Raw genomic sequence first — 221392 nt, forward strand, 5'->3', positions numbered from 1 at the left:
ATCGAGGTCGCCGTCCCGCGCAATGTCGACGGCCAGACTGCGTTGCAGAGCGAAGATCAGGAGCAGAGCGAAGATCAGGCCAAGGGTGAGGAAGGGGATATCGGCCAGAAGCTTGTTGTCGGCAAAGAGCGTCTCCTCGCTTGACGAGGGCTTCTCAACAGCGATCGGCGCGGTGGCGGGTTGAAACGACGCTCTTGGAGCTGGCGCTACGGTGCCGCGTCGGCCAAAAGTGTTGGTCGCCATGAAAGCATTTCCCGCGTTGTCACAGCCTTGAGTTGACGCGAGAGGTGTTTTCGACTGGTTAGCACCGAGGTTGCGGGGCGGCCGAAATCATCCCGATTGCTGACCGCCCGGTTTCGCGGATCGACCGCATTTTAGCGATCAAGGGTCGCGCTTACGCCTTCAACTCCACCGTCTTGAACTCAGCGGGGAGGATCACCTCCAGCAGCTCCACGTCATCCGAATAGTCCAGGATCATGTGCCTGATCTTCGGCGGCTGGGTCCAGGCGCTGCCTTGCTTCATCAAGGTCTCGCCCTGCCCGTCCATATAGGTCTTCACCCAGCCCTTGAGCACGTAGACCATCTGGAATTCGACGTCGTGATAATGGAGCTTGGACACCTCGGCCGGATTGCAGGGGCCTTGCAGGCGGATCACATGCGCCTGCGCTAGGCCATGGGTCGCCTCGGCGATACCGAGATCGCGGTACTTCGCGTAGGCGCGCAGGCCGTCGGCTCTGAAGTCTTCCTCGCGGTGATGGCTGACGGCGATGCGCTGCTTCGGCCGTGCGGGCTTCTTCGGGGCGGCAGTGCGCGCCTTCGCCTTCACGGCCTTGCGTGCAGAGGATCGCGCCGCCGCCTTGGCGCCGCTCCGCTTCTTGACCGCGGTCTTCAATGCAGGCCTCGATGCCTTTTGCTTGGCCATTGTCTGCCTCCCTGTTATGAGCCGCGCCCATCGCACGGATGTGGCTCGAACGCCAGATTACCCAGTCGTGGGCGAAGCGGCAATTGCGGGCTGATTGTGCTGAGTAGCGCCGCATCTGCGCTTACCCTCCCCTGGAGGGGGAGGGTCGATCGCGCGAAGCGCGAGCGGGGTGGGGTGATCTCTCCACTCGGACACTGTTCGACGTCGAGAGACCGTCACCCCACCCCGTCTCACATTTCGCTCCGCTCAATGTGAGCCGACCCTCCCCCTCCAGGGGAGGGTAAGAGGCTGTTGGCCAATCACGCGATCTCCGCATCGATCGTAGCTTGCCCCAAGCTGGCGTGGCGAGAGGCCGTCGTCTCGTCTTCGTTCTCGCGCTGAACTAGTCTCGCCGGGGAAATCCGGGGGAATGATTCATGGGCAGCAATGTCGGTCAGCGTGCATTTCAAAATGCCCGGCTTCAGAAACGGCAAAAGGCCGAATCGCTACCCTTGCTCGGGCAAGCGCTCGAATTGCACAAGAAGGGACGCCTGCCCGAGGCCAAGGCTGCCTATCGCCAGCTCCTGCAGATCGCACCCAATCAATTCATCGCCCTGCATATGCTCGGCGCCCTGGAGTCCGATGCGAAGAACTATCAGCAGGCCGAGATCCTGCTGAGCCGGGCGGTTGCCGCGGATCCGCGATCGGCCGAAGCCCATATGAGCCTGGGCGTCGCGCTGAACGGGCTGAAACGTCACGCTGAGGCCCGCGAGATTTATCGCAAGGCCCTCGCCTTGCGGCCCAACTACGCCCTGGCCCTGTCCAACCTCGGCAACGCGAACGCTGCCCTTGATCGGCACCTGGAAGCCCTCGACAGCTACGATCGGGCGCTCGCCATCGACGGAAACCTGGCTGAAGCCCACAACGGCCGGGGCTCTGCGCTCTGCCGTCTGCGCAACTACGATGAGGCGCTCGCAAGCCTGAACCGCGCGCTCGCGATCAAGCCCGACTATGCGGCGGCGCTGGCGAACCGCGCCGTTGCGCTCCGGGAGCTGCAGCGATTTGACGAGGCCATGGCGGATTGCAATCGGGCGATCGCCCTAGCCCCTGACGACGTGAACGGATGGATCTGGCGCGCCAATGTCTTGCTCCAGACCCAGCAGATGGCCCAGGCATTGGCCGATTGCGAAAAGGCGCTCGCGATCGCGCCCGATTCCGATCAGGCTCACCTGGTGCTGGGCCTCTGCCTTGCCGGGCTCGGCCGGGTCGACGAAGCCCTGGCCAGTTTCGACAGAGCCCTCGACATCCGGCCCGACCTCGAGAGCGCGATCTCCAGCAAGATCTTCGCGCTCGACTTCGTGCCGGACGCGAGCGTCGCGCAGCATCAGCAGGCGCGACGCGTATGGTGGGAGCGGATCGGCGCGAAACTCGCGTCAGAAGCGGCGGCACCGCATGACAACGGCCGCGATCCGGATCGCCGCCTGGTGCTGGGCTACGTCTCGTCGGACTTCAACGCGCATTCGGCCGCGTTCATTTTCAAGCCCGTGCTGCAACACCATGATCGGGCCCGGTTCGAGATCGTGTGCTACTCGTGCTCGTCGAAAGTGGACGCGACGACACGCGAATTTCAAGCCATCGCCGATCGCTGGCGCGATGCCTCGCAATGGAGCGACGATCGCCTTGCCGCCCAGGTTCGCGACGATCGCATCGATATCCTGATCGATCTGTCCGGCCATACCAGAGGAAACCGCCTCGGTGTATTTGCGCGCAAGCCGGCACCGATCCAGGCGCACGGCTGGGGCCACGGCACCGGCACCGGACTGCCGACGATCGACTATCTGTTCTCGGATCCGGTCGGGATTCCTTCGGCGGTTCGGCCTCTGTTTGCAGAGACGGTCGTCGACCTGCCGTGCTTCGTGACCCTGGCGCCGCTGCCTGCCGGAATTGCGCAGGGCAAGACGCCGGCGCTCTCGAACGGCTTCGTCACATTCGGTGTCTTCAACCGCATCAGCAAGATCTCGGACGAGGCAGCGGCAGTCTGGTCGAGGATTCTCGCGCGGGTGCCGGGCTCGCGACTGCTGATCAAGGACGTTGCGCTCGACGATCGGCTGGTCCGCGACAAGCTGCTGGCGCGATTTGCGGCGTGCCGATTGCCGGCCGAACGCATCGATCTGCTCGGGGCTACGTTGCGGGACGAGCATCTGGCATCGTTCAACCGCATCGACATTGCCCTCGACCCGTTCCCGCAGAACGGCGGCGTCAGCACATGGGAAGCCCTGCAGATGGGCGTGCCCGTGGTGGCGAAGCTGGGGAGCAGCCTGCCCGGCCGCGCTGCCGGCGCCATCCTCACCGCGCTTGGCCTGCCGGACTGGGTCGCCGACAGCGAGGAGGCCTATGTCGAGATCGCGGCCAGCCGTGCGGCTGAGGTCGGCGAGCTCGACCAATTGCGCCGCGAATTGCCCGCAACGATCAACGCCGCGGCCGCCGGTAACCCCGTCGCATATGCGCAAGCGGTGGACGAGGCCTATCGCGCGATGTGGACGCGCTATTGCAGCGGCATCTGATTGGGAGATCTCGTAGGATGGGCAAAGCGAAGCGTGCCCACCATTGCCGGATATTGCGCAGAGATGGTGGGCACGGCGCGCGAAGTGCGCGCCTTTGCCCACCCTACGAGACCGCTGCGCTGTTCAATGCAGCCGGAACACGCCGTCGACGGCGCGCAGTTCGGCCGGCTTGATCAGCTTGCAATGCGCCACCGTGACCGAGTGGAGGGGGCCGTCGAGCTTCTCCTGCCAGAACGCCAGGAAATCGGTCAGCGCGGGGAATTTCGGAAACATGTCGTAGTTCTGCCAGACATAGGTCTGCAGCAGCGAGGGATGATCCGGCATCCGATAGAGAATTTGTGCCGTCGTCAGCCCGTAGCCCAGCATCTGTTTCCGGAATTCCTCGGAAACGCCCCCAACGCGCAGTCCCATGCCAAACCTCCTTTGCAGGAGCGCATTTGCGGGGGTGGCCTGTCCGTGCCCCGGGAGCCACCCGGAAACGATGCGCTCACATGAGAGAAATGTGACGCAAACTGACAACTCATCTCAAGCCCAAAAGTTTAACAAGCTGTTGAAATTCAATGCTTTAGCAGCAGAGACGACTCCGTGCTAATACGGCCTCCCAAGCGGCCTCGAAGAGGCCGCCGAGGCTGGTTAACGATGGCAAAGGGTTTCTGGCAGTCCGCGCTTTCGGCTGCTATTTTTTCTGCTACAAACCCTTGCCCCCGCAAAATTCCTGTCCTATTTCAGCGTCGCCCGTGCTAGCACTCACGGGCAACGATTGCTAACAACCTCAAAACCTCAACCCGAGCAATTGCTTAGGAGGACTGCATGAAATTCCGTCCGCTTCACGACCGCGTCGTGGTCAAGCGCATCGACGCCGAAGAGAAGACCGCTGGCGGCATCATCATTCCCGACACTGCCAAGGAAAAGCCCTCCCAGGGCGAAGTCGTCGCCGTCGGCCCCGGTGGCCGCGACGAAGCTGGCAAGCTGATCCCGATCGACCTGAAGGTCGGCGACCGCGTGCTGTTCGGCAAGTGGTCCGGCACCGAGGTCAAGATCGACGGCCAGGACCTGCTGATCATGAAGGAGAGCGACGTGATGGGCGTTCTCGAAGTCAGCGAGTCCAAGAAGAAGGCGGCTTAAGAGCCCCTCTCCTCCCTCCAGTCAAACCCTCAAGGAAAAATTCAGATGGCAGCCAAAGAAGTCAAATTCTCGGTTGAAGCGCGCGACAAGATGCTGCGCGGCGTCGACATCCTCGCCAACGCGGTGAAGGTCACGCTCGGTCCGAAGGGCCGCAACGTCGTGCTCGACAAGTCGTTCGGCGCTCCCCGCATCACCAAGGACGGCGTCACCGTCGCCAAGGAGATCGAGCTCGACGACAAGTTCGAGAACATGGGCGCGCAGATGGTGCGCGAAGTCGCCTCCAAGTCCGCTGACGCGGCCGGCGACGGCACCACCACCGCGACCGTGCTCGCGGCCGCGATCGTGAAGGAAGGCGCCAAGTCGGTCGCCGCCGGCATGAACCCGATGGACCTCAAGCGCGGTATCGACCTCGCGGTCGAAGCCGTCGTGGCAGACCTCGAGAAGAACTCGAAGAAGGTCACCTCGAACGACGAGATCGCCCAGGTCGGCACCATCTCGGCCAACGGCGATGCCGAGATCGGCAAGTTCCTCTCCGACGCCATGAAGAAGGTCGGCAACGAGGGTGTCATCACCGTCGAGGAAGCCAAGTCGCTCGAGACCGAGCTCGACGTGGTCGAGGGCATGCAGTTCGACCGCGGCTACATCTCGCCCTACTTCGTCACCAACGCCGACAAGATGCGCGTCGAGATGGACGACGCCTACATCCTCATCAACGAGAAGAAGCTCTCCTCGCTGAACGAGCTGCTGCCGCTGCTCGAGGCCGTGGTGCAGACCGGCAAGCCGCTGGTCATCGTCGCCGAGGACGTCGAAGGCGAAGCGCTTGCGACCCTGGTCGTAAACCGCCTGCGCGGCGGCCTGAAGGTCGCGGCCGTCAAGGCTCCGGGCTTCGGCGATCGCCGCAAGGCCATGCTGCAGGACATCGCGATCCTGACCGGCGGCCAGGCGATCTCGGAAGATCTCGGCATCAAGCTCGAGAACGTCACGCTCAACATGCTCGGTCGCGCCAAGAAGGTGATGATCGACAAGGAGAACACCACGATCGTCAACGGCGCCGGCAAGAAGGCCGACATCGAAGCGCGCGTGGCCCAGATCAAGGCGCAGATCGAGGAGACCACCTCGGACTACGACCGTGAGAAGCTCCAGGAGCGTCTCGCCAAGCTCGCGGGCGGCGTCGCGGTGATCCGCGTCGGCGGCGCGACCGAGGTCGAGGTGAAGGAGCGCAAGGATCGCGTTGATGACGCGATGCATGCGACCCGTGCGGCCGTGGAAGAAGGCATCGTTCCGGGCGGCGGCGTCGCCCTGCTCCGTGCCTCCGAGCAGCTCAAGGGCCTGCGCACCAAGAACGACGACCAGAAGACCGGCGTCGAGATCGTGCGCAAGGCGCTGTCGGCGCCCGCTCGCCAGATCGCGATCAACGCCGGTGAAGACGGCTCGGTGATCGTCGGCAAGATCCTGGAGAACAAGGCCTACAATTACGGCTTCGACTCCCAGACCGGCGAATATGCCGACCTCGTCAAGAAGGGCATCATCGACCCGACCAAGGTGGTCCGCACCGCGATCCAGAACGCAGCCTCGGTGGCAGCGCTCCTGATCACCACGGAAGCCATGGTCGCCGAGCTGCCCAAGAAGGGCGGCGCCGGCCCCGCGATGCCCCCGGGCGGCGGCATGGGCGGCATGGACTTCTGATCCAGCCTCTCAGGCAAAGTCGAGACACGCGAAACCCCGGCAGCGATGCCGGGGTTTTTGTTTGGGCGATGCACGTCAAAGTGGTAAAATGGTCATTCCGGGGCGCGACGAAGTCGCGAACCCGGAATCCATTTCACCACTTGCTCGTGGCCTACTACGTCTATCCTCGCCAGCAAGAAATACGGCACGCTCTACATCGGCGTGACGAACGACATCGTTCGCCGTATCCATGAACATAAGAGCAAAGCCGTCGCCGGTTTCAGCAAGAGATACTCTGTCGACAGGCTCGTTTGGCTCGAAATCTACGACGATCCCCTAACTGCCATCGCGCGCGAGAAGGAATTGAAGAAGTGGCGACGGGAATGGAAGGTCCGGCTTATTGAGGAGAAGAATCCCCAGTGGATCGACCTATATCCACAAATCGCGAGCTGAGCTTGCAGATTGATGGATTCCGGGCTCAGCGCTTCGCGCTGCCCCGGAATGACAGCCCGGATAGAGCGCGCGCAACCAGGCGCTGCGCGCTGCCCCGGAATGACGGGGCGCCTCACTCCACCTTCCCGATCCGCTCGAAGCGCGGCTCGCCGTCTTCGTCGAGCGACCAGAAAATCCGCGTCACCTTGCCGATGAGATTGTCCATCGGCACGAAGCCGAATGTCGACTGCATGCGGCTGTCGGTGGAATTGTCGCGGTTGTCGCCGAGCACGAAGAAGTGGCCCGGCGGCACCGTGAAGACGTTGGTGTTGTCGAGGGTGCCGTCGTCGGCGCAGTCGTAGGTCACATAGGACGCGCCGCTCGGCAGCGTCTCGCGCCAGCGCTTGACGGCCGCGCGGTCGTCGACACCGCAGGCCTCGCCGGCGGGTGTCGCCTCCAGGGCGACGCGCGTCACCGGGCGGCCGTTGAGGATGAGCTGGCCCTGCCGCATCTGGATGCGGTCTCCGGGCAGGCCGACGACGCGCTTGACGTAGTCGACAGAACTGTCCTTCGCCGTCCGGAACACGACGATGTCGCCATATTCGGGATCGGCGGCGAGGATGCGGCCCGAGATCCAGGACGGCGCGAACGGGAGCGAATTGCGGCCATACCCGTAGGCATATTTCGCGGCGAAGACGTAGTCGCCGACCATCAGCACCGGTGCCATCGAACCGGAGGGGATGTTGAACGGCTGATACAGGACGAAGCGAAACAGGATCACCGGCGACCACAGCACCGGGATCATCAGGATCAGGACAACGATCGCCTTCCAGTCGCTGGATCGCGCCGCGGGGCGGATCGATTCCTGAAGAACGGTCATGTGCCTTCCCTGATCAAGACGTTGCGGCCCCAAGATGACGCAACCTGCGAGCGCGCTCAATCTCCGACCAGCTCAAATTGGTCGCGCCGCGCGCCGATCGCGTTCATCGCAGACGGCGGCAATGCAGATGTGAAGGGCCGCCCGTGGGCGGCCCTTCGGTTCATGCGCTCTCCGGCGCCTTCAGGCGCACGAGCCGGGTCAGCAGCGCATCGAGGCCCTGGCCGTCACCGGCATGGAGGTCGATGCGGCCGACCTTCTCGACCAGCCGCTCCAGCGACTCCAGCTCCTTGAGCCGCAGCAGCAGGGGGTTCTCCTCCATCAGGCGGGCGGTGTTCAGGAGCGAACGCGTCGCCGCGGTCTCCTCCTGCCGGCGGATCAGGTTCGCCTTCGCGACCCGCTCCGCCTCCACCACCTTGTTCACCAGCTCCCGGATCTCGCCGGGCAGGATCACATCCTTGACGCCGAGCTCGGTGACCTCGACGCCGGACTCCGCGACGCGTGCCCGCACATAGTCGCGCAGCTCCGCATCCAGCGCCGCCTTCGCCGACAGCACCTCGTCCAGCGTCCGGCCCGCGACCGCCTCGCGGATCGCGAACTGCACCAGGCGGTACAGCCACGCATCCACGTCGGGCACGGTCGCAACCGTGCGCTCGGGATCGACCACCTTACGGAACGCCGTCAGCGTCACCCGCAGCGCGATGCGATCCTTGGTCAGCATCTCCTGCGCGGTGATCTCGACCGCCTGGGGCCGCAGGTCGAGGCGCTTCACCTCGATCTTGCGGCCGACGGTCCAGAAGGCGTGCCGGCCGGGCGCGAGCCGCTCGGTGAGCCGGCCCTCGACGTAGAGCAGGCCCGCCTCGTGGTTCTCGACCACCGTCTCCGACGTCACCGCCGAACGGTTGCGCTCGATCATGGCCAGATGTCGCGCGCTGACCTTGGAATCAGCGGACACATCGATGCGCTCGACATCGATGCGCGTTGCGACCTTCCAGTAGACGCGCACCTGCCAGGGCGTCATCAGATGCACGGGCCGGCCGTCGAGGCTGACGATGGCGATCTCGTCCGCCTTGGTCTCGACCGCCTCGAACAGCTCGGCGGCCAGATCAGGCCGCGCGGCCTTGAGCACCGCGTAGCGCTCCGCAGAAAATTCGCTGCGGACCACGTCGAGCACCTCGGCCTTCAGCTCGTGCAGGGGATCGAACAGGCGATGCTTGCCGGGCGCGAGCACGCGCACGAGCTGCCCGTTGCGCGTCAGCAACGCACGCTCGCCATCCTTCACCGTCACGTTCAGCATCAGCAAGTGCCAGCCCTTGTTCAAAGTCATGGCACGCCTCCATCATGTTGCCTCCGGCCGAACGCGGCCGGATAGCGGGTTGCGTTTGCAAAGGACGTGAGGACGCGGACGACGCTTCCCATGAAATCGGCGGGCCGGGGCTTGAGCTTGCACGATGACGGGCGCACGCGCGCGATCGCGCGAGACGTGTCGCGCGGTCATGCGGAGCCACCCGGCATCGGCGCAAGCGGTATCGACCCGCGGCGCAAAGCCGGTCTCACAGTGTCGTTGTTCGGACGAAAGCCTTTTGGGCAATGCGGCCGGACGGCGACTGAAGCGCGCGTCCGGTCCCCTTCAGAGGTATCAGCTTATGAGGCTGAAACGGAGCGCTGGAGCGGGATTCGAACCCGCGACAGGATGAGTCACAATCATCTGCTCTACCAAACTGAGCTATCCTTTGTGCAAGAGACCGGAATCGAACCGATGCCTTCGGGCTTTCAACCCGACGCTCTCCATGAGCTACGTCCTGCGTTTCTCCTTCATTCGGCGGAACACGAAACCGGAAGACCGGCCCGCGCCAGTCGGGATCTCAACGAGCCCGAACCCACGGCCTAGCGAAGGACGGCGCTAATAGACCAGGCACGTTCGGGTTGCAAGGGGAGATGAGAAGAAATTTTTCGGTTCGTCATTCCGGGGCGGCGCGGAGCGCCGAGCCCGGAATCCATAACCACAGGCTTCAGTTGGAGATACCGCTGTAGAGGTCATCCCAATTCGGATTCTGTTCGTCGATTAATCGCGTCTTCCAATCCCGACGCCATTTCTTCAGTTCTTTTTCTCGAGCAATCGCGCTCGCGGGGTCATCGAAAATCTCAAACAGAACCAGCTTGTCGACCCCGTATCGCTTGGTGAATCCCGGGACGACCTTGGTCTTGTGCTGGTAGACGCGTCGGACGAGATCGCTCGTTACGCCGAGGTAGAGCGTGCCGTATTTTCTACTCGCCAGGATGTAGACGTAGTACGCCATTCCATCGGCCTGTGGTTATGGATTCCGGGCTCGGCGCTTCGCGCCGCCCCGGAATGACGAGCGGATGTTAGGATCAAGCGGAGAATACATCAACCAAAAGCTGTACTCGCAGTATCCCGATCGTTGCTCCGCGAAGCGCATCACTCGCGCGACATCGCCTGGAAACACGCCCTCACCCAGTCGATGGTCACGCGCGCTGCAGCGTCGCGCTTGAGATGGTTCTGCACCAAGAGCCAGACGTCGCGGCGCTTCGGCAGCAGCGTGGCGCGCAGGCGGCGATCGCCGAGCAAGTCCGCGCAAACATACTCCGGCAACACGCCTGCGGCCTGATGCGCGCGGATCAGGTTACGGATGACACGAACGTTGTCGGTGACGCAGCGCGCGCGGGCTTTCTTGGTGCGCAGGAATTGCATCTCGGGAATGGCACCGAGCTCGTCCGGATAGACGCAGAGCATCGGCTCGCCTTCGATCCTCGCAGGCTCGAAGTAATAGAGCTTGATGTCGCCGACCCTGGAGATCGCGAAATCGCCCTTGTCGGGCTTGCGCAGGCGGATGGCAAGATCGGCCTCCCAGCGCGAGAATTTGACGTTCTCGCTCGAGGTGAGGAATTGCAACGTCAGGCCGGGATGAGCGCGCAGGAAGTCGCTCGTGCGCGGCGACAGCACCGCCTCGGCGACCGTATTGGTGGAGGCGATGCGCAGACGTCCGACCGGACCTTCCAGGCTCTCGCTGAGGCGACCGATCTCGGCGGCATGTGCGGCCATCGCCTCGACATGCGCCAGCACCGCCTCGCAACTCCGCGTCGGCCGGCGGACGCCGTCGGCGGCCTCGAACAGACGCAAACCGAGCGCACGCTCGATGCGCGACAGCCTGCGTCCGACCGTCGTTTCGTCGATGCGCAGCCGCGCGCTGGCGCCGGCGTAGGTGCCCTCGTCCCTGACGGCAGCGATGATGCGCAGATCGTCCCAGTTCATAGCGCGAGGCTATACCGGCCCCGAGCGGCCTGCAATATCGCAGCCACCCGCTGCAATATCCCTGCATATCGGCAGGCCTCCGCGGCGCTATGTTTCGTTCAGCCTTTGCCCCCGGAGATTTCCAAGACCATGACGACCGCGAAGACCCTGCTGCAGCTCGCCGGCGCCGATCTCACCCCGCCGCGCCTTGCCGACGCCGCGCTGGTGCTGATCGATATCCAGAACGAGTATCTCGAAGGTCCTCTCGCTTTGCCCGAGGCGAGACCTGCGATCGCGCGGGCGGCTGCGCTCCTGGCACGGGCTCGCGAGAGCGGCGCCGCGATCTTCCATATTGCCCATCGCGGCAAGGCCGGCAGCCTGTTCGATCGTGGCGCTGAGCGCGGCGCCATCGTCGCCGAACTGAGCCCCCGTGCCGGCGAGCTGGTGATCGAGAAGGAGTTGCCGAATGCGTTCGCCGGCACTGATTTGCAGGCGCGCCTTGCCGCAACCGACAGGAAGAACATCGTGCTGGCCGGCTTCATGACGCATATGTGCGTCAGCTCCACAGCGCGAGCCGCGCTCGACCTCGGTTTTCGCACGACGATCGATGCCGATTCCTGCGCCACGCGCGACCTGCCGAACGGCCGCGGCGGCACGCTGGACGCTCGGACCATCCATGAAGTTGCACTCGCCGAGCTATCCGACCGCTTCGCCATCATCGCGCGCGGCGACGCACTGAAATAATGGAGCAACGCGATGCTGCAACTCTATTTCTCGCCGATGGCCTGCTCGCTCGCGAGCCGCATCGCGCTGATGGAAGCAGGCCTCGAGGCGCACTATCATCTGGTGCATCTTGCGACCAAGACAGTCGCGGACGGCGACGGCGATTTTCGCGACGTAGCGCCGAAGGGGGCGGTGCCGGTCCTCGTGCTGGAGAACGGCGAACGGCTGACGGAGAGCGCGGCGGTGCTGCAGTATATCGCCGATCTGAAACCGGAGACGGGTCTTGCGCCGCGGTTCGGCGATCCCGATCGCTATCGCCTGCAGGAATGGCTGAGCTTCATCGGAACCGAGATCCACAAGGCGTTCCTGTTTCCGACCTTCTGGTACAAGGACGACGGCTCGCTCGCCAAGCCGCGTGCACGGATCCCGCAGACCCTGTCGGTGCCGTCAGCGCATCTGGCAGACCGCGAATTCCTCGTCGGCAACGGCTTCACCGTGGCAGATGCCCATCTCACCTGGGCCTTGCTGCTGCTCCGTCCGGCAGGTGTCGACATCACACAATGGCCCTCGCTCGCCGCCTATCTCGAACGCATGCAGGAGCGGCCTGTGGTGCGAGAGGCGATCGCCACCGAGATGGCGCTGCGCAAGACCATGCCCGCCAATGCCGCGTAGCAGGTCACCGATGCGGGCAATGGCGCTGGCAAAGCGAAAAAACAAAAGGGCCGCAGTGAGCGGCCCTTTTGCGTTACCGGGAATTGACTGAGATCACTCCACCCGCGCCAGCACGGCGAGCTTGCGGATGCCCTTGTTGCGGTAGGCATCGAGGAACGCGTAGTAGTCCTTGAACGACACGCAGCCGTTGGAATCACCGTTCGGCCCGAGCATGAAGGTGTGAGCGAGTAGGCCGTCGCGGCCGTGGATCGCGCTCTCGCCGCCGATCGGGGTCAGGCGCAGCGCCGGCACGCCGTGGAACAGCGCCTCGCGCGGCTTGAGCGAGTAGATGTGCGGCGGCGTCACGCCACGCATGCGGATCTTCGAGGAGCGCGGATCGTCGAGATTGGAGCCGAGGCCGGAATGCGCCTCGAGCTTGGTGCCGTCGGGAAGATACACGGTCTTGGCAGTGATGTCGTAGACTGCGGTGTCGCGCTCGTAAGGCGGCGCGCCGCCGAGCATGGGGTTCTGCTCCTTCGGCGCGATCGACGCGGTCACGCTGGCATCGGCCGAGGCGTAGGCGAGCAGTCCACCCGACGGCTCGCGCTTGCCCCAGAGCTTTTCGACCATCGACTGGCGCGGAGCGGTGATCGACATCACCGCGGCCTTGGCGCGATCGGCGAAGGATTTCGGTTTCGCTTCGGGCGCCGGCACGATCTCGGCCGGGTCGGCCGAGGCCAGTTGCATCTGGCCCTCGCGCTTGGCCTTGTCAGCAGGCTTGTCGATGGTCTTGTCAGTGGATTTGGCCGCCGGCTTCAGCGCGTCCGCGACCTTGGCGATCACGCTCTGCTTCGGGGCGTCCTTCGAAGTTTCCTTGGTTGCCGCAACCTGGGCTGCGGGTGCGCTTGCGGCATTCGACGGCACGCCTTGCGTCGCCGCCGCGGCAAAGCGCTCGTTGAACATCTCACGCGAGATCGGAGCTGCGACCTGCAGGCGGTCGGGCAGCAGCGCGAAAGTTTCCTTGATGGCTTCGCCCGCCTCACGCAGTGCCACCCTGGGCGCGCGCTTGATCACCGGCTCGTCGTAGCCGATGCTGCCCACCGTCGGATAGACGCTCGCGCCGAAGATGTTGCTGTGGATGGTCCAGCCGGCGCCCATCACGACGCAGCCGATCGCCGCGGCGCCAAGCCAATTGGTCGTTGTCATTTTCCGGGAAGATTTCCGCGAATTGTTCTTGGAGAAATTCTTGGACTTCCGTGCCGCGTTACTCTGCGCAGCGATACTCGTACTCATTCGCCTTGCGTCCAGGACGGTGTCACTCAGTCCCCCTTCGAAGCGCCGCTGGTCACGATCCGGGAACAGCATCTCGCAGAGGGTCGGAGCGTCATTAAGGCGACTTTTAGTTAAATGCGGATTAAGTTCGGGCGGATCTGGGGCAACTCGTTAACGTTGTCCCGTTTTGAGAAAAAAGCCCGCAGAACTACGGACTTAGTCGGGTCTGTTAACCATAATTCTCGGCCGATTCAGCACGCTCTGCGGACGTCCTCGGCCACATCCATGACGCACTCAACAACGTCATTTTCGTGATCCTCGATTGCCCCCAAAACGTAATGCGCAAGCGTTGCGCGAGGCTGGTGGAGCACGCGTCCGATAGGCCTCTTCCGCCGGCCATGCGGCACCGGCGCAGGCGCATGACGCCGTCGCGCGACCTCACGCGGCACGGCGCCGTGACTGAAAGTTGATCGCGTCGGTTCTGGACATCGCCACCGCGAGAAAATAGCTGCCACGTCGGCACTTTTCAGCAGCCTCTGCGTGTGATACGGTACCGTATCGTCCCGCCCTGACCTGTGCCGAGCACGCAAACGGAGGCTGGCATGAGAGGGATCGCGCGCGCAGGGCTTTTCGCCCTGGCGGGGTCGCTTCTGTTGATTGGATCTGCGATGGCGCAGCCTGCGGCCGATGTGGGCTGCACGGCATCGCCGTCGGCTGCCGGGACGCAGACCTGGCGCTGCGACAACGGCATCACCATCGTCGCGGAAAACGGCGCCAGGTTTGAACTGAAGGACGCCAACCGCGACGGACATATAGACTCGGTCGAATTGAGCAGCAAAGCCTTGCTGCTCGAGGTGCCCAAGAAGCCGCGGGGCAATCCCTTCAAGGTGCTGACGCCGCAAGCGATTGCCGCGGTGCGCGGCACCAAATGGGCGGTCGATGTCGCTGACGCCAAGACCGCCGTGTTCGTCGCAGACGGCCGGGTCGGCGTGAGCCGCAGGGCTCGTGGACGCGGCGTCGTGCTTGGGCCCGGCGAAGGCGTCGATGTCGAGGCAACCGGCCCCCTGATCGTCAAGACCTGGGGCCAGCCGCGCGTCGATGCGCTGATGGCAAGACTCGGGCAATGAGCCCCTGGTCGACCAGGCCCGGCCCATGAAATTTGGACAATAGGATTGCAAGACGACCGCATGCGCAGCCGACGCGTTCAGATCCTGGTGGCACTCGTCCTCACCGCGCTGTGGGGCGCGGGCATCTATGCCACGCATGCCGACGGCCATCTGCGCTTTCTCGACCGCCTCGAAGCGACGCTGACGGACTGGCGGACGCAGGCCCGCGGCGTGCAGCGTCCGCCAGATCTCGTCACCATCGTCGCGATCGACGACACCGTGGTGAAGCGCGGCGGCAGCTATCCGCTGCCCCGCGCCGATCTCGCCCGCGTCGTCGACACCATCGTCCAGTTCAAGCCGAAGGTGGTGGCGATCGACCTGCTGCTGGTCGATCGCAGCGCCGCGATCGGCGATGCGACGCTGGCGAGCACGCTGGCCACCGGGCCGATGGTGCTCGCCGCCGCCGCGATCTTCCCCTCCGCCAGCGAAACCGTGGCCCCCAGCAGCGAAGGTCCCCTGGCCGTGCTGCCCGAGGCCGAGCGCTTCCTGCAGCCATTGCCCGCATTCGCCGTTCACGCCGAGGTCGGCGTCGTCAACGTCGCGACAGGGCAATCGGGCTCGCCGCTCGCGGTGCCGATGCTGTTCCGGACCCGCGACAAGGTCGAGCTGTCGTTTCCGTTGCGCGTCGCGGCCCGCGCGCTCGACAAGCCGCTGACCGTCGCGCCGGGCCATCTCATGCTCGGCGATCGCCTGGTGCCGACCGACAGCAACCTGGCATTGCCGATCACCTATTACGGCCCGCGCCGCACGATCCGTACCGTCAGCGCACAGAGCATCTTCGACGGCACGCTCGATCGCGCGGCCATCGAGAACCGGATCGTCGTGATCGGCGCCTCCGTCGCCGGCGGCGGCGATTTCTATCCGACGCCGTTCGATTCGCTGATGCCCGGCGTCGAGGTGGTCTCGACCGCGATCACGCATCTCGTTGCCGGCGACGCCATCTTGCGCGACCACAGGGTGCGCATTGCCGACGCGCTCACGGCGATCCTGCTGCCGATGCTGCTGGTCGGCCTGCTCGCCTGGCAGCGCATCGCCCTCGGCACCATGGCCGCGGCCGCGGCGATGATCGCCTGGGCCGGGCTCAACCTGTTCGCGTTCATGCATGGCATCTGGCTGAACGCCGCGACCACGCTCGCCGCGGCGGTGCCGCCGGTTGCGGTCTTTGCCGGCGTGCAGCTGTGGGCCGGGGGCCGCCGCACGCAATATTTCGCCGCCCGGAGCAGGTCGCTCGCGCAATTCCAGGCTCCGGCGCTGCAGGATTGGCTGGCGCGAGATCCGAACTTCCTGTCGAAGCCGGTGCGGCAGGACGCAGCCGTGGTGTTCGTCGATCTCTCCGGTTTCACCGGTCTGAGCGAGCGGATCGATCCGGACCAGCTCACGAATATCCTGAAGGCGTTTCATGCGCTGATCGACCGGACCGCGATCGATTGCGGCGGCATGATCACGGGCTTCCTCGGCGACGGCGCCATGATCCTGTTCGGGCTGCCGCGCGCGATGCCCGACGATTCGGCACGCGCGCTGAAATGCGCGATCGATCTGCATCGCGGCCTCGCAGGCTGGATCGCCTCGCTGCCGCCGGCGATCGCAGGTCAGCTCGGCTTCAAGATCGGCGCGCATTGCGGCCCGATCGTCGCCTCGCGGCTCGGCGAAAGCCATCAGCACATCACGGCGACAGGCGATACCGTCAACGTCGCAAGCCGGCTGATGGAGATTGCCGCCCAGAACGATGCGCGCCTCGCGTTGAGCGACACGCTGCTGGATGCGGCCGACTTCCAGGGCGCGCCCGACGGCGTTTTGTCCGGCCCCCTGCTCGCTCAGGTCCGCGGCCGCTCCGGCGTCGTGACCGTCTGGTTCTGGCGCGACCGGGATGGACCAGGCCAGGATGCGGCCAAGGCCGAGATGATGGGCTAAAGCGCGATGAAGTGAGGCTCGATAGCTGCAAAGACGGAGGTGCGCTCCCTCTCCCGCTTGCGGGAGAGGGAGTTTCCGCAATGGGACAATCCCCTAGAGGAGAAAACCCTCACCCGCGCCTTCGGCGCGACCTCTCCCGCAAGCGGGAGAGGTTGCACCGAGCCCGCGGCAATCGATTCGACCTAGAGCCATTCCGCTCTAAGGCGCTACCGCGCCTCCGGCGGCGGCGAGCGGTCCAGCACGTCGCCCTTGGCACCTTCCAGCAGGTCGATGCCGTAGGTCTCGACCACGAGAGGCCCGCGCTTGCGCTGCAATTGCGCCACCTGCGTCACCTGGGCAAAGAGAGCATTGAGGGCGGGATTGGCGTCGGCGCGCAATTCGTCGACATAGAGCAGCCTGCCGGCGAGCAGCTTGGGATCGGGCTCTTTCATGTTGATCCAGCGGATGCGCTGGCTTTGCTGCGCGACGCAGGTGCCGCGCGGCAGATAGAACGCGAGCCAGCTCGTGGTGCCGTAATCCTGCGCGAGCACACAGGTCGCACCACTGCGCGCGCGCACCGCTTCGATTCCGGCCGCGAGCTCGCGCCAGCCGACACCGACACTGCGCACGGTGGCATCGCGGCGATATCCGGACAACCAGCCGGTATTGGCCTGCACGATCAGGGCTGCGAACATGACGATGCCCACCGGCGCGGCCCAGCGCAGGCAAAAGTCGACGAGGCGCCGCTGACGCGGCTTCCACTGCGCGAGATTGGCGGCGGCGGCCGCGGCTATGACAAACGGCGGATACACCGGTGCGAACCAGTTGGCCTCGACGCGGGCATGCAGCGAATGCCAGACGAAATAGGCGACGATGGTCCAGAACATCGTCTCGATCAGCACCCGCGAGGCCAGCGCGCCGGCGCGCTGCCAGGTCAGCGCGTGCAGGCCCATTGCGCCGAGGATGAAGACCAGCGGCGTTGCGAACGCGATCTGGGTCGGGATCAGCTCGGCGATGAAGACGGGGCGGAAGTCCTCGATCCTGGCGCGGCCGAGCTGCTTTGCGAACGAGACCCATTGATGGTCTGCATTCCAGAGGATCACCGGCGAGAACAGCGCCAGGGCCACGAGGCCGCCGAGATAGGGCCAGGGCGAGAGAAACCAGCGCCGGAGTTTTGGCACGGATGCGAGCCAGATCAGGATCGCCGGCCCGAAGAACATCGCGGTGTATTTCGACAGCAGCGCCGCGCCGACCGCCACGCCGACCGCGAGCCACCAGGCGCCCCGTCCCGTCTCCAGCACCTTGGCGAGGAAGAACAGCACGAAGCTTGAGGCGACCAGCAGCGGCGCATCGGGCGTGACGATCAGTGTGCCGACGGAAGCAAGCAGCGTCACATTGAGCAGGATGGCGCTGGTCGCGGCCACGCGTGCGCCGCCGAACAGGATCGCGGCGGAGCGATAGACGGCGTAGCTCATCGGCAGCGCCAGCAGGATCGAGACGAGGCGGACGCCGAGCTCGGTATCGCCCGCGATCATGGTTCCGGCGCGGATGACATAGGCGACCATCGGCGGGTGGTCGTAATAGCCTCCGGCGAGGCTCTTCGACCACATCCAGTAATAGGCTTCGTCGAACGTGATCGGGGTGAACGCGGCTGCAACGAGCCGCAATCCCACCAGCGCGAGAATCAGCAGCGCGGTATTGCGGACGATCCGCGCGTCAGCTCCGCCCATGTCGCGCTATTTCTTGCGCCAGACGAACAGTCCGGACATCGCGTAGTTCCACACCACGCCCATCAGCGCGCCGGCCATGCCGGCCAGCCACCAGATCGGCTCCTGGTCGTAGACCGAGAAGGCGACGCCGACATTGGCGAGCAGGCCGACGCTGCACACGATGTAGAAGGCGATCAGGCCGCGCAGCAGCGCAAAGCCCTTCAGCCGCTGGTCGCGATAGGTGAGGAAGTTGTTGAGGATGAAATTGCTGGTCATGGCGACGATGGCGCCGGCGGCCTGCGCCTCCGCGAATGGCGCGTTGAACAGGCGAAGCGCGATGAACAGCGTGGTCAGGTGCACCACCAAGCCGAAGCCGCCGACCATCGCGAACAGGATGAAGCGCAGCGAGACGACGTCGTTGGTCAGCTTGGCGAAGACGAGACCGAGGAAGTCGAGCGCAACCATGGAATCGAGCTTGCTCTCGCCGTGCTGGCGGGCGCCGAAGGTGTAGGGTATCTCGACCGCGCGCAAGCTGCCATGCGCGGTCGCGACGATGTCGAGCAGGATCTTGAAGCCGTGCACGGAGAGCTTCGGTGCGAGCTGCTCGAAGCGGTCGCGGCGGATCATGAAGAAGCCGCTCATGGGATCGGCAATCTCGACCCGCAGCATCTTCTTGGCGACCTCGGTCGCGAGCGCGCTGGCGCCGGCGCGCTGCTTGTTGAAGCCTTCGCTCTTGTAGCCCTCGATGTAGCGGCTGCCGACGACGAGGTCGGCCTGATCGCTTGCGAGCAGCAACAGCATCTTGGGCAGCTGCGTCTCGTCGTGCTGGAGGTCGGCATCGATCACGGCCACATAGGGCGCGCTGGAGGCGAGGATGCCCTCGATGCAGGCGCCCGACAGGCCGCGGCGGCCGATGCGGCGGACGCAGCGCACGCGGCTGTCGCGCTGCGCCAGTTCGCGCACGACGTCCCAGGTGCCGTCCGGCGAGTTGTCGTCGACGAACACGACCTCCCAGGCAACGTTGGCGAGCGTCGCCTCCAGGCGCCGGTACAGCACCGTGACGTTGTCGCGCTCGTTGAAAGTCGGGACGATGACCGACAGTTCCGGCCCCTCTTGAGCCTGGTTGTCGATGCCCGGTCTGATCGCTTCGTTCATGACGGCAGCGTATATCCGCCGCATCCTGCGCTGCCAAGCCGGGGTTCTGGGGAATGGCCGAAAAGGGCCCTAAAATGCCAACGACCCCGGAACGGCGGGCCGCGCGTACATCCGGCGCAGGCCTTAACCTATTCCAAGGTCGTCCCAGCGACGGAGGTCTTACGCTCAACGTCGCTGTTAGAAGCTAGATGGGGACGGCAAAGGCGTTCCGCAAGGGGCGGAAACCCGGTTTTCATGCCCTATTGGTTGGGCACTTCCCGGATGATCGGCCCGCGCGGCACGGGCGCGGCGGGGGCTGCCGGTGCCGCCGGGGCGGGCTCGACCTTCGCCGGCTTGGGCGGCTTGCCGTATTGGCCGATCGGCCCGAACACGACGGCAACCGCAAGCACGACCGCCGCGACGATCGCCCCCAGAATGCCACCCACCGACTCAGACGACATGCAAGTCCATCCCCGCTCCAGACCGGCCCACTGATACCACGGATGCGCGCGCGGCCGGAAGAGCTCACAGACAGCACTAGCGACGGGCTACTTCGCCGGCGGCCGATGCTTGACGAAGGCCATCACGATGTCCTTCTGCGCCGCCTCCACCGCCCTGTTCGCGGTGGCGAGATGGGCGCCGGCATCGATGCTGGGATATTGCGTGGTGAGATAGTCGAGCAGCGCCACCCGGTAATATTGCCGCTCAGAAGGACAGGCGCCCGCAACCGAGCGGCCGAAATCCTGCTCCGACAGGCCCTGATTGGAGTCGCGCGAATATTCCCGCGCCAGGCAATGCCAGTAATCGTCGCGGCCCTGCTGGGCGAGCTTCTGCGCGCCCTTCGCGTCGTCGTCATCCGCCACGGCATAATTTGTCATGGCAGCAGATGTCATCATGACGAGCGCTATTCCCACCAGCAGCATCCGCATCTTGTTCTCCTTCTTCGCGGGTCCGGTCGCGAGCTTAGACGGGGCCGGCCAACTGGCCAATCACATCTGGTTTGATTAGGATGAGATCCCTCCCCGTCGATGCGAGATCCTCCCGTGGCCAAAGCAAAAACTGCGTCCAAAAAATCCGGCAACATCTTCATCGGCATCGGCGGCTGGACCTTCGAGCCCTGGCGCGGCGTGTTCTATCCGGAGAAGCTGGCGCAGGCGAAGGAGCTGTCCTATGCCGCCTCCAAGCTGACCTCGATCGAAATCAACGGCACTTACTACGGCTCGCAGAAGCCGGAGAGCTTTCGCAAATGGGCGAGCGAGGTGCCTGAGGGCTTCGTGTTCTCGGTGAAGGGACCGCGCTTCGCGACCAACCGCCGCGTACTCGCGGAGGCCGGCGATTCCATCAAGCGGTTCTACGATTCCGGCGTACTGGAACTCGGCGATCATCTTGGGCCGGTGCTGTGGCAGTTCGCGCCGACGAAAAAGTTCGACGGCGCCGATTTCGGCAAGTTCCTGGAGCTGTTGCCGCGCAAGCTGGAGGGGCGCGCGCTGCGCCATGTCGTCGAGGTCCGCCACGACAGCTTCTGCACGCCGGACTTCGTGACGCTGATCCGCGAGTTCGAGACGCCCGTGGTGTTCGCCGAGCACGGCAAATATCCTGCCATCGCTGACGTCGCCGGCGATTTCGTCTATGCGCGGCTGCAGAAGGGCAATGACGAGATCAAGACCTGCTATCCGCCGAAGCAGCTCGATGCCTGGGCCGAGCGCTTCCAGGCCTGGGCTTCGGGCGGTGAACCCGACGACCTGCCGAAGGTTGATAAGGCCAGGCCGAAGAAGGAGCCGCGCGACGTGTTCGCCTATGTCATCCACGAGGGCAAGGTGCGCGCGCCCCACGGCGCCATGGAATTGATCGCGCGGGTGAGCTGAGGTTCACATGGCAAAGGCGAAGAAGCTGTTCACCATCGGCTATGAGCAGACGCCGCCCAAGGCCGTGCTGGACGAGCTGGAACAGGCCGGCGTCAAGCTCGTGGTCGACGTGCGCGCGGTGACGTCGTCGCGCCGGCCGGGCTTTTCCAAGAAGCAGCTTTCGGCGGGCCTCGACGAGCGCGGCATCGGCTATGTCCATCTCGCCGCGCTCGGCACGCCAAAGGAAGGCCGCCTCGCCGCGCGCGGCGGTCAATACGACGTGCTGGAGAAGATCTATTCAAAACACCTGAAGACGCCGCAGGCGAAAGAAGAGATGGACGAGCTCTCGGCGCTGGTGAAGAAGGCCGGCCCGGTGTGCCTGCTCTGCTACGAGCGCGACCACACCCACTGCCACCGCCAGATGATCGCGGAGATCATCGAGGAGCGCGACGGGGTTGCGGTGAAGAACTTGGCGGGGCGGCAGGTGTAGGGGTCGCAGTCATTCCGGGGCGCGCCTCTTGGCGCGAACCCGGAATCCATCGAGCGCCAGAGGTGGTGGATGAATGGATTCCGGGCTCGCGACTTCGTCGCGCCCCGGAATGACACGTGGGGAGGCTCAGCCCTCCCCCGCCAACCTAAACGTCCCCTCCATCATCGGCACGCAAGCGCCGCCGACGTGAGCGGACACGCCCTTGCCATCCTGCTTGCGCACGCGCGTCGAGAGGATGCTCGGGCGGCCCATGTCAAAACCCTGGCCTACAGTGAGCTTCAGCTCACCGTCGCGCGCGGGATCGAGGTCGGCGAACAGCGCGGCGGCGGCAACCGTGGCGCTGCCGGTGGCGGGATCCTCGACGAGACCGCTGGCACCACGCATGAACATGCGCGCCTGCCGCTCGCAAGGCGCCTCCGCCGGGGGCACGTCGCGGGTATAGAACCACACCGAGCGAGCACCTTCGCGCGGCAAGACCTTGCTGAAGGCTGCCGCATCGGGCCGGGCCCGCTTCAGCGCCTCGCGCGAATGCAGCTCCATCACCAGAAACGCGTTTCCGACGGTGACGATCTCAGGCTCGTGATTGTCGGTCTTGATGTCGTCGGCAACGAGTGAGACGCAGCTCGCAGCTTCGGCAGCCGACAGCCGCGACAGTCGCTGCAGCGGCTGCGGCGCGGTGAGCTCGGTTCTGATCACCCTGCCCCGCTCTCGCACGATCTCGACCGGGACGAGCCCGGCCTTCTCCTCGAACAGCAGGCGCGGCTTCGGCTCTTTCGCCATCGAGGCGAGCACGAAGGCGGTGCCGACATTGGGATGGCCCGCAAAGGCAATCTCCTGGACCGGCGTGAAGATGCGCACCTCCGCATCATTGGCCTTGTCGCGCGGAGGCAACACGAAGGTGGTCTCGGAATAGTTGAACTCGGTCGCGATCGCCTGCATCTGCGCGGTCGTGAGCCCGCCGGCATCGAGCACCACGGCAAGCTGGTTGCCGCCGAAGGCGCGGTCGGTGAACACGTCGACGGTGATGTAGCGGCGCTGCATCGTCACTTCCCCATGCAAGTCGCGGCCACGACCGGCCGCATCGCGCGGCACTCTACAAGCCGACAACATCGCTCGTCATGCCCCAAAATTGAGTGCAATCGGAGCAATCGCTTGGATGAAAGAGAACTGCGCACACCGATTTGCGAAGCGCGCTACCCCAGCTGATACACGGGTACTTTCTCGTCATAGCCGCGCACTTCAACCTCGCCGAGCGCGACGGCATCGTTGCCGTCTTCGCCCAGCGCCTCGCGCACGGATGCGGAGATCAGGAGCTGCGAGCCGAACTCCTTGTTCAGCGCCTCGAGCCGCGAGGCGAAGTTCACGGTGTCGCCGATGACGGTGTATTCCTTGCGCCGGGGCGAGCCGATATTGCCGGCGACGACCTCGCCGAAATGGATGCCGATCCCGATCCGCAGCGGCCAGCTGCTCTCCGCGTTGATGCGATCCATCGCCCGCAGCATCTCGCGGCCGGCGGCGACCGCGCGGTGCGCGGCGTCGGATGCTTCCAGCGGCGCGCCGAACAGCGCGAGAAAGCCGTCACCCAGGAACTTGTTCACGATGCCGCCCTCGCGGTCGAGAATGTCGACCAGCACGGCGAAGGCGCCGTCGAGCCGGTCGACCACCTCCTGGGGCGTACGCGACTGCGCACCGGTCGTGAAGCCGCGGAAATCGACGAACATCACCGCGACGCGGCGGACATCGCCGCCGGTGCGCGGCCCCGCCGTCATCAGCCGCTCCACCACCTGCGGCGAGACGTGCTGGCCGAACAGATTGGTGACCCGGTCGCGCGCGGTGGCGGCCGCGATGCTCGCGGCGAACTGCCGCCGCAATTGCGCGCCGACGGCGCCCGCGAGCACGCCGCAGATCAGGATGATGGTGCTGCGGACGGCGTGAAAATAGAGCTGGGGCTCGCCGACGCTGCTCGAGGGATCGTAGACCAGTGCGACCGCGAACAGCTCGGCAGCAGCGACGAAGCCGGTGAAGGTCGAGAGCCAGAAATCGAGCCGCAGCGTCGAGAGGATGACGAAAATGAAATACATCAGCGGCACGGCGAAGCCGAGGGCCTGGGTCGCGCCCATGGTCCGGATCTGCAGGATCAGGATCACGGTCGGCAGCGATGTCTCGATCAGCGTGCCGATATAGCGCCTGGCCACCGGCACGTCGCGATCGAGGCGGAGGTTCTTCCTGATCTGGGTGTGGACCCAGACCTCGAACAAAATGAAGCCGACGAGCAGGCCGTAGACTTCGGCGAGCCCTTCGGTGCCGCGCCAGACCCGGTTCACCACGGCGGGATCGACCAAATAGACCGCGGTGAGGAACAGCGTCATGACGCAGCCGGTCGCGATCAATGCCCGCACCCGCAACAGCTCGGTGCGCAGCACCTCCCGCGTCAGCTCGCGCTCGAAGTCCTCCGACAAGGCGGCATGCTGCCGCGCCTTCCTGCTCGCAAACTTGGCCATTCCGCCCCTCGATTCCGGGGTATTGTGCCTCAATCCAGCGTACGGCGGAAGCGCGTCACGGCGACGGTCATGGCGAGCAGCATCAGGGCCGCCAGCGCCAGCGCGTCGAAATGCAAATTCTGCATGGTCGCGCCCTTCAGCATGATGGCGCGGACGATTCGCAAATAATGGGTCAGCGGCAAGGCCTCGCCCAGATATTGCGCCCAGGCCGGCATGCCTGCGAACGGGAACATGAAGCCCGAGAGCAGAATGCTCGGCAGGAAGAACATCATCGACATCTGCATGGCCTGGAGCTGGTTCTGCACCAATGTCGAGATGGTGTAGCCGATCGACAGATTGGTGGTGATGAACAGCGTCGAGAGCAGCGCCAGCAGAACGAGATTGCCGAGCACGGGCACGCCGAACAGGCCGACGCCGATGCCGATGATCAGGAAGGCCTGGACGAAGCCGACCAGCACGTAAGGGATGATCTTGCCGAACATCACCTCGACCGGCTTGATCGGCATCGACAACAGGCTCTCCATGGTGCCGCGCTCGACCTCGCGCGTCACCGACAGCGCGGTGAAAATCAGCATGGTCATGGTCAGGATGGTGCCGACGAGGCCTGGCACGATGTTGAGGCTGGAGCTAGCTGCCGGGTTGTAGCGGGCATGGGCGCGGATCTCGAACGGCATCTCCGGGGGATCGCCGATATAGAGGTCGTGCTTGAGCGCGGTCTGCACGACCATGCCGAGCGAGCCGATCGCCGAGCTCGCCGCGATCGGATCGGTGGCGTCGGCCGCAACCAGCAGCGCCGGCCTGTCGCCGCGCCGCACCGCCCGCTCGAAGCCGCGCGGGATCTCGACCCCGAACAGCACCTTGCCGGATTTCAGGAGATTGTCGAAATCATCGACGTCGTGCACCTCATAGAGGAAGCGGAAATAGGCGGTGTTCTCCAGCGCCTTCAGGATCGAGCGGGCGAGATCGGAATCCTCCTGGAGCAGCACCGCGCTCGGCAGATGGTGCGGCGTGGTGTTGATGGCATAGCCGAACAGCATGAGCTGCATCACCGGCAGCATCACGATCATCGCGAACGAGACGCGGTCGCGCCTCAGCTGGATGAACTCCTTGATCAGCATCGCGTAGGAGCGCCGCAAAAAGCCGAACCGCTCGCGGATTTCGCGCCGTGGTGCAGGATGGTCGACTGCGCTCATTGGAAATTATCCTTGGAGCGCCCCATCAGCTCAATGAACACGTCTTCGAGTGAGGGCTGCGACTTCTGCCAGTGCAGTCCGCTTTTCTCGCGCCAGGGCGCGATGCTGGCTTCGAGCGCCGGGACGTCGCGACCGGACACATGCAGCGAGGTGCCGAACGGCGCCACCATGTCGATGCCGGGCTTCCCCGTGAGCGCGCTGCCGAGCTCGTTCAGGTCTTCGCCCGTGACGGTGTAGGTCGTCAGCGCCGATTTCGCGATCACCTCCTCCACCGTGCCGTGCGCCAGCAGATAGCCGTAGGCGATGTAAGCGATCTCGTGGCAGCGCTCGGCCTCGTCCATGTAATGGGTCGAGACCAGCACGGTGAGGCCCTCGGCGGCGAGGGCGTGGATCTCGTTCCAGAAATCGCGCCGCGCCTTGGGATCGACGCCGGCGGTCGGTTCGTCCAGCAGCAGCAATTGTGGATTGGGCAGCGTGCAGGCCCCCAGCGCCAGCCGCTGCTTCCAGCCGCCGGAGAGCTCGCCGGCCAGTTGCTCCTCACGCCCCGAGAGCCCGAGCCGCTTGATCATGTCGCGCGCGGCGCCGCGCGCGTCGGTGAGGCCATAGAGCCGCGCGACGAATTCGAGGTTCTCGCGCACCGAGAGGTCCTGGTACAGGCTGAAGCGTTGCGTCATGTAGCCGACCTGGCGCTTGATCTTCTCGGCATCGCGGCGGATGTCGTAGCCGAGGCAGGTGCCCTCGCCGCTGTCAGGCGTGAGCAGGCCGCAGAGAATGCGGATGGTCGTGGTCTTGCCCGAGCCGTTGGGACCGAGGAAGCCGTAGATCGAGCCGCGCTTCACCTGCATCGACAGATCGTGCACGACCTCGCGGCCGCCGAATGATTTCGTCAGGCCTTTGACGTCGATGGCGATGCCGTTGCCGTTGCCGGTGCTCATCGCTTGTCCGCCACCGGGGTCTTCGGATTTAGGTAGATGTCGATCGGCTGTCCGACGCGCAAGGCATCGGGCCGCGAGGGTCGCGCCTGGATCAGATAGACCAGCTTGTTGCGCTCCTCGAGGCTGTAGATGACGGGCGGCGTGTATTCGGCCGAGGTCGCGATGAAGTAGATCTTCGCGGTGAGATCGGCGGCGCAATTGTCGCAGGACACGCGCACCGTGTCGCCGATCGCGAGCTTCGGCAACTCGGTCTCCGGCACGAAGAAGCGCAGCTTCATGTTGCCGGGCGGCATGATCGAGAGCACCGGCCGCTGCGCCGCCACCATCTCGCCTTCGCGGAAATAGATTTGCTGGATGGTGCCGGCGACGGGCGCGAAGCCCTTGCGCCTCGCCATCCGCGTCTCCGAGGTCGCCACCCGCGCCTCCGCGACGCGCAGGGCGGACACGGCGGAATCGAGATTGGCCTGCGTGCCGGAGCCGGTCTTGTTCAGCGAAGCCGCACGGTCATAGGTCTGCTGCGCGTTCGCGAGCGTCGCCTTCTGCTGGTTGAGGTCGGCAAGCTGAAGATCGTCATCGACGGAATAGAGATGATCGCCGACCTTGACCTCGTCGCCCTCGCGGACGTTGAGCTTGGTGACCCGCCCGGCTTCGTCCGGGCTGACGAAGATCATGTCGGCCTCGACCCAGCCCTGGAAGCCGGGATCGCGCTTCTCCTTGCACCCGGCAAGCCCGGTTGCGAGCACAGCGAGCAATGCCAGAACAGAAATTGTTTGCGACGACCTCATGTCGTCCTCCGTTCGCCAAAAATCAAATCGAGATGCACGCGCAGCATCTCCTGCGCGTCGAGCGGCGCATGCCGCGCAAACAAGCTCTGCCAGATCACGGCGATCATCGCGGGCGCGACCAGGATCTGCGGATAGCGCGCGAGGTCCTTCTGCCGGATCTCGCCGCGGGCGATGCCGAGCTCGATCAGCGCGCGCATCGCGGCGACCCCGCGCGAGACCACCTCGCGGTAGTAGAAGTCGGCGACCGACGGAAAGCGCGGCCCCTCCGCCACGATCAGGCGCACCAGATCGCCGCGCCTGGTGCCGATCACCTCCTTCAGGAAGTTGCCGGCGAACGTCTCGACGAGGTCGCGCACCGAGCCCGCCGGCGGCGGCAGCGTGGTCAGCCGTGCGACCACGGGAACGATGACGATGCGCACCAGCTCCTCGAACATCGATTCCTTGTCCTTGAAGTGAAGGTAGATCGTGCCCTTGGCGACGCCGGCGCGCTTGGCGATGTCGTCGAGCCTGGTCGCCGCAAAGCCGCGCGCGATGAACTCCTCCATCGCCGCCTCGACGATCGCCGCACGCCGCTCCGCTGCCCGCGTGGCGCGGTTCGAGGCAGGTGCCGCATCGGGGCCTGCAGGCGCAGGACCGGTCGCGTGGGAGGCCGGAGAGGGCACAGCGGCTTTGGTCGGTTTCTTCGTCATTTGAAATTTATGACTGACTAGTCAGTCATAGTCAAGACCGCAAAGAACAGGCCATTCAGCAGACGAATTAGTGTTGACTAATGCATTAGTATTCGCTAATTTGATTTCATGATCGAAGCCGCTCCAAACCCCGTCACCACCGTGATGCGCGCCCTTGCCGATCCGACCCGCCGCGCCGTGTTCGAGCGCGTGTTCCACAGCAAGGAGATCAGCGTCGCCGAGCTGACGCGCGGCAGCGGCGTGACCCAGGGCGCGATCTCGCAGCACCTGAAGTCACTGAAGCAGGCCGGCCTCGTCGCCGAGCGCGCTGAGGGCCGCAACGTCTATTACCGCGCCGCGCCGCAAGGACTCGAGCCGCTGGTCACCTGGATGAACCATTACGGCGTGTTCTGGCGCGAGCGTTTCCAGAACCTGCGTGACCTCTTGAAGGAGATCGACCCGTGAGTGCTGCCGCGTTGAAAGCCGACACAAGAGACATCGTCATCGACGAGGTCTTCCCTCACACAGCCGAGACGATCTGGAAGGCGCTGACCAGCGCGCAGCTGATCGGGCGCTGGCTGATGCAGCCGACCGGCTTTGAAGCCGTCGAAGGCAAGGCCTTCACCTTCCAGACCACCCCGGGCGGCAAATGGGACGGCGTGATCCATTGCCGGGTTCTGGAGGTCGTGACCCTCAGGCGCCTCGTCTACGCCTGGAAGGGTGGCGACGAGCGCAACACCGGCTATGGCGCACCGCTCGACACCGTCGTGACCTGGTCCCTCACCCCGGTCGAAGCCGGCACGCGGATCCGCCTCGTCCATGCGGGCTTCGTCCTGCCCAGGAACGAGTCGGCCTACACGGTGATGAGCGGCGGCTGGAAGAAGGTCGTTCGCAAGCTCGATGAGATCAGCGGCGAAGGTTGAGTGGGAGATATCGCGATGGAAAAGCCCTATACCGGCGGCTGCGCCTGCGGCGCCATCCGCTATTCGATCGAAGGGGAGCCCCTCTTCAGCAATCACTGCCAGTGCCGGGACTGCCAGCGGGAAAGCGGCAGCGGCCATGGCTCGTACGCGACCTTCGCGCGCGCCGGTGTCACGCTGACGGGCGATGCCAGGCACTGGGACATGGTCGCCGACAGCGGCAAGGTGAAGACGCGCGGCTTCTGCACACAATGCGGCGTAGCCGTCTACATGACCTTCGCCGCGCAGCCCGACGTCTTCACGATCCGCGCGGCAAGCCTCGACGAGCCCGCCCGCTACAAGCCGCAGGCGGTGACCTTCGCCGCGCGCGGCCATGAGTGGGACCCTCTCGACGCCGGCCTGATCAAATTCGAGGGCATGCCGCCGGGGTGAGCAGCACTCCGTCATTGCGAGGAGCGAAGCGACGAAGCAATCCAGAAAACCTGCGCCAAACGATTCTGGATTGCTTCGCTGCGCTCGCAATGACGATGGAGCTTTTGAGCGGTGCGACTAACTATGAAACTTCAGGCCATCGACGATCTTGTCGATCACCTTGCGCTCGGCCCGCATGGCGATGCCGACGAGATTGAGATCGGCGCGCGCAACCGCCCTCACCGCCTCGCGGTTGGCGGCGTCGTGCGTGGTCTTGAACATGTCCTCGGTGTAGACCGCCGCCTTGACGTTGCGGGTGAGCGCGCGGTCCAGCGCGCGCGACAATGCAGGACCATCGGCGCCGTAGATCAGAATCGGCTGGCCGATCAGCGCATGATACTTGGTGCCCGAGGCGTCCTCATAGGCTTCGCCGATGCATTCCGGAAAGGCCGCGGCGATGCCGCTGGTGAGGAAGGACGCGACGTTGAGCTTCTGCCAGGCTTGAAGATCGGTGCGGATCACGACGGCGATCTTGGTGTCGAACTGCATATGGGCCTTCCACTGTCATTCCCAAGGCGATGCTACGCAACGCCCCATCACGACAGCAAGAGGAATCAGCCTTTCGCGTCGCAGGCCCAGGCGCGGATCACGCATTCCTTGCCGCCGTATTTGTAGCATTCGCGCGTAGCGGCATTGAGCGAGGCCGAGATCTTCGGCTTGACGGCGTAGCCATAGGCGCCGCAGGGATTGGTCATATCGACCGACATCGCAGCGCAGGCGCGCTTCATCGTCACGGTGGTGCAATCGCCCTTGCATTGCTTCTGGGCCGCCGCACGCGCCTCGTGCTCGTGGCCATAGTCAAAGGCCTGGCCGTAGGCGCCGCACTTGCCGACTGCAAACGCGCCGGCCGCGTGCGCATCCGTGATGTGGCGAGCCCCGGCGACGCAAACGGACAGCGCAAAGAAAAACATCGCGCAACGGCGCGCGACGACGTTCGAAGCCATGGAAAAACCCCTCCCCCCAAGGCAGGTCGGGGCAACTCTAAGCGGCGGTCGTTTCCAGATGGTGAATGGGTGGTTGAAATCGGGAGGCTTGGGAGGCGCCGTAGGGTGGGCAAAGCGCAGCGTGCCCACGAATTGTCGATCGCAATGACGAGACGGTGGGCACGGCGCTGCGCGCCTTTGCCCACCCTACGGCACCCTCATCCGCGTCTTGCCGCTTCCAATGCCTGCGGCGTGTCGATGTCGAGGAAGGCGCTCTCGCCGTCCACCGGCACCTCGGCGACGGCCTCGGTGTGCTTGGCGATCAAATGCCGCGCGCCAATGTCGCCGTCGAGCGTCATCAGCTCCTTGAAGAAGCGGCGCGACCACAGCACGGGGTTGCCGCGGCGGCCTTCGCTGACGGGCACGACGATGAGGTTGCCGCGGTCCGGCGCGAAACTGTCGATGAGCCGGTCGATCAGGCCGGCGTCGATCAGCGGCATGTCGCCGAGACACACCACGGCGCCGTCGCAGGTCTCGGGCACGGCCGCGATGCCGGCCTTCACAGAACTTGCGATGCCACCGGCGAAGTCAGGATTGCGGACGAATTTCACCTTCAGGCCTTGCAGCGCCTGCTCGACCAGCTCGGCCTGATGACCGGTGACGACGATCACCTCGGATGCCTTGGAGGCCAGCGCCTGCTCAGTCGCGAGGCGCACCAGCTTCTTGCCGTCGAGCTCGGCGAGCAGCTTGTTCGGTCCGCCCATCCGCGTCGAGCGGCCCGCCGCGAGCACGATGGCTGCGACCTGGCTGTTGCCCTCGGTCTCGGGCTTGGCGCGCGGCTGCGGCCGCGTCACGATCTCCATCAAGAGGCCACCGACGCCCATGCCCATCAGTTCGGACCGCGTCACCTCGATGCCGGCGAGAAGCCGCATCAAGACCCAGTCAAAACCGTTCTCGACCGGTGAGCGCGCGCAGCCCGGCGCGCCCAGCACCGGCACGTCGCCGGCGCGGGCGATCAGCAAGAGATTGCCGGGGTCGACCGGCATGCCGAAATGCTCGATCTCGCCGCCGATTCCGGTCACCGCCGCCGGGATCACGTCGCGGCGGTCGGCGATCGCTGACGCGCCGAAGACGATCACGAGCTCGGCGCCGAGCCCAAGCAATTCCTTGATCGCGGCCGACAGCGCCTGCTCCTCGTGCGGGACCCGGCGCTCGGCAATGATGCTGGCGCCGGCCGGGGCCAGCCGTTCGGCGGTGACGCGCAGGGTCTTGTCGATCACCTTGGTGGACAGGCCCGGCAGCAGCGTCGAGACCACGCCGACGCGCTTGATCACGTAAGGCGCCACCTTCAACACGTCCTTGCCCGCCGCCTTCACCGCGGCATCGCGCAAACTCGCTTCGACGCCGAACGGGATGATCTTGACGGTGCCGACCATCTCGCCCTCGACCACCGGCTTGTAGGCGGCGAGCGTCGCAAAGGTGATGGCTTCGTCGATGTTGTTGATACGGTCGACCGCGGCGCGGTCGATCACCAGCACGCCCGCTCGCGCGGCGAACAGATTGGCGCGGCCGGTGAAAGCGCGCTCGACATGGATGCCCTCGCCGCCGATGGCGAGCGCGATGCTGGCGGCCGCAACGTCCTCGGAGACGTCGCCCGCCTCCATGCGCACCACGACGATGTCCTTGATGCCGGCGCGCTCCAGCGCCTCGACCTCGGCAGGCCCGATCGTCGTGCCCTTCTTCAGCACCAGCGATCCTTGGCGCAGGGTGTGGACGGTCACCCCGCCAATCGCATCCCTCGGGCTCGCCGGGCCGAACTTCATGCCGCTTCTTCTTTTTCCTTGGGAGGCAGCCGAAGCACGGCCGTGATCTCGGCCATGATCGCCACCGCGATCTCGGATGGCGAGACCGCGCCGATCGCAAGGCCAATGGGCGCGTGGATGCGCGCGATGTCGCTTTCCTTGGCGCCCTGCGCCCGCAGCCGGTCGCCACGCTTGGCATGCGTCTTCCGCGAGCCGAGCGCGCCGATGTAGAAGCAGTTGCGCTCGAAGGCGTGCAGCAGCGCGGGGTCGTCGATCTTGGGATCGTGCGTCACCGCGACGAACGCCGTGTAGGCGTCGACGTTGAGCGGCGGCAGCGCAGTATCAGGCCATTCGGCGATCAGCGGAATGTCCGGAAAGCGCTCCGGGCTCGCGAAGGCCGTGCGTGGATCGACCACGGTGACGTCATAACCGAGCGAGCGCGCCAGCGGCGCCAGCGCCTGGCTGATATGGACCGCGCCGACGATGACGAGCTTTGCCGTCGGGGCGTAGACGTTGAGGAACAGCTTCTTGCCGCCGGCCTCGACACTGGCGCTCTTGCCCATGCGAAGCTGCTTGTCCAGCTCGGCACGCAGCGGATCCCTGGCGAAATCCTTCGCCTTCACCAGGCGCTGCTCGCCGCTCTCGGTGTCGGTCACCAGGATCACCGGCCGGCGCGCGGCGCGCTCGGCATTGAGTTCGTGCAGGATATCGAGCTTCACGGCTAACCGACCTTCTCGACGAAGACGCGGATGGTGCCGCCGCAGGACAGCCCGACATTCCAGGCGGTCTCGTCGGCGACGCCGAACTCCACCATCTTGGGCTTGCCGCTCTCGATCACGTCCATGGCCTCGGTGACTACGGCGCCCTCGACGCAGCCGCCGGACACGGAGCCCAGGAAGGTGCCTTCGTCGTTGATGACGAGGCTGGAGCCCGCCGGGCGCGGCGCCGAGCCCCAGGTCTCGACGACCGTCGCCAGCGCAACGCCTCGGCCGGCCTTCTGCCAGTCCTCCGCCGCCTTCAGGATGTCCTCGTCGCGATCGAGCATGGCTGGCCTCTCAAGCTGCGGAGCGGATCAGGCTGCGGTGATGCGGGGGCAGCGGCTGGGAGAGCGTGGTGATCAGCTCCTGGATCGAACTCAAATTATGCACGGGCCGGAATTCGTCAACGTGGGGGAGCATCATTTTGATGCCCTGCGCCTTGGCCTCAAAGCCGCCAAACCGGAGCAGCGGGTTGAGCCAGATCAGCCGCCGGCAGGACCGGTGCAGCCGGTCCATCTCGAAGGCGAGCCTGGAATCGGCCTCCCGTTCCAGTCCGTCGGAGATCAGGAGCACGATGGCGCCCTGGCTCAGCACCCGCCGCGCCCACAATTTATTGAAGTTGTGCAGCGAGGCCGAGATGCGGGTGCCGCCGGCCCAGTCCTCGACCGACGCCGAACAGCTCGCCAGCGCCTCGTCCGGATCGCGTTGGCGCAGCGCCCGGCTGACATTGGTGAGGCGCGTGCCGAACAGGAACACCGAGACGCGCTTGCGGGCATCCGCGATCGCATGCAGGAAATGCAGGAACAGTCGGGTGTATTCGCTCATCGAGCCCGAGATGTCGAGCAGCGCCACGATCGGCGCCGGCTTCTCGATCCGCCCGAGGCGATGGAGGTCGATGATGTCGCCGCCGGTGCGTAAGGATGCGCGCAGCGTGCGGCGCAGGTCGAGGCGCAGGCCGCGGGCATCGGGCCGTTGCCGGCGCGTCAAGAGCTCGGCCTGCGGCAGATGCATCCGCTCGACGGCACGGAGCGCCTCGGCGATCTCCGCCGCGCTCATCTGCGCAAAATCCTTCTTCTGCAGGATCTCCTTGTCGGAAACCGACAGGCGCAAATCCTGCTCCTGGTGCTGCGGCGTCTCGGTCATGCGCGGCTGCGACATCGCCTCCTGGACGCGGCGGGCGCCGGCCTGGGGTTTCTTCTTGGCCTCGTCCGGCAGCGGCACCGAGTCCAGCATGTGCTTCCACTCTTCCGAGGCACGGAAGAACAGGTTGAAAGCCTGCTTGAAGATCAGCGCATGCTCGTGACGCTTGACGAAGATCGCCTCCAGCGTGGTGAAGACGTCGGATCGGTTGCCGATGTCGATCACCTGCAGCGCGCTCATGGCATCGATGACGGCGCCCGGCCCGACCGGCATGCCGGCGGCACGCAGCGCGCGGGCGAAGCCGACGATGTTGTCGGCGAATTGCTCGGTCTTTTCGGGGGCAAGGTGGTTGATGGCCATGGTCTATCCTCGCTCCGTCATTCCGGGGCGCGCCACTTGGCGCGAGCCCGGAATCCATTCATCCACCGTCGCCGCTGCCCAATGGATTCCGGGTTCGCGCTGACGCGCGCCCCGGAATGACGAACTCAATTTGACGCGAGATCAATTCTCGCTCGTCGCGTCCTTCAGCACCTTCTGCAGCGTCTCGCCCTGCATGCGGGTGATGTCGTCCTGGTACTTGAGCAGCGCGCCCAGCGTGTCGCCCACCACTTGCGGGGTCAGCGAGCGGGCATCGAGCTCGGACAGGGCGGTGGCCCAATCGATGGTCTCGGCGACGCCCGGCGACTTGTAGAAGTCCTGGTTGCGCAGCGCCTGCACGAAGCGCACGACCTGCTGTGACAGCTTGGCAGAGATGCCGGGCACGCGCGTCTTGACGATCGCAAGCTCGCGCTCGGCGGCGGGATAATCGACCCAGTGATAGAGGCAGCGCCGCTTCAGCGCGTCGTGGATCTCGCGGGTGCGGTTGGAGGTGATGATGACGATCGGCGGGTGCGGTGCCTTCACGGTGCCGAATTCGGGGATGGTCACCTGGAAGTCACTGAGGATCTCGAGCAGGTACGCCTCGAACGCCTCGTCGGCGCGGTCGAGCTCGTCGATCAGCAGCACCGGCGGTCCCGCGACGTCGGGCTCCAGCGCCTGGAGCAGCGGCCGCTTGATCATGTAGCGATCCGCGAAGATGTCGCTCGACAACTGATCGCGATCGGTGTCGCCGGCGGCTTCCGCCATCCGGATCGCGATCATCTGCGCGGCGCTGTTCCACTCGTAGACCGCGGAGGAGACGTCGAGGCCTTCATAGCACTGCAGGCGGATCAGCTTCCGCCCCAGCGCCGCCGAGAGCACTTTTGCGATCTCGGTCTTGCCGACGCCGGCCTCGCCTTCCAGGAACAGCGGCCGGCCCATGCGCAGCGACAGATACGTCACCGTCGCCAGCGATCGCTCGGCGAGATAGCCGCGCGACGTCAAGAGTTCGAGCATCGCATCGACCGATGCCGGCAAAGCACCGGAAGAAGTGGCCGCTGAAGTCATGAAAAAGCCAGTCTCGCTACGCCCTCACCGGGACAGGTCTGGACCGAGGAATGAGGTCAGCTCATTCCTTGGCGTTGGCGGCGTCGACGGCGCGGCGCGTCAGCACCCCGATGAGATGCGCGCGGTATTCGGCGCTGCCGTGGATGTCGCTGTTGAGGCCTTCCGCCCCTACCGCGATGCCCTCCAGCGCCTTCGAGGCGAAGCGCTTCTTTAGGGCCTCCTCGAATGCGGTGACGCGGAACACGCCTTCGGAGCCCGCACCGGTGACGGCAACGCGCACATCCGACGGACGCCGCGCCACGAACACGCCGACCAGCGCATAGCGCGAGGCCTGGTTGCGGAACTTGACGTAGGCGGCCTTCTTCGGCAGCGGAAACATCACCTTGGTGATGATCTCGTCCGCTTCGAGCGCGGTCGTGAACAGGCCCTGGAAGAACTCTTCCGCCTTGAGGCGGCGCTTGTTGGTGACGATGGTGGCGCCGAGCGCGAGCACCGCGGCGGGATAGTCGGCCGTCGGATCGTTGTTGGCGAGCGAGCCGCCGATCGTGCCCCTGTGGCGCACGGCGGGATCGCCGATTCCGCCGGCGAGATTCGCCAGCGCCGGGATCGCCTCGCCGACGATGGCGGAGGTCGCGACCTCGGCGTGCTTGGCGGTGGCGCCGATCACCAGCGAGCGGCCCTTCATCTCGATCGTGTTGAGCCCCTCGATGTGGGAGAGGTCGACCAGATGCGGTGGGCTCGCGAGGCGCTGCTTCATGACGGGAAGCAGCGTGTGACCGCCGGCGATCACCTTGGCGTCCTCGTTCTTCACCAGGAGGTTGGCCGCCTGGCGCACGGTGCCGGGGCGATGATATTTGAATTCGTACATTTGAATGTCCTGATCGCGGGGTGCGCGTTACGCGAGATCGGATTTCGCCATCGCCTTGGCGCCGGCGGAGATCGACGCCACGATGTTCTGGTAGCCCGTGCAGCGGCAGAGATTGCCTTCGAGCTCCTCGCGAATGGTGTGGTCGTCGAGTTCGGGACCCTTGCGGTGCACGATGTCGATCGCGGTCATGATCATGCCCGGCGTGCAGAAGCCGCACTGCAGGCCGTGGTGCTCGCGGAAGGCCTCCTGCATCGGATGCAGCGGCGCGCCGTCGGCAGCCAGCCCCTCGATCGTCTTGACCTCGTGACCGTCGGCCATCACCGCCAGCGTGGTGCAGGACTTCACGGCCTTGCCGTCGAGATGCACGACACAGGCGCCGCACTGCGAGGTGTCGCAGCCGACATGGGTGCCCGTCAGCCGCAGATTCTCACGCAGGAATTGCACCAGAAGCGTACGGGGATCGACGTTGGCCGTCACAGGATTGCCGTTCACGATGAGGGAGATTTTTGCCATAAGCACTCTCTATCAGCGCCCCAACGGGTCCCGTCGAAGCGGTTCTTATAATTATTCCAACCCATCATATGGGCCATTATGCCCCGGGGCAACATCGCCCAGGGCGCAAGGCGCCATGCCGAAGGCGCTATGCTAAAGGTATTGGACCTTCAGCCCTGCACCGCCTTGGCGAAGTTCGCGAAAAATTCGTCGGCCAGCTTCTTGGCGGCGCCATTGATAAGGCGTTGGCCGAGCTGCGCCAACTTGCCGCCGATCTGCGCCTCGACGTCGTAGGAGAGCAGCGTGCCGCCGTCCTTCTCGGCGAGCTTGACGGCCGCGCCGCCTTTGGCGAATCCGGCCACCCCGCCCTCGCCCTCGCCGGAAATCTTGTAGCCGTTCGGCGGGTCGAGATCGGACAGCGTGACCTTGCCCTTGAAGCGCGCCGACACCGGCCCGACCTTCATTTTCGCCGTCGCGCGGAAGCCGCCGTCGTCGGTCTTCTCCAGCTCCTCGCAGCCGGGGATGCAGGCCTTCAGCACCTCGGGATCGTTGAGCTTGGCCCACACGGCCTCGCGCGGCGCCGCAAGCTGGACTTCGCCGTTCATCGTCATGGCCATGAGGGTGCCTCCCGGATCGCGCAACTATACTGCTGATCAAGTAACGCAGCGACGCGGCAAAGAAAAGGCCGGCGCCCGGTCACGTGCAATGCATATTCGCAACTGCAAAATGACGTGTGCGGGCGGTGGGGGATTGGCAGGGCCGGGCCATGATGATTAGGTCGCGCGCAACATGAGCACATCCATCTCCCCCCTGCTCGCACCGATGCTGTCGAGCGCCGCCATGCGCGCGATCTGCGACGATCGGTCGACCCTGCAGAACATGCTCGATTTCGAGGCAGCCCTGGCACGCGCCGAGGCCGCCAGCGCGGTGATTCCGGCATCCGCCGTCGGACCGATCGAGGCGGCATGCAAGGCCGATGGCTTCGACCTCGCCGCACTGGCGGAGGCCGCGACGCGATCGGGTAATCTCGCGATTCCCCTGGTCAAGATGCTGACCGCCAATGTCGCCAAGAATGACGCGGAGGCCGCGCGCTACGTGCATTGGGGCGCGACCAGCCAGGACGTCATCGACACCGCGACCATGCTGACGCTGCGCGCCGGCATCGCCGCATTGGACGCCGACCTCAGCCGCGCCATCAAGGGCTTTGCCGCGCTGGCGCGCAGCCATCGCAATACCGCGATGGTGGCGCGGACCTGGCTCCAGCACGCGCTGCCGATGCCGTTCGGGCTGAAGGCCGCCGAATACGCCTCGAGCCTTGCCCGCGCCCGCTGCCGCCTGCGGCGGCTCTCCCGCGAGGGCCTCGCCCTGCAATTCGGCGGCGCCGCCGGCACGCTCGCTGCGCTCGGCGACAAGGGGCTCGCGGTGGCCGAACGGCTGGCGCAGGAGCTGAACCTGCCGCTGCCAGAGGCGCCCTGGCATACCCATCGCGACCGCATCGCCGAGGCTGCATCCTGCTTCGCCATTCTCGCCGGCAGCTGCGGCAAGATCGCGCGCGACGTCTCGCTGCTGATGCAGACCGACGTCGCCGAAGCGTTCGAGCCGGCCGGCGAAGGCCGCGGCGGCTCCTCGACCATGCCACACAAGCGCAACCCGGTCGCCGCCGCAAGCGCGCTGGGCGCCGCGACCATGGCCCCGCAGCTCGCCGCGACGATTTTCGCCGCGCAGGTGCAAGACCACGAACGCAGCGCCGGCCCCTGGCACGCGGAATGGCCGACGCTGCCGCAGTTGATGCTGGTCACCTCCGGCGCGTTGGCTGCCGTCGTCGATATCGCCGAGGGTCTCGAGGTCGATGCGGCCCGCATGCGCAGCAATCTCGATGCGACGCACGGGCTGATCATGGCGGAGGCCGTGACCTTCGCGCTCGCCGAAGCCATCGGCAAGAGCGATGCACATCATCTCGTCGAGGCCGCAAGCAAGCGCGCCGTCGCCGAGAAGAAGCATCTGCGCGAGGTGCTGTCGGCCGATTCGCAAGTCACCGCGCACCTTACGCCGGAAAAAATTGCGGCATTGTTCGAGCCGATGGCCTATCAAGGGGCGTCACAGGCGTTGATCGACCGGCTGCTCGACAACCTCGATCAAGATTAGGAGTGGAGACGCCGCATGCCCATGATCGATGCCGACGGATGCCTCCTCAACGTCTCCGTCGAAGGCCGCGACGGCGGGCCGACCTTGATGCTGTCGAACTCGCTCGGCTGCACGCTGCAGATGTGGGAGCCACAGATGAAGGCGCTGACGCAGGTGTTCCGCGTCATCCGCTACGACCGCCGCGGCCACGGCAAGTCGAACGTTACGCCCGGCCCCTACACGATGGAGCGCTTCGGCCGCGACGTGCTCGCGATCCTCGACGATCTCAACATCGAGAAGGTGCATTGGTGCGGCCTGTCGATGGGCGGCATGGTCGGGCAATGGCTCGGCGCCAATGCGCCCGAAAGGTTCGGCAAGCTCATCCTCGCCAACACCTCCTGCTATTATGCCGAGCCGACCCGATGGCTGGAACGAATCGAGGCGGTGAAAAAAGGCGGCATCGCCGCGGTCGCCGACGCCGTGATCGCGGGCTGGCTCACCCAGGATTTCCGCGAGCGCGAGCCTGCGATCACCGCAAAGATGAAATCGATGCTGCTGGCGTCCCCCGTTGAAGGCTATCTCGCCTGCTGCGAGGCGCTGTCGACGCTGGACCAGCGCGCGCTGCTGCCGAAGATCAAGAGCCCGACGCTGGTGATCGCCGGCCGCCACGACGTGGCGACGCCGATCTCGGCGGCCGAATTGATCCGCTCCAACATTCCCGGCGCCAGCATGACCATCATCGACGCCGCGCACATCTCGAACGTCGAGCAGCCGCATGCGTTCACGGATGCGGTGGTGGGGTTCCTGACGCAGCGCTGATCTCACAACTCGTCATTGCGAGCGCAGCGAAGCAATCCAGACTGCCGCCGCGGAAAGATCCTGGATTGCCTCGCTGCGCTCGCAATGACGAAGGAGGAAACAATGGACGACCAGAAGCGCCGCGATGCCGGCATGAACGTGCGCCGCAAGGTGCTGGGCAATGCCTGGGTCGACAAGTCGATCGCGAACCGCAATGCGTTCAACACCGACTTCCAGGACTTGATCACCCGCTACGCCTGGGGCGAGATCTGGACGCGGCCGCATTTCGACGAGCGCACGCGGCGCGTGCTCGTGATCGGCACCATGGTCGCGCTCGGGCAATGGGACGAATTCCGCCTGCACGTGCGTGCGGCGCTCGCCGAGGGCGGCTTCACGCCCGACGACATCAAGGAGATCCTGCTGCAGCAGGCGATCTATTGCGGCGTGCCGGCGGCGAACCACGCGGTCAAGGAAGCCTCAGCGATTGTGCAGGAGCTCGGCCTGCTCAAGACCTAAAGGCTGAAGATTCGGCGGCGCGGCGAGCTCGGCCGTTTTCGGCGCAGCCGCCGGCTTCTCGATCACGACCACGATGGCCGCACCGAGCAAGAGCAGAAGCTCGGTGGCGTGCAGCCGAAGCGCGGCCAGCTCGCCGACCTTCGAGGCCATCACCATGCTGGCAAAGGAGATCAGGCTGCCGATCGCCAGCGCAATACCGAGCGCCTCGTCACTGCCGCCGCCCTTGCGGGTTCGGGGAATGCAGAGCAGCACGAGATAGATCGCGAAGAACGCCACCACGGTCAGCCGTCCGAGCGCCAGCAGCCAGGCGGCACGCACCGTGTCCATGCCCGCCATCTGCAGGTGGTCGCTCAGATACAGCGCCACCGCGACGCTCGGCCGCTCGTAAAGGCCGTGCACGGGCGCAACAATGATGTTGAAGGCGACGAGGCTCCATACGGGAATGAAATAGGCCGCCAGCAGCGCGCCGTTGACCGAGCCGATCCGCCAGTTCCTGAACATCCGCTTCCCGCCTGGTTTGCCGCGCCTTCGATGGAAGGCGGCGGCCATGCCGGAGCTAACTCGCATCAGACTGTGGCGGCAATTTAAACCCTTTGTTTACCTTAACTGCCTGCTCCCGTGGCGTCATTCGGGTGCGCAGCCCCAGACCCGGAATCTCGAGATTTTCGGGTTCGGCTCTTCGAGTCGCCCCGGAATGACTCTTCAATACGAAAAAGGCCCCGCCTCTCGGCAGGGCCTCACCCTCTTACTCCTGGGCTCCCAAACTACTTGTCCTGCTGACCCTGCTGGCCCGGGCGATCACCCTGGCGCATCGGATCGTTCTGTTGCTGCTGTCCGGGTTTCTGACCGCCGCCCTGCTGCTGCCCGGGGCGCTGCTGGCCGGGGTTCTGGTTCTGCTGACCCGGATTCTGGTTCTGCTGCTTCGTCATTCGGGGAAACTCCCTTGTTGGACGTCAGAGGGAAGACAACGACCCGCATCCACTTTGGTTGCCTGCGGAACCCGGTTCCTCGCAGGTGCGGGAACCCGGCGGCAAAATGATCTCTGTACAAGCCTTAAGGCGGAGACCGGGCCAGTTGCAGCCGCCAGTTCCCTCCTGTTACAAAACCATGTGAACGCTCAAGGGCTGCCGGGGCCCAAGAACTCTCTGCAAGAGCTCCCTTTGAGCCGCGTCAAGTTTGGGTACGGCAGCTTATGGATTATTTCGCCCAGCAGCTCATCAACGGCCTCGTGCTCGGCTCCATCTACGGCCTGATCGCGATTGGCTACACGATGGTCTACGGCATCGTCGGCATGATCAACTTCGCCCATGGCGACGTCTTCATGATCGGCGGCTTCATCGCCCTCATCACCTTCCTGATCCTGATCTCGCTCGGCCTCACGGCCGTTCCCGTGATCCTGCTCGTGGTGCTGCTGGTGTCGATGGCAATCACCGCGCTCTATGGCTGGACCATCGAGCGCATCGCCTACCGGCCGCTGCGCCATTCCTTCCGCCTCGCCCCGATGCTGTCGGCCATCGGCATGTCGTTCGTGCTGACGAATTATTCGCAAGTGGCGCAAGGCGCCCGCGTCAAGCCGATCCCGCCCTTCATCACCGGCGGCTATACGCTGCACGAGAGCGCCGACGGCTTCGTGATCCAGCTCTCCAACATCCAGATCATGGTGGTCCTCACCACCATCGTGCTGCTGGCGATCTTCACCTGGCTGGTGTCGCGCACCCGGCTCGGGCGCGACATGCGCGCCTGCGAGCAGGATCAGACCATGGCGGCGCTGCTCGGCGTCGACGTCGACCGCACCATCTCCATGACGTTCGTGATCGGCGCCGCGCTCGCCGCCGTCGCGGGCCTGATGTACCTGCTCTATTACGGCCTGGTCGACTTCTTCATGGGCTTCGTCGCGGGCATCAAGGCCTTCACCGCCGCCGTGCTCGGCGGCATCGGCTCGCTGCCCGGCGCCATGCTCGGCGGGCTCGCGATCGGCCTGATCGAGACGTTCTGGTCGGCCTATTTCTCGGTCGAGTACAAGGACGTCGCGGCGTTCTCGATCCTGATCGTCGTGCTGATCTTCATGCCGACCGGCCTGCTCGGCCGTCCCGAAGTCGAAAAAGTCTGACGCGCGTGACAGCTCCCTCGACCCACACGACCAAACCTGCAACGGGCATCCCCGCCCTCCTCAAGACCGCCTTCATCAACGCAGTGATCGCGCTGGTGCTGTTCTCGCTGATGGTCGGCATCCGCACCGAGGCGGGCTCCGACGGCCAGCTCACTTACTGGACGCGATTCGGCGAGCTCGCCTCCCTCGTCGCCGCCGTGTTCGGCGGCTCGATCGTGATCGAGCTGCTCAGGCAATGGATCGGCCCGGCCGGCACCGAGAAGCTGGTGCCGCCAGCGGTGCAGAAGGGCATGTCGCTGGTCGGCCGCTACCTTGCACCCGCGCTGCTGATCTTCACGCTGCTGGTGCCCGTCATCTTCTATAACCAGCGCTACATCCTCGACCTCGCCATTCTCGTGCTGACCTATGTGATGCTGGGCTGGGGCCTCAACGTCGTGGTCGGGCTCGCCGGCCTGCTCGATCTCGGCTACGTCGCGTTCTATGCGGTCGGCGCCTATTCCTACGCGCTGCTCGCCACCAATTTCGGCTGGTCGTTCTGGATCTGCCTGCCGCTCGCCGGCATCCTCGCCGCATTCTGGGGCGTGCTGCTCGGCTTTCCCGTGCTGCGCCTGCGCGGCGACTATCTCGCCATCGTGACGCTCGCCTTCGGCGAGATCATCCGCCTCGTCCTGATCAATTGGCAGAGTCTGACCGGCGGACCGAACGGCGTATCCGGTATTCCGCGTCCGACCCTGTTCGGCATTCCGCTGAGCAACACCGACGATGGGCTGGCCGCCATGCTCCGCATCGAGTATTCGCCGACCCACCGTATCGTCTTCCTGTTCTATCTGATCCTGGCGCTGGCGCTGCTCACCAACTGGGTGACGATCCGCCTGCGCCGGCTGCCGATCGGGCGCGCCTGGGAGGCCTTGCGCGAGGACGAGGTCGCCTGCCGCGCGCTCGGCATCAACACCACGACGACCAAGCTCACGGCGTTCGCGACCGGCGCGATGTTCGGCGGCTTCGCCGGCGCCTTCTTCGCCACCCGCCAGGGCTTCATCAGCCCGGAATCCTTCACCTTCCAGGAATCGGCGCTGGTGCTCGCCATCGTCGTGCTCGGCGGCATGGGCTCGCAGCTCGGCGTCGCGCTCGCGGCGCTGACCATGATCGGCGGGTTCGAGCTGTTCCGCGGCCTCGAGACCTATCGCATGCTGGTGTTCGGCTGGGCCATGGTGCTGATCATGATCTGGCGGCCACGGGGCCTCGTCGGCCATCGCGCGCCGACCGTCTATCTGAAGAAGGCGCAAGCCATCTCCTCCGACCTCGTCAAGGAGGGCCACGGATGAGCGGCGAGCGTATCCTCCACGTCGATCAGCTCACCATGCGCTTCGGCGGCATCGTTGCCGTGCAGGACCTGTCGTTCGCGGCGGAGCGGCGCAAGATTACGGCGCTGATCGGACCGAACGGTGCGGGCAAGACCACCGTGTTCAACTGCATCACTGGCTTCTACAAGCCGACCGGCGGCGCCATCCGCCTCACCCACGATGACGGCAGGGAAATCGCGCTCGAGCGGCTCAACGACTTCCGTATCGCCAAGCAGGCCAAGGTCGCGCGCACCTTCCAGAATATCCGCCTGTTTCCCGGGATGACCGTGCTCGAAAACCTGATGGTGGCGCAGCACAACATGCTGATGCGCGCCTCGGGCTTCACCTTGCTCGGCCTTGTCGGCGCGCCGGCCTATCGCGACGCCGAAAAGCGCGCGATCGATCTCGCCACCGACTGGCTGAAGCGGGTCAGCCTGCTCGACCGCGCCGACGATGCGGCCGGCAATCTCGCCTATGGCGATCAGCGCCGCCTCGAGATCGCGCGCGCGATGTGCACCGAGCCTGCACTCCTGTGCCTTGACGAGCCGGCTGCAGGCCTCAACGCGCGCGAGAGCGCCGCGTTGAACGAACTCCTGCTATCGATCCGCAACGACCTTGGAACGTCGATCCTCCTGATCGAGCATGACATGTCGGTCGTGATGGAGATCTCCGACCACATCGTGGTGATGGATCACGGCGTGAAGATCGCACAAGGCACGCCGCGCGAGGTGCGCGACGATCCCAAGGTGATCGCCGCCTATCTCGGCGCCGACGAGGAAGAGGCCATGGCCGTCATGGAGAGCGGATCGTGACGGCGGCATCCCCCCTGCTCGCGATCCGGGGGCTGCGCGCGGCCTACGGCAAGATCGAGGCCTTGAAGGGCGTCGACGTCGACATCAATTCCGGCGAGATCGTCGCGCTGATCGGCGCCAACGGCGCCGGCAAGTCGACGCTGATGATGACGATCTTCGGCAAGCCGCGCGCCCGCGCCGGGCAGATCCTGTACGAGGGCAAGGACATCACAGCCGTCCCGACCCACGAGATCGCCCATTTGCGCATCGCGCAGTCGCCCGAAGGCCGCCGCATCTTCCCGCGCATGAGCGTCGCCGAGAACCTCCAGATGGGGGCCGACGTCACCGAGAGCACGCCGGCGGAACGGGAGAGCACGCTCGAGCGCGTGTTCGCCCTGTTTCCCCGCCTGAAGGAGCGTTTCGCCCAGCGCGGCGGAACCCTGTCCGGCGGCGAGCAGCAGATGCTGGCGATCGGCCGCGCCTTGATGAGCCGCCCTCGCCTGCTCATGCTCGATGAACCCTCGCTGGGGCTCGCCCCGCTCATCGCGCGGCAGATTTTCGACGCCATCCGCACACTGAACCGGCAGGACGGCCTGACCGTGCTGATCGTCGAGCAGAACGCCAACCATGCCCTCAAGCTCGCCCACCGCGGCTATGTCATGGTCAATGGCCTGATCACGCTGGCCGGCAGCGGCGCCGAATTGCTGCAGCGCCCCGAGATCCGCGCCGCTTATCTGGAAGGCGGCCGGCACTGACCGGTGCCGCCCTGCGCGAGAATGCGGCTAGATATCTTGACCTATGCCCGTATTTTGCCGGTGACTTCTCCTCGAATTCATTCAAGAATGGCGCCGGTTTGAACCGGGCATGCCCGGCAACTTCCACAGGCGACCACCCGCGAGGTATCTCATGAAATCACTGAAGCTCATCGGTCTAGCATTCGGCGCATCGCTCGCGCTGTCGAGCGCGGCATTCGCGCAGGATGTCACCGTCGCAGTCGCAGGCCCGATGACCGGCGGCGAGTCCGCCTTCGGCCGCCAGATGAAGAACGGCGCCGAGATGGCCATCGCCGACATCAACGCCGCCGGTGGCGTCAACGGCAAGAAGCTCGCGCTCAACGCCGAGGACGACGCCTGCGATCCGAAACAGGCCCGCTCGGTGGCGGAAAAGATCGCCGGCGCCAAGATCCCGTTCGTCGCCGGCCATTTCTGCTCGTCGTCTTCGATCCCGGCCTCTGAAGCCTATGCGGACGGCAACGTCCTGCAAATCACACCGGCTTCGACCAACCCGCTCTTCACCGAGCGCAAGCTGTGGAACGTGGCGCGGGTGTGCGGCCGCGACGACCAGCAGGGCCTGATCGCCGCGCAATACATCGCCAAGAACTACAAGGGCAAGAACATCGCCATCCTCAACGACAAGACCACCTACGGCAAGGGACTTGCGGACGAGACCAAGAAGGCGCTCAACAAGGCCGGCATCACCGAGAAGCTCTACGAGAGCTACAACAAGGGCGACAAGGACTTCAACGCGATCGTCTCGCGCCTGAAGAAGGAGAATGTCGAGCTCGTCTATGTCGGCGGTTACCATCAGGAAGCCGGCCTCATCCTGCGCCAGATGCGCGATCAGGGCCTGAAGACGGTGCTGATGTCGGGCGACGCGCTCGCCGACAAGGAGTACGCCTCCATCACCGGTCCCGCCGGCGAAGGCACGCTGTTCACCTTCGGTCCCGATCCGCGCAACAAGCCGACCGCGAAGAAGATCGTCGAGGCGTTCAAGGCCAAGGGCATCGATCCGGAAGGCTATACGCTCTATACCTACGCTGCGCTGCAGGTCTGGACGCAGGCGGTCAAGAAGGCCGGCACTACCGACGCCAAGAAGGTCATGGAGACCATCAAGGCCGGCAAGTGGGACACGGTGCTCGGCCCGATCGAAATTGACGCCAAGGGCGACCTCAAGCAGATCGACTATGTCGTCTACAAGTGGGACGCCAAGGGCAATTACGCCGAGCTCGGCGCCAAGGGTTCTTGATCAAGGGTTCCTGATCAAGGATGCTCGTCGGGGATCCCGATCAGCGATCCCCGACGGCTCTGCCATCGCGACCGCGCCCCGGCTTGCCGGGGCGTTCTTTTGCCCGGTCAGACCGCGGCCGAGATCTCGCCGCCCGCCGCGGCCTGGGCCTTGCGGAGCGCTTGCAGCAGATCGTTCGGCCGAAACGGCTTTTGCAGGCAGGCGAGGTTGGCGAGGTGGGGCGATTGGTCCATGAAATCGAGCGCCGTCATCCCGGATACCGCAATCACGGGCAGCGCCGGCGCGTGCTCGCGCAGGGCCGTGATGACATCGACGCCATTGGTATCGCCGAGGAAGATGTCGACGATCGCCGCGTCAAAGGGGCTTTCCGCAAAGGCCTTCAGCCCCGCCGCGCCGCTTTCGGCCTCCACGACCTCGAAACGATTGACCCGAAGCACGATCGCGATCATCGCACGGACGTCCTTCTGGTCGTCGATGATGAGCACGCGTGGCATCGGAGCAACTCCCGATCTCGAAACCAAAATCGCCTGTTTCAAACCTGGAACCCGCCGCAGCGGATGGGCATTATGACCCCGCCCCGTAAAGCGCACCTTACTGATCCCTGTTCCGTGCATCCACCGAAATTAGGTAAGCTGTAACCCTCGGTTGAGTCGCAAACCGGTTCCGTCACGACCCGCGCCCAAAACCCGCTACGATGAACGGATTGCCGGCGAATGAGACTAGCGGAGATGCTCAAACCCGACCTGCTCAACACCGAGGCGCGCGAACTGGACGTGCCTGCAACGATCGACCGAACCACCTTTCTGTCGACCCTGCCGGCCACCTCGACCGACCGCACTGCAGCATTGACCATTGTCGGTGTGTCCTCCCTGCTGTTCGCCGCGGCCGTGCCCTTCGCCGGTACCCCGCTCCTGCCGGTCCCCGCCTTCGTCGCCAGCTATCAATCCGCGCTGGCCGTGAGCGACATCGTCACGGCCGTGTTGCTGCTATCGCAATTTGCGATTCTGCGGACCCGCGCGCTGCTGTGGCTCGCGAGCGGCTATCTCTTCACCGCCGCGGCGGCGCTGGTTCATGCCCTCACCTTCCCCGGTCTGTTCGCACCGACCGGACTCCTGGGCGCGGGCCGGCAGACCACGGTCTGGCTCTACATGGTCTGGCACGCCGGCTTTCCGCTCTGTGTGATGGCGTATGCCTGGCTGAAGGAAAAGGACGGGGGCCCCCGGATCCGCGGCGCGGCAAGCAACGCGATTTATGGCAGCGTGCTCTGCGTCATCGCCGCGATGGCCGTCTTCGCCTGGATCGTCACCGCGCAGCACGATCGGTTGCCGGTCCTGCTGAGCGAGGGCCGCTACACGGCGACCATGATCGGAGTCGTGTCCTTCGTGTGGTCGCTGAGCTTTGCCGCGCTGGTCTCGCTCTGGTTCCGCAGGCCGCATACGGTGATCGATATCTGGCTCATGGTGGTCATGTGCGCCTGGCTGTTCGACATCGCACTGTCGGCGATCGTCAACGTCGCGCGCTTCGATCTCGGCTTCTATGCCGGCCGGCTCTACGGCCTCGCCGCGGCGACCTTCGTGCTCGCGGTGCTTCTGATCGAGAATGTCCGCCTGCAGGCGCGTACGGTGGGCCTCGTCGGAAGGCTGCGCCAGCAATCGGCCTCGGAACGCGACTATTTCGGCAAGCGCCTCGCGCTGTACGGCGCAGTGGTCGAATCGTCCAATGACGCGATCATCACCAAGTCGCTCGACGGCATCATCACCGGCTGGAACAAGGCCGCCGAACATCTGTTCGGCTACTCCGCCACAGAGGCCGTCGGCAAGCCGATCGACATCATCGTGCCGCCGGATCGCAAGGGCGAAGTCAGGAGCATCCTCAACCGGATCGCCAGCAACGAGTCGATCGCCCAGCACGAGACCGTCCGAACCCGTAAAGACGGCCGCCCGCTGGACGTCGTCCTGAACATCTCACCGCTGCGGACCGACGATGGAGAGATCATCGGCGCTTCCAAGATCGCCCATGACATCACCGAAGAGAAGCAGGCCAGAGAGAAGCTGCGCCGCGAGACCGAGGAACGGCAGCGCATCTTCGAGACATCGCAGGACCTGATCCTGGTCACCGACGGCTACGGCAATTTCGTCCAGGTCAGCCCGAGCGTGCAGAACATTCTCGGCTACAGCCCCGAGGACATGGTCGGGCACAGCGCGATCGAGTTCATCCATCCCGACGATCTCGAGAAGACGCGGAGCGAGATGCGCGCAGCCCGTCGCGGCGCGGTCAAGCGCAGCTTCGAGGCGCGCTATTACCATTACGACGGTCACGAGGTCTCGCTGAACTGGATGGGCACGTGGTCCGAGCCGGTGAAGCGCCACTTCTTCATCGGCCGCGACCTCACCGACAAGCAGGCCGCCGAAGCCCAGCTCCGGCAGGTCCAGAAAATGGACTCGATCGGCCAGTTGACCGGCGGCGTCGCCCACGACTTCAACAACGTGCTGACCGTCATCACGGGCACGATCGGCATTCTCAGCGACGCGGTCGCCGACCGGCCCGAGCTTGCCGCCATCACCAAGCTGATCGACGACGCCGCCGAGCGCGGCGCGCAGCTGACCAAGCATCTGCTCGCCTTCGCCCGCAAGCAGCCGCTCCAGCCGCGCGAGATCGACGTCAACGCACTGGTGCTCGAAGCCGCCAAGCTGCTGCATCCGACGCTCGGCGAGCAGATCAGCATCATGCCGCAGCTCACCGAGGATGCCTGGCCGACGCTGGTCGACCCGGGCCAGCTCTCCACCGCGATCCTCAATCTCGCGCTGAACGCGCGCGACGCCATGCCCGAGGGCGGCACCCTGGTGCTGGAGACCCGCAACATCTTCCTCGACGACGGCTATGCCAGCATGAATCCCGACGTCGTCGCCGGCAATTACGTGATGATCGCCGTCAGCGACACCGGCAGCGGCATTCCTGCCGAGCTGATCGACCGGGTGTTCGATCCCTTCTTCACCACCAAGGAGGTCGGCAAGGGCACCGGCCTCGGCCTCAGCATGGTGTTCGGCTTCGTCAAGCAGTCGGGCGGCCACATCAAGATCTACAGCGAGGAAGGCCACGGCACGAGCGTGAAGATCTACCTGCCGCGCTCGACCGGGGTGCAGGAGACCGAGTTCGAGGCGCTCCAGAATGCGCCCATCACCGGCGGCAACGAGAAGATCCTGATCGTCGAGGACGATGCACTGGTGCGGCAGTATGTCGTGACGCAGGTCAAAAGTCTCGGCTATACCGCGCTCGAGGCCGCCAACGGCGCCGAGGCGCTCAATATCATCGACAGCGACGAGACCATCGACCTGCTGTTCACCGACATCATCATGCCCGGCAACATGAACGGCCGCCAGCTGGCCGACGAAGCGCACAAGCGCCGCCCAGATTTGAAGACGCTGTTCACCTCGGGCTACACCGAGAACGCCATCGTCCATCACGGCCGGCTCGATTCCGGCGTGCTGCTGCTGGCCAAGCCCTACCGCAAGTCCGAGCTCGCCAAGATGCTGAGGACCGCGCTCGCCTGTTGAGCCTGCGGCATTGCTGCGCTATCGCAGATCGTGAATTGCTCTCGACGACGAGGCCGCCGTGAAGAACCTTCTCACCGACATCGCCGGCGTCCGGGTCGGCCATGCCGAGGACCCGAAAGTCGGCTCCGGCGCGACCGCGATCATCTTCGATTCTCCCGCGATCGCCGCGATCGACGTTCGCGGCGGCGGCCCCGGCACGCGCGAGGATGCGCTGCTCGATCTTGCCAACACGGTCGAGCGTGTCGACGCGATGGCGCTGTCGGGCGGCTCGGCCTTCGGCCTCGACACCGGCGGCGGCGTGCAGGCCTGGCTCGCCGAGCAGGGCCGCGGCCACCGGGTTCGCGAAGCGCTGATCCCGATCGTCCCTGGGGCGATCCTGTTCGACCTGCTCAATGGCGGCGACAAGGCCTGGGGACGCTTCTCGCCCTATCGCGACCTCGGCTATGCCGCGGCGACCGCCGCCGCCAGCGCGGATTTCGCCCTCGGCAGCGTCGGCGCCGGCTTCGGCGCCACCACCGCGACGTTCAAGGGCGGGCTCGGCTCGGCGTCGGCCGTGACGCCGAGCGGAATCAAGGTCGCGGCGATCGTCGCCGTCAACGCGGTGGGCAGCGTCACCGTCGGCAATGGCCCGTGGTTCTGGGCGGCACCGTTCGAGGTGGACGGCGAATTCGGCGGACGCGGCCTGCCGGACAAGTTCACCGAGGACATGCTCCGCATGCGCATCAAGGGCGGACCTGCCGCGAGCGCGCGCGAAAACACCACCATCGGCGCCGTCGTGACCAACGCGGTGCTGACCAAGCCCCAGGCCAAGCGGCTGGCGATGATCGCGCATACCGGCTTCGCCCGCGCGATCTATCCGGTGCACGCGCCGACCGACGGCGACGTGCTGTTTGCCGCCGCCACGTGCGAAAAGCCGATCGAGCCGCTGGTTGGCCTCACCGAGCTCGGCACGATCGCCGCCAACGTGGTCGCCCGCGCGATCGCCCGCGGCGTCTACAGCGCGACGGCCTTGCCCTTTCCGGGCGCGCAGGCGGCCTGGAAGGACCGGTTCGGCTAGGCCAGAAACGAAACGGCCCCCAAAGCGTTACCCCACGGACAAGGTGTGCGGCCATGCCCTCTTCCGTGATCCGCTTCTTTCGCTATGCGCCCGATACACGCGAGCTGAAGGTGACGTTCGTCAGCGGACGCCTCTATGTCTATGAGGATGTTCCGCCCGAGGTCGCTGCCGCGTTCGGGGATGCGCGCGCAAAAGGAACGTTCTTCAATCGCGAGATCCGCGACCGCTATGCCTATCGTGACATCACGCACGAATATGCGAGCTAAAGCGCGATGCGATGACGATGAATCGTCATCGCGCTTTAGGTTATTGTTTGAGCATGATCTTTTCGGAAAACCGCTACGCACTTTTCCGGATCATGCTCTAGCTTCAGGATGCACTCACACGCTGATCGACATCGATGAAGCCGCCGCTCCCGCAGTGGCCTGCGCCTGGCGCTGCATCATCTGCCCGAACCAGTCATAAGGCGAGTTGCCGCCACCTTTCGCATTCGACGCGCTGGCGGCGCCCGGCACCGTCGTCGACATCTTGAAGCCGTCGGCATAGGTGACGGTGGTGGTGGTCGAGCCGTCGGCATTGGTCGTCGTGGTCGACGTCGAGCCGCGGCTGGATTGCGACGAGGAATCCGAGCCATCGCCCGCGCCTTGCGCGTGATCACGGCCGTGACCGCCCCTCAGCGCCTTCGTCATCTCGCCGAGATTGATGCTGCCATCCGCATTCGCGTCCATCTTCGAGAACACGTCGTCGGCCTGGGCCAGGTTGGTGCCGCCCGCGCCGAGCGCGTCCTCGAACTCGGACTGGGTGATCTTGCCGTCGCCGTCCCCGTCGATCTGCGAGAACAGATCCTTCAGCGCAGCCTCCCGGCTCTTCGTCGACGAGGCCGCGCCGTCGGCCGACTGGCTCTGCGCCGCGAACAGCGCGTTCATCGTCTCCGACGAGATCTGCGGATATTTGCCTGCATTGACCGACGAGGTCGCGCCGGCCGTGCTGCTGCTGCCACTGTCGATTGCGAACGGATTGACCGGCGCGCTCTGCGAGGCGCCCGTCTTGTGCGCCGCCGACGACGATTTCGAGTTCGTCAGCGACTGGATCGCGTCGAGCGCGCTCGATACCGCACCTAGGGCTAACAACATTGCACAACTCCAACGGGATGCGACATGCCGCGATCAATGTTCTGCGGCTGAAGTCAGCAAGCACCGTGCCATCGCGAAAAGCTCAATGAAATCCGCACCCATCAGGTCGTGCAGGGCGCGGGAACATCGGCAATTCATGCCGCCAGCGGCAGAAATTTCCGCCCACAGGAAGCGCGTCCCTCCTGCATTGCCCGCCACAAGGGCCCATGTTAGGCGAGGCCATTCGTCGTCCGTCCGCCACGGGAAAACGCGCCATGACACAAGCTTTCGCCCCCCGCCCACTGGCCATCGCGCCCTCGATCCTGGCCTCGGACTTCTCCAAGCTCGGCGAGGAGGTGCGCAGTGTAGACGCCGCCGGTGCCGACTGGATCCATCTCGACGTGATGGACGGGCACTTCGTTCCGAACATCTCCTATGGCCCTGATGTCATCAAGGCGATGCGCCCGCACACCAAGAAGATCTTCGATGCGCATCTGATGATCTCGCCCTGCGAGCCCTATCTCGAGGCCTTCGCCAAGGCCGGCTGCGACCACATCACCGTGCACGCGGAGGCGGGTCCCCACCTGCACCGCTCGCTCCAGGCGATCCGCGCGCTCGGCAAGAAGGCCGGCGTCTCGCTCAATCCGGCGACGCCGATCAGCGCGCTCGAATACGTCCTCGACCTCGTCGACCTCGTGCTGGTGATGTCGGTCAATCCGGGCTTCGGCGGCCAGGCCTTCATTCCCTCCGCGATCAACAAGATCCGCGACATCCGGGCAATGGTAGCGGGCCGTCCGATCGACATCGAGGTCGACGGCGGCGTCGGCCCCGATGTTGCGGGCGCGCTCGCCGCGGCCGGCGCCAACGCCTTCGTCGCCGGCACCTCGGTGTTCAAGGGCGGCACACTGGACGCCTACAAGACCAACATCGCCGCGATCCGCAACGCGGCGGCAACGGCGCGCGGCGAGGCGATCTGACGGCTCTTCGCGGTCCGAACCGGCCTTGCGGCCGCTGCGACCAATGGGAATGGATGAAATCCGCGCCACTCTGTTTTGCGCAGGCCTGCGGCGCCTGCTCGCCGAGACCCTTCAGGAGGGGGAGCAGGTGGTCTGGCAGGGTCAGCCCGACGGCGTTGCCCGCATGATGATGTGGCGGTTTCTCTGGTGGATCGGATTCCCCTGGCTGTTGCTGACAGTCATCGCCGTCAGGAACGATTGGATCGACCAAGCGACCCAACCTCTCGCGATGCTTGGAGTTGGGATGGTTGCAGCTCCGTTCGTGATGCTGCTGCAAGACCTGCAGACGCTTTATGTGATCACCGACCGCCGCGCGCTGATCGTGCGCACGGCCTGGAGCAGACGCAGCGTGACTGCTACTTCGTTCGACGCCATGGATGCAGTGTTCGAAATCCTCGACATCGGCGGCGGCGTCGGCCACCTCAACTTTGCGTCAGGGTGCTCGACCCGTTCGCCCGATACCGACTACACCGGGCGCTATGGGTTTCGCTGTGTTCGAGACGCACGGCGCATCCGGGATATCCTCGATCATGCGCGCACCGGCAAAGTACGTCGGTCGCACCCGGAAAGAACTGCGGCTTCTACGGGTTCTGCAACGCGCAAAGCTTAAAATTGTAACCGTGGTCCGTACTCATCCGGACTTCACTGATTCGCGCAAATCACTGCAAGTGATTCCTGCCTGTTTTCGCGGGAGCACATCATGACGACGACCCTGGTTTGGACTGGCGTGGCGTTGTGGATTGGTTTCAGTGCGTTTGTCGTGTTTGGTCCATCGGCCGGCCCGGTCGAGGCCCCGGCCCGTTCGGCCCGCAACATCCGCCGCGCCCGCGACAGGGGCTGACGTCCATGCAGATCGCACTCGTGAAGCGTCAGCCGAAGCGCAGGTGCCGGATTCCACGGCGCCCGCATCCGAGCCTCGATGATTTCTTCGGCCGCCTCGAGCGCACCGATGGCACGCTGGACGATAATGCCGGGCCCAACAATTCGGACCTCGAGCGTTCGCTTGGCTCGCCGCGCCGCCACTGAGACTTCTTTTCCGGACCGCCCCATGAAACCGCATTGCCCGAACTGCCTGAAGGAAATGACCAAGGCGTCCGCGTCGCGTAACCTGTTCAATTGCGAGCCTTGCCGCGAGATCATCCAGTATTTTGGCGGCAGCGCGGATCACGGCGAGCCGGGGCCGCAATTCTCCTGGCCGATCCGCCGCAAGCGCGCCATGGCCGTCCACGCGGCCTGATCCAGCCCCGCAAATCACCCCGGCCGGCCTAAGCTTCGCCGGCCTCCGGCCCGCCGCCGTCCCCAGCCATCCGCGGCGGCCGCACCACGGTGACGGTGCAGCTCGCCTCCGAGGCCACCTTGGCCGACACGCTGCCGAGCAGCGTGCGCCGGAACGAGCTCTGCCGGGCGCCGATGATGACGTGGTCGACCTGGTTGGCCTCGGCAAACTCCAGGATCGCGGCGGCGGGGTCGACAGCCTCCAGCACGTGAGCCGATAGCCGGCTCTCGTCCAGCTTGAGCGGCGTTGCCCAATGCCTGAGCGCGACCAGGCGATCGATATGCTTGTTGGAGCCCTGCTCGTCCAATGTCCGATCGATCGCGATGCGGTTCAGCTTGAGCACGTTGACGCAGGCAAGCCGCGCCGAGGGCAAGGTGGCGAGGATGCGCTCGGTGGTCACGCGCAGCGCCTCGTTCAGCTCCGGAGCGCCCTCCGCGGTGTCGAGCGCAACGGCGAGGATTGGGCTCGATGCGATCTGGGCTGCGACGTCCGATTTCGCGCGCGGTGCCATGGCGCCCTGGTTGAAGCGCCGCCGCCAGGCGACGCCGAGGGAATCGCGTTTCACCCGCTCCGAGCGCGCGGTGAGCTTGACCTTGTCGGGATGGGCGAGATCGAAGGCGAGCTGGGACGCCGTCGGATAGCGCCACACCGGCTCGATCTCCAGACACCGCAACACCACCTCCTGAAGCCAGGGCGGATAATCCGCGCGAAGCTTCCGCGGCGGATGCGGATCGCGCCACAGCCGGCGCCGCATCGCCCGTAGCGTCTCGCCCTCGCCGAACGGCCGCTCGCCGGTGGTGAAGAAATAGAGCAGCACGCCGAGCGAAAACAGATCGCTGCGCGGATCGTCGCGCACCCCGAGCAGCCGCTCGGGTGCCATATAGGGCGCGGTGCCGTAAGGCAGGCGGAATTCCTCCTGGAGGAGGTCCGGCAGGTGGTTGTGATGCGACAGGCCGTAGTCGATCAGCACCGCCTCGCCGCTCTCGCGAAACATGATGCTGCTCGGCTTGATGTCGTGATGGATCACGTTCTGCCGATGCAGATCGGCAAGCGCCGTCGCGATCTTGGCGACGAGCTGCCGCGCCTCGTCATAAGGCAGCGGCAGGTCGGAGAGCCGCTTGTACAGCGTGGCACCTGGAATGCGCTCGATCACGACATAGGCTTGGCGGGCGAAATCGCCGGTGCCGAAGCAGGCCGGCACGTGCGGCCCCGCAAGCCGCGGCAGGATCATCATCTCCATCTCGAAGGAGACGATCGCGGCGGGGTCCTCGCCCTCCGACACCCGCGGGATCTTCATCAGCATGGGCACGTCGAGGCCGGGATGGGTGACGGTCCACAGCGTCGCCATGCCGCCGGCATGCACGCATTCGCCGATGGTGTATCCGTCGATCTCCGCACCTGATTTGACCAGGGGTTTCGGCATCGGCCTCTAGCGCCCCTGCGAAAGCCGGTCGGCGAGCCAATGCGGCAGGCCGTTGTCGCGGATCCGGCTCGCGGCCGTCTCGATATCGTAGGGCGCACGGCAATAGGTGATCTGGCTCGACACGGTGTCGAACAGCGCGAAGGCCGCGGACGGATCGCCGTCTCGGGGCTGGCCGACCGAGCCGAGCACCGCGAGCCATTGCCGTCCGCGCAGGAGCTGCACGGGGACGTCGGTCTTCGGCACGAAGCTCGTCATCTTCGCCGTCACCGACATCGAATAGAGCGCCGGCCTGTGGATGTGGCCGCAAAAGGTGACGTGGGCCTGCGTCGCAATCAGGCTCTTGGCGGCGTCCACGGTCGAGCGGACATAGTGCCAGCGCTGCGGATGCGAGGCTTCCGCGTGCACGAACAGGCGGCCATCGTCCTCCACCTGCATCGGCAATTCGGCCAGGAACCGCCGCTGCGCGGTGTCGAGGCGGCCGCGGGTCCATTCGATCGCGATCTGCGCCTCGGTGTTCATGGTCTCGGCCGTGGAATTGATCGCCTGGTCGTGATTGCCGCGCACCGCGACGGCGCCCTGCGCGACCAGCTGCATCGCGGTGTCCACCGCCCATTCCGGATCGGCGCCATAGCCGACGAAATCGCCGAGCAGGACGAACTGCTCCGCGCCCCTGGCGCGGGCAACCTTCAGGCAGGCCTCGAACGCCTGCCGGTTGCCATGGATATCCGAGAAGACAGCGAGAAGCACGCACCCTCCACCCTCAAGTTCCTATTCGAGGCCGATGAGGCCAAATTGAGGGACGTCAACAAGATGCGCCAGCGCCGGGCCGTTTGCCAGCACTGCCCTGCCGTGATGGTGAAGGGCCTATTGCTCGTCCTTCGGCGGCATCCGAGGCGGCGGAATCGGGGTGAACACGGCGCCTTGGGCACCGGCCGGCGGGGCATTGAACTCGCCGGTCGAGGAATTGCCGCCGCTGGTCTCCAGGATGGTCTTGGGCGTCACATACTCCCGGACCATGTCGATCAGGCTGCCGTCGCCGCCGCCGAAATCCGCGGCGCGCCCGCCTTGCGGATGACCGGCCGCGATCTCGTTCTCCGCGGCGTGGGTCTTGTCGGCCAGCCGGTCATTGTAGGGCACACGAAAGGCGCGCGGGATGCCGCTCGGGCGATTGTCCTCGTCCAGCGCCTCGACCCAGAGATAGATCGAGCCGGGATCGCCCTGAAGCGAATGCGGCTCGACGATGCGGGCCTTCAGCAGCTTGAAGGTCGCCGGTAGCCGGTCGGAGCTGGCCCAGCCGAGCAGGCCGCGCATTTCGGTGAAGCTGACGATGTAGAAGGTGCTGGTCACGACCACGGCGACCGCCTTCAGCGACCAGTGCAGCCGCGCATAGACCAGCACGACCAGCAGCAGCGCGCCGATGACGGCATACGCGACCGACAGCGTCAGGATGACCGTCTGCGGATTACTCACGGCGCACCCTCACAGCGTTCCTGCTCACACCGGTCTTGGGGTCGACGTCGGCGCCGTTGCGCCAGCTGCTGCGAAACGTCTCCAGCAGCGATTTCGGTCGCTGATCGACATTGACGACCTTGCCTTCCGCATCGATCCGGAAACGGACCGCGGTCTTCTCATCGCCGGTGTGGTCGAGCGTGAACTTGTTGTCGAAGATCACCTGCGCGATCGGATTGAGCTTCTGCACCTTCACATTGGCTGTCACAGGCGCGCCGGTGGTGGCAACGAAATGCGAGACGTTGACGGTGTATTCGCCGGCGAGGATGCCGCGCACGGTGACGATCTCCTCGCGGATGGGCGAGGCGATCTTCTTGCCGTTGACGATGATGAAATCGTTGGCCCCGCCGCGATCGTCGCGGTCGAGCGTCAGGAAGCCGGCCTCGCGGTGGCGATACCAGGCGATGTTGCCCGCGGGATCCTGCACGAACAGGTCGAGATCGTCGGGGTGGTTGTCCGGCCAGTCCAGCGTGATCATGAACTCCGCCTTGGAATCGATCTTGCCGTCCTTGGCATCCGGAGAGACCGCGAGCAACGCCAGGAAGAACAGGAACGCGATCACCTGCAGCGCCTTGAACAGCATCACGCCGAGGGGATCGAACGGCTCCTCGCGCGGATAGAGACCGAAATCATCCATCATGACGGCGTTCCAGCGCCTTTTCGCTCGAGCACCGGCGTCACATAAGTCTCGGTCAGCACCACCGCATCCGAGAACACCCGCTGGGTCGCGGCATCCAGCATGTAGTACTGGATGCGGACCAGGATCGAGCCGACGAGGCCGGCGAGTGTCGTGTACATCGCGACCGCCATGCCGTCGCTCATCAAGCCCATCGAGGAGCGCATCGCGACCTTGTCTGCGGCATCGAGCCCCGCGATCGGCGCCAGCATGATGATGAAGCCGATGATGGTGCCGAGCAGGCCGAGCTTCATCAGCGTATCCGAGACGAAGGCCCCGAACCCGTTGGAGCCGCGCAGGCGGTCGGCGAGCGTCCGCAGCAGCAGCGTCTGATCGACCGGGCGATAGCCCTGCGCGGCGGCCTTGGTCACCAGGCTTTCGATGTGGTCGCGCACCAGTCCGCGCGGCAGCGCCACGGAGCTCGCATCGAGCGCCTTGCTGCCGCCGGCCGCCGACAGCACTGCGCGGCAGCGCCGCGCCGCCGCCCCTTCCCGCGCGATCGCCCGCGTCCGCAGGAAGCAATGGCCGCAGGTGACAATGTAAAGCGCCGCGATGACGCTGGAAATGTAAGTGCGGTCCGAGGTCAGCATCAGATGGATCAGGCCGAAGCGCCACAACAGCACGACGGCAAAGATCGAGAGCCCGGTGAAGATCATCCAGAACAGCAACGCGCTGCGCTCGGATGGATCGGCAGCCTGGCTCGCAATTGGTCCAATCGTCATCGAACTCATGCTGCACCGCTCCTGGCTTGCAAGCACCGGCCTGCAACGTGTCCTCGCCGATTAGATCAAAGCCGCCGTTTCAGGTCCAAAGACCCATGCCCAATCCGGCTTGGGAAATTTGCCCGAGCTGCAATCCCGGCGTTCGCTGCGATTGGCAAGGCACGGCGGCGTTGTTAGGCTGACCTTACCAAACGTCGGGGGTGATCGCATGCGCCTCGTGCTTCAGCTTGTCGCCCGCCTGCTTCTGATCGTAGCGCTGTGCCTGGCAGCCGCGACAATATGGGCCACGTTCGACGCCTATCGCAGCGTCGATCGGGCGACGGCGGCCTCGGCGCAGCGGGTCGCGCAGGCGCTTCAGGCGCTGTATTGGCGCGAGCTGTTGTTGCGCAGCAGCAGGGCGCGCGAGCACCTTCTGCCGGTTCCGGACTGGCGCACGCTCGAGACGATGAAGCTGATCTCGCCCGGCGTCTGCGTCGAGTTCCAGCCCGCCGCGGCATTCGAGAAGCCGCTCTGCGGCCAGAGCGAGGGGCTGGGCAAGACGCCGCCGCGCTGGTTCGCGGCCATCGTGCCGACCTTCCTCGGCAGCCACGCCGAGGTGGTGCGGCCCGTCAGTCCGCGCGCCGCGGCCGCCGGCACCGTCGTTGCGACGCCGGATGCCACCGCCGCGATCTCGCTCGCCTGGGACTACATCCTCAACGTCATCGACGTCGCGCTGCTGATGGCCGCGGCGATCGCCCTGCTCGCCTCGCTCGCCATCGCGCACGCACTTGCGCCGGCGCGCGCGATCGTCACCGCGCTTCAGCGCATGGCGCGCGGTCAGTATCACACCAAGCTGCCGCGCTTCCGCTCCATGGAGCTGGCGATGATCGGCAGCGCCGTCGGCGAGCTCGGCGGCCGGCTGGAGGAAGCAACCGAGCAGCGCGCCGCACTGACGCGCCGCCTGATCGAGATCCGCGACGACGAGCGCCGCGCGCTCGCCCGCGAGCTGCACGACGAGTTCGGACAGAACCTGTCCGCCATTCTCGCCTTCGCCAACACGATCGAGACCGCGAGCACGAAGCAGAACGGAAACGATGGGATCGCGCAAGATGCGCGCATGATCTCGCAGGCGACGCACCATCTGATGGCCTCGCTGCGCGATGCGCTGAAGCGGCTGCGCAATCCGTTGCCGGAGGAGCTCGGGCTCGAGGCGAGCCTCGTCAATCTCGTCGACAGCTGGCGCTCGCACAGCGCGGCGCGACCGGCGATCCAGCTCGATCTCAGGGGTGACCTCACCGACATCAGCGGTCCGGCCGCCACAACGGCCTATCGCGTGGCACAGGAATGCCTGACCAACGCGCTGCGCCACAGTGCAGCGCGCGAGATCTCGCTCCGCGTCGAGCGGCGCGCGGGCGAGGAGGATGCGCTGCTGATCCGCGTCGAGGACGACGGCGGCGGCGATGCGGAGCGCGTCGCGCAATCGGCCGGCTTCGGCCTGACCGGTATCCGCGAGCGCGTCACGGCGGCCGGCGGATCGCTGTCGATCCTGCCCGCCCGCGGCGGCCTCAGCGTGGCCGCAACCATTCCGCTCGCTGCGTGAGGCGGAAATGAGCGAGGTGGCGGCAACAGGCATCTCCGTGCTGCTGGTCGACGACCATCCGATCGTGCGGCAAGGGTACCGGCGCGTGCTGGAAAGCCAGGGCGATCTGCATGTCGTGGCCGAAGCCGACAACGCCGCGGACGCCTACAGCGCGTTCAAGGCGCATGACCCCGATGTCGTCGTATTGGATATCTCTATGCCCGGCGCGAGCGGGCTGGAGGCCATTCGCAACATCCGCGCGCGCAGCCCGCGTGCACGCATTCTCGTCTTCACCATGCACAACGAGGCCGTGCTGGTGAAATCAGCCTTCGGCGCCGGCGCATCCGGCTTCGTCACCAAGAGCAGCGAGCCGTCCGCAGTCGTCAACGCCATCCGCAGCGTCGCCCGCGGCGAGCGCGCCATGAGCGATGACATCGCACATGTGCTGGCAGAGGACAGCCTGTCGCCGAAAGGCTCGGTGCTGGACCAGCTGGGTGAGCGCGAGATCGAGATCCTGCGCCAGTTCGCCGGCGGCGCCACCACCGAGGAGATCGCGGCGCATCTCAATCTCAGCGTCAAGACCGTGCAGAACTATCACTACCTGATCAAGTCGAAGACCGGCGCGCGCACCGATGCGCAGCTGGTGCGGCTCGCCGCGACCTGCGGGCTGACGAGGATTTAGCAGCAAAGCTGCCGCACAGCCCTCGAGGGTGCTTCAATCTGCTGAACGAAATTGGAACGGTTCCGATCCAGCCCCGGTTAGTACGGCAGAGAAGGAGTAAAGGGTCATGAGTAAGGGTCACCCCAAGGCAATCGACCATCCCCCGATCATCACCGTAGGCGAGCTCATCGACGAACTTTGCCGCCTGCCGGACACGGCCATCGTCCACTTTCGCTGCCCGATGTTCGATCAGGAACTGACATTCTACCGGCTTCGAAGGCGGTCAAAGGACGCCGTCGAAATCGCAGTCAATGCCTATCCGGATAGTCCTCCGGTCGTGCCGTCGTCCGATCCTGCCTTCCACACGCGAAGACATTCGGCACCCTCGCTCCGCGACGGCGCCGCTCTCCAGAAGACGCGAGGTTGATTGAAAGACCAAGGCGTGAAAGGCGGCCTTAGGCCGCCTTCAACCCACGCAGCAGCAGCGCCAGTGTCGCATCGACGCGCGCGGAGAGATCGGCGTCCTTCCATTCCTCGGCATGAGCCGGATGGTGGAAGCGGACGGTCGCATCGAAGATCGCGCGCGCGGTCGCCTTGACGTCGTCCACGGCGAATTCGCCGTTCTTCACGCCGTCGCTCAGGATCCCCGCGATCTGGTCGATCATGGTGTCCTTGTGGCATTTGACGGCCGCGCAGGCCTCGCGGGCCAGGGTTAGATAAGTTTCGAACATCTCGGGATCGTCGAGCACGCGCGAACGCTTGGCCGCGAACAGCGTGCGCAACCAGCGCTCAAGCCTGTCAGGCGCGGGCCCCTGCTCCTTGGCGATCCCCAGCAGCGGGGCATCGATGCGGTCCAGCCAGCGCTTGGCAACGGCCTCGCGCAGCGAGGCCTTGCTGGGGAAATGGCGGTAGACACTGCCGTGGCTCACATCGAGCGCACGGGCAACGTCGACCACGGTGGCCTTGGCAAGTCCGTAGCGCCTGAGCACGTCCTCGGTGACTTCGAGGATCCGCTCCGGTGTCAAGACAACGGCTTCATTCATGCCAGCACCATGTTCCCGTTAGGGGCTCAGTTACCCGGCAGTAGGGCTGCTTCCGAAGCGCCCGTGCCGGTCGTTCGGAAAGCCTATGCCTTAATGAGGCAGTTTTGCAGCCTGCGCCGCGATCTGGCGCGCCACCAGCAAATTGAGCCAATGCCCAATCGCGCCGGTGAAATTGAGGATTTCGGTCGTCATTGTCCAAGTCTCCATTCGTCCGCGGTCCCGTTCTTCAATCCGCCCTCCGATCCGCTGTGGATGTCGGGCTCCCCGGGGCTGTCGCGGGACGCCCAATCGGAGCGTCCGGGAAGGGATATACACATCTCGCTGACAGATTTCAATATCTGTCAGTCAATGATCCGTGATTGACAGTTAATATCTGCGCCCAGGCGCCGCCATCCCGGCCGGCCGGTCCGGTGGAAAGGTCGGCGATCCCCCTCTCCTGAAGGCCCAGATCGTTTGTTTCGCCCTGCCCGCTCTGTTAAATCACGGCGTAAAAAGCATTTTGGCCGGCGCCGCCCTTTTCGGGACCGCCCGCCCACCTTCCTGGAGCCGCCCAATGATCCCCCGCTACACCCGCCCGGAAATGGCCTCGATCTGGGAGCCGCAGACCCGGTTCAAGATCTGGTTTGAGATCGAGGCGCATGCGGCGGACGCTCTCGCCGAGCTCGGGACCATCCCCAAGGAGGCCGCCAGGACGGTCTGGGCCAAGGCCAAGGACGCCGTCTTCGACGTCGCCCGCATCGACGAGATCGAGCGCCAGACCAAGCACGACGTCATCGCCTTCCTCACCCACCTCGCCGAGATCGTCGGCCCCGAGGCGCGCTTCGTCCACCAGGGCATGACCTCCTCGGACGTGCTCGACACCTGCCTCAACGTCCAGCTCACCCGCGCCGCCGACCTCTTGCTTGCCGACCTCGACAAGGTGCTGGCCGCACTGAAGAAGCGCGCCTTCGAGCACAAGATGACGCCGACCATCGGCCGCAGCCATGGCATCCATGCCGAGCCCGTGACCTTCGGCCTCAAGCTCGCTTATGCCTATGCCGAGTTCACGCGCGCCAAGGAGCGCCTGATCGCGGCACGCAAGGAAGTCGCGACCTGCGCCATCTCCGGCGCCGTCGGCACCTTCGCGCAGATCGACCCGCGCGTCGAAGAGCATGTCGCGAAAGCCATGGGCCTGGTGCCGGAGCCGATCTCGACGCAAGTGATCCCGCGCGACCGTCACGCCATGTATTTCTCGACCCTCGGCGTGATCGCCTCCTCGATCGAGCGCATCGCGGTGGAAATCCGCCACATGCAGCGCACCGAAGTGCTGGAGGCCGAAGAGTTCTTCTCGGAGGGACAAAAGGGCTCCTCCGCGATGCCGCACAAGCGCAACCCGGTGCTGTCGGAGAACCTCACCGGCCTGTCCCGCATGGTGCGCGCCTATGTGACGCCGGCGCTGGAGAACGTCGTGCTCTGGCACGAGCGCGACATTTCGCACTCCTCGGCCGAGCGCATGATGGGCCCCGACGCGACCGTGACGCTCGACTTCGCGCTGGTGCGCCTCGCCGGCCTGATCGACAAGCTGCTGGTCTATCCCGCCAACATGCAGAAGAACCTCGACCGCCTCGGCGGCCTCGTGCATTCGCAGCGCGTGCTGCTGGCGCTGACCCAGAAGGGCGCCAGCCGCGAGGACGCCTACAAGCTGGTGCAGCGCAACGCCATGCCGGTCTGGCGCGGCGAAGGCGACTTCCTCCAGCTGTTGAAGAAGGACAGTGAGGTGAAGAAATATCTCACCGACGCCGAGATCGAGGAGCAGTTCGACCTCGGCTATCACCTCAAGCACGTCGACACGATCTTCAAGCGCGTGTTCGGAGAAGCGTAGGATCGTATAGGGTGGGTTAGCCTTGCGGCCCGCGCGAAGGGCAGTCCGCTGGGCGTAACCTACCTCTTTCGCTCCCACGGAGACAAACAATGGTGGGTTACGCCGCGCAGATGCGCTATGCGCATCTGCAGGGCTAACCCACCCTACAAACGACGACAAAAAACGGATTCCCTCATGCCCATCGTCAACCGCGTCGCCGCCCTCTCCGACGAAATGGCCGCCTGGCGCCACGACTTCCACGAGAACCCCGAGCTGCTCTACGAAGTCCACCGCACCGCCGGCATCGTCGCCGATCGCTTGCGCGAATTCGGCTGCGACGAGGTGGTGACGGGCATCGGCCGCACCGGCGTGGTCGGCGTGATCCGTGGCCGCAAGTCGGCATCCGGCAAGACCATCGGCCTGCGCGCCGACATGGACGCACTGCCGATCATGGAGACGTCGGGCGTGCCTTATGCCTCAAAGGTCCCCGGCAAGATGCACGCCTGCGGCCATGACGGCCACACCGCGATGCTGCTGGGCGCGGCCAAATATCTCGCCGAGACTCGCAATTTCGATGGCACGGCCGTGATGATCTTCCAACCCGCCGAGGAAGGCGGCGGCGGCGGCAAGGCCATGGTCGAGGACGGGCTGATGACGCGCTGGAACATCCAGGAGGTCTACGGCATGCACAACATGCCGAACCTGCCCGAGGGCCATTTCGCCACCACGTCCGGGCCGATGCTCGCCTCCTCCGACAACATCCAGATCACCGTTCGCGGCAAGGGTGGCCACGCCGGCGCCGGTCCGCACAAATCGGTCGACAGCGTGCTGATCGGCTCGCAGATCGTGGGTGCGCTGCAATCGATCGTGGCGCGCAACGTCGATCCGCTCAAGTCCGCCGTCATCTCGATCACGCAATTCCACTCCGGCACCGCCTTCAACATCATCCCGGAGGTCGCCGAGCTTGCCGGCACCGTGCGCACGCTCGATCCTGAGGTGCGCGATCTCGTCGAACGCCGCATCGGCGAAGTCGCCGATAGCATCGCCCGCGCCTATGGCGGCTCCGCTGAAACGAAATACACGCGGATGTATCCGGTGACGATGAACCATGCCCGCGAGGCCGGCCTTGCCGCCGACGTCGCGCGCGACATCGTCGGCGCCGACCGCGTCAACGACAAGTTCGTTCCGATGATGGGCGCCGAGGACTTCTCCTTCATGCTGGAGGCGCGTCCCGGCGCGATGGTGCTGGTCGGCATGGGCGACGGCAACGAGTGCCACCACCCGGCCTACGTCTTCAACGACAACATTCTGGGCCACGGCGCCTCGTTCTGGGCGCGCCTGGTCGAAACGCGGATGCCAGTGGGGTAGGCTCACATTCTTGTTGTTACGGGGATGAACGCAGCGACATCTTAGGGTGACGTGAGATTATCGGCGCAGATGTCCCGTACTCGCCGCGATCATCCTGCTCGCTGCATACCACTCGTTCTGCACGCTAGTTGCATATCTCCGTAGTATACGTGGTCCCTCTGCTCGACTCTGTTCCAAGACGGCATCCCTTGCCCACCGGTCTACAGACACGGTTATTGCAGATAATCTGACCGGATGCTTGCGACTTTGGTGCTGCAGATTCCGCCTCTTTCCTGTCCTGATCGCGCTTCCTCGGTTCCTCGCGGGTCGCGACCGGCTTCTTCTCTTGCACCTTCTCGCATTCGTTGTCGTCGCCGACACGATAGCCGGCGCGGCAGGTGATCTTCACGCATTGATCGCCGTCGGCCTTGAAGCCGAAATTGCACACCAGCGGACAGACCCGTCCCGGCTTGGCTTTCAGCGCGTCGAGTGCATCAACGCTGGCGAGCTTCACGTCGAACTGCGTGCCGGCGTATTTGTTGAAGAGCGTCAGCGAGCGCTGCGCGGCCGAGCTCCACTCGCTCTCCGCAGACGAGGTCAGGCAGCCGACGCGGCGCAGTTCGCTCTGCACCGGTTTCGCGAGTTCGGCCGCCGATAAGGTCGTCTTCGGCCCCGGCGAGAGCGCAGCCACTTTCTGGTTCTCGACTTCGGGCATCTGCCGATCGGCGGCCGGCTTTGCGCCCTGCTCCGCTTTCTCGGCGGCCTGCTTCGCGGCCAGCTCGGCCTTGGCCTTCTCCGCCGCCTGTTTCTCTGCGAGCGCTTGCGCCGCCGCCGCCTCGGCGGTCTTGCGCTGCTTCTCGGCCGCTTCCGCCTTGGCCTGTTCGATCTGCTTTTGCTTCTCCGCAGCGATTCGCGCCTCTTCGGCGGCCTTGGCCGCAGCAGCCGCCTTCTCCTGCTCGGCTTTCTGGGCACGCTCGGCAATAAGCCTTGCCTTTTCCTGCTCGGCCGCCTTGGCCTTATGTTCGGCTGCCACGCGCGTCTCTTCGGCGCCGATCTTGTTCAACTGTCCCTTGGCGAGGTTGGCATAGAAGCCGTCCGGATACGCCGCCAAAAAGGCTTCCCAGGCATCGCGCGTCGCAAGCTGAAGCGCGAGCTCGTAGTCCCTGCGAACGGCGTCCTGCGGGTTTGCCTGCGGACCAATTGCCGCCGGCTTCACCACGAGCGGCACGTCGTCGCCGCCGAGCGAGCCGTAGACATAAGGCTCCTGCTTGTAGCCGGTGGTCTTGAGCACGTCGTCGCGCACGAAGCCGAACGCCTTGCGCAGATCGAGGCCCGGCTTCGGCAGGTGCTCGACCAGCGCGGTGGCGAACGGGCTGTTACGAGAATCGCCGTCGGATGCTGTCGAACCGGCCTTCGCGGCAAAGGCAATCATCGTATTCGGGCTGGTCGGCTCCACCTTGGCGAGGCCCCGTCCGATCGCCCGCGAGGCCAGCGTGCGCTTCATCGTCTTCGCAAACGGGTTATCGCGGCAGGCATCGAGGATGATCAAACGCAGCTGCTTGGCGGGCTCGACTGCGAACAATGCGCGCTCGACAGGGATGGTCTCGTCGAGAACGTCGCCATCCGTCTCCAGCGTCGCGTCGGTCGGAATGAGATAATTGTTGCCGTCGAGCTCGATGCCGTGGCCGGCATAATAGATCACCGCCATTTCCGCGTCGCGCGACCTGCCGGCGAACTCGCGCAACATGCGCCGCATTTCGCTCGCACTCAGATCCAGCCGGACGTCGACGGAATCGAAGCCCGCCTTCTTGAACATGCCGCCGACCAGGGTGGCATCGTTCACGGGATTGGTGAGCTTGGGCGCGCTCTTGTAGGCGGAATTGCCGATGACGAGCGCGACCCGCCGATCGGCATGTGCCGATCCGCACGCCAGCAAGGTCGCAAAAATCAATAAACCAAACAGCCGAAACGGAATCACTTGCGTCCCCCCGGATGCAATTCCCTGAGACTATCCGGAGCATCGATGAAAGCCAAATTTTCCTATGTGAGGTCGATCACATAAACTCCTCGATTGCGGCTTATGGCTAATGCAGTCGGGCCTCGCCCCACAGGTGCGGCGCAAGCTTGGTCGATCCGACGTGCCATCATACCTATGCCTGCACCACCTCGTGGCGAATCACGAAGGGTGCGAGCAGCGCGTGCACCTCGCTCTCCACCGCTTCGCGCTGGCCTGCCGGCAGGCCGTCAGCGTCACGGTCGCGATCGAGCCGTGGCTGCCGTGCGGACCGACCTTGACCTTGCAATCGATGCCGCGCTCGACCAGCGGCGCCAGCACCTTGGTGAAAACGCGCGCGGCCGCGTCCCAGCGCAGCTGCGGCTTGAACACCTTGCCGACGCCCGTCACCGGCATCGGGTCGATCGGGATGACCTGCACCGGAACTGCGGCGCGCTCCGGGGTGCGCTCGCGCACCCAGGCTTCCAGCTCGCCCGGCTCGACCTTTGCGCCGGGCTTCAGCTGCACGTAGCCCACCGGCAGTTCGCCCGCGTAAGCATCGGGCTGGCCGACCACGGCGGCGAAGCCGACGGCGGGATGACGGAACATGATCTCCTCGATCGGCGCCGGGTCGATGTTGTGGCCACCGCGGATCACGAGATCCTTGGCGCGGCCGGTGATCCAGAGATAGCCGTCGGCATCGAGCCGGCCGAGATCGCCGGAATTGACCCAGACCCCGTCGATGAAAGCGCCCTTGTTGTGCTCGTCGTTGAGATAGCCGCTGAACACGCCGGGGCCGGCCATGATGACGACCCCGATCTCGTCCGGCTTGCAGTCGCGGATCAGGCGGCCGTCGGCGTCGAGCTGCACGATGCGCACCCGCGCGTAAGGCATGGGAAGGCCGACCGAGCCGAGCCGGATCGGCCGGCCGGGATAAGCGAGCGTGTGCACGCTCGAGGTCTCGGTCATGCCGTAGACCTCGACAACCGGCAGCTTCAGCTTCTCCTGAATCGCCGAGCCGACGGCGACCGGAATGGCCGAGCCGCCCCCTGCCGCATATTTCAGGCTCGAGATGTCCGTGTTCCCCGGCGGCACCGCGAGCGTCGCGGCGAGCACGGTCGGCACGCTCGACAGCGCTTCGGGCTTGAAGCGCGCGACGAGCTGCCAGATGTTCTTCACCGCATTCGGGTTGCGCCAGCCGCTCGGCGACAGCACGACCAGCGAGCCCCCGCCCGACAGCATCGTAAGCACCTGTGTCAGCGATCCGCCGACGTGAAACAGCGGCATGCCGAACAGCAGGTTGGCGCCGGGCTTCCCCTGCAACAGCAAATTGAGCGCCCAGGCCTGATAGACCTGGTTGGCATGGGTATGCCGCACCAGCTTCGGCGTGCCGGTGGTGCCGCCGGTGTGGAAATAGGCGGCGATGTCGCTGCCGCGAATCTTGCGTCCGCTGACGAGCCGATCCGACGGCTGCTGCTTGATCAGGTCGCTGAAGGCGAAGATGCCATTGGCCGGATCGCCGCCGCCGAACACCTGCACGATGGCCTTCAGATGCTTCAGCTGCGGGCGGATCTGCTCGACCTTCTGCCAGATGTCGGTGCCCGGCATCGGCCCGAGCGCCACCAGGATCTTGGTGTTCGCAGCTTCCAGGATTTCGGCGATCTGGTGCGGCTCGAGCAGCGGATTGACGGGATTGGCGATGCCGGCGGCCTCGGCGCCAAACAGAGTGACGAACGCATCCGGCACCAACGGCAGCATGAAGCTGATGACGTCGCCCTTCGCGGCGCCGAGCGCGTGAAACATGTTGGCGGCCTGGGTGACGCGCACGACGAAATCGCGGTGCGTGACGACCAAAGGCGTGTCGGCGGGATCGGCATTTTGCAGGACCTGGATCGCCGCCCCGTCGGGATTGCGCTCCGCACCAAGCCTGATGGCGTCATAGGTGCTCTCGGCCGCGACGCGGTCGGCGTAGGGAACCTGCTCGAACGCCCGGACCTCCTCGTCCGTGAGCAGAGCCGGATAGTCGTTGCCGATCAACCGATCGAGCGCGTGGATGCCCGCCATGAAATTCCGTCCTCCCTCAGATGCTTGTCCCCGCCACGTATCTTTTGACGTTTTGGTTCGGCGAAGGGCTCGGCCTAATGCCCGGCCGACCCGGACCAGAATGATGGATGATTTCCATTTCGTCCATTGCCCAGCCGCAGTGGCGCTTGAACCTCTGCGCCTGATCCGGGGACCAAGAACTGGCACTGAATTCGCCCGCCAGCGCCCTGCCGCAAGACACGAGGTCACCATGACGATGCCCCTGCGGAACCGGATCACACGGCTGATCGCTGCGTTTGCGACGGTATCGGCGATCGCCCTGCCCGGCGTCGCGCTTGCCGACAGCCAGCTCGACAAGGTGCGCGTCAAGGTCGCGGCCTTCATCGCCGACAAGATGGAGAAGCTGGGCGGATCGCGCATCGTCTACAGGGTGGACGCCGACGCCTTGCGCGAGGCGGTCGTCACGGATTTGCGCGACGACGTCTACAAGATCCTGCGCGAGGGCCGCATCGCGTTCTCCGGACTTGCGATCCGCGACGGCGGCGTCGACGTGAGGATCGCGGACGCCAAAGGCCGCGAACAGCTCACGCGCAAGCTTGCCGCGGCAGCGGAGGGATTGCCCACGCACGCGCTCACCGTCACCGACGCCGGCGACGGGCTGCTCAGGCTCGCGCCGACCGATGCCGCATCCGCTGCGCGGCTGCGCGATCTCGTCGAAGATTCCATCGCCATGATCGAGCAGCGCCTCAAGGACGCCGACGTCAAGTTCGCCAGCGTCCAACCTGAGGGGACGGACCGCATCCGTATCTTCCTGCCGGGGATGATGGAGCCCGAGCAAATCACCGCAATCTTCGCCAGGAAGGTCAAGGTCGGCTTCCGCCTGATCGACCTCTCGATGTCCGCAGAGCAGGCGCAATCGGGCACGCCGCCGGCGGGCACGGAAGTCCTGCTCGGCTTCAAGGACCAGCGTCCTTATCTCGTCGCCAAGGACAGCGCGCTCGAGGGCGGCGATATCAGCTATGCCGGCCCGGGACTGACCGGCGAGAGCAAGGAGCCGATCGCCTCGTTCCGCTTCAACGGCCGCGGCACGCGGCGCTTTGCCCATATCACGGCAGAGAACGTCGGAAAGCCCTTTGCCATCGTGCTCGACGACAAGGTGATCTCCGCTCCCGTGATCCGCGAGCCCATCACCGGCGGCTCCGGCCAGATTTCCGGCAATTTCACCCTGGAGGAGGCCAACAGCGTCGCCATGCTGCTGCGCGCCGGCTCGCTGCCGGGGCGCCTTGGTCTCGTCGAGCAGCAGGTCGTGCAACCCGCCGCCAAGCCGTAAGCGAAGGTCGCCCTTCGCTGTCGCCCAAGCCCGTCCGCGACGCCGGATCCTCCGCGGCTGGCCCGAATCACGGCCTCCGCGGCCAGACGCGCAACCAACGGGCAATTGCCGAAACGCCCGATCAGGCTAAAATTTGCCTCTTGCGGCACGATGGCCGGAAGCGTCATTCAAGCGGCCGTCATTCGATTTCGGCTATACGGGTGCCGACCAGGACTGAATGCCTTACGTGGGGTTAGTACCATGCCGTCCGGCAGCGCAGACATTTCGTCGATCCTTGACCGCATCCTCGAGGCGGCCACGGACAACCTCAGGATCGCGAAAATCCTGGTCCAGATGGGCCTCGATCCCGACAACGTCACCTACGACGCGATCTTCAATCGGCTGCTGGAGATCTTTGTCCATAACATCACGTTCGCCAATTTGTTCGCAGCGGTCGGCGCCGGCTTCTTCGTCGCCACCCTCCTGATGCGGACGATGGTGCCCCTGCGCGTCGCCAACATGATCGGCTGCGCGTTCTTCGCCGCTTTCGGCGCACTCACTGCCAACGTCGCCACGTTCCTGCTCTATCTGCTGCTGCTGCCGATCAACGCCCTGCGCCTGCGGCAGATGCTCAAGCTGGTCAAGAAGGCGCGGCATGCGGCCGAAGGCGACATGTCGATCGAATGGCTCAAGCCGTTCATGACCGAACGCAGATATCGCCGCGGCGACATCCTCTTCAAGCTGCGAGATCCCGCGCAGGAGATGTTCCTCACCGTCACCGGCAAGTTCCTGGTCAAGGAGATCAACGTCGAGATCCTGCCCGGAGCGCTGATGGGCGAGCTCGGCTTCCTCACACCGGACAACCGGCGCACGGGAACGGTCGAATGCATCGAGGACGGCCAGGTGCTGACGATCACCTATGACCGGCTGCTGGAGATCTACTTCCAGGATCCGCAGTTCGGCTATTACTTCCTGGTGTTGACCAGCCAGCGCCTGTTGCAGAACATCGACCGCCTGCAGAAGCAGCTGGCATCCGAGCGCGGGACCACCACGAACAGGATCGCGTGAGCGCTGCCGCTCAACTCAAGAGCAGCGCCATGCCGGGATCGCCCTTCTCCATCGCGCGACGGTATGCCGGGCGGGCGCCGATACGGCCGAGATATTTGACCACATTCTGACAGCGCGCGAGATCATAGGGCTGGAAATAACGCATCGTGGTGAGCGAGAACACCGTCATGATGTCGGCCGTGGTGAAGGCGCTGCCCGCCAGATATTCGGACTCGCGAAGCCGTAGGTCGAGAAGATCGTAGGCGCGGTCGAGGCGCCCCTTCATGGCGAGCAGGGTCGGGTTGTCCCTGGCGAGATCGAGCCGGCTCAGGATCATCATCCGCCCCATGCCGGGCTGCAGGGTGCCGTTGGCGAAATGAAGCCAATACAGAAATTGCGCGAAGGCGGGATCATTGGGACCGAGCACGAGCCGGCCGTTGCCGTATTTTGCAACAATGTAGTCGACGACGGCGCCGGATTCCGCGAGCACCAGCTCGCCGTCGGTGATGACCGGCGCCGTGCCGGCCGGATGCAGCGCCTTGTACTCGGCCGGCGCCAGCATGGTCGCGGCATCGCGCGTGTAGCGCTTCATCTCATAAGGAATTTCGAGCTCCTCGCAGAGCCAGACAATGCGTTCGGATTGCGATTTACCGAGATGGTGGACTGTGAGCATGTTGCTTTCTCTGCGAGATCGCCGACCGGCGAAACGCCGTCTTGTTCCGCGGCTTTTGTGAGCTGTCAACCTGCGGGCGGACGCCCCCTTGCCGCTTCGGCCGACCCGATGGCGAATATCGCATAAGCCGGAAATTCGGCGTCCCGACCTGCGGTCCCGGCTCCACGCCGCAAAATCGCCCCAAAAACCGAATGGTAACCATGCCGGGCTAGGGTAGCGACGTGACCAATTCTCCGACGATCCTGGTGTTCGATTCCGGCCTTGGCGGGCTCACTGTGCTGCGTGAGGTCGTAGCCGCCCGCCCGGACGCGCATTTCGTCTATGTCGCCGACGACGCCTTCTTCCCCTATGGCCACCACAGCGAGGACGAGATCATCGCCCGCGTCGTGCCGCTGATGGGGGAGCTGATCGGCCGGCATGATCCGGACCTCGTCGTCATCGCCTGCAACACGGCGTCTACCCTGGTCCTGTCTCACCTGCGCGCCGCCTATTCCGTGCCCTTCGTCGGCACCGTGCCGGCGATCAAGCCGGCCTGCGCGCAGTCCAAGACCCGCCGCGTCTCGGTGCTCGGCACCAAGGGCACGGTGAAGCGCGAGTACACCAAGGCGCTGATCCGCGATTTCGCGCAAGGATGCGAGGTGACGCTGGTCGGCTCGCCCGCGCTCGCTTCGCTGGCCGAAGCCGAGCTCAGCGGGGCTCCGATCAGCGACGAAGCCATCCTCGCCGAGCTCGCTCCGTGCTTCGTCGGCGACCCCTCGGATGCAACATCGCGCACCGACACCGTGGTGCTCGCCTGCACGCATTATCCGCTGCTGCTCGACCGGATGAAGATGCTCGCGCCCTGGCCGGTCGACTGGATCGATCCGGCGCCCGCGATCGCCCGCCGCGTCTCCGACCTGCTCGGCCAGCGGATCGGCGGCATCGTGCAGTCCAGCGCCGAGATGATTTTTACATCGAACCGCGTGCATGGTCTTAGCGCCACGCTGACGGCGTTCTTCGGCGGACGCGCGCTGGCCTGAGCTTGCGCCCTAGCGGCGCGCTGCTAGGCTTTGCCGTCGCCATCGTCCCGCAGGTTTTTCCATGTCGGTCCCCGCAAAGCCGCTGAACCGCCTCCGTCAATTGTGGCGCGAGGGCCGCCCCGCCTTCGGCGCGATCGCGACCATCCCGAGCGTGCAGATGGTGCAGATCATGGCGCGCTCGCTGGACTGGATCATCGTCGATCTCGAACACGGCCCGATTGGATTGACCGAAGCACATGCGATGATCGCCGCGACCACGGGCACACCGTGCACACCCCTGGTGCGGATCGCCGCGAACGAGCCGTGGCTGGCGAAAGCGCCGATGGACATCGGTGCCTTCGGCATCAACTTCCCGATGATCACGAGCCGCGCGGATGCCGAGAAGGCAGTGCGCAGCGTGCGCTACCCGCCGCGCGGCGACCGGCTCTGGGGCCCCTTCCACGCGCCGTTCCGCTGGGGCCAGTCGATGCCTGATTACATGGCCTCTGCCGACGAGGAGATGATCTGCATGATCACGATCGAGCACGTCGATGCGGTCGATCGCATCGACGAGATCATGGCAACGCCCGGTATCGACGTCGCAGTGATCGGTCCCGGCGATCTCGCCACCTCCATCAACAAGCGCGGCCAGATGGACGATCCGCAATTGCTGGACCTGATCGCGCGCGCCGAGGCCGGCATCCTCAGGAGCGGCGTGCCGATCGGCGGGGTGGCGCGCAGCGCCGACCAGGCCAATGCGCTGATCGACCGCGGCTACCGCGCGATCGCGCTGGGCTTCGACTGGTCGCTGTTCCAGCGCGGCATCATGGCGGCATACGAGGGGGTCAGGCGCTGAACGAGCCGATTGACTCATTACCGCGGCGTCGCCAGGACCGCGCGCTCAAGATATAAACAATTGAAAATAGATGATTTTTTGGTCTAAGTGAGGTTCGTCTTTGGCGATGCATAGTGCGGCGAACCGACCGGCCCCAAGCGGATTGGTTCATGCTAGAGCGAGCGGGCGGGCTCCGCTCGCTGCACATATTTTGATCTTTGATTTGGAACCGGAGGCCTATGCGCGGGACGCCCAAAACCATTTCGCTGCGGCGCCGTCTGATCTGCGACCTCATGCACGCCTCGATGGGCGTACCTTTCGTTTCACTGGCCCGTTCGCTCAATATCCGCCCCCTGCTGGAGGCCCGCGCGGGCGCAACCGCGCCCGCCGGTTGGGCCGCGATGTTCGTCAAGGCTTTCGCCCTGGTTGCAAAGGACGAGCCGATCCTGCGCACGGTTTACACAAAATGGCCCTGGCCGGCCCTCTATGAGCTGCCGAAGAGCGTGGCGACGGTCGCGATCGCGCGTGTCGATGATGGCGAGGAATGTGTGCTGCCGCAGCGAATCGCCGCTCCTGAGGCTCTTTCGCTGGCAGCCATCGATGCGGAAATCCGCCGCGGCAAGACGGCCCCGATCGAGGACGTCCCGATGTTCCGCAAGATCATGCGGGCGACGCGCCTGCCGCTGCCATTGCGGCGCCTGTCCTGGGCCGTCGGTCTGAATTTGGGCCGTCAGCGCGGCAACTGGTTCGGCAGCTTCGGGGTGAGCTCGGTGGCTGCCTATGGCGGCGGCGAGCTGCACCCGATCACGCCGGGTCCCTTTGTCGTGAGCTATGGGCTGGTCCAGCCGGACCAGACCATCCACGTCGTGATCCGCTGGGACCACCGCGTCACCGATGCCGCCCCGATCGCGCGGGTCCTGACCCGGCTGGAACAGGCCCTGAACACTGAAATTGCTGCCGAATTGCGGGCGGCGGGGTCAAAGCCGGTCCGGGCGGTCAGGACATAAGAATACCGTTGTCGCACGCCCAGGACTGACCGGCTAAAGAATTGACAGCCAACCCCAAACTCCCCTAAAAGCCGCCTGCTCGCGGGCCGTTTCGGCCCGCGAAGCGTTTCGCGACCCGTGGTCCTCTCCCTTAAGCTTTGGGGATCGGACCTGTCGGTGCCGGGACCATCCCGTCACACAGGAGGGCGCGTTTCCTCAAACCATGACCTGAAGAGGACGCGATGACTAAGCGCAGTGAGGCGAAGTACAAGATCGATCGCCGTATGGGCCAGAACATCTGGGGCCGCCCGAAGAGCCCCGTGAACCGCCGCGAGTACGGCCCCGGCCAGCATGGCCAGCGCCGCAAGGGCAAGCTCTCCGACTTCGGCGTGCAGCTGCGCGCCAAGCAAAAGCTGAAGGGCTATTACGCCAACATCAGCGAGCGCCAGTTCCACGGCATCTATGTCGAGGCCAGCCGCCTCAAGGGTGACACCGGCGAGAACCTGATCGGCCTGCTGGAGCGCCGTCTCGACGCGGTCGTGTACCGCGCCAAGTTCGTCTCCACGATCTTCGCCGCACGCCAGTTCATCAACCACGGCCACGTCAAGGTGAACGGCCGCAAAGTCAACATCTCGAGCTATCAGCTCAAGGTCGGCGACGTGGTCGAGGTCAAGGAAGCCTCCAAGCAGCTCGCCCACGTGCTCGAAGCCAGCCAGCTTCCCGAGCGCGAGGTCCCGGATTATCTCGAAGTCGACCACGGCAAGATGACCGCGAAATACGCCCGCATCCCCGGCCTCTCGGACGTGCCGTTCCCGGTGCAGATGGAGCCGCATCTGGTCGTCGAATTCTATTCGCGCTGATAGCTTCGGCAGAACGACATTCAAAGGCCCCGGTTTCCGGGGCCTTTTTGTTGTGGTATCGTGCTGTCGATGTCCCAGACGACCGACCAGCTCGCCAACATCAGCCCGTCGGCAACGCCTTCCGAGGCGGAGCTTGAAGCATGGGCTAAGCTGCCCCGCGACGAGCAGGTCCGCCGTTATCAAGCGCTGTTCGCTCAGGCAGATTGCAACAAGTTCACCTTGGACACCCCTGACGACATCCTCGCCGCCGCGCGCGAACGCGTTGCTCAACGCCGCCATGGCTGAGTACCGGTTATCGGAGCGCACCCGGGCCGATTTGATCGACATCTACGACTTCACCGAGAGCCGTTTCGGCAAATATCAGGCAGAGGCCTACTACGCGGGCCTGATCCGTTCCTTCGGACTTCTGGCCGACTTCCCCCTGATCGGCCAACAAGTGGACGAGCTTGCGGCAGGCTATCGACGTTTCCGCTTCCAATCCCATCTGATTTTCTACACGGTGCAATCCGACCACGTCGAAATCCGTGCCATTCTTCACGGCGCGCAAGACATCAGACCGCAGCTGTTCGACTAGATAAAATGACGAGACAAGCCATGCTCTACACCCCTCCCGCCGTCGATCCCAAGGCGCCGCCGGTGCGCATCAATCTGCTGTCGGACACGCAGACCAAGCCGACGGCGGGGATGCGCGAGGCGATGGCGCGCGCGGAGGTCGGTGACGAGCAGGTCGGCGATGATCCGACCGTGAACGCGCTGTGCGAACGCGTGGCCGATCTGCTCGGCAAGGAGGCGGCGGTCTACATGCCCTCGGGCACGATGTGCAACGTCACCGCGACGCTGGTGCATTGCCGCCCCGGCGACGAGATCCTCGCCCATGAGACCGCGCATATCATCGCGCGCGAAGGCGGCGCGCATGCGGCGATCGGCGGCTTCCAGGTCACCCAGCTCAAGGGCCCCGATGGCCAGTTCACGCCGGAGACGTTTCGCAAGGCGCTGCATCCGCGCACGCGCTACCAGCCGCCGCAGACCGTCGTCAGCGTCGAGCAGACCGCCAATATCGGTGGCGGCACGATCTGGAAGAAGGCGGTGCTCGACGAGATCGTCGCGATCGCCAGGCAGCACGGCCTCGTCACCCATATGGACGGCGCACGCCTGCTCAACGCCACCGTTGCGAGCGGCATCTCCCCGCGCGACATGACCGCGGGCTGGGACTCGGCCTGGATCGACTTCTCCAAGGGCCTGGGCGCGCCGATCGGCGGCGTGCTCGCAGGCTCGCGCGCCTTCATCGACGCGGTGTGGCAGTGGAAGCAGCGCCTCGGCGGCTCGATGCGGCAGGCCGGCATCTGCGCCGCGGCCTGCATCTACGCCCTCGACCACCACGTCGAGCGCCTCGCCGACGACCACGCCAATGCGCGCGCGCTTGCCCGCGGGCTGTCGCAGATCTCCGGCATCGAGGTGCAGGAGCCCGAAACCAACCTCGTGTTCTTCAAGCCCGACGGCGCCGGCATTCCCGGCGACAAGATGGTCGCCGCGCTGCGCCAGCGCGGCGTCACGCTCGCGATGATGGACGGCCGCATCCGCGCCTGCACGCATCTGGACGTCAATGCGAGCCAGATCGAGGAGACGATCGGCTACGTGCGCGAGATCGTGCGCGGGGCGTAAGGCTCAGCCCAGTAGCCCGGATGGAGCGCAGCGAAATCCGGGATCTATTCACGCGGTGAGGACGTCCCGGGCTACGAAAAGGGGGGAGAAGTCTCACCGCCCCATCGCCTGATAGATCAGCGTCTTCAGCGCGAGCTGGATCCGGCCGCGCTGCGACGGCGTCTGCACCATGAAGATTCCGAACAGGTCGTCCTCAGGATCGATGAAGAAGAAGGTGCCGCCGACGCCGTCCCAGCGATATTCGCCAAGCGGCCACTTCGTGCCCGGCGGCACCGCGATACGCACGGCGAAGCCGAGGCCGTAGCCGCTGGTCTCACCCGGATAGTAGTTCTTGTCGCGTTCGACGCGGGTTTGGGGACCGATGTGATCCGACGTCATCAAGGCGATGGTTTCCGGCTTCAGGTAGCGTCGACCTTCAAGCGTGCCGCCGTTGAGCAGCATTTGTGAGAAGCGCGCATAGTCGCCGACCGTGCCGACGAGACCGCCGCCGCCCGACTCCCATCGCAGCGGCTTCCTGATATCGCGAACCTGCGTGATCGGGCTGATCGCCCGATCCTGCGGCATCGGCTCGGCGATACGCGGCCATTTGGCGGGATCGGCGACGTAAAATGCCGTGTCCTTCATCCCGAGTGGGTCGAGCAGCCGCTTCTTCGCGAACTCGAACAGCGATTCCCCCGAGATCACCTCGATGATGCGCCCGAGCACGTCGGTGGAGTGGCCGTAGTCCCAGATCGTGCCGGGCTGTTCGGCAAGCGGCATTGCAGTGATCTTCGCGACGAATTCGGCATTGGTCGAATTCCTGTCGAACAGTCCGGCGTCGGCATAGAGCTTGTTCACCAGGTCCCCGCCATAATAGCCGTAAGGGATCCCGGCGGTATGCCGCATCAAATCCTCGATCGTCACCGCCCGCTTGAGCGGCTCCAGCTCCAGCGAGACCTTGTCGTCCTCGGCCTTCTTCTCGACGCCGACCTTCATGCCGGCAAAGGCCGGAATGTATTTCGAGACGGGATCGCTGATCGCAAGCTTACCCTCCTCGACCAGCATCATCGCCAGGACTGAGGTGATCGGCTTGGACATCGAATAGAGGCGGAAGATCGTATCCGCGCTCATCGAAAGTTCGGTCGCAACGTCGCGGACGCCGAAATTCTCGTAATAGACCGGCTTGCCGTGTTGCTGGAGCAGCAGAATCGCGCCCGGAAATTTGCCGGTCGCGATCTCGTTCCTGATGTAGTCGGAGACTCTTGCCAGGCCTTCGGGCGTGAAGCTGTGTGCGCGGCCCTCTGAGCCCGCCCGTGCACCTACGGCGCCGAACAAAAAGACGAGCGCCGCGAACAGCGCGCGGCGCCCGTTCATGTCAGTTCTCCATGGCTTCATAGACCAGCTGCTTCAATGTTCGCTGCACGCGCTGGCGCTCGCTCGGGGTCTGCTCCAGCAGCACGAAGAACATGTCCTGCTTGGGGTCGATCACGAAATAGCAGCCGGAGGCCCCGTCCCACTTCAGTTCGCCGAGGTTGCCGGGCGGCGGCGGCTTGGCGTTGCCGGGATCGGTACGGACCGCAAGCCCGAGACCGAAGCCGAAACCGTCGCCGGGAAAGTAGAAATAGTCGCGCTCGACGCCGGAGCCCGGGCCGACCTGATCGGTCACCATCAGCTTGAACGTCTCAGGCTTGAGAATGGTCTTGCCATCGAGACTGCCGCCGTTGAGCAGCATCTGCGAAAAGCGCTTGTAATCCGCCATGGTCGTGACCATGCCACCGCTGGCAAACATGATCTTCTTGACGACCGTGGGATCATTGATGCGGCCGACGCGGAAATCGGAATCGTTCGGCACTGGCTGGGCCAGAATCTTCTGCTTCTCGGGGTCCGTGACCAAAAAGCCGGTATCGACCATGCCGAGAGGATCGAGCAGCTTCTCGCGCATGATGTCGATCAGCGGCTTGCCGGCAGCGACCTCCATCACACGCGCCAGCACGTCGGTGGAGTGGCCGTATTGCCAGAGCGCGCCCGGCTGGTTGTGCAACGGCAGCTTGGCGATGCGTTCGGCGAACTCGGCCAGATCGAAATCGCCGGCATAGATGTTGGCCTCGCGATAGGCCTTGCGGACCAGGCTGTCGCCGTAGAAGCCGTAGGTGATGCCGGAGGTGTGCGTCATCAGATCGTGCACGGTCATCGCCCGCTTCGGCGGCACCAGCTCGAGCGACTTGGTGCCGTCCTCCGCCTTCTTCTCGACGCCGACCTTCACGTTGGCAAAGGACGGAATGTATTTCGAGACGGGATCATCCAGCTTGATCTTGCCGTCCTCGACCAATTGCATCGCGACCACCGCCGTGATTGCCTTGGTCATCGAGAACAGGCGGAAGATGGTCTTGTCCGTGATCGGAGCCTTGCTGACCACGTCCTGCACGCCGAAGATTTCGTGATAGACCGGCTTGCCATGCTGCTGGATCAGCACGTTTGCACCGGCGATCTTGCCGGTCGCGACCTCGTTCTTGAAGAACTCGGTGATCCTGCCGAGCTTTTCCTGATTGAAGTGGGCGCCGGCTGGAATCTCGTAGGTGCCCTCGGCGCGCGCCAGCGACATCGCGGCAAGCGACAGCAGCGCGCCGCAGGCGAGCACACGCAACCCAGATCGTGAAATCATATCCCCTCCCCGGAACATGGCGCTCGGAGTGTACTGACCAGCTCAATCGGCACAAGGGCCGCCGTGTTGCGCAAGCGTCTCGGCATGGAGCTTGGCGCTCGGCTCGGAGAAGCAGCAGAACACGACGCGAGCGACGGTCGGCGCCAAAGCCAGCCCTTCGATCGTCGTGCGCACGGCGATATCGGCCGCCCGTTCGGCAGGAAAGCGATAAATGCCGGTCGAAATCGCGGGAAATGCCACCGAGATCAGCTCGTGCTTCGCGCAAAGCGCCATGGACCGCCGATAGCAGGCGGCGAGCAGATCGTCCTCGCCAAGCGTGCCGCCATTCCACACCGGACCGACGGTGTGGATCACATGCGCGGCCTTGAGCCGATAGCCCCTGGTGATCTTCGCGTCGCCCGTCTTGCAACCGTTGAGCATGCGGCATTCGGCGACGAGCTCGGGCCCGGCTGCCCGGTGGATCGCGCCGTCCACGCCGCCCCCACCAAGGAGCGACGTGTTCGCGGCGTTGACGATGGCGTCAACACTCAATGTGGTGATATCGGCGACGATGACTTCGAGCTCCGCGCCGCCAATCCGGCGCGTCAGCACGATCACGTGTCAGGCCGCGACGACGACGCCCTTCTCGGAGAAGAGCTGCTGCAATTCGCCGGCCTGGAACATCTCGCGGACGATGTCGCAGCCGCCGATGAACTCGCCCTTCACGTAGAGCTGCGGAATGGTCGGCCAGTTCGAATATTCCTTGATGCCGTTGCGGAGCTCGGCGGATTCGAGAACGTTGAGGCCCTTATAGCCGACACCGATATGGTCGAGGATCTGGACGACCTGGCCGGAGAAACCGCACTGCGGAAATTGCGGCGTCCCCTTCATGAACAGAACCACGTCGTTGGATTTCACTTCATTGTCGATGAATTCCGCGATGCTCATATCCGTGTCCTTCTGGGGCAGAGCCCTCACCAATTGCTTCGGGCCGGCTCCGCCGATTTAACCCGATACCTGCCTATATATGTAGCCCAAACCGTTGTGCATCCAAAGTAAAATGGCGGCGATGGGTCCTTGGGCGGCCGGGTTGAGCCCGCCGGGTCCATAGGCTGATGACATTAATATCATCGCCGCAGAGGACTTTCATACCGTAACGGAGCCCCTATCTAGGACGAACCTCGGTTTTGGAACCGGGCAACGCCAACAACGTTCTCTTGTCCTGTCTGGAGAAAAACGTGACGAAACAAGCCTCAGCCACGGTTGCGCCCCAGCTTTCGTCACCGTCCTCCCACCAGGACGACCTCGCCCAGCGCCTGGAAGCGGCGTTCCTCGGCGTTCGCAATGAGACCGAACGGCGGGCAGCGCCGCTGTCGCCCGAGGACCAGCAGATCCAGTCCATGCCCGATGCCAGCCCGACCAAATGGCACCGGGCCCATACCACCTGGTTCTGGGAGCAATTCCTGCTCGGCGAGCATGCTGCCGGCTACCGGCCCTTCCATCCCGATTTCGCGTTCCTGTTCAATTCCTATTACGTCAGCGCCGGGCCGCGGCATGCCCGCAATCATCGCGGCGACATCACGCGCCCCAGCGCCGACGAGGTCGGCGCCTATCGCAAATACGTCGATGCGGCCGTCAGCAAATTCTTCCGCGAGGCCGGAGCGGACAAGCTGCGCACAATCGCGCCGCTGGTGGAGGTCGGCCTCAACCACGAGCAGCAGCATCAGGAATTGATGTTCACCGACATCCTGCATGCCTTTGCGCAAAACCCGATCTACCCGGCCTATGATCCGGACTGGCGCTTCCCGGCCACCACGCGCGGCGGCGATGACTGGCTGACGCTGAACGAAGGCATCCACACCGTCGGCCATGTCGACGACGGCTTTCATTTCGACAACGAGAAGCCGGCGCACCGCGCCCTGGTCGGTCCGGTCAGGATCGCCCGCAATCTGGTCACCAATGCCGAGTGGCTCGCCTTCATGCAGGATGGCGGCTACCGGACCGCAACCCTGTGGCTGATGGACGGCTTTGCCGCGGCCGGCAAGGAAGATTGGCAGGCCCCCGGCTATTGGCGCGAGGTCGACGGCGCATGGCAGGTGATGACGCTGGCCGGCCTCAAGCCGGTCGATCCGGACGCGCCGGTCTGCCACGTCAGCTATTACGAGGCGGATGCGTTCGCGCGCTGGTCCGGCAAGCACCTGCCGACCGAGATGGAATGGGAAGTCGCGGCCCGCACCGGCCAGCTCAACGACGCCTTCGGCCCTGTCTGGCAATGGACCCGCAGCTCGTACGCGCCCTACCCCGGCTATCGCGCCGTCGAGGGCGCGCTCGGCGAGTACAACGGCAAGTTCATGGTCAACCAGTTGGTGCTGCGCGGCTCCTCGCTTGCAACTCCGGCGGACCACAGCCGTATCACCTATCGTAACTTCTTCTATCCGCACCACCGCTGGCAGTTCACCGGACTCCGGCTTGCCGATTACGACTGAAAAATTCCGACGACAGATGCGCGCCGGACAGCGCGTTCAGGAGAGTATCATGAATGTGCACGCCAGCGCTTTGGCCGAAGCCCATCTTCCCGACGAGCAGACCACCGCTTTCGCCCGCGAGGTCATCGAGGACCTCTCGCAGCAGCCGAAAAGGCTGTCGCCGAAATACTTCTATGACGCGACCGGATCGGAGCTGTTCGAGGCGATCACCAAGCTGCCGGAATATTATCCGACGCGCACTGAGCTATCGATCCTGAAGGAGCGCGGCAGCGAGATCGCAAGAATCATCCCGGAGCACGCCGCGCTGGTCGAGTTCGGCGCCGGCGCGACCACGAAGGTGCGCCTGCTGCTCAATCATTGCAGATTCGCGGCCTATGTCCCCGTCGACATCTCCGGCGACTTCCTGAAGGCACAGGCGAGCGGCCTGAAGCGGGATTTCCCGGCGCTCGGCATCTATCCGGTCGCAGCCGACTTCACCACGCCGTTCGAGCTGCCGACGGCCGTCGCCTCCCTACCGAAGGTCGGCTTCTTCCCCGGCTCGACCATCGGCAATTTCGAGCCGCAGGAAGCGCAGGCCTTCCTGAGAAGCGCGCGCAAGATCCTCGGCAAAGGCGCGCAGATGATCATCGGCGCCGATCTCGAGAAGGACGAGCGGATCCTCTTCGACGCCTATAACGATGCGTCCGGCGTCACCGCGCGCTTCAACCTCAATGTGCTGGTGCGCATCAACCGCGAGCTCGGCGGCAATTTCGATCTGTCCGCCTTCACCCATCGCGCAATCTACAATCGCGAGCGGCACCGCATCGAGATGCACCTGATCAGCAAGAAGAGCCAGACCGTGCGCCTGCTCGGCACCAGCTTCTCGTTCCGCCCGGGCGAGAGCATCCACACCGAGAACAGCTACAAATACAGCATCGAGCGCTTTGCCGCGCTGGCCCAGGGCGCGGGCTGGCGCGTCCGCGAGAGCTGGACGGATGCGGCGAAGATGTTCTCGGTGCACGCGCTGGAGGTCGCGGGGTAAGAGCTCCGACGCCGCTGTTTGAGATCTTCTTCCCTCCGCAGCACATCCTTCGAGACGCCCGCCTTGAGGCGGGCCCTCAGGATGAGGACCGAGTGTGCGGCGACAGTTTCAACGTGCACCGATGCTGATGAGCCTCATCCTGAGGAGACCGCGGAGCGGTCGTCTCGAAGGACGAGGCGCTTGCGCAGGTCCGCGTTCAACGCTCCTCGGCCTCCTCCACCTTCGACCCCAGCGACACCGACTCCCACACCGCCACCACGATCATGATCGCGCTCGTCGCCATTGACAGCCACAGCGGCGACAGTTCCGACGCGAACCACCACAGCACCAGCAGCAGGATGATGCCGATGCCGTGCGAAAGCTGGAGGAAGCCGCGGACCGAGTGCTTGAACAGGATGGTGCCGACCAGGAACACCAGCGGGCCGCCGATCGTGCTCAAAACCGTCCGGATGTCGGAATGGCCGGTCGGATGCTTCAGCACCAGCTCGTCCGACACCGCCGTCAGGATGATGCCGGCAACGATCGGCAGGTGCAGATAGGTGTAGGCGAGCCGCGCCAGACGGCCGGATTCGGTGGACTTCGAGATCCACTCGGACCCGGCTTCGGCGCCCTTGTGGAAATAGACCCACCACATCGCGATGGCACCGACCAGTGCCGAGACGAAGGCCAGGATGTTGGCCGCGGTCCATTCCAGCTCGGCGAAGGTCGCGCCGTTGACGACGACCGCCTCGCCGAGCGCAATGATGACGAAGAGGGAGCAGCGCTCGGCCATGTGGCCGCCCTCGACGGCCCAGGCCTCGACCGACGAGAAGCCGAGCCTGGGGACCCAGAAGCGGGCCGCGGGCGAGATGTATTCGATCGTCAGGGCGGCGATCCAGAACCACAGCCGCGCCTCGTCATGGGCGAGGCCGCCGAGGATCCAGAAGCTCGCGGAGACGGAGAGCCAGACCAGGATGCGGATCGCATTGTGCCGCACCAGGGTCCTGTGCGCCGGCGTTGCGAACAGCCAGAACGCGGTACGTCCGACCTGCATGGCCGCGTAGGCGATCGCAAACCAAAGGCCACGCCCCTCGAAGGCCGTCGGGATGGTGGTCGACAGCACGAGGCCGCCCAGCATCATCGCAAACAGCAGCAGCCGGACCGGCGTCAGCTCGGGATTGAGCCAGTTGGTGACCCAGGCGGTGAAGACCCAGACCCACCACACCGCGAGAAACAGCACCGCGACGTGCACCGCGCCGAGCGGCGTGAAATGGTGCAGCAGTGTGTGCGAGACCTGCGTGACGGCGAAGACGAAGACGAGGTCGAAGAACAGCTCGGCATTGGTGACGCGGCTGTGCTGGTTCGGCGTGATGACGCGAAACATCGCGCCGTGCGGATTGTCCGCAGCCATCATCGTCCCCCGTGGCGCTGGTCAGGTCAGGTGCAGCTTCGTCAGGTACCTGGTACGCCGGTTTGCAGCGCCAGCGCGTGCAGCACGCCGCCCATCTGGCCACGCAGGGACTGGTAGACGATCTGGTGCTGCTGGACGCGCGACTTGCCGCGGAAGGATTCCGAGATCACGGTCGCGGCATAGTGGTCGCCGTCGCCGGCGAGGTCACGGATGGTCACCTCGGCATCGGGGATCGCTGCCTTGATCATCGCCTCGATATCGTGGGCGTCCATGGGCATTCGGGTCTTGCTCCTTATTTGGCTGCACAGCAGCCTCATCATCGATTCGCTGCCGGGGTCCCCTTGCCGGCAAGGCCAAACTTAGCGTGAACGGCCTTCTACGTCACGCTTTCCGGCACTATATCCCTGATCCCATCAGGACAAAGGCACGACAAAGTGCCGCGCGCGGCAGATTGATCGAAAAGGCGTGAAATCATGAAGCTTCCAGGCCCCGACCACCCGATCACCATCACCCCAAACCCGAGGCGCGTCCGCGTCACCGCGGGCGACATCGTGATCGCCGAGACCAGCAAGGCGCTGACCTTGAAGGAGGCCAGATATCCGGCGGTGCAATATGTGCCGCGGGAGGACACCAACATGGCCGTGTTGGAGCGTACCGACCGTGTGACCCATTGCCCCTACAAGGGGGACGCGAACTATTACAGCGTCAAGGCCGACGGCAAGACGCTGGACAACGCAATCTGGACCTACGAGACGCCCTTCCCCGCGATGACGGAGATTTCAGGCCATCTGGCGTTTTATCCGGACAAGGTGAAGATCGAGGAAGTGGGGTAGCTCTCGATGTTGTCATTCCGGGATGGTCCGAGGGACTAGACCTCAGGTGCGCATTGCGCGCCGGGAATCTCGAGCTTCCGGGTTCGGTCCTTCGGACCGCCCCCGGAATGACGAATGAAATCAGCTACGCCCTGAAGATCGTGAGTCCCAATATCAGCAGCACCAGGAAGATCACGACGAAGACGTAGAACAGGAAGCGGGCGACGTCGGCCGAGGCGGCCGAGATGCCGGTAAAGCCGAGCACGCCGGCCACGATCGAGACAAGTAGGAAGATCAGCGCCCATTTGAGGATCGTCATCGCCAGCTCCGAACTGCCGCTTCTCACGGCCTTCGCCGTTTTCGGCGGACGCTAACTTCGCTGCGCGGAACTGGTTCCTAAAGGTAGTCCAGGCTCTTGCTGAATCAAGTTCCCGGCGGCAGAGTCCAGCCGGAATCAGGATCGGGGCGGCCACGATGACGATGTCACATTCAGCGACGATCGGCGCAGAGGTGCATGCCGCGCCGCAGAGCAAGGTGCGCAATTTGGCGATCGATCGCGCCCGCACCTTCCTCACTCTGGTCGTGCTGCTGCATCACGCGGTGATCCCCTATACCTATTTCGGTCATACCGATCCGACATATTTCTTCGGTTTCGACATGATCGTGCTCGCCACCGACAGTTTCTTCATGGCGATGTTCTTCTTCCTGTCGGGGCTGTTCGCCTGGTCTGGCATCGCCCGGAAGGGAGTGTGGGGCTATTTGGCAGATCGCCTGCTTCGGCTTGGCTTACCCTTCGCGATCTGCGCCTTCACGATCATTCCGGTCGCCTACTACGCGATCTCCCTGCGGCAGCATCCCGAGATCGGCTTTTCGGAATTCTGGTGGAACATGGTCACGAAGGGCCCGTGGCCGAGCGGGCCGATCTGGTTCCTTTGGGTCTTGTTCGCCTTCGACCTGGTTGCCTGCCTGCTGCACCGGCTGTCGCCCAATCTGCTCGATCCGATCAATCGCCTCTCGCTACACGGTCGCCGCCGGCCCGCGGTGTTCTTCGCGGTCATGCTGGCCGTCACCGCGGCGTTCTACATTCCCGGGCTGGTTCGCTACGGGCATAGCAGTTGGTTCGAGTTCGGGCCGTTCTCGGTCCAGCACGGGCGCGTGATGCTCTACGCGACCTACTTCTTTTTCGGTGCCGGCATCGGCGTTGCGCAAATGGATCGCGGGCTGCTCGCTGTCGACGGCCGCATGGCAAAGGTCAGCTGGGACTGGATGGTCCTGGCGATCGTTCCGTATTGCCTCTTGTGGGCGCTGATCTTCATCAAGCGCGAAATACTGGGCAACCCGTCACCGTTGCCGGACTGGTATGAAGCGCTCTATGCCATCTGCTTCACTGTCTTCAGCGTGGCCATCATGTTTCTGATCCTGGCCTTTTTCCAGAGGTTCAAGCAATCAGGCTCAGCCAGGCTGCTCGATCCAATGCAGGGCGACGCGTTCGGCATGTTCCTGGTGCACTATCCGATCGCACTGTGGCTGCAATACTGGCTGTTCGACTATGACCTGCCGGCGATCGTCAAGGCCACGATCGGGTTTGTACTGACTGTCGCGGCGAGCTGGGCGCTGACGCGAGCGTTGCGGCAGATCCCGGGCGCGTCGAAGGTGTTGTGAGGCATAGCCTCTCCACCCGTCATTGCGAGGAGCCCTTGCGACGAAGCAATCCAGACTGCCTCGGCAGTGAGATTCTGGATTGCCTCGCTACGCTCGCAATGACGGAGTGTGTGGCGGCAGTTCAGGCCGCCTTGCCGCCCATGTACTCCGGCAGCCAGCGCTCGAACGATTTGCGCAAGCTGTCGATCGTCACCGGCGCCTCGCCGGCGATCGCGATGGCATCGCCTCCGGTGGTGCCGATCCGCACGCAGGGCACCTCGCAGCCGCGCATCTTGGCGAGCACGCGGCCGGCTTCGGTTTCCGGCACGGTGACGAGATAGCGCGCCTGGTCCTCGCCGAACCAATAGGCCTGCGGCACCAGCGCGGTCGGCGCCGCCAGCAGCTTGGCGCCGATGCCGCCCGCCATCGCCATCTCGGCCAGCGCGATCAGGAGACCGCCGTCGGAGAGATCGTGCACCGCAGTCGCAGTGCCCGCATGGATCATGCCGCGCACGACGTCGCCGTTGCGCTTCTCGGCGGCGAGATCGACCGGCGGCGGTGCGCCCTCCTCGCGGCCGCAGATGTCGCGCAAATAGACGGACTGGCCGAGCCAGCCGTGGGTCTCGCCGATCAGGAGGATCGCCTCGCCCTCGGCCTTGAAGGCCAGCGAGGCAGACTTGGTGAAATCGTCGAGCAGGCCGACGCCGCCGATCGAGGGTGTCGGGAGGATCGCGCGGCCGTTGGTCTCGTTGTAGAGCGAGACGTTGCCGGACACGACCGGGAAGTCCAGCGTGCGGCAGGCTTCCGAGATGCCCTTCAGGCAGCCGACGAACTGGCCCATGATCTCGGGCCGCTCAGGGTTGCCGAAGTTGAGATTGTCGGTGATCGCGAGCGGCTTGCCGCCGACCGCCGTGATGTTGCGCCAGGCTTCCGCGACCGCCTGCTTGCCGCCCTGATAAGGATCGGCCTCGCAATAGCGCGGCGTGACGTCGACGGTGAGCGCGAGGCCCTTCGGCCCGTCCTGCACGCGCACCACGGCGGCATCGCCGCCCGGACGCTGCATGGTGTTGCCGAGAATGACGTGGTCGTACTGCTCCCAGACCCAGCGCTTAGAGCACATATCGGGCGTGCCGATCAGCTTCTCCAGCGCGCTACCTAAGCCCATCGGCGCCGGCACGTCGCGGGCATGCACGACCGGCAACGCGGCCGAGGGGACATGCGGCCGGTCATAGACCGGTGCCTCGTCGCCGAGCTCCTTGATCGGCAAATCGGCCATGACGTCGCCGCCATGCTTGACCACGAAACGCTTGCTCGGTGTGGTGTAGCCGACGACGGCGAAGTCGAGACCCCACTTCTTGAAGATCGCCTCGGCTTCCTTCTCCTTCTCGGGCTTGAGCACCATGAGCATGCGCTCCTGGCTCTCCGAGAGCATCATCTCGTAGGCGCTCATGCCGGTCTCGCGGGTCGGCACCACATCGAGGTCGAGGTCGACGCCGAGGTCGCCCTTGGCGCCCATCTCCACCGCCGAGCAGGTCAGGCCCGCTGCGCCCATGTCCTGGATCGCGATGACGCAGCCCTTCTCCATGATCTCGAGGCAGGCCTCGAGCAGCAGCTTCTCGGCGAAGGGATCGCCGACCTGCACGGTCGGGCGCTTCTCCTCGGACTTGTCGTCGAACTCGGCCGAGGCCATCGAGGCGCCGTGAATGCCGTCGCGGCCGGTCTTGGAGCCCAAATAGACGATCGGCATGTTCACGCCGGAGGCCGCCGCATAGAAAATTTTGTCGGCGTCGGCGAGGCCCACCGCCATGGCATTGACGAGGATGTTGCCGTCGTAGCGGGTATGGAAGCGCACCTGCCCGCCGACCGTCGGCACGCCGAAGGAATTGCCGTAGCCGCCGACGCCCGCCACCACGCCGGAGACGAGATGCCGCGTCTTCGGATGCTCGGGCGCGCCGAAGCTGAGCGCATTGAGGCAGGCGATCGGACGCGCGCCCATGGTGAAGACGTCGCGCAGGATGCCGCCGACGCCGGTGGTCGCGCCCTGGTACGGCTCGATATAGCTCGGGTGGTTGTGGCTCTCCATCTTGAAGACCACGGCCTGGCCATCGCCGATGTCGATCACGCCGGCATTCTCGCCGGGGCCTTGGATCACCCAGGGCGCCTTGGTCGGCAGGCCACGCAGATGGATGCGCGAGGATTTGTACGAGCAGTGCTCGTTCCACATCGCCGAGAAGATGCCGAGCTCGGTGAAGGTCGGCTCCCGCCCGATCAGCTTCAGGATTCGCTCATACTCGTCGGGCTTGAGCCCGTGGGCGGCAACCAGCTCGGGGGTGATCTTGGGTTCATTCTTCATGGATTCGAGGCTTTCGGCGGCGGTTTGGCCGTTCTTAGGAACATCGGACGGCTTCGAAAAGCCCTTTATGGCGCATTTTCCCGCTGTCCCACGTTTTGCGCCGGGAGCCCGCGGGAACGGGAATTGCACGGCGCGGTCGGATCGGATTTAAGGTCTAAAGACCCGCAATTGAAGGCCTATTTCCTTGCACGAATTGACCAAAGCGCCCCCGCCGCGCCGCCCCGAGCTCCATGTCGCCACCGAAGGCGAATTTGTGGGCTGGCGGACCTGGATTCGCGACAGTTTTGAGTCCCATGTCGGCCCCTTCTGGCACCGGATCGAGGCGGACGGCAGCGTCCGCAGCGCCTTCCGGGTCGAGAAGAAGCATCTCAACGGCTCCGGGAACGTCCATGGCGGCTGTTACATGGCCTTCGCCGACTATTCGCTGTTTGCGATCGCCACCCATGTCCTGGACAGCCGGGCGGTGACGACCAATTTCGCCTGCGAATTCCTCGACGCGGCACGCGAGGGCGAGCTGATCGAATGCACCGGCGAGGTCACCCGCGCCGGCGGTTCGCTGATCTTCCTGCGCGGCAAGATGATGTCCGGCGAGCGGCTGCTGCTCACCTTTTCCGGCACGATCAAGCGGATGAAGCGGAAGGCACTCCCGCAGCCAGACGCATAGCTCGACGCTTCCCTTTTCGCGCACCCTCGCCCAGACTTCCGGCAAGCGCTTTTGGCGCCGGGGAGCAGAACAAGGTGCCGCAGAGCACATCCGAGGCGGGCCGCGCGAGGCCGGCCGCATCAGCGCCGTTGCCATCCATGGCCGCCAAAGGTGCGCACAGCTGGCGCGACTATGCGCTGCTGCTTGCGCTCGCCTGCTGCTGGAGCTCGACCTATCCGCTAGCCAAGCTGGCGCTCCCCACCATCCCGCCCATCACCTTCATCTCGGCGCGCTCGCTGATTGCCGCCGCCTTCCTGTTCGCGATCCTGTGGATGCGCGGCACCAGGATCCCCACCGAGGCGAAAGCCTGGAAGCTGTTCGCAACCCAGCAATTGATCAACTCGACCGTCCCGTTCCTGATCATCACGTGGTCGCAGCAATATGTGCCGGCCTCGAACACGGTGGTGCTGGCCTCGACCACGCCGATCTTCGCCTTCCTGATCACCTCGCTGATCACGCGGCACGAGCCGGCGACGCTGCTCAAGCTCGCCGGCTCGATTTTGGGACTCGCTGGCACCGTCGCTATCGTCGGGCTCGATGCGCTACGCGGCTTCGGTAGCGGGATCATTGCCGAGATCGCGATCCTGCTTGCCACCATTTCCTTTGCCTGCGCGACGATCTTCGGCCTCCGCCTGTCCGAATACGACCCGATGGTGGTGGCGGCGGGTTCGCTCTTGTTCGGCGGCCTCGTACTGCTGCCGCCCGCGCTGATCATCGACCAGCCCTGGACCCTGCACCCAACGTCCACCGCGATCGTGGCCACGATCGTCATGGGCATCGTCTCCAGTGCCCTCGGCCTGATGCTGTTCTACATCTGCCTCGGCCGGCTCGGCACGCTGACGACCAACGCCCAAGGCTATCTGCGCATCCCGATCGGCGTCGGCCTGTCGGTGCTGCTGCTCGGCGAAAGCGTGCCGTCGAACCTGGCGCTGGGGCTGGTGCTGGTGATGGCGGGCGTTGCGGCCATGACGGTGCCGGCGGAGCGGCTGAAGTGGCGCTAGCGAGCGGCTAGGTCGACAGCTGCTTCTCCGCGATCGACAGCCATTCCGCCTGCGCCTTGCGCAGATATTTCGGCGCGCGGCGCATCTGGATTAGCAGCTCGTTGAAGACCATGCGCGCTTCAGTGGTGCGGCCGACCGTTTGCAGCAGCATGCCGTAGCGCACCCGCGCTTCGGCGCCGGGGAAGTAGCCGGCGAGCGCGTGGTATTCCTCCAGCGCCTCGTCGAGACGTCCGACCTCGGCGAGCGCGCGGGCATAGAGCAGATGCGCGTCGGCGGAATCGAAGTCGGGCCATTGCTTCTGCAGATCGTCCAGCGTGGCGAGCGCATCGGCCGGGCGGCTGGCGGCAAATTGCGCTTGCGCCCTGCGCAGCGCATAGGCGGGATCGTGGCCCATGGGCAGCTTCAGGATGTGATCATAATGCGCTTCCGCTTCGGCAAACCGGCCGATATTTGCGCACTCGTCCGCCAGCGCCGCGCGGTTGACGATGGTGTCGGTGCCGGCCAGCCGGTCGGACAGCTCGCGATAGCGCTTCTCGGGATCGAGGCGATTGGCGACACGCTGGCGTGCCTGCCGCGCGCCGGGGCTGGAAAACCATTCGGGAATGAGCTCGACCGCGATATAGGCGATCGCACCCATCATCGGCACCAGCAGGATGATGAAGGCCCAGGGCCGCAACCGTCCGGTTCGCGACGCGTGATAGATCAGCGTGATATCGAGCAGCAGAACGACCAAAGCGACGGGCATGTGACATCCGGAAAGCACAACGACAGCGCCGCATCCTGCTATCGCAATCGATGCAATGAAACAACTTTGAGTTGCTTCAACCCGCAAAAATCAGCGAAGCTGGATGCGCGCCGTGATGGCGACGAGGAGTCAGTCGTCTCAAACGCGATGCAGGTTCACGAGCCTCACGCTCAAACCGCCTCGCGCAGCAATCCACTCGCCAGCTCTCGAAATGCATCAACGGCCTTGCTCAACACACTCTTGGGATCGTCGGCGGCCGCGACCCACAACGCGGCGCTGAGCGCAGCGCCGTTCAGCAACCGCCCGGCCGCTTCGACATCGACCGGCTTCACGACCCCCTGCTCGATCAGCGCGCGGATCGTTCGCATGGTGATGTCGAGACAGGCGTTCTCGCCGGGCCATTTGGAGGGATCGCCGAGCACAGCAGGTCCATCCAGAAGCATGATGCGCTGGATCTCGGGGTCGAGCGCCATTTCGATATAGGCGCTTCCCTCCGCGAGCAGCCCCAGCCACAGGCTGGGCTGTTGCTCCCGGGCGATGCGGAGCCGCTCCGCCATCTCCCCATCGATCTGCTCGACGACGGCCCAGAGCAGCCCCTTCTTGTCTTCGAAGTTGTGATACAGCGCGCCCCGCGTCAGACCGACGGCGGCAGTGAGGTCGTCCATCGACGCGGCTGCATAGCCCTGCGTGGCGAATGCCTCGCGGGCGGCGCGGATGAGCTTGGCCCGATTTTCCGCCATGGCCGCGGCGCGCTTCCCCTTTGCCACTCGACCCCCTTGACATACGCCTCGTATGTGAGCGATATCTGACATACGAAACGTATCTGAAAATGCCGCGAAACGCCACCCATGGAGCGCCCACGTTCCATCCGCCCCCATCCATCGATTGAAAGGTTCCTGCCATGCCCCAGCGAGAGGCAATCTTCCCCGAAAACCGCCACGCGCTCTATCAAGTGCATCGCTATTCCGCAGCGATCCGCTCCGGCGACCTGCTGTTCGTGTCGGGGCAGGTCGGCAGCCGCGAGGACGGCTCACCCGAGCCGGTGTTCGAGGACCAGGTCCGGCGCGCGTTCGCCAATTTGCGTGCCGTGCTCGCAGCTGGTGGATGCACGTTGGACGATGTCGTCGACGTCACCACGTTTCACACCGATCCGGCGAGCCAGATCGAGACGGTGATGGCCGTTCGCACCGAGGAGATCGGCGATCCGCCCTATCCGAACTGGACGGCCGTCGGCGTGAATTGGCTTGCTGGCTTCGACTTCGAGATCAAGGTCATCGCCCGCATTCCTGTGCTCCAGTAAGCCTTCTGGGCGGCCATACGCCGGCCGCCGCCAGGCTCCTTGGGCAGGCTACTTGTTGGCGTCGTCTGCCAGCATCTTGCGGTACTTCTCGACGTCACGCGTCACGAGCTTTTGCAGCACTTCCGGCGTATGCTCGTCGGCATCGGGCGCAACGGTCGAGAGGTCGGCAAAGCGCTTCTTCACCGCCTCGGTCTCGACGGCCGTGCGTGCCGCCGCATTCAGCTTGGCGAGGACGGCCGGCGGCGTGCCCTTGGGCGCGAACAGGCCGTTCCAGCCCTGCGCCTCGAACTCGGGCAGGCCTGCTTCCGCCGAGGTCGGCAGATCCGGCAACGTGGCGAGCCGAACGGTCGAGCCGACCACGAGGCCCTTCACCAGCTTGTCGTTGATCGCTTGGGACACCGAGGCGGCCGCGTCGCAGACGCCGTCGATCTGGCCGCCGATCGCGTCGGTCAGTGCCGGCGCGGCGCCGCGATAGCCGACCAGCGTCGCATCGATCCCGGCCGATGTGACGAAGCTCTTGCAGATCAGATAGTTGGAGGAGCCGACGCCGGCATGGCCGAGATTGATCTTGCCCGGATTGGCCTTGGCATAGGCGATGAACTCTTTCAGATCCTTCGCCGGAAAGTCCTTGCGCAGCGCGATGATGCCGAACGTCTTCGCCACCATCGCGATCGGCACGAAGGAATCAGGCGTGAACGGCAGCTTTGGATAGATCGTGTAGGTCGCGGCATTGGTGCCGGCATTGCCGATCGCAATCGTATAGCCATCGGGCTCGGCGCGAGAGGCCCGCGCCAGCGCGGTCGAGCCGCCGGCGCCGGCAACGTTCTCGATCACGATGGTCTGGCCGAGCGCAATGCCCATCTGCTCGGCAACCGCCCGCGCGATCACGTCCGAGGTGCCCCCTGCCGCGAACGGCACGATCATGGTGATCGGACGCTTGGGATAATCCTGCGCGGATGCGCAAGTCGCTACTGAAAATGTCGCGAACGTTAGCGCCGCGACTGCGGCGAGCGCACGCTTCATCACGAACGCAATCACGCGGCTTTTTCCAGATGCCGGGCGAGACCGGCGAACAGGCCTCGGCCGTCGGTGCAGCCCATGATGTCTTCGACGTGGTTTTCCGGATGCGGCATCATTCCGAGCACGTTGCCCCTGTCGTTGACGATGCCAGCGATGGAATGTGCCGCGCCGTTGATGTTGGCGGCCTCGTCGACCACGCCATCGGCGGAGCAGTAGCGATAGAGCACTCGCCCCTCGCCTTCGAGCCGCTTGATGGTCTCTTCGTCCGCCTCGTAATTGCCCTCGCCGTGCGCGACCGGCACGCGGATCACCTGACCGGCATTGTAGCCGCGGGTGAACGGCGTGTCGGAGCGCTCGACGCGCAGATGCACGTCGCGGCAGATGAATTTCAGCCGCGCATTGCGCATCAAGACGCCCGGCAGGAGGCCGGACTCGCAGAGGATCTGAAAACCGTTGCAGACGCCGAGCACGAGGCCGCCCTTGGCCGCATAGTCGCGCACCGCGTCCATCACCGGCGCACGTGCCGCAATCGCGCCGCAGCGCAGATAATCGCCGTAGGAGAAGCCGCCGGGCACGACCACGAGATCGGTGCCCGCAGGCAGCGAGGTCTCGGCGTGCCAGACCATCGCGGGCTCGCTGCCGGAGATCAGCCTCAGGGCGCGCGCCATGTCGCGCTCGCGGTTGATTCCGGGAAAGACGAGAATGGCGGCTTTCATGGCAGAGGTTCCGACGCGGCTGGGAATGAGGCTGGCCGACCGGCCAATTCGTGAACAGACATAACCATTTGACGGAGATTTTACCAGTGCTAGCGTGGCGGAGCGCCGTTGTACACAGGCCATAGCCACGCGCTTTGGTCACTCGATTTGCCCGGGATTGAAGCCATGAACGTCCCGTCGCTGCCCGCATTCCCCTCCGAACCGGTGTCCACCGAGGGCGTCGTCGCCGCCGGCGCTTATGTCGACGGCCGCCGCGTCGCCAATATCGCCATCAGCGAGGCCTCGAGTTGGCGAGCCAAGCCCGGCCACGTCGTGTGGATCGGGCTGCACGAGCCCGACATGGCGCTGCTCGGCGCGGTGCAGAAGCAGTTCGACCTGCACGACCTCGCCATCGAGGACGCCAACCACGCCCATCAGCGGCCGAAGATCGAGCAATATGGCGAGGCCCTGTTCATCGTCGCGCGCACCGCGCAATTGATCGAGGGACGCATTGCCTTCGGCGAGACCCACATCTTCGTCGGCGAAGGCTATCTGGTCTCGGTGCGCCACGGCGCCTCGACCTCCTACACGCCGGTGCGCGAACGCTGCGAGAGCTGCCCGCGGGCGCTCGCGCGCGGCGAGGATTACATCCTCTACGCCATCCTCGATTTCATCGTCGACAATTACTCGCCCGTGCTGGAAAGCATTCACGAAGAGATCGAGAAGATCGAGGACGACGTGCTCGCGCACGCGATCACCAAGACGCAGATCGAGCGGCTCTACATGCTGCGGCGTGACCTGTTGCGGCTCCGTAACGCAATCGGGCCGCTGGTGGAGGTCTGCCGCCGTCTCGAGCACGATGAGCTGTCGATGGTGCGCGCGACGATGCAGCCTCTGTTCCGCGACGTCACCGACCATGTCCGCAACATCCAGGAGCGCATCGATTCCATGCGCGAGGTGCTGGCCTTCGCCTTCGAGGCGAGCCTGCTGGTCGGCCAGGCCCACGAGACCGCGGTGTCGAAGAAGCTCGCGTCCTGGCTCGCCATCATCGCCATCCCGACCGCGCTCGCCGGCATCTACGGCATGAACTTCAAGCACATGCCGGAGCTGGAATGGGAGTACGGCTACTTCATGCTGCTCGGCGTCATGCTGACCGCCTGCGGCTCGCTGTACTGGCGCTTTCGGCGGGTGGGATGGCTGTGACGCTCTGAACCGAGGCTATCGAACAGGCGCCTCGTTCAGTTCTAGCCTGCGCTCGATCCGGTCAAGCCTGCCCTCATGCCGCACCAGCGTGGCATGAACCGCCGCAATCTCCTGAAAGACACTCGTGACATCCTGGCGAGCGGCATTTTGGGACGTTCGCAACGCCAGAATTTCCTGCCTCATCTCATCGATCTTGCCATCAACCTGCACCAGTCGCGCCTGGATCGGCTTCAACACCTCGAACATGAGCTCGGCCGTCACGTCGGGCATTTGGCTTAATCCCTACGCTTTCATCTCGATCGCATAATTCTCGATCACGGTGTTCGCCAAGAGCTTGTCGGCGGCTTCCTTCAGTGCTGCCTCCGCCTTGGCCTTGTCGGCGCCGGCGAGCTCGATGTCGAACACCTTGCCCTGGCGGACGCTGGCGACGCCGTCGACGCCGAGCGACTTCAGCGCGCCTTCGATGGCCTTGCCCTGCGGATCGAGGATGCCCGTCTTCAGGGTAACGGTGACACGTGCCTTCACGTCAAAAGTCCTCTTCAGCTCTTCACCAGCACCGGGCCGGTGCCCTGGGGACGCTCGTTCTCCATGAGGATGCCGAGACGCTTTGCAACTTCCGTATAGGCTTCCAGCAGACCACCGAGATCCCTGCGGAAACGATCCTTGTCGAGCTTCTCGTTCGACTTGATATCCCACAGCCGGCAGCTGTCCGGCGAGATCTCGTCGGCGACGATGATCCGCATCATCTCGTTCTCGAACAGGCGGCCGCACTCCATCTTGAAGTCGACGAGGCGGATGCCGATGCCGAGGAAGAGGCCGGTAAGGAAGTCGTTGACGCGGATGGCGAGCGCCATGATGTCGTCGATCTCCTGCGGCGTCGCCCAGCCGAAGGCGGTGATGTGCTCTTCCGACACCATGGGGTCGTTGAGCTGGTCGTTCTTGTAATAGAATTCGATGATCGAGCGCGGGAGCTGCGTGCCCTCCTCGATGCCGAGGCGCTGCGACAGCGAGCCGGCGGCAACGTTCCGCACCACCACTTCCAGGGGCACGATCTCGACCTCGCGAATCAACTGCTCGCGCATGTTGAGGCGGCGAATGAAATGGGTCGGCACCCCGATGTCGTTGAGGTGCTGAAACAGGTACTCCGAGATCCGGTTGTTGAGGACACCCTTGCCCTCGATCACCTGATGCTTTTTCGCATTGAACGCGGTGGCGTCGTCCTTGAAGTGCTGGATCAGGGTACCGGGCTCGGGGCCTTCGTAAAGAACCTTTGCCTTGCCTTCATAAATGCGACGCCGACGGCTCATGGGGATGTACCGTGTTTTGTTGAAATCCATGAATTTGGTGTGCTCCGGTTGACTTGGATTACGACCCACAGCGGAGCTGCCGTGAACGGCCAGGAACCCATCCATAACCCTTTGGAAACAGAACGGGAACCAAGCCTCAGGCAACCTATCCGATTGGCTGTCCGAGCACAATCGATCCGGCCGTCCGGCGCCAACTTATACCGTCTTGCCTGCGGCTTAACGGCCCGTTGTTTTGCCGATTCGTGCTATCTATGTAGGCATGCAGCCGGGTCGCCGCAACGGAAGGCTCCGCTCCATTCAGCGAGGATTTGGAACAAGGTATGAGCGAGTTCGATAAGCGCCAGGAAGGCTTCGAGAAGAAGTACGCCCTCGACGAGGAGCAGAAGTTCAAGGCGGAGGCCCGCCGCAACCGGCTGCTCGGCCTGTGGGCGGCCGAGAAGCTCGGCATCACCGGCGATGCCGCCACGGCCTATGCCAAGGAGGTGGTCGCGGCCGATTTCGAGGAGGCCGGCGATGCCGACGTCCTGCGCAAGCTGACGGCCGATTTCGCCGCCAAGAACGTCGCCGTCACCGAGCAGGCGATTCGCGCCAAGATGAGCGAGCTGCTCGCAGTTGCCGCCGCCGAGGTGAAGGCGGGGAAATAAAACAGGCGAATAGGGAGTGGCGAATGGCGAATTGGGGGTCCCCAGTCGCTCTTCGCAATTCGCCACTCGCCTCCATCACTCCTCCTTGAAGCCGTATTCCGGCACGTTGCCGCTGGCGCCGTAATATTTGTACGGCAGGAACTTGCCGCTCATGGTGATCTTGACGCGATCGCCCTTGGGATTGGCGACGCGCTCGATGCCCATGTCGAAGTCGATCGCCGACATGATGCCGTCGCCGAACTCCTCCTCGATCAGCGCCTTCCAGGCCGGGCCGTTCACCATCACCATCTCGTAGAAGCGGTAGATCAGCGGGTCGGTCGGCGGCATCGGCGTGCCGGTGCCGCGCATCGGCACCTCGTTGAGCATCGCGACTTCCGCCTTCGACAGGCCGAACAGCTCGCCGGCATTCGCCGCCTGCGGCTTGGTCAGTTTCATCTGGCCCATGATCGCACCGACGATCAGCACCTCGGAATAGCCGCCGATCTTTTCGCAGATGTGCTTCCAGCTCCAGCCCTTCTCGCGCTTGATGTCGAGCAGCTTCTCGGTGAGGTCTTCGCGCTTCATGTCAGGGTCTCCTCGTTAGGCCGTCAATCCGGGATTGGTCCCGGGTGTCCAGGTCTGTCGTTGCTCTTCACCGCTGGACGCGATCGAGAGCCCGGGTTTGCCGATCTGCACCGTCGGCACGTTGCGCGGATCGTGATCGGGCTTTTCAGCGGTGAAGGTCTTGCTGCGCATCACCAGGAAATCGATAATGTGGTTGCGCAGCGCGTAGTAGAGCGGATGGCGGTGCAGATCGGTGCGGCCGCGATCCCGCGGCAGCGGGTTCTCGACCACCTCCGCCAGCACCGCGCCGGGACCGTTGGTCATCAGAAAGATCTTGTCGGCGAGATAGATCGCCTCGTCGACGTCATGGGTGATCATGAACGCGGTCTGCCCGGTCTCCAGGCAAATGCGCCGCACCTCGTCCTGCAGCGTGCCGCGCGTCAGCGCGTCCAGCGCCGAGAACGGCTCGTCCATCAGCATCATCTTCGGCGTGATCGACAGCGCCCGCGCGATGCCGACGCGCTGCTTCATGCCACCCGACAGCTCCGATGGGCGCTTGTGCTCGGAGCCGGAGAGTCCGACGAGATCGATGAATTTTTGCGCATGCGCCCTCACTTTGGCCCGGTCCCAGCTCCGCCATTTCGAGCTGACGGCATAGCCGACGTTGCCAAGCACGGTGCGCCAGGGTAGCAGCGCATGGCTCTGGAAGATCACCGCGCGGTCGAGGCTGGTGCCCGAGATCGCCTGCCCGTCGACGATGACCGCGCCCTCGCTCGGCGCATCGAGGCCGGCGAGGATGTTGAGCACCGTCGTCTTGCCGCAGCCGGAATGGCCGATCACGCAGGCAAACTCGCCGCGCGCCATCGAGAGCCAAAGGTTCTCGAAGATGGTGGTCGTCGCGCCGCCCGCGCCGGGATAGCGCTTGGCAATGCCTTCGATCGAGATGAACTTGTCGGTCATCGCCTCTACTCCGGAAACGTGACCATGCGCGTGAAGCGCGCCAGGATCTGGTCGAGCAGCATGCCGACGATCCCGATCAAGAGGATCGCGATGATGACGTTGGTGATCGAGAGGTTATTCCACTCGTTCCAGACGAAATAGCCGATGCCGGTGCCGCCGACGAGCATCTCGGCGGCGACGATCACGAGCCAGGCGATGCCGATCGAGATGCGCATGCCGGTCAAGATCGTCGGCGCCGCTGCCGGCAGGATCACGGTGAAGGCGCGCCTGACCGTGCCGACCTCCAGCGTCCGCGCCACGTTGATCCATTCCTTGCGCACGGTCGCGACGCCGAACACCGTGTTGAGCAGCATCGGCCAGATCGAGCAGATGAAGATGACGAAGATCGCCGAGACCGAGGAATCCTTGATGGTGTAGAGCGCGAGCGGCATCCAGGCCAAGGGCGAGATCGGCTTCAAGACCTGGATGAACGGATCGAGCGCCTTGCTCAGCAGCGGCGACATCCCGATCAGGAAGCCGAGCGGGATCGCCACCAGCACGGCCAGCAGATAGCCGGTGCCGACGCGCGCGATGGAATAGGCGAGCTGGATGCCGAGCCCCTTGTCGTTCGGCCCGTTGTCGTAGAACGGCCGCTTCAGGTGCTCCCAGAGTTTTGCGCCGACATCGAGCGGCCCGGGCATCGCCGATTTGCCCTGCGTCGCGGTGAGCCCCATCAGCTTGGCGTATTCCGGGCTCATCGCCGTCACCGGCGCGGTGGAGCGCGTGGCGAGATGCCAGATGCCGAGAAAGGCGGCGAGCAGCACGATCGAGACGAGGCCCGCGCGAAGGCGAAGGGAGGTGGTCATGACGCAAACCCCGCCGCCCGTGTCCCGGACGCGACGCAGCACTCCCGGCGATGCGCAGCATCGTCCGGTGTGCTGCTTCGCAGAGCCGGGACCCAGTCGGGCCGCATGGGTCCCGGTTCTGCGTCGCACCGCTTCGCGCTGCACCGCGCCCGGGACACGAGAGCGGAGATCATCACGACGCCTTCCTGATCTTGAAGCTCGCGACGTAGTCCTCCGGCTTCGCCGGATCGAACGACTTCCCCATCACCGCGAACGACTTGTAAGCACTCGCCGGCGGCGTCAGCCCCATCTCGGTCATCAGCTTCTTGGTATCGGTCGCCAGATACACCTGCTCGGCCACCGCCTTGTAATCGACGTCGCCCTTGATCTGGCCCCAGCGCTTCATTTGCGTCAGCATCCACACCGCAAAGGACTGCCAGGGGAACGGATCGAAATCGACGCGCTTGGGATCGGTCTTCACCCCGCCGAGGCCGTCGGCATAGGTGCCGGTCAAAACCTGCTCCAGAACGGTGACCGGCGCGTTGATGTAGTTCGCAGGCGCGATCGCCTCGGCGATCTGCTTGCGGTTCTCCGCCTTCGAGGCGTAGGCGGTGGCATCGACGATGGCGCGCGTCAGCGCCGCGAAGCTGTTCGGCGCCGTCGTGATGAATTCGCGGCTTGCAGCGAAGCTGCAGCAGGGATGGCCGTCCCAGATCTCCTTGGAGAGCAGATGCATGAAGCCGACGCCGTCATAGATCGCGCGCTGGCAGATGTTGTCGGGCGCAAGGAAGCCGTCGATGTTGTCGGCACGCAAATTCGCGACCATCTCCGGCGGCGGCACCGAGCGCAGCTGCACGTCGGTATCGGGATCGAGACCGTGCTCGGCCAGATAGTAGCGCAAGAGGTAATTGTGCATGGAATAGTCGAAGGGGATGGCGAATTTCAGCCCCTTCCAGTCCTTCGGATCGCGCTTGTCCTTGTGCTTGGTGGCGAGCACGATGCCCTGCCCGTTGATGTTCTCGATTGCAGGGACGGCGAAGGGAATGGCGTTGGCGCCAAGACCGAGCGAGATCGCGATCGGCATCGGCGCCAGCATATGCGCGGCGTCGTATTCCTTGTTGATGGTCTTGTCGCGGATCACGGCCCAGCCGGCGGTCTTCACCACTTCGACGTTGAGGCCATGCTTGGCATAGAAGCCCATTGGCGCCGCCATGATGATCGGCGTGGCGCAGGTAATTGGAATGAAGCCGACCTTGAGGTCCTTCTTCTCGGGCGCGCCGGCTTGCGCGAACACCTCGGTCGCCGTCTTGAGCGGGAAGAACTGCGACAGCGCCGCGAGCGCGGTCGATGCACCGACCGACTTCAGGAAAGCGCGCCGCGCCACGTCCTGCGGAAACATCGCGCGCATCACAGCGGAAGCGACCACGCCCTCGTAACGCTTCTCTTCGCTTGCGACCGGCTCGCAGTGCAGCGCCGTCGCCTGCTCGTGCTCAGCCGCGGAACGATGCTGGCCGCAAACACAGCCGGCTCGAAGGTTGCGATCGGGATCAAACGGATTGTCGAACGTGGACATCGGCCCTCCTGCGCGTCGTTGCGAGGAGCAATTACGCAAGGAGCATGCCATGCCCCTTCGGCCGGCCAGTGCCTTGATGACGCAGCACTTTCACCCGCACTTGGCCGCTACGAAAACTCGTGATAAACGAGATTTCGTAGTTCAATTACGAGATTTCGCAATGGCAACGACGCCAATGCCCGTCCACGACGATGTGGCCCCTGTCATCGACCCGCGCATCGCCGCCTTCGAATCCTCGGTCGAAGCGACCCTGCTGGTCGATCCCTACGGCGACCAGATCGTCGATGCCAATCCCGCCGCCTGCGCCCTGCTCGGCTACGATCGCGCCCTGTTGCGACAGACCAGGGCCAGCACGCTCCACGCCGGCGAGCTTGCCGCCCTCACCGTCTTCACCCAGGCCGTGCTGCACAAGGGCGCCTACTGGACCACGGCGCTCAATCCCCGCCACGCGACCGGGCAAGATCTCCGGCTCGAATATGCCGGCTGCCTGCTGCCGCATGACGGCCGCACGCTGCTGCTGCTGACGCTGACCGACCTCGAAGCGCGCCGCCGGCGCAATGTCGATGCTGCCGCCGAAGACCATATGCGTGGCGGCATCTCGACCTGGCAGCGGGTCGAGCGCGTATTCCAGGACATCGAGCGCGAGAACCAGTTGATCCTGCGCGCCGCCGGCGAAGGCATCTATGGCGTCAACGCCGAAGGCAAGACCACCTTCGTCAATCCCGCGGCCGAGCGGATGCTGGGTTGGACCGCCGAGGAGCTGGTCGGCAAGGAGATCCACCCGATCGTCCACCACACCCACCACGACGGCCGGCACTATCACAATCATGATTGCCCGATCTATGCGGCGTTCCGCGACGGCGCCGTGCACCAGGTCGACGGCGAGGTGTTTTGGCGCAAGGACGGCTCGCCCGCCTGGGTCGAGTACACCTCGACGCCGATCCGCGACCGCGGCGTCGTGGTCGGCGCCGTCGTGGTGTTTCGCGACGTCAGCCAGCGCCGCGAGGCCGACGAGAAGCTGCACGCCGCCCTTGCCGAGGTCGACCGGCTGCGCGAGCGGCTCGAGCTGGAGAACGCCTATCTCCAGGAGGAAATCCGCATCGAGACCAATCCGCGCGGCATCATCGGCGGCAGCGAGGCGATCCAGAAGACACTGCGCCAGGTCAAGCTGGTGGCGCCGACCACCGCGGCGGTGATGATCACCGGCGAATCCGGCACCGGCAAGGAGCTGATCGCGCGCGCCATCCACGAGGATTCCACCCGCAGCGACCGGCCGCTGATCCGGGTCAACTGCGCCGCGATCCCGCGCGAATTGTTCGAGAGCGAATTCTTCGGCCATGTCCGCGGTGCCTTCACCGGTGCAACGCGCGACCGCATCGGCCGCTTCGAGCTTGCCGACGGCGGCACACTGTTCCTCGACGAGGTCGGCGAGATCCCGCTCGAGCTGCAAGGCAAGCTGCTGCGCGTGCTGCAGGAAGGCCATTTCGAGCGTGTCGGCGAGGCGCGCACCCGCGCGGTCGACGTTCGCGTCATCGCCGCGACCAATCGCGATCTCAAGCAGGAGGTCCAGCGCGGCCGCTTTCGCGAAGACCTCTATTTCCGCCTCAACGTGTTCCCGATCGAGACTGTCCCTTTGCGCGAACGCCGTGAGGACATTCCCCTGCTCGCGCAACATTTCCTGACGCGCGAGAGCAAGGCGCTGAAATCCAACCTGCGTCTGTCGGAGGGCGATGCACGGCGGCTGACCCGTTACGACTGGCCCGGCAATGTCCGCGAACTGCAGAACGTGATCGAGCGCGCTGCGATCCTGTCCCAGAACGGCCGCCTGCGCATCGATCTGCCGGACACTTCAGGTGCACAAGCACCTACCGGCGCCGCCCGTCAGAAGGCCGACGCGCGCCCCGCCGTGATGACGTCGTCGGAAATGCGCGACCACGAGCGCGCCAACATTCTCGCCGCGCTCGAGGCCTGCGCCGGGAAAGTCTTCGGCCCCGGCGGCGCGGCCGAGATGCTCGACATCAAGCCGACCACGCTGGCCTCGCGGATCAAGGCGCTGGGAATTACGCCTCGTCCGCGGGCGGGTCTCAACGGTTAGAGGACAACGCGACGAAGCACGGTCCGCGCCCCCGGTCCACCTCTCCCCAGCGGGGAGAGGTCGGATTGCGCTCGGCGATGCGGAGCATCGTCCGAAGCAATCCGGGTGAGGGGCCGCGGCATACTGTGAGGCTGTAACCCCTCACCCGGATCGCATCTTGCGATGCGATCCGACCTCTCCCTACGGGAGAGGTGGACCGAGACCTTTCGGCCGTCCTTGCGTTGCTACGCCGCCTTGGTCGTCACGTCAGCTGCGATCGGCAGGCCCTGCTCGATCGGCAGCGAGGGATCGCGCGACCATTCGTTCCAGGAGCCGAAATACATCCGCACGTCCTTCACGCCGGCGTTCTTCAGCGCCAGGAAGGTGTTCGAGGCACGAGCGCCCTTGAAGCAGTAGAGGTAGACCGGCGTCGTCGGCGAGATGCCGACGGTGGCGCATTCCGCCAGAATCTCGTCCTTGGACTTGAAGCGCGGGCCTTCGGCGGTCGGCTTCATCATCCGATACCATTCCAGCCAGACGGCGCCGGGAATGCGGCCCTTGCGCGGGCAGAAATCCTTGCCGTACGGAGACGAGCTGTCACCGATCCACTCGTCGACATCGCGCACGTCGAGGATCGCGATACCCGGCTTGCCGACGGCGGCGAGCATGGTCTTGGCATCGATCAGGATCTCGCCGGCCTCAGGCACGATCGCGAACGAAGCCTTCGCCGGCGTCGGCACGTCCTTGGTCACCGGGAAGCCCGCGGCCGACCAGGCATCGAAGCCGCCATGCAGCACCTTCACCTTGGGATAGCCGAGCATGGTGAGCAGGTAATAGCCGCGGCAGGACTGGCCGAAGCCGGAGTTCATCGACTGCTCGTAGACCACGGCGGTCTCCTTGCCCGAAAGGCCGGCACCGCCGAACGCATCCGCGAATTTCGTCTTGAGCTCGGCCATGCCTTCCGGTGTCGAGGTCGCCAGGAACGTGAAGATCTCGTGCACGTTCACGGCGCCAGGCAGGTGCCCGGCGGCGTAGGCATCGGGATTGCGGGTGTCGATCACGACACACGGCTCGGTCTTCAAGAGATCGGCGAGTTCGACGGCAGTGATCAGAACGTCAGTCATGGCAGCCTCTCCGTTGAGGTTGGTGGGGGTGGACTCGTAGAACTCAGGAATCGGCGAGCATCTTGCGCAGCTGCTTGGTGGCGGGCGTGACGATCGCGACGAAATAGGCCTCGCGCAGGCGCCGCTGCGCGCGGTGACTTTTGAGATAGCCGCGGGCGCCACAATGCAGCATCGCCGCATGCGCCGCCGCGACGCTGGCTTCGCCGGCGCGAAGCCGCATCGCGATCACCTTGCGCCAGTAGGTCTCCTCCTCGTTGTAGGGATCGCGCGCCAGCGCCATGGCCTCGGCCTCGAGCTCGGCGGCGAGCTCGCGGAAGTGCACCGGCTGCTGCGGCAGATAGCGGTTGATATGGCCGAGGGGATTGTCGACCTCGTCCATGATGTTGATGCAATCCTTGATCACCCCGAGCGCCATGCCGGCCTGGAGCAGGATGAAGCCGGCGCGGATCTTCTTGACGAAGGGCGCGGCGGGATCGGCGAGGATCAGCTCATCAGGCACGAAAGCGTCGCGGAACTGCACGCCATAAGTGCCGGTTCCGTCCATGGCGAGGAACGGCTTGCACGGCGTCAGCGTGATCGCCGGGTCCGAGCAATCGGCCAGGAACATCACAGTGCCGGGTTCGTCCTCACGCTCGAAGATGGTGCCGAAATAATGGTCGGGGCCGAGATTGGAGACCCAGGGCAGCGCACCGCGCACGATGTAGCCGCCCTCGACCTTGCGGCCCTTCAGCTTCAGCTTCTCGATGCCGAAGAAGCTCTTCATGGGATTGGAGAGCCCGGTGCCGCCGAGCACGCGACCGGTCGAGAAGGCATCGCCGAAGCGCTTGGCGAGCTTCACATTGGTGGAATTCGCCGCGTACCACACCAGCGTGTTCTGGCACCAGGCCATGAAGGCCGTCGCCCCGCAGACCTCGCCGATCGCCGCCATCGCCTGGATCGCGCAGCGCAGATCGGCGGGGCCTTCGTGCGGCACGTGGCTGCCCCACGCTCCGACCGCGCCGAACTTGCGCAGCACCTCGGCCGGATAGACCGATCCGTCGTCGATGCCGGCGGCCAGCGGCGCGAGCTCTTCGCGCGCGATCCGCGCCACCTCGCCCGCAATGGACGGTGCGGGCTGATCCAGAACGTCGGCCCGCGATAAAGCCAGTGAACCCATGATCGTCTCCCGCACCCTGTCCTGATTGCCGCCTGCTAGATGCCGACCTCGAGATTGACCGGCCGGGTGAAGGTGTTGGCGACCGGCGACCATTTCTTCACATGGGCGACCAGCGCGTTGATCTCGTCCGGCGAGATGCCCTCGCATTCCATGTCGACCTTGACGCGGACGTCGGTGAATCCGACCGGCTTGTCGGAGGTGTCGCCGGTGCCCCAGACCGCGGTGATGTTGAGATCGCCTTCGAGCTCCAGCTCGAGCTTGTTGACGATCCAGCCGCGATGCACGGCGTTGGCATGCAGGCCGACCGCAAGGCACGAGCCGAGCGCGGCCAGCGAGGCTTCCGACGGATTGGGCGCGGTGTCGTCACCGAGCAGACCCGGCGGCTCGTCGACGATGTAGGGCGGCAGGTTGCGGATATAGTTGGCGTGGCGGAATTTGCCTTCCGCGACCGTCTTGCACTTCAAGGTCTTGATGACCTTCGGATTTGCCTTGCCGTTGGCAATCAGTTGCTCGAGCCCGTTCTTGTCGATGGGCGCGAGGCACCCCGTCAGCACTGTCTTCTGAACGACGGCAGTCATCAGTCTTCTCCCTGGCAGAAGTGGAAATCGGCAGGATACCGAACGGTCTGTTTCCTTGCATGGAGCGTGCCAGAGCCCGCGAAAAACAAAAGGCGAAGCTTTGGAGCCGCTTAAGCCTTCCTGCCTGCGGATTGGTCAGCCGGTCCTTGCTCAAAGGCGATGCAGACCGGCCAGGCTCTGCGAATCTTTTCAGCGCGAAACAGATGCGGCTTGCTGATGCGGCACGGCTGCGGGTAAGTTTGAGTCCATGGCAAAGACGTCATCGAGAAAGAATTCGCCCCATACTGCCGCCGCCGAGGACGAGTCCGCACGCGGTCGCCTCTTGAGCGCGGCGACGCATCTGTTCTGCAAGAACGGCATCAACGCCACCGGCATCGATGCGATCATCGAGGAGGCCGGCACCGCCAAGACCACGCTCTACAAATTGTTCGGCTCCAAGACCAACCTCGTCAACGCGGTGCTGGAGAGCGAAGGCAAGCAATGGCGCGAATGGTTCATCGGCGCCATGGAGCAAGGCGGCGGCGATGCGCAGGCGAAGCTGACGCGCATCTTCCCCGCACTGAAGAGCTGGTTCGCCGAAGAGCGCTTCTACGGCTGCCCCTTCATCAACGCCGTCGGCGAGCATGACAAGGACGCCAAACAGTTCCGCAACATCGCGCTGAAGCACAAGAAGATCGTGCTCGGCCACATCGAGAAGCTCGCCGGCGAGCTCGGCTCAGCCGAGCCCGCGGTGCTGGCGCACCAGCTCGGCCTCATCATCGACGGCGCCATCGTCGCCGCGATGATCTCGCGCGACCCGGGCGTCGCGGATACGGCGGCGCTCACGGCCGGCCCGCTGCTCGGCCAGGCCAAGGCGAAAAAGAAGCGCGCGGCGGATCAGCTGGAGGCGGTCTAAACGCGCTGGTCTCGTAGCCCGCATGGAGCGCAGCGGATGCGGGAACACTGTCCCGGATTGCGCTTTGCTCGTTCCAAGCTGGGAAGACTCTACGCCGCAAATCAGGGTTTCGTTTCGAGCTTGTGAAGCTCGGCGTTAGCCGCGGCCCATTCCACAAAGCGCTTCGGACACTCGTCCGCGGCTGCGCGCATCAGGCGCACGGCTTGATCAGCTCCCCGCTGTAGCGCCAGCTCGCCAGCATAGAAGTTCGCTTCGCAGACCTGCTCCCTTGTCTTCCGCGTGGAGTCATCTTGCGCGAACTTGAGCAATGCTTCGAAAGTGATCTCGCCCAGGAAGAAGCGAACGATGGGCGCGGGCCAACGTGACGGGTCGATCAGCTTTGCGGCTTCACCGAGCTCACTCCCGCTGCCGCTCTTTCGCTGCGCGAGATCGAACCACAGCTGCGTGTAGGCATCCTTCCGGTCCAGTTCGTTCGATCGACGAAGGTCGGCAAGTGCCTCCGTCAGATGGCCGGATTGGAAGTGGACGGCCCCACGCAAGCGATGGAAGCTGGGGTTATTGGGATTGATCTCGATTGCCAGGTCCAGGTCCGATAATGCCTTTCCGAGATCGCCTTGGACCTGAAAAACCCTGGCTCGGCCGACATAAGGCCGCGGGTCCTTCGGGTTAAGCTGGACCGCGCGGTCGAAGTCGGACAATGAAAGATCGGTCTGGCCCCGCGCGAGATAGATGTCGGCCCGGCAGAATTGGCCGATCCAATGGTCCGGGCCGATCACGATCGCCCGCGCACAATCGGCTAAGGCGCGATCCGACTCGCCCCTTGTCTCATAGGCAAAGCTGCGGCCGATAAGGGCATGGACATTATCTGGATGTATCCGAAGGGCCCGGTCATAGTCGATGATCGCGCGATCGACATCGTCCTTCAGGTTCAGCCGCGCACGCCCAAGATACGCATAGGTATTGTTGCGATCGAGCTCGATGACCTTGTCGTAATCCGCAAGCGCGGCTTCGTGGTCGCGCCTCTGGACGTATATGGAAGCCCTCGCGAGGCGCGCGTTCAGATTGCCCGGATCGCGCTCAATGATCTCGTTGTAATCCGCTATCGCAAGATCGATCTCGCCCTTCTGGCGGTAGAACATGGCGCGGCGGAAGCGCGCCATGACCACACCTTGCTGCATGCCCGTGCCCGCCGCCTGAATGATGGCGGTGCAGCCTGCGATCCTGTCATCGATGCTGAAATTGCCGGCCGCGTTACACTTGGACGTCAACGGCATTTCCGCGCGAGCGCCTGATATCTCAAGCAAGGCAGTCAGCGCCAAAACACCGAAGCCTGCTGCCGCACAAATGAGTGTGCGGCCCACCATTCCAAACATGCAGTCCCCATTTCAATTCCCGGGGACTTCATAGCAACCGATTGCGCATCTGCACAGCCCTTGGTTGCGGCACAAGGCGCAACTCGGGCGAGGATGAAGGTCTCGTAGGGTGGGCAAAGGCGCGCAGCGCCGTGCCCACCATCTCTCTCAGCGTCGTCTATAGACATGGTGGGCACGCTTCGCTTTGCCCACCCTACGAGACCTCCACCCGACGAAACCTACGCGCCCTGCTCCATCATCCCGGCAAGCCGCACCAGCTCCGCCTCGAGATCGCGCTCCACATCCGCCGCGCGAATGTCGAGCACCCGGTAGTCGCGCGCTTCCAGCCACGCCCGCCGGGACGCACGGTCTGCTGCGATCGCCTCCCCCTCGCCGGGATTGACCAGCTCGATCGCGATCCGGTGCGGGAACGAGACGAAGTCCGGGATGTGGCGCCCCACCGGGGTCTGGCGCTTGAACTGACCAGCGAAACGGCGGTCGCGGGTGAGCGCCTGCCACAACAGTCGCTCGGCGTCGGTCGGGTTGCGGCGGAGCAGGCGGGCGAGGCCGCGCACGGTCGAGCCGCTGTCGGAGACGCCACCGCCCTGCCCGTGCTCGGCCAGCAGCGCGCGCAGGCGCGTGGCCTGCTCGCCGTCGAGCACGCCGCCCTTGGCCGGGCCCTTGCGCCCCTCGGCGATCGCCATGATCACGCCGTGCAGCGTGTGCATGTCCTGCTTGGTCGGCTCCATCCGGGTGAAGATGTTGCGCAGGTTCACCAGCATGGTGTCGCGCTTCTCGGCAGGCCGCAGGAACTCGACCTTGTCGAGCTCACGCACGAGGTTGTCGAAGAAGGCCTGCATCTGGTGCTGCGAGGCGCGCTCGGAACGCTCCGGCATGGCGTGCGGCAGTTCACCGGATGTCGCCCGCTTGAACCATTCATAGCCGACCAGCAGCACGGCCTGGGCGAGGTTGAGCGAGGCAAAGCCCGGATTGACCGGAAAGGTGATGATGCGGTTGGAGAGCCCGACCTCCTCGTTGGTCAGGCCCCAGCGCTCGCGGCCGAACAGGATGCCGGCCCTGCCGCCGGTCGCGACGTGCCCGGCGATCTCGGCCGTTGCGGCCTCCGGCCCGACCACCGGCTTGGCTTGGTCGTGGGGGCGCGCGGTGGTGGCGAACAAGAGGTCGAGATCGGCGACCGCCTCTTCCACCGTGCCGAACAACTCGACCTTTTCCAGAATGTGGTCGGCGCCGGCCGCCGCCCGCTGGGCCGCGATGTTGGGCCAGCCATCCCGGGGATTGACGATGCGCAAGCGGTCGAGGGCGAAATTGCCCATGGCGCGCGCGGCCATGCCGATGTTCTCGCCGAGCTGCGGCTCGACCAGGATCACGATGGGACCGTCGAGGGAAAGGCCGGCCTTGCTCTTGTCAGTCCCCGACATCTCGCTTTGCTTTCACACTGTCTCTCAAGGCCTTGGCGAGGCCGTCTTCAGGAATTGATTCAAGCCGGTCGTTCGAACTGGTCTTGGGCCGGCCCGGGCGCTGTCCGCCTGTCGTTTGCCCGTCCTGACAAAATTCTCAAGAGAAATAACGGCTTGGATTCAACTTTTGAAACTCGCCTGGAACGTGAGGCCGGACCCGGAAGCGGCCCGGCCCGCCGCTTCCCGCCTGCGCAAGCTGGATGAGCTAAAAGTGCATAATCCCTTGGCTTTCGCCCGCCGCGCGGCGGTGCTAAGAGGCGGCGGATATTCACGTTGGCGCGCCAAAAGCGCCGTTCCCAAGAGGGCTTCCCCGATCATGGCAAAAATCAAGGTATCCAATCCCGTCGTCGAACTCGATGGCGACGAGATGACCCGGATCATCTGGCAGTACATCAAGGACAAGCTGATCAACCCGTTCCTGGATGTCGAGCTGCTCTATTTCGACCTGGGCATGGAATACCGCGACCACACCAACGATCAGGTGACCATCGACGCCGCCGAGGCGATCAAGAAGGTCGGCGTCGGCGTCAAGTGCGCCACCATCACCCCCGATGAAGCCCGGGTGAAGGAGTTCAACCTCAAGCAGATGTGGAAGTCGCCGAACGGCACCATCCGCAACATCCTCGGCGGCGTGATCTTCCGCGAGCCGATCATCTGCAAGAACGTGCCGCGCCTGGTTCCCGGCTGGACCAAGCCGATCATCATCGGCCGCCACGCCTATGGCGATCAGTACCGCGCCACCGACATCAAGTTCCCCGGCAAGGGCACCCTCTCGCTGAAGTTCGTCGGCGAGGACGGCACCGTGATCGAGAAGGAAGTGTTCAAGGCGCCCGGCGCCGGCGTCGCGATGGAGATGTACAATCTCGACGATTCCATCATCGACTTCGCCCGCGCCTCCTTCAATTACGGCCTGCTCCGTAATTACCCGGTGTACCTGTCGACCAAGAACACGATCCTCAAGGTCTATGACGGGCGCTTCAAGGACATCTTCCAGGACATCTTCGACCGCGAGTTCAAGAAGGAGTTCGACGCCAAGGGCCTGACCTACGAGCACCGCCTGATCGACGACATGGTCGCCTCGGCGCTGAAATGGTCCGGTGGCTATGTCTGGGCCTGCAAGAACTACGACGGCGACGTGCAGTCCGACACGGTCGCGCAGGGCTACGGCTCGCTCGGCCTGATGACCTCGGTGCTGCTGACCCCCGATGGCAAGACCGTTGAGGCGGAAGCCGCCCACGGCACGGTGACCCGTCACTACCGCGAGCACCAGAAGGGCAAGGAGACCTCGACCAACTCGATCGCGTCGATCTTCGCCTGGACCCGTGGCCTCGCCCACCGCGCCAAGCTCGACAACAACCCCGAGCTCGCCAAGTTCGCGGCCACGCTGGAGAAGGTCTGCGTCGACACCGTCGAGGCCGGCTACATGACCAAGGACCTCGCGCTCCTGGTCGGCGCCGACCAGCGCTGGCTCTCGACCACCGGCTTCCTCGACAAGGTCGCCGAGAACCTGACTAAGGAGCTGGCGGCGTAAGCTACCTGCCCCACCGGTCATTGCGAGCGCAGCGAAGCAATCCAGGATCCCTCCGCGGGGACAGTCTGGATTGCTTCGTCGCAAGAGCTCCTCGCAATGACGAGACCGTTGATCGAGGACCGTGCATGCCATCATTCAAGAGCGTTGCATTCGCGGTCTTCGCGCTGGCGAGTGCCCCTGCGCTGGCCGCCGAGCCGCTACCCAACGCCATCGCCGCCCCCGGCGAGACCATCGTGCTCAGCGTCCACGCCGAGGGCGCGCAGGTCTATGAGTGCAAGTCGGCCGCCGACGGCAAGCTCGCCTGGGCCTTCCGCGAGCCCGTCGCGACGCTGCTGTCTGAAGGCAAGACCGTTGGCCGCCACTATGCCGGCCCGAACTGGGAGCTCGCCGACGGCAGCGCCGTGGTCGGCAAGGCCGTCGGCAACGCACCGGGCGCAACGCCTGCCGATATCCCGTGGCTCAAGCTGGAAGTCGCCGCCCGCCGCGGCAGCGGCACGCTGACGCCGGTCACCACGGTCCAGCGCATCAACACCCATGGCGGCAAGCTCGACGGCGCTTGCGACAAGGCCGGCGAATTCAAAAGCGCGCCTTACGCGGCCGATTACGTCTTCCTGAAGAAGGGCTGACCGCTCAGCGGTCGGTGTCTTCCTTCTCAGCCTGCGCGAGCTCGGCGAGCGCGAGATCGCCGGTATCGGCGAGCCGCGCCTTTGCGGTTTCGTGGACGTGGGCAGCCAGCGTCGGCATGCGCGCGATCAGGGCATGAAAATCCTGGGCATCGAGCACGAGCAGCCGCGTCTTGCGCGTTGCCGTCACCGTGCCGCTGCGCTTGGTCTTGTGCAGAAGCGCGATCTCGCCGAAGAAGGTGCCGTCGGCGAGGCGCACATGCTGGTTCGGCAGCGCTATCTCGACCTCGCCGGCGGTGATGAAATACATGGACGAGGCGACATCGCCCCGTCGCACCAAAATCTCGCCCTGCTCGATGGTGCGCGCCCGCAAAAGGCGCATGATGTCGGCGATCTCCGCGGCGGAGAGGTGCGAGAACAGCGGCACCCGCGCCAGCATGCCCCAGGTGACGACGAAATCGCGCCGCTTGACCTCTTCGGCGAACGCCGAGGAGATGATCGCGACCGGCAGTGCGATCATGGCAAAGCCCGAGATGATCGCGAAGGTCGAAACGAACTTGCCGAGCGGCGTCACCGGCACGACGTCGCCATAGCCGACGGTGCCGAGCGTCACGATCGCCCACCACATCGCCTGCGGGATGGTGCCGAGCTTGTCGGGCTGCACGTCGCGCTCGATGGCGTAGAGCAGCGAGGCGAAGGTCAACACCGCGCCGATCAGGATGACGATGCAGCCGATCAGCGCGCGCCGCTCGGCATGCACCGCGGCGAGCAGCGAGCGCATCGCCGGCGAATACCGTATCAGCTTGAAGAACGGCAGCACGCCGAGCGCGGCCAGCGTCGCGTGCCGGCCGGTCGCGAGCACGATCGCGGCCGGCAGGAACGCCATGAGATCGATGATGCCGAGCGCCGAGAAGCCATAGCCCAGCCGGTCGGACAGCGCCGACCCCTTGCGCTGGGTATGCCCCGCCACGGTCCACAGCCGTGCCGCATATTCCAGCGCGAACACAATCACCGACAGGATGGTGATGCCCGCGAACAGCGTGCCGAACCGCGCGTCGAGCTCCGGCACCGAGGCGAGGATCATCGCGGCGACGTTGAGCACGATGACGGCGATGATCAGCTGGATGAAGCGCGACCCGACCGAATAGGCCAAGGGGTCGTGCTCCAGCAATTCGTAGAGGCGATCCCTCAAGTCCGGATCGGAAAGCCCACGTCCTCGCGGAACGAGGCGCATGGCGGCCTTACGCGCCTGCCATCGCTTTTTCGATCGCGCTCAAGGCCTCGGACGCCTTGGCGCCATCGGGGCCGCCGGCCTGGGCCATGTCGGGCCGGCCGCCGCCGCCCTTGCCGCCGAGCGCCTCGGAGGCGATGCGCACGAGATTCACGGCGTTGAAGCGCGCGGTGAGGTCCTGCGTGACGCCGACCACGATTCCGGCCTTGCCGTCCTCGGTGACGCCGACGATGGCGACGACGCCCGAGCCGATCTGCTTCTTGCCGTCGTCGGCAAGGCTCTTGAGATCCTTCATCTCGATGCCTTCCACCGCACGCGCCATCAGCTTGACGCCGCCGGCCTCGCGCACGCCCGACGCTGCGCCGTTGCCGGCGGAGGCACCGCCGCCCATCGCCAGCTTCTTGCGGGCATCGGAGAGCTCGCGCTCGAGCTTCTTGCGCTCCTCCATCAGAGCGGCGATGCGCGCCGGCACGTCGTCGAGCGAGGTGCGCAGCTCGTTCGCCGCGGTCTTTGCCAGGGCCATGGTGTCGTTGGCGTGTTTTCGCGCGTAGTTGCCCGTCAGTGCCTCGATACGGCGCACGCCGGAGGCGACCGCGCTTTCGCTCGTGACCGTGATCAGGCCGATATCGCCGGTGCGCTTCACATGGGTGCCGCCGCAGAGCTCGACCGACCAGCCGAGCGCGTTGGCGCCGCGCTCGCGCGCGGTCCTGCCCATCGAGACGACGCGGACCTCGTCGCCATATTTCTCGCCGAACAGCGCGCGCGCCCCGGCCTCGCGGGCCTCGTCGACGCCCATGACGCGCGTGGTGACCTCGTCGTTCTCCAGCACCACGTCGTTGGCGATGTCCTCGACCCGGGCGAGCTCCTCGGCCGTGATCGGCTTCGGATGCACGAAGTCGAAGCGCAGCCGATCCGGCGCGACCATCGAGCCGCGCTGGGCGATGTGATCGCCGAGCACCTGGCGCAGCGCCTCGTGGATGATGTGGGTCGCGGAGTGATGGGCGCGGATGGTCGAGCGCCTGGAATGATCGACCTCGAGCTGCAGCGCCGTGCCGAGCTTCAACTCGCCACTCTCGACCGTGCCGATATGGACGAAGAGATCGCCGAGCTTCTTCTGCGTATCGGTGACGCGGACCTTGATGCCGCCCTCGCCCGAGAGCACGCCGGTATCGCCGACCTGGCCGCCCGACTCCGCATAGAACGGCGTCTGGTTCAGCAGAAGCGCGCCGGTCTCGCCGGCCTTGAGGCTCGCAACCTCGGCGCCGTCCTTGACCAGCGCGGAGACCACGCCTTCGGCGCTCTCGGTCTCGTAGCCGAGGAATTCGGTGGCGCCGAGCTTCTCGCGCAGCGGGAACCAGATCGCTTCGGACGCGGCCTCACCCGAGCCTTTCCAGGACTCGCGCGCCTTGGCCTTCTGGCGCTCCATCGCGTCGGTGAACGCCGCCTGGTCAACGCCGATGCCGCGCGACTTCAGCGCGTCCTGCGTCAGATCGAGCGGGAAGCCGTAGGTGTCGTACAGCGTGAAGGCGACGTCGCCGTCGAACATGTCGCCTTTCTTCAAGGACGCGCTCTTCTCGTCGAGGATGGCCAAGCCGCGCGAAAGAGTCTTGCGGAAGCGGGTCTCTTCCAGCCGCAGCGTTTCCTCGATCAGCTTTTCCGCGCGCATCAATTCCGGATAGGCCTGGCCCATCTCGCGCACCAGCGCCCAGACCAGGCGATGCATCAGCGGCTCCTTGGCGCCGAGCAGCTGCGCATGGCGCATCGCGCGGCGCATGATGCGGCGCAACACATAGCCGCGGCCCTCGTTCGAGGGCAGCACGCCGTCGGAGACGAGGAAGGCCGAGGAGCGCAAATGGTCGGCGATGACGCGGAACGAGGCGGCATTCTGCGCGGTCGGGCCGCTGCCGAGCGCGGACGCGGTGGCCTCGATCAGGTTGCGGAACAGGTCGGTCTCGAACACGCTCTCGACGCCCTGGAGGATGCAGGCCATGCGCTCCAGGCCCATGCCGGTGTCGATCGAGGGACGCGGCAGACCGACGCGCTCCTCCTTCGTCACCTGCTCGTATTGCATGAACACGAGATTCCAGAATTCGAGGAAGCGATCGCCGTCCTCTTCCGGCGAGCCGGGAGGTCCGCCCCAGATGTGCTCGCCGCGGTCGATGAAGATCTCCGAGCACGGGCCGCACGGCCCGGTGTCGCCCATCGCCCAGAAATTGTCCGAGGTCGGAATGCGGATGATGCGGTCCTCGGAGAAGCCGGCGATCTTCTTCCACAGACCCGCCGCCTCGTCGTCGGTGTGATAGACGGTGACGAGCAGCTTGTCCTTCTTCAGCCCGAACTCCTTGGTGATCAGCTTCCAGGCGAGCTCGATCGCGCGCTCCTTGAAGTAATCGCCGAACGAGAAATTGCCGAGCATCTCGAAGAAGGTGAGATGGCGCGCGGTGTAGCCGACATTGTCGAGGTCGTTGTGCTTGCCGCCGGCGCGCACGCATTTCTGCGAGGTGGTGGCGCGCTGGTAGGGCCGCTTCTCGACGCCGGTGAAGACGTTCTTGAACTGCACCATGCCGGCATTGGTGAACATCAACGTCGGGTCGTTGCGCGGCACGAGTGGCGAGGACGGCACGATCTCGTGGCCGTTCTCGGCAAAGTAGTTCAGAAAGGTCGACCTGATCTCGTTGACGCCGCTCATGTTCATCCAATCGGGTATGCTTGGGCCCGCTTCTCGCCGTCCAAACCGGACCGTTCAGGCTGATATCTGCGGGCCAAAGCGCTTTTAGACAAGGCCAGCTTCGCTGTCCAGAAACTGTGCAGGGAGATCAGAGGGTTGCCGCAGGCGCTCAATCCCCTTGCAATCCCGTTGGATAGGACGTGCGGACGCGTTGACAGGCTTGGCTCCCCTGTGGTCTCTACCCATCTGTATCGTACGGCCACGTCGGGAGAGACCGGCTACTAGTTAGCCGGCGCCGAAGGAGCAACCGCCCCGGAAACTCTCAGGCAAAAGGACCGCGTGGCTTTGACAGCATCTGGAAAGAGGCGCCGACGGGTGTAGACCCGGACAGCGTCCGCCGACGGGATAATACTCTCAGGCACAGCGACAGATGGGGCTTCGACTGGTGTCCATCGGGGAATCCTCCCCGGGGAACCGCCGAGGGCCCTCAAGATGCTAGCTCACGACCAAGACTCCCTGAAACGCACCCCCCTCTACGACCTCCACGTGTCCCTGGGCGGCAAGATGGTGCCGTTCGCGGGCTACGACATGCCCGTGCAGTACCCCGCGGGCGTGCTGAAGGAGCACCTCCATACCCGCACCAAAGCGGGCCTTTTCGACGTCTCCCACATGGGCCAGCTCGCGCTTCGGCCGAAGTCCGGCAAGGTGGAAGACGCTGCCCGCGCGCTGGAGCGGCTAGTGCCGCAGGATATCGTGGCGATCGCCGCGGGGCGGCAGCGCTACGCCCAGTTCACCAACGAAGACGGCGGCATTCTCGACGATCTCATGGTCGCCAATTTCGGCGATCACCTGTTCCTGGTGGTCAACGCCGCCTGCAAGGCCGAGGACGAGGCACATCTGCGCGCCAACCTGTCCGACGACTGCGTGATCGAGCAGCTTGCCGACCGCGCGCTGATCGCGCTGCAGGGTCCGAAGGCCGAAGCGGCGCTGGCGAAACTCTGTGCAGAGGCGCCGGCCATGACATTCATGGACGCCGGGCCGCACGAGGTCGCCGGCATCAAGTGTTTCGTCTCGCGCTCCGGCTACACCGGCGAGGACGGCTTCGAGATCTCGGTTCCATCAGGCGATGCCGAACGCCTCGCAAAAATGCTGCTGGCAAATCCCGACGTGCTCGCGATTGGCCTCGGGGCCCGCGACAGCCTGCGGCTGGAAGCCGGGCTCTGCCTGTACGGCCACGACATCGACACCACGACCACGCCGGTCGAGGCCGCGCTGGAATGGTCGGTGCAAAAAAGCCGCCGCACCGGCGGAGCGCGCGCCGGCGGCTTTCCCGGCGCTGCGAAGATCCTCGCCCATTTCGATAACGGCGCATCCCGCCGCCGCGTCGGCCTGCTCGCCCTGGGCCGCGCGCCAGTGCGCGAGGGCGCGCTGCTGTTTGCCGACGCTGCGGGTGGCGAGCCGATCGGACAAGTCACGTCGGGCGGTTTCGGCCCGAGCCTGAGCGCGCCGGTCGCGATGGGCTACGTGCCTGTGAGCCTCGCTGCGCTCGGCACAAAGCTCTTCGCCGAGGTGCGCGGCCAGCGGCTGCCCTTGCAGATTGCTGCAATGCCCTTCGTCAAAAACACCTACAAACGCTGAGGACGAGACAATGACCACGACGCTGTACACTTCCGACCATGAATGGCTCGCCATCGACGGCGACACCGCCACGGTCGGCATCACCGATTACGCCCAGCAGCAGCTCGGCGACGTCGTGTTCGTCGAATTGCCCAAGGTCGGCCGCAGCTTGAAGAAAGCCGAAGCCGCCGCCGTCGTGGAGTCGGTGAAGGCCGCCTCCGACGTCTACGCCCCTGTTACGGGCGAAGTGCTCGAGACCAACGAGGCCCTCGCCGCCGAGCCGGCGCTGATCAATTCGGATGCGCAAGGCGCGGCCTGGTTCTTCAAGATCAAGATTGCCGACAAAAGCGAGCTCGGCGGCCTCATGGATGAAGCCGCCTACAAGGCGCATACGGCTTAAGGACGATGGAGCAAGCGATGACCGCGCACCGCAAGACCAACGGCGACACCGCCGCCAGTTTCGTTCGCCGCCATATCGGCCCATCCGCGCGCGACGTCACCGCAATGCTGGAGGCCGTCAGCGCCAAGAGCGTCGATGCACTGATGGCGGAGACGCTGCCGGCCTCGATCCGGCAGACCTCCCCGCTCGATCTCGGCAAGCCGCTGAGCGAGACCGAGGCGATCGCGCATATGGCCGAGCTCGCAAGCCAGAACCAGGTCTTCACCTCGCTGATCGGCCAGGGCTATTCCGGCACCATCCTGCCCGCGGTGATCCAGCGCAACATCCTGGAGAACCCGGCCTGGTACACGGCCTACACGCCCTACCAGCCCGAGATCAGCCAGGGCCGGCTGGAAGCGCTGTTCAACTTCCAAACCATGATCTGCGACCTCACCGGGCTCGACGTCGCCAACGCCTCGCTGCTCGATGAAGCCACCGCGGCGGCCGAAGCCATGGCGCTCGCCGAGCGCCACTCGCAGGTCAAGGCCAAGGCCTTCTTCGTCGACAAGGACGTGCATCCTCAGACGCTGGCGGTGATGCGCACCCGCGCCGAGCCGCTGGGGTGGTCTCTGGTCGTCGGCGACCCCCTCACCGATCTCGACAAATCAGACGTGCTCGGCGCGCTGCTGCAATATCCGGGCTCTTCGGGCGCGCTGCGCGACCTCAGGCCGGCGATCGCCGCGCTGAAGGCCAAGGGCGCGCTCGCCATCGTCGCCGCGGACCTCTTGGCGCTGACCTTGCTCGCCTCGCCCGGCGAGTTAGGTGCCGACATCGCCATCGGCTCGGCGCAGCGCTTTGGCGTGCCGATGGGCTACGGCGGACCGCACGCCGCCTATATGGCGGTGCGCGATGCGTTGAAGCGCTCGCTGCCCGGCCGCATCGTCGGCCTTTCCGTGGATTCACGCGGGGCGCCGGCCTATCGGCTCGCGCTGCAGACCCGCGAGCAGCACATCCGCCGCGAGAAGGCGACCTCCAACATCTGCACCGCGCAGGTGCTGCTCGCCGTGATCGCCTCGATGTATGCGGTCTATCACGGCCCCGAGGGCCTGGCGCAGATCGCGCGCAACGTGCATCGCCGCGCCGCCGTGCTCGCAACCGGCTTGCGCAAGCTCGGCTTTGCGCCTGACAGCGAGACCTTCTTCGACACGCTCAGCGTCGATGCCGGCGGCAAGCGCGAGGAGATCGTCGCGCGCGCGCTCGCCGAGAAGATCAATCTCGGCGTCGGTGATACCGCGCTTCGCATCGCACTCGACGAGACCACGACGCCCGCGACGGTCGAAGCGGTCTGGCGCGCCTTCGGCGGCAAGCTTGCCTATGCCGAGATCGACGCCGAGACGCGCGAGGCGCTGCCGGACGAATTGAAGCGCGCCACGGCCTTCCTGACCCATCCGGTCTTCCATGCGCATCGCTCGGAGACCGACATGCTGCGCTACATGCGCAAGCTCAGTGATCGCGACCTCGCGCTCGACCGCGCCATGATCCCGCTGGGATCGTGCACCATGAAGCTGAACGCGACCACCGAGATGATGCCGCTGACCTGGCCGGAATTTGCCACGCTGCATCCGTTCGCCCCGCGCGAGCAGGCCAAGGGCTACCACGCGCTGTTCGCGCGGCTGGAGAAATGGCTCTGCGACATCACCGGCTATGACGCGATCTCGCTGCAGCCGAACTCGGGCGCGCAGGGCGAATATGCCGGGCTGCTCGCGATACGGGGCTACCATGCCGCGCGCGGACAGAGCCATCGCAAGATCTGCCTGATCCCCTCTTCCGCCCACGGCACCAATCCGGCTTCGGCCGCGATGGTCGGCATGGACGTGGTGGTGGTGTCTTGCGAGAAGAACGGCGACGTCGACGTCAATGATCTCCGCGCCAAGGCGGAGAAGCATGCGAACGATCTCGCCGCGGTGATGATCACCTATCCCTCGACCCACGGCGTGTTCGAGGAGCACATCCGCGATATCTGCGACATCGTGCACGGCCATGGCGGCCAGGTGTATCTCGACGGCGCCAACCTCAACGCGCAGGTCGGCCTCAGCAGGCCCGGCGAATACGGCGCCGACGTCAGCCATCTCAATCTGCACAAGACCTTCTGCATCCCGCATGGCGGCGGCGGCCCCGGCATGGGCCCGATCGGCGTCAAAGCGCATCTTGCCCCGTTCCTTCCCGGACACCCGACGACGCAAGCGGATGCGCCGGTCGGTCCGGTCTCGGCCGCGCCGTTCGGCTCGGCCTCGATCCTCACCATCTCTTACATCTACATCCTGATGATGGGCGGCGAAGGCCTGAAGCGCGCCACCGAGATCGCGATCCTCAACGCCAATTACATCGCAGCGCGTCTCGATCCGCATTTCCCGGTGCTCTACAAGAACGAGAAGGGCCGCGTCGCGCATGAGTGCATCGTCGATCCGCGTCCGCTCAAGACGACCAGCGGCGTCACCGTCGACGACATCGCAAAGCGCCTGATCGATTACGGCTTCCACGCTCCGACCATGAGCTTCCCGGTGCCGGGCACGCTGATGATCGAGCCGACCGAGTCGGAGTCGAAAGCCGAGCTGGATCGTTTCTGCGATGCCATGATCGCGATCCGGAAAGAAATCGCCGAGGTCGAGGCCGGCCGTTTCAAGATCGAAGCCTCGCCCCTGCGCCACGCCCCGCACACCGTGCACGACATCGCCGACGACGATTGGAAGCGCGCCTACACCCGCTCTGAGGGTTGCTTCCCCGACGGCGTCTCGCGCACCGACAAATATTGGTGCCCGGTCGGCCGTGTCGACAACGTCTACGGCGACCGCAACCTCGTGTGCTCCTGCCCGCCGGTCAGCGATTACGCAGAAGCCGCGGAGTAGGATTTGTAGGGTGGGTTAACGGGCGGTCGCGCGAAGCGCAGGCCGCCCGCGTAACCCACCACTTCAGCTTTCGCGGAGATAAACAGCGGTGGATTACGCCTTCGGCTAATCCACCCTACAACACTGAATGTGCCTCTACGGCGCAACCAGCAACCGGCGCTCGCCATCCCACCGCCACAGCCGTTCGTTGGTCAGAAGCGTGCCGCCCCACGAGCGCTTGACCGGGTTGTGACTGCGAAAATCTTCCCGGCCCGCCAGGACCGCTTCGCCAAATTCAGTCAGCGACAGCCGGCTCCGGCGAAAGGCAGCATTGCGGCTTCTCGCGTTGTCCGGATCGAGTGTCGCCAGCTTGCCGTCCAGACCCGCGACCGCTGGCGCCGGGCCAAAAGCGAGCCCTTCGAGCAGCGCGCCCAGCTCCCACTGATCGAACACGCGTGTCCCCAGCGTGCCCGGCCGAAACAGCTCATCGGTACGATTGTGGCCGCCCGCAATCCGCTCGAGAAGCCGCGTCTCCGTCGCCCCCAGTCCCGTCGCCGGCGACGGCAGTTCTGCGAGCAGGTCCTTCATGGCCGGCTTCAGGAAAGGCAGCTTGCCGAGCGGCCTGCCGAGCAGCCCGGCGCAAAGCTCGGGCGTCGGCGCGCGGTAGGCCTCCCAGGCCATGCTGGCGATCTCAAAATCGCTTTCTGCGATATCGAACTGCTGCACATCACGACGGCGAAGCTCTGAGGGATCTGCTTCGCGCAGGTCGAAATCGACGCGTCGCAATCTCAGCTTCTCTGTGATGGATGGTTCGGAACGCAGGTAATCGAGGATCCAGATCAACTGCAATTGACTATTGGGTTCGGGATCGAACCATAGTTCGATGAGATCGACCCCATAGGTTTCGCAGACCCAGAGCAATCCACCCGCCCGGTCCGGGCGCCTGATAAGGGGCGATTGACGGACGCGGACGCAATCCGACCAGTGCATTGCGTCAAACCACGACTCGCGCGCGCCGAGATAACTGTTGAGGTGGTCAGCGGTGGGAAGTGGCCCCGAAACGAAGCGGTAGATGAACGGGATGACCATGTCGGCGCGATCGGCGAGGGCAAGGCCGACGCCCGACGAACTGGTCAGGATCACACGCTTCATCGTCGACGCGCCCTTGTTCACCGGCAGCATCAGGCCGGTACAATAATCATGCAGTGGCCTCATCCGCGCTGCCTGACCGATAACACTTCTTGCGGCGCGGCCGAATGACTCAGCAAGACTAGTCCACCCCACGAACCTGCCCTAGGGCGCCACCAGCAACCGGCATTCGCGATCCCACCGCCACAGCTGCTCGTTGGTCAACTCGGTCCCGCCCCACCATCGTTTGATCGGGTTGTGACGCCACATGTCGTCTTCACGGGCGAGAAGTGAACCTCCGAGCTCGGTCAGCGTGAGCCTCCACTCACTCCTGCCGAAGTAGCGGTCCTCATTGTCGAACGCCGGATCGCCCAACAAGAGCGGCGGCGCCGAATACGCCCCCAGTTCGAGCAAAGCGTCACGCGCGTCGTTTTCGTCGAATACATCGCGAAGCCATCTCGCATCTTCGACGAGCCTCGGGTCGGTTTGCCCGTCGTTCACAAAATCCAGCAGATCCATTTCAGTTGCACCGAGTCCCGTCACGCTGTCCGGAAGCTCTTCAAGCACCGCAATCAGCGCCGATCGAAGTCTCGGCAAGATCATCAGATCCGTCATCAACAGATCGAAACAGGGTTGTGGCGTGTCAGCCCGATAGGCCCGCCAGGCGCGGCTTGCCGTCACCAAATGATTCTCGGTCACCTTGAAGGCCGGAAGCTTCCATTTTGCGACAGACTCCGGGGCATAGTTGGCAACAGTGTCGTCCGCATGCACAAGGCTCAGCTTCGTGGTGATCTCCTTGTAGGGACGGAGCAGGTCCAGCAGCCAGACGAGCACAAGCTGATCATTCGGCCGAGGATCAACCCATATTTCAATCGAGTCGAACTTCGCACACAGCTCGAACAAACCGATATCGCGCGTGCCGAAGCCGTCGAGCGCGCCGCTACAAACGTCATCGAGCCAATGATCGCCGGGATTGCAGTGCTTCTCCGATCGGCGCTCCAGCCCCCTCAAAAGCCGCTCGTCGGAAGGCAGTTTCCTCCAGACAAAACGCGGATAGAACCCGAGCGCGACGTTCGCAACGCCGGACCGGCGAAGTGTATCCTCCGCATGATCGTTCGTTGCCAGGATCAAATGTGACACGATTGCCTCTCGAAATAATACGGAATAAGAACACTCTGAGCGAACAGGTACGTACTAATCAGGTGCGATGAGTGAGAGGACCTCGGGGTCCCACTGCCACAGCCGGTCGTTGGTCAGGTGGGTGCCGCCCCACCAGCGATCGATGCGGTTGTACCGGCAAAACTTTTCATCGCCGCCAAGCATCGCTTTGCCGAACTCGGTGAGCGACAAGCGGGATTGCTTGTACCGCTGGAGGCGGCTTGAATTCTCGTGCATCTCCAGGGAAAACGGGCCTTCGTCCAGTCCAGCGACCGCTGGCCTCTCACATCGCGAAAGTCCATCAAGCAACGCGCCCACCTCCCAATAGTCGAAGACGCGACGCTCGTTGGGCTTCTGATATCCCGGGAAGACGTCAAAGGGCGGTACCTCACCCGGCGCGATCAATTCCAGTATCCGCGTCTCCGTGGCCCCAAGGCCGCTGGTCACGTTTGGAAGCTCTTCGAGCAGGGCGACGACGCAACGCCCGAGCCGCGGAAGCAGGCGCAAGTCCGCTTCGCGGAGATCGAACCAGGCCTGCGGCGTCGGCGCGCGATAGGCCTGCCACGCGCGACCGGCCAGTTCGACGTGATCTTGCGTGATCTCGACGATGGGCGGATTCATCTTGGCCAATTGCTCCGGCGCGACATCGCCCACGGCAAGGTCCAGGTGACGTATCGCGAGCTTGGAAAGTGCCGCGTCCTCGATGCCGCAATGGTCGAGTAGCCAGAGCAGAAGTAATTGTGCGTTCGGCTCTGGCCCCATCCCTAGTTCGGCCGAGTCATACTCTGAAAACAGCTCGATCAGTCCGCGCCCCTTGATGCCAGACCTTTCCTGGCGCCAAACCGGCGTATCGTCGAGCCAGTGCAGGCCGTTTGGCTGAGTCATGCGCGGGGAGAAAAATGCCTCGCATTCCGTTTCGGAGGGCGGCGGTCCCCAGACCAAGCGACGCTCGATCGCAATGACGAGGTCGGCTAAGCCCGCCCCTTGTAAGGCGCCGGCGGCGGACGAATCTGTCGTCACAATGAGCCGCGTCACGCCGTCGCCCTCAGGGCTTCGTCAGGACAGCGCCGTAGCGCCACAGCCTGTCGTTGGTCAGATGCGCGCCGCCCCACCAGCGATCAATCGGATTGTAACGGCTGAAATCCTCCTGATGGGCAACGACAGCCTTACCGAATTCGGTCAGCGACAAGCGGCTGCGAAGGTAAACTTCGTGCCGGGCTCTGAGATTGCCAAGATCGATGGTGCGTAATTCGTCGCCCAGCCCGGCCACGGCTGGCTTGGGGCCGAGGGCAAGGCCTTCGAGCAAATATCCCAGTTCGACCTCACCCCACACGTAAGTGCCCCGTAGCGAGCGTAGATGGAACAACGGATTCGTGTTTGCAAACCAGTCGAGCATCTCCAGAAATCGAATCTCGGTCGCGCCTAGCCCTGTCAAAGGCGACGGGAGCTCTGCCAGAAGCTGAAGCAAGGCTGGCCGCAGCATCAGCAAGGCGCTCAGATCGCGGTGAAGCAGATCGATGCAGGGCTCCGGGGTCGGCGCGCGGTAGGCCGACCAGGCCAATTTGGCAATCTCGAACTCCTCCGCACCGATATCCCCGACGGTAATATAGCGTTCGCCCTCGGCGAAATCATATTCGGGGCCGAAAAACAGGTCGGAGTCCAGCAATCGCAGCCCGACCTTCTGCGCCAATGCAGGATGGTTGCCGAGGTGATCGAGCAACCAGACCAGTTGCAATTGGTCGCTGGCAGTCGCTCCGAACCAGAGTTCGATCTCGTCGTACGGCTCGCAAAATTCAGCCAGCGACAATTTGCGGCCCTTGGCGCCGCGGGGCCAGCGGACCCAATCCGACCAATGTTCGGCATGACCAAGCTCTGCGGTGTAGGCAGCCAAATAAGCCGACAGCTTTTCCTCGCGCGGGAGCGGCCCCCACTCAAATTGAAAATGGAACGGGATGACGATCTCGGCCAACCCCGATTGAGCAAGCTCCCTCCCGCCGCCCCAGCCAGTCAAGATCAGACGCTTCATCGCACCACCTGATCAACGCAACGCAAAACGAAACGGGCACCGAAGACGTCGGCAACTCAACGTCCTCAGTGCCCGCTCCTCGCGAAAAACTTTCCGCTGGTCGAGGCTTACTCGTCCGCCGGCTCCTCGCCGTCGGCGTCGCGCTCGGGCGTGCCGGCCAAAATCTGCTCGGCAATCAGACCGGAGTTTTGGCGGATCGCGGTCTCGATCTTGGCGGTGATGTCGGGGTTGCCCTTCAGGAACGCCTTGGCGTTCTCGCGGCCCTGGCCGAGGCGCTGGCTGTCATAGGAGAACCAGGCGCCGGACTTCTCGACGATGCCGGCCTTGACGCCGAGATCGAGGATCTCGCCCATCTTGGAGACGCCCTCGCCGTACATGATGTCGAACTCGACCTGCTTGAAGGGCGGGGCCAGCTTGTTCTTGACCACCTTGACGCGCGTGGTGTTGCCGACCACCTCGTCGCGCTCCTTGATCGCACCGATGCGGCGGATGTCGAGGCGGACGGAGGCGTAGAATTTCAGCGCATTGCCGCCGGTGGTGGTTTCCGGCGAGCCGTACATCACGCCGATCTTCATGCGGATCTGGTTGATGAAGATCACCATGGTGTTGGACTTGTTGATGGATGCCGTCAGCTTGCGCAGCGCCTGGCTCATCAGGCGGGCCTGCAGGCCAGGCAGCGCGTCACCCATCTCGCCTTCGAGCTCGGCCTTCGGCACCAGCGCCGCCACCGAATCGACCACCAGAACATCGACGGCGCCCGAGCGCACCAGGGTGTCGCAGATCTCCAGCGCCTGCTCGCCGGTGTCGGGCTGCGAGATCAGGAGCTCGTCGATGTTGACGCCGAGCTTGCGGGCATAGACCGGATCGAGCGCGTGCTCGGCGTCGATGAAGGCGCAGATGCCACCCTTCTTCTGCGCTTCCGCCACCGTATGCAGCGCGAGCGTGGTCTTGCCCGAAGATTCCGGCCCGTAGATCTCGACGATGCGTCCCTTGGGCAGGCCGCCGATGCCCAGCGCGATATCGAGCCCGAGCGAGCCGGAGGACACCGCCTCGATGTCCATGGAGCGGTCGTTCTTGCCGAGCTTCATCACCGAGCCCTTGCCGAACTGCCGCTCGATCTGGGAGAGCGCGGCGGCCAGAGCTTTACTCTTGTCCATGGAAGATCCTTCGACGATACGCAGGGCAGTTGCGGACATTGGGTCGTGCTCCTTATGGCGAGGATTCGCGTGAGGGACAAACGGTTGCGAGGCAGCTCGGCGATAAAACCAATGTACCCCATTTGTTCTCAGTTCGCAATATGTTCTTTGTGGATTTTGGGTGCTGTCCGTATGTGCCCCCCCGGTGTCCTAGGTAGAAATACGGAGTGCCCTGATTTCCCGGAACTAGGGCTCTGGCAGGTGACTTGATAGCAGCCTCACACCTCGACAACGTGACGGTGACACGAAGGCCTCAGCTCGGTGCTAGCCCCGGAGCTGAGGCCTCCTATCGCTTGCGTGCATTTTTGTACCAAGCATCGGAACGGAGTTGGCTGTTCCAGAATCTTCCCTGCACTTGATCCATGTAGGGAATGCCGTGGTTACGAAGAACACCCGAGAAGTAGCAGCGACGCTACTTAAGCTGGCCAAGACGAGTTCCGACCCAGCAGTGGCGGCTGGCTTCATTGAGAGGGCCGCCGATCTCAAGGAGCGGATAGACGACGAAGGGCTGCCCAAGGCCGACGGGAATCTCCCTCCCAGCATCATTCAACGGCAGTAAGGCCGCCTCAGTTGGCGGCCCGGGCGCCGTCCGCATTCGATCCGGGTGATTGCAAGAATCCCGAACCTTGGTGCCGCAAAAATCAGCCGACGTGCAGCAAGCGCTGACCAAATGATGGGAGCTGGTCGAGCCGGCATGAACCATCGCGGAGCGTCCGGATTATCCGCTCATGCATCGCCTATGGTATTTCGTGGCCTTCCTCGCCGTCACCGCAACCGCATTCGGTGCCTTGGTGGCTTTTGACAAGCTCCTGGGATGACCTGGGGCCGCCTCGCGAGCCGGCCCCATTGGTTGATGGAGCCGACCTCTGCGGCCCAACAAATCAGCCATGCTGGATCGTCACCCTCCCCGCTTTGCACTGAGTGCACAACTGAACAGACGCGGATCCATTTCCGGATCCTAATGCATCATCACCGCGCGGATCTTGGCCACTATCGGTGATGAGAACGCTCAGCTCGCGCTCCCGCCTCCTCGCACGGAAAGAGCGCGCCATGTTCAAGCGACGACGTTTCAAGCAGCAGCTGACCCTTCAGGACCGGCTGTCCGCATGGGTGAAGCAGATCCGCGAGCAAGCGTCCAAGCTTCCTCCCGGGCCGGAGCGGGACGCGCTGCTCAAGAAGGCCCGTCAGGCCGACGTTGCCAATCATCTGAGCGATTGGGTCAAATCGCCGGGGCTTCAGCCGCCGAAATAGCCGCGCCTCCGCCGGGTTCGGCAAAGCGAATATGATCGGCATCAACGACGCGCGGCCGGCGCGCCGTCATGTTTCCGTAATCCTGCGGCACCGAACCTTTTCGCGGTCTCCGGTTTTCTGTGGGGATGGGACCGCAACTTTTGGGGACCTCAGCTCATGACGGACAACGACGCGCACCACGACACGATCAGGCGAAAGCCGCTGCTGGAGGCGGCGCACGAGGAGATGGTGAAGTTCGAGCGCAAGGAAAACGAGTTCCGCAAGAAGGACCGCGAAGAGCGCGCCGCCGAGCTCCATCTGCCGCTGAACGAGATCAAGGTCCACTAGGCACCGCCAGGACCGGCTTCCGGAGCGGGTCGAGGTCCGCCCCGCGACGGGGCGCCAGCCGCGGTTTAGGGCGGGATCCCCGACCCCGGCAGCGCCAGTCGGCTGCCGCAACCGCGGGCTTCCAAGGTATCTAAATACTACCCGTAACCCATTGGCCGAGCGAGGAAATTGCCCGGCACCCTACTGTGCATGGGGTTGTTTTCCCGCTTTTGAAAGGCGGCAGCGCCGGCGCCCATCGATGCGAGCGCCCGGCACGCCGGCCCCGTCTACAGCAGCGCCAGAAGAATCAGGCCTATCACCAGCACCACGAAGCCAGCCGCCGTCGCGGCGGCAAATGACCGCTCTACGTTATCCATGATGCCACCCCGTTGTCGGCGCGCCACGTTTCCCCCATGGCTGCGCCGAACGGATGAAAATCTTGCCGACGGGTGTGTCCGCAGTGGTGCGGACGGATGTCGAAATTGGGACCGGTACGGGGCCAGTCTGCGGCCTTCGATCACGCTCCTGCCGGTCGTTCGCCTGTCAGGCTGCCGTAAGCTCAGCCGGCTAGGGTCATTCGGCTATGGTGTTGCAGCCCAGCACCCAGCCTCCAACAACTCTCAGCCCCGCTTGGCTCTCCCCAGGCGGGGCCTTTTCATGCCTGCCGGCCGGCGCTGGGTTCCCGCTCCTCCCGGGTCAGGCGCAGCGCGAAGGCGCGGATCGCGGGCGCCGCCAATAGCACGACCGGCAGCATCGCGGCCCATGCGATCAGCCAGGACACCATCCAGTGCCGAACGAAGAGCACCGGGCTGGCTGCCGGAAAGCTCGCGATTCCCGCCGCGATCAGCGAGGTCAGCCCGGACTGGATGATGCCGAAGACGAAGTGAGAGTAGCGGCGGGGAATGCCGAGCATGAGGGGCCCATGGTTGCTTGCCCGCGATCAGGCAAGCAAGGCACATGCCGTCAAGCTGAAGCAGATCCGGCCCGGGTCGGAACCACGCTGTGGGCTCGCCGAGCCCCAGGAACTTTGTTCATGGTCGGAGAACCACGGAGATCGAGCGCCGTTCGCGTGCGGCCGGCGACAGATTTTCCTTGCCTGCGGAATATTGCGACGACCAACATGTTTGCAGGCATGAAGGTGAATCGTGGGAGGTGACCATGAATCACAGGGGCGTCGAGTTCACCATCGCCAAGACGGCGATTCCCGGAATCTGGCAATGGCAGTTCCGCATCGGCGACCAGATCAAGACCGGCAAGACCGAGACCAGGATCGACCTGCTGGCGATCCGGCGCGTGCAACTGCGCATCGACCGGGAGCTGAAGGCGATCGGGCGAAAGACGGCCTGAACCGTTCGCCCTCATGTGCCATAGAGCGCATCAGTCCGCGCTGGGCAGCCGCCGCATCGTGAACTCGATCTCGCCGCCCGGCAATTCGCGCCAAGTCTCGACCTCGCTCATATAGCCGGCCTTGGGATAGCGGGCGAAGAAGGCCTGCGCCCTCTCCCGCGCCGCCGCGCGCGGCAGCGTAAAAGTCTCGCGCAGATAGCCATCACCGCGCGCGGTCGGCCCCGGCTTGCCGGCCGCCTTGCGCCGGCGCGCCATCCGCTCGGCGAGATCCCGCGGACGATCGGCCATGTCCTGCCTTCCTCAACGCACTACGCTACGGACAATGTAGGGCGCGGGCCGGATCAAGAGGAGTCCCGTCGGAAAGACTTCGTGCCTACCGGAACGGGGTCAGTTGGCGGCCGTACCGCTCTTGGACTTCTTCGGCGCACTGGTTGCGGCTGACGCCTTCGGGGCCGCCGGCTGCTTCGGCGGATCGGCGCGCATGCCGCCCCAGGGATCGCTGGACGCCTTGGAATCAGGAATCTTCTTCAGCGTTTCCTTGTAGGCCTTGTCACGCTCGGCCTCGGCGGCCTTCTCCTCCGGGGACTTGCTGGGGAGATCCTGCATCAAATTGACATTGGGCATTTGCGCGTAGGCAGGTCCCGCCAGCACGGCCAGTACCGCGGCCAAACGGAAAAGCTTCATCATTCACTCCTTAGATCTTCCATGAGGCGCGGATCGCCCGCGCCGTGTCATCCTTGTCAGCCCGGTCACGACCCGGAGGGCCGCTAGAGCCGATCCGATCTGCATGATTTCGGCGCATGCAGCCAGTCGTCCCAGATCGGACCGCATTTGGTGCACCCGCCCAGCCCAAGACCGAGCACGGCCATGCAAAAGACGAGGACACAGCGACGCAACATCATCCAACCCTACCCAAGCGAGGCATCATATCGGGCCAAGTCAGGCATTTTCAAGCCGAGGCGGCCGGCGCGAGACCGAGTGACTTTGCCTCGCCGATGCGCGCACAATGCGACGAAACATCCGGCAACACAGGAGCGCGCGACAGCAATGCAAACGCAGCCAGAAGCGGAGTTCGGCCTCGACGACGCCAGGCGCATCCTCGGCGAGGTCTTTGCGCCCTGGGTCCAGGATCTCAACCTCGCGGTCGAGCGCCTCGAGCATGCGCCGCCCGCGGACGTTGCGGACTGGCAGCCCGGCGCGCTGCTGCGCATGCCGTTTTCGGAGCGGCTGTGCCGGAACGGCGGCGTGGTCTGCGGCCAGGCTCTGATGGCGCTCGCCGATACCGCGATGGTGATCGCGATCCTCGCCGCCAATCGCGGCTACCGTCCCATGACCACGGTCGACCAGACCACGCATTTCATGCGCGCGATCTCCGCGTCCGACGTGCTGGCGGACGCGCGCGTGGTGCGGCTCGGGCGCACCATGAGCTTTGGCCGCGTCACGCTGCTCTCGGCCGCCGACGGCAAGCCGGCCGCGATGGTCTCGAGCGCGTTCGCGATGCTGCCGGGATGAACGCACTCTGAAACAAGAGAGCCGCGCGGAGCGCAAAGCTCGACGCGGCTCTCGATGCAATCGTGTCGGGACAGGAAGCGCGCTCGCGCTTCGCGTCATTGCGCCCGCGATATCACTTGCCGAGGATCTCGTCGGCGGCGGTGACGACGCTGACGGTCGGATTCTTTCCGCAATAGGCGCCGAACTTCTTGGCGTTCGCGATGAAGACGTCGGTGTCGATGATCGCGTTGTCTTCGTCGCCCTTGTACCAGCCGTCCATCCAGGTCAGCACGACCGCGATGTTGTCCTCGCCGCTCTCCAGGAACTGCTTGCAGGACATGGTCGAGAGGTCCCACTTTGCGGCGTGAGCGGGCATCGAGGCCAGCGAGAGCGCTGCGGCGAAAAGAAGCGAAAGCGAAGTCTTCATCAATATCTCCATCGGCGCGTCACGCCATAAAGGAAAGGCTCTTGGGTAGGCTCTTTAGGCAGGTTCGTTGGAGCGGCTCGCCGCTCCAACGTCGTAAACAAAGTCTGAAACGCCGCGCAAGTAGCGCCAGTATTGAGTTTAGTTCAACGTAATTTCTATGCACTACTTCATAATCCTCGGCAGGACTGACGCGGATGATTGAGAAGCGCACATCGCAACGTCATCGTGTTTTCAAGGGCGGAAAGATCACCTTTGAAAACAGCGGCATTGCTTGCACGGTGCGAAACATGTCGGCGGGCGGCGCGGCGATCGACCTCGACACTCCCGTCATGTTGCCGCAATCGGTCACGCTCTCGATCGCGTGCGACCATTTCGTAAGGCATTGTCGCACAGTTTGGCGCAGCGACAAGCGCGTCGGCCTCGCTTTCGTGCAATAGCAGGCGCGATGTGAACGAACGTTCGCATCACATGCACAACACGATCATGATTGCTTCGATACGACGGCGGCACCAACGCGGTTCGCAATCACGCGCGTGACGACCGCGAGCACGATCGATGATGACCCCGCAACAAATCGTCCACTGGCACGATCGGTCGTGCGCGACAGGAGCGACGGCGCTTCTCCGAAACCGAAATACAGGTCCGCGCCATCCACCTCACCTCATTTCGGCTTCTTGGCAGGTTCACCCGGACGGGCGCCGCCCCAGGGGTCGTACCTGTCCTTGGGTTCGGGAATGCGCTCGAGCGCGGCCTTGTAGGCCTTCTCGTCGACCTTGGGACTGTTGTCGATCGGCTTGGCGCCGTCATTGGGCTGGCGCCGGCCCTGCGCCTGCACTGATGCGACCGTCAGTGCCAGCACGGCGGCCGCGATGACCAAAATCCTCATTGCAGCAATCCCCCTCGCGTGGGGTACAAACTAGCCCGCAATCGCGGAATAGCAATGTTGCGGGTTCCAAGACTTCAGCAAAACTTGATCGACCGGGACTTCGTCGGATCGCGTTCGTGCCTATCTGTTGGCCCGCAGGGGACCTCCACGGATGTTGCGGATCATTGCTCATGCGGCGCTGCTCATCGGCGCGCTGGCGCTCGGTGCCTGCGGCTTTGCCGACAGCCGCGCTCCGGTGCCGGAGTTCATGCGCATGAAGGAGGCCGAGCAGCCGCCGCCGGAAGCGCCCCCCGACGTCAAGCGCGTGGTGCGCGAGCAGATCGACGTCGTCTTTCTCGCAACATCCTATCCGCGCGAGGTGCACGTCGCCCCGCCCCATCGTGAGGTGCGAGGACCGGGCTGGACCGCGTGCGTCCGCGCGCAGCTCACCTCGGCGACCGGCACGTCGCTCGGCGCCCAGACCTACATCGTGACGATCAACGGCGGCAAGGTCGTGGACCGCCGGCGCGCGGACGCCGACGACATCTGCGGGACGGAGACTTACGAGCCGATCTAGGAACCCGCCTTGACGACAAGGTTCCGGGAAAAACCAGTACCGCGACCGGGAACGATCACCGCCTCCCCTTCTTGTTACCGCCGAGGGCAGTTTCGAGGAGGACATGATGAGGACGTTGACTATTGCGCTGTTGGCTGGCGTGGGTGCTTTGGCCGCCGCCTCGGGGGCGAAGGCTTCCGATATCTATACGAGCAGCGAGTACACCAATCCGGATCTCGTGCAGCAGGTGCGACTTGTCTGCGACGAGGATGGCCGCTGCTATCGCACACGCGGCGGTTCGCGCGTGATCGTGCGCGATTCCTACAACTACATGCCGCGCGAGCGCTACTACGAGCGCCGGACCTATCATCGCGATTGGGATGACGGCCCGCGCGCCGGCGTCGGCATTCGCGCGCCCGGCGTCAGCGTCGGCGTCGGTGTCGACGACCGCTGGTGATCGATGAAGGCTTGATGGTTGGGACCGGACGAGACTATTCGCCCGGTCCCGTTCGTGCGACCGAACCAACCGCCGATGTCGGGCTGCTGGAACCGCCGAGCTTGATGAGTGCCTCTGGGGTCCATGACTGCTCTCTGGCGTGACTTCAGGTTTCGAGCGGATCGGCCGGTGTGACGAGGCGCGTCAACGACGGCAGATGAGCGATGAAGCGGGCGAGCACCATGCCGGCGCACATCGCCACGACGAAGATGACGGCAGAGAGCGAGCCAAATCCGAGCGCGGTCAGCGCCGGCCCCGGACAGAAGCCCACCAGCCCCCAGCCGACACCGAAGATCGCAGGACCTGCAACGATCCTGGGATCGATGTCGAGCCGCGTCGGCAGATAGAATCGGTCGGCGAAGAGCGGACGCGCGAGCTTCAGGACGCGGTTGAATCCGACGAAGGTCACCGCCACCGCGCCCGCCATGACGAATGCGAGGCTCGCATCCCATGTCCCTGCCGGAATGCCGCCGATGTCCAGGAAGTTCAGCACCTTTGCGGGGTTCGACATCCCGGAGACGATGAGGCCGATGCCGAAGATCAACCCGATCGCGAATTGAACGAGGATTGCCATGGCGATCAGCTCCAGTGCCGCATCACGAAGACGGTGGCCATTCCGGCGGCCATGAAGGTCATTGTGGCGACCAGCGAGCGCACCGACAGCCGCGACAGGCCACAAACGCCGTGGCCTGAGGTGCAGCCACTGCCCCACACCGAACCGAACCCCGTGAGCAATCCGCCGACGATCAGGAGAGCCGGTCCCGCCGCGATCGTCTGCTCCGGCAGACCTCCCGTGACGAGCCGCACCAGCACGGGCGCGGCGGCGAGACCGGCCACGAAGGCGAGGCGCCCGGCGAATTCGCGGTCCTCATAGGGCGGAAACAGCCGCGCCGCGATGCCGCTGACGCCGGCGATCCGGCCCGTTGCCCACATCAGCAGAACGGCCGCGAGGCCAATCATCGCACCGCCAACAAGGGACGCGATCGGCGTAAATGATGTCGAGACCATGAGCCTCTCCCGAGCGAGGTAGTTTCGCAGGCAAGCGCGAGACCGGAAGTCCGCGCAGTGCTGGAGATTCTGTACCGCCTCTTCTGCGCCGGCAAGTCGGACTCTCGCCTTCGCAAGACGGCGGGAGTGCCGGGAGACTGGCCACGAGTCCTCAGGGCAAGTCATATGCGACTGCCCTGAAACTTCGGGATCACCCCCGGCCGGATGCTGAATGGAATGTTAACACTACCGCTCGAATTGCAGCGGCGTCCCAACGGTATTTTCCAATCTTTGCGCTAAGCAATGCCCGGTAGCACGGGCTCAGCTCGCGCGAACGGGGACGACGGGACGTGGTCGACATCGCGCATCAGGCGGCGATCAATCCGGCATCGGCAAGGGATGTCGCGATGGCGCGCGCGCCTGTCCCGATTGCCGCCGTCGACACCGGCCAATGGCGCGCGCTGGCGCAGCGGGCGATCGAGCCGAACGGATATTATCTGCCCGCCTGGGAGCTGGCCGTCAGTGCAACGGCGCGCGGTCGCACGGATGCCTCGGCTCTGGCCGCATACGACTCTTCGGCGCGGCTGATCGGCCTGATGCCGGTGATCTCGCTCTGGCGCGCCTGGAAGATTCCCCTGCCCGCCCTGGTGAGCGCGCATCCCTATGGCACGCTGTGCAGCCCGCTGCTCGACCGCGACGCTCCGCTCGAGGCCGCCGCGCGTCTGCTGCAGCAGGCACGCGAGGCCGGCGCGCATGCGCTCGTGCTGACCGACGTCGCCCTCGACGGCGCAGCCATGGCATCGCTCAAGCAGGTGCTTAAGCGCGACGGCCTGAAGCCGCGTATCCTCAGCTCCTACATCCGCGCCAGCCTCGATGCGACGAAGGATCGGGACATGCTGTTGCGCGACGCGCTCGGCGCCAAGAAGCTCAAGGAGCTGCGGCGACAGCGCCACCGTCTCGAGGAGCACGGCCCTGTCGTGTTCGAGATTGCGCGCAGCTCCGACGAGATCGGACCTGCGCTCGAAAGCTTCCTGCAGCTCGAAGCGAGCGGCTGGAAGGGCAAGCGCGGCACCGCGCTGGTTCAGCACGCCGGCGACGCAACCTTCATCCGCCGCGCCGTGCCGGCGCTGGCAGAGGCTGCACAGTGCGAGATCGTCACGCTTCGCGCCGGCGCGACCCCGATTGCCGCCGGCATCGTGCTGCGCCACCAGGATCGCGCCTTCTTCTTCAAGCTCGGCATCGGCGAGCGCTTTGCAAAATATTCGCCCGGCGTGCAGCTGACGCTGGACCTCACCCGCCATCTCTGCGCCGATCCCGCCATCGCCAGCGCGGATTCGACGGCAAATGCCGATCATCCCATGATCAACCCGATCTGGCGCGGACGCCTTGCAATTGGGGACGTGCTGATCCCGCTGCGGCGGCACGACCCGGTCGTGACGCTGGTTCATGGAGCGCTCGCGACGCACAAGATCGCCTACGCGGCGGCCCGATACGCGGCTCATTTGATCAGGAAGTGAGGCTATAGATCGTCGTCCGATAGCTCAGCCATCTTGACGAGATGACGCAGGAGCCCCGTCTTTAGGGGCTTATTGCTATGGATCGGAACGGAGAGCCGGACGATGCTGCCCGGCTTGCTGTAGATGTGATGACTGCCGCTGACGCGAAGTAAACTCCAGCCGTGTCGTTCGACGATACGCGCGAACTCCCGACCAGAGACGGATTTCACGTCGTCAGTTCCAAAATCCGTTCGATGCCACCCGGCTCCGGCGGCGCTACTTCGACCGACAGACATCCTTCAATCGCGTCGCGAAGATTTGCCATGAGCTCATCCATGGTATCGCCTTCCGTGGCACAACCAGGGATGGCCGGGACTTCGGCCCAGAAGCCCCCCTCTTCCGCCTCGTGTATGACAATCTTAATCTTCATATTGTCCTCGCGCCCCGAACAATTGCCCAAGCTGACGACAGATTCAACTTTCTCAGCCTACTCCGCCGCCTGCGCGTTGATCTCCGCCGAGACCTGGCGAATGGCGCGGGCGAGCAGGCTCGGATCCTGCGCGCCGGAGACGGCGTACTTCTGTGCAAAGACATAGGTCGGCACGCCGGAGATGCCCTTGTCGGCGGCTTCCTGAGCATCTACCGAGACGCGCGCGACATCCTCGTCGGTGGCGAGGCGCTTGCGAACGTCGTCGGCATCGAGGCCGATATCGGCAGCCGCCTGCACCAGCACGTTCACATCGGTGAGATCGCCGCCGTCGCGGAAGTACAGCTCCATCAGGCGCTGCTTCATCTCGGGCGCCTTGCCGATCGCTTCCGCCCAGAGGATGAGGCGATGGCAGTCGGTCGTGTTGGGCTGGCGCGCCACCAGCTCCGGCTTGTAGACGAGCCCCTCCTCGCTCGCGGCCGCGACGACGCGCCCCGCAATGCCCTTATAGGCTTCGACCGAGCCGAACTTCTGGGTGAGATAGGCCTCGCGGCTGATGCCCTCGCGCGGCACCCAGGGATTGAGGAAGAAGGGGCGGAAATTGAGCTTGACCGGAACGTCGGGCACGAGCGCCAGCGCGCTCTCGATGCGGTGCTTGCCGATATAGCACCAGGGGCAGACCACGTCGGAGACGACGTCGATCTGGAGCGGTTTCAGCGTGCTCATGTCAGGCGCCTCCTTCGGGCACTTCGAGGGTCCGCCCGAACATAAGCCGAACCGGGGGCGGTGCAAGGCACCCGTCCTGCATGGCTCACGACTTCACCTCTGCGGTTATTGTGGCACGTTGCCCCCGCCCCGATAGTTGCGGCCACGATCAAGCCCAAGGGGAGACCGCGATGACCGCCATTTTCAAGCCGGAAGGCGATTTGTTCCGGCCCACCGAGCATGCCGGCGGCCCGTGGTCGCCGGACATGCTGCAGGGAAGCGCCACCACCGCGCTGATGACCCGCGAGGTCGAGCGCCTCGCTGCCAAATCCGGCTTTGCGGTGCGGCGCCTGACCTTCGATCTGTGGCGGCCGGCGGGCCTGCGCCTGTTCAGGGCGGTCAGCGAGCTGCTGCGCGACGGTCGCAAGGCCAAGACCCTGCAGGTGCGGCTGATGGACGGCGACACCGAGATCGGCCGCTGCACGGCGCTGCTGACGGCGCCGAGCGGCGAGTCGCCCATCGACCCCTTCGCGAGGCCCGTGGCCGTCGACAAGGGGCCCGAGGCCGGCACCCTGCCGCCCGCCTTCGCGCAGAAATGGAGTCGCTATTTCCAGAACGTGTCGGTGCGCCTGATCGAGGGCGCCCTGGAGAAGCCGGGCCCGGCCGCGGCCTGGATGCGGCTCGATGCGCCGCTGGTCGAGGGCGAACCGAACACGCCGCTGCTCCAGGCGGTGCAGGCCGCGGACTTCTCCAGCGGCGTCGCCCAGATCGTCGACATGCGCCAATGGACCTTCATCAACCCGGAGATCAGCCTCTATTTCTTCCGTCCGCCGGAGGGCGAATGGATCCTGATCCGCGCCGCCACGCGCGTCGGCGCCCATGGCGCGGGCCTCACCACGGCGACACTGAGCGATCGCAACGGTCCATTCGCGGAAGTGATGCAAGCCATGAGCTTCGAGCGGCGCGAGGCGCAGGCTCAGGCGTCCTGAGCTGCAAGCGCAACCAAGGCGCCTTCGGACGCGGCATCAACAGGCATGAACATTTCGACGCGAAGCTCCTGCAGCGTCACGTCCTGCGGGGTGCCGAGCGTCAGCACCGCACCGATCAGACCAATGCCGACATCGCCCTTGCGCAGGCGCACCTCGCAGAGCGGCCCCGGCACGGAATTGTCCTCGGTCGGCGCAGGAAGCTGCGGCAGCCGCATCAATTCGCGCCAGGTCGATTGCAAGGCCTCGTCAAGCGGCGCGGCCATTGCTTCATGCCGCGCCCGCGCCAGCAGCGCGGCCGCAACAATCGGCCAGTTCTCGACGAACGGCTTGAGCTCGTCGGGCGCGAGGAACATGCGCATGTGATTGAGCGGCCGCTGCATGCGCTCAGGGCCAAGCAGCATGCTCATCAAGCGCGAGGCGGCGCGATTGGCCTGCATCACGTTCCAGCGCCGGTCGGTGACGATCGCCGGGAATGGCTCGTGACGGCTGAGCAGAAGATCGATGGCACGCCGCGCCTCGGCAAGCTCCGGCGCCGACAGATCGCGCTCGCCATATTGCCGCGCGAAGCCGCCGGCCTCGAGCAGCGCGTTGCGGTCGCGCAACGACAGATCGAGCGCGGACGCGAGCTGCAGCAGGATGTCGCGGCTTGCTGCCGCCTTGCCGGTCTCGACATAGCTCAGATGCTTGATCGAGATGCCGGCCTCGAACGCAAGCTCAGCCTGGCTCAAGGCGCGACGCGTGCGCCAGCCGCGCAGGAGATCACCGACGGGATTGGCCGGCCGCAACCGCCGGAACGCGCGTGTGTCCATCCGCCGATTATGCGAGCGCTGCTCCGTCCTGTAAACGGCGTCACTGCAGGCGGGCCGCCATCTGCTTCAACCGCTCGGCGGTGCGCTCGTCCGCCGGAAAGAACGTCTCCAGCGCCAGCTCCGAGAGGGTGATGTCGACGGGCGTGCCGAACACCATGGTCGTGGAGAAGAAGCTGAGGATCTCTCCGCCATGCCGCAGCTTGAACGGGATCGCGACATTGTCGCTCGACAGCGGGGCCGAACGCGCCGGAAGCGGATAGCTCTTCAGATCATTGTAGAGCTTGATCAGCGCCGGATCGGCTGTCGCCTCGCACTGCCGGTGCAGCCGTTCCAGAAGATGCCCGCACCATTCGGCGAGATTGACCGTGCGCGGTGCCAGCGCCTCGGGATGGAAGGCCAGCCGCAGCACGTTGACGGGCTGGCCGAGCAGATGCTGCGGGACGCCATCGAGCAGCGGTGCCACCATCCGATTGGCGGAGACCAGGTTCCAGTGCCGATCCACCGCGAGCGCCGGATTGGGCTCATGCGCTTTCAAGACGAGGTCGATCGCCTGACGGGCTGAGTTCAAGGCGGGATCCTCCAGCGGGCGCTGCGGAAAGGCTGGCGCGAAACCGGCGGCGACCAGCAGCACGTTGCGTTCGCGCAAGGGCACGTCGAGACGTTCGGCCAGCCGGAGCACCATGTCGCGCGAGGGCGCGGCGCGGCCGGTCTCGACGAAACTCAGGTGCCGCGCCGAGATTTCGGCCTCGCCCGCCAGATCGAGCTGACTCATGCGGCGGCGCTGCCGCCATTCGCGCAAATGGTCGCCGATATGGATCGGCTGGCTGCGTTCGGCCTGGGCCGTGGATGCATGTGCGTTCATGACCAAAAACCTAGCATGCGGATTTCGGCCCTTCCATTACCCGCGAGGTAATCGAAACGGGGCACGGACGCGCGCATCTTCGTTCGCAACAGGAGATGACCATGATCGCACTGCTGCTCTACAGGACCGTCGCAGACCACGTCTTGCCCTGGGCCATGGCGTTCGCAACGCGGATGCTGGCGCGCAGCCTCAACATGCCGGAGCCCCTGGTGCATTCGACCGGCGACTACGTCGTGGCGCAGGTCATCGCCTTCGAGCACGGCGTCGGCAGGAGCCTCTGCCCGTTCCGTCTCGCCCGTCTGCTCCGCGCCTGGTGGCGCGGTCGGCATTGAGTTCCACCCAGCCCAACCAAGGAGACCTGAGATGATCGATGCATCCACCTTCCTGCGCCGCGCCCTCTTCGCCGACGCCATCTTCAGCGGCATCGCCGCGCTCGGCTTCACCTTCGGCGCGAGCACGTTCGCAGCGCTGTTCAACCTGCCCGAAGCGCTGCTGCGCGAGACCGGCCTGTTCCTGATCGCCTACACCGCCCTGGTCGGCTGGCTCGCCTCGCGAGCGACGCTGGCAAAGCCGCTGGTCCTGCTGGTCGTGATCGGCAATGCGGTCTGGACCGTCGGCAGCATCGCGCTGCTGCTCTCGGGCGCGGTATCGCCGAACCTCGCCGGCGAGCTCATGGTCGTCGCGCAAGCCATCGCCACCGGCGTGTTCGCCGAGCTGCAATATGTGGGATTGAAGAAAAGCGGGCACGCCGTCGCGGCGTGATCGCTTCGTGCCAGCTCCGCGGCGCAGACCGGGGAACGCGAAGGCTTCATCATATCGGATCGTACCCGGATGCATGCATGACCTCGCGTTCTCGCGGCGGATTTCGCCCGAGCTTTGCTTCGTTGCTTGCGCCCTTCGATTGCCGGAGGGCGCAGGGAGGGCCGGGCGCCGGCGGCACCCGAGTCCGTGTACAAGGAAATGCACACGGGGTGGACTACAGGTGTTTCCGGTCGCCCGGCCTTCCCTGCGCGGATGGTTTTAACGGTGTCCTTCGTGCTCTCCTCGGGGAGCGTTGCACTATTGCCCCCGTCGCCTCGCGGCTTCTCTGATGCGCGCACCCGGTTGGGCCGCCGCATCACCGCAAGCCTTGACGCACAGACCCCGGGCGTCAGGACCACACGACTTCTCCGTCCGCGGACGATTTGGCCTCAGCGTCCGGGGCTTAGTGTGCGCACCCCAGACCATCGACCAAACCGCTGTGACCGCGCCGTGTCGTATGCGCATCGCCTGAGACTCACGGTTGCCCGCCCTGTCCTCAAGCAAATCGCGCCGGCGCTACCGCGTCCACCGCACCCCGGCCCGCATCTCGTGACGATCGCGAAACGCCCCTCTGGCAGGGCCGGGATGGGCGCTGTATGCCATAAATCCGAAATTCGGAAAAGTGATATATTTCTGCGCGATGGGATTGACTGGATTTGGGTGTTTTGCCCGACGCCTCGCCGGTAGGCAGCGAGTACGGCGAGCGGCGCGGAAATGCGATGGGTTTCGCAAGGGCTCGACCCAACTTGCGGGGCCTGAGGCGCTCGCGCAGCGAGCCTCGAAGGATGAACGATCCCGATGCAAGCGGGCCGTCGCCCTTCGAGGGCCGCCGAAGAGGCGGCCGCCTCAGAGGGGACGGTCAGCATCTAAACGCGCTGTATCAACAGCGTCATTGCGAGCGCAGCGAAGCAATCCAGAGTCTTTCCGCGGTGGGTTTCTGGATTGCTTCGCTGCGCTCGCAATGACGGAGTGCGCGGGGCTACGCCTTCGCGCGGCCCACCTTGCCGGCAAAGTGCTTGCCGTTCAGCTTCTTCTTTTTCACGGACGCGGTTTTGGCGCCCGCCTTCTGCGCCTTGCGCTCGGCCCGCGCCTTCACCTTGGCGGCTTCCGCCCTCGCCTCGGCGCGCAGCTTCTTGCGCTTCTTCTCGCAGGAATCGCACTTGCAGCCGATCGGCTTCAGATAGGCTTTGAAATAGTCGGTGCCGTAATCGTAATTGATCTCGTCGCCCGGCTCGATGTTCCTGATGGCGCGGATATAGACCTTGCGCTCGCGCGGCCGGACGTCCGATTCCGCATTGGGGCGGCAGGAATGGTTGATGTAGCGCGCGAGGTTCTTGCGCACCGATCCGTCGATGGTCCAGCGCCCGTTGAGCTCGAACAGATATTTGTTCTCGATCTCGTCCTGCTCGGGAATCCGCGAGTCCAGGATCGGTCCGAAATAGCGGATGATCCGGCTACCCTTCTTGATCGGCTTGGTGGCGAAGAGGCCGAGCCCGGTCTTGGAGCGGCCGACGCGATAAGGTTTGTTCGAGGTGGCTGGCATGATCTGGAGAATGAGAACGCGAACGAGGCCGCACGGCTTGAGGCGAAGCAGTTCTTCTAGAACGATTCCGCGCTGCTGTCAGGTCTGTCGCGTCCCTGTTTGAACCTTGCCCACAATCAAGACGTCTGATGGTACGGAGTTCCCACTGCATCGAAGCCGCATATGAACCGCCTTACCAGCATCGGCTTGGCCGTCCTGATGACCTGCATCGGCCTGAACAGCGCTGACGCCCAATCCCTGGGCAGCAGCTACACCTCGACAGCAGGAAAAGATTGCCGACAGGTTGGCAAGCCCAGCGCGCTCGACGACAGCAGCACGCGGGTTTGTCCGGGCAAAGACGGCCTGATCGTGCTGATCGCCGAGGACGATCTTCGCGAGATCGTCTCGGTCGGGCGCAACCGAGGCAGCAGCTGAGGAACCGGCGGCAAAAGTCTGGTTCGCGCCGTTCAATTCGTCGGAGCCCACCATCGAATGGCGCGCGGCCGGCGCAAAGCCGTTTGCGATCATCCAGCGCTGGCATATCGCCGACAATTCCGATCCCGACAAGCAGGGGCGGCCGAACACCAAGGCCATGCTGGTGGTGACCCGGCTGCCGCCGGGTCCGGTCTGCCACGTCGCCTATGTCGATGCGATCGCCAACCCGAACGCCAACGAGCTCGCGCGCAAGGCCGCCGACGATCTCGCCCGCGGCTTCGCTTGCGGCAAGGACGAGGTCAAGATCATCGGCACGCCCGGCCGCGCCGTCGAGCTCGCGACCAGGCGCTAGAGCGCCAAACAAGCCGCTACACGGGAAATTTCGTGGTGATGGGCGCGGTCAGCATCGCCTCGAACAGGCGTTCGGCCGTCGTCCCCTCGGGCAGCCGCTCGAGGATGTCCTTCAGCCGCCCGTCCAGCAGCAGCGTGGTGAAGCCATGCACCATCGACCAGGCCCGCGCGATGGCGGCGGCCTGGTTCAAGGTCAGCGCATCGCCGCTGATCTGCTCCTGCCGCATCGCGCCGATGGCATTGGCGAGCCCGGCGAAGGAGGCTTCGGCCGCCTCGTGCAGCGAGGGCCTGGAATAATCCAGCCGCTCGGTGCGGAACATGATGCCGTACATGCCGGGATGGGCCTGCGCATAGGCGACATAGGCCTTCGGCCGCGCCAGCGCGCGCTCAAGCGGCGTGGTGGCGGCATCGCAGGACGACGCCATCGCCGCGTTGAACTGGCGGAAGCCGACGGCCGCGAGCTCGCTGAGAAGACCGGTGAGATCGCCGAAATGATGGGTGGGTGCGGCATGCGAGACGCCCGCCTCGCGCGCCACCGCGCGCAAGGTCAGGCCGGCAAGCCCGTCGCGCTCCAGCACCCGTTCGGCGGCCTGGAGCAGCGCTTCGCGCAGCGCGCCGTGATGATACGGCGTTTCGGTTTTCGCGCTCGTCGCGCGGCGCGAGGTGCGCGATGCCGCGGTCGATGTCGTTTTTCTCGGGGCACGCCGGCTTCGCGCCGCTTCGCCCTTGGTGTCGGTCTTGGCCATTTGCAAGCTATATGACGCAATATTGACAGTGTAAAGATTTCACTTGACGAAAGCTGCAATCGGGCCTATTCGATCTTTACGATGTAAAGATAGGGGAGGATTCGCCGTGCAGCACGACGCCATGGCCGAGCGCCGCAACAATCTCGCGCCGATCCCGTTCGAGGCCGACGCGCCCTTCCTGAAGATCATCGGCGAGTTGCCGCGCGAGCTGAACGGAACGCTCTACCGCAACGGCCCCAATCCGCAGTTCGATTCGCCCGGCGCGCACTGGTTCGTCGGCGACGGCATGTTGCACGCCTTTCATCTCGAGAACGGGCGCGCCAGCTACCGCAACCGCTGGGTCCGCACGCCGAAATGGCTGGCCGAGCACGACGCCGGCCGCGCGCTGTTCGGCGGCTTCGGCCGCAAGCTGCCGGATGCGCCGGCGAACCTGACCGACGGCGGCGTCGCCAACACCAACATCATCTTCCATGCCGGCAAGCTGCTGGCGCTGGAAGAAGCGCATCTGCCGACGGAGATCGAGCCGGGCACGCTGGTGACGCGCGGCTATCACAATTACCAGGGCCGCGTCGCCGGCAGCTTCACCGCGCATCCCAAGATCGATCCGGTCACCGGCGAATTGGTGTTCTTCGGCTACAACGCCGCGGGGCCGCTGACGCCTGCCCTCTCCTACGGATCGATCGACGCAACAGGCAAGGCGACGCGCTTCGAGCGGTTCGAGGCGCCCTATGCCAGCATGGTGCACGACTTCATCGTCACCGCGAACCATGTGCTGTTTCCGATCCTGCCGATCACTGGCAGCATGGAGCGCGCGATGAGCGGAAAGCCGCCCTATGCCTGGGAGCCGGACAAAGGCGCCTATGTCGGGGTGATGAAGCGCAGCGGCACCGCCAAGGACATCGTCTGGTTTCGTGCCGAGGCCTGCTTCGTCTTCCACGTCATGAATGCGTGGGAGGACGAGGGCCGCATCATCGCCGACGTCATGCAGTTCGAGGAGGCGCCGCTGTTTCCGCATCCGGACGGACGGCCCACCGATCCCGAGAAATCGCGCGCCCGCCATTGCCGCTGGACCTTCGATCTCGCAAGCAATACCGACCGCTTCCAGCAGACCTACCTGGACGATCTCACCGGCGAATTCCCGCGCATCGACGACCGCCGCGCCGGGCTGAAGAGCCGTCACGGCTGGTACGCCTGCGCCAATCCGAAACTGCCGATGTTCGGCGCGCTCTCAGGCATCGTCCATGTCGATGGCAATGGCAGGCGGCTCGGCCAATACCTGCTGCCGGCCGGCGACACCATCTCCGAGCCGGTGTTCGTCGAACGGTCGACGGATGCGGCCGAGGGCGACGGCTGGCTGCTCGCGGTGGTCTGGCGCGCACGGGAGAACCGCAGCGATCTCGCCGTGTTCAATGCCACCGATATCGAGGCCGGCCCCGCAGCCTTGGTCCAGCTCGGCCATCGCGTGCCAGATGGCTTCCACGGCAATTGGGTCGGCGCGGCGTAGCTCTCGTCATTCCGCGGGCGCGCCACTTGGCGCGAAGCCGGGACGACGAAGATGGAGTTTTGCATGTCCATGCCCTCGATCACCGCATGCTCACTTGTCCTCCTCGCCGGCGCTGCGCTCGCGTTCCAGTTGATCCGGCTGCGGCGAAGCCGCCACACCGTCTTCAACGGCGGCATCCTGCTGTGCCTCGGCCTGCTGATCGCCGCCGCACTGCCGCTCGTGCCCTGGACCGAATTGGCCGAGGAGGCATTGGACCAAGCCGTTGCTGCCCTTCACGCCTTGGAGGTCGCTTACGTCATTTTGACACTGTAAAGATTTCGCTTGACCCGGCATCGCCGGGGCATTATTGATCTTTACATCGTCAAGATATACCCACCGAGGCGGCCCATGGCGATTTTCCTGATCCTCGCACCCTACGGCGCCTTCGCCTTCCTGATGCTGGTGACGTCGGCAATGCTCAGCGTGTTTGCGGCATCGGCGATCTGCCTCGCCACCATCGCGATCGATGTCGCGCGCGGCCGCTCGGTGAAGATCCTGGCCGCGGGCTCGGCACTCATATTCGCCGCGATCGGCCTTTACCTCGCGCTGATCGACCCCGCGCTCGGCACGCTCGGCGTCAAGCTGTCGGTCGATGTCGGAATCTTCGTCATCGCGCTGGGCTCGATACTGCTGCGCCATCCCTTCACGCTGCAATATGCGCTTGAAGCGGTGCCGGCCGAGACCGCGGCGATGCCCGGCTTCCTCCGCGCCAATTACATCATCACCGGCGCCTGGACCGCGGCCGCGCTGTTGATGGCGGCGGCCAATCTCGTGCTGCTCTACGTCCCCGGCCTGCCGCTCTGGTCGAGCCTTGCGGTGGCCTTTGCCGCCCGCAACAGTGCGATCTACTTCACAAAGTGGTATCCCGAGTATCGCCAGATCAAGTACGGTACGCCCGCCCGCGCCCTCCCCGACGCCCGCTGAACAGGATCGACGATGAAGGACGTATTCGCCCGCCTCGCCTCCGACTTCCTCTCCGCCATCATCTTCCTGGCCGTCTACCTCATCACCGACAACGTGATCCTGGCGACGTCGGTGGCGATCGCCGCTGCAATCGCGCAGGTGATCTACGCCCGCCTCAAGGGGCAGGCGCTCAACTACATGACCTATGCGAGCCTCGCGCTCGTCGTCGTGCTGGGCGCGATCACGCTTCTAACCCACGATCCGCGCTTCATGCTGGCCAAACCCTCGATCGCGCATTTCGCGATCGGCCTCATCATGCTCAAGCGCGGCTGGATGCTGCGCTACATGCCGCCGATCGTCACCGAGACCGTTCCGGAATATGTGACGGCTGCGGGCTATGCCTGGGCGGCGCTGATGTTCGTGATCGGCGCCGGGATGATCGTGGTCGCCTCCACCGGCGATCTGAAGCTTTGGGCGTTCTACATCACGGTGGTCGCCGGCGGCGCCAAGATCCTGGCCTTCGCCGTGCAGTATGTGGTGCTGCGGCTCATCGTCACCAGCCGCCGGCGCGCCGCCGCCCGGGCCTGATTGCCATATTGCAGGGTTAGTCAGGACCTGCGAGTTGCGCTATAGGCTCAGCTCGGGACGGCCGCGGATCGTCGCGGACCGCCGAGATTTGTTCGGGAGACGGGAATGGCCGTAGACGGCAACTGGAATCTGACCATGACGACGCCGATGGGCGAGCGGCAGGCGACGCTGAGCCTGAAGGCTGCGGGCGGCACGCTCACGGGCACGCAGGGCGCGGAAGGCAATACCACCGAGATCTTCGACGGCACCGTCTCCGGCGACAACGTCTCCTGGAAGGTCTCGATCGACAAGCCGATGCCGCTCACGCTCGAATTCACCGGCACGGTCTCCGGCGACAGCATCAGCGGCGAGATGGGCATCGGCCCGATGGGCAGCTTCCCGTTCACGGGCGCGCGGGCGTAACGCACGCTGCGCCGATGCGTATGCTTCGTCTCATCGCGGCGACAATCCTGTGTGTCGCGACACAGGCAGCGCGCGCGAATGACAGCGAACCTGCGTGGCGCGCAAGCGCGCTCGCTTTGGTGCCGGCAGGCTATGTTGCCGGCACCGCTTATCGAACCGAAGGTGCGACCGGCTATCTCGCGCTCTACCCCGCGACATCGAACGATCCGAAGACACCGGCAAGCGCCTTTGCGGCGCGCCAGGCTCTGGTCGTCACGCTGACGGCTGATGCGACGCGCGCGATGTCGGCCGAGTTGAAGCCGCGCACCGATCCGGATTCTGACAACGACGACAGCGATTTCGCCAAGCTGCACGCCGAGCTGGCCGCCAAGCGCGCGACGCTCCCTGCTGGCACCGAGCCCTGCGATCTCGGCGCCTGGTCCATCGACAAGGATTCCAGCGGCCTCAACGTGCGCGCCGAGCCGTCCGTCAAGGCGCGCGTGCTCGGCACCTTGCCGCCGCCCTACCGGCTCAAGCTCGGCGGCGCCGAGAACACGCCCGAGGGCGGCTGGCTGACCGAATTCCGCATCATCGGCTTCAGGGACGGCTGGTTCCTGATCGAAGGCGCGAGACCGCCCGGCAAGGATTACGAGGACGAGAAGCGATATCCGCGCAGCGCGCCGAAGCCCTATGCCGGCCGCGGGTGGGTCGCCTCGAACAAGGTCGGCGCAGCCTTTGCCAATGGCGCCACGCGCATGGGCGGGCTGTTTCAGGCGCCCTTCATCGATGCCAAATGGATGCCGGCCCAGCGCGAGCTCGGCGGTGCGCTCGACACCGACGGCGGCCCGAAGCGCATTTTTGCCTGCAGCGGCTACTGGGGATTGGTCGAGAGCCACGACGGCGTCCGCGGCTGGTGGCGCGCGCTGTGCTCGAACCAGGTCACGAATTGCAGTTAGCGAGATAGAGCGAGCAAGCGCCACGCTCGCGTCCCGGACGCGGCGCAGCACGACGTGATGCGACGCAGAGCCGGGACCAGGCTCCACGATGGACCCCGGATCAGCTGCGCAGCATTTCATGCTGCGCAGCATCCGGGGAACGCCGCCCTAGCCCAGATTCAACTCCTTGAAGAAGTCGTTGCCCTTGTCGTCGATGATGATGAATGCCGGGAAGTCGACGACCTCGATGCGCCAGATCGCTTCCATGCCGAGCTCGGGATATTCGAGCACCTCGACCTTCTTGATGCAATGCTCGGCGAGGTTCGCCGCGGCGCCGCCGATCGAGCCGAGATAGAAGCCGCCGTATTTCTTGCACGCCTCGCGCACCGCCGGCGCGCGATTGCCCTTGGCGACCATCACCATCGAGCCGCCGGCGGCCTGGAACTGGTCGACGAAGGAATCCATGCGGCCCGCGGTGGTCGGACCGAACGCGCCGGAGGCGTAGCCCTCGGGCGTCTTGGCGGGACCGGCGTAGTAGACCGGATGGTTCTTGAAGTAGTCCGGCAGCGGCTCGCCCTTCTCCAGCCGCTCGCGCAGCTTGGCATGCGCGCTGTCGCGCGCGACGATCATGGTGCCGGTCATCGAGACCCGCGTCTTGATCGGATATTTCGAGAACGTCGCCAGGATGTCCTTCATCGGCTGATTGAGGTCGATCTTGACGACCTCGCCGCCGAGCGCCTCTTCGACCTGCGGCAAATATTGCGCCGGGTTGTGCTCGAGCTCCTCGAGATAGATGCCGTCCCTGGTGATCTTGCCGAGCACCTGGCGGTCGGCCGAGCAGGACACGCCAAGCCCGATCGGGAGCGAAGCGCCGTGACGCGGCATGCGGATCACGCGCACGTCGTGGCAGAAATACTTTCCGCCGAACTGCGCACCGACGCCGAGCGACTGCGTCATCTTGTGGATTTCCTTCTCCATCTCGACGTCGCGGAAGGCGTTGCCGTCAGGCGAGCCGTGCGTCGGCAATGCATCGAGATAGCGCGCCGAGGCGAGCTTCACCGTCTTCATGCACAGCTCGGCCGAGGTGCCGCCGATCACGATCGCGAGGTGATAGGGTGGGCACGCCGCGGTGCCGAGCGTGAGGATCTTCTCCTTCAGGAACGCGAGCAGCCGGTCCTTGGTCAGCACCGAGGGCGTGGCCTGGAACAGAAAGCTCTTGTTGGCGGAGCCGCCGCCCTTCGCCATGAACATGAACTTGTAGGCGTCGTCACCCTCGGCGTAGATCTCGCACTGCGCCGGCATGTTGTTGGCGGTGTTCTTCTCCTCGTACATCGAGAGCGGCGCGACCTGCGAGTAGCGCAGATTGCGGCGCAGATAGGCATCGCGCGCGCCTTCGGACAGCGCGGCCTCGTCATCGCCGTCGGTGATGACGTTGCAGCCCTTCTTGCCCATGATGATCGCGGTGCCGGTGTCCTGGCACATCGGCAGCACGCCGCCGGCCGCGATATTGGCGTTCTTGAGGAAGTCCAGCGCGACGAACTTGTCGTTCGGGCTGGCCTCACTGTCTTCCAGGATCGCGCGGAGCTGCTTCAGATGGCCGGGGCGCAGATAATGGTTGATGTCGCCAAAGGCCGCCTCCGACAGCGCCCGCAGCGCCTCGCGCGACACCACCAGCATGTCCTTGCCAAGCACCTTCTCGACCCTGACGCCCTCGGACGAAATCTTCTTGTAGGGCGTCTCGTCCTTGCCCAGCGGGAACAGCGGGGTGTGCTTGTAGGGCGGAACGGGCTTGGACTGGTCGGGGAAGGCTGTCGGAGCGTTCATGGGGCAAATCTCGGGGTTTTGGGGCCCTGGCGGGCCTCTCAGCATAGAAGCGTTCTAAGCGCATTTTAGCCAGAAAAGAAAGGGAGCGGTGCGCATGGGAGGGGCAGATCCGGCACGGGAAGGCATTGGCGCAGCTCGTGGAAATGCCTCTGCCCACCCTTGCGATTCGCGTCGGCCGACGCTTGAATGCGCGCCCTAAGGGGCTTTTTATCATGACATTGAAACTGAACGTCCGCGGCGCGATCCTGGTCGCCGCCGCCATCACCGGCCTTGTGGCTCTCACCTCGCCCGCCCGCGCGGATCGCTGCGACGACAGCGCCAAGGAGCTGGCGAACCAGGTCGACCGTCTCAAGGTGAATTTCCGCGCCGCCAACGTCGTGTATCTCACGCACCCCGCGGCCAAGGAGCTGTCGGTCGGCTGCCGCGGCGACAAATATTCGATCGAGCTCTATGCCAAGGGTGATCGCAATCCGAAGCCGGAGTTCTATGCGCTGGTCGGATCGATGGCGGCGATCGTCTTCACCGTGACCAAGGACGACACCACGACGGGCGCGACGCGCTGCCTGAAGCGGATGGGCCTGCTCCGCGGCGACAAGGTCACCATGCGCTACCGCCGGCTCAACATGGAATGCACCCGCACCAAGACGGAAGCGTCCATCGCGATCACGCGCGGCAAGGATGAATAAGCGGTATACTCCTCGCTCCTACTGCGAAGACCGTGCAGGTATAGCGCGACGCAGCTCACCACGTACTCCGTCATTGCGAGCGTAGCGAAGCAATCCAGAAATCTGTCCGCGGAGACAGTCTGGATTGCTTCGTCGCAAGGGCTCCTCGCAATGACGGGGAGAGGCCTCGTCATTTTCACGCAGACCGTCACGTCCGCTAGAGCAAAAAGACCCATCCCCACCGCACCAATTCCCTCGCAATTTAACGATTGGCTTGAAGGAAATTTCGCTCCTCGCAGGGCAGGCTCGCTTGTTTCCATGTGTGAGGATTTGCGGATGAAGGTTTCCACCGTTGCGCCCCCGCCGATCGCGATCGTGGTTCCGAACTACGACACGACCAAGCCGCAGGACGATCAGACCAAGGTCAAGGACGAGGATCCGACCTTCAAGCCGCAGCCGCCGGCGCCGCTGCCGCCGGGTCAGGGCACGCGGATCGACCAGCTCGCCTGATCGGGCTTGCCAAAGCCGAAAGCGCCCGATCCGGTCGATCGGGCTTTTGGCGTGTCCGGTCGCATCTTTGCCGGATAGCCGGACCAGGATCGTGCGCCATTCACCCGGGACCTGCGCATGATCGCACGGCTGCTGTTGCAGAACACAGTGTTCGTCGTCGGCATGGGTGCGCTGCTGTTCGCGTGCGCCGGGACGCTGCATTGGCCATCGGCCTGGGCCTTCCTCGCCATCTCCGCCCTCCTCGGCCCACTCTGCGGCTGGTGGCTCTACCGGATCGATCCGGCGCTGCTCGCCGAACGTCTGCGGCCGGTCCTGCAAAAGGATCAGCCCGCCGCCGACAAGATGTTCATGGTCCTCTTCATCGTCGCCATACTGGCCTGGCTTGCCGTGATGGGGCTCGACCGCCGCGTTCGATCCTCCGACATGCCGACCGTGTTGCAGGTGCTCGGCCTCGGGCTGTTCCTCGTTTCAACACTGTTCACCATGTGGGTCTTCCGCGAGAACTCGTTCGCCGCGCCCGTGGTGAAGCTGCAAGCCGAGCGCGCGCAGCACGTGATCTCGACCGGTCCCTACGCCTATGTCCGCCACCCCATGTACAGCGGCATGGTCCTGTTCTTCACCGGCGTGCCGTTGCTGCTGGGGTCGTGGTGGGGACTTGCGATGATGCCGCTCTTCATCGCCCTGTTCGCCGTCCGCATCCCGATCGAGGAGCGCACGCTGCGCGAGGGCCTGCCGGGCTATACCGATTATGCGGCGCGGGTGCGCTATCGCCTCATCCCGGGCGTCTGGTGAACGCGCCTCACGTCCTGCAGGAAACCGGCTATCGATCCAGCTCGCGATAGCGGCGGAAGATGCCTTGCTCGTTGAAGGGAATGCGGCGCTTGCTTGCAAGATACGCCTTGATATTGGGCCGCGCCGCGATGCGGTCGTGCAGGCCGACGAGGCCCGGGACATCGGCTTCGAACGCCTTCATGCGTTTGGGGAAGGCATAACGCAGTCCCTCGACGATCTGGAACAGCGAGAGGTCGACGTAGGTCGGGTGGCGACCGGTGACATAGGTGCCGCCGTTTGCGTCGAGAAGCTGCTCGAAATAGCCAAGATATTTCGGCACCCGCTCGTCCCAGAAATCGGCCGTGCGCTTCTTCGCCGGCGCCTTCTGGTCCTCATAATAGAGCGAAGGCCCGAGCGGATGATGGGTGTCGTGGATCTCGACGACCAAGTCCGTGATCGTGAGCTGAAGCTGGTGCACCCAGAGCCGGCCGGCTTCCGTCTTCGGCGCGAGCCCATGACGGGCACCGAGATAGAGCAGGATGTTGGCGGTCTGGCCGATGACGAGCTTGCCCGCTTTCAGGAACGGCGGTGCAAAGGGCGGTGTGCCCTTCTCTGCGTCCATCATCTTCATCATCGCAGCCGTTCCGCGCGGACCGCGCGCGACGTCGACGTAAGCGGCGCCCGCCTCCTCCAGCGCCAGCCGCACATATTCGCCGCGGCCCTGGATCTCGGGCCAGTAGTAGAGCTCGTATGTCATGGGAGAGGTCCGTGAGCGTGGAGGCGATCGGACCAATGTAGCATGCGGCTCAAGGTTCCCTCAGGTTGGACGGAACGGCCGCGCCACATACGCCGTCATTGCGAGCGTAGCGAAGCAATCCAGAAATGCCTCTGCGGAGAGAGTCTGGATTGCTTCGTCGCAAGGGCTCCTCGCAATGACAGGTGGAAAGAGCTTCGCGCCCAAAACTCAATTCGCCGCGAAGCAGTACAGCAGCCCGTCGCCGCCGGTGCTCTTCAGATCGGCCTGCGAGCAGCCGCCGTCGGGACCGCGCGAGGGGTGAGAGCTGTTCCACGACTTCGAGGGCTCGTCGTCGCGCAGACCACGGCGATCGAAATGGCCGACCATTGCGGCGCCTTGCGTGCTCGATGTCCAATTCTTGCAGGTGCGATCGTCGGGCCCGGCAAACGCGGTGCCGTCCGGTTGCGATCCCGTGAGGATGTCGTGCCGGTTCGGCTGGTCGCCGGAACCATTGATGACCTCACCCTTTTCGCTGAGCGCGGTCTGCTTGGTGAGATTGTTGGTCGCGCCGTGCAGCTCGGCGACGTCCTTGGCAATCACCGTGCCCTTGGCGTTCTGCCACGGACCCTTGCCGATGCGATCCTTGGCGTTGACGGCCGGCTTGCCGTCGGCGGCCTGCGTCGAGAGATAGGCGCGCCAGGTCTTGGCGCCGGCGCCCGCGGTCTGAGCAAGCTTCTGGCATTGCGCATCGGCGCCCTCGAGACCGCCGAGATCGGCGCCCTTGCCGGGCCCGTTGGAGGTCACGAAGAAGGTCATGTCGGCCGACTGCGCCCGCGCCGATGGGGCAGCAAGCAAGACCATGGCCAGCGCAACACTGGAAATCGTCATGGATTTGTCGATACGGATCATCCTGTCCTCCCAAAGTTGTTTTTGTTCGCCGCCTGACTTCAACCCGAGGCGCCCCCGCTTATTCCGATGCCGTGCTGCGAGAGGCCCAAAAGAAAAGGGCGCCGTGCCGAAGCACGACGCCCTGGTTCCTCATCTCATCCGCGATCAGTTGGTCTGCTGGATCGCCGACAATTCCCAGCCGGTGCTCGGCCGGCGGGCGAAGGTCCAGATCTCGGTCGCCTCGCCCGGCTGCTCGCTGCCGGCGACGATTGCGCCGGTGTTGCGATCCACCGTCTTGTCGGTGAGCGCGAAGCGCAGCGCCACCGTGGCGTAGTCGGTCTCGCCTTCGCGCCAGGCTTCCGCGAGGTCGCCCTGCAACAGCTTCACGTTCGTGACCTTGTTGATCACGTTGCGGGTGCGGTTCTGGGCAAGGTCCTGCTCGAAATAGGAGACCATTTCCGGCGTCGCGAGGGTGTGCAGCTTGGCCACGTCCTCGTTCGACCAGGCGGCCTGAACCTCGCCGAGCAGCCGCTCGAACGCCTCGTAGTCATCCGGCTTGATCTCGAGCGGCGCATTGTTGGCGCCGAAGCCGAAGCCGCCGAGGCCGCCGCCAAGACCACCACCAAGGCCGCTGCGATAGTTCGTCTGCGGTCCGGGACCTGCGCCGGAATCAGCATTGGCGTAAGCCGCCCGCGGGGCGTGACGGCGCTGCCACCAGGACATTGCCAGCCGCACCACGAGGACCACCAGCGCGATCTGGATGATCAGGCCGAGGATCGAGGACAGGCCGCCGAGGCCGCCGAACAGGCCGCCACCGAACAGCATGCCGAGCAGGCCGGCGCCGAGGAAGCCGGCCGCGAGGCCGCCCATGAAGCCGCCGGCGCGGCCGAACAGGCCGCCGCGCGCGGGCGCGGAAGCAGCCGAGTTCATGCCCGCACCCGGCTGGGTGTAGGTCCGGTTGAACTGCGAGGTGGAGCCCGGCGCGGTCGTGGTCGACGGCGGAGCCGAATAGGTGCGCGAGCCGCGCGAACCCGACGACATGCCGCCGCCGACGCGCGCGTCGGCGGACGAGATCGCCAGCGCGGTCGGCAGCGCAAGCGCCAGCACGACGGCGATCGTCTTGAAGAGAGTGCGGGATCGTTGCGAGAAAGTCATGTGCGTTTCCCAAATCCCCGGCATGGGGACGTGCCCCTAAGATGGTCAGACTTCCCGAAAAGTGAAGCCGGTTTCGGAACCCATGGCTGCGGCCCTCAGTCGCGGGGATGTGGCAAAAGCCCATATTTGGCGGGGGTTTGGCCGAGGTACGCGGGGAACCGCGGTCGCCAGTTACCGGTGGGCTTGGGGCCGGGATTTCAGCTTTTTCCCGCGTCCGTTGCGAAGCGCAACTCTATCCACCGTCATTGCGAGGAGCCCTTGCGACGAAGCAATCTAGGATGGTTCCACGCACGCAGTCTGGATTGCTTCGCTTCGCTCGCAATGACGGAGAATGCGGGAACGGCGCAGCGCCGCTCGCCCCTCACCCCTGCTTCGTCATCGTCTCCTTCACCGCCGCCACCAGCTGGCTGAGCGTGAAGGGTTTCGGCAGGAAGTCGAACTGCTGCCCTTCAGGCAGGCTCTTCTCGAAGGCATCCTCGGCATAGCCGGAGACAAAGATGAACTTGATGTCGGGATTCTTCTCGCGCATGGCCTTGAGCAGCGTCGGGCCGTCCATCTCCGGCATGACGACGTCGGAGACGACGAGATCGATCGCGCCGCTCTGCTCGTCCAGCACCTCCATGGCCTCGACGCCGTTCTCGGCCTCGACCACGGTGTAGCCGCGTGAGCGCAGGCCGCGGGCATTGAGCGCGCGCAGGCCCTCCTCGTCCTCGACCAGCAGGATGGTGCCCTGCCCGGTGAGGTCGGTGCGCGGCTTCGCCTCTGCCGCCGCGGCGGGCGCGGGTTCCTTGGCGGCGCCGCCCGTCGCGCTGGCCACAGCTGGCTGCTCGACCTGCACCTCGGCCTCGGCGTGGTGGCGCGGCAGGAAGATGTGGAACGAGGTGCCCTGCCCCGGCTCGGAATCGACGTAGATGAAGCCGCCGGTCTGCTTGACGATGCCGTAGACGGTGGAGAGCCCGAGGCCGGTGCCCTTGCCGACCTCTTTCGTCGAGAAGAACGGCTCAAAAATCTTGTCGCGGATGTCGGCGGGGATGCCGGTGCCGGTGTCGGCGACCTCGATCCGGACATAATCCGCGGCGGGCATGCCCTTGTAGGCGAGCTTGCCCGCGTCCTCGGTGGTGACGTTGGCGGTGCGGATGATCAGCTTGCCGCCGTCGGGCATGGCGTCGCGCGCGTTCACCGCGAGATTGACGATCACCTGCTCGAACTGGGAGACGTCGACCTTCACCGGCCAGAGGTCGCGCCCGTGGACGAGGTCGAGCTTGACCTTCTCGCCGATCAGCCGGCGCAGCAGCATGGTGAGATCGCTCAAAGCGTCGCCGAGATCGAGCACCTGCGGCCGCAGCGTCTGCCGCCGCGAGAACGCCAACAGCTGCCGCACCAGGGTGGCGGCGCGCGTTGCGTTCTGCTTGATCTGCATGATGTCCTGGAACGACGGGTCGGTCGGCTTGTGCGCGTTCAGCAGGAAGTCGTTCGCCATCATGATGGCGGACAGCACGTTGTTGAAGTCGTGGGCGATGCCGCCGGCGAGCTGACCCACCGTCTCCATCTTCTGCGACTGGTTGATCTGGTTCTCCAGCGCGCGCCGCTCGGTGGTCTCGAGCATGTGCACGATGGCGGCTTCCGCCTCCGTCTCGGCCGAATCGACCGGAGTCACGAAGAACTGGCCCCAGCGTTCCTTGGTTCCCTCCAGCGCCACCTCGACCGGCGCGATGTCGGCCTTGCCTTCGGCGGCCTGGTTGATGGCCGCGATCAGGAGGTGCCGGTCGCGCGAATTGACCGCGCGGAAGATCGACTTGGAGGAGGTGTCCAGCCCGAGCGCCTGACTAAGCTTGGCGTAGCGGGCATTGGCACGCACCACATTGCCGGCGCGGTCGACGGTCGCGATCGCCATCGGCGTGTGGTCGAAGAAGCGCATGAAGCGCACTTCGGCGGCACGGTCAGGGTCGCTGCGCTCGTCGCGGGCGCGGCTGATCACGAGCGTGCGCGAGGGCCCCGGCGCGCCGTCGGCGCCGAAGGCGAGCTTGTGATACAGCCGCACCGGCATGGTCTTGCCGGTGCGCATGCGCAGGTCGATGTCGAAGACCTCGGTCTTCACCTCGCCCGGCACCGCCACGATCGAGGTCAAGAGCGAAGCGCCGTCGCCGGAGACGATGTCGGTGAGCTTCAGGCCGCCCGAGCCGATCTCGGCGAGGTCGTAGTCGAGCCAGTTCGCCAGCGTCGCGTTGACATAGGCGAGTTCGCCGGCCGGATTGACCGAGAAGAAGCCGCACGGCGCGTGATCGAGATATTCGATCGCGTGCTGGAGCTCCTGGAACACGTCCTCCTGGCGCTCGCGGTCGCGCGTGATGTCGGCGATCGACCACACCGCGTATTTCGCCTCGCGCTTGCCGGTGCCGAGAGGGCGCACTCGCATGCGCAGCCAGCGGCCCTGGCTGCCGTCATGGCCGGAGATGCGCACTTCTTCCTGCTGCCGCTTGCCCTCGCGGGCGGCCTTGAGCAGCCGGAACACGGCTTCCGAGACGTCGGGGTTGCCGATGAAGACGCGCTCGACGGGGCGGACGTCCTGCGGGCCGCTGGCGCCGGTCAGCGTCAGATAGGCGGCATTGGAATAGACCACGTGTCCGCGCGCGTCGGTGACCGCAAGGCCGTCGAAGGCGTGATCGGAGATGCGGCCGATGATGGGATCGTCGAGATTGCGGTCGGCAAAGCGGATGATACCGGCGGCGAAGGCGAACAGGTTGAACAGGCCGACCATCGCCAGCACGGCGAGGATGCCGAGGATGTAGGGCTGCGCCTGCGCGCGCCCGAGCGTCATAAGCCCGACGGCCACGGCGACGAGGCCGGCGGCCACCAGCAGCACCAGCGCAATGCTGCCCGAGCGCGGCGACGGCTCGTGCGCCGCAACGGGCTCGCGTGTGAGGTCGTGGTCGGTCTCGGCGGTCATCTCAAGCTGGCGCGGCCTGTCGGCAGAGAATCAACGCGCCACGGGGCGCATGGGGTCCTCCCTGCCTGAATCGGACCCTGAGGTGCAAGGGCAGCAGCGGCGAAAGGTACGCTGATTCCCAGATTACGGCCATTTCCGGTACTTTTCGGGCATCTTACCCCCGTCCGGCGCCAAATCCCCGCTTCAGGCGCATGACGTAGCCGATGACCTCGGCGACGGCGTGATAGTGCTCGGTCGGGATTTCCTGGTCGATGTCGACGGTGGCGTAGAGCGCGCGGGCCAGCGGCACGTTCTCCACGATCGGGATGTCGTGCTCGCGGGCGATCTCCCGGATCTTGAAGGCGAGGTTGTCGACGCCCTTGGCGACGCAGATCGGCGCGGTCATGCCGCGCTCGTAGGACAGCGCCACCGAATAGTGGGTCGGGTTGGTGATGATCACGGAGGCCTTGGGAACCGCCGCCATCATGCGCTTCTTGGCACGTTGCTGCCGCAGCTGCCTGATTTTGCCCTTGATGTGCGGGTCGCCTTCGGACTGCTTGAACTCTTCCTTGATCTCCTGGAGCGACATCTTCTGGCGCTGGAACCAGCTGCGGTACTGGAAGAAGTAGTCGGCGATGGCGACGATCGCGAGTGCGGCGACCACCGCGCCGAGCAGATGGATCGTCATGCTGGTGCTGGCGCCGAGCATGGCGGCCGGATCGAGCCTGACCATCGCCTCCATGCGATGCCGCTCCGGCCACAGGATCATGGTCATGACCACGCCAAGCACCACCAGCTTGCCGATGCCTTTGAGAAAATTGGCCGCCGCCTGCTTGCCGAAGATGCGCTTGAAGCCTGCCCCGGGCGAGATCTTGCTGAACTTGGGTGTCAGGGATTCGGTCGACCACACCAGGCGGTGCTGCAGCATGTTGCCGGCAATCGCGGCCAGCATCAGCATCAAGAGGGGCACACCGATCGCTGCAAGCACGGCGAATTCGATCTGCTGCATCAGCGCGAGCAGAGCCTTACCGTCGGTCTTGATCATCCAGGAATTGGCGAGCAGGTTGCGCATCGGCGTCAGCAGCCCGCCGCCGACCGAGCCCGCGAAGGTCGAGACCACGAGCGTGCCGCCCGCCATCATGAACCAGGTGTTGATCTCCTGGCTCTTGGCGACGTCGCCGCGTTGAAGCGCATCGTCGAGACGCTTTTGCGTCGGGTCTTCTGTTTGACTTTCGGGATCGTTGTCTTCCGCCATCGATCACCTACTTCAGCGGCATCATCTGGTGCATGACACCGATGAAGTAGTCGAGATAGGTGCCCATCATCGCGGTGAGCACCACGGCGAGCACCAGGAAGCCCGCGAAGATCGACAGCGGCACGCCGACGAAATAGACCTGCATCTGCGGCATCAGCCGCGCCAGGATACCCAACCCGATGTTGAAGACGAGGCCGAACACCAGGAACGGCCCGGAGAGCTGCAAGCCGAGGCGGAAGGCGGCGGCGAAGGCGCGAGTCGCGAGCGAAGCGATGTCGCCGCTCGACACGGTCTCGCCCGGCGAGAAGATCGTGTAGCTGTCGTTCAGCGCCGCGATCACCAGATGGTGGCTGTCGGTGGCGAACAGCAGCGTCACGCCCAGCATGGTCAGGAAGTTGCCGACCAGCACGCCCTGCTGTCCCTGCGTCGGATCGACCGAGGTGACGAAGCCGAGCCCCATCTGCTGCGCGATCACGGATCCCGCGACCTGGAGCGCCGACAACGTCACGCGCGCGGTCGCGCCCAAGACGATGCCGATCGCGATCTCATGCAGCATCAAGACCAGCAGCGGCGCCAGCGAGCCCATGTCGACCTGGTAGGCATTGCGATGCAGCGGCAGGATGATCAGCGTGAGCAGCAACGCGATCGACAGCTTGATCCGTGTCGGAATGTTGGTCTCGCCGAGCCCCGGCAGCAGCATCACCATCGCGCCGACCCGGGCGAAGGCGAGCATGAAGGAAGCGGCGAGCGCCGGCAGCAGCGAGACGTCGATGCGCATAGTTCACGCATTGTGCCTCAGCCGCCGATGATTCGCGACGAGATCCGCAGCATGTGGGCGTGGAGCGAGTCGGCCATGAATGGCAGCGCCAACAGCATCGTAGCGAAGATAGCCAGGATCTTCGGCACGTAGATCAGCGTCTGCTCCTGGATCTGCGTCAGGGCCTGGAACAGCGACACGATGACGCCGACCACGAGGCCGACCACCATCAGCGGCGACGACACGATCACGATGGTCCAGATCGCATCACGCGCGACGTCGAGGGTCTCGGGTCCGGTCATTTCAAACTTTCCTTGTTCATTTCCACCTTCCCACCGCTGCTCCGAGCGATGCGAAGACCCTCCCCCGTCATTGCGAGCGAAGCGAAGCAATCCAGGCTGCCGCCGCGGAGAGATTCTGGATTGCTTCGCTGCGCTCGCAATGACGCCTGGGACGAGCGCCAGCGCAAAAAATCAGATCGGCATCTTCATGATGTCTTCATACGCCGCGATGACGCGGTCGCGGACCGAGACCAGCGTGGACACCGCGACGTCGGTGTCGGCGACCGCCGTGACCACGTCCATCACGTTGGCCTTGCCGGCGGCCATTGCCACCGTCTGCGCGTCGGACTTGCGGCCGGATTCCATGACGCTGCCGACGGCGTCCTTCAGCAGCGCGGCGAAGGATTGCCCGTTGGGTTCGCTGCCCTTGCCGGCGCCGCTGTTCTCCAGCACGCGGGCGAGATTGGCGTAGGCGTTGGCGGCGATTGTCGGTGATGCCATGGCTCAAATGTCCTGTTCAGCTCTTGAGGATGTCGAGCGTGCGCTGGATCATCCGGCGCGTCGCACTGATGATGTTGAGATTGGCCTCGTAGGACCGCTGCGCGTCGCGCATGTCGGTCATCTCGACCACCGAGTTCACGTTGGGATATTTGACGTTGCCGCTCGCATCCGCAGCCGGATTGTTCGGCTCGTATCTGACGCGGAAGGCGGACTGGTCGGGCTTGATCCTGCCGAGGGTGACGACCTGCGCGTCGAGCGTGCGGTCGAGCGCGGAGGAGAAGGTCGGCACCTTGCGCCGGTAGGGATCGCCGCCGGCGGTCTGCGCCGTCGAATCCGCATTCGCGATGTTCTCCGAGATCACCCGCATGCGCCCGGCCTGCGCGCGCAGGCCCGAGGTCGCGATCGCCATGGAGCGGGCGAAGTCGCTGCTGTCATTTGCCATGATCCGCCTCCTTTAGGCCTAACCCTTGCCGATCGCGGTCTTGAGCAGGCGCAGGCTCTTCGAATAGAGCGAGGTCGCCGCGGCGTAATCCATCTGGTTGCTGGCGGCTTTCATCATCTCCTCCTCCAGATTGACGGCATTGCCGGCAGGGCGGGTCTCGAAACCGGCATTCTTGTTCTGGTCGAAGGCGGAAGGCGCCCCCGACGGCGTCATGTGCGAGGCGCTGGTCCGGGTCATGGCCAAAGGGCCCATGGACCCCGTGACGGCGCCGGTCTTGTCGAGCTTCGGTTCGACCAGGTCGCGCGGCCGGAATTTCGGCGTGTCGGAATTGGAGACGTTCTCGGACAGGACGCGCTGGCGCTCCTGGTGCCACTGCATCTTGGTGCGAAGCGCCGACAGCACCGGAAGGTCGTTGATGGACATCGTCGCGGCTCCCTCCGCCCCGGACGGACCCCAGGGACCGCCGCTAGGCAGAATTTGCCGCCTGTATGGTTAACAGCTGGTTAAGGACCGCTCGCAAAGCATGTCTCCCAGCCGAAGCTGATTCTCGCGCCGGCGCGATTCGCCGCCGCGAAAAGTGGCATTAACCCAACCGTTTGGCGGCGCGTGCACAGGGCAAGAAGTCGTTTTGGATCGGGCGATTCATGGGTTATTAAGAGTTGGGGACGGCAAAACTTGCCGTGGAACGTTAAGAAATCGCAGTTTTGGGGCATCGTCCGCCGGTGGTCGGCTCAACTGACCATGGGCACGAGAAAAGCGCCATTTGTCGGGGACAAGTATGCAAGGCAGCCCTATCACCTTCATCGTCGCGTTCATCGTCGTGCTGGCGTTGATCGGCGTCGCTGCGTGGCTGGTTCGCCGATTCGCCGGTAGCCGCATCGGCGCCAACACCCAGCGCGGCCGGATGCCCCGCCTCGCCGTGATCGACGCCGCCGCGGTCGACGGCCGGCGCCGGCTGGTGCTGGTCCGGCGCGACAATGTCGAGCATCTGCTGATGATCGGCGGCCCGACCGACATCGTCGTCGAGCCCAACATCGTTCGCGCCGCGCCCAGCCGCGACCAGATCCCGCAACGGCCGAATGCCGCCGAACCGCCGCGCCTTGCGCCGATGCCCGATGCCGGCGGCTGGGCCGACGACGCGCCGCGGCCCGAGTTGCTCGATCATCCCGAGCCGCCAATGCCCGAGCCGCCGCCGCGGCCCGCGCGCCCCTCCTTCGCCGACGAAGTGCGCCGGCCTGCGCCTGCCCTGGCCGAACGCCGCAGCGAGCCGGCCCTGGGCGGCTTTCCGCCGGAGCCGGTCGCGCCACGTCCCGAGCGCGAACCGCGGCCCGAGCCGCTGCCGCCGCGCATTGCCCGCGGCGAGCCGCCGCTGATGCCGCGTCCGCCGCGCGGCAGTGAGCCGATGAAGATGCCGCCGGTGCGGGCCGAGCGCGCCGCCGCACCACCGCCTCCTCCGCCCGTGCCGCAGGCTCCGCCCGTTCCGCCGCCAGCGCCTGCTGCCGCGCCCTCGAGCGCCGAGCAGAATCTCGCCGAAATGGCGCAGCGCCTGGAGGCTGCCCTGCGCCGCCCGGCGGGGGAAACGGTCGCGCCCCCGGTTGCGCCCGAGCCGCCGCCCGCTCCGGCGCGCGCCGCTCGCAGCGAGCCGCCGGCGCCGCCCGCCCCGCCGGCGAAGCCGGCCGCGGAAAAGACCAGCTTTGAAAATCTCGAAGACGAGATGGCCTCCCTGCTCGGCCGTCCGAAGCCGTCTTCGTGAGGTTGTCGGCCCTCCCGCGTAGAGTTCTTTTCCTTTCTGTCCTGGTCGGCGCGGCTTCGCTCGCGAGCCTCGCGCATGCCCAGGACATCAGCATCAATCTCGGCGGCGGCGCGGGCGGCGGCGGCGTCACCGAGCGCGCGATCCAGCTGATCGCGCTGCTCACGGTGCTCTCGATCGCGCCGTCGATTCTGATCATGATGACGTCGTTCACGCGCATCGTGGTGGTGCTGTCGCTGCTGCGCACCGCGATGGGCACCGCGACCGCCCCGCCGAACTCGGTGATCATCGCGCTCGCGATGTTCCTCACCTTCTTCGTGATGGGACCTGTCCTGCAGAAATCCTATGACGAGGGCATCCGCCCGCTCGTCGCCAACCAGATCGGCGTCGAGGATGCGCTCCAGCGCGCCTCCGTGCCCCTCCGCGGCTTCATGCAGAAGAACGTGCGCGAGAAGGACCTGAAACTGTTCCTGGATCTCTCCAGCGAGGCGCCGCCCGCCACGCCGGACGATCTCGCACTGCGCATTCTCGTCCCCGCCTTCATGATCTCCGAGCTGAAGCGCGCCTTCGAGATCGGCTTCCTGTTGTTCCTGCCCTTCCTGATCATCGACCTCGTCGTCGCCTCGGTGCTGATGTCGATGGGCATGATGATGCTGCCGCCGGCGACGATCTCGCTGCCGTTCAAGCTGATCTTCTTCGTGCTGGTCGACGGCTGGTCGCTGGTGGCGGGGAGCTTGGTGCAGAGTTACGGGGGGTGAGGCGGCCTTCGGGCGATGCCTGCATCCCCTCCGCCCTCAGCGATCGCCTCCGCTCCCTCCCCGTCATTGCGAGGAGCCCTTGCGACGAAGCAATCCAGACTGCCTCAGCGGAACGACGCTGGATTGCTTCGCTACGCTCGCAATGACGAGATCGTGGAACCGTCGCGGGCCGCGCCTCGGGCGGTAGCGAGCTCTACCGCGTCATCTTGATCTGCCGGACAACCGGGATCGTGGGCAGCGAGCCGGTGTGGTCGCTCGTGTCCTTGGCCTGCGGAGCGCCGGGTGCGCGCGCCGTGGCGTCGGGGAAGCGCTGCTTCATCTCGCGCAGGAAACCGTCGAGCGTGTCGACGCTGGCGGCGAGCTTGGCGATCTCGGCGAATTCGGCGCTGGAGGCTGCGGCCGGCTTGCTCGCAATGTCGAAGGCGAGACGGTCGGCGCTCTCGCTCATCAGCGGGGCGTATTTCTCGCGGAAGCGCGACAGGCCGATCGAGTCGTCGGCGAGTGCGTAGCCGACGGCGGCGCGGATGATGTCGCTCTTCTCGACCGCATTGAGCGGCTTGAAGTCGCGGAAGCGGTCACCGTAATAGAGCTCGATCTGTTCGGCGGACTCGCGCCAGCGCCGCGCCGCCCAGAAGATGTCGGAGCGCAGGCGGAGCACCTCCCGCCCGGCGACGTTGGAGACGATGTCGAGCGCGAGATCGTGACGGCCGACGTCGCTCTGCGCGCGCGCCTCCAGCAGCAGGCGCTGCTGCCGGAGCTCCCCGGAGAGATCGCTGATGCGGCTCGCGCGCAGCGCGGTGATCGCCATGTCGGGCTTGCGGTTGGCGAGATAGATCATGGCAAGGCGCGCGGCGACCTGGGCGCGTGCGGCGCCTTCGAGGCGATGATCGACCTGGTATTGCAGGAGCTCGGCGGCCTGGTCGAGCAGATCGATCGCGGCAAGACGGTCGGCGAGCCGGCGGATCAGCTCGTCGCCGCGGCGGCCGATCGGCGTCTGCTCGCGGAATTCGTAGAACATCCCGAGCGCCTCGACCGGCGGCAGCTCGTCGCCCTTCGGCCCGAGGAAGATCTGCGTGAACAGCTCGGAGGCAAGATCCTGCGCCTGACGCGAGGCTTCCGCGTTCGGCTGGAGCCTGGTCGCGGTGCGCGCGGCGGTGAGCGCATCGCGGTAGCGTCCGTTCTCGGCATAGAGGCGCGAGAGCATCTGCAGCGTCTTGACCTCGATCGCGTCGCCGCGCCAGGTCATCGACAGCGTCTCGAGCTCGCGCAGCGCCTCTTCCTTGCCGATCTCGTCGCGCTTCTGGCGCAGCGCGACCTCGAGCTGCTTGGCCTCGGCCGCAGCCGGACGGTCGTTCGAGGCGACCGCGAACTTGTAGTCGTCGAGCGCATCCTTGTCGTGGCCGAGCGCCTCGGCGAGCCGGCCGCGCAGCACGGCGAAGCCCGGCGCGGCCTCGGGCGGGACACCGACCACCTCGAGCTCGCTGCGGCGCTTGGAGGCGCCGGCATAGTCCTTCACCTCGAGGGATGCGCGCATCGCGTCCATCGTCACGATGCGCTGGATGTCGAGCGGCAGCGAGGCGATGGCGAATTCGACGTTCTTGAACTTCTCGCGCGCATCGGCCCATTTGCCCTGGCGCGCATAGGCGAGCGCCTTCCAGAGCTGGGAATCGTGGCTGTTGCCGATCGCAGGATTGGCGAGATCCTTCAGGCCCTGCGCGGTCCGGCCGATCAGGATGCTGGCGATCGCATGCATGATCAGCGCACCGCTCTCCTCCTTGCTGAGGGGATCGCTCAGCATCACGTCGGTCACGGCCTTGGCCTCGTGATACATGGCGCGCGACATGTAGAATTGCGCGAGGTCGAGCCGCGGCAGCGAACGCAGCGCCGGCTCGACCGCCGAGATCGCCGTCATCAGCTCGCTCTGGCGCGTCATGAAGTTTTCCGACTGACCCTTGCGCCAGCCTTCGGGACTGAAGATCGGGCGCACCGCGGTCGGCGCCCGCTCGGCCGAGATGTCGACCGGCGACAGCGTCAAGCCACCCTTCTTGCCGAGTATGACCTTGTCGGAGCCGACCTCGACGCCGATCTCGTCGGAGTTCGGCCGGATCGCGATGCCGTGCGCGGATTCCAGCAGCGAGAGATCGACGAGGTCCTGCCGCTTGATGAAGCCGCGCACCGGCCGCTGCCCGGTGACGACATAGAGCGTGTCGCCGGCGTCGGGATCGGTGAGCTTGTGCAGCTGGCCCGGATTGGCGAACGGGATCGCGATGTTGGCGAGCGCGGGATCGGTGATGTTGCGCGACATCATCAGCGGCAGCGGCGTCGCCTGGATCTTGTCGGCGAGCGTCAACATCCAGTTGGTCTCCTTGCCGACCTCCTCGCTCGTCAGCGAATATACCAGCGGACGGGTGAGACGGATGCGTACCGCCTGCCCCTTGTCGAGCGGGATGCGGCCGACCTCGCCGATCATCGCGCCGCCCTTGGTGCGGATCGCCTCGACATCGACGGGCTTCGGCGTGTCGAACACCAGCCACACGGTGTCGCCGCGGCGGAACGCTGCCGCCGGCGTTGCGACCTGAAGCGGGAACGTCACGCGCAGGCCGTCGCTGTCGCGGCGTGCATCGACGCCGGCAATCGCGGGCGCGACCGGCGCCGGCGCGGCCTTGGCGACATCCGTGGCGGCATCCTTGGCCGGTTCCTTCGCGATCTCCTTGGGCGCTTCGACAGGCGCAGCCGCCGGCGCAGGCGGCGCCGGCTTCGCAGCCTCCTTGGGCCCCTCAGGAGCCTGCGCCGCTTCTGCCGCGGGAGGGGCTGCCGGTTTCGGCGCTTCGGCGGGCGGCAGCGCGGCGGGCGCTTCCACCTTCACCTCCGGCTTGACGTCGATCTTGGCCTCGCGCGCGATCGTCTCGGAGGTCGGCGGCGCGATCTCGCGGTGGGCGTCCTTTTTCTCGGCGGCGGGCTTTTCGGGCGCGGGCGCAGGGCTAGCTGCCGGCCCGTGACCGGCCGGCTTCATCTGCGCGATCGTCGCCTCGGGCGTCGCAGCCGACTTGCTCTTGTCGGGCTGGAAGGAGACGTCGACGACATAGTTCTTCTCGTCGCGGAACGAATGCACGTCGGAATCGCCGATCAGCGCGATCTCGACATTGGTCTGGTCGATATCGGATTTCTGCTTGATCGAGGCGACGTTCGGCGGCGCGGCGACCACTGCGTCCGCCAGGTCGAAATTGAGATTGGCGTTAAAGACGAGCGTGAGCTTCTGCTCGTTGAGCACGGAGGAGACGCCGACCCCGTCGGGCATCTCGAACACGAAGCGCACGAAAGTCGGCTGCACCGAGGCACGGACGCGGATCTGCGGACGCTTCTTGGCCTCCGCAGCCGCGCGCTGGGCGCGCAGCGCACGCTCGGCCGCGCGTGCCCGCTCCGCGAGTTCCTTGACCACGTCCATGGGCAGGCTCGGCGGCGGCCCCTTCCAGCCCTCGGGCAGCAGGTCGACGAAGGTGCGCTCGCCGGCGTTCATGGTGTTGACGGTGACGCGCCGCGCCAGCGACAGGCGAATGGCGCCGCCGTCAGGGTCGCGGCGGGCGGAGTTGACGTAATCGGGCGCGCCTTCCGGCACGCGGTCGACGGGAACATCGACGGGCCGGTCGAAGCGGATGATGAGGATGGAGCCTGCGGTGGTCACCTCGGAGGGAACGTCCTCGCCGAGCTTGATGACGAGACGGGCAAAGCCGCCACCGGCTGAAAACGTCGCCTCGCCCCTGATCGGATCGGCCGCCCGGACCGGCGCACCGAGGCCAATCAGGACACAGGCCGCCAGCAAAGAAGCCTTGCGGACATGGCGCGCCAAGCCTCGCGCCGAAGCGCGGGCTCGCGACACAAATCCAGCGGCAGCCTTTCGCGCCATTGGCGGTATTTCTTCCGGTTCGGCGGTCATGCCGGCATGGCGCCGGCGGTGCCGTCGACTGTAGGTCTCGCCAATTAAGGACTTGTTAATGCTATCTCTTGATTTGCGCTGGGAACAGCACGCCGCCGGGTCGAGCGGGGCCCGATCCGCCAGTTTGAATTTGAGACGCAGGCGGTTAAGCAGTTGTTAACGGCTGCACGACAGTGCCGTCGCGGTCGTCAGTCGCTTGACGGCACCCCATAGCGGACAAAGTCTTCGGCGATTCCATCCTCGATTCTCCTGGCCGCCGAGATATCGCTATTGCCGCCCTCTGTGTCGCCGAGCTTGAATCTGGCTAGCCCGCGACCGTACAGCGCGCTCGCCAGCTTGGGCGCGTACCGCAGCGCTGCATTGTAGTCGTCGATGGCCGCGGAGAGTTGTCCCATTTTCAGATTTATCAGGGCTCGCGAATCGTATGTCGCGGCGTTGCCCGTTCCCGATCGAAGCACCATGTCGCAGTCCTCCATCGCAGCCTGCAAGGCGCCGAGGACGGCTCGGGCCCAGCAGCGTCCGCTCCACGCCGCCTCCAGCTTCGGGTCAAGGCGAATTGCTTCGTCATAGTCCTGCGCGGCACGGTCGTACGCATTCCTCTTCAAGTACGCTGCCGCACGGTTGGCAAAAGCCGTGGCATAGTCGGGGTTGAGCTTCAGCGCCTCCTGAAAAGCGCCAAGAGCGAGGTCGTGCGAGCCGGTCCTCAGATAGGCCACGCCGAGGTTGTTGAAGGCTTTCGCATAATTCGGGTTGAGCCGGGTCGCTTCAAGGAAATCCTTGATCGCGCCGCCGTAGTCGGCTTTGGCGCTACGGGCATTGCCCCTGTTGTTGTGGGCGACGGCGAAGCCGTTTGCGCTCCCCTCGCCCGCATCGATAAACGCCGTGCAGGCATCGATCCGAGCTTCGGGCGAGAGGCGATCCGACCCGTTACACAGTTCGATGTTCTTGAGTGAGCTGCCCTTCTTCGGCGTCTGCGCCAAGCCCGACGAACCGGCCAGTCCAACGATGAGAATGAGCATCACTGCCCTGATGGCACTGGGTCGTGCGGTCATTTTCACACCAGGCGTCAAATCCCCAGGCGACCGAAGCACTCATCTTGTCTCTCTGCCGAGCCGACTCTGGCCGGCATCAGGACGGCTTCGGCCAAGCAACGTCTCAGCACCCCCGACAGATATTGAGCCTGCGATTGGCGCTTCGATCGGGCTCCGGCGCCGCGCCTGCGGGCGGCTTCTTCAGGCGCTTGCTTTTGCCCTCTTCGATCAGCGTCGAAAATTTGGCTGACCCGTCCTCCGAAAGCTCGATGTGCGGCGTCGTACCTCGGATTCCCAACGTGGCAACGGGCGTATCGACCTTCATGTCGCCGGTCTTCGCAACATTGCCCGCAACGAAAGTGAACGTTCCCTTGGCGAGACTGAACAGGGCCGCATTGGACCTGCCGGCCGGCTCATACACATACTGATCCAGCACAATACGGGCGTTGCTCGATAGATTGAACGAGCTGCCGTCGTTGAAGTTTATTCCGACTCGGCTGTCGGCCCCGGTCAGCACCACGTCACCGAGATAGACGAGATCACCCGTCTTGGCGCGACCGGGCTCACCTGAGACATTTGCCTGAACGATCACTGCGCCCGCGTGTTCGATCGTGACGGTGCCTGTGGCCGCCACCACCTTCCCAATCGGTTTGGACGACGAACTGGCGACGGCGGGCCCGGCGGGATCGATTTGTGCTCGAGCCGCACTCGGCAAGAAATTTAACAGCGCCAAGACCAGGCCCGCCGCCATAGCAGTTATTTTAAGTCTACACATGATCCCCCCTTTCTCGAGAGATCCTGTCGCTGTCGGCGGCTCATTTTCGAACCTCGAAGCGCAATCACAACGAACATAATTCTTGTTTAATTTTGTTAACCGGCCTACTTTATCGCCGCGCTAGGAAAATGCCACAAATTAAATACGTCTCGTTTGTCAATTTAATCACTTTGGCGGGAGGGGTGCGCGAATGGCGGTACGCGTCACCGTCGCCGCGCAATGCATCTCTCGATAGCAGACTTGATGAATTCGGCGGGCAAGCCTTCGGCTGCCAGCGCCCAGGATATTTGTCCCTTGGCGAGGGCCGCCCCAAAATGACCGTGGCAGCACGCCGAGCCTGAATCGATCACCCAGGCGAGGTCGAGCCATGTCAGCATCCGACATCCAGGTTGGTACCGGGCCTGCAATGGCCTTGCCCGTCCAAATCATCGGCCATATTCAGACAGTGATCGGTTGCGGTACGCTCACGCGAGCCAGTGGCATCAGCACGCAGGCCGTAGCTGGCGCGCCTGTCTACCGGACTGACGTGATCGAGACCGATGCCGACGGACAGATCACGGTTCGCTTCATCGACGGTACTTCCTTCAATATCTCCCGCGGCACTCGCGTCTCGCTGAGCGAATTCGTGTTCGAAGGCGAGCTACCTGCAGCCCTGTTCGACGAGACCCGAGGGAGCTTCACTTCCGCACCAGGCCGGGTGGCAGAGACCCGGCCTCTCCAGCTGAACACGTCGGTTGCAGGCATTCGCGCCCGAGGGCACGCGGGCGGCTCGGGAATGCTGACGCTTGCAGCATTGACTTTCTCGCTCGGACGAAATGCCGAAGCCGCTGACCCGGACGTCACGCTCCTGGACGAGGACTCCATCACTTACAAGGACCTTGCGCATGGCGCATTCGAGCTCGTGACCAAGGAGCCGATCCCACGGCGTATCATCGTCGAAGATCCGGGCGAGACGATCATACTCAAGAAGGTGGGCTCCAGCATCAGTGTCAATCAGGTCACGAACACGTCCGCTCGCATGGACGAATTGCACGCCGCGCAACAGGACGTGCTCGCCAATCTCGGAGGACAGGGGCCGCATGGCTCAAGCACGCCTCCCTTCGTCAAATCCCAGTCACTGCAGCCGATCAATTTCATTCAGCCGGATGCGCCTGCGCTGCAGCTTACGCCGAGTGCGCTGCCGTTCATCACCCTGGCGCCTCTTGAACCTGTACCACCGAGTCTCAGCACCGGGGCTGGGCCAATTGAGCTCGACACGGTGGTCTTCGATACTTTCGCTGCGACGACAGGAACCTTCAGTGCCAACAGCGGCACCGGCGGCGGCCAGCTGAGCTTTGGCGTCGTCGGGGCGATTTCCACCAATACGGTCCTCGGCGGAGTGACATACGATTTGTCGAAGGCGAGCCCCTATGGGGTGCTCTACGTCAACAGCACGAGCGGCGCCTACAGGTTCGAGCCTGACGATGCCGCAATCAACGCGCTGAAGGCGCCCACGACAGACGACTTCGTTATCACCGCCTCCAACGGAGTTACCTCTATCAGCCAGACCTTCACCATCGCCATCAACGGTGTCAACGACGCCGCAATCATCTCCGGCACCACGACAGGGTCTACGATCGAGGCTGGCGGCATCGCCAACGGAACGCCTGGCATGCCGGTTGCGACCGGCACCCTCACGGACACGGACGTCGACGATCCGCCCAATACCTTCACCGCAGTGAGCTCCCCAAAAGCGAGCGCCGGCGGCTACGGCACCTTCACCATGACGGCCTCCGGCGTGTGGACCTACACCTTGAACGACGCCTCCCCGGCTGTGCAGAGGCTCAATGCCGGCGAAACGCTAACCGACAGCTTCACGGTGACCACGATCGGAGGCACCCCTCAGGTGGTGACGATCACCATCCACGGAGCCAATGATGCAGCGGTCATCTCCGGCGACACGACCGGCGCCGTCATCGAGGCTGGCGGCATCGCCAATGCGAATCCCGGTACGCCTGCCGCGACCGGCACGCTCATCGACACCGACGTCGACACGACCGCAAATGCATTCACGGCAGTCGGCTCGCCAACCGCGAGCGCGGCCGGCTACGGCACGTTCACCATCACGGCAGCGGGCGTCTGGACCTACACGCTCGACAACGCCAACAGCGCGGTGCAGGCGCTCAATGCCGGTGAGACACTAACCGACAGCTTTACGGTGACCACTCTGGACGGAACCGCCCAAGTGGTGACGATTACCATCCACGGCAGCAACGATGCTGCCGTGATTTCCGGCACAGCCGCCGGATCGGTGACCGAGGCCGGAGGCGTTGCCAACTCCACACCCGGCGCGCCGAGCGCAACGGGCACGCTCGTTGCCGCCGACGTCGACAATGCGTCCAATACCTTCACGGCAGTGAGCTCGCCCAAGGCGAGCTCGGGCGGTTATGGTGCCTATACGATCACCGCGGCCGGCGCGTGGACCTACACACTCGACAATGCGAGCGGCGCGGTGCAGGCGCTCAATGTCGGCGATACACTCACCGACAGTTTCACCGTCACCAGCCTCGACGGCACGCCGCAGACGGTGACGATCACCATTTTCGGCAGCAACGACGCAGCCCTGATTTCCGGCACCACGACCGGCTCGGTGACCGAGGCAGGAACCTTCTCGCCCGGCGCACCCATTGCGACCGGCACGCTGACCGATACAGACGTCGACAACGCGCCGAATACGTTCACCGCAGTCTCTTCGCCGACCGCGAGCGACGACGGATACGGCACCTTCACGATGACCGCAGCCGGCGTGTGGACTTACTCGCTCGACAACAACAACGGCGTGGTTCAGGCTCTCGATGTCGGCGACACCTTGACCGACACATTCACGGTCACTGCGATCGACGGTACGACGCAGACGGTGACCGTCGCCATTCATGGCGCCAGCGATGCGGACCCCAACGATTTTGACAACCTGGCCACCGGCTCCATCGTGATAAGCGATCCCCCGAACGTGTTCGGAACGCCGGGGAGCGAAACCATTGCCGGCGGCGGCAGCACAGGTCAGGTCATCTATGCGGGGGCCGGCAGCGATACGGTCAACGGGACCGGCAAAGCGGACGTTCTCTACAGCGGCTCCGGCAATGACACGATCAAGGGCAATGACGGCGATGACTTTATCTACGGCGGCTCGGGAAACGACACGATCAACGGCAACAACGGCGCCGATACCATAACCGGCGGATTTGGTGCGGACCAACTCACCGGCAGCAATGGGAACGACCGTTTCGCATATTTGTTCGTCGCCGATTCCAACACGCGTCAGTTCGACACCATCACCGACTTCGCGTCGGGATCGGACAAGATCGACCTGACCGCCTTTGGCGCACTTGGCTTCGCCATCCTGGCGTTGAGCTCGACCAGCACGGCGGTGCCCGCACGTACGATCGCCTGGATCTATGACAGCGCGGCGAATGAAACCATCGTGTACGTCAATCCAACGGACCAGACCCTGCACATCGGCGATTCCAGTCTGCTCGAAATCCATTTGCAGGGGATTGCAACCGTCGACGCCTCGGACTTCATCCTGGCGCCGGGGGCCGCACCCGTGATCGCGGCGGCCAGCGAGCTCTCCGACCTCACCGCCCCCCTGCAGAGTGATGCGCCCGCGGTCATGACGACCACTGCCGAGATCTCGTCCGCTTCCGGAAGCGGCGACGCCACGCTTCTCGCAGACGGGAGCCCGGCAATCCAGTCAAGCGAGCCGACCTACAGCCTGGATTCAACTTCGGACCAGATCGGAGGAACTGACTATTCCAGCATCTCCAGCTCGGATCCGATGCAAACGGCCGCGACTGAAACGTCCCACATTGATGCGGTAGCTCCTTCCGCCAGCGGACCGTCTACGACGTTGCAGTCCGTCGCCGCACCGACGGAAGCCAGCTTCGTCTTCCACTTCACGGGCTTCGACACAGCCTCGGCGGCTGGCAAGAATGGCGCGATTGGGGGTGGCCAGATGGCTGACATTGCCATCGACGCGCTGAACTTTGGTCATCTTGCCGCCGAACAGCACGCCGGCCGCGGGCTTGCGCTCGGGAGCGATGCTGGACATCACGGCGTCTCTCCCCCGGGAAGCGCCGAGCAGGCAGCTCATGCCCACGGTCGTAGCAGCAATGAAACTGCAGACATGGCGCTCAACCCAGGCCTTTCGAAGTCATCGACCGGAGGCAACGGCCACCCGCCTGCAAGCGAGACGCAGCAGCTCGGCGACTCATTCCATTTCAAGGATAACGCTTCGCAGGGCTCACAGCACAGCGTGGTGCCGGATCATCTCATAGACCTTGCCGGTCATCACGACCAGGCCGGAGGAGGCCCCGGGTCCGAACTGGCGTTCACGCCTGAACTATCTCCGCCCGATGTTGATCCGCCTCATGGGCCAGTTGCAGCTCACGGCCACGGCTTGCACGATTTGATCGTGTGACGCCGCCGGGCCAATGGCGTCTTCAGTGCTGGTTCCCGGCGCCATCGGGCGCCGAGGCGCTCTCTTCGCCGAGAGAAGATTCATCGTCGCTGCCGGCCTCGCCATCCGGCGGCGCCGCATGCTGATGGCTCAGCGCGGATGTCCATGCGGATGTCATCGCCGCTGTGAGCAGGCGGTTGACGGCCTCGATGACGCGTTCTGCTGCGGACGAGTAGTTCATCGCCTCCTCCTGCGCTGCCGACTGCGAATGGCCGAAGCGTAGGACGGCGCCTTGAGCGCCACTGTACGCCACTTCACACCTGCGCGCGTCAACTCATCGCAGTCCCAGAGGATGCCGCCTGCTCCGGCTGCATCCGCCACGGGATTCTGATTTCCACCTTGACGAGTTGCCGAGCGCGCGCACTCACAACCTTCGGCTCGTTGCGGTTGGCGCGCGACTCTGAATCAGATGTGACTCTCGGCGATGCAAATCGCATTGGTTAGCTCTGGGGGTAATCAATGAGCGGAGAAGCCGGTTGCATTGTGTGTAGCAGGGCAAGAGCGGTCGTCGCGATCGTCCCGATCGCCAGAGGATATGCCCTGAAGACATATGAGTGCGCCTGTTGCCACAGCACCCTGCAGCTCGTGACCCGCGTCTCGAAGGGGGCGCTGATCAGGCAGCAGGTCAATATCCTCGCTCGGGTGGAGCAGCAGTTGCGCCCGCCTGTTCGCAGGGCGCAACAGGCCTTCGCGAATTAAGCGCACGAGGCGTCTCGCTGGGCTCCAGTCGAACGACCGCGCGACAACGCGCGAATCGAAAGCGCGCTTCGCCTCGAGCCCTCAGTTCGGCTTTTGCGTCGGCTTGCCGTCGATCTTGGGCAATTCGCCCGCCGAGGCGGACTGGTCGCCGCCGCCATTGGCGCGGCGGGCCATCTCGACGGTCAGGCGCTCGGCGGCCTCGGACGACATCAGCCCCAGGATGTCCGACATCTTGCGCGGCGCGATGGCCGAGGCGATCTCGATCAGCACGCCCATTTCGAGCCGGTCGAACACCCGCGCGGCATCCTTCGGCTTCATGCCCTCATACATGGTCACGAGGCCCTTCATGCGCTGGGCTTCGGCGGCCTTCTGCTCGGCCTGCGTCGCGGAGATGCGGGTTTCCACCGCCTTCATCTCCTCGACCTTGCCCTCGATGCGCTTCTCGGCCGACTTGAGCAGGCTTTCGCGGATATCGATCTCGCGCTGGCGGGCCTCGATCTCCTGCCGCCGCGCCTGCAACCGTTCCAGGATCGCACGCTCGGAGGCCGAGACCTGCGGCTGGCCCTCCTCAACCTTGACCACGGTGCCCTCGGGCTTGGTCTCGGGCGCGGCGGGCTTCGGCGCCTCCTTCGGCGCGCCATGGGTCGAGCCGGTGATGATTTCCGGCTCCTCGCGGCCGGGGAAATTCAGGTTCTCCTGCGCCCAGGATTTCTTGGTCTGGTTCGGCTTGTAGTCGAAGACATAGCCGCCGTTGATCGCGAGGCCCACCACCTTCAGCGTGGCGAGGCCTGCGACGGCGACGAGGACGACCGGAATGACGCGGATGTTACGAAAGGACTTCATACCCAGGCTTCATGCGGCAAGGCCGTTGGATCGTCGGCGCTCGGAGAAGGCTTCGGCGGCGGCCGCCACCGCCTTCGCGGTCGACGGCTTGGCCGCGGGCGCGGCGACCGTCTCCGGATTGGTGACGGGACGCGCCGCGATCGCGATCTTGGACAGGCGCCGCACCACGTTGTCGGCCTCGCCGAGCTGCTTGTAGAGCTGGTCCGACATCTGCGTCGCGGCGGCGAGCTGGCTGCCGAGGTTCTCGTTGACGTCGCGCACGGCGAGCTTCAGCCCGCCGATCGCGCGCTCGGCGATCTCGGTCGCGGTGATCAGCTCGCCGATGACGGCCTTCAGCGAATGCTCGTCCGCCTTCAGCCGCGTCAGGCGCTTGTTGAGCATGACGCAGTAGACGATCGTCAGCATCAGCAGGATAGCCACCAGCGTCTCGATCGCCATTCCCAGGGAGTGGTTCATGGGGCCTCCATCATCTTGTTCTGCTCGTCAACCTTCTCGAACATCGCAAGTGTCGTACTTGGCTTGCGCAAGGGTTTCGTCACACGGATCGCGACACGGTCGCCGACCCGGCCCATCCGCCCCTCGGTCAGCGTGACGTCGCCGCAGCGCACGGTGACGTTGGCGTCGGCGCGCATGTCCAGCGGCAGCGTGTCGCCGACCTTGAGCCGCATGAGTTGCTTGAGCGGAATGTCGGCCTCGTAGAGCACGGCGTCGACCGCGATCTCGGCCTGCACGATCTCGGTGGCGAAATGGCCCTCCCAGACCGGGTCGCGGCCGAACTTTTCGCCCATGAACATCTGGAGCAGGACGCCCCGGATCGGCTCGATGGTCGCGTAGGGCAGCAGCAGCTCGACGTTGCCGCCGCGGTCTTCCATGTCGATGCGCAGGCGCACCAGGATCGCGGCGTTGGCGGGACGGCTGATCGCGGCGAAACGTGGATTGGTCTCGAGCCGGTCGATCGTGAAGGTCACCGGCGACAACGGCCGGAACGCCTGCTCGGCGTCGGCCAGCACCACCTCGACCAGCCGCTTGACCAGCTCGGTCTCGATCGTGGTGTAGGGCCGGCCCTCGATGCGCAGCTGGCTGGTGCCGCGTCGGCCACCGAGCAGCACGTCGATCATCGAATAGATCAGGTTGGAATCGACCGTCGCCATGCCAAAGTTCTCCCACTCCTCGGCCTTGAACACGGTGAGGACGGCGGGCAGCGGGATCGAGTTCATGTAGTCGCCGAAGCGCACCGAGGTGATGCGGTCGAGCGAGACTTCGACGTTGTCGGAGGTGAAATTGCGCAACGACGTCGTCATCAACCGCACCAGGCGGTCGAAGACGATTTCGAGCATCGGCAGGCGCTCGTAGGAGACCATCGCCGAATCGATGATCGCGCGAATGCCGGAATGGTCGTCGAGCGTGACGTCGCCGACGGTGAAGCCGAGGAGATTGTCGATCTCCTCCTGCGACAGCACACGCTCGCCGGAATTCTTGCCGCTGCCGAGATCGCGGCTGCCGTCCTCGACCATGGCCGCCCATTGCAGGGCCATGGTCTCGGATAATTCGTTCTCTGCGGCAGCCTTTGCCGCCTCGGCGGGATCCTCGCTATCGAGCGAGGCCTCCCACTGGGCGGCAATTGCATCCTGGTCGACTTGGTCGTTGCCCGCCATGATCCCTAGTCCGTCATGCTCACTGGACCACGACTTCCTTGAACAGCACCGCGCTGACCTGGACCGGGGCGACCGCCGCGTTGACGCGCTTGGTCAGCTCCTCCTTGAGGCGGAAGATGCCGGCCGAACCGTTGAGGTCGGACGGGCGCAGCTCGCGCACATAGGTCTGGAAGATGTCGGTGACACGCGGCATCGTCGGCTTGATCGCCTCGATCTGCTTCTCTTCCTTCAGCTCCAGCACGATCTTCAGCCGCAGATATTGCACGCGCTCGCCCGGCGCGCCGGCAAGGTTGACCATCATGTCGGGGACGTCGACGAAGGCCGGCGGCTTCGGCGGCGGCGCGGCCTCGGCATGATGCTCGTCGCCGCCATGACGGAAGAAGAAGAACCAGGTCGCGGCGCCGCCGCCGAGGACGGCGAGCGCGCCGACGACCATGATGATGAGCTTGAGCTTGTTCTTCGGCGGGGCGGCTTCCGCGCCATCAGCGGCTGCGCCGCCTTCGTCATTCTCTGCCATGGTCGCCGCGCCCGTTCATCTCTCAAAGGGGTCGAAAGAGCGAAGCCTCCTGGCAGACAATGACGCGATACGAATGCCCCAGCGCAATGCGCTCCTCTGATGCGCAAACGCTACGGTAATAATGGTTAACGGAATCTTTCGATTGGGCCTTTGCTAGGAAAAATCTGCCGGGCAAACATGGCTAACAGAACCTTTCTGCCGCCCGTTCGCGCCCCTCAAAAATCGGCAAGATATTGAGAACACTTGCCTTTTTTGGTTGGCACGGCTTTCGCTGAGGAAGGGCCGAGACCACACGGTTTGGGAGAACCGACGGTCTCGGTCACGGGGTCCGCCAAGGCGCTTGGGAGAGCGAAATGGCAGATCCGCTCAGGGGAGATTTCCGATGCAGAACGCGCTTCTGATCGGCTTGTCACGGCAGATGACGTTGGAGCGGCAGATGGATGTCATCGCCAACAACGTCGCCAATGCCAACACCAACGGCTTCAAGGCCGACCATTCGCTGTTCGAGGAGTATCTGAACTCGAACGCGCGTGAGGACAATTTCATCGGTCGCGACCGCCGGGTCTCCTATGTCCAGGACCGCGGCACCTTCCGCGACATCGGCCAGGGGCCGATGGAGGCCACCAACAATCCGCTCGACGTCGCGATCAACGGCGGAGCCTATTTCGCGGTGCAGGCCAATGGCGGCGAGCTCTATACCCGCGACGGCAAGTTCTCGCTCAACAGCACCGGCCAGCTCGTCACCGCCGACGGCAATCTCGTGCTCGGCAATGCCGGCCCGATCACCTTCCAGCCGACCGACCACGACATCAACGTCGCGCCCGACGGCACCGTCACGGTGCTCGAGGGTACGGCCAAGACCGACTCGATCCGCGGCAAGATCCGCATGGTGTCGTTCGACGATCCGGCCAGGCTGACCAAGCTCGGCGCCAATCTCTATGCCGCCGGCTCGGCAAACCAGCAGGCCGACGCCAAGTCCACCCTGCAGCAGGGTTACATCGAGAAGTCGAACGTGAACGCGGTCGGCGAGATGACCCGCATGGTCGAGGTGATGCGCAGCTACACCGCGATCGCCAACCTGCTGCAGCAGCAGAGCGACCTCCACAAGTCGGCGATCGACAAGCTCGCCGACGTTCCGGCCTGATTGAAGGAGAACTGAGATGCAGGCGCTTCACACCGCAGCGACCGGAATGGCGGCACAGGAACTCAACGTTCAGGTGATCTCCAACAACATCGCCAACCTGCGCACCACCGGCTTCAAGAAGCAGACGGCGGCATTCCAGGACCTGATCTACGAGCACGTCCGCCGCGTCGGCGCCCAATCGTCGGACCAGGGCACCATCCTGCCGGTCGGCGTCGACATCGGCGGCGGCGTCAAGACCGTCGGCACCCCGCGCAGCATGACGCAGGGCACGCTGTCGCAGACCGGCAACGACCTCGATCTCGCCGTCTCGGGCGAGGGCTTCTTCAAGATCCTGATGCCCGACGGCACCTTCCAGTACACCCGCGACGGCACCTTCCAGATGGACAATCAGGGCCGCGTCGTCACCGCGCAGGGCAACCCGGTGCAGCCCACCATCACCATCCCGAACAATGCCTCGGGCATCAGCGTGAGCGAGCAGGGCCAGGTCTCGGTGACGCTGCCAGGTTCGTCGACCTCCTCGATCGTCGGCCAGATCGGCATCACCCGCTTCATCAACAAGGCGGGCCTGCAGCCGGTCGGCAACAACCAGTTCACCGAGACGCCCTCGTCCGGCGCGCCGCAGGACGGCACCGCGAACTCCGAGGGCTACGGCAAGATCACGCAAGGCAGCCTCGAGCAGGCCAATGTCGACGTCGTCTCGGAGATGAGCGACCTGATCGCCGCCCAGCGCGCTTACGAGATGAACGCCAAAGTGATCAGCGCCGCCGACCAGATGATGCAATCGACGACGGCGCTGTTCCGCTGAGGTGATGACGATGATCCGCGCCACGCTCGCCACGATCTCCACCCTTCTCGCGCTGGCCTTGCCGGCAGCGGCCGCCGACGATTTCATCGCCGCGCCGACGCTGCGCGCAAGCGTCACGGTGACCTCGGACGTGGTGCGGGTCGGCGATCTCATCGACAACGCCGGATCCGCCGCGCTGATCCCGGTCTACCGCTCGCCCGATCTCGGCACCACCGGCACGCTGACGGTCGGCCAGGTGCTGTCGGTGCTGCGCGCCAAGCAGGTGATCGGCGTCATGACCGGCGACATCAAGGAGGTCCAGGTCACCCGCCTCGCCCGCACCCTCGCGAGCAAGGATATCGAAAACGCGGTCGCCGCGGCGCTCGAGCGCCGCTTCGGCCTCGGAGACGCCGCCAACCTCACCATCACGTTCGACCGCAGCGTCGCCGAGATGCGGCTGGACGCCTCCAACAGCGGCGCGCTGCAGCCGGTCGCAACCCGTTATGATGCCCGCAGCGGCCGTTTCGACATCGCCTTCGAGATCGCCAACGACGGCAATGCCGCGCCGACCAAGCTGCGCTTCACGGGCATCGCGATCGAGACGGTGGAGGTGGCCGTGCTGACCCGCGACATCGACCGCGCCGAGCTCCTGAAATCCTCCGACCTGTCGTTGGAGCGCCGGCCGAAGGCCGAGGTCGCCGGCGAGCCCGCCTCGCGCGACCGCAGCATCGGCATGCAGCTGCGCCGAGGAATGCGCGCGGGTACGCCGATCCGCGCCGCCGACCTCGTCAGACCCGACTTCGTGGTGCGCGATCAGGCCGTCACCATCATCTACCAGGTGCCCGGCCTCTATCTCACCACGCGCGGCAAGGCGATCGAGAGCGGCGCCGAGGGCGACACCGTCAGCGTGCTCAATCTGCAGTCCAAGCGCACGCTGACCGGCGTAGTCACCGGCCGCGGCCAGGTGACCGTCCAGGGCGCCAGCCAGTCGGCGCCGATGGCGCCGGCGGTCGAGCAGACCTCGTCGGTCAAGCGTGACGCCGTGCCGGCGGCCGCGGCCCTGGCGCAGAGCCTGATCCAGACGCCCACGGCCGAGATCGCCCAAGCCCAGATTCCGCAAGTTCGCCTCTCGCAGGCTCCAGCCAAGTCAGAGTAGATTCATGTCCACGTTCAGTTCGGCCTCCCGCCTTCGTCGCATCGCGATCTCCGCCCTGCTGCTGGCGACTTGCGCATTGGCGAGCGGCTGCTCCTCGATCGACCGCCTGTCGCAGATCGGCGAGCAGCCGAAGCTGTCGGCCATCGACAATCCGACCACGCAGCCCGGCTACAAGCCGGTGCAGATGCCGATGCCAAAGCCCGAGGTGGCCTCCTACAATCCGAACTCGCTGTGGCGCAACGGCAGCCGCGCCTTCTTCAAGGACCAGCGCGCCCGCCAGGTCGGCGATCTCCTCACCGTGACCGTGAACATCACCGACAAGGCCAACATCGAGAACGACACCTCGCGCAGCCGCACCAACAAGGAAGATTCGGGAATCACCAACTTCATTGGCGCCCAGACGATCACCCAGGCCAACAAGATCCTGCCGGGCCGGGTCCTGACCGCGGACTCGACCTCGTCGAGCGAGGGCAAGGGCAGCGTCGACCGCAAGGAAGCCCTGCAGACCAACGTCGCCGCCGTGGTGACCCAGGTGCTGCCGAACGGCAATTTGGTCGTCGAAGGCAAGCAGGAGATCCGCGTCAACTTCGAAATTCGCGAGCTGATCGTCGCCGGCATCGTGCGTCCTGAGGACATCCAGAGCGACAACACCATCGACTCCACCAAGATCGCCCAGGCCCGCATTGCCTATGGCGGCCGCGGCCAGATCACCGACGTGCAGCAGCCGCGCTACGGTCAGCAGGTCATGGACGTGCTGCTGCCCTTCTAAGCCCCTTCAAGAGCTCCCACATCGTGCTCGCGGACCTAGGCGCGAACGACGATGTACTACGCGGCCTCCGGTAGCTCCCCTGCCGGAGGCCGCATGTATTTTGGTGTGGATGGCACGGTGGCCCGGACGCCGTCATTGCGAGCGAAGCGAAGCAATCCAGGAATGTGTCCGCGGAAAGACTCTGGATTGCTTTGCTTCGCTCGCAATGACGGGATGAGAGACCACTACGTAAACTCCGCCTCCACGACGCCGAGCCCGTCCAGCTCCATGCGCACCTTGTCGCCGGCCTTCAGCCACAGCGTCTTCACCAGACTGCCGGTGAGCACGAGCTGCGCCGCGTGCAGCCCCTTGCCCTCGGCGGCGAGATGGTTGGCGAGCCAGGCCAGCGCGTTGTGGGGATGGCCGAGCACGTCGGCGCCGGTGCCGTGGCTGACCTCCTCGCCGTTGACGATGGCGCGGCCTTTGACCGCCTTCAGGTCCGGCACCGACGAGCGCGGGACCGAGGGACCCAGCACGCAGCCGGCGGCGAAGAAATCGTCGGCGATCAGGGTCGGCGCGCCCATCGTCTCCCATTTCACGTAGCGGTCGTCGACGATCTCGATCGCGGGATGGTAGGACTCGACCGCCTCGCCGACCCATTCGGCCGTGAACGGCGCTTCGCCGGCGGCAAGGTCCCGCTTCAGCCGCACCGCGATCTCGCATTCGACGCCGACGCGGACATAATTCGAGGCGGCGAGCTTGGCGCCGCTGTCATGGACCCCCTTCTGGAACACGCCGCCGCCGCAAGGGTGCGGGATGCCGATATAGTCCTGCATCACCTGGCTGGTGCAGCCGATCTTGTAGCCGACGAGCGGGCCGACATGCGGCAGCAGCAGATCGTGCAGGGTGCGCTGGACCTGATAGCCCTCGGCTTCATCCGCAGGGGGACGCTCCAGCGCCGCGAGTGGGGCATGGTTGCGGCGCGCCAGCGCGATCGCCTTTGCGGCTTCGAGAGTCTTGTTCATCGGCGCCGCCTCCCACGCTACGCAGTCCAAGGCGGCACTTCAGCATCCCAGCTCCGGCCTGACAAGCGCGGGTGGCGTCCCTCAGCTCTTGACGAGGCCGAGCCGGATCAGGCTCTCGGCGGTCGCAAGGATCGCCTCCTCGTTGGAGCGCGCCTGCCAACCGAGCAGCGACCGGGCCTTGGCGCTGGTAGAATGCCTGCCTTTCCGAGCATCGGCACGACCGCACGCAGCAGCGGAATCCGGCTCGCGGCCAGCCGCACCAGCCAGTCCGGAGCCTGGAGCCGCGGAACCCGGCGCGCCCGCGGCCCGAGTTCCCGGCGCAGCACGCGGGCGATGTCGAGGATCGACATCGTCTCGCCGGAGACCGCGATGAAGCGCTCGCCTTTCGCCTCCGGCGCGGTCATCGCCCGCAGGTGCAGCTCGGCGACGTCGCGGACGTCGACCACGCCGAAATAGACGCGCGGCACGGCCGGCATGGCACCGTCGAGCAGCGACCTGACGATCTCGATCGAGCCGGAAAAGTCCGGCCCCAGCACGGGCCCGAAAATGCCGGCGGGGTTGATCACCGACAGTTCCAGCCCATCGCCCTCGCGCGCGACGAAATCCCAGGCCGCTCGCTCGGCCAGCGTCTTGGACTTGACGTAAGGTTGGCCGTCCACAGCGGCGAGATTGGTCCATTCGGTCTCGTCGAACGGCTTGTCACGCGGCGGATGGCCGTAACCGATCGCGCCCAGCGACGAGGTGATGACGACCCTCCTGACGCCGGCCGCGCGCGCGGCCCGGAGCACCCGGAGCGTTCCGTCGCGGGCCGGGATGATCATCTCGTTCTCGTCCGTTGGGACCGCGGTCGACAGCGGGGACGCCACGTGGAGAACGTAATCGCAGCCCGCGACCGCCGCCTGCCAGCCGTCGTCCCGGGTCAGGTCGGCGTTGAAGAAGGCCACGCTCTCGGGCGCTGCCGCCCCGCCCTCGCGCAGCATGGCGAGCACATCGGCCTGACGCTCCGGCCGACGCACCGTCGTCCGCACGGCGTGGCCGGCGGCCAGAAGTTGCAGGACGACATGGATACCGACGAAGCCCGACCCGCCGGTGACCAGAACAGTGCTCATGACCAGCTTCCCCTCGTTGCACGGACCGGCAAATTGGTTCGGTGGCCCCTGCACAAGCACGCATCTGGTCACTATGGCCTGGCGGACAAGTAGAGTGGAAGTCGAGACCGGTATGGAAAACCTGACCAGCGTTTGCGACGGCGACTCCACGCAGCTGCGCGAGCTCGAGCAGGACGGCCTCGTGTCGCGCACTGCTTTCGCGGAGAAGCCGATGAGGGTCGAGTACGAGCTGACCGATGCGGCCTACGGCCTGTTGCCGGCGTTTAAGGAAATATTGAGCTGGTCCAGGCTTTATGGGGATACACGTCTTGAGACGTCGCAGCAGGCCTGATTGCAGCGATGCTTGATGCAGCTGGATCAGCGTCTCAACTTCAGAGTCGATCTCGTTGATGCGACTCGCAAAACCTCCCGCACCTGAAGTGAAGGCTGTTTCTCATCCGAACTCACGTGAGCTCGGAGCAATCCAGTCTAGCCCGTTGATCGCGATTCACTTTTCGCGATCACACCGTCGCCATGGTCGGTGCGACGGCAAGCCGCGGGCAATATGCCGAGCACGGCGCGAAACGGCGCCCTGCGTCCAAAAACAAAGAGCCGCATCTCTGCGGCTCGGACCTTATTCGTCGCGATAAACCTTCTCGCGTTTCTCGTGGCGCTCCTGCGCTTCTACCGAGAGCGTCGCGATTGGCCGGGCCTCGAGCCGCTTCAACGAGATCGGCTCGCCGGTTTCCTCGCAATAGCCGTAGGTGTTGTCCTCGATACGCTGGAGCGCGGCGTCGATCTTGGCGATCAATTTGCGCTGGCGGTCGCGGGCGCGGAGTTCGATGGCACGGTCGGTTTCGGACGAGGCCCGATCGGCGAGATCGGGGTGGTTGACGTTCTCCTCCTGCAGGGCTTGCAGGGTGAGCTTGGACTCTTTGAGGATCTCATCCTTCCAGGCGAGGAGCTTCACACGGAAGTACTCCTTCTGCCGGTCGTTCATGAAAGGCTCTTTGTCGGTCGGTCGGTAGTTTTTCAACTTTTCCAAGGGAGGCCTATCTTCTTAAGTAACGACTCGTGGACGGACCGAGGTCCGTTGAGCCGGGCCTTATATAGTGGCCTCCCGTGACAGACAATATTTCCCTCACCGCCCGGTCCTCGCCCCCAAGCCCTTGCACAGGAAGGTTTATCCCTGAGGGCTCGGAGGCGACCGGCGGGCCTTAATAGCCGACCGTGAAGCGCTGCTTCAGGTGGGCTGGCCGTTCGATCTCGTCGGCAAGCGCCATGGCGTAGTCGGCAAAGGTGATCCAGCTCTTGCCGTTCGCATCTGCGAGAAGCTGATCGGTCCCGAGCCGGAACTTGCCGGTGCGTTCCCCCTCCACGAACAGCGCCGAGGGCGAGATGAAGGTCCAGTTCAGGTCCTTTTCCTGCCGCAGCAGGTCGAGGAAGGCCGATCCTGCCTCCGCTTCAGCCTTGTATTGGGCTGGAAAATTGGGAGTCGTGACCAGCTTCACGCCCGGGGCAACCTCGAGGCTGCCGGCGCCGCCCACCACGAGGTAACGCCCGACCTTGGAGTCCTTCGCCGCACCGATCAGCTTGAGCGGATCACTGGCCAGGAAGTGCACGGAACTCACGGCGACGTCGTGACCGGCCCACAGCTTGGCAAGGCCCGCCTGGTCGAGCACATCCCCCTTGGTCGGCGTGACGTTCGGCAGGGCTGCGATCTTCTCGGGGTTCCGGGCGATGGCCGTGATGGCGTGGCCGCGGCGGGACAGTTCCTTGGTGATCTCCGAACCCGCCCGGCCCGAGGCGCCAGCGACTGCGATTTTCATGGAAGGCTCCTTTGCTTCTGTGGTAACTAACGGAGACTAGATATCGCAAAGAATGCTGGTGTTAAGAGAGCACTTTGTGCTTACCTGATTACGCTGAGGTAACTGATCGCATACAACCGACATGCGGACCCCAAGCAACGGTATGGATCTCCGAGGACCGACGATGAAACCCGACGTCTACGCAGCGAACTGCCCCACCCGCCAGATCCTCGATCGCGTCGGCGACAAATGGGCGGTGCTGATCCTCTTGCTCCTGCGCGAGGAGCCGATGCGTTTCAATCAGTTGCGCCGCACGATTGAAGGCATCTCGCAGAAGATGCTGAGCCAGGTTCTCAAGTCGCTCGAACGAGACGGCCTGATCAGGCGCCGTGCCATAGCGACCGTACCGGTGACGGTGGAATATTCGATCACCCAGCTCGGCCTGACCCTGGCGGCGGCGGTGGACCCGTTACGCGATTGGGCCGAGCAGAATCTGAAAGACGTGCTCGCCGCCCAGCGCCGCTACGATGCGCAGTTGAAGGAAGAGGCGGCGTAGGCGCGCGGGAAGCGGAGCGCGGTTTCGCCCCAACTTTGCTGTCATGCCCCGGCTTGACCGGGGCATCCAGTACGCCGCGGCCTATCGGTTCAATGACAACTTTCTCTGGAATACTGGGTCGCCCGGCCAAGCCGGCCGACGACACCCTGCGCGACTACCCCTGCCCGGCCTTCGCCAGCTCGACCTCGACGCGCAGCTCGATCTCGGAGAGCACCGCATCAAGACCGGCATCGCCGGAGGACGATTTCAGGTTCGCCGCGGCGTCGCGCAGCCGCATCACGGTCGAGGCGTCGAGATTGCCCGACAGCAGCCCCATCTTGAGATCGTCGAGCACGTCGAGCGCAGTCCTGCCGCGGGCGACCGAGCGTTTGCGACGCTCGACCGGATCCTCCTCGACACCCTGCAACGCCAGCAGCGCATCGATGTTGGCGGCGGCCTTCGGTGCGGCAGCGTTCCGCGTCTCCTGCGCCGATGAGGTGTCGGGCAGCACGAAGGTGCCGGAGCCCGTCCGCTTGGCCTGGCTGGCCGGCGCTCCAAGCGTGGTGCCGTTCGGTCCGTAGATGCGCATCGGAAAGAATCCGGGTGATCGATGCCTCACCTTCGCTGTCTTATGGTTAACGGTGCGTAAACGGCCCGGCAAAATCTGCCGACAGGCGGCAGTTTCGCTCCTCAGGGCGAACGAGTGCTGACACCGGTCGAAACAGATTTACTCAACCTATTCAGCCACCTACCCTCGCTATCAGGCGTTGGCACAGCGCTCGCAAGGAAAGCGCCGGACCAGCTCGTCATGGGAGTGTCGTGCAAGTCCTTTCCGATTTGAGGGGCCTTTCTTGAGGGCCTTGGGGAGCAGAGATGCCAGGCGTTCGTTGGGTGAGGATTGTTGGGTTGGCCTGCGCCGCGCTGTCGGCGCTGGCGCTGTCGGTCACCTCGGCGGCGGCGACCTCGCGCATCAAGGACCTCGCCAATATCGAGGGCGTGCGGCAGAACCAGCTCATCGGCTACGGCCTCGTCGTCGGCCTCAACGGCACCGGCGACACGCTCAACAACATCCCCTTCACCAAGCAGTCGCTGCAGGCGATGCTGGAGCGCATGGGCGTCAACATCCGCGGCGCCACCATCCGCACCGGCAACGTCGCCGCCGTGATGGTCACGGGCAACCTGCCGGCCTTCGCCACCCAGGGCACGCGCATGGACGTCACCGTCTCCGCGCTCGGCGATGCCAAGAATCTGCAGGGCGGCACCCTGCTGGTCACTCCCCTGCTCGGCGCCGACGGCAATGTCTATGCGGTGGCGCAGGGCTCGCTCGCGATCTCCGGCTTCCAGGCCGAGGGCGAGGCCGCCAAGATCGTGCGCGGCGTGCCGACCGTGGGACGCATCGCCAACGGCGCCATCATCGAGCGCGAGATCGAGTTCGCACTCAACCGGTTGCCGAACGTCCGCCTGGCGCTGCGCAACCCCGACTTCACCACCGCCAAGCGCATCGCGGCCGCAATCAACGACTATCTCGGCGTCAAGACCGCCGAGCCGATCGATCCTTCGACGGTGCAGCTGTCGATCCCGCCCGAGTTCAAGGGCAACGTCGTCGCCTTCCTCACCGAGATCGAGCAGCTCCAGGTCGACCCCGATCTCGCCGCCAAGATCGTCATCGACGAACGCAGCGGCATCATCGTGATGGGCCGCGACGTCCGCGTCGCCACCGTCGCGGTGGCGCAAGGCAACCTGACGGTCACGATCTCCGAGAGCCCGCAGGTGAGCCAGCCCAATCCGCTGTCGCGCGGCCGCACCGTGGTCGCGCCCCGCAGCAGTGTCACCGTCACCGAGGACGGCAAGAAGCTGGCGCTCGTCAAGGACGGCGTCTCGCTCCAGCAGCTCGTCGACGGCCTCAACGGCCTCGGCATCGGCCCCCGCGACATGATCAGCATCCTCCAGGCGATCAAGGCCGCGGGCGCCATCGAAGCCGATATCGAGGTGATGTGATGCAGACCATCGCGATCAACACCCCTCGCCTCGCCACCAATTCGGCCTTCTCGGTCGAGAGCCGCAACGGCCGGCCGGACTTCGAGCTCGCCGCGGCACTCCAAAAGGTCTCGCCGCAGCAACAGGCCAAGGCGCAGAAGACCGCCACCGACTTCGAGGCGATGTTCCTCAACAGCATGTTCGCGCAGATGACTTCGGGCCTGAAGGGCGAAGGTCCGTTCGGCGACACGCCCGGCACCGGCGTGTGGCGCTCGATGCTGACCGAGCAATATTCCAAGAACTTCGCCAAGGCCGGCGGTGTCGGCGTCGCCAGCGACGTCTACCGTACCCTCATCCTGCAGCAGGCGAAAACGATCCGGACGGCATAAGGTCAAACGAGATGAACCATTTCAACGCCTCACGTCAGCCGATGCAGACCCAGCGTCCGAACAGCGCCCCCATCAGCGGCGAGGCGCGCAAGCTCGCCGAAGAGCTGATGGATGCGATGAACGCCCTGCTCGCGCTGATCGAGCGCGAGACCGAGCTCGTCCGCGCCGGGAAGGTCCGCGAGGCGATGTCGTTCGAAGGCAAGAAGCAGGAGCTGTCGCGCAACTACGTCGCCGCCGTCAGCCAGTTGAAGGCCAACCAGCCGCAACTCGCGAAGTCCGCGCCCGAGCTGCTCTCGACGCTGCATCGCCACCACGATGCGTTCCGCGCGATGCTCCAGGTCAATCTCACCGTGCTCGCCACCGCGCACGCGGTGTCCGAGAGCGTCGTGCGCGGCGTCAACGCCGAGATCCAGAAGCGCAACGTGCCGAACACCTATACGGCCGCGGGGCGCCGCGCAGCGCCGGGTCCGCGCCATATCACCCCGCTGGCGGTCAGCCGCTCGCTCTGAGTGGGCACGAGAACAACCGACAATTTTAAGAAAAACCGCGCGGCCACGGCGTCGCGCGGTTAGGCACGTTTCCTTACCGGGTCTTCAGTCCTGGTGTTCCATGCTTGCGCGATTAGAGGGGTTGGGATTTGACTCACGTAAGGCAACCAGGAGGCTGCCATGAGTACAGATTTCAGCATCAGGCCGGTGGGGATCCCGGCCCCCATTCAGATCGTGACGACGTCCAACGCGGCGGCGAACGAGGCCGTGCAAACCGATCTTCCGGTGAGCCAGACGGTCGCCGCGGCCGATACCGGCGCGCCGGTGCGCAATGATGTGCCGAACCACGAGAACATCTCGCGCCAGGTCGTGTTCGACCAGGCGGCCGCGTCCTTCGTCTTTCAGGTCGTCAATGACAGGACCGACACGGTGGTGAACCAGTTTCCGGACGAGGCGATGCTGCGCCGGCGTGCCTATTTCCATGCACTGGACATGAAGTCCGAGCCCTCGCGTCCGCTCAGCACCGACGTCAGCGCCTGACGATCACGAGATAGATGCCGTAGTTTCTGCTCTGCGTCTGGCCGTCGCCGGTCAGCGCGGAGTTTGCATGCCGAGGCAAGACCACCAGCCGCGATCAGATCCTGCCGACATTGAGAGTTTTCGCCGATGCGCTCGTGATGGCGACCATCACGAATCCGGTCACGGCCGTCCGGACAGGCCTGCCGCGATATTGCGGTTGATCTCGATCAGCGGACGGAAATGATCGAACTGCGGGCTCATCTGCAGCGCGGCGGTCTGGCTCAGCACGAACACGCTGATGTTGGCGATCTTCTGCCGGACGTCGATCGGCTGCGGATTGCTGTCGCGCATCGCCTCGCTCAGGAAGATGGTCCAGAGCTTGCGGTTGAACATCAGGGCCTGCATGGTCTGCTCGCTGAGCGGATCGGCGTTGTTCACCGCGTCCTGGAGCTTGTTGGCGGCCTTGAGCAGAGTCTGCGCCTCGATGTCGCGAGGAGATGCGGTGGTGGTTGCAACACGCGCATAAGCCGAGGCAGCGGAATTCGACATCAATCACACCCTGGAGGTTACCTAGCGCGTTGTACGCGCTTAAGGATTTCTTTCCCAACCCTAGGCAGCACCGCTTAAGATTTGCTTACGTACCGTGCTTGGAAGCACTCCGCAGAATTACGGGACGCGGAGTCCTTCGTCAGCGCGACGCTAGATGCACGCATGCACGATGTAAACTTGCTCGTCGTGACGCGCATCGATCTCAGCTAATCTTGTCTTAGCGATCTCCCTCAAAAGAGCGGCGGAGCGTCAGCCCCGCCGCGAAATCTCCAATAGCGAAGTTGCGCTGCGGAATTAGCGGAGCAGCTGCAGCACGCTCTGTTGCGACTGGTTGGCCAGCGACAGCGCGGAGACCGCGATCGACTGGCGCGTCGACAGCGCCTGGCTGTTGGCCGCTTCCTCGTTGGTGTCGGCGAGCGTCAGGTTGGACGAGCCGGTCTGCAGCACGTTGATCAGGTTCTTGGAGAAGTCCTGACGCACCTGCACGATCGACAGGTTCGAACCGAGGCTGGAGCCTTCCGAGCGCAGCGTGCTCGAGGCGGCGTTCAGGCTCGCCAGCACCCTGTTGGTGGCGCCGTTGTCGATGAAGTCGACGCCGTTGACGAGGTTGCTGAGGCCGAGGCCGGCCGCGTTGAACACCACGCCGTTGATGCTGAGCGTCGAGCTGCCGGTTTCGTTGAAGACCAGCTTCAGCGTGTCGCCGTTGAGCAGGTTGACGCCGTTGAAGGAGGAGTCCTGCGACGTCGTGTCGATCTGGGCCAGGATGTTGTTGAACTGGTTGACCAGGTTCGAGCGCGCGGTCTGCGCGACGGGATCCTGGACCGGCGGCTGCGCCGTGGTGAAGGCGAGGACGCCGGTGATGGTGCCGCCGACCGTGCCGCCGGCAGTGGTCGAACCCAGCGTCGAGGAGGCGTATTCGTTGACGGTGGTCACCGTGAGCACGCCGTTGGCGTCGATCGTCGCGGTCAGGTGGTTGGCCTGAAGCTGCGCGTTGAGCTGGTCGAGCGTCTTGACGGTGCCGTTGGTGCCGTCGCCGAAGGTGACGTTGACGGGCGTGCCGCCGTTGAAGGAGGTGAAGGTCAGCGTCTTGCCGCTGATGCCGCCGACGCCCGAGGTGCGCGCCGCGGTGAAGGCGGTCGCCGTGCCGGTGTTGCCGCTGAGGCCGAACGCGCTGAGCGCGTTGCCGGTGCCGGTGATCGAGAGGTCGGCGTTGACGCCGGTCGAGAGCGACAGCTGGCCGCTGGAGTTCACCGACGACGGGATCTGGCCCGACGTGGTCGTGATGGTCGCCGCACCGTTGAAGATGCTGGCGGTCTTGACGCCGGTGGCGAGGTCGATCGAGTTGAGCAGGTCGGTCAGCGTCGCACTCTGGAGATAGACGGTCGAATTGCCGTTGCCGTCGGTGACGACGTTGCCGCTGACGCCAAAGCCGTTGGCGACGCTCGCCGCCGATTGCGGGGTCTGCGCATTCTTGAAGGTGATGGTGTGGCCGTCGATGTTCAGCGTCGAGCCGTCCTGAACGAGAGTGCCGAGCGAGCCGGCGGTGGTCGACCGGTTCGCAGTCACGGTCGCATTGCCTGCGCCGGTCGCCGCCGTCAGACCGAGCTTATTGAGGAAGTCAGCCTTGCCCGTCAGGCTCAAATCGGCGCCGGTCGAGCTCTTCAGCGTGATCTGGCCGCCGCCCGAGATCGAGGATGCCACCTGGAGTGTGCCGACGGGACCGGCCGCGCCGCTGACGGCGATGGTCGCCGCGCTCGCGCTGATAGTTGCAGTCTTGACGCCGCTGGCGAGGTCGATCGCGGTGAGGACGTCGTTGATGGTCGCACCGGGCGCAGTCGGCGTTCCCTCGTAGACGATCGAATTGCCGTTGCCGTCGGTGGCGATGTGGCCGCTGGCGTCGAGACCCCAGCCGGTCGGCTGCGAGCTTGGCGCGACGCCGGTGCGGAAGGTGATGGTCTTGCCGTTCACCGTGATGGTGTCGCCATCGGCGGGCGGCGTGCTGAAGGTGGTCGATGCCGTGGTGCCGAGCAACGTCGCGGTGCCGGACAGCGCGGTGGTGCCGTCGGCGGCGAGCGCGGCCGTGCCGGTAAAGGTGCCGGCCGTCGAGCCCAGCGAGGCACCGAGTGCGGCGGTTCCCGTGACCGGGGTCACGCCGCCGGCCGCGCCGGTATAGAGCACGTTGCTCTTGGCGGTCGCGCTCGCATAGGAGGTCGTGCCGCGCAGGTCGGCGGGCGTCGCGCCGGGAATCGTGGTGGAGACGTTCGACTTGGTGGAATAGCCGACCGTGGTCTGCAGCGCCTGGTTGGCGATCGATTTGGCGCTGTCGATCAGCTTCTGCAGCGAGGTGATGCCGGTGTTGGCCGCCTGCAGCACCTGGACACCGTTGTTGATGCCGTCGAGCAGGTTGCTGATGTCACTCGCCCGGTTGTCCAGCCCCTGCGCCGTGAAGAAGTTGGTGGGATTGTCGAGCGCCGTGTTGACCTTCTTGCCGGTCGACAGCCGCTCCTGCGTCGTGGCCAGCAAGTCGGCCGTCGACTGCAGCGACAACAGGTTCTGGCGAACGGACGCCGAGAGAACGATGTTGGACATTGGCGAGTCTTCCTCTTGAACCGGATACGAATCGGCCGCGCGGACTGGAAAGCGGGCCTTTTGTCCAGTTTTAGGAGGTGTCCTTTAAAGTATGGTTAACGCCGGTTTAAGGGACAGGGTTAATGGCGAATGAACGCCCCTGCCCGCCCCGGACGCAAAAAAGAGCGGCGGGGCAAGAAGCCCCGCCGCCCGATTTTATTCAATAATTTCAGTTTCTTGTTAACGAAGCAACTGGAGCACGCTCTGCTGCGACGTGTTGGCCAGCGACAGCGCGGAGACCGCGATCGACTGCCGGGTCGACAGCGCCTGGCTGTTGGCCGCCTCGACGTTGGTGTCGGCCAGGGTCAGGTTGGAGGAGCCGGTCTGCAGCACGTTGATCAGGTTCTTGTTGAAGTCCTGACGGATCTGCACCACCGAGAGGTTCGAGCCGAGGCTCGAGGCCTGCGAGCGCAGCGTGCTCGAGGCGGCGTTCAGGTTGGTCAGCACCCGATTTGCTGCGGCGTTGTCGATGAAGTCGACGCCGACCGTCAGCGAGGCGAGGCCGAGACCCTTGGAGTTGTAGGTCACGCCCGTGATGTTCAGGCTCGACTTGGCGGTCTCGTCGAACACCAGCTTGAGCTGATCGCCGTTGAGCAGGTTGACGCCGTTGAACGAGGAGTCCTGCGCGGTGGTATCGATCTGGTTGAGGATGTTGTTGAACTGAGACACCAGATTGGCACGCGCCGTCTGGGCAACGCCATCCTGGACGGGGGTGGAAGCCGTCGAGAAGGTCAAGGCCGAGGTGAGCGTGCCGCCGATCGCACCGCCGGCCGCCGTCGAGCCCAGCGTCGAGGACGCATAGTCGTTGGATGCCGTGATGGTCAGCAGGCCGTTGGCGTCGATCGTTGCCGACAGGTTGTTGGCCTGCAGCTTGGTGTTGAGCTGATCGAGCGTCTTGACCGTGCCGTTGGTGCCGTCGCCGAAGGTGACGTTGACCGCCGTGCCGCCGTTGAAGGAGGTGAAGGTCAAGGTCTTGCCGGCGATGCCGCCGATGCCGGAGGTGCGCGCCGCCGTGAAGGCGGTGGCGCTGCCAGTGTTGCCGGCGAGACCGAACACGTTCAACGCGTTGCCGGTGCCGGTGATCGAGAGGTCGGCGTTGATGCCGGTCGAGATCTTGAGCTGGCCGGACGTGTTGATCGTCGAGTTCGACTGGCCGGTGGCGGTCGCGAGCGTCGCGGTGCCGTTGGCATTGACCGTCGCGGTCTGCACGCCGGTGGCGAGGTCGATCGCCTTCAAGACGTCATTGACCGTGCCGCCCTGCAGATAGACCGTCGAGTTGCCGTTGCCGTCGGTGAGGACGTTGCCGCTGGCACCATAACCGGTCGGAACGCTCGGAGCACCGGTCGAGCCCGGGATCGGCGCGTTCTTGAAGGAGATGACGTGGCCGTTGACGTTCAGCGTCGAGCCGTCGGCGATCGTCGCACCGAGCGAGGTTGAGCTCGTGGTCCGGTTGACGCTCACGGTGGCGTTGCCGCCGCCCACCGAGGTGGTCAGGCCGAGCGCCTTGAGCAGGTCGGCCCTGCCGGTGACGTTCAGATCCGCACCCGTCGAGCTCTTCAGCGTGACGGCGCCCGCACCAACGCTCGAAGCGGTCTGGTTGACGCTGGTCGCGATCGTCGCAGCACCGGAGCTGATGGACACCGTCTTGACGCCGCTGGCCAGATCGACCGCGGTCAAGAGATCGCTGACGGTCGCAGCCGGCGTGCCGGCGGTGCCGAGATAGACCGTGGTGTTGCCGTTGCCGTCGGTGACGAGGTTGCCGCTGACGCCCGAGCCGGCCGCAACCGCACTCGATGCCGGAGCAGCGCCGCTGCGGAAGGTGATGGTCTTGCCGTTGACGGTCAGCGTGTCGCCGTCGGCGGGCTGGGCGTTGCTGGCGAGGCCCGTTGCAGTCGTGCCGTTGGTGGCGATCAGGGTGATGGCGCCGGTCAAGGCCGTGGTGCCGTCGCCGGCCGTTCCCGCCGTACCCGTGAACGAGCCGATGGTGGCACCGAGCGTCGTGGTCCCGTTCGCCGCGGTGGTGCCGCCGGCAGTGCCGTTGTAGAGCACGTTGCTGCTCGCCGTCGCGCTGGCGAAGCTCGTCGTGCCGCGCAGGTCGGCCGCCGTCGCACCGGCGATGGTGGTGGAGACGTTCGACTTGGTGGAGTAGCCGACGGTGGTCTGCAGCGCCTGGTTCGCGATCGATTTCGCGGAGTCGATCAGCTTCTGCAGCGAGGTCAGGCCGGTGTTGGCAGCCTGCAGCACCTGCACGCCGTTGGCGATGCTGTCGAGCAGGTTGTTGATGTCGCTGGCGCGGTTGTCGAGCGACTGGGCGGTGAAGAAGTTGGTGGGATTGTCCAGGGCCGAGTTGACACTCTTGCCGGTCGACAGACGGTTCTGTGTAGTGGCGAGAAGATCGGCGGTGGACTGGAGAGAGAGCAGGTTCTGGCGAACCGACGCAGAGAGAACAATACCGGACATGACTCTTACCCTTCTGGCTTACGCGTCTTCGTTCGATCGCTTCCGGATCGAGTGACGGGGCCAGCGTGCCGTGACATGGCTAACAAAGGGTGAAATGCATGAAGCCCGCCTAAGCGCCGGTTCACCATAAGCGAGTCGAACGTGCGGGCACGGCTCGCAATCCATCTGAAATCATTGGCAATTCCTGACGCTTACGCTCCATTAACCATAACTGCTGGTTACTTTTTCGCGAGGCGCCTGCCCTCTCGAAGTCTCCGAGCAGTGACCAAAAAGAAAGCGGCGGGGCCGAAGCCCCGCCGCCGGATCTTGCTTGCGATGTCGCCCGCGCGTTAGCGGAGCAGCTGGAGCACGCTCTGCTGCGACTGGTTGGCCAGCGACAGCGCGGAGACTGCGATGGACTGGCGGGTCGACAGCGCCTGGCTGTTGGCCGCCTCGACGTTGGTGTCGGCCAGGGTCAGGTTGGACGAGCCGGTCTGCAGCACGTTGATCAGGTTCTTGTTGAAGTCCTGACGAACCTGCACGATCGTCAGGTTTGAACCCAGAGCCGAAGCTTCCGAACGCAGCGTGCTCGACGCGGAGTTCAGGTTGGTCAGCACCTTGTTGGTGGCAGCGTTGTCGATGAAGTCGACACCGCTGGTCAGCGCGGCGAGGCCAAGACCCTTGGAGTTGTAGGTCACGCCCGTGATGCTCAGGCTCGACTTTGCAGTCTCGTCGAACACCAGCTTGAGCTGGTCGCCATTGAGGAGGTTGACACCGTTGAACGAGGAGTCCTGAGCAGTCGAGTCAATCTGCTGGAGGATGTTGTTGTACTGATTGACCAGGTTCGCACGCGCCGTCTGGGCAACCGTATCCTGGACGGGGGTGGAGGCCGTCGAGAAGGTCAGAGCCGTCGTCAGCGTGCCGCCGATCGCACCACCTGCGGCGCTCGAACCGATGGTCGAGGACGCGTAGTCGTTGGTGGTCGAGACCGTCAGCAGGCCGTTGGCGTCGATCGTCGCCGTCAGGTTGTTGGCCTGCAGCTTGGTGTTGAGCTGATCGAGCGTCTTGACCGTGCCGTTGGTGCCGTCGCCGAAGGTGACGTTGACCGCCGTGCCGCCGTTGAAGGAGGTGAAGGTCAAGGTCTTGCCGGCGATGCCGCCGATGCCGGAGGTGCGCGCCGCCGTGAAGGCGGTCGCCGTGCCGGTGTTGCCGGCGAGGCCGAGCGCGTTCAGCGCGTTGCCGGTGCCGGTGATCGACAGGTCGGCATTGATGCCGGTCGAGATCTTGAGCAGGCCGGAGGCGTTGACCGACGAGTTGGTCTGGCCGGAGGCGGTCGCGAGCGTCGCGGTGCCGTTGGCATTGACCGTCGCGGTCTGCACGCCGGTGGCGAGGTCGATCGCCTTCAGCACGTCGTTGAGCGTGCCGCCCTGCAGATAGACCGTCGAGTTGCCGTTGCCGTCGGTGAGGACGTTACCGCTGGCACCATAACCGGTCGGAACGCTCGGAGCACCGGTCGAGCCCGGGATCGGCGCGTTCTTGAAGGAGATGACGTGGCCGTTGACGTTCAGCGTCGAGCCGTCGGTGATCGTCGCACCCAGCGAGGCTGAGCTCGTGGTCCGGTTGACGCTCACGGTGGCGTTGCCGCCGCCCACCGAGGTGGTCAGGCCGAGCGCCTTGAGCAGGTCGGCCTTGCCGGTGACGCTCAGGTCCGCACCCGTCGAGCTCTTCAGCGTGACGGCGCCCGCACCAACGCTCGAAGCGGTCTGGTTGACGCTGGTCGCGATCGTCGCAGCACCCGAGCTGATGGACACCGTCTTGACGCCGCTGGCGAGATCGACCGCGGTCAAGAGATCGCTCACGGTCGCAGCCGGCGTGCCGGCGGTGCCGAGATAGACCGTGGTGTTGCCGTTGCCGTCGGTGACGAGATTGCCGCTGACGCCCGAGCCGGTCGGAACGGCGGTCGAGGCCGGAGCAGAACCGCTGCGGAAGGTGATGGTCTTGCCGTTGACGGTCAGCGTGTCGCCGTCGGCGGGCTGGGCGTTGCTGGCGAGGCCCGTTGCAGTCGTGCCGTTGGTGGCGATCAGGGTGATGGCGCCGGTCAGCGCCGTGGTGCCGTCGCCGGCCGTTCCCGCCGTACCCGTGAACGAGCCGATGGTAGCGCCGAGCGTCGTGGTGCCGGTCGCCGCGGTGGTGCCGCCGGCCGCGCCGCTATACACGACGTTGCTGCTCGCCGTGGCGCTCGCATAGGAGGTCGTGCCACGCAGGTCGGCCGCTGTCGCACCGGAGATGGTGGTGGAGACGTTCGACTTGGTGGAATAACCCACCGTGGTCTGCAGCGCCTGGTTGGCGATCGACTTCGCGGAGTCGATCAGCTTCTGCAGCGAGGTGATGCCGGTGTTGGCAGCCTGCAGCACCTGCACGCCGTTGGCGATGCCGTCGAGCAGGTTGTTGATGTCGCTGGCGCGGTTGTCGAGCGACTGGGCGGTGAAGAAGTTGGTGGGATTGTCCAGGGCCGAGTTGACGCTCTTGCCGGTCGACAGACGACTTTGGGTGGTGGCGAGTAGATCAGCGGTGGACTGGAGGGAGAGCAGGTTCTGACGAACCGATGCGGAGAGAACAATACCGGACATTGAGTGTTACCCTTCTGGTACGCAACGCAACAAACTTCGATTAGGATTAATCGATGCTCGGGACGGTGAACGTTGTGGGCTAACAAAGCATGAAGCGTGTCGCGGCAGTCCTCGTCCGGATTCACCATAAGAGCGATGCAGCCAGATGGGCTCGGCCCCTATCATCATGATCGGATGATGTTTTTCATGCACCGGTGAAGCGTTTGCTACTTGTCAACCATAACTGAGAGTGAGCGATTGACTGCATCGAATGCACCCTTTCGACCCCGCCGGGCAGCACTTTAGATGCCGGCGCAAAAAGAAAGCGGCGGGGCCGAAGCCCCGCCGCCGGATCTTGCTTGCGATGTCGTCCGCTTTGTTAGCGGAGCAGCTGCAGCACGCTCTGCTGCGACTGGTTGGCCAGCGACAGCGCGGAGACCGCGATGGACTGGCGGGTCGACAGCGCCTGGCTGTTGGCCGCCTCGGTGTTGGTGTCGGCCAGGGTCAGGTTGGACGAGCCGGTCTGCAGCACGTTGATCAGGCTCTTGTTGAAGTCCTGACGGACCTGCACCACCGAGAGGTTCGAGCCGAGGCTCGAGGCTTCCGAGCGCAGCGTGCTCGACGCGGCGTTCAGGTTGGTCAGCACCTTGTTGGTGGCAGCGTTGTCGATGAAGTCGACGCCGCTGGTCAGCGCGGCGAGGCCAAGACCCTTGGAGTTGTAGGTCACGCCGGTGATGCTGAGGTTCGACTTGCCGGTCTCGTCGAACACCAGCTTGAGCTGGTCGCCGTTCAAGAGGTTGACGCCGTTGAACGAGGAGTCCTGCGCGGTCGTGTCGATCTGGTTCAGGATGTTGTTGTACTGATTGACCAGGTTCGCACGCGCCGTCTGGGCAACCGTATCCTGGACGGGGGTGGAAGCCGTCGAGAACGTGAGCGACGAGGTCAGCGTGCCGCCGATCGCACCACCTGCGGCGCTCGAACCGATGGTCGAGGACGCGTAGTCGTTGGTGGTCGAGATCGTCAGCAGGCCGTTGGCGTCGATCGTCGCCGTCAGGTTGTTGGCCTGCAGCTTGGTGTTGAGCTGATCGAGCGTCTTGACCGTGCCGTTGGTGCCGTCGCCGAAGGTGACGTTGACCGCCGTGCCGCCGTTGAAGGAGGAGAAGGTCAAGGTCTTGCCGCTGATGCCGCCGATGCCGGAGGTGCGCGCCGCCGTGAAGGCGGTCGCCGTGCCGGTGTTGCCGGCGAGACCGAGCGCGTTCAGCGCGTTGCCGGTGCCGGTGATCGACAGGTCGGCATTGACGCCGGTCGAGATCTTGAGCAGGCCGGAGGCGTTGATCGACGAGTTGGTCTGGCCGGAGGCCGTCGCGAGCGTCGCGGTGCCGTTGGCATTGACCGTCGCGGTCTGCACGCCGGTAGCGAGGTCGATCGCCTTCAGCACGTCGTTGATCGTGCCGCCCTGCAGATAGACCGTCGAGTTGCCGTTGCCGTCGGTGAGGACGTTACCGCTGGCACCATAACCGGTCGGAACGCTCGGAGCACCGGTCGAGCCCGGGATCGGCGCGTTCTTGAAGGAGATGACGTGGCCGTTGACGTTCAGCGTCGAGCCGTCGGTGATCGTCGCACCGAGCGAGGTTGAGCTCGTGGTCCGGTTGACGCTCACGGTGGCGTTGCCGCCGCCCACCGAGGTGGTCAGGCCGAGCGCCTTGAGCAGGTCGGCCTTGCCGGTGACGCTCAGGTCCGCACCCGTTGAGCTCTTCAGCGTGACGGCGCCCGCACCAACGCTCGAAGCGGTCTGGTTGACGCTGGTCGCGATCGTCGCAGCACCCGAGCTGATGGACACCGTCTTGACGCCGCTGGCGAGATCGACCGCGGTCAAGAGATCGCTCACGGTCGCAGCCGGGGTGCCGGCGGTGCCGAGATAGACCGTGGTGTTGCCATTGCCGTCGGTGACGAGATTGCCGCTGACGCCCGAGCCGGTCGGAACGGCGGTCGAGGCCGGAGCAGAACCGCTGCGGAAGGTGATGGTCTTGCCGTTGACGGTCAGCGTGTCGCCGTCGGCGGGCTGGGCGTTGCTGGCGAGGCCCGTTGCAGTCGTGCCGTTGGTGGCGATCAGGGTGATGGCGCCGGTCAGCGCCGTGGTGCCGTCGCCGGCCGTTCCCGCCGTACCCGTGAACGAGCCGATGGTAGCGCCGAGCGTCGTGGTGCCGGTCGCCGCGGTGGTGCCGCCGGCCGCGCCGCTATACACGACGTTGCTGCTCGCCGTGGCGCTCGCATAGGAGGTCGTGCCACGCAGGTCGGCCGCCGTCGCACCGGAGATGGTGGCGGACACGTTCGACTTGGTGGAGTAGCCGACGGTGGTCTGCAGCGCCTGGTTGGCGATCGACTTCGCGGAGTCGATCAGCTTCTGCAGCGAGGTGATGCCGGTGTTGGCAGCCTGCAGCACCTGCACGCCGTTGGCGATGCCGTCGAGCAGGTTGTTGATGTCGCTGGCGCGGTTGTCGAGCGACTGCGCGGTGAAGAAGTTGGTGGGATTGTCCAGGGCCGAGTTGACGCTCTTGCCGGTCGACAGACGGTTCTGCGTGGTGGCGAGGAGGTCAGCGGTGGACTGGAGGGAGAGCAGGTTCTGACGAACCGATGCGGAGAGGACGATACCGGACATGACTCTGTTACCTTTCTGGTAAACGACGCTACTGTTACACGTCTGCTTGGATCGCGATGGACCCAGCGACGGCGGACCGTGCCGCCGAGACCTCTAACGAAACATGAAATGAACCTCGCGCTTTTGCCCGGTCACGCGTGATTCGGTCCCGGAAGCGGTGCGCATGGCGGCAACGCCGCACCAATCCCGCTATTGAAAGCATTCAGCTTTTTGGCGGGAATAGCTCGAATTTACAGCTCGTTAACTAGTTGCGAGCGAGAATCACGACCTGACAGGCCGCAACGAACGCTCGGTTACGAAAGCGTTGATGGAGAACAGGAATGGCCCTCAAGGTCGAGCTCAAACCGCACGAACGCATCATCGTCGGCAATTCCGTGATCACCAACACGGACCAGCGGGCCCGCCTGCTGATCGATGGCGAGAACGTGCCGATCCTGCGCGAACGCGACATCCTCACGCCGGAGACCGCCGACACGCCCGCCAAGCTCGTCTATCTGGCGGTCCAGCTCATGTACATCTCCCCGGATCCGCAGACCCAGCACGGCACCTATTTCAACCTGGTACGGGACATCGTCACGGCGGTGCCGAGTTCCTGGCCGATCATCGAAGGCATCAACAACAACATCCTGAACGGCGACCTTTACCGGGCGCTGAAGGAAGCCCGCAAGCTGATCGCCTATGAGGAGAAGCTGCGCAACCAGTTCGAGGCCACGCATCCCAAGGCGGCAGCGGACAAGGACGACGTCAGCACTGCCGCCGCCTGATACGGGCGTTCGCGCCAACGACAACGGCCCCGGATCGCCTCCGGGGCCGTTGTCGTTTTCAGGCGTTCGTCAAACTATTGCGCTGCGAGCGGCGGCGCATCGACCTCGATCACTCCGCCGCTCCGCTGTCCACCGAACTGCAGCACGGCCGCAACCAGCGCATCGATGTCCGCCTCCTCGGTGCGGTGATTGACGATCGCCGCGCGGATCGCGAGCTTTCCGTCCAACGTCGTGCTCGATGGCGCTGCGATGCCGGACTCCTGGATGTCGGCAACAATCTCGCGATTGACAGCATCGCCGCTGCGATAGCGGAAGCAGACGATGTTGAGATTGACCGGCGCCAGCAATTCCAGCCGCGGTTCGGCCAGCACACGCGTCTCCAGATACTTTGCGAGCGCACAGCTCCGCGCAACCGCCGCACCCAGCCGGTCGGTGCCGAACGTCTTCAGCGTGAACCACGTCTTCAGCGCCCGGAAGCCGCGCGACAGATCGGGACCTAGATCGCAGGGCCAGACCGCGCCCGCCGCAAGCCCCCTCGCCTCGCGGCTCAGATAGGCAGCCGGCTGCGCAAAGGCCTGCCGATGCTGCTCGCCGTCGCGCACCAGCAGGAAGCCTGCGTCGTACGGCACCTGCCCCCATTTGTGGAAGTCGAGTGCGATGGAATCCGCAAGCTCGATGCCGCCGAGCAGCGGCGCAAGCTCCGGCGCCAGCATCGCGAGCGCACCGAAAGCGCCGTCGACGTGAAACCAGATTCCTTCCTCTCGGCACAGCTCAGCGATCGCCCTGAGATCGTCGATCGCACCGATATCGACCGTGCCGGCGGATGCGACCACCAGGAACGGCTTGAAGCCGACCTCGCGATCGACGGCGATCTGCGCGCGCAATGCGGCAACGTCGATGCGATGATCGGCATCGACGGCGATCTTGCGCAGTGCATCCGTGCCGAGCCCGGCGATGTCCGTCGCCCTCGCTATGCAGCCATGCGCTGCCTGCGACGTATAGGCCGTGAGCAGCGCACCGTCATTGCCGATGCCGTGCTGACGCGCCAGCGTGCCGAGCGCGGCGGTGCGCGCAACCAGCACGGCCATCAGATTGGCCATCGACGTGCCCGTGACGAAGATGCCGCTTGCGCTCTCGGGAAAGAGGAACAGGCACCGCATCCACTCGATGATCTGGCGCTCGACCTCGATCGGCATGTGGTCGCGTCCGCCGAGATTGGCATTGAGGCCGGCGGCGAGCATCTCCGCGAGCATGCCGACCGCGGTGCCGCCGCCATGCACCCAGCCCATGAAGCCGGGATGGACGTTGCCGGTCGCATAGGGCGCGATATGCTCGGAGAATTCGCGATAGACCTCGGCAAGATCGCTCGCCTCGCGCGGCACGTCCGCTCTGAATGCCGCGCGGACGTCATCGGGAATCGGCCGCCAGACGGGGCGCGCACGAACGTTGGCGATGCCGTCGATCGTCTCGTCCAGCATGCGGTGGGCCAGCGTGCGAAACTCGCTCCAGTCCTGCGGATCGAGCGAGGTATTCGCGACGGCGCTTTGCGCGTTGCGGATGATCTCGTTCATGCTGCGCTCTCCGTGCCCGTCTTTGCATGCCGCGACAGCATCGCCGCGAACGCGGCAAAGATCTTGCGCATCTGCGGCGGCTTGTAGGGAAACACGACCGGCGAATCCATGTTGTGCACGACGGCGGTGTTGTCGGCCTCGAACACCAAGAGCTCGCCGTTCGCGTTCTCGGCGCAATCGACGATGAAATAATCGAGGCCGACGCGCCGGCTCATCTCCTCGAGCGCGTTGCTGTGGCGCGCGCCGAAGGCATGGTCGAAGTCGCGCATGAAGACGGCTTCCTCGGCCCGCTTTTCTTCGCTGAAGGCCATGTAGGCGTTGAGATACCAGATGTCCCAACGATCGGCGATCGCCATGTGGCAGGCGTAGGGCTTGCCGTCGACCATGGCGAGGCGATACTTGCGGTAGAGCCCGTCGGGGCTCACATAATCGACGAAGCGTGCGACGAAGAAATCCTGCTCCTTCCGTTCGGCGAGATAGGCCACAAGCGCCGCCGCGTCGTCGAGTTTCGCGAGCCCGACGCCGGCATGCGAGCCGCGCGGCCGCGCGATCATCGGAAAGTGCAACTCGCCTGCGATGTCGGCGCATGCGATCCGCCCCTGCGCAAGGTCCGACAATTGCGTCCGCGTTGCGTGAATCGTCGCGGGAATGTCGAGGCCGGGCACGTCCGTCAGCAGCCGATAAAGCTTGTCGCGATCGAGATTGCCGATGCGATCGGGGCGATTGAGCAACGGCCGCGGCCAGTGCGGTGCGGCCCCTTCGATCAGCGCGAGCGCCTCACGGCATTCCTCGGAATCGGACGCGACCACGATGGCCGCGTCGTGCTCCGGCAAGGTCTCGGGCAAACCGACGCCCTTGATCACATAGAGAGTCAACAGTTCGATGTCGGAGCCTTCGAGCAGGAAATCGATCGGCGTGTTGCCGCCCATGTCGATATCGGCTGCAAGCGCGAGCAGGCGCAGGCCCGGCTTCGGGGCGGCGCTAGGTGTTCGAAACAATTGATGGAAGGCCAGCACCTCGGACTGGATAGCAAGCCCGTGATCCTTGTCGCCCAGGAGCTGGGTGATCAACGACAGGTCCAGTCCCTCGCCCGCCAGCGCAGTCCCTGCTGCGATGCGCGCGACGAGCTGGTCGCGCAACGGATGCAGATCGACGCCTTCGAAGGCCCGGCGCGTCAGTTGCGCAAAGCCGATGCGGTCGGCATAGTTCGCCGCGGTCAGGCCGATCGGCGCTGAAACCGGATGCTGCATCTCACACCTCGAACGCGGACTTTACCGGCACGGAAGCGGCTGCGCCACCGGCGAGCAGCAGCTCGATCTTCACCAGGACGTGGGCGATCTGGTCGAGAAGGTGCTGCACGTTGCGTTGCGTCTCCGCCCTGTCCGGCGACCAGGCCTCGATCACGAGCCGCGCGCCGACGCAGAGGCGCAGCACCGCCTGCGGCGTCTCGTCCTGCCGCTCCAGTCGCACCGGCTGGCCGATCAGGCAGCGCTGTGCGGCGACCTGACGGTCCTCCGCGCTGCCGCTGATCTCTGCGCTGACGTCACGCGCCAGCGCGCGGTGAACGGCCGTGGTCTCGGCAATAGAAACCGGCTTGCCGTCGCGCAGCAGCGTGAACGGAAAGATGGTGGGTTGCACGAATTCCTCATCGTCGATGCCGGCCACGTCGGTCGCGGCTGGAACAGAGCGCAACGACGGCGACAATGCGATCATGCTGTCGATGCCGGCAGCGAGCTCGGCGAGCATCCCGGCGCGGAAAGCGCCGGGCACAGCGTAGTAGCTGCCGATCTCGGCCAGCGCCGCCTCCCAGCGCAGCCATTGTCCGAAATTCGGGCGGCGCTCGAAGCGCGAACGCAGCGCCATCCAGGCCATCGGCCAATCGCAGCGGCCGGCGTAATCGAAGATTCCAGGCGCGATCCCCTCGATGCGGTCGAGCGACCGCGACAGGCCCTTCGGCACCAGCAACGCACCGCTGAAGGCAGGTCCGCCGAAGAATTTGGAGCCGGTGATCAGCACCATATAGCCGCGGTCGAGATAAGAGCGCAGCCGCCGGCGGCCGAGCCTGGCCTGGCAGGCGTCGACGACGATCTGGACCTTGCGCGGCCAGCGCCGCGCGATCTCGTCGAGGCAGGCCGCGCTCGGTGCACGCCATCCGAGCTTCGAGGAATCCATGATCTGGAGCAGCACGGGCGCGCCTTGCGCGATGGTGGCCTCGACCGCATGCAGCACCGCCTCATCGGCGTCCGTGCGCATCGCGATCCCGGCCCCCGGCGCGCGCAACGGCAGCGAGATGCTGGCGCCGGCCAGCCCCGCCACCGCGGCGTCCTTGCGAACCGCAAAGCCGCTCGCCGTCAGGCCGCTGAAATGATGTCCACGCGCGGTATGGGTCGTGCCGCTCCCGGTCTGGTCGGCGCCGACCACGATCGTCACCGGCCGCGCGCCGAGCATGGTGCGCGCCAGGAACAGGGCGTGAAGCTGGGAGTCCGTGCCGGACGGCGAGAACACCACATCGACGCGCGGCGAGAGCTGGAGATGGCCGCGCAGCTCGTCGCGCAGGTCCTCGCAGCGTGCATCGAAAGCGACCTCGACCTCGTCGAACAGGCACTTGTGCATCAGCTCCTCGCGCGCCAGCGCGGCGCGGTCATAGGCCGCCTGCGAGATCGTCGAGGCAGTCGAGGAGGCGAAATTCCAGACCTCCGGCTCCGGTGAAGCCGCGCAGCCATAGGCGTTGGCTCGATCGCTGGGATCGAGCGCCAGGCGCGGATCTCCGCCGGACACGAGCAGCGTGTCGAGGGGCGTGAAGAGATCGCGCAGGCGATAGCGCGAACCGCCGGCGGCGGCGCGTTGCATCTCCGACCGAGCGGATGCGCCGCCGCTCATCCCGAAGGGCTCACGCCGCGGCATCGGCCGCCGCCGCAGGCGCGGCTGTGAATTGCGAGGCGATGTCGCCGTGGAACACCGACGGCCCGACGTGGTCGAGCGGGCTCTGAATGTCGGCCCAGATCTCGCCGCCGATGTCGGTCCAGCGCTTGCAGAAGGCGAAGTCCTCGGACAGATACGTGCCGGTCGCCGGATCGATCATGCATTCGAACAGCGCGAAGCGGTTCTGGCTCGCCGCCAGCGCATCATGCGAATGCTCGCGGAAGAACCGAAGGTTCGCGTAGTCCGGGTGGCGGCACATCGCTTCCAGGACATGACGCCGGATCATCAGGAAGCCGGTGCCGGCATAGCACACGCGGGTGAATCCGTTGACAACCACGATGCGGTCAGGATCCTCGATCTCGAGCACGTAGTCGAGCGAGGCCGCCGGCACGTCGGCCCGACCCGACTGGATCGCACGCGCGGCCTTGTCCCAGTTGATCCGCTTGATCGGATAGCAGCCGGCGACGACATCCGCGCCGCATTCGATCAGCCGGAACACCTGCTCCGGCTTGAAGCCGATATCGGCATCGATGAACAGGAAATGCGTCGCCTTGGGATCATCCAGGAACATCGCGACCAGGTTGGCCCGCGCCCGCGTGATCAGCGCGTCGCCGTCGCGCAGGAGAACCTTGAGCTCGAGATTGGACATGCCGTGCACGGCCCGCTGCAAAGCGAAGATCGAGCTCGCATAGATGCTCGACACCTGCCCGCCGAAGCAAGGCGTCGCCACCACCAGCTGCATCTTGTCCGACATCGACCGCTCAGCCCCCGCTGCAATCCTCACCAAGAGGTAAACAGGCCTGGTTAACGGCGTGTTAACGCCTCCTTACAGGAACTTGACGAGCGAGAGCTGCGCCAGGTTCGAGGTCACCTGGTAGGACGCCTGCAGGGCGTTCTGCAGCGCCAGGATCTCGCTCGCGACCTGGTCGGGGGAAGCCGATTCCGCCTGGTCGATGATGGTCTGGAGCTGCGCCTTGGCCTGGGTCTGACGCGTGCTCGCGTCCTTCATCGTGTTTTGGGCCATCGCGATGTCGGTCTGGATGTCCTCGATGCGCTGCTGTCCGGGCTGCTGGGTCAGCTCCTGGGTCACCCGCAGGCTCAGCGCCGAGACCTGCCCGCCCGAATATTGTCCCGTCGGCGAGGTCGAGAAGGTGCCGAACACCGCGATTGCCTGCAATTGGCGGCGGATCGCATCCTCATTCGCCTGGGCGCCATATTGCACCGTCACGGCATCGTCGACCCGCGCCATCGCGGTCGAGCGCGGCGAGCCGGGCCCGTCATTGCCCAAATACCACTTCACCGTATTGGCCGAGCCGTTCACCAGCGTCGTCGCCGAGCTCGCCGGCGAAGAGCCGACGCGCAGCGGCGGCTGCGTGGCGGTCACCGGCGTCGCGGCGAACCCGAGCGCGCTCAGCGCGCCGGTGTTCGACGTCGTGATGCTGAGGCTCGCCGCATCGTCGGTATTGATCGTGATCGAGCCGCCGTGGACCGTCGAGGGCTTTGACGTTCCGGTGATCGCGTCGATCTTGGTCAGCAGGGCCTGGATGCTGTCGGTGACGTTGAGCTGGTTGCCGGTCGCGCCCGAGGCCACGAAGGTCAGCGTGGTGCCGTTGACGGTGATGGTATCGCCCGCGACGAAGCCCGGCGAAATCGAGTCCGAGGGGCTCGCGCCCGATAACGCCGTCGCGCCGGTGACCGGGGCCGCCGGCGCCGCCTGGTTGTTGACGGGGGTCCCGATCGCAGAGCTCGCAGTGTTGAAGAAGTTGTCGCCCGCGACGACCGCCGATGCCGCCACCAGCGAAGTGTTGGCGAGTTTCTGAATCGCGGTGTTCAGCGCCGTGTTGAGGTTCGCGGCGGTGTTGTTCGGGTTGACGGGCGTGCTCGCATCGATCGCGAAGCTGCCGAGCGGCGTCGGCGTCGCCGAGGACGCCGTCAGGTCGATCTGCTCGGTCGTGCCGTCCGGCAGGGTGAATTGAATGCTGAGCTTGTCGCCGTTGTTCGGATTGACGCCATTGAGATCGACCGAGAACGACACCGGCGAGCCGCTCGGGCCGGTGACGGTCGCGCCAGTCAGCGTCGAGGACACCGCCTTGATCTTGAGGCCGAACGGCGATCCGGCGACGTCTTCCGACACCTGCACCGAGCTTGCCGTCGGCTGCGTCTGCACCAGGCGGCCCATGCCGCTGGCCCCTAAGTCCGCGGCCTGGCGCTCGGCCATGACGGTCTTGAAGCCGGCCTGCGTCGTGGTGCCGTTGATGATGTCGCCGGCATTGGCCACCGACTGGGTGTTGACGGCCGTTCCGGAGAACAGATAGCGGTTGCCGGTCTGCGTGTTGAGGACGCCGACCATCGAGCCGAACTGGGCCGCCGCGGTGTTCTGCGCGATCGTCTGGCCGTTGACGTTGAGATCCTGCGCGGTGTTGGCCGAACCCGTCTGCACCGTGCTGCGGATCTTGGTCAGCGATTGCAGCGCGGTGTTGGCGAGGTTGATGCTGACGTTGACGTTGGTGATCGTGTCGGTATAGGCGGCGATGTTGGAGAGCTGCGCGCGTCCCGCGATGGCAAAGCCCTCGTTGGTGCCCATGCCGGAATAGTTCTGCGACAGCTTGCCGGTCGAAAGCTGCGTCGACAAATCGGTGAGCTGCTGATTGATGTTGCGGATCTGCGCGCCGAGAACCGACGAGGAGTAATTGATGCTGCTGATCGACATGTTTCAGAGCCCTGTTACTGCTTACAATTGAGCCTGGATCAACGTGTTCATCATGCTCTGCACCACCGACATGACGTGGGCGTTGGCGGCGTAGGCGTTCTGCAGCTGGATCAGGTTCGACATCTCCGCGTCCAGATTGACCTTGGAGGTCGAGTCGAACTTGGCCTGAAGCGTCGAGACCACCACGCTCTGGCCCTGCTGGAGCTGGGTCGCCTGGGTCGCGGCGTTCGCCTGCACGCTCAGGAACTGCTGGAGGAAGTTCGAGACACTGCCGGTGAAGGGCTGGGTCGCCGAGCCGAGGCCGCTCTGCGGCGAATAGGAGAACACCGTACTGGTGAGCTGCGAATAGAGATAGTCCGAACGCGTGGTGTCGCCCGCGGGCGTCACCGGCGAGGTGTTGTAGACCGACATCCTGGTCGGGTCGGCGACCAGCTGCGTGTTGACGGCGATGCGGCCGGCAAGGCCGGTCATCTGCGAGCCCGATGCCGTGATCGCGCCGGTGTAGAGCGCCTGCCCGCCGTCGGTGAACAGCGGCAGCTGCGGATTGCCCGAGGTCAGCGACGAGATCGTCTTGGTGGTCGAGGCCGAGTTGACCTTGGCAAGGCCGGTGTTGTCGTCGGTCACCCGCAACGTCGTCGCGGTCGCCGGTGACGGGGCTGCGGAGAACGACAGATGCGTGCCTGACAGCGCAGTGTTCAGCGCGGACGCGATCGCATTCATGCCGCCGGCGAAGTTGACGCCGATCCGCGTCGGGTTGGCGTTCGTCGCGTTCTGGAGCGGCAGCGCCGCCGGGTCGGTCACGTTGACCAGCGTGATCTGGCGCTGCGTGTTGGTGGCCGTGTCGGTGTAGGTGATGTTGACGGTGTTGCCCGGCAGCGCGCCGGCAAGCTCCAGGTCGAAACCGGCCGGCGGGCCGGAGACGGTGCTGCCGGCCGTGGTCTTGTCGGACAATGCGCTCGCCATCGTGGCGGCGAGCTGGTCGATCTGGTTCTGCGCCTGCACCAGCGTCTCGTCGCGCAGCTTCAGATCGGCCGCAATCTGCCCCGACGAAACCACGTTGTTGGCGACAACGTCCACTTGCGAGCCGTTCGGCAGCTTGATGTTGAGCGCGCCGACGCCGGACTTGGTGGGGTCGATGCTGTAGAGCGAGGTCGCCGACAGCGCGCCGGCCGAGGCAAAGGAGAACTCCGAGGCGAGCCCCGCGCCGACCAGCTGAATGCCGGTCGTGGTATAGATGTTGGTCTGGTTCGAGCCGTCGGTGGTGACGCGGACGTCGACATATTTCGACAGCGTGTTGATGGCCTGGTCACGCTGGTCCATCAGCGTGGCGGCCGAGGGATCATTGGGCGACAGGCCCTGGAGCTTGGTGTTGATGTCGGCGATCTGCTGCATCGCCGCGTTGGCGGCCCGTGCCGAGTTGCCGAGGTCCTGCTCGACGTTGGAGCGCAGCGACTGGATGCCCTTGGTGGTGACGTTGAGCTGTGTCGCAAGCGCCTGCGCCGCACCGAGCGCGACGGTTTGCGCCGACGACGCCCCCGAGCTGGTCGACAGCGCCTGCAGCGCCGTGGTGAATTTGTTCAGCGCGGCTTCGAGCGTGCCGCTGTTGCCGGGCGTGCCATAGACATTCTGAAGCTGCTTCAGGATGTTGGCCATCTGGTCGGCGTAACCGCTGCCGCCGGTCTCGGTGCGCAGCTGGTTCAGCACATAGGCGTCGAGCTCGCGGCTGACGCCGGTCGTCATCGCCGTCGCGCCGAAATCGCCGGTGGTGACCTCGATCTGGTTCGGCGTCTGGACGACGTAACCCGGCGTCTGCGCATTGGCGACGTTCGAGGAGACGATCGAGAGCGCGGCCTGGTTGGCGCGCAGACCGCTCATCGCACTGGCGAGGGCTGAACTCAAACCCATATCACTGGCCCGCCTTTGGTTACGTCACGCGCCGCTCAGCGCAACACGTTGAGGAGATCCTGCACCATCGAATTCGCGGTCGTGATCACCTTGGTGTTGGCCGAATAGGCCTGCTGGGTCACGATCAGCTTGGTGAATTCGTCGGCGATGTCGGTGTTGGAGCCCTCCAGCGACGAGCCGCTGATGGTGCCCGAGGCGCCGTCGATGGCGTCTCCCGACTGTTCGGTCGCGGCATAAGCGCCGCCGTCCATCGCCTTGAGGTAGTTGGTGCCGTTGAAATGCGACAGCTGCACCTGGGCGAGGTTGAGGTTCTGGCCGTTGGAGAAGGTCCCGACCACGACGCCATTGTTGTTGACGGCGACCGAGCGCAGCTGACCGGCGGAATAGCCGTTCTGGGTGATGGTGTTGATGGTCACTGCGCCGCTGGTGCTGGCGTATTGCGTCAGCCCGCCCGAGGAGATGTTGAAGGCGACCGAGCCGAGCGACTGGCCGCTGACCGTGACGTTGTTGATCGTAATGCCCGAGCCGCTCGGCGAGGTCAGCGAGCCGTCGGCGGCGAAGGTGAAGGTCTGGCCGGTGTTGACCCAGCCGACCGTGGTGCCGGTGGCGTTCGGGTCGGTCTGGTAGAACAGGTTCCAGCTATCCGAATGGCCCGCGCCCAGCGAGGCACTGTCGGTCTTGGCCCAGCGCAATTGCAGGTTCACCGGCGTGCCGGCGGCGTTGTAGGCCGTCACGGCGCCGCCGCTGATCGACTCCTTGGTGAAGGTGCCGATGTCGTTACCGATCACGCCGCCGGTGCCGGCGGTGCCGCCACCGTCGCGGTTCTTGGTGATGGTCGAGGTGAAGCCGAGCGCGGAGAAGGCAGCGCTGTTGGAGCTGGACACCGAAAGGTTGGAGACGGTGCCGGTGTTCAGCGTGATCACGCCGCCGCTGCTGACCGACGACCCCGAAGCGCCGGAGAGCGCGTCAATCTTGCCGAGCAAGGTCGTGACGTTGTCGGTGGTGAGTATCTGAGTGGCGCTGGGCACCGTCGGCGGCGATACGAAGGTCAGTGTCTGGCCGTTGACGGTGATGGTGTCGCCGGCGGAGAAGCCGGATGTGAGCACCTGGGCGCCGCCGGCCGTCGCGCTGCCGCTCAGCACCGTCGCGCCCGAGATTGCAGGCGAGGACAGCACGTTGCCGCCACGCGTCACGCTGCTGATGCCGAGCGCGGTGGCGGCCGTGCCGCTGCCGATCGCGACGTCGGTGCCGGTGCCGGTCGCGATCTGGATGTTGCCGCTGGCATTGAGCGAGGCGGTGACGCCGGCGCCGCCGGCGGTCTGGATCGCGTTCAGGATGTCCGCCACCGTGGCCGTCGTGCCCGCGCCGAGACCGATCGTGGTGTTGTTGCCGACCGTCGAGACGGTCGTGCCGCCGTTGAAGGTGACGGTGTTGCCATTGACGGTCAGCACCTGCCCGCTCAGCGCGGTGAGGATGCTGGAGGCAAGATGGGTGCCGACCGTGTTGTCGAGCGAGGTGGTGGTGGAAGCCACGGCGGACGAATTGTTCTGGAGCGCCACCGTGCCCGTTGCCGTCGTCGACGTGTAGGCCGAGCGGATGTTGCCGGTTGCAGCCGCGCCTGACACCGTTGCGTTGGTATAGGGCGCCGGCGGCGTGCCGACCGGCAGCGGGTTGGCTGCGAAATCGGACGGGTTCAAGCCACCGGCCGCCAGCAGCGTGCCGGTCGCGGCGGTGGTTTTCGCCACCGTGTTCGGCTGGGTCGGCAGGTTGGCCGCGTACTGGATCGAGGTGGTCGCCTGCGCCGGAATGAAGTTGTTCTGGAATTGCAGGACGTTCGCCACGCTGCCGGTCGGGTTGCCGGTCTTCGGGTCGACCGTGACGCCCATCAGGTAATAGCCGGCGCCGTTGACCAGGTTGCCATTGGCATTGAGCTGGAAGTCGCCACGCCGCGTGTAGTAGGTGACGCCGGTGAAGACAGGCACATTGTCGACCACGCCGCTCGCCTTCTGGATCGAGAAGAAGCCGTCGCCGGTGATCGCCATGTTGGTGGCGACGCTGGAGGACGAGATCGTGCCCTGCGTGGTGATGGTGGCCTTGGCGTTGGCCGTCACGCCGCCTGCGACCTGCTTGCTTGGGACCGAGGAGTCCGGAATGAGGTCGACGAAGCTGGTGCCGATGCCCTTGTAACCGGTGGTGGATGAGTTCGCGATGTTGCCGGAAATGTTCTGCAGCGCGAAGGACTGCGCCTGCAGGCCACCCACCGAGGTGTTCATTGCATCGAAGATACCCATAACTTTGTCTCCAAATCCGATCTCGGCGGCCGGTCGACCATGGCCGCAATCGGAAAGAGACGTCGCAAGGCCTATGCCAATGCTGGTATCTTCAGGAAATCAATGACTTAATGAAAAGGCCCCGGCCCGATGACCGGGGCACATTTGCCGGGACCGGCAACAATTGCCGGGACTCCCTTACGTCGCCGACGCCGCGGCCGGGTGGAAGACCAGCCCGAAACCATCGATGCAATAGCGCAATCCGGTCGGCTTCGGGCCGTCGTCGAAGACATGGCCGAGATGGCCGCCGCAGCGCCGGCAATGCACCTCGGTACGGACCATGCCGTAGGTACGGTCCTCGGTCTTGCCGACATTGCCCTCGATCGGCGCATAGAAGCTCGGCCAGCCCGTGCCGCTCTCGAACTTGGTCTCGGACGCAAACAGCGGCAGGTCGCAGCCGGCGCAGGCGAAGATGCCCTTGCGGTGCTCCTTCAAGAGCGGGCTGGAGCCGGGCCGCTCGGTGCCGTGGTTGCGCAGGATCTCATATTGCTGCGGCGTGAGCTGGGCCCGCCATTCGGCCTCCGTCTTCGTGATCTCGAACTTTTGCGCGGCCTTCTCGCCGGCCTCGGCAGGTGTTCCTCTCAGCCAGCGGAAGGCCGTAAGGCCGAACAGGCCGGCGACAGTCGTGAGCAGGATGCGGCGGTCAAGCATGTCATTCTCCGTGCGCGGGAAGTCCACGCCCTGAGATACGGGCTTCTGAGGCCGACGTTACACGTTGGGACGGAATTTCGCTCAACTTATTGCGAGACGCGGTCGTCCTGCACAACCGGTTCCGCGGCCCCGACCGCAGCTTTCGGCGGTGGCGCCGGCCGCGGCCGCACGCCGGGCGGCGGACGGCGCGGGCCGGTGCCGGCGGCCCGGTTGGCTTCGGCGAGGCGGGCCTCGCGTTCCCTGTCCTTGACCCTGGCGCGCTCGCGATAGCGGGCGAGCGCACCTGCGGCGGCGGAGCTCGCCCTGCCCCAGATCCCGACCAGTTGGGCCGCGACGCGCCCCGCGGCGCCGCCCGCCCAGACCAGCTCGAACGGCGAGAACAACTTCCAGCGCTCATCGCCCCACAAGAGGCTCCGCGCGATCATCTGTCCGGCCATGGCCGAGGTGTTCATCCCCTGGCGGCCGAACCCGCTCGCCACCCACAGGCCTTTACGCAGCTGGCCGATCTGCGGCATGCCGTGCACGGTCTGGCCGGTGGCGCCGCCGAACATGTCGGTGATCTCGACATTGCCGAGCTCGGGAAAAATCGTCCGGATCCGCCGCCTGACGGCGCCGGCCAAGCGCTGCGGACGCGCGGCCCAGGTGGTCTCCGGGCTCTCCCACATCAGCCGGTCGCCGTCGACGATCCGGAAATGGTCGACACCGTCGGAATCCATCACCGATCCCTTGAAGGCGATGATCTCGTGCAGGCGCTCGCCGAGCGGCGCGGTGATGCCGGCATAGCGCCAGACCGGCAGCAGCGTCTCCGACAGGCGCTTCAACGGCGCGCCGAGATGAATGTTGCCGGCGAGCACGATGTGGCTCGCGCGCAGCCGTGCCGAGGGCGTGACGATGCGCTTGCGGATGCCGGAATGATCGATGCTGACGACCGGCGTGTCCTCGAAGATGCGGGCGCCTGCCCGCCGCGCCATCGCCGCAAGGCCGTGCACATATTTCCGGCCGTCGACCTGGAACGCTTTTGGATAATACACGCCGTGGAAGTAACGGTCGGTCTTGAGCGCACGGCGCACGCGATCGACCTGCCAGCCCTCGACCTCGGTGTCGAAATCCTCGTTCAGCATCTGCAACCGGCTGATCAGCCGGTCGCCGGCATCGACGTTGGAGACCTCCAGCACGCCGTCGCTGACGCCGATCCCCGGCATGTTCTCTTCGCTGGCGTTGGCCCGGACGAACTCGGCGCCCTGCTTCGACAGCGTCCACAATTCGCGGGCGTCCTCGAAGCCGATGCGCTCGATCAGGTCCGCGAGCGGCAGCGCAAAGCCCGGCATCACGGTGCCGAGCTGGTTGCCGGAGGCATTCCAGCCGACATGCCGGCCCTCGAGCACCGCGACGCTGGCCCCGAGCCGGGCCGCTTCGAGCGCGATGGAAAGCCCGGCAAGCCCCGCCCCGATCACACAAATGTCGGCATCGAGATCGAACGACAGCCGCACGCGGTCGCGAAAGCCGGCTTCTTCCTGGGACACGCTTGTGAAAGTCTCGCTCATAGCGTTTCTTAGAGCATGATCCGGAAAAGTGTGCAGCGGTTTTCCGGTAAGATCATGCTCAAAATAACAACCTGAAGCGCGGTGATGATTCGTTCTAATCTCAGCGCGCTTCATACCAACCGGGCGCCTGTCACCTTGTCCTCAACCGGCACCTGTAGATTATCCTGGACGTGGAACGATTCGAGAATGCCATGCGCCGTTTGATGCTGCTGCGTCACGCCAAGACCGAGACCGACGCACCGAGCGGCCGCGACCAGGACCGCCGGCTCGACGACCGCGGCCACAAGGATGCCGCGCAGATGGGCGATTGGCTCGCTGCCCATCCCCCCTTCCCCGATATCGTATTGGTGTCCCACGCTGTACGGGCCCGGCAGACCTGGGACATCGCCTGGGAGGCGATGAAGGACCGCGTCCCGGCGCCGCAGGTCGAGGTCCTGCCGGAACTCTACGGCGCCGATCCCGCGCAGATCCTGGACACGATTCGCACGGCAACCGCCCCGGCCAATCCGAAGCGGTTGCTGCTGATCGGCCACAATCCCGGCATGCACGAGGTCGCCCTGATGCTGATCGGCGGCGGCGATTCTGATGGCGCCAAGGCCCTCGGCCACAACCTGCCCACCGCGGGGCTTGCGATCTTCGACTTTGACGTCAAGGATTGGGATGACGTGGCCTACCGCCGCGGCAAGCTGGTGCTGTTCGTCAGCCCCAAGCTGCTTCGATCGGGCTAGAGACGCGCGGGCGCCGTCTCGACCGGTCGGTTCAGCTTGGTCACTAGGGAGGCGCAGATGTTCAAGTCCATCCTCGTGCCCATCGACCTCGCCGACACCGATCTCGCCAAGCCGGCGATCGCGACCGCGGCGACGTTGTCGCAGACCTGGAGCGGCACCGTGCGCCTGCTCAACGTGCTGCCGATGACGCCGGTGATGCTGGCCGAATACGTTCCGGCCGATTTCGACGAGCAGCAGCGCCAGACCTCGGAGGAGGCCCTCGCCATCGTCGCCCGCGAATCCGGCATCGAGCCTTCCCGCATTTCCAGCGTGGTGCGCCAGGGCGGCATCTATCACGAGATCCTGGAGGAAGCCGTGCACATGAAGGCCGATTTGATCGTGATGACCTCGCACCGGCCGGCGATGCGCACCTATTTCCTCGGCTCCAACGCCGGCCACGTCGTGCGTTATGCCAAGTGCTCGGTACTGGTGGTGAGGCACTGAGGGGCAGCAGACTCCGTCATTGCGAGCGCAGCGAAGCAATCCAGACTGCCTCTGCGGAAAGATTCTGGATTGCTTCGCTGCGCTCGCAATGACGCCGTTGGGGCAGCTGTGTACGAAGGCACCGCTCTCGTGCCCCGGACGCAGCGCAGCGTCTCCCCGGCGATGCGAAGCATCGTCCGGTGCGACGATGCGCTGCAGAGCCGGGGCCCATGCATCAGCGAGTGCGGTCGCTCGGTCCCGGCTCTGCGCAGCAGCGTTTCACGCTGCAGCGCGTTCGGGACACGCGAGGAACGCGCAGTCGAAGGAGATCACAGATACCGCGACAGCTCGGCCTTGAACTGCCCGTACACGGCATCCTCGATCTGGCTGCGCGTGATGCCGATGTCGCGCAGGGCGCGGTCGTCGAGCTCGTTCAGCGTCTTGACGGCGGAGCGGCGCTCGAGGCGGTCGAACAGCGCGGTGACGCGCAGGGCGAGGGCACTGAAAAATCCGCTGGATGAGGTTGGGCGTAAAGTCCGCCCGGCAGTTTGCGAGATCGTGGTCATTCTTCTTCTCCGGCCTTTCGTCCCGCGCGGCGAAGCAGGTGCCGTTGGCGCGGGCGCTTGTGGCGCCTGCACCTCATTTGCCGTCGGATTGCTCTCGCTCCCCTCGGCTCAATCGCGGAACTTGATGGAACTTAAATGCTCCAGTACACTCCTCGGAGCAAGCAAAACATTGCTCTCGGTGCAATATGTCCAACTTCGAGTACGTGAAGCTCGCCGATGCCATTGCGGCCGATATCACTAACGGCACGTTAAGGCCCGGCGACCGGCTGCCGCCGCAGCGCAATTTTGCCTATGACCGCGGCATCGCGGTCTCGACCGCGAGCCGCGTTTATACGGAATTGCTCCGCCGCGGCCTCGTGGTCGGCGAGGTCGGGCGCGGCACGTTCATCTCCGGCGACGTCAGGCGTGAAGTCGAGACCATGAGCGAGCCGGCCGACGCGCGCATCAATCTCGAGGTCAATTATCCGCTGTTGCCGCAGCAATGGGCCATGATCGCCAAGAGCCTCGCCGGGCTCGAGCGCATCGATGCGCTGGAATCCGCGCTGCGGGTTTCGACCAGCACCGGCACCAAGAGCGCGCGCATGGCTGCTGCCGCCTATCTCGCGCGCAAGGATTTTGCGCCCCAGCCCGAGCAGATCTTCTTCACCGCCAACGGCAAGCAATCGCTCGCGGCCGCGCTTGCCGCGCTCGTGCCCACTGGCGGCCGCTGCGGCGTCGAGGCGCTGACCTATCCCTACGTCAAGAGCATCGCCGCGCGGCTCGGGGTGACGCTGGTCCCGATCCCCATGGACGAATTCGGCGCGCGGCCGGACGCCATCCAGAAGGCCCATCGCGAGGCGCATTTGTCGGCGCTGTATCTGCAGCCCATCATTCAGAATCCGCTCGGCGTCACCATGAATGCGACGCGGCGCGCCGACATCATGCGCATCGCCGAGAAGCTCGATCTCACCATCATCGAGGACATCGTCTACGGCTTCCTCGCCGACGACACGCCGCTGGCGGCGCTCGGCCCCGACCGCTGCATCGTGCTCGACAGCCTGTCCAAGAAGGTCGCGCCGGGGCTCGCGCTCGGCATCCTCGTCGCACCGCCACATCTGCGCGAGAGTGTGATGAGCGCGGTGCGCACCGGCGGCTGGATCGCCTCCGGCCATGCGCTCGCGGCCGGGCAGCGGCTGATGGCCGACGGCACCGTCGCCGAGCTGACCCGGCTGAAGCGCATCGATGCCGCGCGCCGCCAGCAGACAGCCGCAAGACTGCTCGCCGGCTACCAGATCGCCGCCGATCCGCGCTCCTATCATCTCTGGCTGACGCTGCCGCCGCACTGGCGCTCGCAGACATTCGTCGCCGCAGCAGCAAGGCGCGGCATCGCGCTGACGCCGTCCTCGACCTTCGCGATCGCGCACGGTCATGCGCCGAATGCGGTGCGGCTCGCGCTGGCCCCGCCCTCGCCCGAGCAGCTCGATTCCGGCCTGCGCACCATCGTCTCGCTGCTCGGCACCAAGGAGGATGATTTCGATTCGACGGAGTAAAGCTCAGATCTGCGGCCAGTCCGCGATGAAGCCCCTCGCCTTGTAAGGTTCGATCTTGTCCCATTCGTGCAGCATGCGGCGGCGAAATTCGACGTCGGTATGCCAGAGTGCACGCGGTGTCGCGAAACTATCGACGGTGAGCAGCATCTTCTCGACCGCCGGCCAATGTCGATGCAGCGTCATCGGATAACGCCGCGCGGTCCAGGTGTTGCCGAGGCAGATCACACTGCGGATGTTCTGCAGTCCGATTGCCGCATCGATGATCGGAAGCGAGAAGATGACGTTCTCGCCCGTGTTCATCGCGCGATCCTCCTCCAGGATAACGTCCGCCGGAATGCCCGCCGCAACCATTGCGGCCTTGATGATGCTGCACTCCGATTGCTCCGAGCCAAGCGTCACCCCGCCGCTGACAATCGACCAGCGGAACAGGCCCTCGCGCCACAGCCTTGCGGCGGTGTCGACACGCAAGCCAACGTCCTCGCGGGTACCGAACACGAACAGCAGGTCGGCTGGCCAAAGCGGCGTGTCGATCAGATGCGTGTGGTTGATTCTGGCGATCTCGTCTGCCGTCGGCAGACGGGTACTGCGGTCCATGACTGACATGTCCACAAGATGCGACGCTCGCGGCGGCACGCGAAGTCACGTTTGATTGCGACCGATTGCACCTAAGGCAGCAGCGCCCTCGGCACGCGATCGAAGCTGTAGCTGTGCGGCCGGTTGCGCCGCACGAAGCCGCCGACCTGCCAGGCGAACAGCGCGGCGAAGCCGAGGATGAACAGCACGCCGGCGAATTCGCCGATCAGAAGCGCGCGGATCAGCAGCCCCGCCATCGCCACAGCGAGCACGGCCAGGAACGCGAGCACCGCCGCATAGGTCTTGCGGCCGAGCCCCGCGGTCAATTCGGCGCGGCTGCCCGCCTTCGCCATCCGCGCATGCAGCTCGATCAGGAAATCACGAAAGCCGTTGTCCTGCGGCGCCATCAGCGCCGCGGTCTGCCAGCTCGTCGACAGGATCGCGACGCGGCCGCCACCAGCGCGGCTGATATCGGCGCGGAAGCGATGCTGCTGCATCGACACCGGGCGGAACGACAGCCGGATCGCCGAGATCTCGTCATAGCGCCACAGGCCGGAGCGGCCGGCGATGTGCCAGGACAGCCCCTGCTCGGTCAGCTCGAAGCGATGCGCCGAGCCGATCAGCGAGGCCTTGTAGGCGTAGCTCGTGGCCGAACCAGCTTCAGCTCCGGGCATGTCGATCAATGATCCCATCGGCGATCGGCTTGCGCGATCGCCCCCCGCCATCCTACAAGCGAGGCATGGCTGAGACGACCTTTTTTCCGCGCCGCCTGATTCTCGGCGCCGCAATGATCTCCGGTGTGTTGCTCGCGCTCGCGGTGCACATGCTGGGCGCGCGCTACGGTCTCGACCTCGGCGGCCTCTGGCGCTCCGATACGCACGAGTTCATTCCGGCGGGCGCGGCGATCGCATGGTGGCTGATCGCCACCGTCGGCTTCTCCGGCGGCTACTTCACCGCGAGCCTGATGCAGAGCGCCGTCTCCGGACAGATCCCGCAGCGGATGCGGCAATTCCTGATCGCGGTCGGCGTGCTCCTGCTCGCGGGAGCGGGTCAGGCGGCGTCGGCGCCGAGCCCGATCCCGACCGTCTCGGGCGTGCTCGCCGGGCTTGCCGCCCTGTGTCTCGGCGCCGTGATGGCGTTCTGCGGCGCGCATTTCGCGCTGCGCCGAGGCTGACCTCTCAAGCCGACGCGCGCAGCCGCGGCCGTTCCAGCATGATCGCGACATCCGAGGCAGGCCGCGGCTTGCTGAACAGATAACCTTGCGCCTGGGTGCAGCCCTCGCGCCGGAGCAGCTCGAGCTGCGCGTCGTTCTCGACGCCCTCCGCCGTGGTGACGATGCCGAGGCTGCGGCCGAGGCCGGTCACGGCGCGAATGATCGCCATGGAATCCTCGCGCGTCGCCAGCTCCGACACGAAGGAACGGTCGATCTTGATCTTGTCGAACGGGAAGCTGCGCAGATAGCTCAGCGACGAATAGCCGGTGCCGAAATCGTCCAGCGAGATCCGCACGCCCATGGCGCGGAGTTCGTGCAGCGTGGTCAGCGTCGCTTCGCTGTTCTGGAGCAGAACGGATTCGGTGATCTCGAGCTCGAGGCGGCGCGCACCGAGTCCCGATACGGCCAACGCCTCGGTCACGGCTGCGATCAGGTTCGGGCTCCTGAACTGCACCGGCGACAAATTGACGGCGACGTCGACATCGTCGGGCCAGGTGACCGCGTCGGCGCAGGCGGAGCGCAGCACGAATTCGCCGAGCTGAACGATGAGCCCGGTCTCCTCGGCGAGCGGGATGAAGCTGATGGGCGCGATCAGCCCGCGCTGCGGATGGTTCCAGCGCAGCAGCGCCTCGAAGGCGACGACGCGGCCGCTGGCGACCTCACGGATCGGCTGATAATAGACCTGAAACTCGTCGCGTTGCAGCGCCGCGCGCAGATCCATTTCCAGAAGGCGCCGCGCCTGCGCACGCGCATCCATGCCGGTCTCGAAGAAGCGATAGGTGCCGCGGCCATCCGCCTTGGCGCGATAGAGCGCAAGGTCCGCGTTCTTGAGCAGCTCGTCCGGATTGCTGCCGTCCTGCGGCGACAGCGAGATGCCGATCGAGACGCCGATCACGATCTGATGGTCGTCGATCTGGTAAGGCGCCGAGATCACCTCGACGAGGCGTCCGGCAAGCGATCGCGCGGCGATCTCCTCGGAGCGTCCGATCTGGACCACCGCGAACTCGTCGCCGCCGAGCCTCGCCACGGTGTCCTGTTCGCCGACGGTGGACTTGAGCCTGCGGCCGACCTCCTTGAGCAGCGCATCGCCGATGGGATGGCCGAGCGAGTCGTTGATGTCCTTGAAGTGATCGAGATCGAGACAAAGCACCGCGAGCTGGTCGCCCGACTTGGTCTGACGCAGTCCCTGCTCGAGCTGTTCGTGGAACAGCACCCGGTTCGGCAGGCTGGTCAGCGCGTCATGGCGCGCCATGTGCGAGATCTTGGCCTGTGCCTCCAGCCATTCGGTGATGTCCTCGAAGGTCGCGACCCAGCCGCCGCCCTGCATCGGCTGGTTGACGACCCGGATGGAGCGGCCGAACCGGTTGACGACGTCGGTCGTGGTGCGGCCCTCGCGCGCGTCGGCGACGAGGCGGGCGAAGAATTCATCGGCGTCGCCCTGCCACTGGCCTTTGGCCTGCTCTTCCCTGAGCACCTCGACCAGCAAGCGGCCGGTGAGCGGCACGTCGGTACGACGGAGCATCGCGGCATAGCGCTCGTTGAACAGGATGATCTTGCCGTCGGCGTCG

Annotated in this window: 223 protein-coding genes, 2 tRNA genes, 4 pseudogenes and 1 riboswitch (2 of these 230 running past the window's edge); of the genes and pseudogenes, 99 read left to right on the forward strand and 130 right to left on the reverse strand. The window is 65.1% G+C overall.

Annotated elements, in window-relative coordinates; all coding sequences use genetic code 11:
* On the reverse strand, positions 1-243 hold the 5' portion of the coding sequence (locus tag N2602_RS25645; RefSeq protein ID WP_260379817.1) for a rhomboid family intramembrane serine protease. Its footprint begins 957 nt before the window's first position; the window shows 243 of its 1200 coding nt (coding positions 1-243); its start codon is at positions 241-243; the stop codon falls past the left edge of the window.
* A 151-nt stretch (positions 244-394) separates the two neighbouring features.
* Positions 395-922, reverse strand: a complete 528-nt coding sequence (locus tag N2602_RS25650) for a cupin domain-containing protein (protein ID WP_260379818.1) — start codon at positions 920-922, stop codon at positions 395-397.
* 416 nt (positions 923-1338) lie between these two features.
* Here N2602_RS25650 and N2602_RS25655 point away from each other — a divergent pair, with 416 nt between their 5' ends.
* The gene (locus N2602_RS25655) at positions 1339-3465 is read left to right on the forward strand and encodes a tetratricopeptide repeat protein (RefSeq protein WP_260379819.1); all 2127 of its coding nucleotides are present in this window, start codon (positions 1339-1341) and stop codon (positions 3463-3465) included.
* Positions 3466-3588: 123 nt separating this feature from the next.
* Here the strand turns inward: N2602_RS25655 and N2602_RS25660 are convergent, their stop codons facing one another.
* Entirely contained in the window at positions 3589-3876 is a 288-nt protein-coding gene (locus N2602_RS25660; RefSeq protein ID WP_036029809.1) for an usg protein, read from the reverse strand.
* A gap of 399 nt (positions 3877-4275) precedes the next feature.
* Between N2602_RS25660 and N2602_RS25665 the strand changes: the two genes are divergently transcribed.
* From N2602_RS25665 to N2602_RS25675, 3 genes are all read left to right on the forward strand, one after another.
* Complete coding sequence (locus N2602_RS25665) at positions 4276-4590, forward strand: co-chaperone GroES (protein ID WP_025037205.1); 315 nt, start codon at positions 4276-4278, stop codon at positions 4588-4590.
* Between the two features lie 45 nt (positions 4591-4635).
* On the forward strand, positions 4636-6276 hold the full coding sequence (gene groL / locus N2602_RS25670) for a chaperonin GroEL (RefSeq protein WP_194467474.1): 1641 nt from the start codon (positions 4636-4638) through the stop codon (positions 6274-6276).
* Positions 6277-6477: 201 nt separating this feature from the next.
* Positions 6478-6708 carry a GIY-YIG nuclease family protein gene (locus N2602_RS25675; RefSeq protein ID WP_311738505.1) on the forward strand — a complete coding sequence of 77 codons (231 nt, stop codon included), beginning with the start codon at positions 6478-6480 and terminating at the stop codon, positions 6706-6708.
* Between the two features lie 112 nt (positions 6709-6820).
* On the opposite strand, the gene lepB is transcribed toward N2602_RS25675, so the two are convergent.
* From lepB to N2602_RS25705, 6 genes are all read right to left on the reverse strand, one after another.
* Complete coding sequence (gene lepB / locus N2602_RS25680) at positions 6821-7567, reverse strand: signal peptidase I (RefSeq protein ID WP_260379820.1); 747 nt, start codon at positions 7565-7567, stop codon at positions 6821-6823.
* 160 nt (positions 7568-7727) lie between these two features.
* Positions 7728-8891 (reverse strand): slipin family protein, encoded by a 1164-nt coding sequence (locus N2602_RS25685; protein ID WP_260379821.1) that lies wholly within the window; start codon positions 8889-8891, stop codon positions 7728-7730.
* 339 nt (positions 8892-9230) lie between these two features.
* Positions 9231-9296 (reverse strand) — tRNA-His (locus N2602_RS25690).
* 4 nt (positions 9297-9300) lie between these two features.
* A tRNA-Phe gene (locus tag N2602_RS25695) sits at positions 9301-9370 on the reverse strand.
* A 206-nt stretch (positions 9371-9576) separates the two neighbouring features.
* Complete coding sequence (locus N2602_RS25700) at positions 9577-9864, reverse strand: GIY-YIG nuclease family protein (protein WP_260379822.1); 288 nt, start codon at positions 9862-9864, stop codon at positions 9577-9579.
* Between the two features lie 140 nt (positions 9865-10004).
* Entirely contained in the window at positions 10005-10838 is an 834-nt protein-coding gene (locus N2602_RS25705; protein WP_260379823.1) for a LysR family transcriptional regulator, read from the reverse strand.
* 129 nt (positions 10839-10967) lie between these two features.
* Here N2602_RS25705 and N2602_RS25710 point away from each other — a divergent pair, with 129 nt between their 5' ends.
* The gene (locus N2602_RS25710) at positions 10968-11561 is read left to right on the forward strand and encodes a cysteine hydrolase family protein (protein ID WP_260379824.1); all 594 of its coding nucleotides are present in this window, start codon (positions 10968-10970) and stop codon (positions 11559-11561) included.
* 12 nt (positions 11562-11573) lie between these two features.
* Positions 11574-12212, forward strand: coding sequence for a glutathione binding-like protein (locus N2602_RS25715; RefSeq protein ID WP_260379825.1), 639 nt, complete (start codon positions 11574-11576; stop codon positions 12210-12212).
* 93 nt (positions 12213-12305) lie between these two features.
* On the opposite strand, the gene N2602_RS25720 is transcribed toward N2602_RS25715, so the two are convergent.
* Positions 12306-13397: a DUF2778 domain-containing protein gene (locus N2602_RS25720; RefSeq protein ID WP_260379826.1), complete on the reverse strand. Its 1092-nt coding sequence runs from the start codon at positions 13395-13397 to the stop codon at positions 12306-12308.
* A 668-nt stretch (positions 13398-14065) separates the two neighbouring features.
* Between N2602_RS25720 and N2602_RS25725 the strand changes: the two genes are divergently transcribed.
* Positions 14066-14590 carry a FecR family protein gene (locus N2602_RS25725; protein WP_260379827.1) on the forward strand — a complete coding sequence of 175 codons (525 nt, stop codon included), beginning with the start codon at positions 14066-14068 and terminating at the stop codon, positions 14588-14590.
* Between the two features lie 60 nt (positions 14591-14650).
* Positions 14651-16540: a CHASE2 domain-containing protein gene (locus N2602_RS25730; protein WP_260379828.1), complete on the forward strand. Its 1890-nt coding sequence runs from the start codon at positions 14651-14653 to the stop codon at positions 16538-16540.
* Positions 16541-16746: 206 nt separating this feature from the next.
* On the opposite strand, the gene N2602_RS25735 is transcribed toward N2602_RS25730, so the two are convergent.
* From N2602_RS25735 to N2602_RS25750, 4 genes are all read right to left on the reverse strand, one after another.
* Positions 16747-18249: a glycosyltransferase family 39 protein gene (locus N2602_RS25735; RefSeq protein ID WP_260379829.1), complete on the reverse strand. Its 1503-nt coding sequence runs from the start codon at positions 18247-18249 to the stop codon at positions 16747-16749.
* Between the two features lie 6 nt (positions 18250-18255).
* Positions 18256-19383, reverse strand: a complete 1128-nt coding sequence (locus tag N2602_RS25740; protein ID WP_172783026.1) for a glycosyltransferase family 2 protein — start codon at positions 19381-19383, stop codon at positions 18256-18258.
* Between the two features lie 239 nt (positions 19384-19622).
* Positions 19623-19823 carry a hypothetical protein gene (locus N2602_RS25745; protein WP_172783025.1) on the reverse strand — a complete coding sequence of 67 codons (201 nt, stop codon included), beginning with the start codon at positions 19821-19823 and terminating at the stop codon, positions 19623-19625.
* 87 nt (positions 19824-19910) lie between these two features.
* Positions 19911-20291, reverse strand: a complete 381-nt coding sequence (locus N2602_RS25750; protein ID WP_260379830.1) for a hypothetical protein — start codon at positions 20289-20291, stop codon at positions 19911-19913.
* 99 nt (positions 20292-20390) lie between these two features.
* Here N2602_RS25750 and N2602_RS25755 point away from each other — a divergent pair, with 99 nt between their 5' ends.
* Positions 20391-21227 carry a DUF72 domain-containing protein gene (locus N2602_RS25755; RefSeq protein WP_172783023.1) on the forward strand — a complete coding sequence of 279 codons (837 nt, stop codon included), beginning with the start codon at positions 20391-20393 and terminating at the stop codon, positions 21225-21227.
* A gap of 7 nt (positions 21228-21234) precedes the next feature.
* Positions 21235-21696, forward strand: a complete 462-nt coding sequence (locus N2602_RS25760; protein ID WP_260379831.1) for a DUF488 family protein — start codon at positions 21235-21237, stop codon at positions 21694-21696.
* 126 nt (positions 21697-21822) lie between these two features.
* Here N2602_RS25760 and N2602_RS25765 read toward each other — a convergent pair whose 3' ends face one another.
* The 6 genes from N2602_RS25765 to N2602_RS25790 all read right to left on the reverse strand — a co-directional run bounded on the left by N2602_RS25765 (position 21823) and on the right by N2602_RS25790 (position 27799).
* On the reverse strand, positions 21823-22737 hold the full coding sequence (locus N2602_RS25765) for a PhzF family phenazine biosynthesis protein (protein WP_172783021.1): 915 nt from the start codon (positions 22735-22737) through the stop codon (positions 21823-21825).
* Positions 22738-22889: 152 nt separating this feature from the next.
* Positions 22890-24197, reverse strand: a complete 1308-nt coding sequence (locus N2602_RS25770; protein WP_260379832.1) for an adenylate/guanylate cyclase domain-containing protein — start codon at positions 24195-24197, stop codon at positions 22890-22892.
* A gap of 29 nt (positions 24198-24226) precedes the next feature.
* A complete protein-coding gene (locus N2602_RS25775; RefSeq protein WP_212258073.1) occupies positions 24227-25390 on the reverse strand; it encodes an ABC transporter permease in 1164 nt (387 codons plus the stop codon).
* Positions 25387-26325 carry an ABC transporter ATP-binding protein gene (locus N2602_RS25780; RefSeq protein WP_260379833.1) on the reverse strand — a complete coding sequence of 313 codons (939 nt, stop codon included), beginning with the start codon at positions 26323-26325 and terminating at the stop codon, positions 25387-25389. Before N2602_RS25780 ends, N2602_RS25775 begins: the two co-directional genes overlap by 4 nt.
* Entirely contained in the window at positions 26322-27110 is a 789-nt protein-coding gene (locus N2602_RS25785; RefSeq protein ID WP_212258071.1) for an HlyD family secretion protein, read from the reverse strand. The genes N2602_RS25780 and N2602_RS25785 overlap by 4 nt, the downstream gene beginning before the upstream one ends.
* On the reverse strand, positions 27107-27799 hold the full coding sequence (locus tag N2602_RS25790) for a TetR/AcrR family transcriptional regulator (protein ID WP_260379834.1): 693 nt from the start codon (positions 27797-27799) through the stop codon (positions 27107-27109). The genes N2602_RS25785 and N2602_RS25790 overlap by 4 nt, the downstream gene beginning before the upstream one ends.
* A 108-nt stretch (positions 27800-27907) precedes the next feature.
* Here N2602_RS25790 and N2602_RS25795 point away from each other — a divergent pair, with 108 nt between their 5' ends.
* The 3 genes from N2602_RS25795 to N2602_RS25805 are packed head-to-tail and all read left to right on the forward strand — an operon-like array spanning position 27908 to position 29130.
* Positions 27908-28243 (forward strand): helix-turn-helix transcriptional regulator, encoded by a 336-nt coding sequence (locus N2602_RS25795; protein WP_260379835.1) that lies wholly within the window; start codon positions 27908-27910, stop codon positions 28241-28243.
* Positions 28240-28701, forward strand: coding sequence for an SRPBCC domain-containing protein (locus N2602_RS25800; RefSeq protein ID WP_260379836.1), 462 nt, complete (start codon positions 28240-28242; stop codon positions 28699-28701). Before N2602_RS25795 ends, N2602_RS25800 begins: the two co-directional genes overlap by 4 nt.
* Positions 28702-28716: 15 nt before the next feature.
* On the forward strand, positions 28717-29130 hold the full coding sequence (locus N2602_RS25805) for a GFA family protein (RefSeq protein ID WP_260379837.1): 414 nt from the start codon (positions 28717-28719) through the stop codon (positions 29128-29130).
* Positions 29131-29247: 117 nt separating this feature from the next.
* Here the strand turns inward: N2602_RS25805 and N2602_RS25810 are convergent, their stop codons facing one another.
* The 10 genes from N2602_RS25810 to N2602_RS25855 form a co-directional block, all read right to left on the reverse strand.
* Positions 29248-29658: a DUF2000 family protein gene (locus tag N2602_RS25810; RefSeq protein WP_212258066.1), complete on the reverse strand. Its 411-nt coding sequence runs from the start codon at positions 29656-29658 to the stop codon at positions 29248-29250.
* 65 nt (positions 29659-29723) lie between these two features.
* Positions 29724-30113 (reverse strand): DUF4189 domain-containing protein, encoded by a 390-nt coding sequence (locus tag N2602_RS25815; protein ID WP_260371338.1) that lies wholly within the window; start codon positions 30111-30113, stop codon positions 29724-29726.
* Between the two features lie 197 nt (positions 30114-30310).
* Positions 30311-31915: a molybdopterin-binding/glycosyltransferase family 2 protein gene (locus tag N2602_RS25820; protein WP_260379838.1), complete on the reverse strand. Its 1605-nt coding sequence runs from the start codon at positions 31913-31915 to the stop codon at positions 30311-30313.
* Positions 31912-32613: an XdhC family protein gene (locus N2602_RS25825; protein WP_260379839.1), complete on the reverse strand. Its 702-nt coding sequence runs from the start codon at positions 32611-32613 to the stop codon at positions 31912-31914. Before N2602_RS25825 ends, N2602_RS25820 begins: the two co-directional genes overlap by 4 nt.
* 2 nt (positions 32614-32615) lie before the next feature.
* Positions 32616-32939 (reverse strand): XdhC family protein, encoded by a 324-nt coding sequence (locus tag N2602_RS25830; RefSeq protein ID WP_260379840.1) that lies wholly within the window; start codon positions 32937-32939, stop codon positions 32616-32618.
* A 10-nt stretch (positions 32940-32949) separates the two neighbouring features.
* Positions 32950-34152, reverse strand: a complete 1203-nt coding sequence (locus N2602_RS25835; protein ID WP_260379841.1) for a VWA domain-containing protein — start codon at positions 34150-34152, stop codon at positions 32950-32952.
* A 141-nt stretch (positions 34153-34293) separates the two neighbouring features.
* Positions 34294-35217, reverse strand: a complete 924-nt coding sequence (locus N2602_RS25840) for a MoxR family ATPase (protein ID WP_260379842.1) — start codon at positions 35215-35217, stop codon at positions 34294-34296.
* Between the two features lie 61 nt (positions 35218-35278).
* Positions 35279-36085, reverse strand: a complete 807-nt coding sequence (locus N2602_RS25845) for a xanthine dehydrogenase family protein subunit M (RefSeq protein WP_260379843.1) — start codon at positions 36083-36085, stop codon at positions 35279-35281.
* A gap of 27 nt (positions 36086-36112) precedes the next feature.
* Positions 36113-36598, reverse strand: coding sequence for a (2Fe-2S)-binding protein (locus tag N2602_RS25850; RefSeq protein WP_260379844.1), 486 nt, complete (start codon positions 36596-36598; stop codon positions 36113-36115).
* Positions 36599-36747: 149 nt separating this feature from the next.
* Positions 36748-37194, reverse strand: a complete 447-nt coding sequence (locus N2602_RS25855) for a carbon monoxide dehydrogenase subunit G (protein WP_036012850.1) — start codon at positions 37192-37194, stop codon at positions 36748-36750.
* A 172-nt stretch (positions 37195-37366) separates the two neighbouring features.
* On the opposite strand from N2602_RS25855, the gene N2602_RS25860 reads away from it, so the two are divergent.
* The 3 genes from N2602_RS25860 to N2602_RS25870 all read left to right on the forward strand — a co-directional run bounded on the left by N2602_RS25860 (position 37367) and on the right by N2602_RS25870 (position 40015).
* Positions 37367-38722, forward strand: a complete 1356-nt coding sequence (locus tag N2602_RS25860) for a 3-carboxy-cis,cis-muconate cycloisomerase (RefSeq protein WP_260379845.1) — start codon at positions 37367-37369, stop codon at positions 38720-38722.
* 15 nt (positions 38723-38737) lie between these two features.
* Positions 38738-39520, forward strand: coding sequence for a 3-oxoadipate enol-lactonase (gene pcaD / locus N2602_RS25865; RefSeq protein WP_260379846.1), 783 nt, complete (start codon positions 38738-38740; stop codon positions 39518-39520).
* A 102-nt stretch (positions 39521-39622) separates the two neighbouring features.
* The gene (locus N2602_RS25870) at positions 39623-40015 is read left to right on the forward strand and encodes a carboxymuconolactone decarboxylase family protein (protein ID WP_024340834.1); all 393 of its coding nucleotides are present in this window, start codon (positions 39623-39625) and stop codon (positions 40013-40015) included.
* On the opposite strand, the gene N2602_RS25875 is transcribed toward N2602_RS25870, so the two are convergent.
* Both N2602_RS25875 and N2602_RS25880 read right to left on the reverse strand, forming a co-directional pair.
* Positions 39977-40516 (reverse strand): hypothetical protein, encoded by a 540-nt coding sequence (locus tag N2602_RS25875; RefSeq protein WP_260379847.1) that lies wholly within the window; start codon positions 40514-40516, stop codon positions 39977-39979. The genes N2602_RS25870 and N2602_RS25875 overlap by 39 nt on opposite strands.
* Positions 40517-40779: 263 nt before the next feature.
* Positions 40780-40944, reverse strand: coding sequence for a hypothetical protein (locus N2602_RS25880; RefSeq protein ID WP_172783002.1), 165 nt, complete (start codon positions 40942-40944; stop codon positions 40780-40782).
* A gap of 263 nt (positions 40945-41207) precedes the next feature.
* Here N2602_RS25880 and N2602_RS25885 point away from each other — a divergent pair, with 263 nt between their 5' ends.
* The 5 genes from N2602_RS25885 to N2602_RS25905 all read left to right on the forward strand — a co-directional run bounded on the left by N2602_RS25885 (position 41208) and on the right by N2602_RS25905 (position 46284).
* On the forward strand, positions 41208-42125 hold the full coding sequence (locus N2602_RS25885; RefSeq protein ID WP_212258057.1) for an ABC transporter permease subunit: 918 nt from the start codon (positions 41208-41210) through the stop codon (positions 42123-42125).
* 5 nt (positions 42126-42130) lie between these two features.
* Positions 42131-43450: a high-affinity branched-chain amino acid ABC transporter permease LivM gene (livM, locus tag N2602_RS25890; RefSeq protein WP_212258056.1), complete on the forward strand. Its 1320-nt coding sequence runs from the start codon at positions 42131-42133 to the stop codon at positions 43448-43450.
* The gene (locus N2602_RS25895) at positions 43447-44280 is read left to right on the forward strand and encodes an ABC transporter ATP-binding protein (RefSeq protein WP_212258055.1); all 834 of its coding nucleotides are present in this window, start codon (positions 43447-43449) and stop codon (positions 44278-44280) included. Before livM ends, N2602_RS25895 begins: the two co-directional genes overlap by 4 nt.
* Complete coding sequence (locus N2602_RS25900) at positions 44277-45014, forward strand: ABC transporter ATP-binding protein (protein ID WP_212258054.1); 738 nt, start codon at positions 44277-44279, stop codon at positions 45012-45014. The genes N2602_RS25895 and N2602_RS25900 overlap by 4 nt, the downstream gene beginning before the upstream one ends.
* Positions 45015-45165: 151 nt before the next feature.
* Complete coding sequence (locus N2602_RS25905) at positions 45166-46284, forward strand: branched-chain amino acid ABC transporter substrate-binding protein (protein ID WP_172782997.1); 1119 nt, start codon at positions 45166-45168, stop codon at positions 46282-46284.
* A 107-nt stretch (positions 46285-46391) separates the two neighbouring features.
* Here N2602_RS25905 and N2602_RS25910 read toward each other — a convergent pair whose 3' ends face one another.
* Complete coding sequence (locus N2602_RS25910; protein ID WP_260379848.1) at positions 46392-46778, reverse strand: response regulator; 387 nt, start codon at positions 46776-46778, stop codon at positions 46392-46394.
* Positions 46779-47012: 234 nt separating this feature from the next.
* Between N2602_RS25910 and N2602_RS25915 the strand changes: the two genes are divergently transcribed.
* The 3 genes from N2602_RS25915 to N2602_RS25925 are packed head-to-tail and all read left to right on the forward strand — an operon-like array spanning position 47013 to position 51161.
* On the forward strand, positions 47013-49838 hold the full coding sequence (locus N2602_RS25915; protein WP_260379849.1) for a PAS domain S-box protein: 2826 nt from the start codon (positions 47013-47015) through the stop codon (positions 49836-49838).
* 58 nt (positions 49839-49896) lie between these two features.
* A complete protein-coding gene (locus N2602_RS25920) occupies positions 49897-50895 on the forward strand; it encodes a P1 family peptidase (RefSeq protein WP_260379850.1) in 999 nt (332 codons plus the stop codon).
* Between the two features lie 53 nt (positions 50896-50948).
* Positions 50949-51161, forward strand: coding sequence for a KTSC domain-containing protein (locus N2602_RS25925; RefSeq protein WP_260379851.1), 213 nt, complete (start codon positions 50949-50951; stop codon positions 51159-51161).
* 114 nt (positions 51162-51275) lie between these two features.
* Here N2602_RS25925 and N2602_RS25930 read toward each other — a convergent pair whose 3' ends face one another.
* Positions 51276-52028, reverse strand: a complete 753-nt coding sequence (locus N2602_RS25930) for an EF-hand domain-containing protein (RefSeq protein WP_260379852.1) — start codon at positions 52026-52028, stop codon at positions 51276-51278.
* A 254-nt stretch (positions 52029-52282) separates the two neighbouring features.
* Here N2602_RS25930 and rpe point away from each other — a divergent pair, with 254 nt between their 5' ends.
* The 5 genes from rpe to N2602_RS25955 all read left to right on the forward strand — a co-directional run bounded on the left by rpe (position 52283) and on the right by N2602_RS25955 (position 54260).
* Positions 52283-52984 carry a ribulose-phosphate 3-epimerase gene (gene rpe, locus N2602_RS25935; protein ID WP_260379853.1) on the forward strand — a complete coding sequence of 234 codons (702 nt, stop codon included), beginning with the start codon at positions 52283-52285 and terminating at the stop codon, positions 52982-52984.
* A 49-nt stretch (positions 52985-53033) separates the two neighbouring features.
* Positions 53034-53633 (forward strand): hypothetical protein, encoded by a 600-nt coding sequence (locus N2602_RS25940; protein WP_260379854.1) that lies wholly within the window; start codon positions 53034-53036, stop codon positions 53631-53633.
* 90 nt (positions 53634-53723) lie between these two features.
* Positions 53724-53864: a hypothetical protein gene (locus N2602_RS25945; protein ID WP_212258047.1), complete on the forward strand. Its 141-nt coding sequence runs from the start codon at positions 53724-53726 to the stop codon at positions 53862-53864.
* Between the two features lie 5 nt (positions 53865-53869).
* Entirely contained in the window at positions 53870-54049 is a 180-nt protein-coding gene (locus N2602_RS25950) for a hypothetical protein (RefSeq protein ID WP_260379855.1), read from the forward strand.
* Between the two features lie 22 nt (positions 54050-54071).
* Entirely contained in the window at positions 54072-54260 is a 189-nt protein-coding gene (locus N2602_RS25955) for a hypothetical protein (protein ID WP_025037262.1), read from the forward strand.
* A gap of 28 nt (positions 54261-54288) precedes the next feature.
* On the opposite strand, the gene N2602_RS25960 is transcribed toward N2602_RS25955, so the two are convergent.
* The 5 genes from N2602_RS25960 to N2602_RS25980 form a co-directional block, all read right to left on the reverse strand.
* Positions 54289-55722 carry a bifunctional serine/threonine-protein kinase/universal stress protein gene (locus N2602_RS25960; RefSeq protein ID WP_260379856.1) on the reverse strand — a complete coding sequence of 478 codons (1434 nt, stop codon included), beginning with the start codon at positions 55720-55722 and terminating at the stop codon, positions 54289-54291.
* 6 nt (positions 55723-55728) lie between these two features.
* On the reverse strand, positions 55729-56469 hold the full coding sequence (locus tag N2602_RS25965; protein WP_260379857.1) for a metallophosphoesterase: 741 nt from the start codon (positions 56467-56469) through the stop codon (positions 55729-55731).
* Positions 56470-56586: 117 nt separating this feature from the next.
* On the reverse strand, positions 56587-57192 hold the full coding sequence (locus N2602_RS25970) for a hypothetical protein (RefSeq protein ID WP_260379858.1): 606 nt from the start codon (positions 57190-57192) through the stop codon (positions 56587-56589).
* Positions 57185-57871 carry a hypothetical protein gene (locus N2602_RS25975; RefSeq protein ID WP_260379859.1) on the reverse strand — a complete coding sequence of 229 codons (687 nt, stop codon included), beginning with the start codon at positions 57869-57871 and terminating at the stop codon, positions 57185-57187. The genes N2602_RS25970 and N2602_RS25975 overlap by 8 nt, the downstream gene beginning before the upstream one ends.
* Positions 57868-58638 (reverse strand): MotA/TolQ/ExbB proton channel family protein, encoded by a 771-nt coding sequence (locus N2602_RS25980; protein ID WP_260379860.1) that lies wholly within the window; start codon positions 58636-58638, stop codon positions 57868-57870. Before N2602_RS25980 ends, N2602_RS25975 begins: the two co-directional genes overlap by 4 nt.
* Before the next feature lie 199 nt (positions 58639-58837).
* Between N2602_RS25980 and N2602_RS25985 the strand changes: the two genes are divergently transcribed.
* From N2602_RS25985 to N2602_RS25995, 3 genes are all read left to right on the forward strand, one after another.
* Positions 58838-60208: a sensor histidine kinase gene (locus tag N2602_RS25985; protein ID WP_260379861.1), complete on the forward strand. Its 1371-nt coding sequence runs from the start codon at positions 58838-58840 to the stop codon at positions 60206-60208.
* A 7-nt stretch (positions 60209-60215) separates the two neighbouring features.
* A complete protein-coding gene (locus tag N2602_RS25990; RefSeq protein ID WP_260379862.1) occupies positions 60216-60869 on the forward strand; it encodes a response regulator transcription factor in 654 nt (217 codons plus the stop codon).
* Positions 60870-60975: 106 nt separating this feature from the next.
* The gene (locus N2602_RS25995) at positions 60976-61275 is read left to right on the forward strand and encodes a hypothetical protein (RefSeq protein ID WP_172782981.1); all 300 of its coding nucleotides are present in this window, start codon (positions 60976-60978) and stop codon (positions 61273-61275) included.
* Positions 61276-61303: 28 nt separating this feature from the next.
* Here the strand turns inward: N2602_RS25995 and N2602_RS26000 are convergent, their stop codons facing one another.
* Positions 61304-61891, reverse strand: coding sequence for a TetR family transcriptional regulator (locus tag N2602_RS26000; protein ID WP_260379863.1), 588 nt, complete (start codon positions 61889-61891; stop codon positions 61304-61306).
* A 553-nt stretch (positions 61892-62444) separates the two neighbouring features.
* Here N2602_RS26000 and purB point away from each other — a divergent pair.
* Both purB and N2602_RS26010 read left to right on the forward strand, forming a co-directional pair.
* On the forward strand, positions 62445-63752 hold the full coding sequence (purB, locus tag N2602_RS26005) for an adenylosuccinate lyase (protein ID WP_260379864.1): 1308 nt from the start codon (positions 62445-62447) through the stop codon (positions 63750-63752).
* A gap of 174 nt (positions 63753-63926) precedes the next feature.
* Positions 63927-65099: a M20 aminoacylase family protein gene (locus tag N2602_RS26010; protein WP_260379865.1), complete on the forward strand. Its 1173-nt coding sequence runs from the start codon at positions 63927-63929 to the stop codon at positions 65097-65099.
* Positions 65100-65223: 124 nt separating this feature from the next.
* On the opposite strand, the gene N2602_RS26015 is transcribed toward N2602_RS26010, so the two are convergent.
* The gene (locus tag N2602_RS26015; protein WP_260379866.1) at positions 65224-67056 is read right to left on the reverse strand and encodes a caspase family protein; all 1833 of its coding nucleotides are present in this window, start codon (positions 67054-67056) and stop codon (positions 65224-65226) included.
* Positions 67057-67228: 172 nt separating this feature from the next.
* Positions 67229-69135: pseudogene (locus N2602_RS26020) on the reverse strand (acyl-CoA synthetase).
* 229 nt (positions 69136-69364) lie between these two features.
* Here N2602_RS26020 and N2602_RS26025 point away from each other — a divergent pair.
* On the forward strand, positions 69365-70444 hold the full coding sequence (locus N2602_RS26025; RefSeq protein WP_260379867.1) for a SecDF P1 head subdomain-containing protein: 1080 nt from the start codon (positions 69365-69367) through the stop codon (positions 70442-70444).
* Between the two features lie 240 nt (positions 70445-70684).
* Positions 70685-71491: a Crp/Fnr family transcriptional regulator gene (locus N2602_RS26030; RefSeq protein WP_172782974.1), complete on the forward strand. Its 807-nt coding sequence runs from the start codon at positions 70685-70687 to the stop codon at positions 71489-71491.
* 10 nt (positions 71492-71501) lie between these two features.
* Here N2602_RS26030 and N2602_RS26035 read toward each other — a convergent pair whose 3' ends face one another.
* A complete protein-coding gene (locus N2602_RS26035) occupies positions 71502-72143 on the reverse strand; it encodes a glutathione S-transferase family protein (RefSeq protein ID WP_260379868.1) in 642 nt (213 codons plus the stop codon).
* A gap of 221 nt (positions 72144-72364) precedes the next feature.
* Here N2602_RS26035 and murI point away from each other — a divergent pair, with 221 nt between their 5' ends.
* From murI to N2602_RS26070, 7 genes are all read left to right on the forward strand, one after another.
* Entirely contained in the window at positions 72365-73162 is a 798-nt protein-coding gene (murI, locus tag N2602_RS26040; RefSeq protein ID WP_260379869.1) for a glutamate racemase, read from the forward strand.
* A 61-nt stretch (positions 73163-73223) separates the two neighbouring features.
* The gene (locus N2602_RS26045; RefSeq protein ID WP_025037278.1) at positions 73224-73997 is read left to right on the forward strand and encodes an HpcH/HpaI aldolase/citrate lyase family protein; all 774 of its coding nucleotides are present in this window, start codon (positions 73224-73226) and stop codon (positions 73995-73997) included.
* 218 nt (positions 73998-74215) lie between these two features.
* Positions 74216-74983, forward strand: a complete 768-nt coding sequence (locus N2602_RS26050) for an acyltransferase (protein ID WP_260379870.1) — start codon at positions 74216-74218, stop codon at positions 74981-74983.
* Between the two features lie 221 nt (positions 74984-75204).
* Positions 75205-75822 (forward strand): 30S ribosomal protein S4, encoded by a 618-nt coding sequence (gene rpsD, locus N2602_RS26055; protein ID WP_100231254.1) that lies wholly within the window; start codon positions 75205-75207, stop codon positions 75820-75822.
* Between the two features lie 69 nt (positions 75823-75891).
* On the forward strand, positions 75892-76107 hold the full coding sequence (locus N2602_RS26060) for a hypothetical protein (protein WP_210268087.1): 216 nt from the start codon (positions 75892-75894) through the stop codon (positions 76105-76107).
* Positions 76085-76396 (forward strand): type II toxin-antitoxin system RelE/ParE family toxin, encoded by a 312-nt coding sequence (locus N2602_RS26065; protein ID WP_246571517.1) that lies wholly within the window; start codon positions 76085-76087, stop codon positions 76394-76396. Before N2602_RS26060 ends, N2602_RS26065 begins: the two co-directional genes overlap by 23 nt.
* A gap of 20 nt (positions 76397-76416) precedes the next feature.
* On the forward strand, positions 76417-77484 hold the full coding sequence (locus N2602_RS26070) for a low specificity L-threonine aldolase (protein WP_260379871.1): 1068 nt from the start codon (positions 76417-76419) through the stop codon (positions 77482-77484).
* A 93-nt stretch (positions 77485-77577) separates the two neighbouring features.
* On the opposite strand, the gene N2602_RS26075 is transcribed toward N2602_RS26070, so the two are convergent.
* Genes N2602_RS26075 through grxD form a run of 4 tightly spaced genes read right to left on the reverse strand, consistent with a single transcriptional unit; the run spans position 77578 to position 81052 of the window.
* The gene (locus N2602_RS26075) at positions 77578-78837 is read right to left on the reverse strand and encodes a serine hydrolase (protein ID WP_260379872.1); all 1260 of its coding nucleotides are present in this window, start codon (positions 78835-78837) and stop codon (positions 77578-77580) included.
* A gap of 1 nt (position 78838) precedes the next feature.
* On the reverse strand, positions 78839-80125 hold the full coding sequence (locus N2602_RS26080; RefSeq protein WP_260379873.1) for a serine hydrolase: 1287 nt from the start codon (positions 80123-80125) through the stop codon (positions 78839-78841).
* A 42-nt stretch (positions 80126-80167) separates the two neighbouring features.
* Positions 80168-80722 (reverse strand): O-acetyl-ADP-ribose deacetylase, encoded by a 555-nt coding sequence (locus N2602_RS26085; RefSeq protein WP_260379874.1) that lies wholly within the window; start codon positions 80720-80722, stop codon positions 80168-80170.
* 3 nt (positions 80723-80725) lie between these two features.
* The gene (gene grxD, locus N2602_RS26090; RefSeq protein ID WP_018647423.1) at positions 80726-81052 is read right to left on the reverse strand and encodes a Grx4 family monothiol glutaredoxin; all 327 of its coding nucleotides are present in this window, start codon (positions 81050-81052) and stop codon (positions 80726-80728) included.
* A gap of 239 nt (positions 81053-81291) precedes the next feature.
* Here grxD and egtB point away from each other — a divergent pair, with 239 nt between their 5' ends.
* Together egtB and egtD are read left to right on the forward strand one after the other, a co-directional pair.
* Positions 81292-82590 (forward strand): ergothioneine biosynthesis protein EgtB, encoded by a 1299-nt coding sequence (gene egtB / locus N2602_RS26095; protein WP_260379875.1) that lies wholly within the window; start codon positions 81292-81294, stop codon positions 82588-82590.
* 49 nt (positions 82591-82639) lie between these two features.
* Positions 82640-83611: an L-histidine N(alpha)-methyltransferase gene (gene egtD, locus N2602_RS26100; protein WP_260379876.1), complete on the forward strand. Its 972-nt coding sequence runs from the start codon at positions 82640-82642 to the stop codon at positions 83609-83611.
* Positions 83612-83807: 196 nt separating this feature from the next.
* Here egtD and N2602_RS26105 read toward each other — a convergent pair whose 3' ends face one another.
* Together N2602_RS26105 and N2602_RS26110 are read right to left on the reverse strand one after the other, a co-directional pair.
* Positions 83808-85001 carry a low temperature requirement protein A gene (locus N2602_RS26105; protein WP_260379877.1) on the reverse strand — a complete coding sequence of 398 codons (1194 nt, stop codon included), beginning with the start codon at positions 84999-85001 and terminating at the stop codon, positions 83808-83810.
* Between the two features lie 41 nt (positions 85002-85042).
* Entirely contained in the window at positions 85043-85279 is a 237-nt protein-coding gene (locus N2602_RS26110; protein ID WP_011088461.1) for a BolA family protein, read from the reverse strand.
* Between the two features lie 195 nt (positions 85280-85474).
* Between N2602_RS26110 and N2602_RS26115 the strand changes: the two genes are divergently transcribed.
* Positions 85475-85834, forward strand: a complete 360-nt coding sequence (locus N2602_RS26115; RefSeq protein ID WP_172782961.1) for a DUF427 domain-containing protein — start codon at positions 85475-85477, stop codon at positions 85832-85834.
* 124 nt (positions 85835-85958) lie between these two features.
* Here N2602_RS26115 and N2602_RS26120 read toward each other — a convergent pair whose 3' ends face one another.
* Complete coding sequence (locus N2602_RS26120) at positions 85959-86132, reverse strand: DUF1328 domain-containing protein (protein WP_172782960.1); 174 nt, start codon at positions 86130-86132, stop codon at positions 85959-85961.
* A 155-nt stretch (positions 86133-86287) separates the two neighbouring features.
* On the opposite strand from N2602_RS26120, the gene N2602_RS26125 reads away from it, so the two are divergent.
* Complete coding sequence (locus tag N2602_RS26125) at positions 86288-87475, forward strand: acyltransferase (protein WP_260379878.1); 1188 nt, start codon at positions 86288-86290, stop codon at positions 87473-87475.
* A 121-nt stretch (positions 87476-87596) separates the two neighbouring features.
* Here the strand turns inward: N2602_RS26125 and purL are convergent, their stop codons facing one another.
* Positions 87597-89807 carry a phosphoribosylformylglycinamidine synthase subunit PurL gene (purL, locus tag N2602_RS26130; RefSeq protein ID WP_260379879.1) on the reverse strand — a complete coding sequence of 737 codons (2211 nt, stop codon included), beginning with the start codon at positions 89805-89807 and terminating at the stop codon, positions 87597-87599.
* 184 nt (positions 89808-89991) lie between these two features.
* Here purL and N2602_RS26135 point away from each other — a divergent pair, with 184 nt between their 5' ends.
* Positions 89992-90471: a PaaI family thioesterase gene (locus N2602_RS26135; RefSeq protein ID WP_260371388.1), complete on the forward strand. Its 480-nt coding sequence runs from the start codon at positions 89992-89994 to the stop codon at positions 90469-90471.
* A 74-nt stretch (positions 90472-90545) separates the two neighbouring features.
* A complete protein-coding gene (locus tag N2602_RS26140; RefSeq protein ID WP_260379880.1) occupies positions 90546-91511 on the forward strand; it encodes a DMT family transporter in 966 nt (321 codons plus the stop codon).
* Positions 91512-91518: 7 nt separating this feature from the next.
* Here N2602_RS26140 and N2602_RS26145 read toward each other — a convergent pair whose 3' ends face one another.
* Both N2602_RS26145 and N2602_RS26150 read right to left on the reverse strand, forming a co-directional pair.
* The gene (locus tag N2602_RS26145; protein WP_260379881.1) at positions 91519-92256 is read right to left on the reverse strand and encodes a tetratricopeptide repeat protein; all 738 of its coding nucleotides are present in this window, start codon (positions 92254-92256) and stop codon (positions 91519-91521) included.
* A 170-nt stretch (positions 92257-92426) separates the two neighbouring features.
* Complete coding sequence (locus tag N2602_RS26150; RefSeq protein ID WP_260379882.1) at positions 92427-93023, reverse strand: TetR/AcrR family transcriptional regulator; 597 nt, start codon at positions 93021-93023, stop codon at positions 92427-92429.
* A 134-nt stretch (positions 93024-93157) separates the two neighbouring features.
* Between N2602_RS26150 and N2602_RS26155 the strand changes: the two genes are divergently transcribed.
* On the forward strand, positions 93158-93556 hold the full coding sequence (locus N2602_RS26155; RefSeq protein ID WP_212258017.1) for a RidA family protein: 399 nt from the start codon (positions 93158-93160) through the stop codon (positions 93554-93556).
* Positions 93557-93604: 48 nt separating this feature from the next.
* Here N2602_RS26155 and N2602_RS26160 read toward each other — a convergent pair whose 3' ends face one another.
* Together N2602_RS26160 and purQ are read right to left on the reverse strand one after the other, a co-directional pair.
* On the reverse strand, positions 93605-94594 hold the full coding sequence (locus N2602_RS26160) for a tripartite tricarboxylate transporter substrate binding protein BugD (protein WP_260379883.1): 990 nt from the start codon (positions 94592-94594) through the stop codon (positions 93605-93607).
* The gene (gene purQ, locus N2602_RS26165) at positions 94591-95292 is read right to left on the reverse strand and encodes a phosphoribosylformylglycinamidine synthase subunit PurQ (protein ID WP_212258015.1); all 702 of its coding nucleotides are present in this window, start codon (positions 95290-95292) and stop codon (positions 94591-94593) included. Before purQ ends, N2602_RS26160 begins: the two co-directional genes overlap by 4 nt.
* A gap of 165 nt (positions 95293-95457) precedes the next feature.
* Between purQ and N2602_RS26170 the strand changes: the two genes are divergently transcribed.
* Positions 95458-96474, forward strand: coding sequence for a magnesium and cobalt transport protein CorA (locus N2602_RS26170; RefSeq protein WP_260379884.1), 1017 nt, complete (start codon positions 95458-95460; stop codon positions 96472-96474).
* 15 nt (positions 96475-96489) lie between these two features.
* Here N2602_RS26170 and N2602_RS26175 read toward each other — a convergent pair whose 3' ends face one another.
* The 3 genes from N2602_RS26175 to purC are packed head-to-tail and all read right to left on the reverse strand — an operon-like array spanning position 96490 to position 97781.
* The gene (locus tag N2602_RS26175; protein ID WP_260379885.1) at positions 96490-96744 is read right to left on the reverse strand and encodes a hypothetical protein; all 255 of its coding nucleotides are present in this window, start codon (positions 96742-96744) and stop codon (positions 96490-96492) included.
* A gap of 12 nt (positions 96745-96756) precedes the next feature.
* Positions 96757-96999: a phosphoribosylformylglycinamidine synthase subunit PurS gene (purS, locus tag N2602_RS26180; protein WP_036012950.1), complete on the reverse strand. Its 243-nt coding sequence runs from the start codon at positions 96997-96999 to the stop codon at positions 96757-96759.
* A gap of 14 nt (positions 97000-97013) precedes the next feature.
* Entirely contained in the window at positions 97014-97781 is a 768-nt protein-coding gene (gene purC / locus N2602_RS26185; RefSeq protein WP_172782948.1) for a phosphoribosylaminoimidazolesuccinocarboxamide synthase, read from the reverse strand.
* A 320-nt stretch (positions 97782-98101) separates the two neighbouring features.
* Between purC and N2602_RS26190 the strand changes: the two genes are divergently transcribed.
* Complete coding sequence (locus N2602_RS26190; protein WP_172782947.1) at positions 98102-98425, forward strand: DUF1476 domain-containing protein; 324 nt, start codon at positions 98102-98104, stop codon at positions 98423-98425.
* 75 nt (positions 98426-98500) lie between these two features.
* Here the strand turns inward: N2602_RS26190 and cynS are convergent, their stop codons facing one another.
* From cynS to N2602_RS26210, 4 genes are all read right to left on the reverse strand, one after another.
* On the reverse strand, positions 98501-98989 hold the full coding sequence (cynS, locus tag N2602_RS26195; protein ID WP_025037304.1) for a cyanase: 489 nt from the start codon (positions 98987-98989) through the stop codon (positions 98501-98503).
* Between the two features lie 15 nt (positions 98990-99004).
* Positions 99005-99928, reverse strand: coding sequence for an ABC transporter ATP-binding protein (locus N2602_RS26200; RefSeq protein ID WP_260379886.1), 924 nt, complete (start codon positions 99926-99928; stop codon positions 99005-99007).
* A gap of 5 nt (positions 99929-99933) precedes the next feature.
* Positions 99934-100773 (reverse strand): nitrate ABC transporter permease, encoded by an 840-nt coding sequence (gene ntrB / locus N2602_RS26205; protein WP_172782945.1) that lies wholly within the window; start codon positions 100771-100773, stop codon positions 99934-99936.
* Between the two features lie 172 nt (positions 100774-100945).
* On the reverse strand, positions 100946-102325 hold the full coding sequence (locus tag N2602_RS26210) for a CmpA/NrtA family ABC transporter substrate-binding protein (protein WP_260379887.1): 1380 nt from the start codon (positions 102323-102325) through the stop codon (positions 100946-100948).
* Positions 102326-102485: 160 nt separating this feature from the next.
* Here N2602_RS26210 and N2602_RS26215 point away from each other — a divergent pair, with 160 nt between their 5' ends.
* Positions 102486-104420: a sigma 54-interacting transcriptional regulator gene (locus tag N2602_RS26215; RefSeq protein ID WP_260379888.1), complete on the forward strand. Its 1935-nt coding sequence runs from the start codon at positions 102486-102488 to the stop codon at positions 104418-104420.
* A 224-nt stretch (positions 104421-104644) separates the two neighbouring features.
* On the opposite strand, the gene N2602_RS26220 is transcribed toward N2602_RS26215, so the two are convergent.
* Genes N2602_RS26220 through N2602_RS26230 form a run of 3 tightly spaced genes read right to left on the reverse strand, consistent with a single transcriptional unit; the run spans position 104645 to position 107257 of the window.
* The gene (locus tag N2602_RS26220; RefSeq protein ID WP_260379889.1) at positions 104645-105523 is read right to left on the reverse strand and encodes a sulfurtransferase; all 879 of its coding nucleotides are present in this window, start codon (positions 105521-105523) and stop codon (positions 104645-104647) included.
* 43 nt (positions 105524-105566) lie between these two features.
* Positions 105567-106679, reverse strand: coding sequence for an acyl-CoA dehydrogenase family protein (locus N2602_RS26225; protein ID WP_260379890.1), 1113 nt, complete (start codon positions 106677-106679; stop codon positions 105567-105569).
* A 35-nt stretch (positions 106680-106714) separates the two neighbouring features.
* Positions 106715-107257, reverse strand: a complete 543-nt coding sequence (locus N2602_RS26230) for an OsmC family protein (RefSeq protein WP_027576569.1) — start codon at positions 107255-107257, stop codon at positions 106715-106717.
* A 247-nt stretch (positions 107258-107504) separates the two neighbouring features.
* Here N2602_RS26230 and N2602_RS26235 point away from each other — a divergent pair, with 247 nt between their 5' ends.
* Positions 107505-108152: a TetR/AcrR family transcriptional regulator gene (locus N2602_RS26235; protein WP_172782940.1), complete on the forward strand. Its 648-nt coding sequence runs from the start codon at positions 107505-107507 to the stop codon at positions 108150-108152.
* Between the two features lie 101 nt (positions 108153-108253).
* Here N2602_RS26235 and N2602_RS26240 read toward each other — a convergent pair whose 3' ends face one another.
* Positions 108254-109525 (reverse strand): lipopolysaccharide assembly protein LapB, encoded by a 1272-nt coding sequence (locus N2602_RS26240; protein ID WP_260379891.1) that lies wholly within the window; start codon positions 109523-109525, stop codon positions 108254-108256.
* Between the two features lie 218 nt (positions 109526-109743).
* On the reverse strand, positions 109744-110943 hold the full coding sequence (locus N2602_RS26245; RefSeq protein ID WP_260379892.1) for a TrmJ/YjtD family RNA methyltransferase: 1200 nt from the start codon (positions 110941-110943) through the stop codon (positions 109744-109746).
* Between the two features lie 355 nt (positions 110944-111298).
* Between N2602_RS26245 and N2602_RS26250 the strand changes: the two genes are divergently transcribed.
* The gene (locus N2602_RS26250) at positions 111299-112513 is read left to right on the forward strand and encodes an NADP-dependent isocitrate dehydrogenase (RefSeq protein ID WP_260379893.1); all 1215 of its coding nucleotides are present in this window, start codon (positions 111299-111301) and stop codon (positions 112511-112513) included.
* A 125-nt stretch (positions 112514-112638) separates the two neighbouring features.
* Complete coding sequence (locus N2602_RS26255; protein WP_212258004.1) at positions 112639-113139, forward strand: DUF3455 domain-containing protein; 501 nt, start codon at positions 112639-112641, stop codon at positions 113137-113139.
* A 4-nt stretch (positions 113140-113143) separates the two neighbouring features.
* Here the strand turns inward: N2602_RS26255 and N2602_RS26260 are convergent, their stop codons facing one another.
* A complete protein-coding gene (locus N2602_RS26260; protein ID WP_260379894.1) occupies positions 113144-114370 on the reverse strand; it encodes a cyclic nucleotide-gated ion channel in 1227 nt (408 codons plus the stop codon).
* A 7-nt stretch (positions 114371-114377) separates the two neighbouring features.
* Positions 114378-117056, reverse strand: coding sequence for an alanine--tRNA ligase (gene alaS / locus N2602_RS26265; protein ID WP_172782935.1), 2679 nt, complete (start codon positions 117054-117056; stop codon positions 114378-114380).
* Between the two features lie 234 nt (positions 117057-117290).
* Positions 117291-117382: riboswitch (glycine riboswitch) on the forward strand.
* Positions 117383-117527: 145 nt separating this feature from the next.
* On the opposite strand from alaS, the gene gcvT reads away from it, so the two are divergent.
* The 3 genes from gcvT to gcvP are packed head-to-tail and all read left to right on the forward strand — an operon-like array spanning position 117528 to position 121937.
* Complete coding sequence (gene gcvT / locus N2602_RS26270; protein ID WP_172782934.1) at positions 117528-118673, forward strand: glycine cleavage system aminomethyltransferase GcvT; 1146 nt, start codon at positions 117528-117530, stop codon at positions 118671-118673.
* 10 nt (positions 118674-118683) lie between these two features.
* Positions 118684-119052 carry a glycine cleavage system protein GcvH gene (gcvH, locus tag N2602_RS26275; RefSeq protein WP_172782933.1) on the forward strand — a complete coding sequence of 123 codons (369 nt, stop codon included), beginning with the start codon at positions 118684-118686 and terminating at the stop codon, positions 119050-119052.
* A 17-nt stretch (positions 119053-119069) separates the two neighbouring features.
* Positions 119070-121937 carry an aminomethyl-transferring glycine dehydrogenase gene (gene gcvP, locus N2602_RS26280; protein ID WP_172782932.1) on the forward strand — a complete coding sequence of 956 codons (2868 nt, stop codon included), beginning with the start codon at positions 119070-119072 and terminating at the stop codon, positions 121935-121937.
* A 135-nt stretch (positions 121938-122072) separates the two neighbouring features.
* Here the strand turns inward: gcvP and N2602_RS26285 are convergent, their stop codons facing one another.
* From N2602_RS26285 to recA, 5 genes are all read right to left on the reverse strand, one after another.
* Positions 122073-123131 carry a hypothetical protein gene (locus tag N2602_RS26285; protein ID WP_311738506.1) on the reverse strand — a complete coding sequence of 353 codons (1059 nt, stop codon included), beginning with the start codon at positions 123129-123131 and terminating at the stop codon, positions 122073-122075.
* A 78-nt stretch (positions 123132-123209) separates the two neighbouring features.
* Complete coding sequence (locus N2602_RS26290; RefSeq protein ID WP_260379895.1) at positions 123210-124184, reverse strand: hypothetical protein; 975 nt, start codon at positions 124182-124184, stop codon at positions 123210-123212.
* A gap of 54 nt (positions 124185-124238) precedes the next feature.
* Positions 124239-125237 carry a hypothetical protein gene (locus tag N2602_RS26295; RefSeq protein ID WP_260379896.1) on the reverse strand — a complete coding sequence of 333 codons (999 nt, stop codon included), beginning with the start codon at positions 125235-125237 and terminating at the stop codon, positions 124239-124241.
* A gap of 10 nt (positions 125238-125247) precedes the next feature.
* Positions 125248-126228, reverse strand: coding sequence for a DUF1835 domain-containing protein (locus N2602_RS26300; protein WP_260379897.1), 981 nt, complete (start codon positions 126226-126228; stop codon positions 125248-125250).
* Between the two features lie 107 nt (positions 126229-126335).
* Entirely contained in the window at positions 126336-127424 is a 1089-nt protein-coding gene (recA, locus tag N2602_RS26305) for a recombinase RecA (RefSeq protein ID WP_027577058.1), read from the reverse strand.
* 1050 nt (positions 127425-128474) lie between these two features.
* Here recA and N2602_RS26310 point away from each other — a divergent pair.
* Both N2602_RS26310 and N2602_RS26315 read left to right on the forward strand, forming a co-directional pair.
* The gene (locus N2602_RS26310) at positions 128475-128675 is read left to right on the forward strand and encodes a hypothetical protein (protein WP_172782929.1); all 201 of its coding nucleotides are present in this window, start codon (positions 128475-128477) and stop codon (positions 128673-128675) included.
* A 156-nt stretch (positions 128676-128831) separates the two neighbouring features.
* Positions 128832-129002 (forward strand): hypothetical protein, encoded by a 171-nt coding sequence (locus N2602_RS26315; RefSeq protein WP_260379898.1) that lies wholly within the window; start codon positions 128832-128834, stop codon positions 129000-129002.
* Positions 129003-129636: 634 nt separating this feature from the next.
* Here the strand turns inward: N2602_RS26315 and N2602_RS26320 are convergent.
* Positions 129637-129894, reverse strand: coding sequence for a DUF2798 domain-containing protein (locus N2602_RS26320; RefSeq protein WP_260379899.1), 258 nt, complete (start codon positions 129892-129894; stop codon positions 129637-129639).
* 245 nt (positions 129895-130139) lie between these two features.
* Between N2602_RS26320 and N2602_RS26325 the strand changes: the two genes are divergently transcribed.
* On the forward strand, positions 130140-130328 hold the full coding sequence (locus tag N2602_RS26325) for a hypothetical protein (RefSeq protein ID WP_172782926.1): 189 nt from the start codon (positions 130140-130142) through the stop codon (positions 130326-130328).
* A gap of 30 nt (positions 130329-130358) precedes the next feature.
* On the opposite strand, the gene N2602_RS26330 is transcribed toward N2602_RS26325, so the two are convergent.
* Both N2602_RS26330 and N2602_RS26335 read right to left on the reverse strand, forming a co-directional pair.
* The gene (locus N2602_RS26330; protein WP_172782925.1) at positions 130359-130616 is read right to left on the reverse strand and encodes a hypothetical protein; all 258 of its coding nucleotides are present in this window, start codon (positions 130614-130616) and stop codon (positions 130359-130361) included.
* A 99-nt stretch (positions 130617-130715) separates the two neighbouring features.
* On the reverse strand, positions 130716-131012 hold the full coding sequence (locus N2602_RS26335) for a hypothetical protein (protein ID WP_172782924.1): 297 nt from the start codon (positions 131010-131012) through the stop codon (positions 130716-130718).
* 363 nt (positions 131013-131375) lie between these two features.
* Between N2602_RS26335 and N2602_RS26340 the strand changes: the two genes are divergently transcribed.
* Complete coding sequence (locus tag N2602_RS26340) at positions 131376-131840, forward strand: PaaI family thioesterase (protein WP_172782923.1); 465 nt, start codon at positions 131376-131378, stop codon at positions 131838-131840.
* A gap of 112 nt (positions 131841-131952) precedes the next feature.
* On the opposite strand, the gene N2602_RS26345 is transcribed toward N2602_RS26340, so the two are convergent.
* Positions 131953-132246, reverse strand: a complete 294-nt coding sequence (locus tag N2602_RS26345; protein ID WP_172782922.1) for an HdeA/HdeB family chaperone — start codon at positions 132244-132246, stop codon at positions 131953-131955.
* Between the two features lie 194 nt (positions 132247-132440).
* On the opposite strand from N2602_RS26345, the gene N2602_RS26350 reads away from it, so the two are divergent.
* Positions 132441-132683, forward strand: coding sequence for a PilZ domain-containing protein (locus N2602_RS26350; protein WP_260379900.1), 243 nt, complete (start codon positions 132441-132443; stop codon positions 132681-132683).
* A gap of 224 nt (positions 132684-132907) precedes the next feature.
* On the opposite strand, the gene N2602_RS26355 is transcribed toward N2602_RS26350, so the two are convergent.
* Complete coding sequence (locus N2602_RS26355; protein ID WP_212257991.1) at positions 132908-133132, reverse strand: hypothetical protein; 225 nt, start codon at positions 133130-133132, stop codon at positions 132908-132910.
* A 151-nt stretch (positions 133133-133283) separates the two neighbouring features.
* Between N2602_RS26355 and N2602_RS26360 the strand changes: the two genes are divergently transcribed.
* Both N2602_RS26360 and N2602_RS26365 read left to right on the forward strand, forming a co-directional pair.
* Positions 133284-133688 carry a hypothetical protein gene (locus tag N2602_RS26360; protein ID WP_172782919.1) on the forward strand — a complete coding sequence of 135 codons (405 nt, stop codon included), beginning with the start codon at positions 133284-133286 and terminating at the stop codon, positions 133686-133688.
* A gap of 103 nt (positions 133689-133791) precedes the next feature.
* A complete protein-coding gene (locus N2602_RS26365; RefSeq protein ID WP_172782918.1) occupies positions 133792-134124 on the forward strand; it encodes a hypothetical protein in 333 nt (110 codons plus the stop codon).
* A gap of 145 nt (positions 134125-134269) precedes the next feature.
* Here N2602_RS26365 and N2602_RS26370 read toward each other — a convergent pair whose 3' ends face one another.
* The gene (locus N2602_RS26370; protein ID WP_172782917.1) at positions 134270-134737 is read right to left on the reverse strand and encodes a DUF6691 family protein; all 468 of its coding nucleotides are present in this window, start codon (positions 134735-134737) and stop codon (positions 134270-134272) included.
* Between the two features lie 5 nt (positions 134738-134742).
* Complete coding sequence (locus tag N2602_RS26375; protein ID WP_172782916.1) at positions 134743-135171, reverse strand: YeeE/YedE family protein; 429 nt, start codon at positions 135169-135171, stop codon at positions 134743-134745.
* Between the two features lie 329 nt (positions 135172-135500).
* On the opposite strand from N2602_RS26375, the gene N2602_RS26380 reads away from it, so the two are divergent.
* The gene (locus N2602_RS26380; protein ID WP_260379901.1) at positions 135501-136667 is read left to right on the forward strand and encodes a GNAT family N-acetyltransferase; all 1167 of its coding nucleotides are present in this window, start codon (positions 135501-135503) and stop codon (positions 136665-136667) included.
* A 2-nt stretch (positions 136668-136669) separates the two neighbouring features.
* Here the strand turns inward: N2602_RS26380 and N2602_RS26385 are convergent, their stop codons facing one another.
* Genes N2602_RS26385 through N2602_RS26395 form a run of 3 tightly spaced genes read right to left on the reverse strand, consistent with a single transcriptional unit; the run spans position 136670 to position 137799 of the window.
* Positions 136670-136942: a type II toxin-antitoxin system HicA family toxin gene (locus N2602_RS26385; RefSeq protein ID WP_260379902.1), complete on the reverse strand. Its 273-nt coding sequence runs from the start codon at positions 136940-136942 to the stop codon at positions 136670-136672.
* Positions 136873-137076 (reverse strand): type II toxin-antitoxin system HicB family antitoxin, encoded by a 204-nt coding sequence (locus N2602_RS26390; protein WP_212257987.1) that lies wholly within the window; start codon positions 137074-137076, stop codon positions 136873-136875. Before N2602_RS26390 ends, N2602_RS26385 begins: the two co-directional genes overlap by 70 nt.
* Before the next feature lie 57 nt (positions 137077-137133).
* Complete coding sequence (locus N2602_RS26395; RefSeq protein WP_260379903.1) at positions 137134-137799, reverse strand: DsbA family oxidoreductase; 666 nt, start codon at positions 137797-137799, stop codon at positions 137134-137136.
* 170 nt (positions 137800-137969) lie between these two features.
* Between N2602_RS26395 and N2602_RS26400 the strand changes: the two genes are divergently transcribed.
* On the forward strand, positions 137970-138767 hold the full coding sequence (locus N2602_RS26400) for a thioesterase family protein (protein ID WP_260379904.1): 798 nt from the start codon (positions 137970-137972) through the stop codon (positions 138765-138767).
* Here N2602_RS26400 and N2602_RS26405 read toward each other — a convergent pair.
* Together N2602_RS26405 and N2602_RS26410 are read right to left on the reverse strand one after the other, a co-directional pair.
* Positions 138755-139576, reverse strand: coding sequence for a helix-turn-helix domain-containing protein (locus N2602_RS26405; RefSeq protein ID WP_260379905.1), 822 nt, complete (start codon positions 139574-139576; stop codon positions 138755-138757). The two genes, N2602_RS26400 and N2602_RS26405, sit on opposite strands and share 13 nt — an antisense overlap.
* Positions 139577-139616: 40 nt before the next feature.
* Positions 139617-140438 carry a helix-turn-helix domain-containing protein gene (locus tag N2602_RS26410; protein ID WP_260379906.1) on the reverse strand — a complete coding sequence of 274 codons (822 nt, stop codon included), beginning with the start codon at positions 140436-140438 and terminating at the stop codon, positions 139617-139619.
* A 101-nt stretch (positions 140439-140539) separates the two neighbouring features.
* Between N2602_RS26410 and N2602_RS26415 the strand changes: the two genes are divergently transcribed.
* From N2602_RS26415 to N2602_RS26425, 3 genes are all read left to right on the forward strand, one after another.
* Positions 140540-140770: a hypothetical protein gene (locus N2602_RS26415; protein WP_172782909.1), complete on the forward strand. Its 231-nt coding sequence runs from the start codon at positions 140540-140542 to the stop codon at positions 140768-140770.
* 31 nt (positions 140771-140801) lie between these two features.
* Entirely contained in the window at positions 140802-141200 is a 399-nt protein-coding gene (locus N2602_RS26420; RefSeq protein ID WP_260379907.1) for a hypothetical protein, read from the forward strand.
* Positions 141201-142024: 824 nt separating this feature from the next.
* Positions 142025-142204, forward strand: coding sequence for a hypothetical protein (locus tag N2602_RS26425; protein WP_260379908.1), 180 nt, complete (start codon positions 142025-142027; stop codon positions 142202-142204).
* A 14-nt stretch (positions 142205-142218) separates the two neighbouring features.
* Here the strand turns inward: N2602_RS26425 and N2602_RS26430 are convergent, their stop codons facing one another.
* Complete coding sequence (locus N2602_RS26430; RefSeq protein ID WP_260379909.1) at positions 142219-142782, reverse strand: SET domain-containing protein; 564 nt, start codon at positions 142780-142782, stop codon at positions 142219-142221.
* Between the two features lie 162 nt (positions 142783-142944).
* On the opposite strand from N2602_RS26430, the pseudogene N2602_RS26435 reads away from it, so the two are divergent.
* Positions 142945-143548: pseudogene (locus N2602_RS26435) on the forward strand (hypothetical protein).
* Between the two features lie 16 nt (positions 143549-143564).
* On the opposite strand, the gene N2602_RS26440 reads toward N2602_RS26435, so the two are convergent.
* The gene (locus N2602_RS26440; RefSeq protein ID WP_260379910.1) at positions 143565-144293 is read right to left on the reverse strand and encodes a TetR/AcrR family transcriptional regulator; all 729 of its coding nucleotides are present in this window, start codon (positions 144291-144293) and stop codon (positions 143565-143567) included.
* A gap of 106 nt (positions 144294-144399) precedes the next feature.
* Here N2602_RS26440 and N2602_RS26445 point away from each other — a divergent pair, with 106 nt between their 5' ends.
* The 6 genes from N2602_RS26445 to N2602_RS26470 all read left to right on the forward strand — a co-directional run bounded on the left by N2602_RS26445 (position 144400) and on the right by N2602_RS26470 (position 148664).
* Positions 144400-145797 (forward strand): carotenoid oxygenase family protein, encoded by a 1398-nt coding sequence (locus tag N2602_RS26445; protein ID WP_260379911.1) that lies wholly within the window; start codon positions 144400-144402, stop codon positions 145795-145797.
* A gap of 63 nt (positions 145798-145860) precedes the next feature.
* Positions 145861-146109: a hypothetical protein gene (locus N2602_RS26450; protein ID WP_212257979.1), complete on the forward strand. Its 249-nt coding sequence runs from the start codon at positions 145861-145863 to the stop codon at positions 146107-146109.
* Between the two features lie 75 nt (positions 146110-146184).
* Complete coding sequence (locus N2602_RS26455) at positions 146185-146760, forward strand: hypothetical protein (protein WP_260379912.1); 576 nt, start codon at positions 146185-146187, stop codon at positions 146758-146760.
* 12 nt (positions 146761-146772) lie between these two features.
* The gene (locus N2602_RS26460; RefSeq protein WP_172782901.1) at positions 146773-147327 is read left to right on the forward strand and encodes an inner membrane-spanning protein YciB; all 555 of its coding nucleotides are present in this window, start codon (positions 146773-146775) and stop codon (positions 147325-147327) included.
* Between the two features lie 105 nt (positions 147328-147432).
* Positions 147433-147729, forward strand: a complete 297-nt coding sequence (locus N2602_RS26465; protein WP_036013050.1) for a hypothetical protein — start codon at positions 147433-147435, stop codon at positions 147727-147729.
* Positions 147730-147743: 14 nt separating this feature from the next.
* The gene (locus N2602_RS26470; protein WP_260379913.1) at positions 147744-148664 is read left to right on the forward strand and encodes an SH3 domain-containing protein; all 921 of its coding nucleotides are present in this window, start codon (positions 147744-147746) and stop codon (positions 148662-148664) included.
* A gap of 147 nt (positions 148665-148811) precedes the next feature.
* Here N2602_RS26470 and N2602_RS26475 read toward each other — a convergent pair whose 3' ends face one another.
* The gene (locus N2602_RS26475; protein ID WP_212257976.1) at positions 148812-150467 is read right to left on the reverse strand and encodes a fumarate hydratase; all 1656 of its coding nucleotides are present in this window, start codon (positions 150465-150467) and stop codon (positions 148812-148814) included.
* Between the two features lie 212 nt (positions 150468-150679).
* Between N2602_RS26475 and N2602_RS26480 the strand changes: the two genes are divergently transcribed.
* The 3 genes from N2602_RS26480 (at position 150680) to N2602_RS26490 (ending at position 152434) form a co-directional block, all read left to right on the forward strand.
* The gene (locus N2602_RS26480) at positions 150680-151153 is read left to right on the forward strand and encodes a hypothetical protein (protein ID WP_172782897.1); all 474 of its coding nucleotides are present in this window, start codon (positions 150680-150682) and stop codon (positions 151151-151153) included.
* Positions 151154-151468: 315 nt separating this feature from the next.
* Entirely contained in the window at positions 151469-151642 is a 174-nt protein-coding gene (locus N2602_RS26485) for a hypothetical protein (protein WP_172782896.1), read from the forward strand.
* 117 nt (positions 151643-151759) lie between these two features.
* The gene (locus N2602_RS26490; RefSeq protein ID WP_172782895.1) at positions 151760-152434 is read left to right on the forward strand and encodes an isoprenylcysteine carboxylmethyltransferase family protein; all 675 of its coding nucleotides are present in this window, start codon (positions 151760-151762) and stop codon (positions 152432-152434) included.
* Between the two features lie 28 nt (positions 152435-152462).
* Here the strand turns inward: N2602_RS26490 and N2602_RS26495 are convergent, their stop codons facing one another.
* The 10 genes from N2602_RS26495 to flgB form a co-directional block, all read right to left on the reverse strand.
* On the reverse strand, positions 152463-153170 hold the full coding sequence (locus N2602_RS26495) for a glutathione S-transferase (RefSeq protein WP_260379914.1): 708 nt from the start codon (positions 153168-153170) through the stop codon (positions 152463-152465).
* A gap of 207 nt (positions 153171-153377) precedes the next feature.
* Entirely contained in the window at positions 153378-154058 is a 681-nt protein-coding gene (locus tag N2602_RS26500; protein ID WP_172782893.1) for a lectin, read from the reverse strand.
* A gap of 144 nt (positions 154059-154202) precedes the next feature.
* Positions 154203-155216, reverse strand: coding sequence for a Tim44 domain-containing protein (locus tag N2602_RS26505; RefSeq protein ID WP_172782892.1), 1014 nt, complete (start codon positions 155214-155216; stop codon positions 154203-154205).
* A gap of 337 nt (positions 155217-155553) precedes the next feature.
* Positions 155554-158139, reverse strand: a complete 2586-nt coding sequence (cckA, locus tag N2602_RS26510) for a cell cycle histidine kinase CckA (protein WP_260379915.1) — start codon at positions 158137-158139, stop codon at positions 155554-155556.
* A 154-nt stretch (positions 158140-158293) separates the two neighbouring features.
* Complete coding sequence (gene flhB, locus N2602_RS26515; RefSeq protein WP_260379916.1) at positions 158294-159373, reverse strand: flagellar biosynthesis protein FlhB; 1080 nt, start codon at positions 159371-159373, stop codon at positions 158294-158296.
* A gap of 7 nt (positions 159374-159380) precedes the next feature.
* Positions 159381-160151 (reverse strand): flagellar biosynthetic protein FliR, encoded by a 771-nt coding sequence (gene fliR / locus N2602_RS26520; protein WP_212257968.1) that lies wholly within the window; start codon positions 160149-160151, stop codon positions 159381-159383.
* A 17-nt stretch (positions 160152-160168) separates the two neighbouring features.
* Positions 160169-160432 (reverse strand): flagellar biosynthesis protein FliQ, encoded by a 264-nt coding sequence (gene fliQ, locus N2602_RS26525; protein ID WP_011088555.1) that lies wholly within the window; start codon positions 160430-160432, stop codon positions 160169-160171.
* Between the two features lie 171 nt (positions 160433-160603).
* On the reverse strand, positions 160604-160912 hold the full coding sequence (gene fliE / locus N2602_RS26530) for a flagellar hook-basal body complex protein FliE (RefSeq protein ID WP_172782888.1): 309 nt from the start codon (positions 160910-160912) through the stop codon (positions 160604-160606).
* 16 nt (positions 160913-160928) lie between these two features.
* On the reverse strand, positions 160929-161354 hold the full coding sequence (gene flgC, locus N2602_RS26535) for a flagellar basal body rod protein FlgC (RefSeq protein WP_036013073.1): 426 nt from the start codon (positions 161352-161354) through the stop codon (positions 160929-160931).
* 18 nt (positions 161355-161372) lie between these two features.
* Positions 161373-161777, reverse strand: a complete 405-nt coding sequence (flgB, locus tag N2602_RS26540; RefSeq protein ID WP_172782887.1) for a flagellar basal body rod protein FlgB — start codon at positions 161775-161777, stop codon at positions 161373-161375.
* Positions 161778-162132: 355 nt separating this feature from the next.
* On the opposite strand from flgB, the gene N2602_RS26545 reads away from it, so the two are divergent.
* Positions 162133-163107: a flagellar biosynthetic protein FliO gene (locus tag N2602_RS26545; protein WP_260379917.1), complete on the forward strand. Its 975-nt coding sequence runs from the start codon at positions 162133-162135 to the stop codon at positions 163105-163107.
* Positions 163104-163862, forward strand: coding sequence for a flagellar type III secretion system pore protein FliP (gene fliP, locus N2602_RS26550; RefSeq protein WP_260379918.1), 759 nt, complete (start codon positions 163104-163106; stop codon positions 163860-163862). Before N2602_RS26545 ends, fliP begins: the two co-directional genes overlap by 4 nt.
* A gap of 193 nt (positions 163863-164055) precedes the next feature.
* On the opposite strand, the gene N2602_RS26555 is transcribed toward fliP, so the two are convergent.
* The 3 genes from N2602_RS26555 to N2602_RS26565 form a co-directional block, all read right to left on the reverse strand.
* Positions 164056-167766 (reverse strand): tetratricopeptide repeat protein, encoded by a 3711-nt coding sequence (locus tag N2602_RS26555; RefSeq protein WP_260379919.1) that lies wholly within the window; start codon positions 167764-167766, stop codon positions 164056-164058.
* A gap of 218 nt (positions 167767-167984) precedes the next feature.
* Entirely contained in the window at positions 167985-168815 is an 831-nt protein-coding gene (locus N2602_RS26560; protein ID WP_260379920.1) for a tetratricopeptide repeat protein, read from the reverse strand.
* Between the two features lie 136 nt (positions 168816-168951).
* Positions 168952-169578, reverse strand: a complete 627-nt coding sequence (locus N2602_RS26565) for a FecR domain-containing protein (RefSeq protein WP_260379921.1) — start codon at positions 169576-169578, stop codon at positions 168952-168954.
* A gap of 391 nt (positions 169579-169969) precedes the next feature.
* Here N2602_RS26565 and N2602_RS26570 point away from each other — a divergent pair, with 391 nt between their 5' ends.
* The gene (locus tag N2602_RS26570; RefSeq protein WP_260379922.1) at positions 169970-174058 is read left to right on the forward strand and encodes a VCBS domain-containing protein; all 4089 of its coding nucleotides are present in this window, start codon (positions 169970-169972) and stop codon (positions 174056-174058) included.
* 22 nt (positions 174059-174080) lie between these two features.
* Here N2602_RS26570 and N2602_RS26575 read toward each other — a convergent pair whose 3' ends face one another.
* From N2602_RS26575 to fliL, 5 genes are all read right to left on the reverse strand, one after another.
* Positions 174081-174278, reverse strand: coding sequence for a hypothetical protein (locus tag N2602_RS26575; protein ID WP_172782880.1), 198 nt, complete (start codon positions 174276-174278; stop codon positions 174081-174083).
* Positions 174279-174877: 599 nt separating this feature from the next.
* On the reverse strand, positions 174878-175639 hold the full coding sequence (locus N2602_RS26580) for a MotE family protein (protein ID WP_172782879.1): 762 nt from the start codon (positions 175637-175639) through the stop codon (positions 174878-174880).
* A gap of 9 nt (positions 175640-175648) precedes the next feature.
* Complete coding sequence (locus N2602_RS26585; RefSeq protein WP_172782878.1) at positions 175649-176095, reverse strand: DUF6468 domain-containing protein; 447 nt, start codon at positions 176093-176095, stop codon at positions 175649-175651.
* Entirely contained in the window at positions 176092-177294 is a 1203-nt protein-coding gene (gene fliM / locus N2602_RS26590; RefSeq protein WP_172782877.1) for a flagellar motor switch protein FliM, read from the reverse strand. The genes N2602_RS26585 and fliM overlap by 4 nt, the downstream gene beginning before the upstream one ends.
* 19 nt (positions 177295-177313) lie before the next feature.
* The gene (fliL, locus tag N2602_RS26595; protein ID WP_172782876.1) at positions 177314-177811 is read right to left on the reverse strand and encodes a flagellar basal body-associated protein FliL; all 498 of its coding nucleotides are present in this window, start codon (positions 177809-177811) and stop codon (positions 177314-177316) included.
* 382 nt (positions 177812-178193) lie between these two features.
* Between fliL and flgF the strand changes: the two genes are divergently transcribed.
* The 4 genes from flgF to flgH are packed head-to-tail and all read left to right on the forward strand — an operon-like array spanning position 178194 to position 181664.
* Positions 178194-178955 carry a flagellar basal-body rod protein FlgF gene (gene flgF, locus N2602_RS26600; RefSeq protein ID WP_172782875.1) on the forward strand — a complete coding sequence of 254 codons (762 nt, stop codon included), beginning with the start codon at positions 178194-178196 and terminating at the stop codon, positions 178953-178955.
* 16 nt (positions 178956-178971) lie between these two features.
* The gene (gene flgG, locus N2602_RS26605; RefSeq protein ID WP_172782874.1) at positions 178972-179760 is read left to right on the forward strand and encodes a flagellar basal-body rod protein FlgG; all 789 of its coding nucleotides are present in this window, start codon (positions 178972-178974) and stop codon (positions 179758-179760) included.
* Between the two features lie 10 nt (positions 179761-179770).
* The gene (gene flgA / locus N2602_RS26610; RefSeq protein ID WP_260379923.1) at positions 179771-180895 is read left to right on the forward strand and encodes a flagellar basal body P-ring formation chaperone FlgA; all 1125 of its coding nucleotides are present in this window, start codon (positions 179771-179773) and stop codon (positions 180893-180895) included.
* Between the two features lie 4 nt (positions 180896-180899).
* On the forward strand, positions 180900-181664 hold the full coding sequence (flgH, locus tag N2602_RS26615; RefSeq protein WP_172782872.1) for a flagellar basal body L-ring protein FlgH: 765 nt from the start codon (positions 180900-180902) through the stop codon (positions 181662-181664).
* A 224-nt stretch (positions 181665-181888) separates the two neighbouring features.
* Here flgH and N2602_RS26620 read toward each other — a convergent pair whose 3' ends face one another.
* Both N2602_RS26620 and N2602_RS26625 read right to left on the reverse strand, forming a co-directional pair.
* The gene (locus tag N2602_RS26620; RefSeq protein ID WP_172782871.1) at positions 181889-182668 is read right to left on the reverse strand and encodes a 2-keto-4-pentenoate hydratase; all 780 of its coding nucleotides are present in this window, start codon (positions 182666-182668) and stop codon (positions 181889-181891) included.
* Positions 182669-182749: 81 nt separating this feature from the next.
* Positions 182750-183777 (reverse strand): annotated as a pseudogene (locus N2602_RS26625) (SDR family oxidoreductase).
* A 145-nt stretch (positions 183778-183922) separates the two neighbouring features.
* Here N2602_RS26625 and N2602_RS26630 point away from each other — a divergent pair.
* Positions 183923-184108: pseudogene (locus N2602_RS26630) on the forward strand (winged helix-turn-helix transcriptional regulator); the annotation flags it as partial.
* A 282-nt stretch (positions 184109-184390) separates the two neighbouring features.
* Here the strand turns inward: N2602_RS26630 and dksA are convergent.
* Together dksA and N2602_RS26640 are read right to left on the reverse strand one after the other, a co-directional pair.
* Complete coding sequence (gene dksA, locus N2602_RS26635) at positions 184391-184756, reverse strand: RNA polymerase-binding protein DksA (protein WP_246571501.1); 366 nt, start codon at positions 184754-184756, stop codon at positions 184391-184393.
* 217 nt (positions 184757-184973) lie between these two features.
* Positions 184974-185585, reverse strand: coding sequence for an NAD(P)-dependent oxidoreductase (locus tag N2602_RS26640; protein WP_260379925.1), 612 nt, complete (start codon positions 185583-185585; stop codon positions 184974-184976).
* Positions 185586-185748: 163 nt separating this feature from the next.
* On the opposite strand from N2602_RS26640, the gene N2602_RS26645 reads away from it, so the two are divergent.
* A complete protein-coding gene (locus tag N2602_RS26645; RefSeq protein ID WP_025037390.1) occupies positions 185749-186120 on the forward strand; it encodes a helix-turn-helix domain-containing protein in 372 nt (123 codons plus the stop codon).
* Between the two features lie 154 nt (positions 186121-186274).
* Here the strand turns inward: N2602_RS26645 and N2602_RS26650 are convergent, their stop codons facing one another.
* Entirely contained in the window at positions 186275-186688 is a 414-nt protein-coding gene (locus tag N2602_RS26650) for a flagellar assembly protein FliX (protein WP_172782866.1), read from the reverse strand.
* A 284-nt stretch (positions 186689-186972) separates the two neighbouring features.
* On the opposite strand from N2602_RS26650, the gene N2602_RS26655 reads away from it, so the two are divergent.
* The 4 genes from N2602_RS26655 to N2602_RS26670 all read left to right on the forward strand — a co-directional run bounded on the left by N2602_RS26655 (position 186973) and on the right by N2602_RS26670 (position 189493).
* Positions 186973-188097, forward strand: coding sequence for a flagellar basal body P-ring protein FlgI (locus tag N2602_RS26655; protein ID WP_036027924.1), 1125 nt, complete (start codon positions 186973-186975; stop codon positions 188095-188097).
* The gene (gene flgJ, locus N2602_RS26660) at positions 188097-188465 is read left to right on the forward strand and encodes a flagellar assembly peptidoglycan hydrolase FlgJ (RefSeq protein WP_260379926.1); all 369 of its coding nucleotides are present in this window, start codon (positions 188097-188099) and stop codon (positions 188463-188465) included. The genes N2602_RS26655 and flgJ overlap by 1 nt, the downstream gene beginning before the upstream one ends.
* A gap of 11 nt (positions 188466-188476) precedes the next feature.
* Positions 188477-188974 (forward strand): hypothetical protein, encoded by a 498-nt coding sequence (locus N2602_RS26665; protein ID WP_172782864.1) that lies wholly within the window; start codon positions 188477-188479, stop codon positions 188972-188974.
* A gap of 159 nt (positions 188975-189133) precedes the next feature.
* Positions 189134-189493 carry a hypothetical protein gene (locus N2602_RS26670; protein WP_172782863.1) on the forward strand — a complete coding sequence of 120 codons (360 nt, stop codon included), beginning with the start codon at positions 189134-189136 and terminating at the stop codon, positions 189491-189493.
* A 159-nt stretch (positions 189494-189652) separates the two neighbouring features.
* Here N2602_RS26670 and flaF read toward each other — a convergent pair whose 3' ends face one another.
* From flaF to N2602_RS26695, 5 genes are all read right to left on the reverse strand, one after another.
* Positions 189653-190021, reverse strand: coding sequence for a flagellar biosynthesis regulator FlaF (gene flaF / locus N2602_RS26675; protein ID WP_018642830.1), 369 nt, complete (start codon positions 190019-190021; stop codon positions 189653-189655).
* 294 nt (positions 190022-190315) lie between these two features.
* Positions 190316-192610 (reverse strand): DUF1522 domain-containing protein, encoded by a 2295-nt coding sequence (locus N2602_RS26680; RefSeq protein ID WP_172782862.1) that lies wholly within the window; start codon positions 192608-192610, stop codon positions 190316-190318.
* Positions 192611-192829: 219 nt separating this feature from the next.
* Positions 192830-195109 carry a DUF1522 domain-containing protein gene (locus N2602_RS26685; RefSeq protein ID WP_172782861.1) on the reverse strand — a complete coding sequence of 760 codons (2280 nt, stop codon included), beginning with the start codon at positions 195107-195109 and terminating at the stop codon, positions 192830-192832.
* Positions 195110-195438: 329 nt separating this feature from the next.
* Positions 195439-197718, reverse strand: coding sequence for a DUF1522 domain-containing protein (locus N2602_RS26690; protein ID WP_260379927.1), 2280 nt, complete (start codon positions 197716-197718; stop codon positions 195439-195441).
* A 358-nt stretch (positions 197719-198076) separates the two neighbouring features.
* Positions 198077-200356, reverse strand: a complete 2280-nt coding sequence (locus N2602_RS26695) for a DUF1522 domain-containing protein (RefSeq protein WP_260379928.1) — start codon at positions 200354-200356, stop codon at positions 198077-198079.
* Positions 200357-200676: 320 nt separating this feature from the next.
* Between N2602_RS26695 and flbT the strand changes: the two genes are divergently transcribed.
* A complete protein-coding gene (gene flbT / locus N2602_RS26700) occupies positions 200677-201120 on the forward strand; it encodes a flagellar biosynthesis repressor FlbT (protein WP_172785241.1) in 444 nt (147 codons plus the stop codon).
* Between the two features lie 74 nt (positions 201121-201194).
* Here flbT and N2602_RS26705 read toward each other — a convergent pair whose 3' ends face one another.
* The 9 genes from N2602_RS26705 to N2602_RS26745 all read right to left on the reverse strand — a co-directional run bounded on the left by N2602_RS26705 (position 201195) and on the right by N2602_RS26745 (position 214753).
* Positions 201195-202691: an aspartate aminotransferase family protein gene (locus tag N2602_RS26705; RefSeq protein ID WP_260379929.1), complete on the reverse strand. Its 1497-nt coding sequence runs from the start codon at positions 202689-202691 to the stop codon at positions 201195-201197.
* Complete coding sequence (locus tag N2602_RS26710) at positions 202688-203941, reverse strand: RimK family alpha-L-glutamate ligase (RefSeq protein ID WP_172785243.1); 1254 nt, start codon at positions 203939-203941, stop codon at positions 202688-202690. Before N2602_RS26710 ends, N2602_RS26705 begins: the two co-directional genes overlap by 4 nt.
* A gap of 1 nt (position 203942) precedes the next feature.
* Positions 203943-205571 carry a hypothetical protein gene (locus N2602_RS26715; RefSeq protein ID WP_260383717.1) on the reverse strand — a complete coding sequence of 543 codons (1629 nt, stop codon included), beginning with the start codon at positions 205569-205571 and terminating at the stop codon, positions 203943-203945.
* Positions 205572-205581: 10 nt separating this feature from the next.
* Positions 205582-206367, reverse strand: coding sequence for a hypothetical protein (locus N2602_RS26720; protein WP_260379930.1), 786 nt, complete (start codon positions 206365-206367; stop codon positions 205582-205584).
* 72 nt (positions 206368-206439) lie between these two features.
* Complete coding sequence (locus N2602_RS26725; RefSeq protein ID WP_260379931.1) at positions 206440-208323, reverse strand: flagellar protein; 1884 nt, start codon at positions 208321-208323, stop codon at positions 206440-206442.
* A gap of 21 nt (positions 208324-208344) precedes the next feature.
* Positions 208345-210228, reverse strand: coding sequence for a flagellar hook-associated protein FlgK (gene flgK, locus N2602_RS26730; RefSeq protein ID WP_260379932.1), 1884 nt, complete (start codon positions 210226-210228; stop codon positions 208345-208347).
* Positions 210229-210263: 35 nt separating this feature from the next.
* A complete protein-coding gene (locus tag N2602_RS26735) occupies positions 210264-212519 on the reverse strand; it encodes a flagellar hook-basal body complex protein (RefSeq protein WP_212260282.1) in 2256 nt (751 codons plus the stop codon).
* Positions 212520-212696: 177 nt separating this feature from the next.
* A complete protein-coding gene (msrB, locus tag N2602_RS26740; RefSeq protein WP_172785248.1) occupies positions 212697-213209 on the reverse strand; it encodes a peptide-methionine (R)-S-oxide reductase MsrB in 513 nt (170 codons plus the stop codon).
* 86 nt (positions 213210-213295) lie between these two features.
* The gene (locus N2602_RS26745; protein ID WP_260379933.1) at positions 213296-214753 is read right to left on the reverse strand and encodes an FAD-binding oxidoreductase; all 1458 of its coding nucleotides are present in this window, start codon (positions 214751-214753) and stop codon (positions 213296-213298) included.
* Positions 214754-214944: 191 nt separating this feature from the next.
* Here N2602_RS26745 and N2602_RS26750 point away from each other — a divergent pair, with 191 nt between their 5' ends.
* On the forward strand, positions 214945-215481 hold the full coding sequence (locus tag N2602_RS26750; RefSeq protein WP_260379935.1) for a histidine phosphatase family protein: 537 nt from the start codon (positions 214945-214947) through the stop codon (positions 215479-215481).
* A 57-nt stretch (positions 215482-215538) separates the two neighbouring features.
* Positions 215539-215964 carry a universal stress protein gene (locus tag N2602_RS26755; protein WP_130218328.1) on the forward strand — a complete coding sequence of 142 codons (426 nt, stop codon included), beginning with the start codon at positions 215539-215541 and terminating at the stop codon, positions 215962-215964.
* 308 nt (positions 215965-216272) lie between these two features.
* Here the strand turns inward: N2602_RS26755 and N2602_RS26760 are convergent, their stop codons facing one another.
* Complete coding sequence (locus tag N2602_RS26760; protein ID WP_260379936.1) at positions 216273-216509, reverse strand: DUF1127 domain-containing protein; 237 nt, start codon at positions 216507-216509, stop codon at positions 216273-216275.
* Between the two features lie 185 nt (positions 216510-216694).
* Between N2602_RS26760 and N2602_RS26765 the strand changes: the two genes are divergently transcribed.
* Positions 216695-218038, forward strand: a complete 1344-nt coding sequence (locus N2602_RS26765; RefSeq protein ID WP_260379937.1) for a PLP-dependent aminotransferase family protein — start codon at positions 216695-216697, stop codon at positions 218036-218038.
* Positions 218039-218041: 3 nt separating this feature from the next.
* On the opposite strand, the gene N2602_RS26770 is transcribed toward N2602_RS26765, so the two are convergent.
* Together N2602_RS26770 and N2602_RS26775 are read right to left on the reverse strand one after the other, a co-directional pair.
* The gene (locus tag N2602_RS26770) at positions 218042-218641 is read right to left on the reverse strand and encodes a YdcF family protein (RefSeq protein WP_260379938.1); all 600 of its coding nucleotides are present in this window, start codon (positions 218639-218641) and stop codon (positions 218042-218044) included.
* Between the two features lie 62 nt (positions 218642-218703).
* A complete protein-coding gene (locus tag N2602_RS26775) occupies positions 218704-219303 on the reverse strand; it encodes a hypothetical protein (protein WP_246572064.1) in 600 nt (199 codons plus the stop codon).
* Between the two features lie 47 nt (positions 219304-219350).
* Between N2602_RS26775 and N2602_RS26780 the strand changes: the two genes are divergently transcribed.
* The gene (locus N2602_RS26780; protein WP_260379939.1) at positions 219351-219785 is read left to right on the forward strand and encodes a hypothetical protein; all 435 of its coding nucleotides are present in this window, start codon (positions 219351-219353) and stop codon (positions 219783-219785) included.
* Positions 219786-219789: 4 nt separating this feature from the next.
* Here N2602_RS26780 and N2602_RS26785 read toward each other — a convergent pair whose 3' ends face one another.
* Positions 219790-221392 carry the 3' portion of an EAL domain-containing protein gene (locus N2602_RS26785; RefSeq protein WP_260379940.1) on the reverse strand. 797 nt of this gene lie beyond the right edge of the window, so the window shows 1603 of its 2400 coding nt (coding positions 798-2400); its start codon lies beyond the right edge, outside the window; the stop codon is at positions 219790-219792.

It is taken from the genome of Bradyrhizobium sp. NC92, assembly GCF_025200865.1.
Lineage (GTDB): Bacteria > Pseudomonadota > Alphaproteobacteria > Rhizobiales > Xanthobacteraceae > Bradyrhizobium.

What these genes read in the sequence shown, in the direction of transcription:
- flgG (WP_172782874.1), top strand. Translation starts at nt 178,972, where the DNA reads ATGCAGGCGCTTCACACCGCAGCGACCGGAATGGCGGCACAGGAACTC.
- N2602_RS26075 (WP_260379872.1), bottom strand. Translation starts at nt 78,837, where the DNA reads ATGAACGGGCGCCGCGCGCTGTTCGCGGCGCTCGTCTTTTTGTTCGGC.
- gcvP (WP_172782932.1), top strand. Translation starts at nt 119,070, where the DNA reads ATGACCGCGCACCGCAAGACCAACGGCGACACCGCCGCCAGTTTCGTT.
- N2602_RS26705 (WP_260379929.1), bottom strand. Translation starts at nt 202,691, where the DNA reads ATGAACGAGATCATCCGCAACGCGCAAAGCGCCGTCGCGAATACCTCG.
- egtD (WP_260379876.1), top strand. Translation starts at nt 82,640, where the DNA reads ATGAATGTGCACGCCAGCGCTTTGGCCGAAGCCCATCTTCCCGACGAG.
- N2602_RS26050 (WP_260379870.1), top strand. Translation starts at nt 74,216, where the DNA reads ATGCGCGGGACGCCCAAAACCATTTCGCTGCGGCGCCGTCTGATCTGC.
- N2602_RS26405 (WP_260379905.1), bottom strand. Translation starts at nt 139,576, where the DNA reads ATGGACACACGCGCGTTCCGGCGGTTGCGGCCGGCCAATCCCGTCGGT.
- N2602_RS25940 (WP_260379854.1), top strand. Translation starts at nt 53,034, where the DNA reads ATGGATGAAATCCGCGCCACTCTGTTTTGCGCAGGCCTGCGGCGCCTG.
- N2602_RS26370 (WP_172782917.1), bottom strand. Translation starts at nt 134,737, where the DNA reads ATGGCAATCCTCGTTCAATTCGCGATCGGGTTGATCTTCGGCATCGGC.
- N2602_RS26500 (WP_172782893.1), bottom strand. Translation starts at nt 154,058, where the DNA reads ATGATCCGTATCGACAAATCCATGACGATTTCCAGTGTTGCGCTGGCC.
- N2602_RS26000 (WP_260379863.1), bottom strand. Translation starts at nt 61,891, where the DNA reads ATGAATGAAGCCGTTGTCTTGACACCGGAGCGGATCCTCGAAGTCACC.
- N2602_RS26415 (WP_172782909.1), top strand. Translation starts at nt 140,540, where the DNA reads ATGATCGCACTGCTGCTCTACAGGACCGTCGCAGACCACGTCTTGCCC.
- N2602_RS25700 (WP_260379822.1), bottom strand. Translation starts at nt 9,864, where the DNA reads ATGGCGTACTACGTCTACATCCTGGCGAGTAGAAAATACGGCACGCTC.
- N2602_RS26285 (WP_311738506.1), bottom strand. Translation starts at nt 123,131, where the DNA reads ATGAGGCCACTGCATGATTATTGTACCGGCCTGATGCTGCCGGTGAAC.
- N2602_RS25945 (WP_212258047.1), top strand. Translation starts at nt 53,724, where the DNA reads ATGACGACGACCCTGGTTTGGACTGGCGTGGCGTTGTGGATTGGTTTC.
- N2602_RS26080 (WP_260379873.1), bottom strand. Translation starts at nt 80,125, where the DNA reads ATGATTTCACGATCTGGGTTGCGTGTGCTCGCCTGCGGCGCGCTGCTG.
- N2602_RS25875 (WP_260379847.1), bottom strand. Translation starts at nt 40,516, where the DNA reads ATGTTCAGGAACTGGCGGATCGGCTCGGTCAACGGCGCGCTGCTGGCG.
- N2602_RS26390 (WP_212257987.1), bottom strand. Translation starts at nt 137,076, where the DNA reads ATGAAGATTAAGATTGTCATACACGAGGCGGAAGAGGGGGGCTTCTGG.
- N2602_RS25990 (WP_260379862.1), top strand. Translation starts at nt 60,216, where the DNA reads ATGAGCGAGGTGGCGGCAACAGGCATCTCCGTGCTGCTGGTCGACGAC.
- N2602_RS26355 (WP_212257991.1), bottom strand. Translation starts at nt 133,132, where the DNA reads ATGAGGATTTTGGTCATCGCGGCCGCCGTGCTGGCACTGACGGTCGCA.
- N2602_RS25705 (WP_260379823.1), bottom strand. Translation starts at nt 10,838, where the DNA reads ATGAACTGGGACGATCTGCGCATCATCGCTGCCGTCAGGGACGAGGGC.
- N2602_RS26315 (WP_260379898.1), top strand. Translation starts at nt 128,832, where the DNA reads ATGACGGACAACGACGCGCACCACGACACGATCAGGCGAAAGCCGCTG.
- flhB (WP_260379916.1), bottom strand. Translation starts at nt 159,373, where the DNA reads ATGGCGGAAGACAACGATCCCGAAAGTCAAACAGAAGACCCGACGCAA.
- flgC (WP_036013073.1), bottom strand. Translation starts at nt 161,354, where the DNA reads ATGGCAAATGACAGCAGCGACTTCGCCCGCTCCATGGCGATCGCGACC.
- N2602_RS26695 (WP_260379928.1), bottom strand. Translation starts at nt 200,356, where the DNA reads ATGTCCGGTATCGTCCTCTCCGCATCGGTTCGTCAGAACCTGCTCTCC.
- N2602_RS26650 (WP_172782866.1), bottom strand. Translation starts at nt 186,688, where the DNA reads ATGCGCATCTACGGACCGAACGGCACCACGCTTGGAGCGCCGGCCAGC.
- N2602_RS26335 (WP_172782924.1), bottom strand. Translation starts at nt 131,012, where the DNA reads ATGAAGCTTTTCCGTTTGGCCGCGGTACTGGCCGTGCTGGCGGGACCT.
- rpsD (WP_100231254.1), top strand. Translation starts at nt 75,205, where the DNA reads ATGACTAAGCGCAGTGAGGCGAAGTACAAGATCGATCGCCGTATGGGC.
- N2602_RS25770 (WP_260379832.1), bottom strand. Translation starts at nt 24,197, where the DNA reads ATGGCCAAGTTTGCGAGCAGGAAGGCGCGGCAGCATGCCGCCTTGTCG.
- N2602_RS26655 (WP_036027924.1), top strand. Translation starts at nt 186,973, where the DNA reads ATGCCAGGCGTTCGTTGGGTGAGGATTGTTGGGTTGGCCTGCGCCGCG.
- N2602_RS25855 (WP_036012850.1), bottom strand. Translation starts at nt 37,194, where the DNA reads ATGGCCATGACGATGAACGGCGAAGTCCAGCTTGCGGCGCCGCGCGAG.
- N2602_RS25740 (WP_172783026.1), bottom strand. Translation starts at nt 19,383, where the DNA reads ATGAACGAAGCGATCAGACCGGGCATCGACAACCAGGCTCAAGAGGGG.
- N2602_RS26010 (WP_260379865.1), top strand. Translation starts at nt 63,927, where the DNA reads ATGCCCATCGTCAACCGCGTCGCCGCCCTCTCCGACGAAATGGCCGCC.
- N2602_RS25655 (WP_260379819.1), top strand. Translation starts at nt 1,339, where the DNA reads ATGGGCAGCAATGTCGGTCAGCGTGCATTTCAAAATGCCCGGCTTCAG.
- cckA (WP_260379915.1), bottom strand. Translation starts at nt 158,139, where the DNA reads ATGACCGCCGAGACCGACCACGACCTCACACGCGAGCCCGTTGCGGCG.
- N2602_RS26685 (WP_172782861.1), bottom strand. Translation starts at nt 195,109, where the DNA reads ATGTCCGGTATTGTTCTCTCTGCGTCGGTTCGCCAGAACCTGCTCTCT.
- N2602_RS26430 (WP_260379909.1), bottom strand. Translation starts at nt 142,782, where the DNA reads ATGCCAGCCACCTCGAACAAACCTTATCGCGTCGGCCGCTCCAAGACC.
- N2602_RS26060 (WP_210268087.1), top strand. Translation starts at nt 75,892, where the DNA reads ATGTCCCAGACGACCGACCAGCTCGCCAACATCAGCCCGTCGGCAACG.
- N2602_RS25915 (WP_260379849.1), top strand. Translation starts at nt 47,013, where the DNA reads ATGCTCAAACCCGACCTGCTCAACACCGAGGCGCGCGAACTGGACGTG.
- purQ (WP_212258015.1), bottom strand. Translation starts at nt 95,292, where the DNA reads ATGAAAGCCGCCATTCTCGTCTTTCCCGGAATCAACCGCGAGCGCGAC.
- N2602_RS25830 (WP_260379840.1), bottom strand. Translation starts at nt 32,939, where the DNA reads ATGCTCGATCGCGACGAGGACATCCTGAAGGCGGCGGAGGACTGGCAG.
- fliR (WP_212257968.1), bottom strand. Translation starts at nt 160,151, where the DNA reads ATGCGCATCGACGTCTCGCTGCTGCCGGCGCTCGCCGCTTCCTTCATG.
- N2602_RS25720 (WP_260379826.1), bottom strand. Translation starts at nt 13,397, where the DNA reads ATGACAACGACCAATTGGCTTGGCGCCGCGGCGATCGGCTGCGTCGTG.
- N2602_RS26145 (WP_260379881.1), bottom strand. Translation starts at nt 92,256, where the DNA reads ATGCCCGTCGCTTTGGTCGTTCTGCTGCTCGATATCACGCTGATCTAT.
- N2602_RS25880 (WP_172783002.1), bottom strand. Translation starts at nt 40,944, where the DNA reads ATGACGAAGCAGCAGAACCAGAATCCGGGTCAGCAGAACCAGAACCCC.
- N2602_RS26575 (WP_172782880.1), bottom strand. Translation starts at nt 174,278, where the DNA reads ATGAACTACTCGTCCGCAGCAGAACGCGTCATCGAGGCCGTCAACCGC.
- N2602_RS26670 (WP_172782863.1), top strand. Translation starts at nt 189,134, where the DNA reads ATGAGTACAGATTTCAGCATCAGGCCGGTGGGGATCCCGGCCCCCATT.
- N2602_RS26640 (WP_260379925.1), bottom strand. Translation starts at nt 185,585, where the DNA reads ATGAAAATCGCAGTCGCTGGCGCCTCGGGCCGGGCGGGTTCGGAGATC.
- N2602_RS25905 (WP_172782997.1), top strand. Translation starts at nt 45,166, where the DNA reads ATGAAATCACTGAAGCTCATCGGTCTAGCATTCGGCGCATCGCTCGCG.
- cynS (WP_025037304.1), bottom strand. Translation starts at nt 98,989, where the DNA reads ATGAAGCGCGAAGACCTCACCGAGAAGCTGCTCGACATCAAGCGCGAG.
- N2602_RS26360 (WP_172782919.1), top strand. Translation starts at nt 133,284, where the DNA reads ATGTTGCGGATCATTGCTCATGCGGCGCTGCTCATCGGCGCGCTGGCG.
- N2602_RS25755 (WP_172783023.1), top strand. Translation starts at nt 20,391, where the DNA reads ATGCGAGATCCTCCCGTGGCCAAAGCAAAAACTGCGTCCAAAAAATCC.
- purC (WP_172782948.1), bottom strand. Translation starts at nt 97,781, where the DNA reads ATGAGCCGTCGGCGTCGCATTTATGAAGGCAAGGCAAAGGTTCTTTAC.
- N2602_RS26385 (WP_260379902.1), bottom strand. Translation starts at nt 136,942, where the DNA reads ATGTCTGTCGGTCGAAGTAGCGCCGCCGGAGCCGGGTGGCATCGAACG.
- N2602_RS25725 (WP_260379827.1), top strand. Translation starts at nt 14,066, where the DNA reads ATGAGAGGGATCGCGCGCGCAGGGCTTTTCGCCCTGGCGGGGTCGCTT.
- dksA (WP_246571501.1), bottom strand. Translation starts at nt 184,756, where the DNA reads ATGAACGACCGGCAGAAGGAGTACTTCCGTGTGAAGCTCCTCGCCTGG.
- N2602_RS26225 (WP_260379890.1), bottom strand. Translation starts at nt 106,679, where the DNA reads ATGGGTTCACTGGCTTTATCGCGGGCCGACGTTCTGGATCAGCCCGCA.
- grxD (WP_018647423.1), bottom strand. Translation starts at nt 81,052, where the DNA reads ATGAGCATCGCGGAATTCATCGACAATGAAGTGAAATCCAACGACGTG.
- N2602_RS26375 (WP_172782916.1), bottom strand. Translation starts at nt 135,171, where the DNA reads ATGGTCTCGACATCATTTACGCCGATCGCGTCCCTTGTTGGCGGTGCG.
- N2602_RS26120 (WP_172782960.1), bottom strand. Translation starts at nt 86,132, where the DNA reads ATGACGATCCTCAAATGGGCGCTGATCTTCCTACTTGTCTCGATCGTG.
- N2602_RS26325 (WP_172782926.1), top strand. Translation starts at nt 130,140, where the DNA reads ATGAATCACAGGGGCGTCGAGTTCACCATCGCCAAGACGGCGATTCCC.
- N2602_RS26545 (WP_260379917.1), top strand. Translation starts at nt 162,133, where the DNA reads ATGCAAGGCAGCCCTATCACCTTCATCGTCGCGTTCATCGTCGTGCTG.
- N2602_RS25870 (WP_024340834.1), top strand. Translation starts at nt 39,623, where the DNA reads ATGGACGACCAGAAGCGCCGCGATGCCGGCATGAACGTGCGCCGCAAG.
- N2602_RS26215 (WP_260379888.1), top strand. Translation starts at nt 102,486, where the DNA reads ATGGCAACGACGCCAATGCCCGTCCACGACGATGTGGCCCCTGTCATC.
- N2602_RS25750 (WP_260379830.1), bottom strand. Translation starts at nt 20,291, where the DNA reads ATGCGGATGCTGCTGGTGGGAATAGCGCTCGTCATGATGACATCTGCT.
- N2602_RS26200 (WP_260379886.1), bottom strand. Translation starts at nt 99,928, where the DNA reads ATGACCGACAAGTTCATCTCGATCGAAGGCATTGCCAAGCGCTATCCC.
- N2602_RS25775 (WP_212258073.1), bottom strand. Translation starts at nt 25,390, where the DNA reads ATGAGCGCAGTCGACCATCCTGCACCACGGCGCGAAATCCGCGAGCGG.
- N2602_RS26755 (WP_130218328.1), top strand. Translation starts at nt 215,539, where the DNA reads ATGTTCAAGTCCATCCTCGTGCCCATCGACCTCGCCGACACCGATCTC.
- N2602_RS26760 (WP_260379936.1), bottom strand. Translation starts at nt 216,509, where the DNA reads ATGACCACGATCTCGCAAACTGCCGGGCGGACTTTACGCCCAACCTCA.
- N2602_RS26400 (WP_260379904.1), top strand. Translation starts at nt 137,970, where the DNA reads ATGACCGCCATTTTCAAGCCGGAAGGCGATTTGTTCCGGCCCACCGAG.
- N2602_RS26465 (WP_036013050.1), top strand. Translation starts at nt 147,433, where the DNA reads ATGGCCGTAGACGGCAACTGGAATCTGACCATGACGACGCCGATGGGC.
- N2602_RS26690 (WP_260379927.1), bottom strand. Translation starts at nt 197,718, where the DNA reads ATGTCCGGTATTGTTCTCTCCGCATCGGTTCGTCAGAACCTGCTCTCC.
- N2602_RS26175 (WP_260379885.1), bottom strand. Translation starts at nt 96,744, where the DNA reads ATGCCCGACGTGACGGCCGAGCTCATGTTCGAGGTGTTGAAGCCGATC.
- flgJ (WP_260379926.1), top strand. Translation starts at nt 188,097, where the DNA reads ATGCAGACCATCGCGATCAACACCCCTCGCCTCGCCACCAATTCGGCC.
- N2602_RS25980 (WP_260379860.1), bottom strand. Translation starts at nt 58,638, where the DNA reads ATGAGTTCGATGACGATTGGACCAATTGCGAGCCAGGCTGCCGATCCA.
- N2602_RS25950 (WP_260379855.1), top strand. Translation starts at nt 53,870, where the DNA reads ATGCAGATCGCACTCGTGAAGCGTCAGCCGAAGCGCAGGTGCCGGATT.
- N2602_RS26450 (WP_212257979.1), top strand. Translation starts at nt 145,861, where the DNA reads ATGTCCATGCCCTCGATCACCGCATGCTCACTTGTCCTCCTCGCCGGC.
- gcvT (WP_172782934.1), top strand. Translation starts at nt 117,528, where the DNA reads ATGCTAGCTCACGACCAAGACTCCCTGAAACGCACCCCCCTCTACGAC.
- N2602_RS26440 (WP_260379910.1), bottom strand. Translation starts at nt 144,293, where the DNA reads ATGGCCAAGACCGACACCAAGGGCGAAGCGGCGCGAAGCCGGCGTGCC.
- N2602_RS25850 (WP_260379844.1), bottom strand. Translation starts at nt 36,598, where the DNA reads ATGGCAAAAATCTCCCTCATCGTGAACGGCAATCCTGTGACGGCCAAC.
- N2602_RS26245 (WP_260379892.1), bottom strand. Translation starts at nt 110,943, where the DNA reads ATGTCGGGGACTGACAAGAGCAAGGCCGGCCTTTCCCTCGACGGTCCC.
- alaS (WP_172782935.1), bottom strand. Translation starts at nt 117,056, where the DNA reads ATGAGCGGCGTCAACGAGATCAGGTCGACCTTTCTGAACTACTTTGCC.
- N2602_RS25685 (WP_260379821.1), bottom strand. Translation starts at nt 8,891, where the DNA reads ATGACTTTGAACAAGGGCTGGCACTTGCTGATGCTGAACGTGACGGTG.
- N2602_RS25995 (WP_172782981.1), top strand. Translation starts at nt 60,976, where the DNA reads ATGAGTAAGGGTCACCCCAAGGCAATCGACCATCCCCCGATCATCACC.
- N2602_RS26260 (WP_260379894.1), bottom strand. Translation starts at nt 114,370, where the DNA reads ATGCGCCTCGTTCCGCGAGGACGTGGGCTTTCCGATCCGGACTTGAGG.
- N2602_RS25910 (WP_260379848.1), bottom strand. Translation starts at nt 46,778, where the DNA reads ATGCCACGCGTGCTCATCATCGACGACCAGAAGGACGTCCGTGCGATG.
- N2602_RS26770 (WP_260379938.1), bottom strand. Translation starts at nt 218,641, where the DNA reads ATGTCAGTCATGGACCGCAGTACCCGTCTGCCGACGGCAGACGAGATC.
- N2602_RS25710 (WP_260379824.1), top strand. Translation starts at nt 10,968, where the DNA reads ATGACGACCGCGAAGACCCTGCTGCAGCTCGCCGGCGCCGATCTCACC.
- N2602_RS26320 (WP_260379899.1), bottom strand. Translation starts at nt 129,894, where the DNA reads ATGCTCGGCATTCCCCGCCGCTACTCTCACTTCGTCTTCGGCATCATC.
- fliE (WP_172782888.1), bottom strand. Translation starts at nt 160,912, where the DNA reads ATGGCATCACCGACAATCGCCGCCAACGCCTACGCCAATCTCGCCCGC.
- flaF (WP_018642830.1), bottom strand. Translation starts at nt 190,021, where the DNA reads ATGTCGAATTCCGCTGCCTCGGCTTATGCGCGTGTTGCAACCACCACC.
- N2602_RS25715 (WP_260379825.1), top strand. Translation starts at nt 11,574, where the DNA reads ATGCTGCAACTCTATTTCTCGCCGATGGCCTGCTCGCTCGCGAGCCGC.
- flgA (WP_260379923.1), top strand. Translation starts at nt 179,771, where the DNA reads ATGATCCGCGCCACGCTCGCCACGATCTCCACCCTTCTCGCGCTGGCC.
- N2602_RS26045 (WP_025037278.1), top strand. Translation starts at nt 73,224, where the DNA reads ATGTCGGTCCCCGCAAAGCCGCTGAACCGCCTCCGTCAATTGTGGCGC.
- N2602_RS25730 (WP_260379828.1), top strand. Translation starts at nt 14,651, where the DNA reads ATGCGCAGCCGACGCGTTCAGATCCTGGTGGCACTCGTCCTCACCGCG.
- groL (WP_194467474.1), top strand. Translation starts at nt 4,636, where the DNA reads ATGGCAGCCAAAGAAGTCAAATTCTCGGTTGAAGCGCGCGACAAGATG.
- N2602_RS26340 (WP_172782923.1), top strand. Translation starts at nt 131,376, where the DNA reads ATGCAAACGCAGCCAGAAGCGGAGTTCGGCCTCGACGACGCCAGGCGC.
- rpe (WP_260379853.1), top strand. Translation starts at nt 52,283, where the DNA reads ATGACACAAGCTTTCGCCCCCCGCCCACTGGCCATCGCGCCCTCGATC.
- N2602_RS25835 (WP_260379841.1), bottom strand. Translation starts at nt 34,152, where the DNA reads ATGGCCATCAACCACCTTGCCCCCGAAAAGACCGAGCAATTCGCCGAC.
- N2602_RS26715 (WP_260383717.1), bottom strand. Translation starts at nt 205,571, where the DNA reads ATGAGCGGCGGCGCATCCGCTCGGTCGGAGATGCAACGCGCCGCCGCC.
- N2602_RS26110 (WP_011088461.1), bottom strand. Translation starts at nt 85,279, where the DNA reads ATGCCCATGGACGCCCACGATATCGAGGCGATGATCAAGGCAGCGATC.
- N2602_RS26105 (WP_260379877.1), bottom strand. Translation starts at nt 85,001, where the DNA reads ATGGCTGCGGACAATCCGCACGGCGCGATGTTTCGCGTCATCACGCCG.
- N2602_RS26330 (WP_172782925.1), bottom strand. Translation starts at nt 130,616, where the DNA reads ATGGCCGATCGTCCGCGGGATCTCGCCGAGCGGATGGCGCGCCGGCGC.
- N2602_RS26235 (WP_172782940.1), top strand. Translation starts at nt 107,505, where the DNA reads ATGGCAAAGACGTCATCGAGAAAGAATTCGCCCCATACTGCCGCCGCC.
- N2602_RS26585 (WP_172782878.1), bottom strand. Translation starts at nt 176,095, where the DNA reads ATGAACCACTCCCTGGGAATGGCGATCGAGACGCTGGTGGCTATCCTG.
- N2602_RS26395 (WP_260379903.1), bottom strand. Translation starts at nt 137,799, where the DNA reads ATGAGCACGCTGAAACCGCTCCAGATCGACGTCGTCTCCGACGTGGTC.
- N2602_RS26025 (WP_260379867.1), top strand. Translation starts at nt 69,365, where the DNA reads ATGACGATGCCCCTGCGGAACCGGATCACACGGCTGATCGCTGCGTTT.
- N2602_RS26035 (WP_260379868.1), bottom strand. Translation starts at nt 72,143, where the DNA reads ATGCTCACAGTCCACCATCTCGGTAAATCGCAATCCGAACGCATTGTC.
- N2602_RS26155 (WP_212258017.1), top strand. Translation starts at nt 93,158, where the DNA reads ATGCCCCAGCGAGAGGCAATCTTCCCCGAAAACCGCCACGCGCTCTAT.
- N2602_RS26345 (WP_172782922.1), bottom strand. Translation starts at nt 132,246, where the DNA reads ATGAAGACTTCGCTTTCGCTTCTTTTCGCCGCAGCGCTCTCGCTGGCC.
- purL (WP_260379879.1), bottom strand. Translation starts at nt 89,807, where the DNA reads ATGAAGAATGAACCCAAGATCACCCCCGAGCTGGTTGCCGCCCACGGG.
- N2602_RS25845 (WP_260379843.1), bottom strand. Translation starts at nt 36,085, where the DNA reads ATGTACGAATTCAAATATCATCGCCCCGGCACCGTGCGCCAGGCGGCC.
- N2602_RS26505 (WP_172782892.1), bottom strand. Translation starts at nt 155,216, where the DNA reads ATGCCGGGGATTTGGGAAACGCACATGACTTTCTCGCAACGATCCCGC.
- N2602_RS26070 (WP_260379871.1), top strand. Translation starts at nt 76,417, where the DNA reads ATGCTCTACACCCCTCCCGCCGTCGATCCCAAGGCGCCGCCGGTGCGC.
- N2602_RS26425 (WP_260379908.1), top strand. Translation starts at nt 142,025, where the DNA reads ATGAACGATCCCGATGCAAGCGGGCCGTCGCCCTTCGAGGGCCGCCGA.
- N2602_RS26240 (WP_260379891.1), bottom strand. Translation starts at nt 109,525, where the DNA reads ATGTTTGGAATGGTGGGCCGCACACTCATTTGTGCGGCAGCAGGCTTC.
- N2602_RS25665 (WP_025037205.1), top strand. Translation starts at nt 4,276, where the DNA reads ATGAAATTCCGTCCGCTTCACGACCGCGTCGTGGTCAAGCGCATCGAC.
- N2602_RS26220 (WP_260379889.1), bottom strand. Translation starts at nt 105,523, where the DNA reads ATGACTGACGTTCTGATCACTGCCGTCGAACTCGCCGATCTCTTGAAG.
- N2602_RS26470 (WP_260379913.1), top strand. Translation starts at nt 147,744, where the DNA reads ATGCGTATGCTTCGTCTCATCGCGGCGACAATCCTGTGTGTCGCGACA.
- fliL (WP_172782876.1), bottom strand. Translation starts at nt 177,811, where the DNA reads ATGGCAGAGAATGACGAAGGCGGCGCAGCCGCTGATGGCGCGGAAGCC.
- N2602_RS25810 (WP_212258066.1), bottom strand. Translation starts at nt 29,658, where the DNA reads ATGCAGTTCGACACCAAGATCGCCGTCGTGATCCGCACCGATCTTCAA.
- N2602_RS25785 (WP_212258071.1), bottom strand. Translation starts at nt 27,110, where the DNA reads ATGAGGTCGTCGCAAACAATTTCTGTTCTGGCATTGCTCGCTGTGCTC.
- N2602_RS26570 (WP_260379922.1), top strand. Translation starts at nt 169,970, where the DNA reads ATGTCAGCATCCGACATCCAGGTTGGTACCGGGCCTGCAATGGCCTTG.
- flgH (WP_172782872.1), top strand. Translation starts at nt 180,900, where the DNA reads ATGTCCACGTTCAGTTCGGCCTCCCGCCTTCGTCGCATCGCGATCTCC.
- N2602_RS25795 (WP_260379835.1), top strand. Translation starts at nt 27,908, where the DNA reads ATGATCGAAGCCGCTCCAAACCCCGTCACCACCGTGATGCGCGCCCTT.
- N2602_RS25885 (WP_212258057.1), top strand. Translation starts at nt 41,208, where the DNA reads ATGGATTATTTCGCCCAGCAGCTCATCAACGGCCTCGTGCTCGGCTCC.
- N2602_RS26190 (WP_172782947.1), top strand. Translation starts at nt 98,102, where the DNA reads ATGAGCGAGTTCGATAAGCGCCAGGAAGGCTTCGAGAAGAAGTACGCC.
- ntrB (WP_172782945.1), bottom strand. Translation starts at nt 100,773, where the DNA reads ATGACCACCTCCCTTCGCCTTCGCGCGGGCCTCGTCTCGATCGTGCTG.
- N2602_RS26775 (WP_246572064.1), bottom strand. Translation starts at nt 219,303, where the DNA reads ATGGGATCATTGATCGACATGCCCGGAGCTGAAGCTGGTTCGGCCACG.
- N2602_RS25780 (WP_260379833.1), bottom strand. Translation starts at nt 26,325, where the DNA reads ATGAGCACCGGCAACGGCAACGGCATCGCCATCGACGTCAAAGGCCTG.
- N2602_RS26485 (WP_172782896.1), top strand. Translation starts at nt 151,469, where the DNA reads ATGAAGGTTTCCACCGTTGCGCCCCCGCCGATCGCGATCGTGGTTCCG.
- N2602_RS26460 (WP_172782901.1), top strand. Translation starts at nt 146,773, where the DNA reads ATGAAGGACGTATTCGCCCGCCTCGCCTCCGACTTCCTCTCCGCCATC.
- pcaD (WP_260379846.1), top strand. Translation starts at nt 38,738, where the DNA reads ATGCCCATGATCGATGCCGACGGATGCCTCCTCAACGTCTCCGTCGAA.
- gcvH (WP_172782933.1), top strand. Translation starts at nt 118,684, where the DNA reads ATGACCACGACGCTGTACACTTCCGACCATGAATGGCTCGCCATCGAC.
- N2602_RS26475 (WP_212257976.1), bottom strand. Translation starts at nt 150,467, where the DNA reads ATGAACGCTCCGACAGCCTTCCCCGACCAGTCCAAGCCCGTTCCGCCC.
- N2602_RS25960 (WP_260379856.1), bottom strand. Translation starts at nt 55,722, where the DNA reads ATGCCGAAACCCCTGGTCAAATCAGGTGCGGAGATCGACGGATACACC.
- lepB (WP_260379820.1), bottom strand. Translation starts at nt 7,567, where the DNA reads ATGACCGTTCTTCAGGAATCGATCCGCCCCGCGGCGCGATCCAGCGAC.
- N2602_RS25745 (WP_172783025.1), bottom strand. Translation starts at nt 19,823, where the DNA reads ATGTCGTCTGAGTCGGTGGGTGGCATTCTGGGGGCGATCGTCGCGGCG.
- N2602_RS25790 (WP_260379834.1), bottom strand. Translation starts at nt 27,799, where the DNA reads ATGACGAAGAAACCGACCAAAGCCGCTGTGCCCTCTCCGGCCTCCCAC.
- N2602_RS26420 (WP_260379907.1), top strand. Translation starts at nt 140,802, where the DNA reads ATGATCGATGCATCCACCTTCCTGCGCCGCGCCCTCTTCGCCGACGCC.
- N2602_RS25735 (WP_260379829.1), bottom strand. Translation starts at nt 18,249, where the DNA reads ATGGGCGGAGCTGACGCGCGGATCGTCCGCAATACCGCGCTGCTGATT.
- N2602_RS26410 (WP_260379906.1), bottom strand. Translation starts at nt 140,438, where the DNA reads ATGAACGCACATGCATCCACGGCCCAGGCCGAACGCAGCCAGCCGATC.
- flgK (WP_260379932.1), bottom strand. Translation starts at nt 210,228, where the DNA reads ATGGGTTTGAGTTCAGCCCTCGCCAGTGCGATGAGCGGTCTGCGCGCC.
- N2602_RS26750 (WP_260379935.1), top strand. Translation starts at nt 214,945, where the DNA reads ATGCGCCGTTTGATGCTGCTGCGTCACGCCAAGACCGAGACCGACGCA.
- N2602_RS26350 (WP_260379900.1), top strand. Translation starts at nt 132,441, where the DNA reads ATGATTGAGAAGCGCACATCGCAACGTCATCGTGTTTTCAAGGGCGGA.
- fliQ (WP_011088555.1), bottom strand. Translation starts at nt 160,432, where the DNA reads ATGACCGGACCCGAGACCCTCGACGTCGCGCGTGATGCGATCTGGACC.
- N2602_RS26780 (WP_260379939.1), top strand. Translation starts at nt 219,351, where the DNA reads ATGGCTGAGACGACCTTTTTTCCGCGCCGCCTGATTCTCGGCGCCGCA.
- N2602_RS25985 (WP_260379861.1), top strand. Translation starts at nt 58,838, where the DNA reads ATGCGCCTCGTGCTTCAGCTTGTCGCCCGCCTGCTTCTGATCGTAGCG.
- flbT (WP_172785241.1), top strand. Translation starts at nt 200,677, where the DNA reads ATGGCCCTCAAGGTCGAGCTCAAACCGCACGAACGCATCATCGTCGGC.
- N2602_RS26455 (WP_260379912.1), top strand. Translation starts at nt 146,185, where the DNA reads ATGGCGATTTTCCTGATCCTCGCACCCTACGGCGCCTTCGCCTTCCTG.
- N2602_RS25840 (WP_260379842.1), bottom strand. Translation starts at nt 35,217, where the DNA reads ATGACTTCAGCGGCCACTTCTTCCGGTGCTTTGCCGGCATCGGTCGAT.
- N2602_RS26365 (WP_172782918.1), top strand. Translation starts at nt 133,792, where the DNA reads ATGATGAGGACGTTGACTATTGCGCTGTTGGCTGGCGTGGGTGCTTTG.
- N2602_RS26495 (WP_260379914.1), bottom strand. Translation starts at nt 153,170, where the DNA reads ATGACATACGAGCTCTACTACTGGCCCGAGATCCAGGGCCGCGGCGAA.
- N2602_RS26560 (WP_260379920.1), bottom strand. Translation starts at nt 168,815, where the DNA reads ATGCTCATTCTCATCGTTGGACTGGCCGGTTCGTCGGGCTTGGCGCAG.
- N2602_RS26680 (WP_172782862.1), bottom strand. Translation starts at nt 192,610, where the DNA reads ATGTCCAACATCGTTCTCTCGGCGTCCGTTCGCCAGAACCTGTTGTCG.
- N2602_RS26250 (WP_260379893.1), top strand. Translation starts at nt 111,299, where the DNA reads ATGGCAAAAATCAAGGTATCCAATCCCGTCGTCGAACTCGATGGCGAC.
- N2602_RS25925 (WP_260379851.1), top strand. Translation starts at nt 50,949, where the DNA reads ATGCCCTCTTCCGTGATCCGCTTCTTTCGCTATGCGCCCGATACACGC.
- N2602_RS26735 (WP_212260282.1), bottom strand. Translation starts at nt 212,519, where the DNA reads ATGGGTATCTTCGATGCAATGAACACCTCGGTGGGTGGCCTGCAGGCG.
- N2602_RS26125 (WP_260379878.1), top strand. Translation starts at nt 86,288, where the DNA reads ATGACGATGTCACATTCAGCGACGATCGGCGCAGAGGTGCATGCCGCG.
- N2602_RS26765 (WP_260379937.1), top strand. Translation starts at nt 216,695, where the DNA reads ATGTCCAACTTCGAGTACGTGAAGCTCGCCGATGCCATTGCGGCCGAT.
- flgF (WP_172782875.1), top strand. Translation starts at nt 178,194, where the DNA reads ATGCAGAACGCGCTTCTGATCGGCTTGTCACGGCAGATGACGTTGGAG.
- N2602_RS26115 (WP_172782961.1), top strand. Translation starts at nt 85,475, where the DNA reads ATGAAGCTTCCAGGCCCCGACCACCCGATCACCATCACCCCAAACCCG.
- N2602_RS26555 (WP_260379919.1), bottom strand. Translation starts at nt 167,766, where the DNA reads ATGGCGCGAAAGGCTGCCGCTGGATTTGTGTCGCGAGCCCGCGCTTCG.
- N2602_RS25975 (WP_260379859.1), bottom strand. Translation starts at nt 57,871, where the DNA reads ATGATGGATGATTTCGGTCTCTATCCGCGCGAGGAGCCGTTCGATCCC.
- N2602_RS26490 (WP_172782895.1), top strand. Translation starts at nt 151,760, where the DNA reads ATGATCGCACGGCTGCTGTTGCAGAACACAGTGTTCGTCGTCGGCATG.
- N2602_RS26255 (WP_212258004.1), top strand. Translation starts at nt 112,639, where the DNA reads ATGCCATCATTCAAGAGCGTTGCATTCGCGGTCTTCGCGCTGGCGAGT.
- N2602_RS26565 (WP_260379921.1), bottom strand. Translation starts at nt 169,578, where the DNA reads ATGGCGGCGGGCCTGGTCTTGGCGCTGTTAAATTTCTTGCCGAGTGCG.
- N2602_RS25765 (WP_172783021.1), bottom strand. Translation starts at nt 22,737, where the DNA reads ATGCAGCGCCGCTACATCACCGTCGACGTGTTCACCGACCGCGCCTTC.
- N2602_RS26720 (WP_260379930.1), bottom strand. Translation starts at nt 206,367, where the DNA reads ATGTCGGACAAGATGCAGCTGGTGGTGGCGACGCCTTGCTTCGGCGGG.
- N2602_RS26210 (WP_260379887.1), bottom strand. Translation starts at nt 102,325, where the DNA reads ATGTCCACGTTCGACAATCCGTTTGATCCCGATCGCAACCTTCGAGCC.
- N2602_RS26310 (WP_172782929.1), top strand. Translation starts at nt 128,475, where the DNA reads ATGTTCAAGCGACGACGTTTCAAGCAGCAGCTGACCCTTCAGGACCGG.
- N2602_RS26230 (WP_027576569.1), bottom strand. Translation starts at nt 107,257, where the DNA reads ATGACTGCCGTCGTTCAGAAGACAGTGCTGACGGGGTGCCTCGCGCCC.
- N2602_RS25660 (WP_036029809.1), bottom strand. Translation starts at nt 3,876, where the DNA reads ATGGGACTGCGCGTTGGGGGCGTTTCCGAGGAATTCCGGAAACAGATG.
- N2602_RS25860 (WP_260379845.1), top strand. Translation starts at nt 37,367, where the DNA reads ATGAGCACATCCATCTCCCCCCTGCTCGCACCGATGCTGTCGAGCGCC.
- fliM (WP_172782877.1), bottom strand. Translation starts at nt 177,294, where the DNA reads ATGGCGGGCAACGACCAAGTCGACCAGGATGCAATTGCCGCCCAGTGG.
- N2602_RS26745 (WP_260379933.1), bottom strand. Translation starts at nt 214,753, where the DNA reads ATGAGCGAGACTTTCACAAGCGTGTCCCAGGAAGAAGCCGGCTTTCGC.
- N2602_RS25805 (WP_260379837.1), top strand. Translation starts at nt 28,717, where the DNA reads ATGGAAAAGCCCTATACCGGCGGCTGCGCCTGCGGCGCCATCCGCTAT.
- N2602_RS26725 (WP_260379931.1), bottom strand. Translation starts at nt 208,323, where the DNA reads ATGTCGATCAGCAGCATCAATTACTCCTCGTCGGTTCTCGGCGCGCAG.
- N2602_RS26645 (WP_025037390.1), top strand. Translation starts at nt 185,749, where the DNA reads ATGAAACCCGACGTCTACGCAGCGAACTGCCCCACCCGCCAGATCCTC.
- N2602_RS25650 (WP_260379818.1), bottom strand. Translation starts at nt 922, where the DNA reads ATGGCCAAGCAAAAGGCATCGAGGCCTGCATTGAAGACCGCGGTCAAG.
- N2602_RS26710 (WP_172785243.1), bottom strand. Translation starts at nt 203,941, where the DNA reads ATGCAGCATCCGGTTTCAGCGCCGATCGGCCTGACCGCGGCGAACTAT.
- N2602_RS26665 (WP_172782864.1), top strand. Translation starts at nt 188,477, where the DNA reads ATGAACCATTTCAACGCCTCACGTCAGCCGATGCAGACCCAGCGTCCG.
- N2602_RS25760 (WP_260379831.1), top strand. Translation starts at nt 21,235, where the DNA reads ATGGCAAAGGCGAAGAAGCTGTTCACCATCGGCTATGAGCAGACGCCG.
- recA (WP_027577058.1), bottom strand. Translation starts at nt 127,424, where the DNA reads ATGTCCGCAACTGCCCTGCGTATCGTCGAAGGATCTTCCATGGACAAG.
- N2602_RS26300 (WP_260379897.1), bottom strand. Translation starts at nt 126,228, where the DNA reads ATGAAGCGTCTGATCTTGACTGGCTGGGGCGGCGGGAGGGAGCTTGCT.
- N2602_RS26620 (WP_172782871.1), bottom strand. Translation starts at nt 182,668, where the DNA reads ATGAACAAGACTCTCGAAGCCGCAAAGGCGATCGCGCTGGCGCGCCGC.
- N2602_RS26170 (WP_260379884.1), top strand. Translation starts at nt 95,458, where the DNA reads ATGAACGTCCCGTCGCTGCCCGCATTCCCCTCCGAACCGGTGTCCACC.
- N2602_RS26580 (WP_172782879.1), bottom strand. Translation starts at nt 175,639, where the DNA reads ATGAAGTCCTTTCGTAACATCCGCGTCATTCCGGTCGTCCTCGTCGCC.
- N2602_RS25815 (WP_260371338.1), bottom strand. Translation starts at nt 30,113, where the DNA reads ATGGCTTCGAACGTCGTCGCGCGCCGTTGCGCGATGTTTTTCTTTGCG.
- N2602_RS25955 (WP_025037262.1), top strand. Translation starts at nt 54,072, where the DNA reads ATGAAACCGCATTGCCCGAACTGCCTGAAGGAAATGACCAAGGCGTCC.
- msrB (WP_172785248.1), bottom strand. Translation starts at nt 213,209, where the DNA reads ATGCTTGACCGCCGCATCCTGCTCACGACTGTCGCCGGCCTGTTCGGC.
- N2602_RS25930 (WP_260379852.1), bottom strand. Translation starts at nt 52,028, where the DNA reads ATGTTGTTAGCCCTAGGTGCGGTATCGAGCGCGCTCGACGCGATCCAG.
- N2602_RS26480 (WP_172782897.1), top strand. Translation starts at nt 150,680, where the DNA reads ATGACATTGAAACTGAACGTCCGCGGCGCGATCCTGGTCGCCGCCGCC.
- N2602_RS25820 (WP_260379838.1), bottom strand. Translation starts at nt 31,915, where the DNA reads ATGAAGTTCGGCCCGGCGAGCCCGAGGGATGCGATTGGCGGGGTGACC.
- N2602_RS25895 (WP_212258055.1), top strand. Translation starts at nt 43,447, where the DNA reads ATGAGCGGCGAGCGTATCCTCCACGTCGATCAGCTCACCATGCGCTTC.
- purB (WP_260379864.1), top strand. Translation starts at nt 62,445, where the DNA reads ATGATCCCCCGCTACACCCGCCCGGAAATGGCCTCGATCTGGGAGCCG.
- N2602_RS26030 (WP_172782974.1), top strand. Translation starts at nt 70,685, where the DNA reads ATGCCGTCCGGCAGCGCAGACATTTCGTCGATCCTTGACCGCATCCTC.
- flgB (WP_172782887.1), bottom strand. Translation starts at nt 161,777, where the DNA reads ATGTCCATCAACGACCTTCCGGTGCTGTCGGCGCTTCGCACCAAGATG.